This is a genomic window from Streptomyces sp. NPDC037126 (genome assembly GCF_055605965.1).
On record NZ_JBVJTD010000004.1, the window covers coordinates 1 to 225,148 of the forward strand.

Annotated in this window: 196 protein-coding genes, 9 pseudogenes and 1 riboswitch; of the genes and pseudogenes, 104 read left to right on the forward strand and 101 right to left on the reverse strand. The window is 72.8% G+C overall.

Going from position 1 to position 225,148, the window contains the following annotated elements:
* A partial coding sequence (locus ACZ7FF_RS11500) for a hypothetical protein (protein ID WP_470812258.1) occupies positions 1–188 on the reverse strand: 188 nt, incomplete at its 3' end.
* Positions 189–234: 46 nt separating this feature from the next.
* On the opposite strand from ACZ7FF_RS11500, the gene ACZ7FF_RS11505 reads away from it, so the two are divergent.
* Together ACZ7FF_RS11505 and ACZ7FF_RS11510 are read left to right on the forward strand one after the other, a co-directional pair.
* Positions 235–813, forward strand: a complete 579-nt coding sequence (locus tag ACZ7FF_RS11505; protein ID WP_470811480.1) for an RNA polymerase sigma factor — start codon at positions 235–237, stop codon at positions 811–813.
* A gap of 1 nt (position 814) precedes the next feature.
* Complete coding sequence (locus ACZ7FF_RS11510; RefSeq protein ID WP_470811481.1) at positions 815–1,840, forward strand: CU044_5270 family protein; 1,026 nt, start codon at positions 815–817, stop codon at positions 1,838–1,840.
* Here the strand turns inward: ACZ7FF_RS11510 and ACZ7FF_RS11515 are convergent, their stop codons facing one another.
* Together ACZ7FF_RS11515 and ACZ7FF_RS11520 are read right to left on the reverse strand one after the other, a co-directional pair.
* Positions 1,841–2,689, reverse strand: a complete 849-nt coding sequence (locus ACZ7FF_RS11515; RefSeq protein ID WP_470811483.1) for a bifunctional 5,10-methylenetetrahydrofolate dehydrogenase/5,10-methenyltetrahydrofolate cyclohydrolase — start codon at positions 2,687–2,689, stop codon at positions 1,841–1,843.
* Positions 2,690–2,715: 26 nt separating this feature from the next.
* A riboswitch (ZMP/ZTP riboswitch) is annotated at positions 2,716–2,796 on the reverse strand.
* A 323-nt stretch (positions 2,797–3,119) separates the two neighbouring features.
* A complete protein-coding gene (locus ACZ7FF_RS11520) occupies positions 3,120–3,485 on the reverse strand; it encodes a nuclear transport factor 2 family protein (RefSeq protein WP_470811485.1) in 366 nt (121 codons plus the stop codon).
* A 171-nt stretch (positions 3,486–3,656) separates the two neighbouring features.
* On the opposite strand from ACZ7FF_RS11520, the gene ACZ7FF_RS11525 reads away from it, so the two are divergent.
* Complete coding sequence (locus tag ACZ7FF_RS11525) at positions 3,657–3,962, forward strand: hypothetical protein (RefSeq protein WP_470811486.1); 306 nt, start codon at positions 3,657–3,659, stop codon at positions 3,960–3,962.
* Positions 3,963–4,016: 54 nt separating this feature from the next.
* Here the strand turns inward: ACZ7FF_RS11525 and ACZ7FF_RS11530 are convergent, their stop codons facing one another.
* Positions 4,017–4,802, reverse strand: a complete 786-nt coding sequence (locus ACZ7FF_RS11530) for an acyltransferase domain-containing protein (protein WP_470811487.1) — start codon at positions 4,800–4,802, stop codon at positions 4,017–4,019.
* Between the two features lie 253 nt (positions 4,803–5,055).
* Between ACZ7FF_RS11530 and ACZ7FF_RS11535 the strand changes: the two genes are divergently transcribed.
* From ACZ7FF_RS11535 to ACZ7FF_RS11545, 3 genes are read left to right on the forward strand one after another with little or no spacing between them, the layout of a single operon-like run.
* A complete protein-coding gene (locus tag ACZ7FF_RS11535) occupies positions 5,056–6,141 on the forward strand; it encodes an S-(hydroxymethyl)mycothiol dehydrogenase (RefSeq protein WP_470811489.1) in 1,086 nt (361 codons plus the stop codon).
* On the forward strand, positions 6,141–6,770 hold the full coding sequence (locus tag ACZ7FF_RS11540; RefSeq protein WP_470811490.1) for an MBL fold metallo-hydrolase: 630 nt from the start codon (positions 6,141–6,143) through the stop codon (positions 6,768–6,770). The genes ACZ7FF_RS11535 and ACZ7FF_RS11540 overlap by 1 nt, the downstream gene beginning before the upstream one ends.
* Positions 6,771–6,798: 28 nt before the next feature.
* Positions 6,799–7,167 carry a DUF4180 domain-containing protein gene (locus ACZ7FF_RS11545; RefSeq protein WP_470811492.1) on the forward strand — a complete coding sequence of 123 codons (369 nt, stop codon included), beginning with the start codon at positions 6,799–6,801 and terminating at the stop codon, positions 7,165–7,167.
* Positions 7,168–7,323: 156 nt separating this feature from the next.
* On the opposite strand, the gene ACZ7FF_RS11550 is transcribed toward ACZ7FF_RS11545, so the two are convergent.
* A complete protein-coding gene (locus ACZ7FF_RS11550; RefSeq protein WP_470811493.1) occupies positions 7,324–8,712 on the reverse strand; it encodes a pyridoxal phosphate-dependent decarboxylase family protein in 1,389 nt (462 codons plus the stop codon).
* Between the two features lie 243 nt (positions 8,713–8,955).
* Here ACZ7FF_RS11550 and ACZ7FF_RS11555 point away from each other — a divergent pair, with 243 nt between their 5' ends.
* A complete protein-coding gene (locus ACZ7FF_RS11555; RefSeq protein WP_470811495.1) occupies positions 8,956–9,651 on the forward strand; it encodes a L,D-transpeptidase family protein in 696 nt (231 codons plus the stop codon).
* A gap of 19 nt (positions 9,652–9,670) precedes the next feature.
* On the opposite strand, the gene ACZ7FF_RS11560 is transcribed toward ACZ7FF_RS11555, so the two are convergent.
* A complete protein-coding gene (locus ACZ7FF_RS11560) occupies positions 9,671–10,873 on the reverse strand; it encodes a Gfo/Idh/MocA family protein (protein ID WP_470811496.1) in 1,203 nt (400 codons plus the stop codon).
* 128 nt (positions 10,874–11,001) lie between these two features.
* Between ACZ7FF_RS11560 and ACZ7FF_RS11565 the strand changes: the two genes are divergently transcribed.
* Together ACZ7FF_RS11565 and ACZ7FF_RS11570 are read left to right on the forward strand one after the other, a co-directional pair.
* Positions 11,002–12,150, forward strand: a complete 1,149-nt coding sequence (locus tag ACZ7FF_RS11565; protein WP_470811497.1) for an ROK family transcriptional regulator — start codon at positions 11,002–11,004, stop codon at positions 12,148–12,150.
* A gap of 100 nt (positions 12,151–12,250) precedes the next feature.
* Positions 12,251–12,436 (forward strand): hypothetical protein, encoded by a 186-nt coding sequence (locus ACZ7FF_RS11570; protein WP_470811498.1) that lies wholly within the window; start codon positions 12,251–12,253, stop codon positions 12,434–12,436.
* Between the two features lie 96 nt (positions 12,437–12,532).
* On the opposite strand, the gene ACZ7FF_RS11575 is transcribed toward ACZ7FF_RS11570, so the two are convergent.
* Together ACZ7FF_RS11575 and ACZ7FF_RS11580 are read right to left on the reverse strand one after the other, a co-directional pair.
* Positions 12,533–13,912: a S1 family peptidase gene (locus ACZ7FF_RS11575; protein WP_470811499.1), complete on the reverse strand. Its 1,380-nt coding sequence runs from the start codon at positions 13,910–13,912 to the stop codon at positions 12,533–12,535.
* Positions 13,913–14,050: 138 nt separating this feature from the next.
* Positions 14,051–14,881: an SAM-dependent methyltransferase gene (locus tag ACZ7FF_RS11580; RefSeq protein WP_470811501.1), complete on the reverse strand. Its 831-nt coding sequence runs from the start codon at positions 14,879–14,881 to the stop codon at positions 14,051–14,053.
* Between the two features lie 196 nt (positions 14,882–15,077).
* On the opposite strand from ACZ7FF_RS11580, the gene tsaA reads away from it, so the two are divergent.
* Together tsaA and pyrE are read left to right on the forward strand one after the other, a co-directional pair.
* Positions 15,078–15,482 (forward strand): tRNA (N6-threonylcarbamoyladenosine(37)-N6)-methyltransferase TrmO, encoded by a 405-nt coding sequence (gene tsaA / locus ACZ7FF_RS11585; protein WP_470811503.1) that lies wholly within the window; start codon positions 15,078–15,080, stop codon positions 15,480–15,482.
* A 20-nt stretch (positions 15,483–15,502) separates the two neighbouring features.
* The gene (gene pyrE, locus ACZ7FF_RS11590; protein WP_470811504.1) at positions 15,503–16,027 is read left to right on the forward strand and encodes an orotate phosphoribosyltransferase; all 525 of its coding nucleotides are present in this window, start codon (positions 15,503–15,505) and stop codon (positions 16,025–16,027) included.
* 177 nt (positions 16,028–16,204) lie between these two features.
* On the opposite strand, the gene ACZ7FF_RS11595 is transcribed toward pyrE, so the two are convergent.
* Positions 16,205–16,666, reverse strand: a complete 462-nt coding sequence (locus ACZ7FF_RS11595; RefSeq protein ID WP_470811506.1) for a DUF5990 family protein — start codon at positions 16,664–16,666, stop codon at positions 16,205–16,207.
* A gap of 220 nt (positions 16,667–16,886) precedes the next feature.
* On the opposite strand from ACZ7FF_RS11595, the gene ACZ7FF_RS11600 reads away from it, so the two are divergent.
* The 4 genes from ACZ7FF_RS11600 to ACZ7FF_RS11615 all read left to right on the forward strand — a co-directional run bounded on the left by ACZ7FF_RS11600 (position 16,887) and on the right by ACZ7FF_RS11615 (position 19,954).
* Positions 16,887–17,891 carry a hypothetical protein gene (locus ACZ7FF_RS11600; protein WP_470811507.1) on the forward strand — a complete coding sequence of 335 codons (1,005 nt, stop codon included), beginning with the start codon at positions 16,887–16,889 and terminating at the stop codon, positions 17,889–17,891.
* A 14-nt stretch (positions 17,892–17,905) separates the two neighbouring features.
* Positions 17,906–18,076 carry a hypothetical protein gene (locus tag ACZ7FF_RS11605; RefSeq protein ID WP_470811508.1) on the forward strand — a complete coding sequence of 57 codons (171 nt, stop codon included), beginning with the start codon at positions 17,906–17,908 and terminating at the stop codon, positions 18,074–18,076.
* Positions 18,077–18,174: 98 nt separating this feature from the next.
* Positions 18,175–19,137, forward strand: coding sequence for a radical SAM protein (locus ACZ7FF_RS11610; protein ID WP_470811510.1), 963 nt, complete (start codon positions 18,175–18,177; stop codon positions 19,135–19,137).
* Positions 19,109–19,954, forward strand: a complete 846-nt coding sequence (locus ACZ7FF_RS11615; RefSeq protein ID WP_470811511.1) for a GNAT family N-acetyltransferase — start codon at positions 19,109–19,111, stop codon at positions 19,952–19,954. Before ACZ7FF_RS11610 ends, ACZ7FF_RS11615 begins: the two co-directional genes overlap by 29 nt.
* 148 nt (positions 19,955–20,102) lie before the next feature.
* Here the strand turns inward: ACZ7FF_RS11615 and ACZ7FF_RS11620 are convergent, their stop codons facing one another.
* On the reverse strand, positions 20,103–20,807 hold the full coding sequence (locus ACZ7FF_RS11620; protein ID WP_470811513.1) for a hypothetical protein: 705 nt from the start codon (positions 20,805–20,807) through the stop codon (positions 20,103–20,105).
* 169 nt (positions 20,808–20,976) lie between these two features.
* Here ACZ7FF_RS11620 and ACZ7FF_RS11625 point away from each other — a divergent pair, with 169 nt between their 5' ends.
* Both ACZ7FF_RS11625 and ACZ7FF_RS11630 read left to right on the forward strand, forming a co-directional pair.
* Positions 20,977–22,155 (forward strand): MalY/PatB family protein, encoded by a 1,179-nt coding sequence (locus tag ACZ7FF_RS11625; protein ID WP_470811515.1) that lies wholly within the window; start codon positions 20,977–20,979, stop codon positions 22,153–22,155.
* 108 nt (positions 22,156–22,263) lie between these two features.
* Positions 22,264–22,650, forward strand: coding sequence for a PPOX class F420-dependent oxidoreductase (locus ACZ7FF_RS11630; RefSeq protein ID WP_470811516.1), 387 nt, complete (start codon positions 22,264–22,266; stop codon positions 22,648–22,650).
* A 23-nt stretch (positions 22,651–22,673) separates the two neighbouring features.
* Here ACZ7FF_RS11630 and ACZ7FF_RS11635 read toward each other — a convergent pair whose 3' ends face one another.
* The 5 genes from ACZ7FF_RS11635 to ACZ7FF_RS11655 all read right to left on the reverse strand — a co-directional run bounded on the left by ACZ7FF_RS11635 (position 22,674) and on the right by ACZ7FF_RS11655 (position 29,779).
* The gene (locus ACZ7FF_RS11635) at positions 22,674–25,433 is read right to left on the reverse strand and encodes a hypothetical protein (RefSeq protein ID WP_470811518.1); all 2,760 of its coding nucleotides are present in this window, start codon (positions 25,431–25,433) and stop codon (positions 22,674–22,676) included.
* Positions 25,434–25,605: 172 nt separating this feature from the next.
* Positions 25,606–26,022, reverse strand: a complete 417-nt coding sequence (locus tag ACZ7FF_RS11640; protein ID WP_470812221.1) for a Zn-ribbon domain-containing OB-fold protein — start codon at positions 26,020–26,022, stop codon at positions 25,606–25,608.
* A gap of 170 nt (positions 26,023–26,192) precedes the next feature.
* Positions 26,193–26,957, reverse strand: coding sequence for a TetR family transcriptional regulator (locus tag ACZ7FF_RS11645; RefSeq protein WP_470811520.1), 765 nt, complete (start codon positions 26,955–26,957; stop codon positions 26,193–26,195).
* A 136-nt stretch (positions 26,958–27,093) separates the two neighbouring features.
* Complete coding sequence (locus ACZ7FF_RS11650) at positions 27,094–28,380, reverse strand: cytochrome P450 (RefSeq protein WP_470811521.1); 1,287 nt, start codon at positions 28,378–28,380, stop codon at positions 27,094–27,096.
* Positions 28,381–28,429: 49 nt separating this feature from the next.
* On the reverse strand, positions 28,430–29,779 hold the full coding sequence (locus tag ACZ7FF_RS11655; RefSeq protein WP_470811523.1) for a glutamine synthetase family protein: 1,350 nt from the start codon (positions 29,777–29,779) through the stop codon (positions 28,430–28,432).
* A 382-nt stretch (positions 29,780–30,161) separates the two neighbouring features.
* Here ACZ7FF_RS11655 and ACZ7FF_RS11660 point away from each other — a divergent pair, with 382 nt between their 5' ends.
* The 10 genes from ACZ7FF_RS11660 to ACZ7FF_RS11705 all read left to right on the forward strand — a co-directional run bounded on the left by ACZ7FF_RS11660 (position 30,162) and on the right by ACZ7FF_RS11705 (position 40,391).
* The gene (locus ACZ7FF_RS11660) at positions 30,162–30,350 is read left to right on the forward strand and encodes a ferredoxin (protein WP_470811525.1); all 189 of its coding nucleotides are present in this window, start codon (positions 30,162–30,164) and stop codon (positions 30,348–30,350) included.
* Between the two features lie 3 nt (positions 30,351–30,353).
* Positions 30,354–31,562 carry an NAD(P)/FAD-dependent oxidoreductase gene (locus tag ACZ7FF_RS11665; protein WP_470811526.1) on the forward strand — a complete coding sequence of 403 codons (1,209 nt, stop codon included), beginning with the start codon at positions 30,354–30,356 and terminating at the stop codon, positions 31,560–31,562.
* A gap of 12 nt (positions 31,563–31,574) precedes the next feature.
* Positions 31,575–32,387 carry an acetoacetate decarboxylase family protein gene (locus ACZ7FF_RS11670; RefSeq protein WP_470811528.1) on the forward strand — a complete coding sequence of 271 codons (813 nt, stop codon included), beginning with the start codon at positions 31,575–31,577 and terminating at the stop codon, positions 32,385–32,387.
* A 90-nt stretch (positions 32,388–32,477) separates the two neighbouring features.
* Complete coding sequence (locus tag ACZ7FF_RS11675) at positions 32,478–33,938, forward strand: aldehyde dehydrogenase (RefSeq protein ID WP_470811530.1); 1,461 nt, start codon at positions 32,478–32,480, stop codon at positions 33,936–33,938.
* Positions 33,931–34,866 (forward strand): 3,4-dihydroxyphenylacetate 2,3-dioxygenase, encoded by a 936-nt coding sequence (locus tag ACZ7FF_RS11680; RefSeq protein ID WP_470811531.1) that lies wholly within the window; start codon positions 33,931–33,933, stop codon positions 34,864–34,866. Before ACZ7FF_RS11675 ends, ACZ7FF_RS11680 begins: the two co-directional genes overlap by 8 nt.
* An 18-nt stretch (positions 34,867–34,884) precedes the next feature.
* A complete protein-coding gene (locus ACZ7FF_RS11685; RefSeq protein ID WP_470811532.1) occupies positions 34,885–35,730 on the forward strand; it encodes a fumarylacetoacetate hydrolase family protein in 846 nt (281 codons plus the stop codon).
* 44 nt (positions 35,731–35,774) lie between these two features.
* Positions 35,775–36,491, forward strand: a complete 717-nt coding sequence (locus ACZ7FF_RS11690) for a TetR/AcrR family transcriptional regulator (RefSeq protein WP_470811534.1) — start codon at positions 35,775–35,777, stop codon at positions 36,489–36,491.
* A gap of 186 nt (positions 36,492–36,677) precedes the next feature.
* On the forward strand, positions 36,678–38,138 hold the full coding sequence (locus ACZ7FF_RS11695; RefSeq protein ID WP_470811535.1) for an APC family permease: 1,461 nt from the start codon (positions 36,678–36,680) through the stop codon (positions 38,136–38,138).
* Between the two features lie 61 nt (positions 38,139–38,199).
* On the forward strand, positions 38,200–39,690 hold the full coding sequence (locus tag ACZ7FF_RS11700) for an aldehyde dehydrogenase (RefSeq protein WP_470811537.1): 1,491 nt from the start codon (positions 38,200–38,202) through the stop codon (positions 39,688–39,690).
* On the forward strand, positions 39,687–40,391 hold the full coding sequence (locus ACZ7FF_RS11705) for a gamma-glutamyl-gamma-aminobutyrate hydrolase family protein (RefSeq protein WP_470811538.1): 705 nt from the start codon (positions 39,687–39,689) through the stop codon (positions 40,389–40,391). Before ACZ7FF_RS11700 ends, ACZ7FF_RS11705 begins: the two co-directional genes overlap by 4 nt.
* A gap of 7 nt (positions 40,392–40,398) precedes the next feature.
* Here ACZ7FF_RS11705 and ACZ7FF_RS11710 read toward each other — a convergent pair whose 3' ends face one another.
* Positions 40,399–40,971: a MarR family winged helix-turn-helix transcriptional regulator gene (locus tag ACZ7FF_RS11710; protein ID WP_470811539.1), complete on the reverse strand. Its 573-nt coding sequence runs from the start codon at positions 40,969–40,971 to the stop codon at positions 40,399–40,401.
* Between the two features lie 170 nt (positions 40,972–41,141).
* On the opposite strand from ACZ7FF_RS11710, the gene ACZ7FF_RS11715 reads away from it, so the two are divergent.
* The gene (locus ACZ7FF_RS11715; protein WP_470811541.1) at positions 41,142–41,990 is read left to right on the forward strand and encodes an ATP-grasp domain-containing protein; all 849 of its coding nucleotides are present in this window, start codon (positions 41,142–41,144) and stop codon (positions 41,988–41,990) included.
* On the opposite strand, the gene ACZ7FF_RS11720 is transcribed toward ACZ7FF_RS11715, so the two are convergent.
* Positions 41,971–44,394, reverse strand: a complete 2,424-nt coding sequence (locus tag ACZ7FF_RS11720) for a polysaccharide lyase 8 family protein (RefSeq protein WP_470811543.1) — start codon at positions 44,392–44,394, stop codon at positions 41,971–41,973. The genes ACZ7FF_RS11715 and ACZ7FF_RS11720 overlap by 20 nt on opposite strands.
* A 170-nt stretch (positions 44,395–44,564) precedes the next feature.
* Here ACZ7FF_RS11720 and ACZ7FF_RS11725 point away from each other — a divergent pair, with 170 nt between their 5' ends.
* Both ACZ7FF_RS11725 and ACZ7FF_RS11730 read left to right on the forward strand, forming a co-directional pair.
* Positions 44,565–45,323, forward strand: coding sequence for a peptidoglycan-binding domain-containing protein (locus ACZ7FF_RS11725; RefSeq protein ID WP_470811545.1), 759 nt, complete (start codon positions 44,565–44,567; stop codon positions 45,321–45,323).
* A gap of 237 nt (positions 45,324–45,560) precedes the next feature.
* Positions 45,561–46,001, forward strand: coding sequence for a flavin reductase family protein (locus tag ACZ7FF_RS11730; protein ID WP_470812222.1), 441 nt, complete (start codon positions 45,561–45,563; stop codon positions 45,999–46,001).
* Positions 46,002–46,285: 284 nt separating this feature from the next.
* Here the strand turns inward: ACZ7FF_RS11730 and ACZ7FF_RS11735 are convergent, their stop codons facing one another.
* The 4 genes from ACZ7FF_RS11735 to ACZ7FF_RS11750 all read right to left on the reverse strand — a co-directional run bounded on the left by ACZ7FF_RS11735 (position 46,286) and on the right by ACZ7FF_RS11750 (position 52,783).
* Positions 46,286–48,718 (reverse strand): SpoIIE family protein phosphatase, encoded by a 2,433-nt coding sequence (locus tag ACZ7FF_RS11735; protein WP_470812224.1) that lies wholly within the window; start codon positions 48,716–48,718, stop codon positions 46,286–46,288.
* Between the two features lie 512 nt (positions 48,719–49,230).
* Positions 49,231–49,611, reverse strand: coding sequence for a hypothetical protein (locus ACZ7FF_RS11740; RefSeq protein ID WP_470811547.1), 381 nt, complete (start codon positions 49,609–49,611; stop codon positions 49,231–49,233).
* 455 nt (positions 49,612–50,066) lie between these two features.
* Positions 50,067–50,984 (reverse strand): MurR/RpiR family transcriptional regulator, encoded by a 918-nt coding sequence (locus ACZ7FF_RS11745; protein ID WP_470811548.1) that lies wholly within the window; start codon positions 50,982–50,984, stop codon positions 50,067–50,069.
* Between the two features lie 77 nt (positions 50,985–51,061).
* Positions 51,062–52,783 carry an ArnT family glycosyltransferase gene (locus tag ACZ7FF_RS11750; RefSeq protein WP_470811550.1) on the reverse strand — a complete coding sequence of 574 codons (1,722 nt, stop codon included), beginning with the start codon at positions 52,781–52,783 and terminating at the stop codon, positions 51,062–51,064.
* Between the two features lie 325 nt (positions 52,784–53,108).
* On the opposite strand from ACZ7FF_RS11750, the gene ACZ7FF_RS11755 reads away from it, so the two are divergent.
* Positions 53,109–53,837, forward strand: coding sequence for a DUF6348 family protein (locus ACZ7FF_RS11755; protein WP_470811551.1), 729 nt, complete (start codon positions 53,109–53,111; stop codon positions 53,835–53,837).
* Positions 53,838–53,880: 43 nt separating this feature from the next.
* Here the strand turns inward: ACZ7FF_RS11755 and ACZ7FF_RS11760 are convergent, their stop codons facing one another.
* Genes ACZ7FF_RS11760 through ACZ7FF_RS11770 form a run of 3 tightly spaced genes read right to left on the reverse strand, consistent with a single transcriptional unit; the run spans position 53,881 to position 57,172 of the window.
* Complete coding sequence (locus ACZ7FF_RS11760; RefSeq protein ID WP_470811553.1) at positions 53,881–54,732, reverse strand: SDR family NAD(P)-dependent oxidoreductase; 852 nt, start codon at positions 54,730–54,732, stop codon at positions 53,881–53,883.
* Entirely contained in the window at positions 54,729–55,667 is a 939-nt protein-coding gene (locus tag ACZ7FF_RS11765) for an alpha/beta fold hydrolase (RefSeq protein ID WP_470811555.1), read from the reverse strand. The genes ACZ7FF_RS11760 and ACZ7FF_RS11765 overlap by 4 nt, the downstream gene beginning before the upstream one ends.
* Positions 55,664–57,172: a flavin-containing monooxygenase gene (locus ACZ7FF_RS11770; protein WP_470811557.1), complete on the reverse strand. Its 1,509-nt coding sequence runs from the start codon at positions 57,170–57,172 to the stop codon at positions 55,664–55,666. The genes ACZ7FF_RS11765 and ACZ7FF_RS11770 overlap by 4 nt, the downstream gene beginning before the upstream one ends.
* Positions 57,173–57,294: 122 nt before the next feature.
* Between ACZ7FF_RS11770 and ACZ7FF_RS11775 the strand changes: the two genes are divergently transcribed.
* Entirely contained in the window at positions 57,295–58,512 is a 1,218-nt protein-coding gene (locus ACZ7FF_RS11775; RefSeq protein WP_470811559.1) for a PucR family transcriptional regulator, read from the forward strand.
* Between the two features lie 25 nt (positions 58,513–58,537).
* Here the strand turns inward: ACZ7FF_RS11775 and ACZ7FF_RS11780 are convergent, their stop codons facing one another.
* A complete protein-coding gene (locus ACZ7FF_RS11780) occupies positions 58,538–59,437 on the reverse strand; it encodes a bifunctional helix-turn-helix transcriptional regulator/GNAT family N-acetyltransferase (RefSeq protein ID WP_470811560.1) in 900 nt (299 codons plus the stop codon).
* A gap of 229 nt (positions 59,438–59,666) precedes the next feature.
* Positions 59,667–59,761 (reverse strand): annotated as a pseudogene (locus ACZ7FF_RS11785).
* A gap of 172 nt (positions 59,762–59,933) precedes the next feature.
* On the opposite strand from ACZ7FF_RS11785, the gene ACZ7FF_RS11790 reads away from it, so the two are divergent.
* The 3 genes from ACZ7FF_RS11790 to ACZ7FF_RS11800 are packed head-to-tail and all read left to right on the forward strand — an operon-like array spanning position 59,934 to position 62,146.
* Positions 59,934–60,905 carry a GlxA family transcriptional regulator gene (locus tag ACZ7FF_RS11790; protein ID WP_470811561.1) on the forward strand — a complete coding sequence of 324 codons (972 nt, stop codon included), beginning with the start codon at positions 59,934–59,936 and terminating at the stop codon, positions 60,903–60,905.
* A gap of 10 nt (positions 60,906–60,915) precedes the next feature.
* On the forward strand, positions 60,916–61,551 hold the full coding sequence (locus ACZ7FF_RS11795; protein ID WP_470811562.1) for a DJ-1/PfpI family protein: 636 nt from the start codon (positions 60,916–60,918) through the stop codon (positions 61,549–61,551).
* 46 nt (positions 61,552–61,597) lie between these two features.
* Positions 61,598–62,146, forward strand: a complete 549-nt coding sequence (locus ACZ7FF_RS11800) for a GNAT family N-acetyltransferase (RefSeq protein WP_470811563.1) — start codon at positions 61,598–61,600, stop codon at positions 62,144–62,146.
* A 45-nt stretch (positions 62,147–62,191) separates the two neighbouring features.
* On the opposite strand, the gene ACZ7FF_RS11805 is transcribed toward ACZ7FF_RS11800, so the two are convergent.
* Positions 62,192–63,460 (reverse strand): erythromycin esterase family protein, encoded by a 1,269-nt coding sequence (locus ACZ7FF_RS11805; protein WP_470811565.1) that lies wholly within the window; start codon positions 63,458–63,460, stop codon positions 62,192–62,194.
* A gap of 68 nt (positions 63,461–63,528) precedes the next feature.
* Between ACZ7FF_RS11805 and ACZ7FF_RS11810 the strand changes: the two genes are divergently transcribed.
* The gene (locus tag ACZ7FF_RS11810; protein ID WP_470811567.1) at positions 63,529–64,278 is read left to right on the forward strand and encodes a TioE family transcriptional regulator; all 750 of its coding nucleotides are present in this window, start codon (positions 63,529–63,531) and stop codon (positions 64,276–64,278) included.
* A 117-nt stretch (positions 64,279–64,395) separates the two neighbouring features.
* On the opposite strand, the gene ACZ7FF_RS11815 is transcribed toward ACZ7FF_RS11810, so the two are convergent.
* A complete protein-coding gene (locus tag ACZ7FF_RS11815) occupies positions 64,396–65,763 on the reverse strand; it encodes a methyltransferase domain-containing protein (RefSeq protein WP_470812225.1) in 1,368 nt (455 codons plus the stop codon).
* 740 nt (positions 65,764–66,503) lie between these two features.
* Between ACZ7FF_RS11815 and ACZ7FF_RS11820 the strand changes: the two genes are divergently transcribed.
* Positions 66,504–69,860, forward strand: a complete 3,357-nt coding sequence (locus tag ACZ7FF_RS11820) for a lectin (RefSeq protein WP_470811568.1) — start codon at positions 66,504–66,506, stop codon at positions 69,858–69,860.
* 82 nt (positions 69,861–69,942) lie between these two features.
* Here the strand turns inward: ACZ7FF_RS11820 and ACZ7FF_RS11825 are convergent, their stop codons facing one another.
* Positions 69,943–71,046, reverse strand: coding sequence for a YeiH family protein (locus ACZ7FF_RS11825; RefSeq protein WP_470811569.1), 1,104 nt, complete (start codon positions 71,044–71,046; stop codon positions 69,943–69,945).
* A gap of 71 nt (positions 71,047–71,117) precedes the next feature.
* Between ACZ7FF_RS11825 and ACZ7FF_RS11830 the strand changes: the two genes are divergently transcribed.
* The 4 genes and pseudogenes from ACZ7FF_RS11830 to ACZ7FF_RS11845 form a co-directional block, all read left to right on the forward strand.
* A complete protein-coding gene (locus ACZ7FF_RS11830) occupies positions 71,118–72,128 on the forward strand; it encodes a LysR family transcriptional regulator (protein ID WP_470811570.1) in 1,011 nt (336 codons plus the stop codon).
* A gap of 85 nt (positions 72,129–72,213) precedes the next feature.
* On the forward strand, positions 72,214–72,585 hold the full coding sequence (locus ACZ7FF_RS11835) for a hypothetical protein (protein ID WP_470811571.1): 372 nt from the start codon (positions 72,214–72,216) through the stop codon (positions 72,583–72,585).
* A pseudogene (locus ACZ7FF_RS11840) lies at positions 72,586–72,924 on the forward strand (amidohydrolase family protein); the annotation flags it as partial.
* 62 nt (positions 72,925–72,986) lie between these two features.
* A pseudogene (locus tag ACZ7FF_RS11845) lies at positions 72,987–73,172 on the forward strand (antibiotic biosynthesis monooxygenase); the annotation flags it as partial.
* 18 nt (positions 73,173–73,190) lie between these two features.
* Here ACZ7FF_RS11845 and ACZ7FF_RS11850 read toward each other — a convergent pair.
* The gene (locus tag ACZ7FF_RS11850; RefSeq protein ID WP_470811573.1) at positions 73,191–73,430 is read right to left on the reverse strand and encodes a hypothetical protein; all 240 of its coding nucleotides are present in this window, start codon (positions 73,428–73,430) and stop codon (positions 73,191–73,193) included.
* A 143-nt stretch (positions 73,431–73,573) separates the two neighbouring features.
* Positions 73,574–73,837, reverse strand: coding sequence for a hypothetical protein (locus tag ACZ7FF_RS11855; RefSeq protein ID WP_470811575.1), 264 nt, complete (start codon positions 73,835–73,837; stop codon positions 73,574–73,576).
* Between the two features lie 131 nt (positions 73,838–73,968).
* Between ACZ7FF_RS11855 and ku (ACZ7FF_RS11860) the strand changes: the two genes are divergently transcribed.
* Positions 73,969–74,886, forward strand: a complete 918-nt coding sequence (ku, locus tag ACZ7FF_RS11860; RefSeq protein ID WP_470811577.1) for a non-homologous end joining protein Ku — start codon at positions 73,969–73,971, stop codon at positions 74,884–74,886.
* A 277-nt stretch (positions 74,887–75,163) separates the two neighbouring features.
* On the opposite strand, the gene ACZ7FF_RS11865 is transcribed toward ku (ACZ7FF_RS11860), so the two are convergent.
* Positions 75,164–75,388 (reverse strand): hypothetical protein, encoded by a 225-nt coding sequence (locus tag ACZ7FF_RS11865; protein WP_470811579.1) that lies wholly within the window; start codon positions 75,386–75,388, stop codon positions 75,164–75,166.
* Between the two features lie 246 nt (positions 75,389–75,634).
* Here ACZ7FF_RS11865 and ACZ7FF_RS11870 point away from each other — a divergent pair, with 246 nt between their 5' ends.
* Positions 75,635–76,132 (forward strand): hypothetical protein, encoded by a 498-nt coding sequence (locus ACZ7FF_RS11870; RefSeq protein WP_470811581.1) that lies wholly within the window; start codon positions 75,635–75,637, stop codon positions 76,130–76,132.
* A gap of 129 nt (positions 76,133–76,261) precedes the next feature.
* Positions 76,262–77,212 (forward strand): NADP-dependent oxidoreductase, encoded by a 951-nt coding sequence (locus tag ACZ7FF_RS11875; RefSeq protein WP_470811582.1) that lies wholly within the window; start codon positions 76,262–76,264, stop codon positions 77,210–77,212.
* A 121-nt stretch (positions 77,213–77,333) separates the two neighbouring features.
* Here the strand turns inward: ACZ7FF_RS11875 and ACZ7FF_RS11880 are convergent, their stop codons facing one another.
* Both ACZ7FF_RS11880 and ACZ7FF_RS11885 read right to left on the reverse strand, forming a co-directional pair.
* Entirely contained in the window at positions 77,334–78,269 is a 936-nt protein-coding gene (locus ACZ7FF_RS11880) for an NADP-dependent oxidoreductase (RefSeq protein ID WP_470811583.1), read from the reverse strand.
* Between the two features lie 82 nt (positions 78,270–78,351).
* Entirely contained in the window at positions 78,352–79,089 is a 738-nt protein-coding gene (locus ACZ7FF_RS11885) for a DsbA family oxidoreductase (RefSeq protein ID WP_470811585.1), read from the reverse strand.
* Between the two features lie 47 nt (positions 79,090–79,136).
* Between ACZ7FF_RS11885 and ACZ7FF_RS11890 the strand changes: the two genes are divergently transcribed.
* Positions 79,137–79,826 carry a TetR/AcrR family transcriptional regulator gene (locus ACZ7FF_RS11890; protein WP_470811587.1) on the forward strand — a complete coding sequence of 230 codons (690 nt, stop codon included), beginning with the start codon at positions 79,137–79,139 and terminating at the stop codon, positions 79,824–79,826.
* Between the two features lie 60 nt (positions 79,827–79,886).
* A complete protein-coding gene (locus tag ACZ7FF_RS11895; protein ID WP_470811589.1) occupies positions 79,887–80,378 on the forward strand; it encodes a hypothetical protein in 492 nt (163 codons plus the stop codon).
* Between the two features lie 79 nt (positions 80,379–80,457).
* Here the strand turns inward: ACZ7FF_RS11895 and ACZ7FF_RS11900 are convergent, their stop codons facing one another.
* The 3 genes from ACZ7FF_RS11900 to ACZ7FF_RS11910 all read right to left on the reverse strand — a co-directional run bounded on the left by ACZ7FF_RS11900 (position 80,458) and on the right by ACZ7FF_RS11910 (position 82,407).
* The gene (locus ACZ7FF_RS11900; protein ID WP_470811590.1) at positions 80,458–81,018 is read right to left on the reverse strand and encodes a CGNR zinc finger domain-containing protein; all 561 of its coding nucleotides are present in this window, start codon (positions 81,016–81,018) and stop codon (positions 80,458–80,460) included.
* Positions 81,015–81,275 (reverse strand): hypothetical protein, encoded by a 261-nt coding sequence (locus ACZ7FF_RS11905; protein ID WP_470811592.1) that lies wholly within the window; start codon positions 81,273–81,275, stop codon positions 81,015–81,017. Before ACZ7FF_RS11905 ends, ACZ7FF_RS11900 begins: the two co-directional genes overlap by 4 nt.
* A gap of 79 nt (positions 81,276–81,354) precedes the next feature.
* Entirely contained in the window at positions 81,355–82,407 is a 1,053-nt protein-coding gene (locus tag ACZ7FF_RS11910; RefSeq protein WP_470811593.1) for an alpha/beta fold hydrolase, read from the reverse strand.
* Positions 82,408–82,769: 362 nt separating this feature from the next.
* Here ACZ7FF_RS11910 and ACZ7FF_RS11915 point away from each other — a divergent pair, with 362 nt between their 5' ends.
* A complete protein-coding gene (locus ACZ7FF_RS11915) occupies positions 82,770–83,267 on the forward strand; it encodes a hemerythrin domain-containing protein (RefSeq protein WP_470811595.1) in 498 nt (165 codons plus the stop codon).
* A gap of 80 nt (positions 83,268–83,347) precedes the next feature.
* Positions 83,348–83,740, forward strand: coding sequence for a DUF2267 domain-containing protein (locus tag ACZ7FF_RS11920; RefSeq protein ID WP_470811597.1), 393 nt, complete (start codon positions 83,348–83,350; stop codon positions 83,738–83,740).
* Between the two features lie 136 nt (positions 83,741–83,876).
* Here ACZ7FF_RS11920 and ACZ7FF_RS11925 read toward each other — a convergent pair whose 3' ends face one another.
* The 5 genes from ACZ7FF_RS11925 to ACZ7FF_RS11945 all read right to left on the reverse strand — a co-directional run bounded on the left by ACZ7FF_RS11925 (position 83,877) and on the right by ACZ7FF_RS11945 (position 86,729).
* On the reverse strand, positions 83,877–84,302 hold the full coding sequence (locus ACZ7FF_RS11925; RefSeq protein WP_470811599.1) for a DUF6003 family protein: 426 nt from the start codon (positions 84,300–84,302) through the stop codon (positions 83,877–83,879).
* A 217-nt stretch (positions 84,303–84,519) separates the two neighbouring features.
* Positions 84,520–84,732 (reverse strand): helix-turn-helix domain-containing protein, encoded by a 213-nt coding sequence (locus ACZ7FF_RS11930; RefSeq protein ID WP_470811600.1) that lies wholly within the window; start codon positions 84,730–84,732, stop codon positions 84,520–84,522.
* 92 nt (positions 84,733–84,824) lie between these two features.
* Positions 84,825–85,115: a hypothetical protein gene (locus tag ACZ7FF_RS11935; protein ID WP_470811602.1), complete on the reverse strand. Its 291-nt coding sequence runs from the start codon at positions 85,113–85,115 to the stop codon at positions 84,825–84,827.
* A 144-nt stretch (positions 85,116–85,259) separates the two neighbouring features.
* Positions 85,260–86,159 carry an NAD-dependent protein deacetylase gene (locus tag ACZ7FF_RS11940; RefSeq protein ID WP_470811604.1) on the reverse strand — a complete coding sequence of 300 codons (900 nt, stop codon included), beginning with the start codon at positions 86,157–86,159 and terminating at the stop codon, positions 85,260–85,262.
* A gap of 27 nt (positions 86,160–86,186) precedes the next feature.
* Positions 86,187–86,729 (reverse strand): ATP-binding protein, encoded by a 543-nt coding sequence (locus ACZ7FF_RS11945; RefSeq protein WP_470811606.1) that lies wholly within the window; start codon positions 86,727–86,729, stop codon positions 86,187–86,189.
* A gap of 155 nt (positions 86,730–86,884) precedes the next feature.
* Between ACZ7FF_RS11945 and ACZ7FF_RS11950 the strand changes: the two genes are divergently transcribed.
* The gene (locus tag ACZ7FF_RS11950; protein ID WP_470811607.1) at positions 86,885–87,484 is read left to right on the forward strand and encodes a TetR/AcrR family transcriptional regulator; all 600 of its coding nucleotides are present in this window, start codon (positions 86,885–86,887) and stop codon (positions 87,482–87,484) included.
* 142 nt (positions 87,485–87,626) lie between these two features.
* Positions 87,627–88,380: pseudogene (locus ACZ7FF_RS11955) on the forward strand (hypothetical protein); the annotation flags it as partial.
* Positions 88,381–88,542: 162 nt separating this feature from the next.
* Here ACZ7FF_RS11955 and ACZ7FF_RS11960 read toward each other — a convergent pair.
* Positions 88,543–89,223, reverse strand: a complete 681-nt coding sequence (locus ACZ7FF_RS11960; RefSeq protein WP_470811609.1) for a nucleoside/nucleotide kinase family protein — start codon at positions 89,221–89,223, stop codon at positions 88,543–88,545.
* Between the two features lie 85 nt (positions 89,224–89,308).
* Between ACZ7FF_RS11960 and ACZ7FF_RS11965 the strand changes: the two genes are divergently transcribed.
* Entirely contained in the window at positions 89,309–90,049 is a 741-nt protein-coding gene (locus ACZ7FF_RS11965) for a beta-phosphoglucomutase family hydrolase (RefSeq protein WP_470811611.1), read from the forward strand.
* On the forward strand, positions 90,046–92,400 hold the full coding sequence (locus ACZ7FF_RS11970; RefSeq protein ID WP_470812227.1) for a glycoside hydrolase family 65 protein: 2,355 nt from the start codon (positions 90,046–90,048) through the stop codon (positions 92,398–92,400). The genes ACZ7FF_RS11965 and ACZ7FF_RS11970 overlap by 4 nt, the downstream gene beginning before the upstream one ends.
* Before the next feature lie 12 nt (positions 92,401–92,412).
* Here the strand turns inward: ACZ7FF_RS11970 and ACZ7FF_RS11975 are convergent, their stop codons facing one another.
* Both ACZ7FF_RS11975 and ACZ7FF_RS11980 read right to left on the reverse strand, forming a co-directional pair.
* Positions 92,413–93,306, reverse strand: coding sequence for a M56 family metallopeptidase (locus tag ACZ7FF_RS11975; RefSeq protein WP_470811613.1), 894 nt, complete (start codon positions 93,304–93,306; stop codon positions 92,413–92,415).
* Positions 93,303–93,686 carry a BlaI/MecI/CopY family transcriptional regulator gene (locus tag ACZ7FF_RS11980; protein WP_470811615.1) on the reverse strand — a complete coding sequence of 128 codons (384 nt, stop codon included), beginning with the start codon at positions 93,684–93,686 and terminating at the stop codon, positions 93,303–93,305. The genes ACZ7FF_RS11975 and ACZ7FF_RS11980 overlap by 4 nt, the downstream gene beginning before the upstream one ends.
* A gap of 254 nt (positions 93,687–93,940) precedes the next feature.
* Here ACZ7FF_RS11980 and ACZ7FF_RS11985 point away from each other — a divergent pair, with 254 nt between their 5' ends.
* Together ACZ7FF_RS11985 and prcB are read left to right on the forward strand one after the other, a co-directional pair.
* A complete protein-coding gene (locus ACZ7FF_RS11985; protein ID WP_470811617.1) occupies positions 93,941–94,885 on the forward strand; it encodes a lysylphosphatidylglycerol synthase domain-containing protein in 945 nt (314 codons plus the stop codon).
* A 72-nt stretch (positions 94,886–94,957) separates the two neighbouring features.
* Positions 94,958–95,812 (forward strand): annotated as a pseudogene (gene prcB, locus ACZ7FF_RS11990) (proteasome subunit beta).
* Between the two features lie 214 nt (positions 95,813–96,026).
* Here prcB and ACZ7FF_RS11995 read toward each other — a convergent pair.
* Together ACZ7FF_RS11995 and ACZ7FF_RS12000 are read right to left on the reverse strand one after the other, a co-directional pair.
* A complete protein-coding gene (locus tag ACZ7FF_RS11995) occupies positions 96,027–96,773 on the reverse strand; it encodes a phosphatase PAP2 family protein (protein ID WP_470811619.1) in 747 nt (248 codons plus the stop codon).
* Positions 96,774–96,897: 124 nt separating this feature from the next.
* On the reverse strand, positions 96,898–97,557 hold the full coding sequence (locus tag ACZ7FF_RS12000; protein WP_470811621.1) for a DedA family protein: 660 nt from the start codon (positions 97,555–97,557) through the stop codon (positions 96,898–96,900).
* A gap of 212 nt (positions 97,558–97,769) precedes the next feature.
* Between ACZ7FF_RS12000 and efeU the strand changes: the two genes are divergently transcribed.
* From efeU to ACZ7FF_RS12025, 5 genes are all read left to right on the forward strand, one after another.
* Complete coding sequence (gene efeU, locus ACZ7FF_RS12005) at positions 97,770–99,788, forward strand: iron uptake transporter permease EfeU (RefSeq protein ID WP_470812228.1); 2,019 nt, start codon at positions 97,770–97,772, stop codon at positions 99,786–99,788.
* 38 nt (positions 99,789–99,826) lie between these two features.
* Positions 99,827–101,098 (forward strand): iron uptake transporter deferrochelatase/peroxidase subunit, encoded by a 1,272-nt coding sequence (efeB, locus tag ACZ7FF_RS12010; RefSeq protein ID WP_470811623.1) that lies wholly within the window; start codon positions 99,827–99,829, stop codon positions 101,096–101,098.
* A 179-nt stretch (positions 101,099–101,277) separates the two neighbouring features.
* Positions 101,278–102,429 (forward strand): Nickel transporter NicT, encoded by a 1,152-nt coding sequence (nicT, locus tag ACZ7FF_RS12015; RefSeq protein WP_470811624.1) that lies wholly within the window; start codon positions 101,278–101,280, stop codon positions 102,427–102,429.
* 86 nt (positions 102,430–102,515) lie between these two features.
* On the forward strand, positions 102,516–103,004 hold the full coding sequence (locus ACZ7FF_RS12020; protein WP_470811626.1) for a DUF5709 domain-containing protein: 489 nt from the start codon (positions 102,516–102,518) through the stop codon (positions 103,002–103,004).
* Between the two features lie 78 nt (positions 103,005–103,082).
* On the forward strand, positions 103,083–104,219 hold the full coding sequence (locus ACZ7FF_RS12025; RefSeq protein ID WP_470811628.1) for a sulfite oxidase: 1,137 nt from the start codon (positions 103,083–103,085) through the stop codon (positions 104,217–104,219).
* A 64-nt stretch (positions 104,220–104,283) separates the two neighbouring features.
* Here ACZ7FF_RS12025 and ACZ7FF_RS12030 read toward each other — a convergent pair whose 3' ends face one another.
* Complete coding sequence (locus ACZ7FF_RS12030) at positions 104,284–104,490, reverse strand: hypothetical protein (protein ID WP_470811630.1); 207 nt, start codon at positions 104,488–104,490, stop codon at positions 104,284–104,286.
* A 197-nt stretch (positions 104,491–104,687) separates the two neighbouring features.
* On the opposite strand from ACZ7FF_RS12030, the gene ACZ7FF_RS12035 reads away from it, so the two are divergent.
* The gene (locus tag ACZ7FF_RS12035; protein WP_470811631.1) at positions 104,688–106,526 is read left to right on the forward strand and encodes a glycoside hydrolase family 15 protein; all 1,839 of its coding nucleotides are present in this window, start codon (positions 104,688–104,690) and stop codon (positions 106,524–106,526) included.
* An 89-nt stretch (positions 106,527–106,615) separates the two neighbouring features.
* Positions 106,616–106,847, forward strand: a pseudogene (locus ACZ7FF_RS12040) (hypothetical protein).
* Between the two features lie 12 nt (positions 106,848–106,859).
* On the opposite strand, the gene ACZ7FF_RS12045 reads toward ACZ7FF_RS12040, so the two are convergent.
* From ACZ7FF_RS12045 to ACZ7FF_RS12055, 3 genes are all read right to left on the reverse strand, one after another.
* Positions 106,860–108,179, reverse strand: a complete 1,320-nt coding sequence (locus ACZ7FF_RS12045) for a hypothetical protein (RefSeq protein WP_470811633.1) — start codon at positions 108,177–108,179, stop codon at positions 106,860–106,862.
* Positions 108,180–108,221: 42 nt separating this feature from the next.
* A complete protein-coding gene (locus tag ACZ7FF_RS12050) occupies positions 108,222–110,855 on the reverse strand; it encodes a SpoIIE family protein phosphatase (protein ID WP_470812230.1) in 2,634 nt (877 codons plus the stop codon).
* 206 nt (positions 110,856–111,061) lie between these two features.
* The gene (locus ACZ7FF_RS12055; protein WP_470811634.1) at positions 111,062–113,575 is read right to left on the reverse strand and encodes a SpoIIE family protein phosphatase; all 2,514 of its coding nucleotides are present in this window, start codon (positions 113,573–113,575) and stop codon (positions 111,062–111,064) included.
* 446 nt (positions 113,576–114,021) lie between these two features.
* Between ACZ7FF_RS12055 and ACZ7FF_RS12060 the strand changes: the two genes are divergently transcribed.
* A complete protein-coding gene (locus ACZ7FF_RS12060) occupies positions 114,022–115,107 on the forward strand; it encodes a hypothetical protein (protein WP_470811636.1) in 1,086 nt (361 codons plus the stop codon).
* A 1-nt stretch (position 115,108) separates the two neighbouring features.
* Here ACZ7FF_RS12060 and ACZ7FF_RS12065 read toward each other — a convergent pair whose 3' ends face one another.
* From ACZ7FF_RS12065 to ACZ7FF_RS12080, 4 genes are all read right to left on the reverse strand, one after another.
* On the reverse strand, positions 115,109–115,834 hold the full coding sequence (locus ACZ7FF_RS12065) for a 2-phosphosulfolactate phosphatase (protein WP_470811638.1): 726 nt from the start codon (positions 115,832–115,834) through the stop codon (positions 115,109–115,111).
* A 29-nt stretch (positions 115,835–115,863) separates the two neighbouring features.
* Positions 115,864–116,151: a DUF1232 domain-containing protein gene (locus ACZ7FF_RS12070; RefSeq protein ID WP_470811640.1), complete on the reverse strand. Its 288-nt coding sequence runs from the start codon at positions 116,149–116,151 to the stop codon at positions 115,864–115,866.
* 34 nt (positions 116,152–116,185) lie between these two features.
* Entirely contained in the window at positions 116,186–117,337 is a 1,152-nt protein-coding gene (locus ACZ7FF_RS12075; protein WP_470811642.1) for a hypothetical protein, read from the reverse strand.
* A gap of 408 nt (positions 117,338–117,745) precedes the next feature.
* A complete protein-coding gene (locus ACZ7FF_RS12080; protein WP_470811644.1) occupies positions 117,746–118,711 on the reverse strand; it encodes a DUF1152 domain-containing protein in 966 nt (321 codons plus the stop codon).
* 124 nt (positions 118,712–118,835) lie between these two features.
* On the opposite strand from ACZ7FF_RS12080, the gene ACZ7FF_RS12085 reads away from it, so the two are divergent.
* Positions 118,836–123,437 (forward strand): hypothetical protein, encoded by a 4,602-nt coding sequence (locus ACZ7FF_RS12085; RefSeq protein WP_470811646.1) that lies wholly within the window; start codon positions 118,836–118,838, stop codon positions 123,435–123,437.
* 64 nt (positions 123,438–123,501) lie between these two features.
* On the opposite strand, the gene ACZ7FF_RS12090 is transcribed toward ACZ7FF_RS12085, so the two are convergent.
* The gene (locus ACZ7FF_RS12090; RefSeq protein ID WP_470811648.1) at positions 123,502–124,866 is read right to left on the reverse strand and encodes an FAD-dependent oxidoreductase; all 1,365 of its coding nucleotides are present in this window, start codon (positions 124,864–124,866) and stop codon (positions 123,502–123,504) included.
* Positions 124,867–125,079: 213 nt separating this feature from the next.
* Here ACZ7FF_RS12090 and ACZ7FF_RS12095 point away from each other — a divergent pair, with 213 nt between their 5' ends.
* Complete coding sequence (locus ACZ7FF_RS12095; RefSeq protein ID WP_470811650.1) at positions 125,080–126,153, forward strand: NAD-dependent epimerase/dehydratase family protein; 1,074 nt, start codon at positions 125,080–125,082, stop codon at positions 126,151–126,153.
* Here the strand turns inward: ACZ7FF_RS12095 and ACZ7FF_RS12100 are convergent.
* The gene (locus ACZ7FF_RS12100) at positions 126,140–127,318 is read right to left on the reverse strand and encodes a C40 family peptidase (protein WP_470811652.1); all 1,179 of its coding nucleotides are present in this window, start codon (positions 127,316–127,318) and stop codon (positions 126,140–126,142) included. The two genes, ACZ7FF_RS12095 and ACZ7FF_RS12100, sit on opposite strands and share 14 nt — an antisense overlap.
* Before the next feature lie 1,682 nt (positions 127,319–129,000).
* Here ACZ7FF_RS12100 and ACZ7FF_RS12105 point away from each other — a divergent pair.
* Positions 129,001–130,986, forward strand: coding sequence for a DUF1996 domain-containing protein (locus tag ACZ7FF_RS12105; protein WP_470812232.1), 1,986 nt, complete (start codon positions 129,001–129,003; stop codon positions 130,984–130,986).
* Between the two features lie 20 nt (positions 130,987–131,006).
* On the opposite strand, the gene ACZ7FF_RS12110 is transcribed toward ACZ7FF_RS12105, so the two are convergent.
* The 4 genes from ACZ7FF_RS12110 to ACZ7FF_RS12125 all read right to left on the reverse strand — a co-directional run bounded on the left by ACZ7FF_RS12110 (position 131,007) and on the right by ACZ7FF_RS12125 (position 133,887).
* A complete protein-coding gene (locus tag ACZ7FF_RS12110) occupies positions 131,007–131,678 on the reverse strand; it encodes a lipoprotein (RefSeq protein WP_470811654.1) in 672 nt (223 codons plus the stop codon).
* An 83-nt stretch (positions 131,679–131,761) separates the two neighbouring features.
* Positions 131,762–132,649, reverse strand: coding sequence for an alpha/beta fold hydrolase (locus ACZ7FF_RS12115; protein ID WP_470811655.1), 888 nt, complete (start codon positions 132,647–132,649; stop codon positions 131,762–131,764).
* Complete coding sequence (locus tag ACZ7FF_RS12120) at positions 132,649–133,380, reverse strand: TetR/AcrR family transcriptional regulator (RefSeq protein WP_470811657.1); 732 nt, start codon at positions 133,378–133,380, stop codon at positions 132,649–132,651. The genes ACZ7FF_RS12115 and ACZ7FF_RS12120 overlap by 1 nt, the downstream gene beginning before the upstream one ends.
* A gap of 171 nt (positions 133,381–133,551) precedes the next feature.
* Positions 133,552–133,887: a hypothetical protein gene (locus ACZ7FF_RS12125; protein ID WP_470811659.1), complete on the reverse strand. Its 336-nt coding sequence runs from the start codon at positions 133,885–133,887 to the stop codon at positions 133,552–133,554.
* 117 nt (positions 133,888–134,004) lie between these two features.
* Between ACZ7FF_RS12125 and ACZ7FF_RS12130 the strand changes: the two genes are divergently transcribed.
* Positions 134,005–134,538, forward strand: coding sequence for a GNAT family N-acetyltransferase (locus tag ACZ7FF_RS12130; protein WP_470811661.1), 534 nt, complete (start codon positions 134,005–134,007; stop codon positions 134,536–134,538).
* Between the two features lie 154 nt (positions 134,539–134,692).
* On the opposite strand, the gene ACZ7FF_RS12135 is transcribed toward ACZ7FF_RS12130, so the two are convergent.
* Positions 134,693–135,334 (reverse strand): class I SAM-dependent methyltransferase, encoded by a 642-nt coding sequence (locus tag ACZ7FF_RS12135; protein ID WP_470811662.1) that lies wholly within the window; start codon positions 135,332–135,334, stop codon positions 134,693–134,695.
* A 121-nt stretch (positions 135,335–135,455) separates the two neighbouring features.
* On the opposite strand from ACZ7FF_RS12135, the gene ACZ7FF_RS12140 reads away from it, so the two are divergent.
* The 7 genes from ACZ7FF_RS12140 (at position 135,456) to ACZ7FF_RS12170 (ending at position 142,535) form a co-directional block, all read left to right on the forward strand.
* Positions 135,456–135,908 carry a flavodoxin family protein gene (locus ACZ7FF_RS12140; protein WP_470811664.1) on the forward strand — a complete coding sequence of 151 codons (453 nt, stop codon included), beginning with the start codon at positions 135,456–135,458 and terminating at the stop codon, positions 135,906–135,908.
* A gap of 189 nt (positions 135,909–136,097) precedes the next feature.
* Positions 136,098–137,036 carry an ABC transporter ATP-binding protein gene (locus tag ACZ7FF_RS12145; protein ID WP_470811666.1) on the forward strand — a complete coding sequence of 313 codons (939 nt, stop codon included), beginning with the start codon at positions 136,098–136,100 and terminating at the stop codon, positions 137,034–137,036.
* Positions 137,033–137,872, forward strand: coding sequence for an ABC-2 transporter permease (locus ACZ7FF_RS12150; protein ID WP_470811668.1), 840 nt, complete (start codon positions 137,033–137,035; stop codon positions 137,870–137,872). Before ACZ7FF_RS12145 ends, ACZ7FF_RS12150 begins: the two co-directional genes overlap by 4 nt.
* A gap of 27 nt (positions 137,873–137,899) precedes the next feature.
* Positions 137,900–139,177, forward strand: coding sequence for a sensor histidine kinase (locus ACZ7FF_RS12155; protein ID WP_470811669.1), 1,278 nt, complete (start codon positions 137,900–137,902; stop codon positions 139,175–139,177).
* Positions 139,174–139,836 (forward strand): response regulator, encoded by a 663-nt coding sequence (locus tag ACZ7FF_RS12160; protein ID WP_470811671.1) that lies wholly within the window; start codon positions 139,174–139,176, stop codon positions 139,834–139,836. The genes ACZ7FF_RS12155 and ACZ7FF_RS12160 overlap by 4 nt, the downstream gene beginning before the upstream one ends.
* A 246-nt stretch (positions 139,837–140,082) precedes the next feature.
* Entirely contained in the window at positions 140,083–142,245 is a 2,163-nt protein-coding gene (locus ACZ7FF_RS12165) for an acetoacetate decarboxylase family protein (RefSeq protein ID WP_470811672.1), read from the forward strand.
* 32 nt (positions 142,246–142,277) lie between these two features.
* Positions 142,278–142,535 (forward strand): hypothetical protein, encoded by a 258-nt coding sequence (locus tag ACZ7FF_RS12170; protein WP_470811674.1) that lies wholly within the window; start codon positions 142,278–142,280, stop codon positions 142,533–142,535.
* Between the two features lie 26 nt (positions 142,536–142,561).
* Here ACZ7FF_RS12170 and ACZ7FF_RS12175 read toward each other — a convergent pair whose 3' ends face one another.
* A complete protein-coding gene (locus tag ACZ7FF_RS12175; protein WP_470811676.1) occupies positions 142,562–143,311 on the reverse strand; it encodes a restriction endonuclease in 750 nt (249 codons plus the stop codon).
* A gap of 1,412 nt (positions 143,312–144,723) precedes the next feature.
* Between ACZ7FF_RS12175 and ACZ7FF_RS12180 the strand changes: the two genes are divergently transcribed.
* The 4 genes and pseudogenes from ACZ7FF_RS12180 to ACZ7FF_RS12195 form a co-directional block, all read left to right on the forward strand.
* A complete protein-coding gene (locus tag ACZ7FF_RS12180; RefSeq protein WP_470811678.1) occupies positions 144,724–145,041 on the forward strand; it encodes an STAS domain-containing protein in 318 nt (105 codons plus the stop codon).
* A gap of 350 nt (positions 145,042–145,391) precedes the next feature.
* Entirely contained in the window at positions 145,392–145,955 is a 564-nt protein-coding gene (locus ACZ7FF_RS12185) for an ArsR/SmtB family transcription factor (RefSeq protein ID WP_470811680.1), read from the forward strand.
* A gap of 39 nt (positions 145,956–145,994) precedes the next feature.
* On the forward strand, positions 145,995–147,416 hold the full coding sequence (locus tag ACZ7FF_RS12190) for an alpha/beta hydrolase family protein (protein WP_470811681.1): 1,422 nt from the start codon (positions 145,995–145,997) through the stop codon (positions 147,414–147,416).
* Positions 147,417–147,539: 123 nt separating this feature from the next.
* A pseudogene (locus ACZ7FF_RS12195) lies at positions 147,540–147,897 on the forward strand (aminoglycoside phosphotransferase family protein); the annotation flags it as partial.
* A gap of 103 nt (positions 147,898–148,000) precedes the next feature.
* Here ACZ7FF_RS12195 and ACZ7FF_RS12200 read toward each other — a convergent pair.
* Both ACZ7FF_RS12200 and ACZ7FF_RS12205 read right to left on the reverse strand, forming a co-directional pair.
* Entirely contained in the window at positions 148,001–151,852 is a 3,852-nt protein-coding gene (locus tag ACZ7FF_RS12200) for a hypothetical protein (protein WP_470811683.1), read from the reverse strand.
* Between the two features lie 3 nt (positions 151,853–151,855).
* Positions 151,856–153,232, reverse strand: coding sequence for a helix-turn-helix domain-containing protein (locus tag ACZ7FF_RS12205; RefSeq protein ID WP_470811684.1), 1,377 nt, complete (start codon positions 153,230–153,232; stop codon positions 151,856–151,858).
* Positions 153,233–153,346: 114 nt separating this feature from the next.
* Here ACZ7FF_RS12205 and ACZ7FF_RS12210 point away from each other — a divergent pair, with 114 nt between their 5' ends.
* Positions 153,347–153,571, forward strand: a complete 225-nt coding sequence (locus ACZ7FF_RS12210; protein ID WP_470811686.1) for a hypothetical protein — start codon at positions 153,347–153,349, stop codon at positions 153,569–153,571.
* A 453-nt stretch (positions 153,572–154,024) separates the two neighbouring features.
* Here ACZ7FF_RS12210 and ACZ7FF_RS12215 read toward each other — a convergent pair whose 3' ends face one another.
* The 4 genes from ACZ7FF_RS12215 to ACZ7FF_RS12230 form a co-directional block, all read right to left on the reverse strand.
* On the reverse strand, positions 154,025–154,900 hold the full coding sequence (locus tag ACZ7FF_RS12215; protein ID WP_470811688.1) for a hypothetical protein: 876 nt from the start codon (positions 154,898–154,900) through the stop codon (positions 154,025–154,027).
* Positions 154,897–155,265 carry a hypothetical protein gene (locus tag ACZ7FF_RS12220; RefSeq protein ID WP_470811690.1) on the reverse strand — a complete coding sequence of 123 codons (369 nt, stop codon included), beginning with the start codon at positions 155,263–155,265 and terminating at the stop codon, positions 154,897–154,899. Before ACZ7FF_RS12220 ends, ACZ7FF_RS12215 begins: the two co-directional genes overlap by 4 nt.
* A gap of 355 nt (positions 155,266–155,620) precedes the next feature.
* Complete coding sequence (locus tag ACZ7FF_RS12225) at positions 155,621–156,907, reverse strand: MFS transporter (RefSeq protein ID WP_470811691.1); 1,287 nt, start codon at positions 156,905–156,907, stop codon at positions 155,621–155,623.
* Complete coding sequence (locus ACZ7FF_RS12230) at positions 156,904–158,883, reverse strand: heavy metal translocating P-type ATPase (RefSeq protein ID WP_470811692.1); 1,980 nt, start codon at positions 158,881–158,883, stop codon at positions 156,904–156,906. Before ACZ7FF_RS12230 ends, ACZ7FF_RS12225 begins: the two co-directional genes overlap by 4 nt.
* Positions 158,884–158,993: 110 nt before the next feature.
* On the opposite strand from ACZ7FF_RS12230, the gene ACZ7FF_RS12235 reads away from it, so the two are divergent.
* Complete coding sequence (locus tag ACZ7FF_RS12235; RefSeq protein ID WP_470811694.1) at positions 158,994–159,398, forward strand: ArsR/SmtB family transcription factor; 405 nt, start codon at positions 158,994–158,996, stop codon at positions 159,396–159,398.
* A 606-nt stretch (positions 159,399–160,004) separates the two neighbouring features.
* The gene (locus ACZ7FF_RS12240; RefSeq protein WP_470812234.1) at positions 160,005–160,328 is read left to right on the forward strand and encodes a NucA/NucB deoxyribonuclease domain-containing protein; all 324 of its coding nucleotides are present in this window, start codon (positions 160,005–160,007) and stop codon (positions 160,326–160,328) included.
* Positions 160,329–160,383: 55 nt separating this feature from the next.
* Here the strand turns inward: ACZ7FF_RS12240 and ACZ7FF_RS12245 are convergent.
* Both ACZ7FF_RS12245 and ACZ7FF_RS12250 read right to left on the reverse strand, forming a co-directional pair.
* A pseudogene (locus ACZ7FF_RS12245) lies at positions 160,384–160,791 on the reverse strand (ATP-binding protein); the annotation flags it as partial.
* A 149-nt stretch (positions 160,792–160,940) separates the two neighbouring features.
* The gene (locus tag ACZ7FF_RS12250; RefSeq protein WP_470811696.1) at positions 160,941–161,270 is read right to left on the reverse strand and encodes a helix-turn-helix transcriptional regulator; all 330 of its coding nucleotides are present in this window, start codon (positions 161,268–161,270) and stop codon (positions 160,941–160,943) included.
* Between the two features lie 107 nt (positions 161,271–161,377).
* Here ACZ7FF_RS12250 and ACZ7FF_RS12255 point away from each other — a divergent pair, with 107 nt between their 5' ends.
* Positions 161,378–161,851, forward strand: coding sequence for an STAS domain-containing protein (locus ACZ7FF_RS12255; RefSeq protein ID WP_470811697.1), 474 nt, complete (start codon positions 161,378–161,380; stop codon positions 161,849–161,851).
* 68 nt (positions 161,852–161,919) lie between these two features.
* Here the strand turns inward: ACZ7FF_RS12255 and ACZ7FF_RS12260 are convergent, their stop codons facing one another.
* From ACZ7FF_RS12260 to ACZ7FF_RS12275, 4 genes are all read right to left on the reverse strand, one after another.
* Positions 161,920–162,336: a hypothetical protein gene (locus ACZ7FF_RS12260; protein ID WP_470811699.1), complete on the reverse strand. Its 417-nt coding sequence runs from the start codon at positions 162,334–162,336 to the stop codon at positions 161,920–161,922.
* Between the two features lie 239 nt (positions 162,337–162,575).
* The gene (locus tag ACZ7FF_RS12265; RefSeq protein WP_470811700.1) at positions 162,576–163,373 is read right to left on the reverse strand and encodes an SAM-dependent methyltransferase; all 798 of its coding nucleotides are present in this window, start codon (positions 163,371–163,373) and stop codon (positions 162,576–162,578) included.
* 40 nt (positions 163,374–163,413) lie between these two features.
* Positions 163,414–164,076, reverse strand: coding sequence for a GNAT family N-acetyltransferase (locus tag ACZ7FF_RS12270; RefSeq protein WP_470811702.1), 663 nt, complete (start codon positions 164,074–164,076; stop codon positions 163,414–163,416).
* Positions 164,077–164,471: 395 nt separating this feature from the next.
* A complete protein-coding gene (locus ACZ7FF_RS12275) occupies positions 164,472–165,128 on the reverse strand; it encodes an ATP-binding protein (RefSeq protein WP_470811704.1) in 657 nt (218 codons plus the stop codon).
* A gap of 341 nt (positions 165,129–165,469) precedes the next feature.
* Between ACZ7FF_RS12275 and ACZ7FF_RS12280 the strand changes: the two genes are divergently transcribed.
* The 5 genes from ACZ7FF_RS12280 (at position 165,470) to ACZ7FF_RS12300 (ending at position 168,588) form a co-directional block, all read left to right on the forward strand.
* Positions 165,470–166,345, forward strand: a complete 876-nt coding sequence (locus ACZ7FF_RS12280) for a helix-turn-helix domain-containing protein (RefSeq protein WP_470811706.1) — start codon at positions 165,470–165,472, stop codon at positions 166,343–166,345.
* A gap of 1 nt (position 166,346) precedes the next feature.
* The gene (locus ACZ7FF_RS12285) at positions 166,347–166,472 is read left to right on the forward strand and encodes a hypothetical protein (protein WP_470811708.1); all 126 of its coding nucleotides are present in this window, start codon (positions 166,347–166,349) and stop codon (positions 166,470–166,472) included.
* 64 nt (positions 166,473–166,536) lie between these two features.
* Entirely contained in the window at positions 166,537–167,352 is an 816-nt protein-coding gene (locus ACZ7FF_RS12290) for an SAM-dependent methyltransferase (protein ID WP_470811710.1), read from the forward strand.
* A 97-nt stretch (positions 167,353–167,449) separates the two neighbouring features.
* Positions 167,450–167,914, forward strand: coding sequence for an SRPBCC domain-containing protein (locus ACZ7FF_RS12295; RefSeq protein WP_470811712.1), 465 nt, complete (start codon positions 167,450–167,452; stop codon positions 167,912–167,914).
* A gap of 173 nt (positions 167,915–168,087) precedes the next feature.
* Positions 168,088–168,588, forward strand: a complete 501-nt coding sequence (locus tag ACZ7FF_RS12300; RefSeq protein ID WP_470811713.1) for a hypothetical protein — start codon at positions 168,088–168,090, stop codon at positions 168,586–168,588.
* Between the two features lie 90 nt (positions 168,589–168,678).
* On the opposite strand, the gene ACZ7FF_RS12305 is transcribed toward ACZ7FF_RS12300, so the two are convergent.
* Positions 168,679–169,836, reverse strand: coding sequence for a PP2C family protein-serine/threonine phosphatase (locus ACZ7FF_RS12305; protein ID WP_470811715.1), 1,158 nt, complete (start codon positions 169,834–169,836; stop codon positions 168,679–168,681).
* A gap of 240 nt (positions 169,837–170,076) precedes the next feature.
* On the opposite strand from ACZ7FF_RS12305, the pseudogene ACZ7FF_RS12310 reads away from it, so the two are divergent.
* Positions 170,077–170,518 (forward strand): annotated as a pseudogene (locus tag ACZ7FF_RS12310) (metallophosphoesterase family protein); the annotation flags it as partial.
* On the opposite strand, the gene ACZ7FF_RS12315 reads toward ACZ7FF_RS12310, so the two are convergent.
* The 8 genes from ACZ7FF_RS12315 to ACZ7FF_RS12350 all read right to left on the reverse strand — a co-directional run bounded on the left by ACZ7FF_RS12315 (position 170,503) and on the right by ACZ7FF_RS12350 (position 180,370).
* Entirely contained in the window at positions 170,503–172,665 is a 2,163-nt protein-coding gene (locus tag ACZ7FF_RS12315) for a SpoIIE family protein phosphatase (protein ID WP_470811717.1), read from the reverse strand. The pseudogene ACZ7FF_RS12310 and the gene ACZ7FF_RS12315 overlap by 16 nt on opposite strands.
* A gap of 183 nt (positions 172,666–172,848) precedes the next feature.
* Complete coding sequence (locus ACZ7FF_RS12320; RefSeq protein ID WP_470811719.1) at positions 172,849–173,838, reverse strand: aldo/keto reductase; 990 nt, start codon at positions 173,836–173,838, stop codon at positions 172,849–172,851.
* A gap of 166 nt (positions 173,839–174,004) precedes the next feature.
* Positions 174,005–175,231 (reverse strand): cytochrome P450 family protein, encoded by a 1,227-nt coding sequence (locus tag ACZ7FF_RS12325; protein ID WP_470811720.1) that lies wholly within the window; start codon positions 175,229–175,231, stop codon positions 174,005–174,007.
* Between the two features lie 206 nt (positions 175,232–175,437).
* Positions 175,438–176,649: a cytochrome P450 gene (locus tag ACZ7FF_RS12330; RefSeq protein WP_470811722.1), complete on the reverse strand. Its 1,212-nt coding sequence runs from the start codon at positions 176,647–176,649 to the stop codon at positions 175,438–175,440.
* The gene (locus tag ACZ7FF_RS12335; RefSeq protein ID WP_470811724.1) at positions 176,646–177,272 is read right to left on the reverse strand and encodes a GTP-binding protein; all 627 of its coding nucleotides are present in this window, start codon (positions 177,270–177,272) and stop codon (positions 176,646–176,648) included. The genes ACZ7FF_RS12330 and ACZ7FF_RS12335 overlap by 4 nt, the downstream gene beginning before the upstream one ends.
* Complete coding sequence (locus ACZ7FF_RS12340) at positions 177,253–177,615, reverse strand: DUF742 domain-containing protein (protein ID WP_470811726.1); 363 nt, start codon at positions 177,613–177,615, stop codon at positions 177,253–177,255. Before ACZ7FF_RS12340 ends, ACZ7FF_RS12335 begins: the two co-directional genes overlap by 20 nt.
* Positions 177,612–178,019, reverse strand: coding sequence for a roadblock/LC7 domain-containing protein (locus tag ACZ7FF_RS12345; protein WP_470811728.1), 408 nt, complete (start codon positions 178,017–178,019; stop codon positions 177,612–177,614). The genes ACZ7FF_RS12340 and ACZ7FF_RS12345 overlap by 4 nt, the downstream gene beginning before the upstream one ends.
* Positions 178,016–180,370: a sensor histidine kinase gene (locus ACZ7FF_RS12350; protein WP_470811730.1), complete on the reverse strand. Its 2,355-nt coding sequence runs from the start codon at positions 180,368–180,370 to the stop codon at positions 178,016–178,018. The genes ACZ7FF_RS12345 and ACZ7FF_RS12350 overlap by 4 nt, the downstream gene beginning before the upstream one ends.
* A gap of 521 nt (positions 180,371–180,891) precedes the next feature.
* On the opposite strand from ACZ7FF_RS12350, the gene ACZ7FF_RS12355 reads away from it, so the two are divergent.
* Both ACZ7FF_RS12355 and ACZ7FF_RS12360 read left to right on the forward strand, forming a co-directional pair.
* Positions 180,892–181,842, forward strand: a complete 951-nt coding sequence (locus ACZ7FF_RS12355) for a hypothetical protein (protein ID WP_470811732.1) — start codon at positions 180,892–180,894, stop codon at positions 181,840–181,842.
* A gap of 156 nt (positions 181,843–181,998) precedes the next feature.
* Entirely contained in the window at positions 181,999–185,373 is a 3,375-nt protein-coding gene (locus ACZ7FF_RS12360; RefSeq protein ID WP_470811734.1) for a pyruvate carboxylase, read from the forward strand.
* 33 nt (positions 185,374–185,406) lie between these two features.
* On the opposite strand, the gene ACZ7FF_RS12365 is transcribed toward ACZ7FF_RS12360, so the two are convergent.
* From ACZ7FF_RS12365 to ACZ7FF_RS12385, 5 genes are all read right to left on the reverse strand, one after another.
* A complete protein-coding gene (locus tag ACZ7FF_RS12365; RefSeq protein WP_470811736.1) occupies positions 185,407–185,868 on the reverse strand; it encodes a hypothetical protein in 462 nt (153 codons plus the stop codon).
* Positions 185,869–185,959: 91 nt separating this feature from the next.
* Positions 185,960–186,736, reverse strand: coding sequence for a polysaccharide lyase family 7 protein (locus ACZ7FF_RS12370; protein WP_470811737.1), 777 nt, complete (start codon positions 186,734–186,736; stop codon positions 185,960–185,962).
* Positions 186,737–186,849: 113 nt separating this feature from the next.
* On the reverse strand, positions 186,850–188,064 hold the full coding sequence (locus ACZ7FF_RS12375) for a chitinase (protein ID WP_470811739.1): 1,215 nt from the start codon (positions 188,062–188,064) through the stop codon (positions 186,850–186,852).
* Between the two features lie 118 nt (positions 188,065–188,182).
* A complete protein-coding gene (locus tag ACZ7FF_RS12380) occupies positions 188,183–190,819 on the reverse strand; it encodes a glycoside hydrolase family 31 protein (RefSeq protein ID WP_470811740.1) in 2,637 nt (878 codons plus the stop codon).
* 200 nt (positions 190,820–191,019) lie between these two features.
* Positions 191,020–191,436, reverse strand: coding sequence for a PaaI family thioesterase (locus tag ACZ7FF_RS12385; protein WP_470811742.1), 417 nt, complete (start codon positions 191,434–191,436; stop codon positions 191,020–191,022).
* Positions 191,437–191,896: 460 nt separating this feature from the next.
* On the opposite strand from ACZ7FF_RS12385, the gene ACZ7FF_RS12390 reads away from it, so the two are divergent.
* Both ACZ7FF_RS12390 and ACZ7FF_RS12395 read left to right on the forward strand, forming a co-directional pair.
* Entirely contained in the window at positions 191,897–193,018 is a 1,122-nt protein-coding gene (locus ACZ7FF_RS12390) for a GNAT family N-acetyltransferase (protein WP_470811743.1), read from the forward strand.
* A gap of 123 nt (positions 193,019–193,141) precedes the next feature.
* Positions 193,142–195,781 (forward strand): glycosyl hydrolase, encoded by a 2,640-nt coding sequence (locus ACZ7FF_RS12395; RefSeq protein WP_470811745.1) that lies wholly within the window; start codon positions 193,142–193,144, stop codon positions 195,779–195,781.
* 36 nt (positions 195,782–195,817) lie between these two features.
* On the opposite strand, the gene ACZ7FF_RS12400 is transcribed toward ACZ7FF_RS12395, so the two are convergent.
* Together ACZ7FF_RS12400 and ACZ7FF_RS12405 are read right to left on the reverse strand one after the other, a co-directional pair.
* Entirely contained in the window at positions 195,818–196,126 is a 309-nt protein-coding gene (locus tag ACZ7FF_RS12400; RefSeq protein ID WP_470811747.1) for an acetyl-CoA synthetase, read from the reverse strand.
* A 566-nt stretch (positions 196,127–196,692) separates the two neighbouring features.
* Positions 196,693–197,700, reverse strand: coding sequence for a Ppx/GppA family phosphatase (locus tag ACZ7FF_RS12405; RefSeq protein ID WP_470811749.1), 1,008 nt, complete (start codon positions 197,698–197,700; stop codon positions 196,693–196,695).
* A 192-nt stretch (positions 197,701–197,892) separates the two neighbouring features.
* Between ACZ7FF_RS12405 and ACZ7FF_RS12410 the strand changes: the two genes are divergently transcribed.
* The 5 genes from ACZ7FF_RS12410 (at position 197,893) to ACZ7FF_RS12430 (ending at position 205,691) form a co-directional block, all read left to right on the forward strand.
* The gene (locus tag ACZ7FF_RS12410) at positions 197,893–198,822 is read left to right on the forward strand and encodes a LysM peptidoglycan-binding domain-containing protein (protein WP_470811751.1); all 930 of its coding nucleotides are present in this window, start codon (positions 197,893–197,895) and stop codon (positions 198,820–198,822) included.
* Positions 198,823–199,007: 185 nt separating this feature from the next.
* The gene (locus ACZ7FF_RS12415) at positions 199,008–200,180 is read left to right on the forward strand and encodes an FAD-dependent oxidoreductase (RefSeq protein ID WP_470811753.1); all 1,173 of its coding nucleotides are present in this window, start codon (positions 199,008–199,010) and stop codon (positions 200,178–200,180) included.
* Between the two features lie 121 nt (positions 200,181–200,301).
* On the forward strand, positions 200,302–202,095 hold the full coding sequence (locus ACZ7FF_RS12420; protein ID WP_470811755.1) for an RICIN domain-containing protein: 1,794 nt from the start codon (positions 200,302–200,304) through the stop codon (positions 202,093–202,095).
* Positions 202,096–202,189: 94 nt separating this feature from the next.
* The gene (locus tag ACZ7FF_RS12425) at positions 202,190–203,005 is read left to right on the forward strand and encodes an inositol monophosphatase family protein (protein ID WP_470811757.1); all 816 of its coding nucleotides are present in this window, start codon (positions 202,190–202,192) and stop codon (positions 203,003–203,005) included.
* A 145-nt stretch (positions 203,006–203,150) separates the two neighbouring features.
* Positions 203,151–205,691, forward strand: a complete 2,541-nt coding sequence (locus tag ACZ7FF_RS12430; RefSeq protein WP_470811758.1) for a discoidin domain-containing protein — start codon at positions 203,151–203,153, stop codon at positions 205,689–205,691.
* A gap of 81 nt (positions 205,692–205,772) precedes the next feature.
* On the opposite strand, the gene ACZ7FF_RS12435 is transcribed toward ACZ7FF_RS12430, so the two are convergent.
* Positions 205,773–205,898 (reverse strand): hypothetical protein, encoded by a 126-nt coding sequence (locus tag ACZ7FF_RS12435; RefSeq protein ID WP_470811760.1) that lies wholly within the window; start codon positions 205,896–205,898, stop codon positions 205,773–205,775.
* A 388-nt stretch (positions 205,899–206,286) separates the two neighbouring features.
* On the opposite strand from ACZ7FF_RS12435, the gene ACZ7FF_RS12440 reads away from it, so the two are divergent.
* The 4 genes from ACZ7FF_RS12440 (at position 206,287) to ACZ7FF_RS12455 (ending at position 210,061) form a co-directional block, all read left to right on the forward strand.
* Positions 206,287–207,132 carry an RNA polymerase sigma factor SigF gene (locus ACZ7FF_RS12440; protein WP_470811762.1) on the forward strand — a complete coding sequence of 282 codons (846 nt, stop codon included), beginning with the start codon at positions 206,287–206,289 and terminating at the stop codon, positions 207,130–207,132.
* A gap of 84 nt (positions 207,133–207,216) precedes the next feature.
* Positions 207,217–207,747, forward strand: coding sequence for an SDR family oxidoreductase (locus ACZ7FF_RS12445; protein WP_470811763.1), 531 nt, complete (start codon positions 207,217–207,219; stop codon positions 207,745–207,747).
* Positions 207,748–207,848: 101 nt separating this feature from the next.
* Positions 207,849–208,694 (forward strand): DUF1206 domain-containing protein, encoded by an 846-nt coding sequence (locus ACZ7FF_RS12450; RefSeq protein WP_470811764.1) that lies wholly within the window; start codon positions 207,849–207,851, stop codon positions 208,692–208,694.
* Positions 208,695–209,821: 1,127 nt separating this feature from the next.
* Entirely contained in the window at positions 209,822–210,061 is a 240-nt protein-coding gene (locus ACZ7FF_RS12455; protein WP_470811766.1) for a chaplin, read from the forward strand.
* 48 nt (positions 210,062–210,109) lie between these two features.
* Here the strand turns inward: ACZ7FF_RS12455 and ACZ7FF_RS12460 are convergent, their stop codons facing one another.
* Genes ACZ7FF_RS12460 through ACZ7FF_RS12480 form a run of 5 tightly spaced genes read right to left on the reverse strand, consistent with a single transcriptional unit; the run spans position 210,110 to position 214,536 of the window.
* A complete protein-coding gene (locus ACZ7FF_RS12460; protein WP_470811767.1) occupies positions 210,110–211,786 on the reverse strand; it encodes a PP2C family protein-serine/threonine phosphatase in 1,677 nt (558 codons plus the stop codon).
* Complete coding sequence (locus tag ACZ7FF_RS12465; RefSeq protein ID WP_470811769.1) at positions 211,783–212,829, reverse strand: SpoIIE family protein phosphatase; 1,047 nt, start codon at positions 212,827–212,829, stop codon at positions 211,783–211,785. The genes ACZ7FF_RS12460 and ACZ7FF_RS12465 overlap by 4 nt, the downstream gene beginning before the upstream one ends.
* Complete coding sequence (locus ACZ7FF_RS12470) at positions 212,826–213,272, reverse strand: anti-sigma regulatory factor (protein WP_470812235.1); 447 nt, start codon at positions 213,270–213,272, stop codon at positions 212,826–212,828. Before ACZ7FF_RS12470 ends, ACZ7FF_RS12465 begins: the two co-directional genes overlap by 4 nt.
* Entirely contained in the window at positions 213,272–213,652 is a 381-nt protein-coding gene (locus ACZ7FF_RS12475; protein WP_470811771.1) for an STAS domain-containing protein, read from the reverse strand. Before ACZ7FF_RS12475 ends, ACZ7FF_RS12470 begins: the two co-directional genes overlap by 1 nt.
* Positions 213,649–214,536: an STAS domain-containing protein gene (locus tag ACZ7FF_RS12480; protein WP_470811772.1), complete on the reverse strand. Its 888-nt coding sequence runs from the start codon at positions 214,534–214,536 to the stop codon at positions 213,649–213,651. Before ACZ7FF_RS12480 ends, ACZ7FF_RS12475 begins: the two co-directional genes overlap by 4 nt.
* A 261-nt stretch (positions 214,537–214,797) precedes the next feature.
* On the opposite strand from ACZ7FF_RS12480, the gene ACZ7FF_RS12485 reads away from it, so the two are divergent.
* On the forward strand, positions 214,798–215,343 hold the full coding sequence (locus ACZ7FF_RS12485; RefSeq protein ID WP_470811774.1) for a MarR family winged helix-turn-helix transcriptional regulator: 546 nt from the start codon (positions 214,798–214,800) through the stop codon (positions 215,341–215,343).
* Between the two features lie 915 nt (positions 215,344–216,258).
* Here ACZ7FF_RS12485 and ACZ7FF_RS12490 read toward each other — a convergent pair.
* The 4 genes from ACZ7FF_RS12490 to ACZ7FF_RS12505 form a co-directional block, all read right to left on the reverse strand.
* Complete coding sequence (locus tag ACZ7FF_RS12490; RefSeq protein ID WP_470811776.1) at positions 216,259–216,990, reverse strand: class I SAM-dependent methyltransferase; 732 nt, start codon at positions 216,988–216,990, stop codon at positions 216,259–216,261.
* Between the two features lie 223 nt (positions 216,991–217,213).
* On the reverse strand, positions 217,214–218,407 hold the full coding sequence (locus ACZ7FF_RS12495) for an acyltransferase family protein (RefSeq protein WP_470811778.1): 1,194 nt from the start codon (positions 218,405–218,407) through the stop codon (positions 217,214–217,216).
* Positions 218,408–218,977: 570 nt separating this feature from the next.
* Positions 218,978–219,946, reverse strand: coding sequence for a non-homologous end joining protein Ku (gene ku, locus ACZ7FF_RS12500; protein ID WP_470811779.1), 969 nt, complete (start codon positions 219,944–219,946; stop codon positions 218,978–218,980).
* Positions 219,947–220,041: 95 nt separating this feature from the next.
* Entirely contained in the window at positions 220,042–220,497 is a 456-nt protein-coding gene (locus ACZ7FF_RS12505; protein ID WP_470811780.1) for a hypothetical protein, read from the reverse strand.
* Positions 220,498–220,752: 255 nt separating this feature from the next.
* On the opposite strand from ACZ7FF_RS12505, the gene ACZ7FF_RS12510 reads away from it, so the two are divergent.
* The 3 genes from ACZ7FF_RS12510 (at position 220,753) to katG (ending at position 225,130) form a co-directional block, all read left to right on the forward strand.
* A complete protein-coding gene (locus tag ACZ7FF_RS12510) occupies positions 220,753–222,009 on the forward strand; it encodes an abortive phage infection protein (protein WP_470811782.1) in 1,257 nt (418 codons plus the stop codon).
* Positions 222,010–222,433: 424 nt separating this feature from the next.
* A complete protein-coding gene (locus ACZ7FF_RS12515; RefSeq protein ID WP_470811784.1) occupies positions 222,434–222,871 on the forward strand; it encodes a Fur family transcriptional regulator in 438 nt (145 codons plus the stop codon).
* A 33-nt stretch (positions 222,872–222,904) separates the two neighbouring features.
* Positions 222,905–225,130 (forward strand): catalase/peroxidase HPI, encoded by a 2,226-nt coding sequence (gene katG, locus ACZ7FF_RS12520; protein WP_470811786.1) that lies wholly within the window; start codon positions 222,905–222,907, stop codon positions 225,128–225,130.
* The last annotated feature ends 18 nt before the right edge of the window (positions 225,131–225,148 follow it).

Below are 225,148 nucleotides of genomic sequence, written 5' to 3' on the forward strand. Positions count from 1 at the left end.
ATGAGCAGCGCCATCACGCCGCCGATCAGGAAGAACGCGAACGACGTGACGAGATACATCGTCCCGATCGTCTTGTGGTCGGTGGTCGTCAGCCAACGGACGGCCCTGCTGTGTCTGATCCTCTTCACGTCCCGCCTGTGTCCGTCCGCCGCCCGTCGGTCACACTCGGACGGCGCGAGGAGGATCACGGAAGAAGGGTGTGACGATCCGGGTGGTGCCGGACACGAACCGAACATGAGCAACGACGAGATCTTCGCCGCTGCCTATCGCGAGCACTACTGGGCGGTCAGCCGCTATGTCGCGAGGCGACTGCAGGGGCGGGCCGACGAGGTGGAGGAAGTGGTGGCGGAAGTGTTCACCGTCGCCTGGCGGCGCCGGGGCGACCTGCCGGACGCGCCGCTGCCCTGGCTGTACGGGGTGGCCCGCAACTGCCTGGCGAACGCGGTACGCGGCTACGGGCGCCGGCGCCGGCTGCTGGACCGGCTCGGCAACGACGAGGCCGCGCACGGCCGGCACATCGTGGCCAGTCCCGACACCGACGCCCCCGGAGCCTGGGTGCACGAGGCCCTGAACCGGCTGTCCCCGGCGGACCAGGAACTGCTGCGCCTCGCCGCGTGGGAGGAGCTCGCGGTCGACGAGATCGCGGTCGCGGTGGGCTGCGGCAGCCGGGCCGCGGCGATGCGCCTGCACCGGGCGCGCGGCCGCCTCAGGGCCGAGATCGACCGGATGCGTCCCGCGCCGGCGCCCGGGCCCGCACCGCATCCCGCCCCGGCGCCCGACCGCGCCGAGGCGCGCCTCTGCAAGGACCACTGACATGGCCGACGAACTCGAACTCCTGCGGAGCGCCGACCCGGTGCCCGCCGACAGCCCCGGCTTCGGCGACGGACCGCTGGACCGGCGCGCCGAGGACAGGCTCCGGCAGCTGCTGCGCGACGACCGCCCACGGCGCGGGTTCCGGCTGCTCCCGGAGCTCCCGGGCCGTACCCCGCGCACCCGGCTGGCCTGGGGCCTCGCCGCCGGCGCCGCCGTCCTCGCGCTCACCCTCGACGCCGTGCTCGGCGGCACGGGCACCCCGCGGGCCGTCGCCGCGCCCCGGCCGCTGACCGTCCACGTGCACTCCACGCCCGTGCCCCTGACGACGATGGCCGCCCTCGCCGACGCGGCCGCGGCGGACGGCTCACCGGGCCTGCGCAAGGGCACCCACGTGCAGTCATGGAGCCTCGGCATGAGCGACGACAAGCCGCCGGTGACCCTCCCGGAGGAACGCGTGGTGCGCTGGCGGGCGGACGCCTCCCACACCGAACTCGTCGTCGCGACCGACCCCCGCACACCGGGCCGCCCGGTACTCACCGACGAGGGCGACGGACCACCGCACCAGGTGGCGGACGGCCATGTCATCAGCCGGACCACCTTCCCGCCGAGCTGGAGCGACGCCCCGCCCCAGGCGGCACCGCCGCGCACGGCCGAGGCTCTCGCCGCCTACCTCACCGAGGTCGTCCGCCCCGGGATCCACCCCGGCAAGTCCCCGCTCAGCACGGTCGAACTCCTCGACGGCGTCGGGGAGCTGCTGGACCACTGGACCCTCGGCGCCCGCGAGTCGGCGGCCGTCGTCCGGCTGTTCGCGAAGGCCCCGGGGCTGCGGCCGGCCGGGCAGGTGACCGACCGGCTCGGCCGCGCCGGCCAGGCGTACGTGTACGACGCCGGCGGCGTCCGGCGCATGCTGATCCTGGAACCGCGTACCGGCGCCGTCCTCGGCATGGAGGCCACCTTCACCCGGGACGACCCCGAGTACGGCGTGCGGGCCGGGGACGTGATGGGCTACAGCGCCTGGATGCGCTGATCACACCCCGAGCTGCCGGGCGGCGGCGTCGACGGTCTGCTCCAGCAGCGTGGCGATCGTCATCGGTCCGACACCGCCCGGCACCGGCGTGATCAGCGAGGCCCGCTCCACGGCCGAGTCGAAGTCGACGTCGCCCACGTTCCCCGCGTTGTAGCCGGCGTCGACGACGACCGCGCCGGGCTTGACGTCCTGCCCGCGGATCAGCCGCGGCCGGCCCACGGCGGCGACCACGATGTCGGCCTCGCGCACCGCCGCGGACAGGTCGCGGGTGCGCGAGTGGCAGTACGTCACCGTCGCGTCCCGGGCCAGGAGCAGCATGCCCACCGGCTTGCCGAGGATCGCGCTGCGGCCCACGACCACGGCACGCTTCCCGGCCGGGTCGACGCCGTACGCGTCCAGCAGCCGCAGGATGCCGCCCGGCGTGCAGGAGACGAAGCCCGGCAGCCCGAAGCTCATGGTCGCGAACGAGGCGAAGGTGACCCCGTCGACGTCCTTCTCCGGCGCGATCGCCTCGAACGCGGCCCGCTCGTCGACGTGGTCGCCCACCGGGTGCTGGAGCAGGATGCCGTGCACGGTCGGGTCCGCCGACAACTCCCGCAGGGTGCCGACGAGTTCGGCGGTCGTCGTGTCGGCCGGCAGTGCCACGTGCCGGGAGGCGATGCCGGCCTTGCGGCAGCGGTTCTGTTTCATGCGGACATAGGTCACGGACGCGAGGTCCTCGCCGACCAGCACGGTCGCCAGACACGGCGCGACGCCGGTACGCGCGGTCAGGCCCGCGGCCTTCTCGGCGGTCTCCTCGACGATGCGGCGGGCGAGGGCGGTTCCGTCCATGAGACGGGCCTGGGTCATGCTGCACACTCCTGAGCTGGATCGTTTCACCTCGCCCAGGCGCGCGGCAGCCACCACGGGCCGCTCCCCGGTGGTACTCCACCTCAGCGCCAGTCACGGCCCGCGTACAGGGTAACCGAGCCCCGCGTCCCCGGCGTCCGCCGGCTTCGCCACCGGTCAATTCCCCCGAGGCGCGGGCGACTTGAGCGCGACCGGTGACTACGGGCACCTCATCGCGGCCGCGCGTGCCGCGTCCGGTGCGCGTGCGGCAGCGGAGGACGCGTCCGGCGGGGCGCCGCCCTCAGCGCCGCCCGCACGAGAGCGGCGGACAGCTGCAGACCTGCCGCGGACACCGGCGACCGCCGCCGGGGCCGCGCCCGCCCCAGGGCCGCGCGGGCCGAGAGGGTCCAGGTCAGCCGGGAGCTGACCTGGACCCTGCCGAACCGTCTGCCTATTCGTCCCATGCCTGGATCATGATCTGCTCGGCGATCTTCCCGTCCCGCAACGTGATCATGGACTCGGCGAGGACACGGGTGCCGTCGCCGTACTGGCAGGTCTCGGTGAACGCGGCGTGGTCGCCCTGCACCACGCACCGGTCCAGCTTGTGCGTCATGTCGCGGCTGTAGACGTCGTCCAGCAACTCCGCTATCTCACCGCGGCCGTGCAGGATCTTGGGGTGGCTCGGCTGGGTGTTGCGGTCGATGATGCGAATCTCCGCGTCGTCGGCGTACAGGGACAGCAGTGTGTTCCCGGTGTTCCCCTCGATGCCACGGCGCAGTGTCTCGGTGTCGAAGGCGGAGCCTGTCGCGGTGCCCATGGTGACCTCCTTCAGCGACCGCGGCCCGGCGGGGAGCGGGCCGCCCGGGTCCCACCTTCGAGGCTCCTCCGGCCCGGCGGCCCCGGCAAGCGCAGGCGCTGCGCTCCGCCTCACGGGTGAGCGCGGTCCGCCACCCGTGTCCGGCCGGGGGCCGCCGCCGTTGCTGAGGGCATGATCTCAACACGACGTATCGGCGCCGCCCTCGGCCTCGCCGCCGGGGTCACGGGCCTGGCCGCGCCACTCGCGAACGCGGCCGACGCGAGCGCACCGCACACCGGGCAGATCAACCCCATGGCCGTGCTCGACTCGCTGGCCGCCAGTGACATTCCCGCGCAGGAGCGGTCCCAGCTGCCCAAGGTCTCCGACCAGATGCGCTCGCTGAACCAGCTCAGCGAGCTCAACCGGCTGAGCGAGCTGCACCAGATCACCGACCTCGCGGCCCCCGTGACCGGCCTGCTGCCGGCCGTCGAGGCCTGAGCGCCCACCGTTCGCCCGCGGATCCCGGGGCCGTCCTCCGCAAGGGGGGCGGCCTCACGCCTGTGCGGCCCCGATGCCGGTGCCGTCGCCGGCCCGCAGCGCCGGCCAGTCCCGGGCCAGGGCGTACACCGACGCGGGCGCCGGGCCGGCGGGGAGGCAGCCGGGGACCATGCGGCTCAGGACGTCTTCCGGGCCCAGCTCCAGCCAGGTGCGGACCCCGTCCCGGTGCAGCCGGCCGACCGCGTCCGCGCACCGGGCCGGCGTGCGCGGCAGCCAGAACTCCGGCTCGGCGGTCTCACCGCCCACCGGGCGGGCGGTCACGTCGGAGAACAGCGGGAGGCGCGGCGGGCCCGGATGGAGGGTCGCGAGCGTCCGGCCGTAGGCGGCGAGGATCTGGTCCGCGCGGGCCCGCCGAGCCGTGGTGCCGGGCAGCCCGCCCAGCAGCCGCGCCAGGGTGCCCACCGCATGGCAGGCGTCCGCGAGGGAGAAGACCCCGGCGGCGTACGCGGCGGCCATCCGCCCGGCCGCGTGCCCGAACAGCACGTCGGGCCGCACGCCCCAGCCGCGCAGGAGCCGGTACTGGGCCACCTGGAGCGCGAAGACCGCGGGACCGGCGAAGGAGTCCCGGCCGAGGAGCGCCGACGTCCGCGTCCCCTCGGCGGCGAACATCACCGTTTTCAGCGGCAGTTCGAGATACGGGTCGAGGCGTGCGCACAGCTCGTCCAGCGTCTCGGCGAAGGCGGGGAAAGCCGCCGCGAGTTCCCGGCCCATTCCCGGCCGCGGCGAGGCACCGGCCGAGAAAAGGAATGCGATACGGCCGTTGCGGCCATCAGCGAGCATGCCCCTATTGAGGCACGGCCGGACGGATGTACACACCAGGCAAACTCCTGCACCCTGCAAAAAGATTGCCATCATTGAATGTTGTTATTCGGTCAAATTCTTGACTGATTCATACGCACCTCTTAGTGGGGTGTCGTGCCCGCCGCAACCACCGGGGCCGGAAAGATCCACGATCACCGCCGTGGTCCGTCCCCCTACCGCGCGGTCGCGCGTAGGGTCGGCGGGGAAGGCAGTCGATGGAAGGGGTCAGACCATGGCGCAGGAAGTGCGCGGCGTGATCGCGCCGGGCAAGGGCGAGCCGGTGCGGATCGAGACGATCGTGGTGCCGGATCCGGGTCCCGGTGAGGCCGTCGTGCGGATCCAGGCCTGCGGGGTCTGCCATACCGATCTGCACTACCAGCAGGGTGGTATCAACGACGACTTCCCCTTCCTCCTCGGTCACGAGGCCGCCGGTGTCGTCGAGTCGGTCGGTGAGGGTGTCACCGACGTGGCGCCGGGTGACTTCGTGATCCTGAACTGGCGTGCGGTGTGCGGTCAGTGCCGGGCCTGTCTGCGTGGGCGCCCGTGGTACTGCTTCAACACCCACAACGCCGGGCAGAAGATGACCCTGACCGACGGCACGGAACTCTCTCCGGCGCTGGGTATCGGCGCGTTCGCCGAGAAGACCCTGGTCGCGGCCGGGCAGTGCACCAAGGTGGATCCGGCCGTCTCGCCGGCGGTGGCGGGTCTGCTGGGCTGCGGGGTGATGGCGGGCATCGGTGCCGCGATCAACACCGGGAACGTCGGGCGCGGTGACACGGTCGCGGTGATCGGCTGTGGTGGCGTGGGTGACGCGGCGATCGCGGGGTCGCGTCTGGCGGGTGCGGCGCGGATCATCGCCGTGGACATCGACGACCGCAAGCTGGAGACGGCCCGCGCTCTCGGCGCGACCCACACCGTCAACTCCAAGGAGGGCGACCCGGTCGAGGCGGTGCGGGAGCTGACCGGCGGGTTCGGCGCCGACGTCGTGATCGAGGCGGTCGGCCGTCCGGAGACGTACCGGCAGGCCTTCTACGCCCGTGACCTCGCCGGCACCGTCGTCCTGGTGGGCGTGCCCACGCCGGAGATGAAGCTGGAGCTGCCGCTGCTGGACGTCTTCGGCCGCGGTGGGGCGCTGAAGTCGTCCTGGTACGGCGACTGCCTGCCCTCGCGGGACTTCCCGATGCTGATCGACCTGCACCTGCAGGGCCGCCTGCCGCTGGACGCGTTCGTCACCGAGACCATCCGGCTGGACGAGGTCGAGAAGGCCTTCGAGCGGATGCACCACGGCGACGTGCTGCGCTCGGTGGTGGTCCTCTGATGACCGTACGCATCGAACGCCTGGTCACCTCGGGGCAGTTCAGCCTCGACGGCGGCACCTGGGACGTCGAGAACAACGTGTGGATCGTCGGTGACGAGCGCGAGGTGATCGTCATCGACGCCGCCCACGACGCCGAGGCCATCGCCGCCGCGGTCGACGACCGGCGGCTGATCGCGATCGTGTGCACCCACGCCCACAACGACCACATCGACGCGGCTCCGGCCCTGGCCGACCTCACCGGGGCGGTCATCTGGCTGCACCCGGACGACCTGCCCCTGTGGCGGATGACCCACCCCGACCGCGAACCCGACCGCCACCTCCTCGACGGCCAGGTCATCGAGGCCGCCGGCACCGACCTGACCGTCCTGCACACCCCCGGACACGCCCCGGGCGCGGTCTGCCTGTACGACCCGGGACTCGGCGCCGTCTTCACCGGCGACACCCTCTTCCAGGGCGGACCGGGCGCCACCGGACGCTCCTTCTCCCACTTCCCGACGATCATCGACTCCATCCGCGACCGGCTGCTCACCCTGCCGCCGGAGACCAAGGTCCTCACCGGCCACGGCGATTCCACCACCATCGGGGCCGAAGCACCCCACCTGGAGGAGTGGGTCAAACGCGGGCACTGAGCCCCGCTACCGCCGTAGGATCACGATCATGCCCACCGACACGCTCGTGACCCTGCACGGCATACGCGTCCTGCGCTGCGCCTCCGACGGACCGTCCCTCGACGGCGAGGGCGCGGCGCTGGACCTGATCGGCGACGCGCTCGGGCACGACGCCCAGCTGGTCGAGGTGCCCGTGGAGCGGATCGCGGACGACTTCTTCCGGCTGCGGTCGGGTGTCGCGGGCGCCGTCGTCCAGAAGTTCGTGAACTACCGGCTGCGGCTCGCCGTCGTCGGTGACATCTCCGCCCACGTCGAAGCCGGCGGCGCCCTGCGGGACTTCGTGTACGAGTCCAACCAGGGCGACCAGCTGTGGTTCCTCGCGGACGCGGGCACCCTCGCCGAACGACTCGCCCGCTAGGGCCTGTCTGACCATGCGCGTCTGCCGCGTGACGTCATGCACGCACTCTCGCCGCCTCGGTCCCGGACCCGAGTACGTCCGGTACGAGGGCCTGGGTCCGGCACGCCGAGAGCACGCACCTGACGCCGCGGCCGTACGGCGGCCCTGAACCGGATGTCAGGCCGACGCCCTCGCCAGCACCTCAAGGACCCGCTCGGTGTCGGCCGCGGTGGTACGCCAGTTGCTGAACGCGGCCCGCAGCCCGGGCACCCCGCCGTAGACCGTCGGCGTCACATACGCCTCCCCGGACTCGGCGACCGCCCGGGCCAGCTCGGCCACCCGCTCCCCGGTCGGCTCCCCGGCGAGGGTGAAGCAGACGACGTTGAGCCGGACCGGGGCCAGCAGCCGCAGCCCCGGCAGCGCGTCGACGCCCTCGCCGAGCCGGCGGGCCAGGGCCACGTTGCGCTCCACGATCTCCCGGTGCCCGGCACGCCCGTACGCCACCAGCGAGAACCACGCCGGCAGGGCCCGCAGCCGCCGGGAGTTCTCGGGAGTGAGATGAAGGAAGTCGGGCTCGCCCCCGGGCAGGCCCAGATACGGCGAGGCGTTGTGGAACACCTTCACCTGCAGATCGCGGCGGCGGGTGAACTGCACGGCCGCGTCATAGGGCACGTTGAGCCACTTGTGCAGGTCCACGCAGACGGAGTCCGCCGCGTCGAGACCGTCGACCAGCCCGGCGTACGCGGGCGAGAGCGCGGCGAAGCCGCCGAACGCGGCGTCGACGTGCAGCCAGAAGCCATGGCGCTCCTTCAGCGCGGCGATCGCCCGCAGATCGTCGAAGTCCACGGTGTTCACGGTGCCCGCGTTCGCGACGACGATCGCGGGCCGTCCGGCCAGGTCCGCCAGTGCCGACTCCAGCGCGGCCACGTCCACGGCCTCCCGGTTCCCGGGCAGGAGGGGCACCTGCCGCAGCCGGTCCCGGCCGATGCCCAGCACCGACATCGCCTTGGCCACACTGGAGTGCGGGCTGCCGGAGAGCACGTCGACCGGGCCCAGCGCGGCCGCGCCGGCGCGCGAGACGTCCACGCCGAGCCGCTCGCCCAGCCACTCCCGGCCGAGGGCCAGGCCGACCGTGTTGGACATGGTCGCGCCGGTCACGAAGGTCCCGCTGTGCGCCTCGCCCAGCCCGAACAGCTCACGCAGCCAGGCCACGGTCTCCCGCTCCAGCTCCTGCGCCCACGAGCCGCCGGCGCCGGACAGGTTCTGGTCGAACGCGGAGGTCAGCCAGTCCCCGGCGACCGAGGCGGGCGTCGCGCCCCCGGTGACGAACCCCAGGTAGCGGGGACCGGCGGAGCCGGAGAAGCCGGGCGCCCACCGCTCGGCGAACCGGGCGAGGGCGGCATCGCCACCCGCGCCCTCCTCCGGGAGCGGAGCGCGTCCGGGCACCCGCCCCGGCGCGGCGACCGGCCGTCCGTCCGTGTCCGCCGTCTCGCGGGCGGCGAAGTCACGAGCGGACTGCAGCAGTTCGGGGAGCCGGGCCAGGTCTCCGGCGAGTACGTGGTGCATGCGGCGCAGCGTAGACCGCGGGGCAGGCCCCGCACCCGGTCCACTTCGGGAGAACTGGACCGGTCCGCGCCCGAAGGACCGGCGGCCGGCTCACCGGCGACGAAGTTCACCGTTTCGTCACAGGGCGGCCGGAACCACAACCCTCGCACCCCCGTACAGGTCTAGCTTGCCGGGATCGCGGGAATCGCGCAGGGAGACACCGGGGGCAGGCCCCGGGCGAAGGGGAGAAGGGGGAGGGTCCTCATGGGGGACATACGCAGACGAGGTGTCGTCGCTCTGGGCGTCACGGGGCTGGTGGCGCCGCTCACGCTCGCCCTCACCGCGGCACCGGCCCAGGCCGCGAGCTGCACCACACAGGCGGGCCCGTACCAGAAGCAGGTGGAGAAGTTCCTCGGCCGGCCGGTGGACGGCCGGCAGTCCGCCGCCGACTGCAAGGCCGTCCAGGCCTTCCAGAACAAGCACGGCATCACGCCCGCCATCGGCTACGCCGGGCCCGTCACCTGGGGCGTGATGGACCTGATGAACAAGCAGAAGGCCGTCGGGAAGAACCCGAACAAGGACGGTACGTGCCCGGTGAACAAGGGCCGCGTCGCCTGCGTGAACCTCACGCTCCAGCTCTCCTGGATCCAGGACGGCGGGAAGCTCGTCTACGGCCCGGTGCCGGTGCGCACCGGCCGCAAGGGCTATGTCACCCGCACCGGCCTGAAGAAGATCTACTGGCGGGACATCGACCACGTCTCGAACCTCTACGACGTGCCGATGCCCTACAGCCAGTTCTTCGACGGCGGCCAGGCCTTCCACTCGGTCGGCCTGAGCATGTGGAACCCGCCCGGCTCGCACGGCTGCGTCAACATGACCACCACGGACGCCAAGAAGTACTGGTCGCTGCTGAGGACGGGCGACGACGTCTTCGTGTACGGCCGCAAGCCGGGCACCTGATCCGCCGCCGCCCGGGACCTCAGTCCCGCGGCGCGTCCCCGAAGTCGGGGATCGCCAGCCGGACCCCGCCCTGCCGCGCGGACTCGTGCGCGACGATGCCCGGCAGGGTGTAGCGGGCGGCGACCCAGGCGTTGACCGACGGCAGCGTGCGCGTGTTGACCGCGGTGACGAAGTCGTCCGCCAGGAAGTGGTGGCTGCCCTCGTGCCCGTTGTGCATCCCGTCGAACTCGCGCGGCAGCCGCGAGCGGTCGTGCACCGGCGCCGAACCGGAGGTGAAGGCGGCGCGCAGTTCGGGCGCGACGTGCCGGAGCGAGGGGTCGTCGGGGGAGAGGCCCGGCCCCGGCTCCAGCAGCTCGCTGATGTCCTTCACCCCGTTCTTGTCCTGCCACAGCGCCACCGTGGCCAGCTGCTCCATGCTGGCCTCCGTGCCGAAGAACCGGAACCGGGACTCGCGGATGTGCGAGGGGTAGCCCACCCGCCGGAACTCGTTCGTGCGGAACGAGCCGCCGCCCGCCACCTCGAACAGGGCGGTCGCGTTGGACACGTCGTTGTCGAACCGGCTGACCGAACGGTCGAAGACGCCGTCGTCGCGGTCGTCCCGCACCCCGATCGCCGACACGCTCACCGCGTGCGTCCGCCAGGCTCCCAGCACCCCGCCGACCGAGTGCGTCGGGTACAGCAGCGGGGGATAGCTGGCGGTCTCCTTCCAGCGCTCGCCGCCGCTGTACCGGTACGCGTCGTAGAAGCCGAGGTCCATGTCGTGGACGTAGTCGCCCTCGGCGTAGAAGAGCCGGCCGAAGGCCCCCTGGGCGATCTGGTTGCGGGCGTGCACGGTCGCCGGGTTGTACTGGCTGGTCTCGCCCATCATGTACGTCAGCCCGGTGGCCCGGACCGCGTCGATGATCGCGGCCGTCTCCTCCGTGGTGATCGCCATCGGGACGGCCGAGTACACGTGCTTGCCCGCGTTCAGGGCCTGGAGGACCAGCGGGCCGTGCGTCCAGCGCTGGGTGAAGATCGCGACCGCGTCGATCCCGGGCGACTCCAGCATCGCCTCGTACGACGGGAAGGTGCCGGCGAGCCCCTGCTCGGCCACGAGCCGTTCGGCCCGTTCGGGGAGCAGGTCGGTGACATGGACGTCACGGACGCCGGGATGGGCGTGGAAGAGGGCGGCGAACTGGCCGGAGAACTGCCCGGCGCCGACGATGCCGAGGGAGAAGGTCATGCCCGTTACTTTCTCCACGGAAGAATTGAGGCGTCAAGGGGCGGGACAGAGCCTGCCCTGTCCCCGTGCGGCCGCTGTAGTGTGCCGATGTTACTTCTGATCCGGAAGAAAAAGGGAGGTGGGCCGGGATGGGCAGCTGGGTGCCGCTGAGCCCCGCGGAGCGCTCCGTGGCGATCGAGGTCCTGGTCCACGGACCGCTGTCGCGGACCGAGCTGGCCCGGCGCCTGCGGCTCTCCCAGGGCAGTCTCACCCGGCTGACCAAGCCGCTCATCGAGTCCGGCCTGCTGGTCGAGGCGCCCGAGGCGGGCGGCACGGCCGGGAGCCGGCAGGGCCGCCCCTCCCAACCGCTCGACGTCGTCGCAGGGTCCCGCTCCTTCCTGGGCTTCAAGATCACCGGGGACCGGGTCCACGGCGTCGTCACCACCCTGCGCAGCGACATCACCGGCCGCCTCGACCGCCCGCTGACCAGCCACGATCCGGACGCCGTCGCCGGCCTGCTCGCGGAGATGACCACCGAACTGGCCGCGCGCCGCCCCGCCCCCACGGGTATCGGCATCGGCGCCGGCGGCCGGGTGCTGGAGCGGGCGGTGGTCGGGGAGTCGCCCTACCTCGGCTGGACGGATGTACCGCTCGCCGCTCTCGTAGAGGAGCGCACGGGGCTGCCGGTCGTCGTGGAGAACGACGTGGCCGCACTGGTCGAGGCCGAGACCTGGTTCGGCGCGGGCCGGGGGCTCGACCGGTTCGTGGTCCTCACCATCGGCGCCGGCATCGGCTACGGACTGGTGCTCGGCGGCCGGCGGGTGCCCCACGACGAGGAGGACCGGGGCTTCGGTCGGCACTGGATCATAGATCCGCACGGCCCGCTCACCCCGGACGGCGCCCGCGGCAGCGCCGTGTCCCTGCTCACCATCCCCAGCATCGAGTACCAGGTCCGCGCCGCCACCGGCCGGGACACCACCTACGCGGAGATCCTCCGGGCCGCATCCGAAGGCGAGCCCCTGGCCTCCCGGGTGGTCGGCGAGGCCGCCCGCGCCCTGGGCACGCTGGTCGCGCAGATCGCCAACTTCGCGATGCCGCAGAAGATCCTGCTCGCCGGGGAAGGCGTCGGCCTGATGGATGTGGCCGGAAACACGGTCCACGAGACCGTCCGCGCCCACCGGCATCCGCTGGCCGCCCCGGTCGGCCTGGAGACCAGGGTCTCCGACTTCCACGACTGGGCCCGCGGGGCCGCCGTACTGGCGATCCAGGTGCTCGTGCTGGGTGAGGGGCGGGTGTGAACTCCCCTGCGCCGCTTGACAGGTTGACGTGATGAGCGCCACGGTCCGAAATGTCGGTATCACGTGTACTTACTCACAGCGCCTTCACGCCGACCGGCATATGCTTCACAGCATGTCCACCACTGTTGAAGCCGCCTACGAGCGATCGGCCGCGGAGGTCAACGAGGAGATCCGGGCCCTGTGGCACCGGTCGGGCGGGACACTGACCACCGAGCAGCGTGCGGAGTACCAGCGCCTCGTGATGGAGTGGGCCGCCGCGGCCCCGCGGTCGCACCGAGCGGCCTGACCCACCCGGCGCGCGCGCCGGACCGGCCCGGGCACCCGTGAGCGCACGGGTGCCCTTCTCGCAGCACCTCCAGGGCGCCGGCCCACCGCCGGGCCCTCAGCCCCACGTCGCCGAGTAGTACCGCTGATATGCCTTGCGGTCCTGCTCGGCCCTGATGTACCTGGTCGCGACCAGCGCGATCAGACTGCCCGCGACGACCAGCAGCCCCGGACCGACGTTCTTGGTGTCGGTCAGCCGCGCCAGCAGCGTGGTCGCCTCCGACGTGCCCGTGACCGGCGCGGCCGAACCCGGCGAGGCCGCGTTCGGCGCCACCGATCCCTGCGCCGTCGAGGCGGACGGCGCCGCGGAGGGGGCGGCACTCCCGCCGGCGCCCGGCGGCGACACCAGCAGCCGTACCCCGAGCGCCGTCAGCGCCTTGGTCACCGGCTGGAAGAACGTCGTCCCGCCGGTCTTGCAGTCGCCACTGCCGCCCGAGGTCACACCCAGCGCGATGCCGTCGGAGAACATCGGGCCGCCGCTGTCGCCCGGCTCGGCGCACACCGTGGTCTGGATGAGTCCGGTGACCGTGCCCTCCGGGTAGTTGACCGTCGCGTTCAGCGCGGTGACCTGGCCGTCGTGCAGGCCGCTGGTGCTGCCGCTGCGGAACACCCGCTGGCCCACCGTCGGATCGGCGACCCCGGTGATGCGTACGCCCTTGCCGCCGCCGATCGCGACGATCCCGGCGCCGTCGCCGGCCTTCCCCGAGGCGTACTGGACCAGGGAGAAGTCGTTCCCGGGGAACGTGCTGCTGACCGTCTGCCCGAGCTGCTGGTTGCCCTGGTTGTCGGCGAACCACGTCGAGCCGGCGGGACCGCAGTGGCCGGCCGTGAGGATGAAGTCCCGCTGCCCGTTGGTGACGTTGTAGCCGGCCGAGCAGCGGCCGCCGGTCGACAGGATCGGCAGGGCGCCGTTCAGCCGTGTGGTGAAGGCGCCCTTCGTGCGCTCCATGTGCACGAACGTGCCGATCCCCGTGGCGACTCGGCTCATCCGGGACCAGTCGGCGCCGGACACCGTGCTGTCGGCCTGCACCACGACCCGGTTGGTCCGGTAGTCCACCGCCCACGCCGTCCCGGCCACCCGTGGCGCCGAACGCAGCGTGGCCGCCGCCGACTTGAGCTCGTTCATGCTGTGCTGGACCACCTTCGCCTCGGCGCCCGCCCGGCGCACCGCGCGCGCGGCCGCGTCGTCGGTCACCGCGACGACCGGCCGCCCGTCGGCGCCGATCCAGCTGCCGGCCGTCCGTGCCGTGCCGAGCCGCGTCACCAGCGCGCTCCCGGGGTCCCCGCCCGTACCGGCGGAACTGAACGGTCTGGCGGACGCGGGCGGAGTCTCGTCGGCCATGGCCGCCTGGGTGACCATCGCGCCGCCCAGGAGAATTCCGCCGACCGCCGCCAGCCGTGTCACCCGCCGGACGAGGCGTCGTCGTGCGTGCCGCATGCATGGCTCCCGAAGCCGAACCCGAACGCGCGACACCCCTACGGGCATCGCGGGGCCCCCGGGTCGTCGAGGGCCCGCTCCTCCATACGCGGCCAGGCACGACGGCGTTCACCGGCGACGCGGAACTCCTCGGCGGGGTCAGCGCTTCAGGGCCACCCCGCCGAACATCGCGACCTCCTCCGGCTCGCCCTCCTGGCCGTCGTCCGGACGCCAGCGCGAGCAGGAGACCACGCCCGGCTTCAGCAGCTGGAGACCGTCGAAGAACCGGGTGACGTCCTCGGGGGTGCGCTGGGTCAGCTTCGGGGTCCCGTGCTCGTTCCAGAACTTCACCGCCTCGTCCACGTCGGGCATCGAGGGACGGGTGACCGTGTGCGACAGCACCAGGTGGCTGCCCGACGGCAGCCGGTCCGTCAACTGCCGTACGAGACCGTACGGGTCCTCGTCGTCGCCGATGAAGATGACCACGCCGAGCAGGATCAGCGCCACCGGACGGCTGAAGTCCAGCGTCTTCGAGGCGTGTTCGAGGATCGCGTCCACGTTGCGCAGATCCTCGTCCAGGTAGTCGGTGCGGCCCTCGGGCGTGCTCGTCAGCAGGGCGCGCGCGTGCGCGAGGACGAGCGGATCGTTGTCGACGTACACGATCCGCGACTCCGGCGCGACGCGCTGGGCGACCTCGTGCGTGTTGTCGGCGGTGGGCAGCCCGGTGCCGATGTCCAGGAACTGGCGGATGCCCAGATCGCCGGCGAGATGCCGCACGGCCCGGCCCAGGAACAGCCGGTCGGCGCGCGCGTACTCGCCTATGCCCGGATGCAGCCGGCGTATCTGGTCACCGGCCGCCCGGTCCACTTCGTAGTTGTCCTTGCCGCCGAGCCAGTAGTTCCAGATCCGGGCGGTGTGCGGCTGGCTGGTGTTGATGCGGGCACGCAGCGACACGGCCACGTCGTTGGTGGCTGCCGGGTTCTCGGTCACGGGGTCAGCTCCTGGGTGACTGGGCGGACGGAAGATGCAACACGCAATCTAGACGCATGAGTTGATTTCCGCCGCTGCTCCGCGCGTATGCGCGGGCCGAACGCGCCGGGCCGCTCACGGGAACCGGGCGCCGGCTGTGGCAGGGTCGGCGGGGCGGGAAACCGCGCCCGCACGGGTCGGGAAGGACTGAGGACCGTTGACCGCATTCACACTGCGCCCCGTCGGGCGCGTCGAGTCGTCGCTGACCGAACGGGCGGGGGCGCCCCGGCAGCCGGACGAGGGAGCCCCCGAGGCCTGGCTCGTCTTCGACGACCACTACGCCCCGGCCCTGCAGGGCCTGCGGCCCGGCACCGACGTGCTGCTGCTCACCTGGCTCCACCGCGCCGACCGCGACACGCTCGCGGTGCACCCGCGCGGTGACACCACCCGGCCGCTCACCGGCGTCTTCGCCACCCGAGCCCCCGACCGCCCGAACCCGATCGGCCTGCACACCGTCCACATCCTCGCCGTCGAGGGGAACCGCGTGCACGTCCGCAATCTCGAAGCCGTCGACGCCACCCCGGTCCTGGACGTCAAACCCCTGCTCACGCCTGATCGTTGACCATGCGAGACTGGCTGCCTGTGACCCATACCGATCTCGCTCTCCGCATCCACGCCGCCTCCCACCTGACCGGACGTTTCACCCTGCGATCCGGACGGACCGCCACGGAGTACTTCGACAAGTACCGGTTCGAGGCCGAACCCGTCCTGCTGGACGAGATCGCCCGCCGGATGGCCCCGCTGGTGCCCTCCGGCACGGAGGTGCTGGCCGGCCTGGAGATGGGCGGCATCCCGGTGGTGACCGCGCTCGGCCGGCACACGGGGCTGCCCTGCGCGTTCGTCCGCAAGGAGGCCAAGGCGTACGGCACCTGCCGCCTCGCCGAGGGCGCCGAGGTCGCGGACCGGCGGGTGCTGGTGGTGGAGGACGTGGTCACCAGCGGCGGGCAGATCGTGCTGTCGACCGCGGACCTGCGCCGACTGGGCGCCCAGGTGCACGAGGCCCTGTGCGTGATCGATCGTGAGCAGGGCGGTGCCGAGGCGCTGGCGGCCGAGGGCATCCGTCTGGGGTCCTTGCTGACCGCGGGGGATCTGCGCGCCGCCGCCTGACGAAGGCGGGGGGCGAAGCCGGGGGAGGGCGGAAAAGACGAAGGCAAGGAGGTCGATCACTCCTGGCCACCCCCAACCTATAGCGACACGGCCGGCCTGCCGCCGAAGGGCCCGGCGTAGGAATCGGAGTGCGCGCGCCTGGCGTGCCGCGGCCACCCGGGCCGTTCGTCCCGAGGCTCACGCGTCCGACGGCTCGCCCACCGTCCATTCGATCGCCGGGGGCAGCACCCGGCCGCACAGCGGGTTGCCCTCGGCGTCGGTGAGGGCGAGCCGCCCCACCAGCGCGCCGCGCCGCCGCGCCTCGGCGAGCACCTCGGACGGCACACCGGACAGCATCAGCTTGGCGCGCCGGAACATCCGGGGTGCCTCCTCCCGCGGCTGCCGCCCCAACCACGAGAGGTACACGAAACGCGCGCCGAGGCGGTTCTGCACGTAGGGGCCGCGCAGTTCACCTTCGCCGGTGAACGTGCAGGGAAGCGTCCATGCCACCGCCGGGGCGTCTCCCGGCTGCGGATCGAGCAGCTCGGCGGGCCGGTCCTTGCGCTGGACCGCGACCTCGATCCCACCGACCCCGGGAAAGTCCGCCCCGGCCGCACAGTGGCGGCCCGGCAGGGTATGGCCTTCGATGCGCAGTTGCATGCGGCCAGTGTGAGCGAGCCGGGGGAGGGGGCGCCACACAGCGGATTCGTCCCGCCGAAGGTCCCGTGGCCGGGCGTGGCGCGATTCGCTCGCCTTGAGGCATCGGCGGTTGGCAGACTGCTCTCCGGGCATTACACAGGAGCATGCCGCTACCTTGCGTCCTGCGACCGGACATGAGACGGGGCAATGCCGCGAGTGTCACTACGGCTTGGGGGGAGCCATGGCAGACACGGGTAAGCTGCCGGACGACCTCACCCGGCCCGACGGTGCGCTCGGCCGGGTGCTGAAGGCCTTCGGGCTGCAGTGGACGAACGTGGCCGTTCTGTCCGGCGTGCTCTTCAGCACCTTCGGCCTGGAGAAGTACATGAACTCCGGGGTCTGGACGATGTCGTCCGTCGCCTCCTTCTGCGTCGCGTACTTCTTCAGGCGCCAGGTCGTCGGGGGCCTGCCGAAGGTCACCGTGGGCTGCGTGACGGCAGCGGTTCTGCTGATCGGGTCGCCTGTGGCGATCACCGCGTACCGCGGGAGCGACGTGGGCGCGCTGCTGGCGGATCACCGCAATCTCGGGACCGCGTACCTGGCCTTCGCTCTGGTCGTGCCGCTGGCCGTGACGATCATCGCCTACAGGCGGCAGGAGGAGAACCTGGGGCGTTTCCTGCCGTCGGTCATCACACAGACCATCAACAGCGCGGTGCTGACCTCGCCTTTCTACCGGGAGGGCCAGAAGTACGTCGTCACGGTGGTCTCGCTGACCGGTGAAAAGGTGCTGCTGCGCACGGAGCTGAGTTACGTCGTGCACAACCGCCGTGCCGAGGCGCAGCAGTGGCAGGGGACCTTCGTCTCACCCGCATCACTCACCCGGTATCTGAGAGCCGCGATAGACGGCCGGGAACTCGACGTGACGGACCCGGACTACCTGTCCCGTCGGGGACTGCAGGTCACGCGCTCGATCGGCCCCCGCGGTCGCATCCGAGTCGAGTTCGACGCCGAAGAGGAGTTCCGGCTGCGGGACGACGAACTCTTCACCGCGTACGCGCCGACCGACTCCCTGCGCCTGGCCGTCGTCAACCCGTACCGGGACAGGGTCCGCTTCCACGTCGAGACCCTGTACCCGGTGAAAGCCGAAGCCGAGACCAACGACGAGGGACTGACCTGCGCCATCGAAACGGGACTTCTGCCCTACCAGGGGTTTCGGTTGCACTGGTCGCCCCTCACACCGGATTGAGGAGGCAAGGAAGAGTGAACGACATCGACCCCGTGGTCAAAGCTGTGATCGCGATGTTCGAGCAAGGACAGGAAAGGGCGGCGGACGAGGAGCGCCGCGCCGCGCGGGAAGTGGTCGATCGTTGGCGGGAAGCGCACGCACCCCGTTCAGCGAGCCCTTGCCCAGTCGCCAACAAGTGCTGCTGACCGCAGCCTGAACCGGAGTGTCTCCGCCGGCGTGTCTTCGCGAACCGCGCCGGCGGAGTCCTGTCGAGGCATCCTGGCACATCGACACCGGAGGTGCCGTGAAACCATCTTTCAAATTATGGTTCGAACTGGAAAACCGCTGTAACCTGCGCTGTCCTTTCTGCTTCAACCACTGGAAGTCGGGGATGTCGGCGCCCCCGTCCCCCATTTCGCACGCCGCACTGGCCGCGAGAATGTCGACTCTCCTGGACGCCATCCGGTGCACTCAGGTCGCCCTCTCGGGAGGCGAGCCGCTGCTGGCCCCACGGCTGTCCGACTGGGTGCGCCTCTTCGCGCAGCGACAGGTCCCCGTGGTCCTGACCACCAACGGGTTCCTGCTCTCCCCGCGCCGGGCGGAAGAATTGTCCGCCCTCGGCCTCAGCGCCGTCCAGATACCACTGCTGGCCGGTTCCCGCGACACGCACGACAGGCTCTCCGGGCGTACGTGCTGGGAGCGCACGATCAGCGCGCTCGTCTCCTCGCGTACAGCCGGACTCCACACCACCGTCGTGTTCGTGGCCACCGCGGAGAACGTCGGCGAACTTCCGGGGGTACTGAGCGTGGCGCGGGCGCTCGGTATCGGACGGGTGATCGTCAGCCGGTTCATAGCCTCTGGGGCCGGTGTCCTCAACGCGGCGTCCCTGGCGTTGCCGGATCGGGCCCTGGCCGAGGTACTCCTGTCCCCTGAGGTGGACGCCTTCAGCGACGACGTACAGATCTCGCTGGGCGTACCGGTAACCCTTCCCAGAGTGCCGCGCATCCTGGTGTCCGCCCGGTCCTGCGAACACGTCCCTCAGATCACGGTCGACACTTCCGGCGCTGTGAAACGCTGTAATCAGGCCGTCTCATCCATCGGCCTCACCGGTGCGCGCCTCACCCCTGAGGCAATCACCGAAGCCCTCGCACGACCCCTGCCGAAGGGGGAATGCTATTGCGCGGACCGCTTGCGGACAGCGGCCTCATCAGGCGGACAAGCGCCGAAGGGAGTCCACAGTGGACAAACAGACGATGAACGCCGCTAACCGCGCCGCGTACGCCAATCTGCGTCGGATGATCTCGCTGATGGCGTCGACCCGCCGGGGCGAGACGGTGTGGGACGACACGATGTTCACCTCCAGCATTCCCGGCACCAAGGTGGGGGCACTGCAGAATGTCGCCCTTCGGGTGGCTCCACCGGTGGATGCCGACGTCTTCCTCTGGAAGGCCGCCCGCCACTTCCACGACCGGGATTCCGGTTTCTTCCTATGGACCGACGACCGGACCGACCAGGATCTGATGCGGGCCGCACGCCGTCACGGTCTTGCGGAAGAGGGAAGCGCGGCAACCGATCCGGTGATGGCGCTCGACCGGCCGCCACCGGAGCGAACGCTGCTGGGCCAGGGTGAGATCGTGCGGGTCGCCCCGGACGATCCGTTGTCCGCACGCCTGTTCACGTCGGTGCTGGATTCCGCCTTCGCCGACGCTTCGCAGACAGTCCTGCCCCTGCTCGCCATGCACGCAGTGGAGGCCGCCGGATACCTGCTTCTGCTGCCCGGAGGAGTTCCCGTCACGTGCACCGTGACCCTGGAATGGGAGAACACACAGGGGATCTACATGGTGGGCACCCCACCGGAGCGACGGGGCCGCGGATATGCGACGGCTCTGGTGTCGCACCTCGTCGACCGCTACCAGCGAGTGCACAAGGGCATGTCGGTTCTGGAGTCGACCGAGCAGGCCGCCTCGCTCTATGCCGGACTCGGGTTCGTCCGTGTGGGTGGCGGACCCTCCTTCACCGCCACCCGGGGCCAGGCGTCCAGAATTGCGCGCGGACACCCGGCACTGACACCCGCGCGCAGATAGCGCCTCCTCAGCGCGCGAACGGGCACGCCACAGAGGCGGCAAGGCCGATGACTGCCTTGGCTCCGCTCCGTCGACTGTTCTGTACAGAACCGCACCCCGGCGGACAGGGGCGTGCCCCGCCGGCACGGGGAGAACGCCGGGCTCGGCGTCACGGTGTCGGCGGCAGGGGCGTCCCCGTCGTCGCCATGGGGGTCGGCGCTGTGCGTCGCAGGCGGCGTGCCAGGGGGACGGTCGCGGCGCCGAGGGCGAAGCCGTAGCAAGTGACGAGGCCGTGGCCGTTCTCCTGGGTCAGCCACATCGCGAGTCCGGCCGCGGGCACGCTCAGCGCCAGGAGGCGCTCCTTCATGGCGCCGCCGGTCAGCAGCAGGGCTGCCGCGAGGGTCGCGGCGAGGAAGTAGGTCGCGCCGGAACTCCCGGCGAAGTTGCGTGGGTCGGTGCTGCGGTCGCTTCCGCCGAACAGCGCGTCGATGTGCTGGGGCAGCAGGATGCCGCACGCGAACAGGACCGGCATCAGCAGTCCGCCCCAGAACCACTGGGCCAGCGCGGCGATCACCGCGAGGGTCGCGATGTTCCAGGCGGCCCCGGCCACACCGCCGTTCTGCATGAACACCGAGGTGACCACGCGCCACCAGCCGGACCTGCGCGGGTCGCTGTCCAGGGCGTCCATCGCCCCCGGCCAGCTCAGCTGGAGCACCACCGCGCCGACGGCCACGGCCGTGAGCGCGACCGCGCCGTACGGCACCGGCCGCCCGCGGAGCGTGTCCTCGCCGAGCAGCACCACGGCGCTCCTGAACATCAGCACCATCAGCGCGGCGGTGGTCAGATTGAAAACTATTGCGGACACGCAGCTCATCCCCCGGTTGCAGGACCCTGGTCACAGGTCGGCGATCACCATAGCCGAGCTCCTCGGCGGGCGCCCCGGAAGGACGGCCCGGACCGGTTCGGGCGGTGGCCGCGGCAGCGCCTCGCCCGTCGTCCCCGTACCGTTCCGGTCCGCTGCCCGGCCCCCTATCTTGAGCCCCATGACCAGCAACCCGCACGACACCGCCGGTGAACCGGATCCGTTGCGCGTCCTCGGCCTGGAGCGGCTGCGCCGTCGTACGAGCATGAAGTGGCGCACCTACCCGGAGGACGTGCTGCCGCTGTGGGTGGCCGAGATGGACGTGCCGCTCGCGGGGCCCGTGGTCCGCGCCGTCGACGACGCACTCGCCCTCGGCGACACCGGGTACCCGTACGGCACCGCCTACGCGGAGGCGCTCGCCGGGTTCGCCGTGAAGCGCTGGCACTGGGACGGGATCGACACCGAGCGCACCTCGGTCGTTCCGGACGTGATGCTCGGCGTGGTCGAGATGCTCAGACTGGTCACCGGGGCCGGCGATCCGGTGATCGTGAACTCGCCGGTGTATCCGCCCTTCTACCAGTTCGTCACGCACATGGACCGCCGGGTGGTGGAGGCCCCGCTCGGCGCCGACGGGCGTATCGACATGTCGGTTCTTGAGCGGAGCTTCCGGGGCGCGACGCCGGGCGGCGGCCGCGCCGCCTTCCTGCTGTGCAGCCCGCACAACCCGACCGGCACCGTGCACACCGCCGGCGAACTCGCGGCCGTCGCCGAACTCGGCGAACGGTACGGCGTCCGGGTCGTCGCGGACGAGATCCACGCCCCGCTCGTCGCACCGGGCGTCACCTTCGTGCCGTACCTGAGCGTGCCCGGCGCGAGCCGCGGCCTGTCGCTGATGTCGGCGTCCAAGGGCTGGAACCTGGCCGGTCTCAAGGCCGCCGTCGCGATCGCCGGCCCCGGGGCGGCCGACGACCTCGCCCGCATGCCCGAGGAGGTCGGCCACGGCCCCAGCCACATCGGTGTCATCGCGCACACCGCCGCCCTGCGCGACGCCACGGGCTGGCTGGACGCCCTGCTCGACGGGCTGCGGGCCAACCGCCGCCTGCTCGCCGAACTGCTCGCGGAACACCTGCCCGCGATCCGCACGTGTCCCGCGGAGGCGACCTACCTCGCCTGGCTCGACTGCCGTGCCCTCGGGCTCGGCGACGATCCCGCCCAGGTCTTCCTCGACCGCGGCCGGGTCGCCCTGAACTCCGGCCTCCCGTTCGGCACCGGCGGCGCGGGGCACGTCCGGCTGAACCTGGCGACCTCGCCCGAGATCCTCACCGAGGGGGTGCGGCGCATGGCGGCCGCGCTGAGGTGACCCCGGCCCGGACGCCCGGCGGGCCCGAGGACCCGGCCGGGGCCGGGGCCGGGGCGAACACCGGCCGGCCCGGGAGCCGGGCGGCCGGTGCGGCATAGACTTCCGGACATGGACGCTTCGCGGCTGGACCGGCTCGGCGCCGGCAAGTACCTGCTGGTCACCAGCTACCGCAGGAACGGCACTTCGGTCGCCACCCCGGTGTGGGTGGTCCGGGACGGTGACACCCTGGGTGTCTGGACGACCGCCGACAGCTGGAAGGTCAAGCGGATCCGGCGCCGCGCCGACGTCCTCGCCGGACCCTGCGACGTACGCGGCAACCCCACCGGCGACCAGCTGCCCGCCACCGCCGAGATCGTCGACGCGGCCACCACCGCCCGCTACCGCCGGCTCATCGCCGGCAAGTACGGCGTCCTCGGGCGCCTCACCCTGCTGGGCAGCCGGCTGCGGCGCGGCCTGGACGGCACGGTCGGGATCCGGGTGACCCTCGCGGACTGAGGGCCACCCGGGCCGTCACCGTCCTACGGCGTGTTCAGCACCGACCCGGACAGCACGAGTCCGCCCGGCTGCGGCTTGCCGGTCCGCGAGTCGATCTGCCGGAAGCGCACCGACTCCGTGGGCTCCGCGACCTTGTCCCGCACCGTCGGCACGGCGATGTCGGCGCTCGTCCGCCCCGCCGGGACCTCCACCCACAGATAGAGGCCGTCGACCTTGGACAGCGGGCGCTCCGGGTCGGGCGACGCCCCCGCGGTGTCCCGCAGCCAGCGCGCGGGCACGTCCTTCGTGGACAACTCGGGCCCGCCGGCCGGCGCGATGCCGAAGAGCACGTCCATACCGACGTCGGCCGTCCCGGACAGCGACACCCGCCACTTCAGCGACTGCCCCTCCGCCACCCGGTCGGCGAGCGGCGTCACCGTCATCGTGGGCGCGGGGTCGTCGTCGTGCACGGTGATCCCGCCCCGGTAGGAGCCGACGACGGCACCGTGCACCGCCTTGACCAGGACGTCGTACGGCACGTCCGCGCCGTGCCGTGTGTTGCCCTTCACCTCGACCGGCACGTCGATGTCGTGGCCGCCCGGATGCACCGTCACCAGCCGGTCCTTCGTGCTGCCGTCGGCCGGGTCGACGACGTACACCCGCACCTGACCGCTGCCCCTGCCCGTCACCCGGACCGGGACCCGGTAGGTACGCACGCCCGAGTCGCCCTCGTCCACCGTCTTCCTGCCGATGTCCACCCGGGGCAGCGCGGCCGCCCGTGCCGCGGGCGTCCCCGGACGCCAGCCCCAGGCGTCCATGAGCCAGGCCTGCCCGGACGCCGAACGCGACGTCAGCTCCAGTGACTTGACCGAGCGCAGATCGAATCCGCCCCGCCCGGCCGCCGTCAGCGGCATCCGGATCTCGCGCGCCCAGTAGGAGGCGGTGCGGTCACTGCCGGGCAGTCCGTCGGCGCTCACCCGGCCGAGTGCCGCCCTCCGACCGGAGGAGTCGGTGAGGGACACGTCCAGCCGGGTGCCGTGGGAGTTGGGCGGCACGAACAGGCGCAGTGCCAGCTCCTTCGCGCCGGACAGCGACACCGGCCGCGGCACGGTCACCCGCGCGGCGGTGCCGGCGCGGGTCCAGTGCAGCGCGATCGCGTGCCGGCCGGACTCCCGGCCGGTCTCCCACTGCGCGAAGTGCGGCGAGAGCCCCTTGGCGCCCCCGCCCAGACAGGCCCTGGCCGGGCTCGGGTCCACGGCGTCGCACAGGGTGCCACCGGTCACCGACACCCCGCCGTCCGGCAGGAACCCGGCGCCCCGGCCGGCTCCCACCGCGTGGCTGAGGACGCGTGCCGGATCCGCCGAGGGCGCCCGCTTCCCGGAGCCGTCGAGCAGCGGCCGTACCCGGTCGTCCCCGGCCAGGAACAGCCGTGCGGCGGCCGCGATGTACGTCGAACCCGCGTGGTGCTGCTGGTCGGCGGTGAGCCGGGTGGCGGCGTGCTTCGAGCACACCGGGTCGGGGTGCGCCGGGTCGTCGGCGAAGTCGTCCTCGGAGGGTGCCGCGGAACTACCGGGCGTCCACTCGGAGTTGAAGAAGTTGTGGTCGGCGCCGATGACGTACAGGGCGCTGTGCAGCGCGGTGCCCTCGCTGACCGCGCGGGTGCCGTCGACGTACAACTCGCCCTGGAGGTCGGAGACGTCACCGTCGCAGCCCGGCAGGATCGTCACCGACGGCACGTCGGGCACGGGGTTCTGGCCGAAGACGGTGGGGCCGATGAGCACCGTGCCGCGGATGTTCCAGCGCACCGGGCCGCGGTAGCCGTCCTGGTCGGCGGGCGGCGGGTAGAGGCTGTCCAGCGCGGCCCGGCTGACGCCCTCGCCGCCCCGGGAGTGCCCGACGAGCAGCACGCGGGACAGGTCGGCGCGGGGTGCCTCGCGTACGACCGCCGGTGCGGTCGCGGGGTGTTCGGTCCAGTCGGCCCAGCGGGCCAGATGGAGCCGGACCAGGGAGGAGCGCGCCTGGGCGCCGCCGTCCTCGGCCGCGCCGTCCTGGCCGTTGATGCCGTTGGCCGCGATCGACACGGTCACATACCCCTGCGAGGCGAGGAGTTGCTGGTCGCGCAGGTAGCCCCGGTGGCTCGGCACCGGCTTGCCGCCGGCCTTGCAGGGCCAGTCGCCTGTGGTGTCACGGCCCTTGTAGCAGGTGTAGTGCCGGCCGTGCAGGAAGAGTGCGAGCGGCCGTCTGCCGGTGGCGCCGACCGGGGCGACGACCACGCCGCGCATCTCCACCGGAGCCGCGAATCCCGGCAGCCGAACGGACTTCAGGCTGTACTCGCCCGTCCTGGTGCGGTAGTCGCCGGGCCTGCCCGGGTCCACGGCGTTCGCCGGCAGCGGGGGCGGCGGTTTGACCGCAGAGGGCGCCGCACCGGTCGTCCGGCCGTCCAACCGGTGTCCGCCGGACCAGACCTGCAGGCCCTGGAGCCCGGCCGCCCGCTGCGCGTCGAGCGGCAGCCGGAAGCCGCGTCCGTCTCCGTCCGGTTCGGGTAGCCCCAACAGCCGTCCGCCCGACCGGAACTCGACGCGTGCGTCGCCCATCGGCACCGGCCGGTCCGACCGCCACTCCAGCTGCGGAGCCGACCGTCCGCCGGCGATCCGCCAGCCCGGCGGCAGCGTCCCGCCGTCCGGTGCCGCCGACTCCCGCCCCGGGGACGGTGGCCGGGGCCCCGCGACTGCCGCCCCTGGGGGAGCTCCCGCCACCGCGAGCAACGCGGCGGCGGTGACCCATATGTGCCGGGCACGGACCACTGTTCCTCCTCGAACCCCTGCCTCGGGCGTCCCGGCCGTCCCGGGAGCCCCTCGGCACCGGAGGACGGGAGTCCGAGTCTGTGGGTTGCCTGTGAAGGAGAAGTGGTCGATCGTCTGTCCGAAACGCGCACCGGTGGCCGACGGGGCCTTGCTCGGAGGTGGCGTACGCCCGTCAGGTCCAGGCGCGGTACGGCTCGTCCAGCAGCTGGAAGACCGGCTCGCCGCGCACCGGGTCCTGGGCGGTGGACAGCCGGACCCGGTCGCCGCTGTGGATGCCGACCGGCGGGCCCATGACCCGGCCGCGCACGACGAAGCCCTCGGCCATCTCTATCAGCGACACGTTGCGCGCCGCCGGGGTGTTGCGGTGCACCACGGTGGAGTGGCGGACCGTGCCGACGCCCTCACTGCGCTCGGTGCGCAGTTCGCTTCCCTGGCACACCGGACACAGCAGCCGGTGGTACATCGAGGTGCCGCACCAGGCGCACCGCTGGAAGAGCATGGCGTCCCTGGAGTCCGCGGTGACGGGGTCGAGAACACCCGCCGCGGAGCCGGCCGCCGGATGCGAGGCGCTTGCTGAGTGGTGGAACACGCTGGTCAACTCCCTGCGCTCGGCCGGAATCCCGCGTGCCCGGCGCGACCCGCGCACGCAGCGCGCGGTGGCCGTGCCACCGCGCACGCCGACAGAGTATGGCACTGAGTGTCACTCGTAAAGGCACTCCGTACCCCTAATTTTCCCGGGGGTCACCCACGCGTCTCCGCTCAGGTGCGGCCCAGCACCGACTCCAGCTCCTGCACCACCCGCCACAGCGGGGCGTCCCGCCGGGCGACGAGGACCACCACGTCGTCCGCACCCTCCCCGTCCGCGGCCGGGCCGGCCCACACGGACGCGGGCTCGGCGGGGGAGCGGGCCGGCGCGGCAGGGCCGTCCGCGGTGTGCCCGAAGACCCGCTGCACATGGGCGAGCGCGTGGTCCACCGCCGCGCCCGCGTCGCCCTTGCCGTCCGAACGCAGCCAGGAGCGCAGGGCGTTGTTGTGGGCGGCGACCACCGCGGCCGCGACCACGTCGGCCCGCAGCGTCCCGTCGGGCCGCCCCGCGAACCGGCCGCGCAGGTACTCGGCCAGTGCCCGCTCGTACCGCCAGACCACCGACAGCTCGTACGCGCGCAGGCCCGGCACCTCCTTGGTGAGGCGGTAACGCTGTACCGAGAAGGTCGGGTTCTCCGCGTACATGCGCAGCACCAGCCGGGCCGCGTCGCACACCCGCCGCACCGGTTCCTGCTCCTCGTCGCTCGCGGCGAGGAAGGCGGTCATGTCGGCGAGGCAGCGCTCGTGGTCGGGGAAGACCACGTCCTCCTTGGAGGGGAAGTAGCGGAAGAACGAACGCCGGCCGACCCCGGCCAGGGTCACGATGTCGTCCACGGTGGTCTGCTCGAAGCCGCGTTCCAGGAAGAGCCGGAAGGCCGCCGCGACCAGGGCGTCCCGCATCGGCGGCTTCGCGGCCGGTGCCGCGCTGCTGGAGCTCATGGACGGGAACGTAGCACCCGGCCGGAATTTGTGACACTCAGTGCAGCCATGAAGGCCTCGTGGGGGAACTGAGTGCTCTGTGAAGGTCGTGCGCGAAGGATTCGCGTCGGGCCCGCCCAGCACCCCGGCCGCGCCCTCAGGCCAGGGTGACCTCGACCGGCAGCCGCTTGATGCCGTTGACGAAGTTCGAGCGCACCCGCGGGACCTCACCGGTCAGGCGGATGTCCGCGAGGCGCGGGATCAGCTCCTCGAACATGATCCGGATCTCGGTGCGGGCCAGCAGGTTGCCGAGGCACAGGTGGGGGCTTCCCTTGCCGAAGGTGACGTGGTCGTTGTTCCGCCGGGCCACGTCGAAGTCGTACGGGTTGCCGAAGACCTCCTCGTCCCGGTTGCCCGACGCGTACCACATGACGACCTTGTCGCCCTCCCTGATCCGCCTGCCGCCCAGCTCCACGTCACGGGTCGCGGTGCGGCGGAAGTGGTAGACGGGGGAGGCCCAGCGCAGGAACTCCTCCACGGCCGTGGGGATCAGGGACGGGTCCTCGCGGAGCCTGGCGAGCTGCTCGGGGTGCTGGAGCAGGGCCAGCATGGAGTGGGTGATGGTGTGCCGGGTCGTCTCGTTGCCGGCGACGACCAGCAGCAGGAAGTAGTTGTCGAAGTCCTGCGCGGACAGCGGGACCCCGTCCCGCGGGGTGGTGTTGACCAGCTTCGAGACCAGGTCCGTGCCCGGCCCGCCGCGCCGCTGCCGGGCCAGCTCCCGCCCGTACTCGAAGACTTCGAGGGAGGCCGGGGAACGGAACGGCAGGTCGCGGTACTTCTCGCTCTCCGCGCTGTGCAGCAGCACGTCCGCGTAGTCGGGGTCGGTGTTGCCGATGATGCGGTTGCCCCAGTCGATGAGCTGCTGGTTGTCCTGCGGCGGCACGTCCAGCAGCCGGGCCAGGACGTTGATGGGGAAGTCGGCCGAGACCTCCTTGACGAAGTCGAACCGGCCCTTCGCCAGCGCCGCGTCCAGCGTGGTGGCGGTCAGTCCGCGCAGGAAGTCGGTGTAGCTGTTGATGACGCTCGCGCCGAACTGGCGCTGGATCACGCTGCGCAGCGCCCGGTGCCGTACGCCGTCCAGCTCCAGGATGGACGCCCGCTTCTTGATCTGGTCCTCGTCCACCTCCTCCAGGTTGACGAACCGGGTCGAGGTGAACGTCTGCGAGTCCCGGTCGACGCGGGCGACGTCGGCGTGCCGGGTGACCGACCAGAAGCCGGAGTTGGGCGCCTCCTCCGGCTGCCAGTGCACCGGGTCCTCGTGGCGCAGGGTGTGGAACATCCGCCAAGGGGTCACCCCGTCGGTGAAGTTGCCGAGGTCGGCGAGGTTCACGTCCCCGAGGGGCATCGGGTCGTTCGCGGCGGCGGTCGGGGTCTCGGTGGTCATGCGGGGGCTCCTCGGCGTCACAGGGAGGTCACTGGTCGGGCGGGCGGGGTCACAGGTGGTAGGCGTACTCGGTGAACTCCCAGTCGGTGACGAACCGTTGGAAGCGCTCGACCTCGTTGCGCTTGTAGGAGAGGAAGGACGTGGTGAAGTCCTTGCCGAGGATCTCGGCCAGGGCGGTGTCCGCCTCCAGCGCGTCGAGCGCGGCGGACAGGGTCGTGGGCAGCGGCGCCGACCTGGTGGTGTCGTAGCCGTACCCCTCCAGCGGGGGCGGGGGCTCCTCGCCGGCCAGCACGCCGAGCAGGGCGGCGGCGACCGTGCCGGCGATCGCCAGGTAGGGGTTGGCGCTCGCGTCACCGAGCCGCAGCTCCATGCGGGCGCCGCTGCCGCGCTCCGGCGGGATACGCACCATGGCGCTGCGGTTGTCCATCCCCCAGTCGATCAGCCAGGGCGCGAGGGTGTCGGGACCGAAGCGCTTGTACGAGTTGACCGTCGGGTTGAGCAGGGCGGCCAGGGCGGGGGCGTGCGCGAGGACGCCGGCCACGGCGTGGCGTGCGGTGGCGGCGAGACCGTGCGCCCCCGCCGGGTCGTCGAAGGTGTTGCGGCCCTCGGTGTCGTCGCAGGACAGGTGCAGATGGAAGCCGGAGCCGCCGGCGTCGTTGAACGGCTTGGCCATGAAGGTGGCCAGCCGGCCCTCGCGGCGGGCGAGTTCCTTGACCGCCGCCTTGAAGCGGAAGGCGCGGTCGGCGGCCGACAGGGCCCCCGAGTGGATCAGGTTGATCTCGAACTGGCCGGCGTCGAACTCGTGGTTCCCGCTGATCACGCCGATCTTCAGATCACGCACCTGGCGCAGGGTGCGCAGCAGGTGGTTGTCCGGGTCGGCGCGCAGGCCGGCGGTGTAGACGACCCCCGGATCGCGGGCGTACCGGCGCCAGCCGCCGCCGGGGGCCTGTTCGCACAGGTAGTACTCCAGCTCCGGTCCGACGACGGGCCGCAGCCCGTGCTCGTGGCAGCGTTCCAGGACCGTGCGCAGCAGGTCGCGGGGCGACTCGGGCGCCGGTGATCCGGTGGCCGGGTCCACGACCTCCGCGAGGCAGGCGGCGACGCCCGGCTCCCAGGGCAGAGCGGTGAGCGTGCTCAGGGCGGGGCGTACGGCGATGTCGGGCAGCCCCGCGTCCAGGCCGCCGCCGACCGGGACCACGTCGCCCTGGGGGCTGGTGTGGTAGACGGCCCGGCAGAAGGCCAGCCCGTGCTCCATGGCCCGGGGCAGCTCCTCGACGAGGACGTCGCGCGCCCGGTCGGTGCCGATCAGGTCGGGATAGGTCACCCGGACGACATCGATGCCGTCGGCGGTGAGCCGGTCCATGTGGCGGCGGACTTCCTGGATGTCATGAGCGCTCACCGTTGTCTCCTGGGGCGGATCGGGGCACCTCCGGGACGCGTTGTCGGGGAGGCGGGTGGCGTGGGGAGGGGGGCCGGGGCGGTGGGGGAGAGGCCCCGGGGCGGGCGGGTCCCGGACGGCCCCGGTGTGTTGTTTGAAGCCAAACGGTATGGAGCGCCGGGCCGGACCGCAAGGTGTCGACGGCAAGAATTTATCCATCCGGATAGGTATTGACCAGAGGGTGGCGGCTGCCTACCTTGTTTGAAGCCAAACGAGTTCGGGGGGCGGTCACCGCCTCCCGTTGGCCGGGGCCCTTCCTGAGCCGGACGGGCCCCACTTCTCCCCCTTCACCTCCACTCCGCGCGGAGTGGATGCGACGCCCTCACCCTCAGGAGGACCGGCCATGAAGGTCGTCGTCGACATGAACAAATGCCAGGACCACGGGCAGTGCGTCTTCGCGGCCCCGGACGTCTTCCAGCTCGACGCCGACGGTCACCTCGTCCACGTCGCCGAACCCGACGACGCCCTGCGCGACGAGATCGAGGAGGCCGCCGACGTCTGCCCGCTCCAGGCGATCCGGATCGAGGACTGACCGATGAGCGGTCGCATCGTCGTCGCCGGCGCCTCCATGGCCGGACTGCGCGCAGCCGAACAGCTCCGCGCGGCCGGCTGGAGCGGCACGATCACTCTGATCGGGGACGAACCCCACATGCCGTACAACCGGCCGCCGCTGTCCAAGGAGGTCCTGGCGGGCCGGGCGTCCTTCGAGTCGCTGGCCTTCCGCCCCCGGGCGAGCGTCTCCGACGTGGAGTGGCGCCTCGGCCGGGGGGTCGTCGCGGCCCGGCCGGCCGAGCGGGCCGTCGAGCTCGACGGCGGCGAGGTGCTCTCCTACGACGGTCTGGTCGTCGCCACCGGCATGCGGCCCCGCCGGCTGCGCTGCCCGGGCCCGCTCACCGGCCGCCACACCGTGCGCACCCTCGCGGACGCCCAGGGCCTGCGCGCGGCGCTGACCCGTCCGGGCGCCCGGGTGGTCGTGGTCGGCGCCGGCTTCATCGGCTGCGAGGTCGCGGCGACCGCCGTCGGACTCGGCGTCGCCGAGGTCACCGTCGTCGACCCGCTGCCGCTGCCCATGGCCGGTCCGCTCGGCGACCTGCTGGGCCGGGCGCTGCTGAAGCGGCACGAGGAGCGCGGCGTGCGCTTCCGCCTCGGCACCGGCGTCCGGGCCTTCGAAGGCGATCAGGAGGTCACCGGCGTGGTCCTGGACGACGGTTCGGTCCTGCCCGCGGACGTGGTGGTCGAGTCGGTCGGTTCGCTCGCCAACACCGAGTGGCTGGAAGGAAACGGGCTCGACCTGACCGACGGCGTGCTCACCGACGAGCTGCTGCGCGTCGGCGGCCGCCCCGAGATCGTCGCGGTGGGCGACGTCGCCCGCTTCCCCAACGCCCGCTACGACGGCGTGCCCCGGCGGGTCGAGCACTGGTCCATCCCCACGGACACCGCCAGGCACGCCGCGAGGACGCTCGTCTCCCATCTCCTCGAAGACGACGGCGATTCGGCGCCCTTCGCGCCCCTGCCCACCTTCTGGAGCGACCAGCACGACTTCCGGCTGCAGTCCTTCGGCGCGCCCGCGCTCGGCAAGGACGACGTGCGGATCCTCGACGGCGAGCCCGACGGGGACGTGCTCGTGGGCTACCACCGAGCCGGCCGCCTCGTCGGCGTCGTCGCCCTCGGCGGCCCGGCCGCCGCGTCCGCCGCCGCGCGCCACCGCGCGGAACTGCTGAAGCAGCCCGCCCCCACCGCTTAAGGAACCCCCGCCATGACCAGTGTCCGTGGTTACTTCCACCCCAAGACGGCGAGCGGTGCCTCGTCCCTGATCCCCTCGCCGCCGTGGCGCTACTCGGGCGACCTGCTCACCGTCGAGTACCGCACGGATCCCGCACGGGTGCGCGAACTGCTCCCCGGTCCTCTGGAGTTGGCGGACGAGGATCCCGGTGCGGTCGCCCTGATCTGGGCCGACTGGCAGTCGTGCTCGGCTTCGGGGCACGAACTGCTCGACCCCGTGCTCGCCCAGTACAAGGAGGCCTTCGCGGTCGTCCGCTGCAAGTACCGGGGCCGGACGTACACGCGGTGCGTGTACATCTGGGTGGACAAGGACTTCGCGATCGCCCGCGGACTGCACCAGGGGTACCCCAAGAAGCTCGGGTCCATCCACCAGACGCGGCCGCACCCCTACGGGCCCGCTCCCCGCATCGAGGCGGGGGCGCGCTTCGGCGCGACGCTCGCCGCCGCGGACCGCAGGCTCGCCCAGGCCGTGGTGACACTCCGGGAACCCTCCGGGACCAACGGCTTCGTCAACGGCCACCCCATGGCCCACCACCGCTGGCTGCCCTCGATCGAGAAGGGCAAGGGCCTCGCGCTGGACGAGCTGATCGAGTCGGGCGCGGCCTCCTTCGAGGGCGGCCGGCCCTGGGTCGGCGACGCCGAGCTGGAGCTGTTCGAGGCGCCCACGGAAGAGCTGGCCCGGCTGGAGATCCGCGAGCCGATCGCCGCGTACTACCGGCAGGTGGGCGTGGTGTGGGACGGCGGGCGGCTGCTGGAGTCCGGCACGTCCGCGACGGGTGCCGACTGATGCCGGTGACCGGCCGCGTCGTGGCCGTACGCGAAGTGCCCCGCACCCCCAGGGGACTGCACATCCCCGCGTTCTTCTGGAGCCCTACCGATGACTGACAGGATCCACGTCGCCGAAGTGCCCGTCGACACCCGGCACTGGATCGGCGGCGAGCGCGTCGCCTCCACCGGGACCTTCGCCGACCACTCGCCCATCGACGGCGCCCACCTCGGCGACATCGCCCGCGGCGGACCCGCCGAGGCCCGGGCCGCCGTGGCCGCAGCGAAGGCGGCCTTCCCCGGCTGGGCCGCCACCCCCCGCGCCGAACGCGCCCGCGTCCTGCACGCCATCGCCGACGGCGTGGAGAAGCGGCTGGAGGACCTGGCCGTCGTGGAGACCACCGACAACGGCGCCCTGCTCCGCTCACATCGCCGGGGCGTCATGCCCCGGGTCGCGCACAACTTCCGCTTCTTCGCCGACCGGCTGCTGACGCTGGACCACGAGGACTTCGAGACGCGCGGCCACCGCAACCACGTCAGCTGGGACCCGGCAGGCCCCTGTGTGCTGATCACCCCGTGGAACGCCCCGCTGATGCTGGCCACCTGGAAGGTCGCGCCCGCACTCGCGGCGGGCGACACCGTGGTGCTCAAGCCCGCCGAATGGTCCCCGCTGACCGCCTCGCTGCTCGCGGACATCGCGGCCGAGGCGGGACTGCCCGCCGGTGTCCTCAACGTGGTGCAGGGCCTCGGCGCCGAGATCGGCGACGCCCTCACCTCGCACCCCGACGTGCGCCGGATCAGCTTCACCGGGTCCGTGCCGACCGCCGGCCGTATCGCCGCCTCGGCCGCCGCCCACCTCACCCCGCTCAGCCTGGAACTCGGCGGCAAGTCGCCGCTGCTGGTCTTCGCCGACGCCGACCTGGACCTCGCCGTCGACCTCGCGGTGGAGCAGTACGACAACGCCGGCCAGGTCTGCCTCGCCGCCACGCGCCTGCTCGTGGAGGAGCCGGTCGCCGAGGAGTTCACCCGGCGCTTCGTGGCGAAGGCCGCACGGCTCAGGCAGGGCGACCCCCGTGACGAGGCCACCGACATCGGCCCCAACATCCACCCCCGGCAGCTGGACAAGATCGACGCCTTCGTGCGGCGGGCCGTGGCGGCCGGGGCGCGAGCCGTCATCGGCGGCCACCGGAAGGACGGCCAGTACTACGCGCCGACGCTCCTCACCGACGTCGCCCAGGACTCGGAGATCGTCCAGGAGGAGGTCTTCGGGCCGGTCCTGACCCTGCAGACCTTCACCACCGAGGAGGAGGCCGTCCACCTCGCCAACGACACCCGCTTCGGCCTCGCCGCCACCGTCGTCACCGGCGACCGGGAGCGCGCCGGACGCGTCACCGCACAACTGGTCGCCGGCACCGTCTGGGTCAACTGCTTCTTCGTCCGCGACCTGCGGGCACCCTTCGGCGGCTCCCGCCTCTCCGGCGTCGGACGCGAGGGCGGCACCTGGAGCTTCGACTTCTACTGCGACCTGAAGAACACCGTCACCGCCCCGAAGGGATGGAAGGACCATGGGTGAGATCGTCGGGGCGGGGCTGCTCGCCCACGTCCCCACCATCGTGCTGCCGGAGGCCGACCGCCTGGCGCTGAACGGGGGCAAGGAGATCACCCTCGTCACCGGCCTGCGGCAACTGCGCGCCGACGTGTTCGAACGCGACGACTACGACACCGTCGTCGTCCTGGACTCCCACTGGGCGACGACCGTGGAGTTCGTGGCGACCGCCCAGCGGCGCCGGGCCGGCCTGTTCACCTCCGAGGAACTGCCGCGCGGCATGTGCCGGATGCCGTACGACTTCCCCGGCGACCCCGAACTCGCGCACAACATCGCCTCGTTCGCCGGCAGGCACGGCACCTGGATCACCGCGATCGAGGACGACCACCTGCCGATCTACTACGCCACCATCAACCTCTGGAAGTTCCTCGGCGAGGGCCTGCCCGGCAAGCGGTGGGTGACCATCGGCGTCTGCCAGACCGGCGACATGGAGGACCACCTGCGGCTCGGCCGCGCACTCGCCGACGGCATCGCCGCGACGGAGGGCCGCCGGGTGCTGCTGATCGCCTCCGGGGCGCTCTCGCACACCTTCTGGCCGCTGCGCGAGCTGCGCGACCACGAGGCCAGCGACCCGGTGCACATCTTCACGCCCGAGGCCCGCGCGGCCGACGAGGAGCGCATCGCCTGGTTCAAGGAGGGCCGCCACGACAAGGTCCTCGACACCATGGACGAGTTCTGGAAGTTCCGGCCGGAGGCGAAGTTCTTCCACTACCTGATGATGGCCGGCGCCCTCGGCGAGCAGGCCTGCACCGCCCGGGCCCGCCAGTACGGCGAGTACGAGAACTCCGTCGGCACCGGCCAGGCCCACCTCTGGTTCGACCGCCCGGCCGACGGCTGGACCGGCACCGGACTGCCCGCCGCCCCCGCCCCGCGCACTCCCCACAGCCGCGTCTAGCCGTACCGAGGAGCCCTCATGCCCGAATTCCGCCGCATCCTGCTCGACGGAGCCGCCGTCCAGGTCACCGTCGACGGTGACGAACTGGTCGCCGGCGACGGCCGCCGCGTCAGGACAGAGGACGCCCGGCACCTGCCCCCGGTCGTCCCCTCCAAGATCATCGCGGTCCACCTCAACCACCGCAGCCGGGTGGAGGAGTTCCGGATCGACCTCCCGGACACCCCGACCTACTTCCACAAGCCGACCTCCTCCCTCAACTCCCACCGGGGCGCGATCGTCCGCCCCGAGGGCTGCAGGTGGCTCAACTACGAGGGCGAGGTCGCCATCGTGATCGGGCGGACCGCGCGGAACGTCTCCCCGGACGAGGCGGGGGAGTACATCGCGGGCTACACGGTCGCCAACGACTACGGACTGCACGACTTCCGCGACACCGACGCCGGTTCCATGCTCCGGGTCAAGGGCTCCGACACGCTCTGCCCGCTCGGCCCCGGCCTCGTCACCGACTGGGACTTCCACGGCAAGCGGCTGCGGACCCACGTCAACGGGGAGGTCGTACAGGACGGGTCCACCGACGAGATGAAGTGGGACATGCACTACCTCGTCGCCGACATCGCCCGCACGATCACCCTGCACCCCGGTGACGTGCTGCTGTCCGGCACCCCCGCCAACTCCCGTCCCGTCCGGCCCGGCGACGTCGTCGAGGTCGAGGTCGAGGGCCTCGGCAGGCTCGCCAACCACATCGTCACCGGACCGGCCCCGGTCCGCGGCGACGTGGGCGCCCAGCCCACCGAGTCCGAGGAGGTGCTGTCCACGGCGCTCGGCGGCGACTGGGAGTTCCGGGGGATCCGTCCCCCGCGGCGGTGAACCGGGGACCCCGCGCCGCCGGGCCTGCGGGTAGGGTCGCCGCCATGACCGAATCCGCCGAGCCCCGGCAGGACGCTCCCGGCGAGGGCGCACCGGACGCCACTCCGGCGCCCCCGCGGGACGCCGCCGGCGAGCCCGCGCGGGACGGCGTCGCCGGGGGCGCCGCGGAACGCGGGGCGCGCAAGCGGCTCGGTTACGGCGAGGGGCGCGAGGCGCTGCTGCGGGCCGCCGTGCGGGTCGTGGGCCGCCGTGGACTGCGGCACCTGACCTACCGGGCCGTCGCCGAGGAGGCGGGGGTCACCCACGGTCTCGTGGTGCACCACTTCGGTTCCCGCGACGCGCTGATCGAGGAGTCCCTGGCCCACGCGATCCGCACCAGCCTCAGCAGCAGCCTGCTGGAGCCCGGCACCGGCCGCCCCGAGGACTTCGTCACCGGTCTGACGGACATGGTGGAGGAGGACGCGGACGGTCAGGCGTACCAGTACGAGCTGCTGCTGGAGGCCCGCCGCCGCCCGGAGCTGCTGCCGCAGGTCAGGGAGCTGTACGAGGAGTACTTCGGCGCCTCGCGGCGCGAGCTGGACCGGATACTGCCGCAGGGCGTGAGCCCCGCCCTCAACCGGGTGGTCTTCGCCGCCCTGGACGGTCTCGTGCTGCACCAGCTGACCGGGATCTCCGACCGTGCCCAGACCGAGGCCGGACTCGCGGAGCTGCGCTCCCTGCTGCGCGCACTGGGCGAGCGGCCGCCCGGCGACACCCACTGAGCGTGTTCTGAACGGAACCCCCCGTCGCGGTCGCGCCGGGGGGTTCGTCGTGCGATCCCACAGTCCCTGTCCGGTCCGTGAATTCCCTGGGCCAACCCCTTGCCATGTGGATAGTTCGGGCCCACGATGGGGCAACTCGTTTGGCTCAAAACGAAATCTCCCTCCCCTCCTCAGCAGGTGATCAGAGTGGACAGTCAGACGGTCGACGCAAGCCCCCGGGCCGGAAAAGCCCCCCAACCCGCAGGAACCCTCAAGCGCGACGCCCTGGGGGTCCTGGGCATCCTCTTCTTCGTCCTCTCCGCCCAGGCGCCGCTGACCGGGATCGCGGGCGCCGTCCCGATCGCCGTCGCGGTCGGCAACGGAGCCGGGGCCCCCGCCGCCTACGCGGTGGCCGGAGCGGTGATCCTGCTGTTCTCGGTGGGCTTCGTGGCCATGGGCCGGCACGTGGTCGACGCGGGCGCCTTCTACACGTACATCGGCAAGGGCCTCGGCCGGACCACCGGAAGCGGCAGCGCCGCCGTCGCCCTGTTCGCCTACTGCACGGTCCAGGCCGCGATGTACGGCCTGTACGGCTTCACCGTCGCCGGGCTGGTCGGCCACTACACCGGCCTCCACCTGGCCTGGTGGGTCTGGTCGCTGGTGACCATGGTCGTGGTCCAGGCGCTGGGCGCCGCCGGTATCGAGCTCGGCGCCAAGGTGCTCGCCGTGTTCGTGCTCGCCGAGTTCAGCATCCTGCTCGCCTTCGCCCTGGTGACCCTGTTCAAGGGCGGCGGCCCCGAGGGCCTCGACGTCGCCGGCACCTTCTCGCCGAGCGCCGTCCTGCAGGGCGCCCCCGGCGTGGCCCTGATGTTCGCCGTCGCGTCGATGTTCGGCTTCGAGGCCACCGCGATCTACGGCGAGGAGGCCCGCGAGCCGCACCGCACCGTCCCCCGGGCCACCTACCTCTCGGTCGTCGTGGTCACCGGCTTCTTCGCCTTCACCTCGTGGATGCTCGTCTCCTCGTACGGCGCCTCCAAGGTCACCGGGGCCGCGGGGAAGGCCCTGGCCGGCGGCGACTCCACGGTGTTCGTCTTCGCGCCGATCGCGCACCTCTTCGGCGGCTGGGCGAACGACGTGCTGCCCGTCCTGCTGGGCACCTCGCTCTTCGCCGGGATCCTCGCCTTCCACAACTCCGCGAACCGCTATCTGTTCTCCCTCAGCCGCGAGGGCCTGCTGCCCCGCCGGCTGCGCTCCCTCAACCGGCGCCGGTCCCCCTGGGCGGCCGGTGTCGTCCAGACGGTGATCGCCGCGCTGCTGGTGATCCCGTTCGCCCTCGCGGGCAAGGACCCCGTCCTCACCCTGTTCTCCTGGTTCAGCGGCGTCGGCGTCCTCGCCTGCATGCTGCTGTACTTCCTCACCTCGGTCTCCGTGATCGCCTTCTTCCGCCGCGAGCGCCTCGACACCCGGCGCTGGAACACGCTGATCGCCCCCGCCCTCGGCGCCCTCGGGATCGCCGCCGTGATCTGGGTGATCCTCACGAACTTCACCACCCTCATCGGCGGCGACGCCACCACCGCCACCTGGCTCGTCGGCGCCGTGCCCGCCGTGCTGCTCCTGGGCGCCGGGACCGCACGCCTGGTCCGCGCCCGGACCATCGCCGACCGCTGACGTACCCCCGCCGGGCCCGGCCCCCTCACGGGGCCGGGCCCCGTACCTGGACAGGAACACCATGCTGGACGCCACCCATGACGAACTGCTGCGCCGGGCCAAGGCACTCGACCTGCCGGCCGAGCACCACATCGACGGAACCGGCGAACCCGGCGGGGGGCCCGTGTTCGCCGTCGTCTCGCCCCGCGACGGACAGACACTCGCCGAGATCGCCGACGCCGGGCAGGCCGAGGTCGACCACGCCGTCGCCGCCGCCCGCCGCGCCTTCGACTCCGGCCCCTGGCCGCGCCTCGCCCCCGCCGAACGGGGCCGCGTCCTGCTGCGCATGGCCGAACTCCTCGAGGAACAGCGGGAACGGCTCGCCCTCACCGTCACCCTGGAGATGGGCAAGCCGGTCACCGACGCCCACGACATCGAACTGCGCGCCGTGATCAACACGTTCCGCTGGTACGGCCAGCTCGCCGACAAGCTCACCGACGAGTCCCCGCGCACCGCCCCCGACGCCCTCGCCCTCGTCACCCGCGAACCGGCGGGCGTGGTCGGCGCGGTCGTCCCCTGGAACTTCCCCCTCACACTGGCGGGCTGGAAGATCGCACCGGCGCTCGCGGCGGGCTGCACCGTCGTGCTGAAACCCTCCGAGTCGTCCCCGCTGTCGGCACTGCTGCTGGGCCGCATCGGCACCGAGGCCGGGCTGCCGCCGGGCGTGCTCAACGTCGTCACCGGCGACGGCCCCACCGCGGGCCGCGCGATCGGCCTGCACCCGGACGTCGACGTCCTCGCCTTCACCGGCTCCACCGCCGTGGGCCGGCACTTCCTGCGCTACTCCGCCGACTCCAACCTCAAACGGGTCTGGCTCGAACTCGGCGGCAAGTCGCCCAACATCATCCTGCCCGACGCCCCCGACCTGGACCGGGCCGCGGCCACCGCGGCCTGGGGCATCTTCTTCAACCAGGGCGAGATGTGCACCGCGCCCTCCCGGCTCCTCGTGCACTCCTCCGTCGCCGAACGCGTCACCGAGGCCGTCGTGCGCCGCGCCCGGGAACTGCGCGTGGGCGACCCGCTCGACCCGGCCACCGAGATGGGCGCCCTCGTCGGCGAGGCCCATCTCGGCCGCGTCCTGGACCACGTCACCACCGCCGAGGCCGAGGGCGCCCGGCTGCGCACCGGCGGCACCCGCATCCTGACCGAGACCGGCGGCAGTTACCTCGGCCCCACCGTCTTCGACCAGGTGGACCCCGCCATGCGGCTGGCACGCGAGGAGGTCTTCGGACCGGTGCTCTCCGTTCTCACCTTCGACGACCTCGACGAGGCCGTGCGGCTCGCCAACGCCACCGAGTACGGCCTCGCCGCCGGCCTGTGGACTTCCGACCTGTCGACCGCCCACACGGTCTCCCGCGCGCTCAGGGCGGGCACGGTGTGGGTCAACTGCTACGAGGAGGGCGACCTGACCGTCCCCTTCGGCGGCATGAAGCAGTCCGGCAACGGCCGCGACAAGTCCGCGCACGCCCTGGAGAAGTACACCGAGCTCAAGACGACCTGGATCCAGCTGTGACCCACCGCCCGCTGATCGCCGTACCCGCCCGCTTCTCCGCCACCACCTCCGCCCTGCGGTACGCCGCCGAGGTCAACGCCCGGGCGCTCGTCGAGGCCGTGTGGCGGGCGGGCGGAGAACCGGCGGGCATCCACCCCGCCGACAGCGACGTCGCCGCCCGGCTCGCCCGCTTCGACGGCGTCCTGCTCCCCGGCGGCGGCGACCTCGCTCCGCACCGCTACGGCGCCGCCACCACCCACGACACCGTCTACGACGTCGACGACCTCCAGGACACCTTCGATCTCCGGGTCGCCCGGCACGCCGTCGGCTCCGGCATCCCGCTGCTGGCGATCTGCCGCGGCATGCAGGTCGTCAACGTGGCCCTCGGCGGCACCCTGCAGCAGGACATGGGCGGCCCGGAACGCGAACACCGCCACCTCCTGCACCCGGTGCGCATCCGCACCGGCACCTTGCTCGAACGGGCCACCGGCGCCGAGAAGGCGGACGCCTCCTGCTACCACCACCAGCGCGTGGAACGCCTGGGCCACGGCCTCGGCGTCACGGCCACCGCCGCCGACGGCACCGTGGAGGGCCTCGAACTCGGCGATGCCGCGGGCTGGTTCACGGCCGTGCAGTGGCACCCCGAGGACACGGCACACGAAGACCCCGCCCAGCAGGGCCTGTTCGACGCCCTGGTGCGTGCCGCGGGCGCCCGCACCTGACGGGCGGTCAGCCGCGGGCGCGGCGCCCGCTGCGCCGGGGCGCCGGCTCGGCGCCGCCGAGCAGCTCACGGCGGCGCTCCTCGCCGTGCTCCTCCACCTGGAGGACGACCTGCCGCAGCCCCTCCGCGACGCTCCGGCACTCGGCGTCGCTGAGGCGCCCGGTGACGAACGCCTCCTCCTCGTTGAACTCCGGGAACACCCGGAGCATCAGCTCCTCGCCCTTGTCGGTGAGGCTCAGCAGCACCAGGCGGCCGTCGTCCGGATGCCCGGCCCGGCGCAGCAGCCCCCGCGACTCCAGCGTGCGCGCCACACCGGTGAGCGTGCCCTTGGAGATCCCCGCCTCCTCCGCGACGTGCCGGGTCTCGGACTCGCCCCACACCCACACCACCCACAGCACGACGAACGCCGTCCAGGTCAGGTCGGAGTCGCGCAGCACCGAGTTCTCCAGGTGCTGCCGTACCGCGGAGGCGGCCCGGTAGATGTTGGCCACGGCAGCCATCTGCTCCCGGCGGATCGGGACGCCGCCGAGCTTCGCCGAGGCGAGCCGTTCGGCTTCGGTGATGGATCGGTGGCCGGGCACGGGGGCTCCTCGGGGTCGCTGAGCGGGACACTCCTGACCGGGTACGGCCACGAGTGATCGTTCGGGCTCAAATTGTACGGAGGGCCGGGCCGGGGGCGGGAGTGCGGGCGGGCCGACGTAACCTTTCTGCACCCCTGGCCGACACGGCCGCAGCGCCCGAGGAGCCCCGCATGTCCGCCGCCCGCCCCCGCGTCCTCTACGTCACCGACCTGGCGTACCAGGCCCGCGGGCGCCGCTACTGCGACGAGGACGTCTTCCTCACCTCCCGGCTGCGCGCCCACTTCGACGTCGCCCTGTGCCACCCGCTGGACGCGGCGGCCCTGATGGACGGGTACGACGCCGTGGTCGTCCGCAACAGCGGGCCCGTGCTCGGCTACCAGAAGGAGTACGACGCCTTCCGCGAGCAGGCCCTGCGCAGCGGCGCCCGGGTGTACAACCCGCTCACCGGCAGGGCGGACATGGCCGGCAAGCAGTACCTGCTGGACCTGAGCGCGGCGGGGTTCCCCGTGATCCCGACCGTCGGCGGCGCCGGCGACCTGCACCTGCTGCCGGCCGCCGACCGCTACGTGGTCAAGCCGCGGCTCGGCGCGGACTCCCTCGGCCTGCGGATCGTCCCGGCCTCCAAGGTCGCCGCGGCCGCCACCGGGGACGTCCTGATCCAGCCCCGCGTCGACTTCGCCTACGAGGTGTCCTTCTACTTCGTCGACGACGACTTCCGGTACGCCCTGTACGCCCCCGACCCGAGGCGCCGCTGGGAGCTGAAGCCCTACGCGGCGACCGCCGCCGACCTGGAGTTCGCCCGGCGCTTCGTCGACTGGAACGACCTCGGCCACGGCATCCAGCGCGTGGACGCCTGCCGCGCCCCCGACGGCGGGCTGCTGCTGGTCGAACTGGAGGACCTGAACCCCTATCTGTCGCTGGACGCCCTGCCCGAGGAGGACAGGGACGCCTTCGTGGGCGCGTTCACGGCGTCCCTGAGCCGGTTCGTGGGGGGAACGCTCACTCCAGCCGGACGGTGACCCGCTGGGTGGCCCCCGCCGTGGCCGTCAGATCCCCGAAGGCCAGCGTCAGCGAGGAGCCGGTGGCCGCCGAGACGAGCGTGGCCGGCGCGGACGTCACCGCCGACACCGCCCGCCGCCAGGTCAGGCTCAGGTCTGTGCGCACGCGCATCGGATCGCTCACCGCGATCACGGCGGTGCCGTCCTCCTTCTCGCTGATCAGCACGCAGCACGGATCGCTCGCCGTGAGCGGTCCGACCGTGCCGCCGAGCCAGAAGTTCACGCCGGTGAAGCCGAGCGGGTCGACCGCCACACCCTGCCCGCTGTGCGTGTTGGCCAGCACGGACAGCCACCGCCCGTCGGCCGCCCGCGCCCGGGTCCGGGCGGCGGACGCGCCGGGCAGCAGCAGGTAGGCGTACGAGGCGTTCACCGGATCGGTGCCGTGATCGACGTACATCGTCAGGTACCTGCGGTTCAGCACGGTCGTCGAGCCGCCCTTGTTGATCGTGCTCCAGCTGCCGTCCCGGGCGTCGCGCAGCGCCCGGAGCGTCGCCCCGGCGGGGAAGACGTACCCGCCGTGCCCTCCGATGTGCGCCCACCGGGCGCCGGTGAGCGTCCGCGCCCAGGGGTACACGACCGGCCGGAGCGTGCCGTCCACGGTGAACGGGGCGGCGCCGACCGGGCCGAGGTTGCGGTTCTCCACGGTCGTCTCCACGGCCGTGCCGTCGGTGCAGGTGATGCCGGCGCCGAGGCAGACCACCGTGTCGTCCAGGAAGAACCACGACTTCTTCGCGACCAGCGTCGACCGCAGCCCCTTGAGGTGCTGCCCGACCGCGGCGCGCTGTCCGTCGGTCGCGCCGCCCACCCAGTCCACGTCCGGCTTCGCGGCACCCCAGTCCCCGCCCGCGCCGTCCGCGAGCGCCGTGCGGGAGACCGTCGTCCCGGGCAGCCGGAACGGATCGACGGTGGGCCAGAAGGCGTCGCTGTACTGGCCGTTGGCGAAGGTGTCGCCCCACCAGTACAGCATTCCGGCACCGGTGTGCCAGCCACGCAGGTTCTCGCCGTTGCCCGACTCGTAGTACGTGATCCGCCTGTCCGCCATGCTCAGCGAGGCCGCCCAGCCGGGCCGGCGGTGGGTGGCCCGGGCCATGGCCGGGAACAGCCGGTGACCGGTGGGTTCGGCGACCGCCGTCACCGACGCGTCGTCCCGCACCCCCCGCAGCCGGGCCAGATGCGGCAGGCTCAGCACCGGATCGGCGAGCGGCGGGCTGTAGCGGTCACGCTGCATCCAGCCCTTCACCAGGGCGCGCCAGCGTGCGTTCTCCGCCGTGCTCGCGCCCTGCCCGAGCAGCACGATCGAGGCGAGGAGCGGATGGCCGCGCAGATGGTCGTCCTGCTGGACCGGCTTCGGGTCCCCGGCGGTCAGCCCCCGGCTGATCGCGCGGCCCGCCACCGCGTCCATCACCAGGCCGTTGTACAGGAACGGCGCCCAGGCGTGCTCGACCGCGTCGAACACGCGCTGCCGGCCCGCGTCGGTCACCTCCCAGCCCGACCCCGCCAGCAGGGCGAACAGCAGCCCCAGCCCGCCCAGCAGCACCGAGCCGTACGAGCCCGTGTACGGCACCGTCGTGTGCTGGACGAACGAGCCGTCGGCGTAGAGACCGTCGCCCGAGGTGACGTACGGGAAGACGGGGGAGAGGGCGTCGCGGGCGAGCGCCACCTTGGCCCCGTCCGACCCGACCACACCGCGCAGCGCCAGCACCCGGCACAGATCCACCCGGTTGGCGCCCGTACTGGTACCGCTGTAGGTCCCCACCGCGGAGTCGGGCACGAAGTGGTCCACGGCGGCGAGGTAGTCCGCGATCCGGTCGGCCGGCAGCGCGTCGTACATCAGCACGCACACGTCCAGCAGCGCCTGCGGGGCGCCGATCTGCCAGCTGTACCAGTTCCCGTACCGGGTCCGAGCCGCGTTGTAGACGTCGTCGTGCAGATGACCGAGACCGGTGAGGACCGCGTCCCGCAGGCCGGCGTCGCCGGTCAGCCCGGTGCCCGGCTGGGCGTAGGCCTGCGCGAGCGTGCTGAGGCGGGTGTAACTGGTGTTCATGTTGCCCGAGTAGCCGTACGACTCCTGGTCGGTGTCCGGGTCGGGGTCGGCGTAGCCGAGATCCGGCCACAGGGAGCCGGGGGCGGGGGCCATGTCGGAGAGGTACCGGCCCGCCGTCTCGCCCAGGTCCCTGAGCCGGGACGAGAAGGGCTCGGCGGCGAGGTCGAACCCCTCGCCGAGGATCAGGGTGCGCCACCTCGACCGGAGGACCGCGAACTCGTCCGGTGCCGCGAGGGCCCGCGGGGCGGTGCCGGTCCCCAGGGCGACGGCGGTGCCTGAACAGACGGTCAGAAAACCACGACGTGACCACGGAGTCGTCATGATGGCGGTTTCTAGCACGCGCTCGCGCAAACGCTCGGCATCGGCCACCGAGTCGAGCGAGTCGATCGTTCGGGTGAGGTGGAGGCACCTGAACGGAGCCCCGGCACGGGCCGTATCTCAGCACGGGGACCGCGGAAGTCCCGTCCGCGTGGGACGGAAGGAGAGCCCAGGTGCCGACACCGCCCGACCCTGAACGCCCGCACCCCGGACCGGTCCTGGAACCCATCCGGGTCCTGCGGCCGCGCCGCTTCGACGCCCTCGCCGAGCTGATGCGGGAGATGCGACCCGAACCGGAGACGTACGAGCCCACCGGCGGCACGCCGCCCGGGGCGCGCCCCGCCACCGGGCGACCGGCGTCCGCGACCCGGGCACCCCGCACGGGCCCCGCACCGGGCGTCCCGGAGACGGCCGAGGAGGAGACGAGGGAACTGCCGCCGGTACCCCCCGACCGGCCACGGAGCGCCCCCTCCGCGGCCGTCCCCGGCTTCGGCCCCGGACTCCGCGGGACCGCCATGGCCATGGCCGTGGCGACGGCCGCACTGATCGGCTTCGGGGCCGCCCTGCTCCTCCCGGGACGCCAGGAGGCCGCCGCCACCGCCCGGCCCGCTACGACCGCACCGTCCGCCGGCGCCTCGACGGCACCGCCCACCACCGCACGCCCGACGGCCCCCGGCACCGACCCAGACGGCCCGGGCACCCTCCGCCAGGGCGACACCGGCCCCGGGGTCGCCGAACTCCAGCAACGCCTCCTGCGCATCCCCGACGTCTACCGCGACGGCTCGACCAGCGGCGTCTACGACGCCACCCTCACCGCGGCCGTGGCGCGCTTCCAGCTCTGGTACGGGATCAGCGGCGACGAGACCGGCGTCTACGGCGACGACACGCGCCGCGCACTGGAGTCACGGACCGGCCTCGCCGACGGTTCGTGAGCGGTGTCCGGGGAACACCAGGGGGCACGGCGCGGCGGGCGCACCGGCGCCGGATGTGGTGAGCTGAGGCCGGGAGCCGGACCCCGGCGGGACGCGGGCGGCGGAGGGGAGCGGAGCGGGATGGTCGACACGGTGGTCCCTGCGGACCCGGACGGCGCCGGGGACCGCGGCCGCACGGCGCACGACGCCGACGGCACCTGGGACGGCGGCGGTTTCTTCGACCGCCTCGATCCCGACATGTGTGTGGTCACGGCCCTGGCCGACGGTGAGCGCGCGGGCTGCCTGGTCGGCTTCGCCTCGCAGTGCTCCATCCGGCCGCCCCGGTTCGCCGTGTGGCTGTCCAAGGCCAACCACACGTATCGCGTCGCGAGGGCCGCGCAGTTCCTCACCGTGCACCTGCTCACCCGTGACCAGCGCGGCCTCGCGGAGCTGTTCGGGGGCGAGACGGGGGACGAGATCGACAAGTTCGCCGGGCTGGAGTGGACCGGGGAGCAGGGCGGCGCGGTCGTCCTGAGCGACGCGGCGGCCTGGTTCGTCGGCGCGATCCTCCACCGGACCGACGGCGGTGACCACGTCGGCCATGTGCTCGCCCCCGTGCGGTGGGGGGCACGACGGGGCGGCCCCCTGTTGCGGCTGTCCGACGCGGCCTCCATCGAGGCCGGCCACCCCGTGGACTGACCCGAATCGAACGCCGGGCAACGTCTGCGGAAAACCCCTGGGCGCGGCGGAACCGGGCCCTCATCATGGGCAGCCCCGCGACCCCCGTCGCGTGCTCAGCCGCACCAACCGAAGGCCATGCCGATGACCGGCTCCCGCATCCCGGGCCTCCTCGTACCCGTCGTCCTCCTGCTGGCCCTGATCGCCGGCCTCTGCTGGTACTGGCGTCACCGGCACGACGACGACTGACCACCTGGCGCTGTGCCCGCGAGGGGTGCCGCCGGCGGCCGCTGGCACGCGGCCCGCTACCCGTCCGTACCGCCGGTCCTGTCCGCCTGGTCCGTGTCCGGCGGTTCGCAGGCGTCCAGCGTCCGCTCCTGGTCCAGGGGCATGCGGATGTCCAGTACGCACACGTCGTCGCGCCGGTCGGCGCCGAGCAAGGCGGCGAGCAGGGCGTCCAGAGAACCGGACTCGCCGGAGCCGTGGGCGCGGACCGCCTCGGCCAGCCGGGCGAAACCCGCGTCGAGTCCCTCGCCGGGGCGTTCGACCAGCCCGTCGGTGAACAGCAGCAGCCGGTCCCCGGGTTCGAGGCGCAGCTCCGCCGACTCGTACACGGAGGTCGCGCTCGCGCCGAGCAGCATGCCGCCGGGGCGGTCGAGGTAGCGCGCCTCGCCGCCGCGCACCAGCAGCGGCGGCGGGTGCCCGGCCTGTGTCCACGCCAGGACCTGCCGGTCGGGGTCGTAGCGCGCGAGGACCATCGTGGCGGTGATCTGGCCGTCCCGGGAGTGCAGCAGCAACTGGTTGAGCCGCGCCAGCGCACCGGTCAGCGAGGAACCGGTGCTGACCATTCCCTTCGCGGTGAACCGCAGCTGGGCCATCGTGGCCACCGCGTCGATGCCGTGCCCCGCCACGTCGCCGACCACGAACAGCGCGTCGCAGTCGGGCAGTTCGATGGCGCTGAACCAGTCGCCGCCGACGTGGATGCCGGACTGCGCGGGCAGATACGCGACCTCGATGCGCAGCCCGGCCAGCCGCCGCGGCTTGCCCGGCAGCGGCAGCAGCGCGTGCTGGAGCCTGGCCGCCAGCGCCCGTTCGGCCTCCAGGATCCCGCGCTGGAGCAGCATCGCCCGCTCGCTCTCCACGAGGGCCAGCTCGGCGCTGCGCTGCGCGGTGAGGTCCTGCACGAACCCGTGCACCTCGACCGGGACACCGTCCGGCTGGGTGACGGCCTCCGCGACCATCCGCAGATGCCGGACGCCCTCGGACGTCCCGATGCGGAAGGGCACGTCGAAGGGGAAGGCCCGGCGGACGAGTTCGGTGATCGAGTGGGCCAGCGGTCCCGCGTCCTCCGGCAGGACCAGGTCCGGCAGCTTCTCCAGCCCGAGCGGCCCCTGCGCGGTGCTCCGCCCGAGCAGGGAGTAGGCCTCGGCGGACCAGGAGATCTCCCCGCTGACCAGGTTCCAGGTCGCCCAGCCGAGCTTGCCGAGCCGCTGCACGTCGGCCAGCCGCTGCTCCTGCCGCTCCGCCGGGTTGTGCCGCAACCACGTCACCAGCAGGCCCTCGCCGAGCGGCGCCGCCCGCACCGAGTACGTGGCGCTCACCGCGGCCCCGTCCGCCACGTCCTGGTAGACGAACGGCTCGCCCTCGAAGGGCACCCCGCGCTCCAGCGCCTCCAGGTACCCCCGCCACAGCGGCTCGCCGGCCACGGACGGATAGCTCTCCAGGATGTGCCGGCCGACCATCTCCCGGCCGGTGCGCCCGAAGACGTCGACCGCCTCCGCGGTGGCGGCGTCGATCCGGTAGTCCTCGACCTCGCCGAGGGCCGTACGCAGGGGGGTGAGCAGGATCGCGGCACCCGGCAGCGCGTCGAACACGGCCTGGACCGTCTCCACCATCCTGCCCTCGGCGGGGTGTTCCCGCGGGGCGTCGAAGGCCCGCAGCCGGCCGGCGCACAGCCTGGACACGGCCCGCAGCAGCTCACGCTCGCGCGGCTCGAACGGCCCGTCGTGCCGGCGCAGCACGCCGAGGGCCACACCGGCGGTCTCCCGTCCGGGCACGGGCAGCCACACCCGGGTGGGCCAGCGCTCCGGCGGGTTCCCGATCAGCAGGTACCGCGCGCGGTCCGTGGGGAAGTCCTCCAGCCAGCGGGGCTCGCCCGTCGAAAGGGCCTCGTTGACGGACAGGCCGCTCAGCGGGGGCATGTGCCGCCACTGGGCGGCGAGGGTGGCGTCCACGCCGGCGTGGCCGATCAGCGCGAGCCCGCCCGCGGCCTGCCGCTCGTACAGCATCACGGCGTCCGCGCGCACCTCAGGCGCCAGGTGCTCCAGCAGACACCCGGCCAGTTCCTGCGGCGAGCGCACCCGGACCAGGTCCCGGCCGATGCAGCCCAGCACCTCCGCCATGTCCACGGTGCCGGCGGGCGCGGCCTCCCACGGGGCGACGGCGACGGGCAGTCCCACGGCCGCCGGCGCCGCGGGTGGCCCCGCGGCGGGGGGCGGCAGGGCGCCCAGCGTGAGCCAGCACTGTTCGAGAAGCGTCCGGTTGCCGCTCTTGGCGCGCTGGTGAAGCTCCTCGTGCGCGGCGTCCGGGGTGCACCCGGTGAACGCCATCAGGACGCCCTTGGCCCGCTCCAGCACGGCCGCTGTCGCGGCCAGGTCGCGCAGCCTCTCCAGCTCCGCGCGCTGACGTGCCACGACCTTCGCCAACGCCGCCGCCTCGGGGTCGGTACCGGGGTCCATCGAGGACACGGACTCGCTCGTCACGCGATGAGCATCGCACATCTGGCCCCCTTCGATCACTCGTCTGCCGCGACCGGATCACCAAGGGTTTCCCGCCCGCCGCACACGGCCCGGGAGCGGCACACACAACGGGTCGACCGAGCAGGTCCGACGCCCTTCGCGAACGAGCCGGGCCCCGCGGCCGACGCCCCGGCGGCGAGCCGGATCGCCGCATCGCGCCCGGGTCGGGGCGAGCGCCCGCTCCCGGCGATCGACGCTCCCGAGCGGGTCGGAACGGCGGCCGATGTTCCGGGCCTCTCGGCGGCCGGTCCTCTGGTGGCCGGCGGCTGATGTTCCGGGCCTGTCGGCGGTCGGTCCCCTGGTGGTCTGCGGCAGGTGCCCCGGGCGGCCGGCGACCGGTCTCCCGAAAAGTCAGCGGCGGGTCCCCTGGTGATCGGCGGCGGGCCTCCGGGGACGGTCGGCGGCCGGTGCCTCGTGCTGATCGGCGGACGGTACCCCCGCCGGTCGGCGGCTCAGCGGCCGGTGCCGCGGGTGGCGAGGGCCTCGGTGACCGCGCGGACGCTGCGCGCGATGTGCTGCAGCTGCATCAGCTCGGCCGCGTAGAGCTTGATCGTGTGCTCGATGACGGACTCGGGCAGCCCGAGCATGGGCAGTTCGGCCCGTGCCGTCTGCAGGGCCGTCCGGGCCACCCGGATCTCCTGCTGCACCTGTATCTGGGCGTGCCGGGCGAGCAGGACGGGGTGCCGGATCAGGGCCGGATAGCTGGCGTAGCGCGCGGGGATCAGATCGCGCAGCCACTTGGCCGCCGAGCGCTCCCAGTCGTACGAGCCCGGCGTCTTGACCTGACAGGGCCAGTCGGTGCTGATGCGGGTGCTGGTCAGGGGCATGATCATCGCTTCCGGTGTGCGGCGTCGTGAGGGTGGTCCGACGGGTGTGGGGCGGCCCCGGCCTAGGGGATGGCCGGGGCCGCCACGTGCGCGGCGCACAGGCACCGCGGCACCGGACACCCCGGGCGCCGACGTGGGTAGGTAACGGCGGCTGGAGGTGTCCGTACGGGGGCCCCGGACGCGGGGAACCGGCGCTGCGGGAGGGCTTGCGTGCGCATGGGCGGTCCGTCGGCTTTCTCGGGGCGGTGTGCGAGCGGTGAGTCCGTGGGTGCGGACCGTGCCCGGAGTGGGCCGGGCGCGATCCGTCAGCAGAGTATTTATATATACCGACCGCTTTGCAAGACGTATGAAAACATTCATGCGCGTTATGTGGTGAATGATCCACCTCCAGGCGAAAGCGGACCACAAGATCTTCACGGGCGCCCGGCCCACGCCGCAGGATCGGCGGGCCGGTCCCGGGCTCAGTCCCTGAGGAAGAACTGGTGCTGGTCGGAGAGCTGCTCGTACTTCTCCAGCCGCGCCTGCGTGCGCTCGGGGTCGGCGTCGGTCATCGCCTGCAGCAGGGCGGCGGCCAGCACACCGGCCGCGGCGTAGGAGTCGAAGACCAGCCTTGAGCCGGTGCCGGTGGCGAAGGTGATGTCGGCCTCGTCGGCCACCGGCCCCAGGGCCAGGTCGGTCACCAGCGCGACCTTCAACCCGGCACCGCGTGCCACCCGGACCGCCTGGAGCGTCTCCTGCGAGTGCCGGGGCATGGCGAACGCCAGCACCCAGCTGCCACCGGCCTCGCGGGCCTGCAGCAGCGCGTCGTACGCGACACTGCCGCCCCGCGTCACCAGCCGTACGTCGGGGTGGATACGACGCGCGGCGTACCCGAAGTACTCGGCAAGCGACTCCGAGATGCGCAGGCCCAGCACGGTCAACGGGGTGGAGCGGGACAGCGCGCGGCCGACCCGGATCACCCGGTCCGGGTCGGCGAAGTCGCGCCGCAGGTTCTCCAGGTTCGCGATCTCGGCGTCGACGGCGGCCTGGAGTTCGTTGGCGCGGTTCTCCTCGGTGGCCCCGCCGGCCAGGGTGCTCAGCGCGATCGACTGGAGCTTCTCGCGCAGCGCCGGGTAGCCGCTGAAGCCGACGGCGGCGGCGAAGCGGGTGACGGAGGGCTGGCTGACCCCGACCCGGTCCGCCAGCTCCGTGATCGAAAGGAACGCGGCCTCGGTGATGTGCTCGATCAGGTACTGCGCGATGCGGCGCTGACCGGGCGACAGCCGGGGGCCGTCGAAGAGTTCCCGCAGCCGGGAGGTCGGGGCGGCCTCGGCCTCCGGCACGGTCTTGCCCGAGGTGATCGCTGATGCCTGTGCGCGGGCCTGCTGCGGCGAGGGCACCGTTCCGTCTCCTTTGTCTCCCACGAGCACTCAACATAGCTCACCGACCGCCGTGACCAGCGGGTTGAGCGCCGGGCTCACCGGCGGTAGAGAGTGATCGAGTGGCCCACCTCGTCGATCGGACGACTGCTGTCGATCAACCGGGCGAGCGTGCCACGCGCCTTGGCCACCGCGGAGTCCGACACCACCAGCAGCCCGTGCACCCGGGAGGACGGCACGGAGCGCGGATCGACGGCGTGAATGCCGTAGTAGGACGGCACCCCGCTGCCCTTGTACACCAGCCACACCCGTTCGGCCGGATACCGCTGCCGCAGCCGGTCGGAGAGCCGGCCCAGGTCCTGTCCCCAGTCCACGTTGGAGTCGTGCAGCAGCCGGTGGGTGCGCGCCGGACCGCCGAACGCCTCGTTGGAGTACGGCAGGTAGTACGGGAACGTCTGCAGCGAACTCACCGCCACGAACAGCACCAGCGCGGCCGTCGCCCAGGGGGCCCCGCGCCGGCCGAGCCCCGGCAGCACGGACGCCGTCACCGCCAGGAACATCGGCACGAACAGCGCGTACCGCGTCCCGAAGTCCCGCGATCCCGTCATCGCCGCCGCGAGCAGCACCCCGGGCGGCACCAGCAGATACGGCGCAACCGGCCGCAGCCGCCGGCGCCCCACGACCGCCGCAACGCCCGCTGCACCCAGTGCCAGCAGCCCGAGCGGTGTCTTCACCAGCAGCGCGACCGGGAGGTAGTACCAGAGCGAGCCGCTGTACACGTGCCCGAACAGAAACCCCTGCCACGGCTGCTCCTCCAGCCCGAACTGCGCCAGCATCCCGGCCCGGTAGGCCGGAGGCAATGGCATCAGCCCCACCAGCCGCGCGCGCAGCCCGTGCACGGCGGGCACGTGCTCGGCGGGCGAGAACCGCAGACTCGGATCCACGACCAGATACGTCACCCAGACGACGGCGATGGCCACCACGGCCACGAGCATCGCGCCGGCGACCGCCGACAGCACGAGCCGACGACGGCCCGCGCCCAGACGCGCGGTCGCCCGTCGCCACCGACCGGGAACCCCGTCCGCCGTTCCCGAGGACGCCACGACCGACAACGCGGCGAGTGCCGTCACCACGGGGACGGCGGGCAGGGCGCTCATCTTGGTCGCCACGGCCGCGCCCAGTGCCGCACCGGCGAGGGGGAGGTACGGCAGCGGCCGCCGACGCGCCCGCCACACCAGCCAGACGGAGGTCAGCACGAACCCGGTGACGGGTACGTCCAGCGTGGCCAGCGAGCCGTGGGCGATGAGATCGGGGGAGAAGGCGTACAGCGCGAGGGCCACGAGCCCGCCCGCCGTCCCCGCCACCTCGCGGGCGAACGCGAAGGCGACCAGGCCGAACAGCAGCGTCAGCGCGATCACCGGCAGCCGGGCCCACAGCATCAGCCGCCAGGGGTCGTTGCCCGATTCGTAGAGCAGGTGGCGGCCCACGTCCCCCTGCGTCCCGGTGAACGAGGCGTCGTAGTGCGGGTCCGCCACCGCCACACCGGCCTCGATCAGCAGCTTGCCGAGCGGCGGGTGCTCGGGGTTGTAGCGGATCCGGTGCTCGTGCAGATAGTCGGTGGCGGTCGCCACGTACACCGGTTCGTCGATGGTGGGCGTCTGCCGGACCGCGGTCGTGACCATCGCCGCGGCCATCTGGGCCAGCAGCAGCACCACGAGGGCCGGAACCAGCCACCGCCGGTGCCGGCGCACCCGCCCGTACGGCCGTACGGGCTCCTCCTCTACGGGAACCTCAGGTGCCAGGACCGTGTCGCGCGCCATCGTCCGCCCCGCGGCGGCACCTGCCGGACGGCGGGAGCGGTCAGGGGCCGAACCACGGCCCGGCCGTCGCCCCGGGTGCGTCACCGCTCAACGAGTCGTACCGGCAGACCCTCTGCCGTGTAGACGGGTACGGCCCGCGAGCGGTCCAGGTTCACCACGATCCGATGGAATCACCCGCGCGGTCGGATCCGCAGCGGTACGCGGGCGGAGAGGGCGGGAGGCGAACCTGCGTGGCCCCCGTTCACGCCGACGAGCGTGACAGCCCTGACGCGAAGAACCCTGACCACCCGGCCCGTCGACGTCGCGGCTCAGTAAGATCCACCGCATGCCCTGGATACGTCGCCGCGCGCGTCACGCCGAGCCGCCCGAGGAACGCCTGCCCGACCTCGAGTTCCTCGCCCTGATCAGGGCGAGTCTGGAGGAGTACGCACCCGGCGTGACGAACGGCGCCGAACTCAGGGGCAATTCGCTGTCCAGCCCGCAGGGCTGGGCAGTGGGCGTGGCGCCACCGCACCACGGCGGTGGCCGGCACTACGACGTCGTCGCCCTGCCCGACGTGAGCGTGCAGCCGGAGGTGCCCTGCTTCATGGACTGTGTCGTGGCGATGGCCGGGAAGTCCCGCAACGCGGCCGACGCCTGGGTGCAGACGGCCGGCGCGTGCATGCTCGAACTCCTCGACCCACGCGGACGCTTCGCGGACCACGTCGGTGCCGACGACGAACGAGGCGTCCCCGGGCGGCACTCCATCACCTCGGGCGCGGTCGGCTTCGGGCTCGATTCCGCCGAGAACCGCCGCCTGCAGGCCGCTCTGCTCGACGCGAACGTGCTGCACCGCATCGCGGACACCTTCACCGCGGACCTGGAATCGCCGTTCTTCAACGGGGTGAAGGTCTTCTACGGCGGGCGGCCCGGGGCCATGGAGGCCGAGGTCCGGATCAACGGGGAACGCCATGAATCCGCGTCGGCCGCGATGGCGGCACTGAACCTCCCCGAGCCGAAGGTGTTCACCACCGCCCGTTACTACGCGCTGCTCCTCCCGGAGCGCCCGGCGTGAGCGCGGTGTTCCCGAGACGGCGTCGGCGCTGAGCCACGGGTGATCAGGAGGCCTTGAAGGTCCGGCGTTCGAACAGGGCGCTGATCCTGGGGTAGAGGCGAGGGGCCAGGCGGACGAGGAGGTCCGCGGTCCTGGCGTCGTTGCCCACCAGGATCCGGGGCCTGCCGGCCTCGACGCCCTCGACGATGATGTGGGCGGCCTGTCCGGCGGGCATCTTCAGCAGCTTCTTGTTGTAGGTCCGGACGCGGGCCAGTTGCTCGGGTGTCGGATCGACGCCCCTGCCGCGGGCCTCGTCGAGTGCCGCGGAGGCGATGTTGGTCTTCACCCCGCCGGGGTGGACGACGGTGACCCGGACGGGGTGGCCGGCGGCCAGCATCTCGGTGCGCAGGGTTTCGGTGAAGCCGCGGACCCCGAACTTGGCGGCACAGTAGGCGCTGAGCGTCGGCTGGGCCATGATCCCGTTGAGGCTGGAGACGTTGACGACGTGCCCGTCGCCCGAGGCGATCAGGTGCGGCAGGAACGCCTTCGTGCCGTGGATGACCCCGAAGAGGTTCACCGCGAGCGTCCGGTCGTAGACGTCCCACTCCGAGTCGAGCACGGTACCGCCGCCCCCGGAGATCCCGGCGTTGTTGTACACCTGGTGCACCACCCCGTAGTGCTCGGCGACGGCGCCGGCGTAGGCCTCGACCGCGCCGCGGTCGCCGACGTCGAGCCGCGCCGTGTGCGCCTCGGCGCCCAGGGCCTTGACGCGGTCGGCGGTCTCGCCGAGGCCCTGGTCGTCGATGTCGCTGAGAGCCAGCAGGGCACCCCGTCCGGCCAGTTCGAACGCCAGGTGCCGGCCGATGCCGGAGCCGGCGCCGGTGACGACGGCGACCTTGCCGCGCACGCTGCTCATTCGGTGTCTCCTGTCAGCGGGACCGGCGCGCCGTGGGCGCGGGCCAGGTCGGTGGTGAGTTCCACGAGGCGCTCGTGGACCGCGGGCGCGAGGTGGTGGCGCATGCCGGTGATCTCCACGTGCCGGGCGCCGCGGATCGCGGCGGTGGTGGCCCGGCCCCCGGTGGGATGCACCATGCGGTCGGTGTCTCCGTGGACGACGAGCGTGGGTGCGGTGATGCGGCGCAGTTCGGCGGTGCGGTCGCCGGACGCCTGGATCGCGCCGATCTGGCGGGCGACACCCTCGTGACGCCGCGCACCGCCACCGCGCTCCCAGACCGTGGCGGCCCACGCCCGCTCCTGCGCCTCGTCGGGCGGGAAGTCCACCGAGCCGATGTGCGCGAGCATCGCCAGGTGCCGGGTCACCGATTCTTCGACGGTCCGCGCCGGGCGCCTGGCCAGGCGCCCCATCGTGGAGGCCGCGGGCTGCCCGACCCTCCGGTTGCCGGTGGTGGAGAAGATCGAGGTCAGGGTGGCGACCCGGTCCGGGTGCCGGGCGGCCAGGGTCTGCGCGATCATGCCGCCCATCGACATGCCGGCCAGGTGCACCCGGTCCACGCCGAGGTGGTCGAGCAGGCCGAGGGTGTCGGCCGCCATGTCCGCGAGGTCGTAGGCGTCCGGCCGGGGCCTGGCCAGCAGTTGCCGCAGCGTGCCCGGCGGCGGGACGGGAATCCGGCTCGACCGGCCGGCGTCGCGGTTGTCGAAGCGGATGACCTTGAATCCGCGGCCGGTGAAGCCGTCGACCATCGGCTGCGGCCAGGACGTGAGATCCAGGCCCAGTCCCGCGATCAGCAGCAGGGGAACCCCTTCGGCGGGCCCCTCGACCCGGTAGCAGATCCGGGGGCCGGCCGGGAGGTCGACGAAACGGTCTCCGGCTTCGTCCGGTACGGCGCTCACCGGGCCACCTCCTCGGCCTCGCGGTCGGCGGCCCGGGTGAAGCGCAGTTCGGGATCGGTGACGCTGCCGGCACGCAGCAGCTCGACGTCGTCCTGGTAGTTCATCGAGGTCAGCCAGGGCATGCGGTCGCCCTGGCGGGGCAGCTGGTCGACGGCGCGCTGGATGTAGCCGGTCGCGAAGTCGAGGAACGGCCGGGTCGGCATCGCCGGATCGGCCGGGTCGGGGCGGCAGACGTCGTACCCGTGGGTGTCCATGTGGGCCAGCAGCCGGCAGAAGTGCTCGCACAGCAGGCCGATCTTCAGCGTCCAGGAGGAGTTGGTGTAGCCGATCGCGTAGGAGAAGTTCGGCACGCCCGACAGCATCATGCCCTTGTAGGCGACGGTGTCGGGCAGCCGCACCGGGGCGCCGTCGACCGTCATCGGGATGCCGCCGAACGCCTGCACGTTCAGCCCGGTGGCGGTGACGACGACGTCCGCCTCCAGCTCACGGCCCGAACGCAGCAGGATCCCCTGCTCCGTGAAGGTGTCGATCCGGTCGGTCACGACCGAGGCGCCGCCGTTCTTGATGGCCTTGAACAGGTCGGCGTCCGGGACCGCGCACAGGCGCTGGTCCCAGGGGTCGTAGGGCGGGTTGAAGTGCTCGTCGACCGGATAACCCTCCGGCAGCTGCCGGGTGTTGACCCAGCGGATGATCCGGCGGGCGGCCTTCGGGTGGCGCTTGCAGAAGGCCCAGATCGCGCGCTGCTGCGCGATGTTCTTGCGCCGGGTGAGCGCGTAACCGCGCTCCGCGCCGAGGAGCCTGCGCAGGGCGTTGGCCACGGCATCCTTCTTCGGCACCGGCAGGATGTAGCTCGGGGTGCGCTGCAGCATCGTCACGTGGCCCGCCGCGGGAGCCATCGCGGGGACCAGGGTGACCGCCGTGGCACCGCTGCCGATCACCAGCACCCGCTTGCCGGCGTAGTCGAGGTCCTCGGGCCACTGCTGCGGGTGCACGATCGTGCCCCGGAAACGGTCCCTGCCCTCGAAGTGGGGGGTGAAGCCCTCGTCGTAGCGGTAGTAGCCCATCGCGCAGAACAGCCAGCCGCACGTCAGCGTCGTGCGCTCGCCGGTGTCGGTGCGCTCGACCTCGACCGTCCACCGCGCCCGCTCGGTCGACCACGACGCGGCGAGCACCCTGTGGTGGTAACGGATGTGGGGGTCCAGCCGGTTCTCGGTCACGGTCTGGCGCAGGTACGCCAGGATGCGCGGCGCGGAGGCGATCGACTCCTCGTCCCGCCAGGGCTTGAACTCGTAGCCGAAGGTGTGCAGGTCCGAGTCCGACCGGATGCCCGGGTAGCGGAACAGGTCCCAGGTGCCGCCCGAGTCGGCACGCGCCTCCAGCACGGCGAAGCTCTTCGACGGCAGCTCGGTCTTCAGGTAGCGCCCGGCCCCGATGCCGGAGATCCCGGCGCCGACGATCAGGACATCGAGATGCTCGGCTGCGGGCGGGGCGGAGGCGGCGGACATGGGCGGCTCCCGGCGGTGGTGTTCGACACCTCCATGGTGGGAACCGTACCGGCCGCCGCCTAGGGGCAGCCTGCACCGAGATTCCGTACCGGTGGTGCACAGTGCACTGCTACGGTACGTCCATGTCCTGGAGCCCGCCCTCGCCCCGGATACGCACCCTGATCCGGCAGGGAGCCGAGATCGCCGTCAACCCCCCGCCGGAATGGCTCGCCGAACTCGACGCGGCCACCCTCTCCGGCGCGACGAGGGAGCCGATCGCCGCCGATCCCGTCCTCGCCTCCGGTATACGGCGGGCCAACCGGTCCAATCTGCTGCACTGGGCCGCCGCGAACATCAGCGCCCCCGGCGAACCGGTCCCGGCCAACGACGGCGACGCGCCCCGCCTCATCGCGCGGGACATCGTGCGACGCGGCCTGGACGAGCCCGCGCTCGACGCCTACCGCGTCGGCGAGAGCGTCGCCGTCCGCCTGTGGACGCAGGTCGCCTGCCGGCTCACCAGCGACCCCGGCGAGCTGCGCGAACTGCTCGACGTGTCCCTGCGCTCCATCTCCGCATACGTCGACGACACCGTCGCCGTCATCTCCGCACGCATGCGCGCCGAACGCGAGGAGCTGACCAGCGGGACCCAGGCGGAACGCCGTGAGATCGTCGCCCTGCTCCTGGACGGCGCGCCCATCACACCCCGGCGCGCCGAGACCCGCCTGGGCTACGCCCTGGACACCACCCACACCGCCGCCGTGATCTGGGCCGACGACCCCGACGCCGACCTGCGCCGGCTCGACCGGGCCGCCGACGCCTTGGCGGCCGCCGCCGGTCAGTCCCATCTGCTGAGCGTCGACGCCAGCGCCGCCTCCCGCTGGGTCTGGGTGAACGGACGGCCCGACCTCGACCGGGTGCGAGCCGACCTGGTCCGCCTGCCGGCCGTGCGCATCGCACTCGGCTCACCGGCGCCCGGCGTCAACGGGTTCCGCCGCAGCCACCTCGACGCCCTCACCACCCAGCAGATGCTCGCCCGGCTGGCCTCGACGCAGCGGCTCGCCTCCCACGACGAGGTCGAGCTCGTCGCGCTGCTCTCCCAGGACCTGGAACGAGCCGACCGCTTCGTCAAGCGCACCCTCGGAGACCTGGAGACCGCCCCCGCGGACGTCACCGACGCGGTCCGCGCCTATCTCGCCGAACAGTGCAACGCCTCCCGCGCCGCGGCCCGTCTGTTCACCCACCGCAACACCCTGCTCCGCCGCCTCAACCACGCCGACCGGCTGCTGCCGCGCCCGCTGGCCGACCAGGGCCTCGAAGTCGCGGCCGCCCTGGAGGTCCTGCGCTGGCGCGGCCGCGACTGACGCGGCCACGCCCCCGCTTTGGCGTCTACCGCTCCCTCGGGGCGAGCCGCTTCTCGAACCAGTGGTCGGCGTAGGGCTCGGCGTTGAAGGCGGCGACCTCGGTGTACCCGCCGTCGCGGTAGAGGCGAGTGGCCGCTTCCAGGGCCTTGTTGGTGTCGAGCCGTACCAGGTCGCTGCCGTGGCGGGCGGCGCGATCCTCCAGTTCGGCCAGGAGGCGCCGGGCCAGACCGAGCCCCCGGGCGCTCGGGCGGACCCACAGCCGTTTGATCTCGGCGGGCGCCCCGGCCGGCAGCTTGAGCCCGGCGCAGCCCACCGGCTCCCCGTGCACCCGGGCGACCAGGAACAGCCCCCGTGGGGCGCGCAGTTCGCCCGGGTCGGGCAGCAGGCTGTTCGCGGGGTCGAAGCCGCCCTCGAAGAGTTCCCGCAGCTCGGCGGCGTACGACCGCAGGCAGTACGCGGCGTCCGGGTGGTCGGGGTCGAGCATCTCCAAGGAGACCACCGAGGCGGTCAGCAGCCTTTCGACCTCGGCCATGGCGGAGGTCAGCCGGTCCCGCTGGCGGTCGGAGAGCGGGGCGAGGAGCGATGCGGCGAGAGCGTCGCTGCGGTCGTCGAGGAGGTCCCGCTCCCGCAGCCCCGCCTCGGTCAGCCGTACGGTGCGTACCCGCCGATCTCCGGGGTGGGGCGCGACAACGACGAGGCCGTCGCGTTCGAGCGCCCGCAGCAGCCGGCTCACGTACCCGGAGTCGAGGCCGAGCCGGTCCCGCACCCTGCGGACGTCGTGCGTCTCCCCGTCGCCGATCTGCCACAGCAGCCGAGCCTGCCCGTACGGCCGCGCGCCGCCGAGGTAGTGGTCGTGCAGCACCCCCACACGCTCGGCAACCGTCCGATTGAAACGCCGAACCTGCTCCACTTGCTCCGTGCTCATTCTCTGACCTTAGTCAGGTAATGACGGGCGGGCAAAGTGTGGCCACCGTGTGGTCACCGGGGGAAAGGGGCGGCCTCAGGTAGCGGGGGTGTACGCCGGGGTCGACGAAGAGCCCGGCCGGAGCCGAAGTGTCAGCGGTCACGGTCGGACGCCTCGGAGCGGCTGTCGACTGGGAAGATCACGTGCCGGACAGTAGACCGGCGGCACGCTCGCGTCACCGGATTTCGGGCGGAGAGGGCAGGATTCGAACCTGCGTGGACCCCTGGAGGTCCGACCTCGAGACGCGCTCGCTGGTCCCCGATCAACCACTCCGGGCACCTCTCCTCGCTCCCGGCCCCGTGGATTCCGCGGCGCCGTTCACATGCACAACAGTGCCGGCAGCCACTGACGTCACGCTGACGAGCGACCGTCACGGAGACCAAGGCCGCAGGTCATGGCAGGAAAGGTGGGGAATTCGTCATTGCGGCCACCCTGACCGCGGCGAAGGATGGATCCCATGACACAGCGATCCGTGCTGGTCGTCCTCTTCGACGACGTGCAGAGTCTCGATGTGACCGGCCCGATAGAGGTGTTCACGGGAGCGGGGCACCACGGCGGAGACCCCTACGAGATCCGCACCGCCTCGCTCGACGGCGCCCCCGTCCGTACGTCGAGCGGCCTCACCCTCGTCCCGGACCGCGCACTGCCCGAGGCCGGGACGCCGCACACCCTGCTCGTCCCGGGCGGCGCCGGCACCCGCCGGCCCGACGCCGGTCTGATCACGTGGCTGCGGGAACACGCCCGGCACGCCGAGCGCATCGTGTCCGTGTGCAGCGGCGCGCTGCTGCTGGCCGAGGCCGGACTGCTCGACGGCCGCCGGGCGACGACACACTGGTCGCTCTGCGACCACCTGGCCAGGACGTACCCGAACGTGGACGTCGACCCTGACCCGATCTTCGTACGCGACGCACACATCGCCACCTCCGCCGGGGTCACCGCGGGAATCGACCTCGCGCTCGCCCTGGTGGAGGAGGACCACGGCAGGGACACCGCCCTCGCCGTCGCCCGCCATCTCGTCGTGTTCCTCCGACGCCCGGGCAACCAGGCCCAGTTCAGCGCCCAGCTCGCCGCCCAGACCGCGCGACGTGAACCCCTGCGCGAACTCCAGCAGTGGGTCACCGAGCACCCGGACGCGGACCTGTCCGTCGACTGTCTCGCGGAGCGCGTCGGCCTCTCTCCCCGTCACTTCGCCCGTGCCTTCCAACTGGAGACCGGCATGACGCCGGGCAGATACGTCGAGCGTGTCCGCCTGGAACACGCCCGGAGACTCCTGGAGGACACCACCGACGGCATCGAGCGGATCTCCCGCTCCTGCGGCTACGGCACGCCCGAGGCGATGCGCCGTGCCTTCGTGAAAGCCCTGGGCGCCGCGCCGGCCGAGTACCGGCGCCGCTTCCACCCGTACTCGCCACCCCGACCCGCCCGCTGAAAGGCCGACCATGCAGATCGCGATCGCCCTCTACGACCGGTTCACCGCACTGGACGCGGTCGGTCCCTACGAAATGCTCAGCCCCCTTCCCGGCGCCGAAACGGTCTTCGTCGCCCAGCAACCCGGTCCCGTACGCAATGACCGCGGCGACCTCGCGCTCGTCGCGAGCAGGAGCTTCGACGAGGTGCCGGCTCCCGACATCCTCGTGGTGCCCGGCGGTCCTGGCCAGTCCGCCCAGATGGAGAACGAGACACTGCTCGGCTGGCTCCGCACCGCCGACGAGACCAGCACGTGGACGACTTCGGTGTGCACGGGATCGCTCCTGCTGGCGGCCGCCGGGCTGTTGAAGGGCCGCCGGGCCACCTCGCACTGGCTGGCGCTCGACACCCTCGCCACGTTCGGCGCCGATCCGACCGGCGAACGCGTCGTCACCGACGGCAAGTTCGTCACGGCGGCCGGAGTGTCCTCCGGAATCGACATGGGTCTCACCCTGGCCGGCAGGATCGCCGGCGACGAGCACGCGCAGACCGTCCAACTGGCGACCGAGTACGACCCCCAGCCGCCGTACGACGCGGGCTCACCCCAGAAGGCCCCCGCCCAGATCGTCGAAAGGCTCCGTGCCATGAGCCGGTTCCTGCTCCAGTAGTTCCGTCGGGCCCTGGCTCCCATGGGCGTGCGATAGGTTGCCCGGCATGACCGGACCCGGACCCGTCGCCTGGCCACCTGCCCCCATAAGGACCGAACGGCTCGTGCTCCGCGAGTCCGAGGCACGCGACCGAGCGGCGTGCGTCGAACTGTTCGCCTCGCCGGAGGTGGGCACGTATGTCGGTGGCGCTCGACCGCGTGACGAAGTCGAGCGCACGGTGCCCGCGGTTCCCGGGCGGCGCCCCGGCTTCTTCGTGGTCGAGCTCGACGGGGCGATGATCGGCATGATCACGTTCGATCGTCGCGACACCGTGCGTCCGAGCCATGTGCGCCCGGCTGCCGGGGACGCCGAACTCGGCTACATGTTCCTGCCGGAAGCGTGGGGGCGCGGGTACGCCGCCGAGGCCTGCGTGGCGGCGCTCGACTGGTTCGCCGGCGTCCTGCCCGGCGAACCGGTGGTGCTCACCACCCAGACCGCCAACGCCCGTTCGGTGCGCCTCGCGGCGAAGCTCGGCTTCACCGAGGTGGAGCGGTTCGAGGAGTACGGCGCCGAGCAGTGGTTCGGCATGTGGACCTCGGCCGGGCGGTCCGGTTGAGCCAGGCCGGTCGTTCCTCAGGGCCCATGTGACCGCAGCGGGTCGTCACGGACGGCCCGCGAGGCCCGCGCCGTGTCCGCCGGCACCGCTCGATGATCCCGAGGGCCTGCACCGGCCCTGGAGGACGTCCTTGACGAACACGATGCCGTCGCTGTCCGCCAAGTGGGCCGGGTCGAGCGGGGCGTAGCCGAACCAGGGAGACACCCGGGGTGCGGGCGGCCCGTCGCCGAGGGCGGTGGCCAGTCGGCGGGCGTCGATGACGCAGCGGTCGTCCGGGAGCGCGTAGAGGAGCCCTTCGAGGGTCTCCGGCGGCGGCGCGTCCACTCCCTGGTGCCGGATCGTGCCGAGGGCCGTGGCCAAGAAGGCGTACTCCTCGCCGATTCGGGCGCTCACCAGCGCGCCGGCGCTCCACCACTCCACCGGCCCCTGCCACATCCGCATCGTGCTCTTCTCCCGCTGGAGGTGGGAGTTGTGGGCGTGGACGAGCGCCGGACCCCGAGCGGCGACGGCAAGAAGGTTCTGGGCCATCATCGAATCCCGCAGCGCGCACAACCGCGTCATGCGGGCCGGTGAGGTGTCGGCCATCCAGTGGTGGTAGCGCAGGAGGCCGGTGGCGGTCCGCCGGTACAGGAGCGCCCGGTCCCAGTCGTCCCGCGAGGTCGTCGCGAGCAGGTGCGGCGTCTGCTCGTCGAGCAGAGCGCCCAGATCGTCGGCGAGCAGCCGCAGTTGACGGGCCTCCGCCGACCGGCCCACGGACTGCGCCGGGTCCGTCATCGCCGCGGGGTTGCTCCACCGGTCGTCGGCGCCGAGCAGGCGGTCGAGCGTCTCGGCGGTGCAGGGGAGCAGGTCCGCGTCCACCCGGGCCGCGAGGTAGCCGTGGAGCGCGGCGAGGGCCTGCAGGGGGCTCGCGGCGCCGGTGATCTCCAGCGGTCCGTCGAAGCCGGCGAAGCGGAGCCGTTCGGACGCGGGCCGGCCGTCGTTGTAGTCGCGCATCCAGCGCACGAGCTCGCGGTTGGCCGCGAAGGTGCCCCAGCCGTGGCTGATCCCGCGCTCCACGACCTCGTCGAGGGTGCCCGTGCCGGAGGCGACGAAGTCGTCCACGACCAGGCCCGTCATGCAGTCGCTCTCGATCGCGATCGTCCGGTGGCCCTCCTGCTCGACGAGCTGCCGGAAGAGCTCGTTGCGCAGTTCGAGCAGGGTGTTGTCGCCGTGGGTGGGTTCACCCAGGGCGAGCAGGCGCGGCCGCGACCGGAGCAGCCCCATGACGGCGGGAGCCTCGACGGCGTGGACGGAGTCCTTGATGTCGGTAGCCATGCCCTAAACGGTATCGTTGAACCTTCGATTGAAACTTGGCCGCGTGTCACAGCGCTATGGTCGACTTCATGGGGAGAAACCTTCAAAGAGGTGGGCGGCTCAGGCCGGTCGATCTGGCGCGGGAGCACGGTCTGTCGACGCAGGCGATCAGGAACTACGAGGAGGCCGGCGTCCTTCCGGTCGCCGACCGCACACCCACCGGCTATCGGGTCTACACGCCGTTGCACGCGGCGGCCCTGCGCGCGTTCCTCGCCCTGCTTCCGGGACACGGCCACCAGACGGCGACGTCGATCATGCGGGCCCTGAACGAGGGCGCCTTCGACGAGGGATTCCGCCTCGTCGACGAGAGCCACGCCCAGCTCCTGGAGGACCGGCGAACCCTTCAGGCCGTGGAGAGCGCCCTCCGCGATCTGGAACCCGCTGTGGCACCCGAGCCCCTGAAGGTGCCCGAGCCGGCCGCGGGGTCCGGGCCCGGTGGCGCGTTCATCGGGCCGCTGGCCGGGCAGCTCGGAATCCGCCCCGCGACGCTGCGCAAATGGGAGCGCGCCGGGCTGGTACGCCCGCGCCGCGACCCGCGGACCGGGTACCGCGTCTACGACGAGGCCGACGTACGGGACGCCCGGCTGACCCACCAGCTCAGGCGGGGCGGTTACCTGCTGGAGCAGATCGCCCCGCTGATCGCCCAGGTGCGGGCGGCCGGTGGGCTGGAGCCTCTGGAGACCGCACTGCGCGACTGGCGCGGTCGGCTGTCCGCCCGCGGGCGGGCGATGCTGAACGGTGCCGCGGAGCTGGAGGCGTACCTCCGCGAGCGCGCGTGAGAGCACCTGGTCGACGCCGGTGGCACGACCGATGGGACCGCGTCGGGCCGTCCCATGCGTCGACGACTCCCAGGTGGCCGGCGGAAGTCGGGGAAGCCGAGACGTCGGCGTCAGGCTTCACAGCCGCCGGACGCGCAGCACGCCGGTCAGCATCGGGAGGGTGAACTCGCCGCGGGCGGTCTCCGCCCTGCTCGCGAGATGGGCGCGGATCCGGCCCAGCGTGGCCTCTCGTTCCTGTTCCGGCATGACGAGGACTCCCGCTCGTGTGGCGAGGGCCGCGACGAGCGAGTCGGCGGTGCGGCGCTGCCCGTGTGGGAACCCGGCCTGCTCCGGCGAGCCGAACCGGGGAGCCGCGCCGGTCCTCGGAAGGTGTGCGTCCGCGGTCTCGGCGCGCCAGCCGGTGGGCGTGTCCCGGGGGCCGACGGCCGCGCTCCCGCCGACCCGTGCGAGGCCGGCGACCCACTCGACCCGGTCGTCCAGGACGTTCCACAGGCCGGCCAGGGTGCCGCCGGGTGCGAGGACCCTGGCGATCTCGGGGCCCGCGACGTCCATGTCGAACCAGTGCATGGCGTTGCCGGCCAGCACGGCATCGACGGACGCGTCCGGCAGCGGTATCGCCTCGGCGCTGCCCGGCAGGGCGCGGACACCGGGCAGCGAGCGGCGCAGCTCGGTCAGCATCGCCGGGTCGGGCTCGACCGCGACGACTTCGGCGCCCAGCGCCACCAGCGTCGCGGTGAGTTTGCCGGTGCCGGCACCGAGGTCGAGCACACGCGGACCGGGCGCGCTCCCGAGCGCCCAGTCCACCGCGGCCCGCGCGTAGTCCGGACGGTGCTCGGCATAGGCGACCGCCGCGGCGCCGAACGACGAGGAATGAACCAGCCGTTGGTCTTTGTCCATGCGGTCACCGTAGCCGTGCCGCCGGACGCGGCCACCGCCCCACCGCTCGGGGTCACACCCCCGGCACCGGAGCCTCTCGGGGTTGCGCATCGCCCAGAGGTACCGGACGCGGTCGCCCGCGATGCCGAAGGAGTACACCGTCACCACGGCACCGTCCTGGCGGCCGACCAGGCCGGGCTGCCCGTTGACGGTGCGCTCCAGGAGCGTCAGCCCGGACAGCCGCGTGGTGATGCGGACCAGGTGGCGTGCGATGTTCTCGGGGCCCCGGAGCGGTCGGCGCAGGGTGCTCACCAGGCTCCCGCCGTCGCCGACCACCGTGGCCCCCGGATCCAGGAGGCCGACCAGGGCGCCGCCGTCGCCTGCCGCCCAGGCCTGCTTGAGGTTCCTGACGACGACGGCGTCCCCGGCCCTCGGACCGGAGGGACCTGACGCCACCTGCGCGTCGCGGATCCGGCGGCGTGCCGAGGAGGCCAGCCGGCGGCACGCGGCCGGCGTACGGCCGACGATCGCGGCCACCTCGGCGAAGGGGTGCCGGAAGACGTCGTGGAGGATGAAGGCGACGCGCTGGGCCGGGGACGTCGAGTCCAGTACGACGTCCCGGTCGGTCCCGGCGCGTCCCCGGCCGGCGGTTCACGGCGGCGGGGGATCGCCGGGCCGTCGCTTTCGCGACGAAGCCCCTTTGCCGGCGGACCAGTTGGGCCCGGGCCGTCGCGGATTCGAACACGTCTGCGCGGTGCTGTGGAAGGCGCGCGGCGTCACCGGGTCCGACCGTTCACCGTGTCGCCGTGGGCCGTGGAGGGAAGGTGCCGAGCCTCCTCGGCGGCCTGGGCTCGCGCGTGCTCGTGACCCCTGCGTCTCGCCCCTGTTCCCGCTGGTCATGTGTGCCCGTGGCGGTGGCGCGCGCGGAGTGTCCGGCTGTGCGGGGTGCGTGACTCGGCCCGGCTTCGGCGGGGTGACGCCGCCTCACCCTCGACGGCCCGGGGCCCACATGACGGCCGCCCGGAGCCGGTCCCGCTTCGCCGGGGTTCCAGGACCACCGGCCGGCCGTGGCGGCATGGCCCCGGGGACACCGCTGCGAACTTCGCGCTCAGAAACTGCTGTTGGCCTCGTTGACATGCCGTGAGCCCACGCGTTTCACTCGACACTCGTGTATGGCAACGTTGTCAGGCCGTCCCGAGGCGGCCGGCACCGCTGCCCGTCACCGGCGTCCCGTCCCACGGCTCGTCAGTACCTGTGCGAAGCAAGAACCGCTGCGGAGGCAACCGATGGTCAGACCCCGACGTTCAGCTGCGCCACGTAACCGCAAAAGACTCCGCCAACGCCTGGCCGTGATCTCCGTCCTGGGCGTCGCGGCACTCCCGCTCCCCGCGATCGGTGCCGCCCAGGCCGCGAGCGCCGCGACACCGCCCCTGGTGAAGGACCCCGCGTCCCTCGTCAACCCCCTCATCGGCACCTCCGGAGAGGTCGACACCTTCCCGGGCCCCGACATGCCGGCCGGCATGGTGCAGTGGGGCCCGGACACGACTCCCAACCGCCCCTCCGGCGGCGGCTACGAGTACAACGACGACAAGCTGTCCGGCTTCAGCCTCACCCACGTCTCGGGTCCCGGCTGCGGTGTCGCCGGCGACCTGCCCGTCCTGCCGCTGACCGGCGCCCTGTCGGGCAACCTCGGCAGCACGTCCGTCGGCTTCAGCCACGACGACGAGCAGACCGGCATCGGGCGCTACAAGGTCACCGACGCGGGCGGGGTAACCACCCAGCTGACCGACACCACCCGAGCGGGCCTCGGCACCTTCACCTTCCCCGCGGGCAAGCAGGCCAACCTGCTGTTCAAGCTCAGCGGCGGCGCCACGCAGGTGGACGGCACCCGCGTCCAGGTGGTGAACAAGAAGGAGATCAGCGGCTCGATCGACAGCGGTCACTTCTGCGGCGCGAGCAACCGCTACACCCTGCACTTCGACATCAAGTTCGACCAGCCGTTCACCGGCAGCGGCACCTGGGTCGGCGGCACCATCAACCCCGACGCGACGTCGCTGAAGGCCGGCAAGGCCCGGCAGAACCTGCAGACGCGCCCGGCGAAGCCGCTGAAGGAGAAGCACTTCACCGTTCCCCCGGCCCCGTCCCCGACCGTGCACGGGAGCGCCGGCAAGTCGGCCGGCACCTCGTCCCCGTCCTCGAAGGCCGGCGCCGCGCCCCAGCCGTCGGCCACGGGCCGGAGCACGGCTGCGCAGCCGCCCACGACGGGCGCGAACGGCATGTACCTGACGTTCGACACCTCCGCCGACCCGACGGTGAAGGCGAAGGTCGGCATCTCGTACACCAGTGACGCCAACGCCGCGGACAACCTCGCCACCGAGATCGGGAACTGGAACTTCGACGCCGTCGCGCAGGCGAACCACGACGCCTGGAACACGGTGCTGAACAGGGTCCGGATCGGCGGCGGCTCCGCGGACCAGCAGACGCAGTTCTACACCGCGCTCTACCACGCGCTGCTGCACCCGAACGTCTTCTCGGACGACAACGGCCAGTACATGGGCATGGACAACCAGGTCCACAAGCTGGCCAGGGGCCAGCAGGCCCAGTACGCCAACTACTCGGGCTGGGACACCTACCGCTCCCAGACCCAGCTGATGGCGATGGTCGAGCCCAAGGTCACCAGCGACGTCGTCACCTCGATGCTCAACGGCTACGACCAGACGGGACTGCTGCCCAAGTGGGCCTCGAACAACGGCGAGAGCTACGTCATGGTCGGTGACCCGGCAGCCGGCATCATCGCCGACTCGTACGCCTTCGGGGCGCGCAGCTTCGACACGGACAAGGCGCTCGCCGCCCTGCAGCACGAGGCCACCGCCCCGAACAACGACCGCCCGGGCGAGTCCGTGCGGGACGCCAAGGGCTACCTCCCGCTGGACGAGAACGACTACGGCTGCTGCAACTTCTACGGCCCGGTCTCCACCCAGCTGGAGTACGACTCCGCCGACTACGCCCTCGCTGCCTTCGCGAAGTCGCTGGGCAAGACGTCCGTCTACGAGAAGTTCGCCACCCGTGCCCAGGACTGGATGAACGTCTTCAACCCGCAGACCGGCTACATGCAGGCGAAGGACAAGGACGGCCAGTTCGCGGGCGGCTTCACCCCGGGGACCTCCAACGGCTTCGTCGAGGGCACATCGGCCCAGTACACGCCGATGGTCCCGTTCAACCTGCGGCAGCTCATCCAGGCGCGTGGCGGTGACAAGGCGTACTCGTCCTACCTGGACAGCCTCCTCGACAACATCACCGACCCCGGCAACACCAACGCCAACCTGAGCAACGAGCCCAGCGTGGAGATCCCCTGGGAGTACGACTACACGGGCGAGCCCTGGAAGACCCAGGCGGCCGTCCGCGCGGCCCAGCAGAACCTGTACTTCAACGCTCCGGTCGGCTCGTTCGGCAACGACGACCTCGGCGCGATGAGCTCCTGGTACGTCTGGTCCGAGCTGGGCATGTACCCCGAGACCCCGGGCACGGACACCCTGGCACTGGGCAGCCCGGCGTTCCCGGTGGCCCAGGTGACCTTCGCGAACGGCAAGACGGTGCGGATCAACGCCCCGCAGGCGGCGGCCGACGCGCCGTACGTGCAGTCCCTCGACGTCAAGGGCAAGGAGTGGAACACCTCCTGGCTGACGTTCCAGCAGTTGAAGGGCTCGGGCACGCTCGACTTCACCCTCGGCACCCAGCCCGACAAGTCCTGGGCATCCGACCCGTCGGCGGTGCCGCCGTCGGACACCACGGGCGGCGACCACGTCCTGGCCGCGACCGGACCCTCCAGCGACGGCCTGGTGCTCCAGCCGGGCGCGTCCGGTGACGGCACGCTCGCCCTCACCAACCTCGGCGGCAAGGACGTCACCGTCGACTGGAAGGCGACGGCGCCCTCCGGCGTCACGCTCGACCCCGCGTCCGGCTCGGTGACGGTGCCCGCCTCCGGCAGCGCCGAGGCGAAGGTCCACGTGACGGCGGGAGCGAACGAAGGAACGTTTCCGGTCACCTTCGCGCTGACCGACCACAGCACCGGGACGGCCCTGAACGGGGCCGCGCTCCGCGTGGCCGTGGCCAAGGCCGGCGAGCTGTGGCCCTACGACACCAACGAAGGCATCTACCCCGACGGCGCCAAGTTCTCGGGCGGCTTCGACGGCGGCGGCTGGGCGTTCTCGCAGAACGCGCTGTCCTCGGCCGGCGTCACCAGCGGCTCCCCGGTCACGGTCGACGGCATCTCCTACACCTGGCCGTCGGTGACGGCCGGCCGGCTGGACAACCTGGAGATGGCCGGCCAGACCATCCCGATGCCGTCGGGCACCTCGGGCGCGTCGCTCGGCCTGCTGGGCACGGCGACCAACGCGCCGACCGACGGCAGCGGGGTCTCGGGCACGGTCACCGTCACCTACACCGACGGCACCACCTCGAAGGGGACCGTCGGCTTCTCGGACTGGACACTCAACGCCGGTTCGAGCAAGCCGGTGGCGGGTGACACCACGGCCGTCACCACGGGCTACCGGAACACCGGCAGCGGGGGCCGGGACGGCGTGACGACCTACGTCTTCGCCACCAAGGTCCCGCTCGACGCGTCCAAGCAGGTCGCTTCGATCACCCTGCCCGTGACGGGCTCGACCGGCACCGACCACCTGTTCGCCTACGGCTTCGGCCAGTGAGAACCGGCGGGCACTGACGACTGCGGGCCGGTTCCCGGGGCGAAGGCTCCCGGGAACCGGCCCGCGGCCGTGCGGGGCGTGCTCAGAGGTACCGGGCCAGGAACTGGACGGTCAGGCTGGTGGCGGACACCACCACCCACAGACAGCCGCCGAGCAGCAGGGGGGCGGGGCCGGTCCGGCGGAGCCTGGACGGTTCGGTGGACAGGCCGATCGCGGACAGCGCGACGGTGATCAGGAAGACGGCGAGCGTGCCGAGCGGGCCATGGGCGCCGGACGGGACGAGCCCGGCCGTGTTCACGGCCGCCAGGACGAGGAAGCCGACGAGGAACCACGGCACCAGCCGGCCCACGCGCACCGGGCCGGGTGCGCCGCGTCCGGGGCCCGTCTCCCCGGCGGCCGCTTCCGCCGTCCGCGCGCGGCGCCGGGCGAGGGCGGCGAGGCCCAGGCAGATGGGGATGATCAGCAGCGTGCGGGCCAGCTTGACCACCACCGCGTAGTTCGCCGCCGGGCCGCCGTAGGTGGCGGCGGCGGCGACCACCGAGGACATGTCGTTGACCGCGGTGCCGGCGAACAGGCCGAACGCGTGCTGGCCCATGCCCAGCAGATGCCCGAGGACCGGGAACGTCAGCACCGCGGCGATGTTGAAGACGAAGATCGTGGAGACGGCGTACGCCACCTCCGCCTCGGCCGCGCCGATGACCGGCGTGACCGCGGCGATCGCGGAGGCGCCGCAGATGCCGGTACCCACACCGATCAGGGTGCGCAGATCGCGTACGACGCCCAGGCGGCGCCCGATCCAGTAGGCCGCCGTCAGACAGACCGCGAGGGTCACGATCATCACCGGCAGCGAGCCGGCACCGACCCGCAGCACCTGGCCCAGGGACAGCTGCGCGCCCAGGACGACCACCGCGGCCTGGAGCACCCCGCGCCCGGCGAAGGCGATGCCGGGGCGCATCCGCTCTCCGGGCCGCACCGCGACCGCCACCAGCACTCCGAGCACGATTCCGCTCACCGGGCCGCCGACGACGGGCACAAGTCGGCCCAGCGCGGTCGCGACGAGGGCGACACCGACGGCGAGCGCCAGTCCGGGAAGCCGGACGGCGGATCCGGGGAAGCGGGCGGCGAGGGCCGTCGTACGGCGGAGCGGGCGGGCGGTCCCCGACCGGGAGATGCTGGCGTCCTTCATGATCACCACTCTGGTCGGCGCCGAGCCCGCGTTGTACCCCCTGTTCGAGCACGAGGTCATAGCGCAGGCGTATGACCAACTCATACGCTGTCGCTGTGACAGACCCCTCCGTGCCGGATCCCCCTGCCGGTCACCTCCCCCTGCGCACGCCCGACCTGGAGTCGCTGCGGCTGCTCGTCCTCGTGGCCGACCTGGGCAGTCTGGGCCGGGCGGCCGAGCGGCTGCGGATCTCCCAGCCGTCCGCCAGCCGCCGGCTGTCCACGCTGGAACGCGGTCTGGGGCTGGTGCTCGTCGACCGGACCCGCCGCGGCTCCAGGCTGACGCTGGCCGGACAGGTCGTCGCCGGACACGCCCGGCGGGTCCTGGACGAGCTGGACGCACTGCTCGACGGCGCGGGCCGGCTGCGCGACCGGCGGGAGGCCGAACTGCGCGTCGCGGCGAGCCTGACCATCGCCGAGTACCTGCTGCCGGCCTGGATCAGCGAACTGCGCCGCCGCAGGCCGGAGCTGTACATCGGGCTGCAGGTGACCAACAGCGAACACGTGCCCGAGCTGGTCGAGTCGGGCGAGGCGGACCTCGGCTTCATCGAGGGGCCGCGCCTGTCCCGGGTGATGTCCACGCGGCAGGTGGCCGAGGACCGGCTCGTCGTGGTCGTCGACCCCGGTCACCCCTGGGCGCGGCGACGGGAGCCGCTGTCGGCGCAGGAGCTGTCCCGCACGCCGCTGGTGCTGCGGGAGAGCGGTTCCGGCACGCGGCAGACCCTGGACCGCGCGCTGTACCTGGCCGGGTGCGAGCGGGTCCGGCCCCTGGTCGAGCTGGGTTCGACGGCCGCCGTGCGCGGCGCGGTGATCGCCGGCACCGGTCCGTCCGTGCTGAGCGAGCTGGCCGTCCGCGGGGACATCGCCGAGGGCCGGCTGATCGGCGTCGACGTCGCCGGCGTCGACCTCACCCGCGACCTGCGCGCGGTCTGGCCGACCGGGCGGCGCCTGGTGGGCCCGGCGGCGGAACTGGTCACGGTGGCCCGCCGGGCGGTCACCGGCGCGCGGCGCCCGCCGGGAACCGGTTCAGGAACGGCCGGGTGAAGGAGAAGCCCGGGGCTGAGGACCGGCTGCATGGGGGCCAGTGTCGCTTTCCGGAAACGAGGTGGTCACCGGGACGGAGGCCGACATGTACACGAAGGACGGCGAGAACTACTTCATCGTGGATGCGCACGTCGCACTGTGGGACGCGCGCCCCGAGAACCAGCTGAACATTCACGGCAAGCAGTTCATCGACTGCTTCTACGACTACCACCGCAATCTCAGCCCGGAATCCGAGGTCTGGCCGTACGAGGAGTTCCTCCACTACGGAGGACAGCGGCTGATGAAGGACCTTTTCGTCGACGGGCACGTCGACCACGCCATTTTCCAGCCCGCCCGTCTGGGGGCGTTCTACGGAAACGGCTTCGGGCAGACCGAGGAGGCCTTCGCGCTGACCCGGCAGCACCCCGGCAAGCTGACCTACAACCACTTCTGGGACCCCCGGTTCGAGCAGAAGTGATTGGACCAGCTCCGCCGGGACGCGGAACGCTTCCAGCTCAAGGGCGTCAAGCTCTACACGGCCGAGTGGCAGGGCGACTCGCGCGGTTACAAGCTCGGCGACCCGTGGACGTACCGCTACCTGGAGGCGTGCCAGGAACTCGGCATCAAGAACATCCACATCCACAAGGGCCCGACGATCCGCCCGCTGGACCGCGACGCGTTCGACGTCGCCGACGTCGACCAGGCGGCCTCGGACTTCACCGACCTGAACTTCGTCGTCGAGCACTGCGGACTGCCCCGGCTCGAGGACTTCTGCTGGATCGCCACGCAGGAGCCCAACGTCTACGCCGGTCTCGCCGTGGCGATTCCGTTCATCCACACCCGGCCCCGCTACTGGGCGCAGATCATCGGGGAGTTGCTGTGCGAACTCAGGCGTTCCGCGACGACGAGGCCGGCGCCGCGCACGTCAAGTCCCAGCACTTCGCGACGGCTTGCTCGACCCTGCCGTCGTACCTCGCCGAGACCCCGAGGATCGTCAACGTGACCGTCCCCCAGGACGACTGGTCCGAACTGGGCGAGATGACGGTGCCCGCGAACCGCTCGTAGCGGCAGACGGGAGCGGGCCTACTCCGCCGGATCCTCCCTGGAGTGCCGTACCGCCCGCTTCACCGCCTGCTCCAGTTCGAATCGATTCGCCCCGGTGGCCGCCGCGTGCGCGGTGATCGCGCCCTGGGCGGCCTCGGACGCCGCGCGCCAGCGGACCCACTGCGCGTCGTACTCCTCACCGCACAGGCCTGCCAGGCGGGCACGCTCCGTCTCGGCGGCGCGCTCCAGCGCGATCAGATCTGAGGGGATGTCCGTCACGTGCACGGATCGTAAGCGCCCCTCGCGGAACCCGCGGCTCCGGACCTACCGCCCGATCGGGTGGAGCTGTCGGAGGCCGGTGACGAGCCGTCGCGCACGCCCGCCTCCGGAGCCGGAGGCGGGCGCTGGCCGCGCCGCGCGGATCAGCCGGCCTGCCGTACGGCGTGCAGGGCGCCGCTGAGGGTGCCTTCCTGCTGCTCGTAGCGGGAGAGTGCCAGGCCGAGGCCCATGAACGTCGGCGCCCATTCGCCGACGAAGATGCCCCACCGGTCGGCGCGCTCCACTCCGGCCTGCTCGGCCTTCAGGCTGGTGAGCCAGGAGGCGAAGCTCAGGCCGATGGAGGCGACGCCGGCGAGGTAGGCGTGCTCGCTGCGGATGCCCATGTCGTGCATCTTCTTGATGATCATGGGTCGGTCTCCGTTCTGTGGGGTCGCTTGCCCGGTTACACCCCCTCTTCGCTCCAACGGCCGCTTATGTATGCGTTCACGGCGGTACATTCTTACGCTGGAGATGCTCGGGGCCACTGCGGAGGTGTCCCATGCCCCGAACCATCTGGTCCGGCGCGATCTCGTTCGGCCTGGTCACCGTGCCGATCAACGTGGTCGGCGCCACGGAGGACCACTCCATCCACTTCCGCCAGTACCACCTGGCGGACCAGGGCCGGATCCGGTACCGGAAGGTGTGCGAGCTGGAGGGGCGCGAGGTCTCCCAGGACGAGATCGGCAAGGGCTACGAGCTGACCAAGACGCAGGTCGTCCCGATCACGGACGAGGACCTGAGCAGCCTCCCGCTGCCGACGGCGAAGGCCATCGAGATCGACGCGTTCGTGCCGCTGGCGTCGATCGACCCGATCCGGATCGCCGAGGGCTACTACCTGCAGCCGGCCGGCCAGGTCGCGGCCAAGCCGTACAAGCTCCTGGTCGAGGCGCTCGGCCGCTCGGCCAAGGTCGCCGTCGCGAAGTACGCGTGGAGCGGCAGGGAGAGGCTGGGCCTGCTGCGCGTCCGCGACGGCGTACTCGTCCTGCACGCCATGCGCTGGCCGGACGAGATCCGCGACCCGGCCGAGCTGTTGCCGCCCCCGGTCGAGGTGACCGACCAGGAGATCGACGGCGCCCTCACGCTCATGGACACCATGACCGTCGACAGGCTGGAGGGTGAGGAGTTCCAGGACCGCTACACGGAGGCGATCGCACGGATCATCGAGGCGAAGCGCGAGGAGAAGCCGCTTCCCGAGGCGCCGGAGCCCGAGGAGCCGGCCCAGGTGCTGGACCTGATGGCCGCGCTGCAGGAGTCGGTGTCGAAGGCCAAGGCGTCCCGTGGCGAGGGCGAGGCCGACGTGCACGAGCTGCCGAAGCCGAAGAAGAAGGCGGCGGCGAAGAAGCAGCCGGCGAAGAAGGCCGCGGCGAAGAAGACCACCGCGAAGAAGACGGCGGGCCGCCGGCCCCGCAGTGCCTGAAGCCCTTTCGGCGGGGCGGGAGTGCGGGGCGGGCGGCGGCGGTTGGGGGAACCGCGAGGGTGAAGGGGACGGTGTCCCCGGGCCTCACCATCGCCTGCGTGAACGATCGACCGGTGTACGTGTTCTCCGGGCTCGGCGAGGGAGTCCCCGCCGCGCTCACCGTCGGAACGGCGGCCGGACTGACGGCACTTGCCACCCTGCGGCTGGCCGGGGGACGAGACCCTGGCGCGTCCTCCGAGGGACAGGAGCGCTCGCGACTGCGTGTGCCGGAGCCTGACTACACCTCGCCGGTGGCGAACAGTTCGAGGTGTCCGCACTTGGGGCAGCGGTACGCCTCTATCTGCCGCCGGGGCCGGCCCATGCGCTTCGCACCCCCGAAGATGCCCCGCTCCAACGCCCCTTCGATCCAGCGTGCGTACCCGCGCGAGTGCTCGCCGGCGTCCTCGATGAACCCCTCCATCAGGCCGACGGTGCCGCAATGGGTGCATGTGTAGTTGTTCATGCGCCGAGTGTAGGAAACGGCGAGGCCGGGACGGACCGCGTGGTCGTCGACTCCTACCCGATTCAGTACGCGCACCGACGCGCGGCACCTCGTACGGCGGCCCCCGCCGGTCCTCGGAACCGCTGCGCGGCGCGCCCCGGAACCCGGCCGCCCCTCTGGCAGACGCGCGTAGAACTCTGACATCATCTCGTGGCACCACCTGCACGGCCGCCCCATCGACGCACGGCACTTCGCAGGAGGCTCCCCATGAAGGTCCGCTCCGCACTGACCGCTCTCGCCCTCGTCGTCGCTCCCGGCGTCGCGGTCCTCGGCACCGCAACCGACGCCTTCGCCGTCACCAAGATCAGCCAGGCCACGGCGACCCAGATGTTCCGCCAGGTGGGCATCACCTGGTCCTCCTCCGGCAACTGCTCGGACCGCAACAACTCGACCTGCACGTCCTTCGACCAGCTCAACCTCGCCACCGCCCAGGGCGCCCAGACCCTCAAGCGCGCCAGCGGCTGCGCCCTGAACATCACCGGCGGCACCGAGACCGGGCACGCCAGCGGCACGTACTCGCACTGGAACGGCTACAAGCTCGACTACAGCAAGTACACCTGCATCGGGAACTACATCAAGAACAACTTCAGCTACTCCGGTCTGCGCGGCGACGGCTACCCGATGTGGACGGCGGCCTCCGGCAACGTCTACACCGACGAGGGGAGCCACTGGGACGTCCTGTACTACAACTGCGGCGGCTGCTGAACAGCCGGGCGGTCGCCCGCTCGATCGTCCCCCCGCCGTTTCTCCCGGACCGACGCGGTCGCCGATGTGATCCTGTTGCCTGCCGCACGGCGGGCTGCCGTCCTCCGCCGGCCGAACGAGGGAGAGATCATGACCACGATGAACGCCGTCCGGGCGCATCGGCGGGGCGGCCCAGAGCAGCTCGCCTACGAGAAGGCGCCGCGTCCCGAGCCCGGTCCGGGGGAGGTGCTGGTCGCGGTGCGGGCCGCGTCCGTCACCGCCGGGGAGCTGGGCTGGGACGCCACGTGGACCGACAGTCTCGACTCCTCGGGGCGGGACCGCACACCCGTCATTCCCTCGCACGAGTTCTCGGGCCTGGTGGCCGCTCGTGGCGCCGATGTGACCGACCGGCAGGTGGGCGACGCGGTGTACGGCCTCGTCCCCTTCACCCGCGACGGTGCCGCGGCCGAGTACGTCACGCTTCCCGCCGACGTGGTGGCGGCCAAGCCCGCGTCGCTGACGCACGACGCGGCGGCGGCCGTACCGCTGGCGGCGCTGACCGCCTGGCAGGCCCTGGTCGACCATGCTCGTCTGCGGACCGGGCAACGCGTCCTGGTCCACGGCGGTGCCGGAGGCGTGGGTTCCTTCGTCGTACAGATCGCCTCGGCGCTCGGCGGTGTCGTCACCGCCACCGCCGGAGCGGCGGACCAGGACTTCGTACGCTCACTCGGCGCCGACACCGTCCTCGACTACGCACACGACCGGTTCGAGGACCACGTGCACGACGTCGACGTCGTCGTCGACATGGTGGGCGGGCCGACGACGACCAGGTCCTGGGACGTGCTGCGGTCCGGCGGCACGCTGGTGGGCATCGCCGAGCCACCGGATCCGGAGGCGGCCGAGCGGCACAACCCCCGAGGCGTCTTCTTCGTCGTCGAGCCGGACCGCGCCGGACTCGACTCGATCACCAACCTGGTCGAGGACGGCCGCCTGGTCCCGTCCGTGGACCGGGTGCTGCCCCTGTCCGAGTGCCGTGCCGCGTACGAGGCCCTCGAAAGGGAGCACCGGCGCGGCAAGATCGTCCTCCACGTCTCGGACTGAACGGACGGTCGCCGGTCGCGGCCGACCACGGGGCAACTCGGCGCACCTGTAGCGGAATTCGTCCCCCGGCGAGGGCTGAGGAGCTGCCGGGGGACCGATCCTGCGGTGGGCCGGCGGTCGGTCAGGCGGAGACGCTGAGCACGGTCTTGCCCCGGGCGCCGCCGCGCTCGACGGCCGCCAGTGCGTCGGCCGTGGAGTCGAGCGGGAACACGCTCTGCAGCAGCGGGCGCAGCCGGCCGGTGCGCACCAGGTCGGCGAGCTCGGCCAGCTGTGCGCCGTCCGGGTGCATGAAGAAGCTGCGGACGTCGACCTTCCACTCGGCCGCGCGCTCCTCGGCGTCGGCGACGGGAAGGATGGAGACGAGGGTGCCGCCCTGCTTGAGCACGCGGAACGAGCGCTCCTGGGTCTGCCCGCCGACGGTGTCCAGCACCACGTCCACGTCCGAGACCAGCTCGTCGAACCGCTCGGTCCGGTAGTCGATCACCCGGTCCGCCCCCAGCTCCCGCACCAGCTCGACGCTGTCGGTGCTCGCGGTGGCGATGACCTCCGCCCCCAGGGCCTTGGCGATCTGGACCGCGACGGACCCGACTCCGCCGGCCCCGCCGTGGACCAGCACCCGGCTGCCCTCGCCGACGGCCGACTGCTCGGTGAACGCCTGCCAGGCGGTCAGGCCGACCAGCGGCAGGGAGGCGGCCTCCTCGAAGGAGAGCGAGTCCGGCTTGGCCGCGACCAGGCCCTGGTGCACGGCGACGAACTCGGCGAAGGCGCCGCCCACCCGCGGGTCGACCCGGGTGAAGACCTCGTCACCGACGGCGAACCGGGTGACCGCGGTGCCGGTCGCGATGACCACGCCGGCCGCCTCGCTGCCGAGGGTGAGCGGCCCGGCGAGCTCCCCCTGGCCCAGGAAGCCCTTGACGATCAGGTGGTCGATCGGGTTCACGCCCGCCGCCCGCACCTCGATCAGAACGTCCTCGGGGCCGAGCGACGGGGCGGGGACGTCGGTGACGGTGACCACGTCGCCGACCTGGCCGTACTGGTGGATGACTGCTGCCTTCATGGTGACTTTCCTTGGGGGACGGCGCCCCTGCACGGTGCCGGGGCGTGAAGTGAAAAGGGATGGATACGGATACGGCGGGGCGTCAGCCGCGCGCCGGGTGGGCAGGCGTCTCGGCGGCGACCCGGGTGAGGGTTTCCAGGAGCAGCTCGGGGCTCTGCGCGCCCTGCACCGCGAACCGGCCGTCGAAGACGTAGGTCGGTACGGCGCTGATCCCCAGCGCGGCGGCGTCCGCGAGTTCGGCCCGGACCTCGTCCTCGCCCTCCTCCGAGTCGAGAAAGGCGAGGACCGCCTCCCGGTCGAGCCCGGCGGAAGCCGCGACCTCGGCGAGCTGCCCGTGATCGCCCAGGTCGCCTCCGTGGGTGAAGTAGTGCGCGAGCAGGCCCTCCTTCACCTCGGCCTGCCGGTGCTCCCGTCCGGCCAGCCACAGCAGGCGGTGCGCGGTGAAGGTGCTGGTGGCGAGCGCGTCCTGCATGCGGAAGGTGATCCCCTCCGCGGCGGCGGCCCGTGTCAGCGGACCGAAGATCTCCTCGGCGGGGCGGCCGAACTTGCGCTCGTACACCTGGGCCGAGGGTTCGACGGCCCGTGTGGCCTGCGGGTTCAGCTGGAAGGGGCGGTAGGCCACTTCCACGTCGGCCGCCCCGGGGAACGCCTGCAGCGCCTTCTCGAACCGGCGCTTGCCGATGTAGCACCAGGGACATACGACGTCGGAGTAGATGTCTACCCTCACAGCGTGCTCCTCTGCTCCTCGGTGGCCCGCCCACCAGACCAGGTGGGGAGCCGTCCAAGGTTCTGGACCTTTCGTTCCAGAACTGTAGACCATTCTGGAACGTCCGGTCAACAACCCGGTGTCTTCGGTACTGTGGGGGCATGAGCAGACCCCGCACGTTCGACGAAGAAGCGATTCTGGACCGGGCCATGCTCCTGTTCTGGCGCAAGGGGTACGAGGCCACGGCCATGAGCGACCTGGTGGCGGAGCTGGGGCTGGGCCGCGGGTCGATCTACGCCGCCTTCGGCGACAAGCACGGCCTCTTCCTGCGTGCGCTCACCCGCTACCTGGACCACCAGGCCCGGCTGCTGACCACGGCGCTGAGCGACGACGGCCCCGCGCTGGCGCAACTGCGGCAGGTCCTCGAACAACTCCTGCGGGCCGACGCGTCCTGCAGCGGAGCGGGCTGCTTCAGCGTCAACAGCATGGCCGAACTGCTGCCACACGACCAGGACGTCGCGGCGCTGGCCCGACGAAGCCTTCGGGTGGCCGAGGACGCCTTCACCGGCCAGCTGGAACGCGCCGCCCGCGACGGCGAGTTGTCCGCCGCGATCAGCCCCCGGCAGGCGGCGGTGCTGCTCGTCACCCTCGTCCAGGGGATCCAGATCGTCCGCAAGGCGCAGCCGGACGGCGCGGACGCCACGTCCAGTCTGAACGCCGCCTTCACGCTGCTGACCGGCGCGGCCGCGACGTCCGAGCCGGAACGGGGTACGGGCGCCGCCCGGGCCGATTCGCCGGGAGTCCGACCCGGCCCGGAGGACACCGAGGCGCCCGTCATGGCGGCCCGCTGACGCTATAAGGTCACCCCGATCAGGGGCTTTTCCCCTTGCGCGTGCGGAACAGGAGCCGACGTGGCCGAGATGCCGATAACGACCACCTTCGTCACGACGCCGGCCGTGGTGCTGCGCTCGTATCGCGCGTGCGCCCGGCGGGGATACGTCCTGCGCTGGGTCGTCACGGTCGGGGCCGTGGTCCTGGGCGGTGGGATGTGCGCCGCCGGGGTCGCAGGGGGTTCCGGCAGCGGGTTGCCCGGTGCGGTACTGGCGCTCTGGGGAGCGGGATTCTTCCTGCTGCGTGAGCGTTCCGTCCGGCGCCAGTTGGCGCCCTATCTGGAAGGTGAGCGGAAGGTCACGGTCACCATGACGGAGACGGAGTACCGCACCGAGGGCCCGGACCGCTCCACGTCCCGTACCTGGACGACGTTCCGGAGCGTCTCGCGCGTCGGCGACTTCTGGGTGCTGCGCGTGTCACCGCAGATGGCCATGGGTCTGCCGGTCTCTGCCCTGGACGAACGGCAGACGGCCGCGTTCCTCGGACTGGTCCGGGAAAAAGGGCTGCGCTGAAGGGGCCGCCGGACGCCGGTGGGCGCGGAGCCGATCCTCGCGGTGACGCGCGGCGGTTCGGCGTCCCCGGACTCCCCGGTCAGTGGGCCGTCGTCGGCGTCGTCCTCTTCCTGGCCCGGTACGCGGCCGCCTTGATCCTGTTGCCGCAGGACTCCATCCCGCACCACTGCCGGCGCGTGCCCCGCGAGCGGTCGATGTAGGTGCGGGTGCACTCCGGGTTGCCGCACTCCTTGAGCAGCGGTACGTCCGGACCGCTCAGCAGCTCGACCGCGTGGCGCGCCACCATGGAGAGGGCCTCCTCCGGTGTCGCCTGCGTCCAGCGCCCCGACGGGGTGAGCTGCGGAACCGCGGGGGGCCTGCGTGCGGCGTTGTTCACCACGGTCAGGGCCGCCCCGTCGTACTCCTCCCCGAGCCGACGGGCGGTGACCAGTCGGTAGATGGCTTCCCGTACGGTCGTCGCCTGCTCGATGTCGGCCTCTCGACCGGGCGAGACCGCATCGACGATGCCCGACTCCACGTACCATGCGTTCAGCCTGTCCGGCGTAGCGAACATCTCGAAGCGCACCGATCGGCGCGCACGCAGCGTCGCGGCGAAGTCGAGCGCCGGGTTCCCGCACACAAAGACATGGTCGAGGTTCACATCACCATTCTGACAGGTGACGGCGACGACGGCCATGCTTCGCACCACGGCGGTGCGCGCGGCTCACAGGCCCAGGTCGGCGCGAGGCAGGAAAAGGACGTCCATGAGCCCTCGGGGTCATAGGCGTACCGTGCCGGGTCGTTCGGGGTGGACGGCTGCTCCTCGGTCATGTCCTCGTAGCGGATGCGCTCGGGCAGCTTGCCGAAGCGGGCGCGGCGTGCGGCCGCGGCGCTGTCCGTGGTGTTTCGGTCTTCCATGCTCGAACTCCGTTCGGTTCACGGCGGATCGGATCGGATCCACGGCTGTGGTGCCCGGGTCGGCCCGGGGCGCGGTCGGTCAGAAGTGGTCCACGTCGACGACGGCCTGGGCGAAGGCCGCGGGAGCCTCCTGGGGGACGTTGTGGCCGATGCCGGTCAGGGTCCGGTGCTCGTACGCGCCGGTGAACCTGTCCCGGTACGAGGTGCCGTCGCCGGGAGCGGTGAAGGGGTCCCGCTCGGCGTCGAGGGTGATGGCGGGCACCTCGATGACCGGCCGGGTGGCGAGCCGCTTCTCGAATTCGTCGTAGCGGGGCTCCCCTTCGGCGAGGCTCAGCCGCCAGCGGTAGTTGTGGATGACCACGGCCGCGTAGTCGGGGTTGTCGAATGCCGCCGCGGTGCGCTCGAACGTGGCGTCGTCGAACTCCCACGTGGGGGAGACGGTTTCCCAGACGAGCCTGGTCAGATCGTGGCGCAGGGTCTTGTCCGCCATGGCGAGCCGGCCCCGCTCGGTGGAGAAGTAGTACTGGTACCACCAGGCGTACTCGGCCCTCGGTGCCAGGGGTTCGAGGTTGGCCTCCAGGCTGGTGACGAGGTATCCGCTCACCGACACCAGGGCCTTGCAGCGGTCGGGCCAGAGCGCGGCGATGATGTCGGCGGTGCGCGAGCCCCAGTCGAAGCCGGCCAGGACGGCCTTCTCGATCTTCAGGGCGTCCATCAGGGCGATGATGTCGAGGGCGATGGCCGACTGCTGGGCGTTGCGGAACGTCCGGTCGGAGAGGAAGCGCGTCGTGCCGTGGCCGCGCAGGTACGGGACGATCACCCGGTAGCCCCGCCCGGCCAGCAGCGGGGCGACGTCGACGTAGCTGTGGATGTCGTACGGCCAGCCGTGCAGGCAGATGACCGCCGGGCCGTGGGCGGGTCCGAGCTCGGCGTAGCCGACGTCCAGCAGGCCGGCCCTGATCTGTTTCAGGTGCGGGAACGAGGTGTGCGCGCTGGGCGCGACCGTCGCGGCGCCAGGCGCTCCGGATCCGCCGCGGGAGGCGGCCGACGCCGCCTGCAGACAGGTCGGTGAGACGGCGGCCGCGCCCGTACCCAGTCCCACGGCCTTACCGAAGCTACGCCTGTTGATCACGAGTTCCTCCGCGCGTTCGTGTGTACCGGACCGTGTGATGGCGGAACGGACCTCCGAGGCGTCACCGTTTGAGGCGGTGATTTGCATTGCGATTCGCCTCTAGACCCGCGAGCATGCCCCTACTTTGACTGCCGGTTGGGTCTGGATCTGCCCAGCCCCTCGACTTCGTCACCATTCTGACCGGTGACGCATGCGGTTGCCAAGTCCCCGGGCGCCCGCGAGTGTGACGGCTCGTCATCTGCGGGTGCTGGCACCGGTGCCGTTGACCTGCGCGGACTCCGCAAAAGGGGTAAAGCGGGGAATTCCCGGCAGGGGTGCGGGTAGCGGGAGGTGAAAGCCACTCCAGGGAGGAGGCGCATCCCATGACACCGACCCAGGATGTCGTCGAGATGATCCTCGAGGATCACCGGAAGATGGAAGATCTGCTCCGCCTGATGCGCAGCACCGAGGCCGACCGCGGGACTGCGCTCCATGATTTCGCGCACCTGATGATCGCGCACGGTGAGGCCGAGAGGGCGTCGGTGCATCCTGTCCTCGCCGCGTTCGAGGACGCGGACACCGTCGAGCACGTCGAGGCCGCGCACCAGGAAGCCGTCAAGGTGCTCTTCGCGCTCCTGCGGGTGCGGGAGATCGGATCCGCCGAATGGGACTGGAGGCTCCAGCAGTTGGCCTCCGTGACCGCCCGCCACACGGACGAGGAGGAGCGCACGCTCGTCAACCGGGTGCGCGAGAGCCTCGGTCGGCGATGCCGGGAGGAACTCGGCGCCGGTTTCGCCAGGACGGAGGCGGACCTGCTGACGGCGCGGTGCGGCAGCGTCGCCAACGTGCATCGCATGGTCCACGCCGCGGCGCTCGTGTGATGCCCTCGACCGCACCGCGAGGCCCCGGCGTCCGGGCGATCCGGAGCACCGCGGAGAAGAGATCTACGACAGGAGCAGTCATGGACTGGAGCCTGAAGACCTTCCTCACCCAGGTCACCGAACGCGCGGGCTACGAAACGCCGCAACAGGGAGCCAGGGCGATCCAGAACGTGCTGGAGGTACTCGGCGCCCACCTGGTGGGCGACGACCTCACGGACCTGGCCGCGCTACTGCCCGACGGGTGCGGGCCGTTGCTGACCGCGAGCGAGCCGGCCAACGTGCCGTTGACACCGGCGTCGTTCGTCGAAGCCGTGGCCGTCCGCAGCAACGAGGGCCTCGCCGAGGCCCGGCGCGAGGTCGACGCCGTGCTCCCCACGCTCGCCGAGGTCGCGGACAGCGCACTGCTGCGCCGTGTCCTCACTCAACTGCCGCCAGGACACACCGGTCTGTTCGGATGCGCCGACCCTGTGTGACCGGTCCGGTCCGGGAAGCCGGCGCGTGGTCGCTTCGGGCACGGGGACGGGGCGGTCGCCGACGCCGACGGCCGACGCTGCCGGTGCGGGATCGGCTCGGCCGCGGGCGGCCGGATGCTGTCGGCGTCGGCAACGGTCAGTCGCCGACGGCCTGGACGATGTCCTTCGGATCGAGGCCGGTGAGCTGGGCGATGCGGGGCGCGGGGACACCGGCGGTGAGGGCGCGGTGGACCAGCGACTGCCAGTCCTGGGTGGTGTCCCGGAAGCTGAGCAGTTCGGACTCCATGTCCGTCACCGACCTGGGCGCACACGCGTGCTCGACCCGAAGCGTCTCCTCCTCGCTGAGGGGGACCGGCAGTCGCTCCGCCTCCTCGGGGATGAGCACCTCCGCTCCCGCCGGGACGATCCTGACGCGCTCGGAGGAACCGGGGATCCCGTGGGCGTGGAGCCAGCCCAGTACCGCGGGGCTCTCGGCGCACTCCAACTCGCCGACCGCGGACAGGGCCGCACCCAGGCGCGGGTGACGCTCGGGGAGGACGAACAGCAAGGCATCGTCGGCCATGGCCAGGACACCCCTCTCGGAGAAACTCGGCAGGGACCTCATCACTGTCCCCTCGGAGTGCGCTCTGCCCGCATCGGCGACGCCCACTCACTCGGAAGGAGGCCGAGGTCGATCGCGCGTACGCATCTCCGGGTGTGCGGGGTCGCGGCGGCGCGCGGCGCCGGATGCCGACGGCCGGGGCGGCATCCGGCACCGTGGTGCGCGGTGCGGCGGCTGCTCATCGCGGCGACCGGGCGGTGCCGGTGCGCGGATCGCCTCCCCGGGTCCTGAGGTGTACGCCCGATTCGGTCAGCACGCTGTGCACGAAGCCGTAGGACCGGCCATGGGCCTCGGCTATGGCGCGTATCGAGCGCCCTTCCTTGTACTCCCGGGCGAAGGCTTCGGCCAGCTTCTCGCGCGCGCCCCCTGTGATCCACTTCCCCTTGTGCACGGAGGTCTCCCCTCGAAGACATCGGACGTGATCACCGGTTGCCCACATTGCCGCGACCCATGTGGCCGAGTTGCCGCGTGCCGCGTGCCGAGTCATTCGTCGGGGTTGAGCTCCGCGTACACCAGATCCACCAACTCGTCGGCCTCGGGCGCACGGGAGTCGTGGGGAACCCTGTAGTACCCGCCCAGGGTGGCGATCGCGTCCGCCCGGGAGTCGTCGTACTCGTGGTGACGGCCCTCCCGCCCCTCGTCGTTCTCGGGGCCGGTGGTCTGCCACCACCACACCCTGTTCCGGATCTCGTCCTTCGACAGGGGACCATCCAGGAGGATGTCTCTGCCCTGGACCTTCCCCGTGATCCTGACGAAGTTCGCACCTGTGGTCATGCGCCATGTCTCCTTGCGGCGAAGGGGGCGCGCCGCGCCCCGTCCTGATCACGGCTGCGTCTACCCGCCGAAGCGCGTATCGCACGGTCCCAACCGGACATTCACCGAACCGGTTCGGCGCCCGCTCCGGCCGATGCGGGTGTCTCAGGCGGCTGCCTGGTCGTCGAGGGGGATGCCCAGGCGGTCGGCCACGGTGGTGAGGGCCGTTCCGAGGGGGAGTGCGACCCGGGTCAGGGCGTGCCGGTCGCCCCGGGTCGGGTCCCGGTTGACGATCAGCACCTGCTTCCCGTCCTGAGCCGCCTGGCGGACGAACCGGAGCCCCGACATCACCGTCAGGGACGATCCCAGCACCAGCAGTGTGGCCGCCTCCCGGACCAGGGTGCGGCAGTGCTCGACCCGCCGCGGCGGAACGGCCTCGCCGAAGAACACCACGTCCGGCTTGAGGATGCCGCCGCAGGCCGCGCAGGGCACGACGCGGAAGTCCCCGACCTGCGCGTCGGTGAGGTCGGCGTCACCGTCCGGGTTGATGCCGGCGGCCACCGGCTCGAAGCCCGGATTGGCCTCCTCCAGGCGCCGGGCGAGTTCGCGGCGCGGGCTCAGGACGCCGCAGGACAGGCAGACGACCCGGTCCAGGCTTCCGTGCAGTTCCACGACGCCCTCGCTGCCGGAGGCCTGGTGCAGGCCGTCCACGTTCTGGGTGATCACGCCCGAGAGCAGGCCCCGCCGTTCGAACGCCGCCACGGCCCGGTGCCCCGCGTTGGGGCGGGCACGGCCGAAGGTGCGCCAGCCGAGGTGGCTGCGCGCCCAGTACCGGCGCCGGGCCTGGGCGCCCCCGGTGAAGTCCTGGTAGGTCATCGGGGTGTGCCGGCTCAGGCTTCCGCCCTCGCCCCGGTAGTCGGGGATCCCGGACTCGGTGGAGATTCCCGCCCCGCTGAGCACCAGCACACCGCCGCTGCCCAGCGCATCGGCGACCGGCCCCAGGTCCGTGGTGCCCGGGGGCAGGTCCTCGGTAGGGGTCCAGCTCAGGGTGGGGCGCATGCGCATGCACCAAGGGTACGGAACGGGCCGCCGTCAGCCGCGCGCACCGATGCCGGCCCGCAACTCGAACCAGGTGGTCTTGCCGGTGGCCGTCAGCACGCTGCCCCAGGCGTCCGCGAGCAGGTCGAGCAGTTCGGTGCCACGGCCGCCCTCCGAGTCCGCGTCGACGACGTTGCGTACGGCAGTGGCGGGTTCGGTGTCCTCGACCTCGCACAGCAGTCGGGCGTCGCACAGCCGCAGGTTGAGCCTGAGCGGGCCGCGCGTATGGCGCAGCGCGTTCGTGACCAGCTCGCTGACCAGCAGCTCGGCGGTGTCGGCCAGGGCGTCCTGGGACCACCCGGACAGCTGCGCGGTCACCAGATGCCGGGCCCGGCGCGCCGACACCGGTTCCCTCAGGAGCGGCCAGGAGGCCTCCCAGGCGGTGGCGCGGGCGCGCGGCGTGTCCAGCGGGAGCAGCGGTGCCAGCCTGCGGGACCACAGCGCCCCCTGCCGGGCGATCCACGAGGCCGCGGTGCCGCGGGAGGACCGACCCGCCCGGCGCAGGGCGGTGGCGGGGACGATGGCCTGGGTGGCCATGGGAATCAGTCCTTTCTGAGCCGGCGAGGTCCATGCGTGTAGCACTTGCTACATCCAATATAGACGTAGCGGATGCTACGGTAAAGACCTGACCAAAGAGTAACTAAACAGGGCAAAACTTGATCTTTCGACTCTCGCCCCTCCTGGAGTCCTGCATGCCTCGCCAGCCCGATCCGGCCAAGCGACGCGCCCTCCTCTTCCGGATCCGCGAGTACGTGATGCACAACGGCCTCGCGGACCTGTCCCTGCGCCCGCTGGCCCGGGCCCTGGGCACCAGCGACCGCATGCTCCTCTACTACTTCGGCACCAAGGAACGGATGGTCGCCGAGGCCCTCGCCATCTACGAGCGCCGCCCCCTCCTGCGCGTGCGCGACCTGATGGAGACCATGGGCCCGCCCAGGGACCCGGCCGGCCTGCGTCGTCTCATGGAGGAGGTGTGGCGGGGATTCGGCGACCCCGGCGTACGCGCCTCACTCCCGCTCTATCTGGAGATCATGAGCGCCAGCGTGCTTCACCCGGATCGCTACGGGCCCGTCATGCTGGACATCCTCACCGAGTGGAAGGACCTCCTCACCTCGGTGTTCCGCGACCTCGGCATGCCCCGGGACCGAGCCCGGACGCAGGCGACCCTCCTGGCCGACGCGGTCTTCGGCCTCCTGGTCGCCCCGCTGGCGGACGGCCTCTGGGAACGGGCCGACGAGGCCTTCCACGCCCTCCTCGACAGTCTTGAACCCGGGTGGCACACGACGGTGTGAAGCGCACGGTCCCCCCGTACGCCGATACGCTGTGCTGCCGCTCCGTGTCACCGGCTCGCCGATCGCCGCCCGTGCCGATTCGCGGCACACGGCCGGCGCCCTCCCTCCGCCCGCGACCACCGGACCGAAGGGCTGGGCCCACGTGCACCTGCCCTACCAGCGCGGACCGCTGCACGACCTGCCGGACACGCCGGAGGCGTACGACGCCGTGCTCAGCCGACGTCACCGAGCAGGCCCTGGAGCGCATCACTCCCGAGGGCAACCTCGAACACCCCGACATCCACCACGACGTCGGCGACACCTCCCTCGGCGTCACCTCCCTGCTCGCCCTCGCCTGGCAGCGCGGCGGGGACCCCCGGCTCCCGGCGGCGGTGCGCCGCAGCCTCGCCTTCCACCTGCGCGAGCGCGTCCACACGGCGGACAACCCCGGCTACCCCAACCTGAGGGCCACCGGTACCGGCCTGCCGTACGGCCGGTACGTCCACGGGGCCGGCGCGCATCCGATCGGCGACTGGCCGAGCACGGTGTGGGCGCTGCTCCAGGCCGTCGACGTCCTGGACGCGGCCGACGGGCTCCTGGACGAGGAACAGCGGGCGCGGTTACGGGAGTCGGCGCACGGCTACTGGCGCCGGCCGACCGAGGCGACCTTCTTCAACCCCCAGGACGCGGGCAACCAGGCCATCGGCTGCGTGGTCGGAGGTCTGAGGCTGGCCCGCCGTCTCCCCTACGGGCAGGGCGAGTCGGTCCGCACCCGCGCGCTGGCCCTGTACACCGACGAGATCCGCGCCCACCGGGTCCGCGACCGCGACGCCCTGCTGCCACCCGAGCGCGGAGGGGCGTACGACAACAACTACGGCCCCATCTCCCTGTCCTTCCTGGCCCAGGCCCACCGGGTCGGTCGTCCTCGGACTGCGCTACTTCGGCGCACGCATCGGTGCCCTGCACGGCGACGAGCGGGGCCTGACCGTGCGCACCGAGTCGTTCACCGCCGTCGTCGGGGAGCCGGTGGGCGAACCGACGCTGGAGCCGAGCCGCTGAGGGCGGCCGGTGGACTCTTCCTACCGCGTCCCGTCCGGCGCACCGGCGGCACAGGACGGCGACGGCGGTACGGTGGCGGGGACCACCAGATCCGCCCGGTCCCGGGTGGCCGCGATCAGGTCGGCGTTGCGCTGGTCCGTGCCCAGCACCCAGGCGACGGCCGCGTCGTGGTCCTTGCCGAACTCCTCGTGGCGGGCGACCAGCCGGCGGATCCGCTCGTCCTCGGCGATCTCGCAGAACCACACCTCGTCCAGGCACGCCCGCACCCGCGCCCACGAACCCTGCCCCAGCAGCAGGTAGTTGCCCTCGGTCACCACCAGCCGCGCGGCCGGCGGCACCGGGATCGCGCCGGCGATCGGCTGTTCCAGCACCCGCTCGAACCCGGGCGCGTACACGGTCTCGTCGGTGTCCTCGTGCAGCCGCCGCAGCAGCGCCGCGTACCCGCCCGCGTCGAAGGTGTCCGGGGCGCCCTTGCGGTCCCGGCGGCCCAGCCGGTCCAGTTCGACGTCGGCGAGGTGGAAGCCGTCCATCGGGACGTGCGCCACCCAGGGCGGGCCGTCGGCGTTCAGGGCGCGCACCAGATGCTCGGCCAGCGTGGACTTGCCCGAGCCCGGGCTGCCCGCGATGCCGAGCAGGGCGCGCCGGCCCCCTTGGGTGAGTGCGCGGGCGCGGATCAGGAGGTCGTCGAAGGTCAGGGGCACACAGGAGAGTGTGTCACCGCGAGTTCGCGAAACGTGTGGCGCGCGCCACCCACTGGACCGCCTCTGAGGGGGAACAGTGCTGGGTATGACTCAGCTCGGACTGCCCGACGACATCCAGGCCTGTCTCTTCGATCTCGACGGGGTCGTCACCAGGACGGCCGTCGTGCACGCGGCCGCCTGGAAGGAAACGTTCGACGCGTTCCTGCGCGACTACGAGGGCGAGCGGGCGCGCCCGTTCGACGCGGTCGCCGACTACGACGAGTACGTCGACGGCCGCCCGCGCGCCGACGGCGTGCGCGCCTTCCTCGACTCGCGTGGCATCCACCTTCCGGAGGGCACCCCCGGCGATCCGCCGGACGCCCGTACCGTGCACGGCCTCGGCAACCGCAAGAACGACCTGCTGCTGGAGAAGATCCGCACCGGCGGAGTCGAGGCCTACGCCGGCACCCTGCGCTATCTGGAGGCGGTCCGGGCCGAGGGGCTGCGCACCGCCATCGTCTCCTCCAGCGCCAACTGCCGGGACGTGCTGCGGGCCGTCGGCGCCGAGCACTTCTTCGACGTGCGGATCGACGGCGTGGTCGCCGTCGAGCGGAAGCTGCCGGGCAAGCCGCACCCCGACACCTTCCTCACCGCCGCCCACGACCTCGGCGTCGAGCCCTCCCGCGCGGCCGTCTTCGAGGACGCGCTGGCTGGCATGGACGCGGGCCGCGCGGGCGGCTTCGGATACGTCGTCGGCGTGGACCGGGTGGGGCAGACCGACGCGCTGTACGCGCACGGCGCGAGCGTCGTCGTCAAGGACCTCGCCGAGCTGGAGGGCAAGCAGTGATCACCGACCGGTCGTACGCCGTCGAGCCGTGGGCGGTCCGGGAGACCGCCCTCGACCTCGACGTCCTCGCCCAGAGCGAGTCCGTGTTCGCGCTGTCCAACGGCCATGTCGGCTGGCGCGGCAACCTCGACGAGGGCGAACCGCACGGCCTGCCCGGCAGTTACCTCAACGGCGTCCACGAGGTGCACCCGCTGCCGTACGCGGAGGCCGGCTACGGCTATCCGGAGTCGGGCCAGACGGTCATCAACGTCACCAACGGCAAGCTCCTGCGGCTGCTGGTCGACGACGAGCCGTTCGACCTGCGCTACGGCCGGCTCGTCGCCCACGAGCGGGTCCTGGACCTGCGCCGCGGAGTGCTGGAGCGGACCTGCGAGTGGACCTCCCCGGCCGGCTCCACGGTCCGGGTGCGCTCGACCCGGCTGGTGTCGCTCACGCAGCGGGCGGTGGCCGCGATCGCCTACGAGGTGGAGGCCGTCGACTCCCGCAGCCGGGTGGTGATCCAGTCGGAGCTGGTCACGAACGAGAGCCTGCCGGAGTCACCCGGCGACCCGCGCGCCGCGATGGCGCTCCAGTCACCGCTGGAGCAGGAGGACCACTTCGCCGCCGGCAACCGGCTGCGGCTGGTCCACCGCACCCGGCGCAGCGGCCTGCGGGTGGCCGTGGCCGCCGACCACGTGGTGGACGGTCCGGAGCGCACCACGACCCGCAGCGAGAGCGGCACCGATCTGGCCCGGCTGACCGTCACCTCCGTCCTGGAGCCCGGGCAGAGCCTGCGGGTGGAGAAGCTGGTCGCCCACGGCTGGTCGGGCACCCGCTCGCTGCCCGCGATGGCCGACCAGGTCGACGCCGCGCTCGCGGCCGCCGCGCACGACGGCTGGCAGGGCCTGCTGGCGGACCAGCGGGCCGCCCTGGACGACTTCTGGGCGCGCGCCGACGTCGAGGTGGAGGGCGACGAGGAGATCCAGCAGGCCGTCCGGTTCGCCCTGTTCCACGTCCTGCAGGCCGGGGCCCGCGCCGAGCAGCGCGCGATACCGGCGAAGGGGCTGACCGGCTCCGGCTACGACGGGCACGCCTTCTGGGACACCGAGATGTTCGTCCTGCCCCTGCTCACCCACACCGCCCCCGAAGCGGTCGCCGAGGCACTGCGCTGGCGGTACAACACCCTGGACGAGGCCCGCGAGCGCGCCGCCCAACTGGGGCTCGCCGGGGCCGCGTTCCCCTGGCGGACCATCGCCGGCCCGGAGGGCTCTGCGTACTGGCCGGCCGGGACCGCGGCCTTCCACGTGAACGCCGACATCGCCGACGCCGTCGTCCGGTACGTCGAGGCCACCGGCGACACCGGCTTCGAACGCGAGGCCGGGGTCGAGCTGCTGGTGGAGACGGCCCGGCTGTGGCGGTCCCTCGGCCACCACGACGGGCACGGCGTCTTCCACCTCGACGGCGTCACCGGACCCGACGAGTACAGCGCGGTCGCCGACGACAACACGTACACCAACCTGATGGCCCGCCAGAACCTGCTGGCCGCCGCCGACACCGTCGAACGCCACCCCCGCGAGGCACGGCGGCTGGGCGTGGACGAGGAGGAGGCCGCGGCCTGGCGCGACGCGGCCGGGGCCATGCACGTCCCCTACAACGACGAGCTCGGCGTCCACGAGCAGCACGCGGGGTTCACCCGCTACCAGCGCTGGGACTTCGACGGCACCCGGCCCGACCAGTACCCGCTGCTGCTGCACTTCCCGTACTTCGACCTCTACCGCAAGCAGGTCGTCAAGCAGGCCGACCTGGTGCTGGCCATGTACACGTGCGGCGCCTACTTCGCGGAGCGGTTCGACGAGGACCAGGTGGCCCGCAACTTCGCCTACTACGAGCCGCTCACCGTGCGCGACTCCTCCCTGTCCGCCTGCTGCCAGGCCGTCGTCGCCGCCCAGGCCGGCCACCTGGGCCTCGCCTACGACTACACCGCCGAGGCGGCCCTGATGGACCTGCGGGACCTGGAGCACAACACCCGCGACGGACTGCACATCGCCTCGCTGGCCGGCACCTGGATGGCGCTGGTGGCGGGCTTCGGCGGCATGCGGCGTTCCGGTGAGCGCCTGTGGTTCACGCCCCGGCTGCCCGAGCGGCTCGGCCGGCTCGCCTTCACCGTGCAGTTCCGCGGACGCCGGCTGCGCGTGGAGATCGGCGCGGACAAGACCACGTACGAGCTGCTGGCCGGGCCGCCGCTGACCCTCCACCACCACGGTGAGCCGATGACGGTGAGTACCGGCGAGCCGGCCGTCCGGGCCGTGCCCCCGGCCGTCCGCCGTCCGGCGCCCGAGCAGCCGCCGCACCGCGCCCCCAACGGGGGCTGAGGTCCGGGCGGTTCAGTGCAGCACGCCGGACAGCAGGCCCAGCAGGTCGCCGGTGGCGTCGGCCGCGAGCAGGGGCGGCAGGGCGCCCAGGGCGAGGACGGCCAGGGCGGCGGGCCACAACCGCGGGGGCGGGCTCGTGTGCAGGGCCGCGATCCGGCGGGTGACGGCACGGTCGGTGAAGTGCAGCGCGCAGGCCGTGCGGGCCCGGCCCGCGGTGAGCGCGGCCCGGGCGAGGGCGCGGGCGGTGGCGCGCCGGTCGCCGACCGCGTCCGCCGCCTGCTCGTCGGCCCAGCGCTCCACGAGGAAGGTGACGGCCGAACGCACCGGTCGCAGCAGGGGGTTGGCCGCCGCCGCGAGCGTGGCGGCCGTCACCAGCGGCCCGTGCCGGTGGGTGAGATGGGCGCGCTCGTGCGCGAGGAGCACCCGGCGCTCGGCGGGCGCGAGCGCGCTCAGCATCGCCGAGGTGACCAGGATCCGGCCCGGCCGGCCCGGAATCGCGAACGCCTGCGGCACCTCCGAGGCGGCGACGATCAGTTCGGTGTCCTTCGGGTGTCCCGCGCACAGCCGCCGGAGCGCCCGCCGGGTGGCCCGCTCGGCACGCACGGCCCGGTACACCCGCACCGCGACGACCACCAGCGCCACACAGGCGGCGAGCCCGATCACCTCGGGCACGGGGTCCGTGACGGTGCGCCCGTCCTCACGGGCCTCCCGGATCACCGGCGGCGCGTCCCCGAGCAGCGCGGTGGCCAGCAGGACGAGCGACCAGGTCGTGGCCGCGGCGGTCAGCACGGCGGCCGACGTCAGCACCCGCGCGGCCAGGGCCGGCGCGACCCGCCGGCCGATCCGCGGGCCGACCACGGCGAGCAGCAGCGACAGCGCCAACGGGGTGTAGACGTCGTACCTCATGCGCCGCCCCCGGCGAAGAGCTCGCGCAGCGCCTGCTCCTCCTCCGGGCTCAGTCCGGTCACGAACTGCTGCAGCGCGGCGATCGGGTCGGGGCCCCGGTCCAGTGCCTCGTGCATGGCCTCGGCGGTCAGCTCGGCCGCGTTCTTCGCGGGCCGGTACGCTCCGCGCCGGCCGTCGGCGTCGCGCAGCACCAGTCCCTTGTCGTACAGGCGCTTGAGGATGGTGTGCACCGTGTTGTACGCGAGCCCGCCGTCGATCTCCGCCTGGATCTCCGCCGGGGTCAGCGGCCTCTCGGTGGCCCAGAGCGCGGCCAGCACCTCGCTCTCCAGCTCCCCGGCGCTGCGTCGCTCCGCCCTGCCGCGGGACTCTGTGCCAGCCATGCCCCAACCTTACAGTGCGTAGTGATGTCGGCCGGATGGCCGTACCCGCCCGGCCGTTGACCGTGAAACGGCCTGTTTTGGCGGGGATTTTGACGCCTTTGTGCTTTCGTGGCTTCTCCGGTTCCCTTCTGGTTCCCGTCCTGGGCCCTACGGAATGTAGTGTGTCGCTCGGTCCTACAACCTGTAGGGGAAGAGGGGGCTGTTCTGGTGAAGAGGGCGGACCGGCTGTGCGACGTCGTGCGGAGGCCCGGCTCATGACCTCTCCGCTGGAGCTCGGCGCCGCCGTCGGACGGCGCGCCTACTGGCACGCGGGCGCCGGACTCGCCGTCCTGCTCGGCGTCCTCTACCTGGCCCACCGGCACTGGACCGCCGTCGAGCGCGGGGCCGGGCGGCTGGCGGTCGCCGACCAGGGCTGGCTGCTGCTCGGCGCGACGGCGGCCGTGGGCACCTGGGCGGCCTCGGCGCTCGCCCAGCAGGGCGCCGTCGTACGGCGGTTGCCCGGCTCCCGGCTGGTCGCCGCGCAGTTCGCCGCCTCCGCCGCCAACCACCTGCTGCCCGCCGGGCTCGGCGCGGGCGCGGTGAACCTGCGGTTCCTGATGCGCTGCGGGCTGCCCCCGGCGCGTTCGGCCAGCGCCCTCGCCGTCAAGGCCACCGCCGGGGCCACCGTCCGCCTCGCCCTGATCGCGCTGCTCGCCCCGGCCTGCCCGGGGCTGCTGCGTCTGCCGAGCGTCTCCCCGGCGGTCCTCGGCGTCGGCGTGGGCATCGCCGCGCTGGTGGCGTCCCTGCCGCTCACTCCCTGGTGGGCGCGTTGCAGGCAGGGGCTCGGGGCCGTGCTCGCCGACATCCGCGCCCTGCACGCGTGCCCCGCCCGCGCGGTGGCCCTGTGGGGCGGCTCGCTGGCCTTCGCCGCACTGCACTCCACGGTGCTCATCGCCGTCACCCGGGCCGTCGGGCTGCCGCTGCCGCCGCTCCAGGTGGCCCTGCTCTACCTCGCGGCCAGCAGCGCCGCCGCCCTGCTGCCCACCCCGGGCGGCCTCGGCTCCCTGGACGCCGCGCTCGCCCTGGCCCTCACCGTGGCCGGCGCCCCGGCCTCGGCCGCCGCCTCGGCCGTTCTCGGCTACCGGCTGCTGACCGTCTGGCTGCCCCTCGTGCCGGGCCTGCTGGTGCTCGGGGTGCTGGTGCGGCGCAAGGCGCTGTGAGCGAGGCGTTTCCCGGCTGCCCGCCGCAGGTAGGACGCCGGTGACGCCGTGTGCCGCAGGAGGGGGAAGCAGATGACGGGGAACGACACCGCGGGCCTGCCGCACGAGGCCTTCTTCACGCCCGGGACCTCGTCCTTCACCGAGTTCCTCGCTGCCCACCGGCCCCGTCTGCTGCCCACGGCGTCCCCGCTGCCCGACGGCGTCCGGGTCGCGCCGGGCCGGTTCCCGCACGGCACCACGGTGCTCGCCCTGACCTACCGCGACGGCGTGCTGATCGTCGGCGACCGCCGGGCGACCATGGGCAACCTCATCGCCCAACGCGATCTGGAGAAGGTGCACCCCGCGGACGAGTACACGGCGGTCGCCTTCGCCGGCACCGTCGGACTCGCCGTCGACATGGTGCGCCTCTACCAGGTGGAGCTGGCGCACTTCGAGAAGGTCGAGGGCACCCAGATGACCCTGGCCGGCAAGGCGACCCGTCTCGCGGCCATGATCCGGCAGAACCTCGCCCAGGCCATGTAGGGCCTCGCCGTCGTCCCCCTGCTCGCCGGCTACGACCTCGCCGCCCCCGCGGGCGAGGGCGGCCGCATCTTCGCCTTCGACGCGGCCGGGGGCCTCTACGAGAAGCGGGGCTTTCACGCCGAGGGCTCCGGCTCCCCCTACGCCCGGGGCGCGCTGAAGAAGCTCCACCGGCCCGGCCTGACCCGCCGCGAGGCCGCTCTGGTGGCCGTGCAGGCGCTCTACGACGCCGCCGACGAGGACTCGGCCACCGGCGGGCCCGATCTGCACCGCCGTATCTTCCCCGTCGTCTCGGTCATCACCGAGGACGGCTTCGCCCGGCTCCCCGAGTCGGAGACGGAGGAACTGAGCCGCGAGACCGTCCGGCAGCGCGCCACCCGGCCGGACGGCCCGCGCGCCGCGCTCTGAGCCACCACCGGCGGCCGCGTGGCCGGGCGGGGAGATCGGCGTCGTACGGGCGGGGAGGTTCACGGCAGGCGCGGCGGCGGGCACGTTTGCGGTCGCCGGTCGCCGGTCGCCGGTCGCCGGTCGCCGGTCGCCGGTCGCCGGTCGTGGGGCGGTGGCGCCGTCACGCGCGGTGACCGTGCCGAAGTCTGCTTCCCGCGGACCGCGCCGGAGCGCGTCACGCGGGGCGCGATCGTCCTCGACGGCGCGGGTCGTCGGCCGCACGTCTCTCCATCGGCCCGTCGGCCGGACCGGCCGTGCCCGCGTCGAGAGCGGCGGGCAGGAACCGCGCGGGCAGGCAGTACGCGGACACCGCGACGAAGGCGCAGAGCCAGCCGGTGGCCAGCAGCCAGCCGCCCACCACGTCGGTGACCCAGTGCACGCCCAGGAAGATCCGGGTCAGCCCGACCGTGGCCCCCCAGCAGGCGATCACCAGACAGGGCGCGGTCCGGCCGCGCGGGGAGCGTGTCCACAGCGCCACGATCAGCAGACCGGCGGTCATGGCCGCCGTGGTGGTGTGACCGGAGGGGAACGACCAGCCAGAGGCGTGCGTCTGCCAGTCGTAGTGCGGCGGGCGGGCCCGGTGGACCAGATCCATCACCTCGAACCGCAGCGCCTGGCCCACGCCGAGGCAGACCACGCCGAGCAGCGCGGCGTTCAACCGCTCCCGCCTCGTACGGCCCGCGATCAGTCCGGCCAGGACCACCAGGGCGTACGGCACGACCCCCGTGCCCGTGGCCGTCAGCCCGCGCGCCAGGGCCACCGCCACCGGCGGCCGGTGCCCGACCGACCAGGACAGCAGGGCGTGGTCCGGGGACAGCGGCGCGCCGTGGCCGGAGACCACCAGCGCGGTCAGCGCGGCGAACGCCAGCCAGGCGGCCAGGCCCGCGACGCCCGCTCGGACCGCGACCTTCGCGCGGTTCATGACCCGGGCAGCGGCCGGGCCGGAGGCCGTCCCACGAGGGTCGTCGGACGCGCCGCGGCCCTGCCGTCCGCCACCGCGGTGTACGGCGACCCGGCGGCCGTCGCTCCGGGCAGAGCGGGGATCATCAGGGAGCCTCCTTGGCTGCCTTGCGGGAGCGCAGCACCTCGGCGGCGAGCGGAAGCAGGGACACGACCACGATCAGCGCGATCACCGGCAGCAGGTACTTGTCGATGTTCGGGATCGAGGACCCGAGCGCGTATCCGGCGAGCGTGAGACCGAGGCTCCAGACCAGGCCGCCGACCACCTGCCAGAGGGTGAACGTCCGCGTCGGCACCTCCAGCGCGCCCGCCATGGGGTTCAGCACCGTTCGCACCACCGGCACGAAGCGGGCCAGCACGATCGCCTTCGCGTAGCCGTAGCGCTCCAGGAGTTCCTCCGCGCGCCGGGCGCCCTCGCGCAGCTTCGCCGAGCGGCTGCGGGCCAGCAGCGCACCGCCCGCCTTGCGGCCGAGCAGGAACCCGCACTGGGAGCCCGCCAGCGCGCCGACGGCCGCGGCGACGAGCAGCGGACCGAGCGAGAGGTGCACCCCGCGGTCGGACGAGCCGGTGCACAGCAGGCCCGCGGTGAACAGCAGCGAGTCCCCGGGCAGGAAGAACCCGATCAGCAGGCCCGTCTCCGCGAAGAGCACCACGCCGACGCCGAGCACGCCGAAGGCGGCCAGCAGCGAGTGGGCGTCGAGCACGTTGACCGCGAGCTGCGACGCCAGGTGTGGGGGAGTGGCCATCGCCGCACGCCCTTTCCTTCGACTTGCTTCGAGATTGTTCGACTACACATTTGTAGACGCTCGGCCGGAACGCAAACGCGTGCAGTGGCCGGAACGTTCCCGGACTTTGCCTGGCCATTGCCGGTTCGTGACCGGTTGACTACATCGGCGTGGTCATGATGGTGGCGAAGGTAAGGCATGCCTTCACTAAGTACGTGGGAGGGCCGCAGGGCATGTGGGACGACGCGTTTCCGAGTTTCCTGATCGGACTGAGGGAGGGACTCGAAGCCGGACTCATCGTCTCCATCCTCGTCGCCACCCTGGTCCGGGCCGACGCGCGCTCCCGGCTCCCGCAGGTCTGGACGGGTGTCCTCGCCGCGATCGCCGTGGCGATGAGCTTCGGCGCGGTCCTCACCTTCACCGCCGCGTCCATGCCGCAGACCGCCCAGGAGGCCTTCGGCGGCACCCTCAGCGTGATCGCCGTCGCGTTCGTCACCGCCATGGTGTTCTGGATGCGCCGCTCCGCGCGCAACCTCTCCGGTGAGCTGAAGCAGAAGGTCACCGGCGCGCTGGCCATGGGCTCCGGTGTGCTGATCCTCACCTCCTTCCTCGCCGTCGGGCGCGAGGGCCTGGAGACGGCCCTGTTCCTGTGGACCACCGCCCAGGCGGCCGGCGAGTCGGCGGGCCCGCTCACCGGTGCCGCCGTCGGCCTGGTCATCGCGGCCGGACTGTGCTGGGGCCTGTACCGCAGGGTCCTGAAGATCAACCTGACGAAGTTCTTCACCGCCACCGGTGTCGTCCTCATCGTCATCGCCGCCGGTGTCCTCGGCTACGGCCTGCGCGACCTCCAGGAGGGCGGTGTGCTGCCGGGCAAGGCGGCCTACGCCGTCGACCTCGGGAGCAGCGTCGACGCCGGCTCCTGGTACAGCACGCTGGTCCAGGGCGTCCTCAACCTGACCCCGACCATGACCTGGCTCCAGGTGATCGCCTACGTCGGCTACCTGGCCGTCGTCATGACCCTCTTCGTCCGCGGGGTGCGGGGCACCGCCCCGAAGCCCGCCGCCGAGCGGCCCGCGGATCGGCCCCGGGACCGCCGTCGGCCGGTCTGGGTGGTCCCGACCGCCGTGGTCGCCGTACCCGTGGTCGTCGCCGGAGTGGTCGTCGCCCTCGCCCGGCCCAAGCCCGCCGGGGACCAGACCGTCGCCGTCTCCGAGACCGAGTGCGGCAAGGGCTTCACGGCGCCCGAGCCGGGCCGGCAGACCTTCCAGATGCGCAACACCGGCGGCAAGACGTCCGAGGTGTACCTCATCGACCCGTCGACGAGTGCCGTCTACGGCGAGATCGAGGGCCTCGCCCCCGGCACCACCCGCGACCTCGTCGCCACCGTCGCCGGCGGCACCTATGCCTGGCGCTGCGTCCCCACCGGCGGTCAGGCCGTCACCTCCAGGCCGGTCACCGTCAGCGGCGGCGGCTCGGCCACGGCGGTCGTCCCCGTCTCCGAGCAGGACCTCGCGACCCCGCTGAAGGCGTACAAGGCGTACGTCGAGCAGGGCCTCGCCACCCTCGTCACCCAGACCCGGGCCCTCGACGGCGACATCGAGGGCAACCACCTGGACAAGGCCCGCACCGACTGGCTCACCGCCCACCGCACCTACGCCTCCCTGGGCGCCGCCTACGGCACTTTCGAGGACTTCGACAAGAAGATCGACGGCCGGGCGGACGGCCTGCCCGGCGGCGAGCACGACAAGGACTTCACCGGCTTCCTCCGCCTCGAGTACGGCCTGTGGCACGGCGAGTCGGCGAAGGACCTCGGCGCCCCCGCCCGGCAGCTCGCCGACGCCGCCGCCGGTCTGCAGAAGGCGTTCCCGACCCAGGACTTCGACCCGGGCGACCTGCCGCTGCGCGCCCACGAGATCCTCGAGAACACCCTCCAGTTCGAGCTGACCGGCGACACCGACGAGGGCAGCGGCACCAACCTGGCGACCGCGGACGCCAACCTCGCCGGCACCCGCGAGCTGCTCACCGTCCTCAAGCCGCTGCTCACCAGCCGGGCCCCCAAGGTGCTGCCCCCCGTCGACGCGGACGTGGACCGGCTCCAGAAGCTCCTGGACGCGGCCCACGACGGCACCCACTGGACCTCCGTCGACCGGCTCGCCGCCGCCGACAGGCAGCGCCTCGACGGCGCCACCGGCCAGCTGCTGGAAGATCTCGCCCCGATCCCGGACCTGCTCGAGATCCGGAAGTCCGCCTGATGACCACCGCGCACCCGCACCCCGAAGGGAACCCACCGATGTCGACCGCCGACACGCCGACCTGCCCCGTCGGCCCCGCCCGCCGCTCCTTCGTGCGGACCGCGCTGGGCGCCGGTGCCGCTGGGGCGGTCCTGGCCGGCGGCGGCTTCGCGCTCGGCGAGAGCGGCGGCACGGCCCGGGCGGAGACCACCGGTCCGGACGGCAGGGCGAAGGTCCCCTTCCACGGAGCCCACCAGGCCGGGATCGTCACCCCGGCACCGGCCGCGGCCACCTTCCTCTCCCTGGACGTCATCGCCGACGACCGCAAGGGCCTCACCGACCTGCTGCGGACGATCACCGAGCGGGCCCGCTTCCTCACCTCCGGCGGCGCCCCCACCGACCTCGGCGTCGGCGCCCCGCCCTCCGACAACGGCATCCTCGGCCCCGAGGTCCCCTCCGACGGCCTGACCGTCACCGTCGGCGTCGGCGCATCCCTCTTCGACGACCGCTACGGCCTCGCCAAGGCCAGGCCGGCCCGCCTCACCCCGATGCGGACCTTCCCGAACGACAACCTGAACGCGGCCGAGTGCCACGGCGACCTGTCCCTGCAGATCTGCGCCCAGAGCCAGGACACCGTGCTGCACGCCCTGCGCGACATAGCCCGCCACACCCGGGGCGCCATGCAGATCAAGTGGCGCATCGACGGCTTCCAGAACGCCCCCCGGCCCACCGGCGCCCAGCGCAACCTGCTCGGTTTCAAGGACGGCATAGCCAATCCGGACGTCAACTCCGCGCGCGAGACGGACAAGCTGATCTGGGTCGGGGACGGCCAGGGCGAGCCCGGCTGGACCAGCGGCGGCAGCTACCAGGTCATCCGGATCATCCGCATGCTCGTCGAGTTCTGGGACCGGGTCTCGCTCACCGAGCAGGAGAAGATGTTCGGCCGCCGCAAGGACACCGGCGCCCCCCTCGACGGCGCCAAGGAGACGGACGTCCCCCACTACGCCAAGGACCCGCAGGGCACCGCGATCCCGCTGGACGCCCACATCCGGCTCGCCAACCCGCGCAAGGCCGAGACCGACGGCCAGCGCATCCTGCGCCGGGGCTTCAACTACGACCGGGGCGTGGACAACGTCGGCAACCTCGACATGGGTCTGGTCTTCTGCTGCTACCAGCAGGACGTCAAACGCCAGTTCGAGGCCGTGCAGACCCGGCTGATCGACGAGCCCCTGGTCGACTACATCTCCCCGACGGGCGGCGGCTACTTCTTCGCCCTGCCCGGCGTGCGGGACGCGAAGGACTGGCTGGGCCGGGGCATGCTCTCCGCCTGACCGTCTCCCCAGCCCAAGGGCGGGCCCTGCCCGCCTTTGGGCAGGGCTTTCCCTTTCCTTTTCCCTTTCCATGGGCAAGGCCTGCCGCGCCCTTTACTGCACATGAGTTGCAAGTAGGAGAAGATGGCACGAGGCTGCGTGGCGCAGCCGACCGCACGACCGAAGGACAGACCCTCCCGATGACGGCCGCCCCTGGTTCCGCTCCGTCCCTTCCCGCCCAGGCCGACGCGAAGCCGTCGGCCTGGCAACGCGTCCGTGGCTCCATGACGCGGCAGGAGTGGATCAGGGTCGGCGGGATGGCCGGCTTCGTCCTCGCGCTGCACGTCATCGGCTGGGGCACCCTGGTCGGCGTCATCGCGCCGCAGCACTTCAGCATGGGCAAGGAGTCCTTCGGCATCGGCATCGGCGTGACCGCGTACACGCTGGGCATGCGGCACGCCTTCGACGCCGACCACATCGCCGCGATCGACAACACCACCCGCAAGCTGATGGGCGAGGGCAGCCGGCCGCTGTCGGTCGGCTTCTGGTTCTCCCTCGGCCACTCCAGCATCGTCTTCGGCCTCTCCCTGCTGCTCTCGTTCGGCATGAAGGCCCTGGCCGGACCGGTCCGCGACGACAACTCGCACCTCCACGAGGTCACCGGCCTCATCGGTACGACGGTCTCCGGCACCTTCCTCTACCTGATCGCCGGCATCAACCTCGTCATCCTGGCCGGCATCTGGAAGGTGTTCCGCCGGATGCGCACCGGCCACTACGACGAGGCCGCGCTGGAGACCCAGCTCAACAACCGCGGGTTCATGAACCGCCTGCTGGGCCGGGTCACCGGGGCGATCAGCAAGCCGTGGCAGATGTACCCGCTGGGCCTGCTCTTCGGGCTCGGCTTCGACACCGCCACCGAGATCGCGCTGCTGGTCCTCGCCGGTTCCGGCGCCGCCTCCGGTCTGCCCTGGTACGCCATCCTCTGCCTGCCCGTGCTGTTCGCGGCCGGCATGTCCCTGCTGGACACCATCGACGGTTCGTTCATGAACTTCGCCTACGAGTGGGCGTTCTCCAAGCCGGTCCGCAAGGTCTACTACAACCTCACCATCACCGGCCTGTCCGTGGCCGTCGCGCTCATCATCGGCACCGTCGAACTCCTCGGCCTGCTTGCCCAGAAGATGGAGCTGCACGGCGTCTTCTGGGACTGGATCTCCGGCCTCGACCTCAACACGGTCGGCTTCGTCATCGTCGGCCTGTTCTTCGCCACCTGGGCCGTCGCCCTGCTGGTGTGGAAGGCCGGCCGCATCGAGGAGAAGTGGACGGCGGGCCTGGCCGAGCAGCCGGCCGACTGACGCGGGGGCGCCACCCTCGACCGGGATTAATGATCCCGCTGCGGGAAACGCGGACCGGGACCCCGCGACCCGAGCAGGAGGCGACCATGAGCGACCAGCAGTCCGAGCAGAGCCCGATGGCCGACGACGCCTACCAGCCCACCGGGACCAACGAGGAACAGGAGGACGCCGGCCCCCTGGACCTGCAGGACGCGGTCGGCGAGCGCTCCTACGACGACATGCTCGACGAGGGCTACTCCCCGCCCGAACGGCCCCTCGGCGTCACCAGGCACGGCACCACGGCAGCCGAGCAGCACGAGGGCGAGAGCCTGGACGAGCGGCTCGGCCAGGAGGTCCCGGACGCGCCCGGACCGGCCGGAGACGAGATCGGCGACCTGCCCGGCGGTGCGGGCGAGCCTATGGACCCCGAGGTGGGCGACGCCCGGGCGGGCCGCCTGGTCGCACCCGACGAGGGCGCCCACACCGACACCACCAAGGAGGAGATCGCCGAGGACGTCGGCATCGACGGCGGAGCCGCGGGCGCCGAGGAGGCCGCCGTGCACGTGGTGCCGGACGAGACCGACCGGCCGGAGTGAGCCCGGCCGACCGGCCCCGGCCCCTCCCGCACGTACGCTCTCCTCGCCCCCGCCGCACCCCGGGGGCAGAATGAGGGCATGGGCCGGCGCCCCGACGTGAGCGCGTCCGCCCGGCTGGCCGGTGCCGGAGAGGGCATCGGCACCGACGAACTCGCGCTCGCCACCCGCAACCACGGCCTCCCGCTGGAGGCCCTGCGCCATGACGTCACGCCGCCCGGCCTGCACTACGTCCTCACGCACTACGACATCCCGTACGTGCCGGCGGCCGGCGCCTGGCGGCTGACCGTGGACGGCCGGGTGCGCCACCCGCTCGACCTCACCCTCGCCGACCTGATGTCGTTCCCCCACGTCACCACGCGCGTGACCCTGGAGTGCGCGGGCAACGGCAGGGCCCTGCTCACGCCCCGCCCGGTCAGCCAGCCCTGGCTGGTGGAGGCCGTGGGCACCGCCGACTGGACCGGCGTACCGCTCAGGACGCTGCTCGCGGAGGCGGGCGCCGACCCGGGCGCCGTCGACGTCGTCCTCACCGGCGCCGACCACGGGCTGGAGCGCGGGGTCGAACAGGACTACCAGCGCGCCCTGCCGCTCGCCGCGGCCACCGGCGACGACCCGGAGGTGCTGGTCGCGACCGCGATGAACGGCGCCCCGCTGCCCCCGCAGCACGGCCGGCCGCTGCGGCTGATCGTGCCCGGCTGGTACGGCATGGCCCACGTGAAGTGGCTGCGCTCGGTCACGGTGACCGACGAGCCGTTCGATGGTTTCCAGCAGGCGGTCGCCTACCGGCTGCGGCGCACCGCCGACGAGGAGGGCGAGCCCGTCACCCGCATCGCGCCGCGCGCCCTGATGGTGCCGCCCGGCTTCCCGGACTTCATGTCCCGCACCCGCGTGCTGCGGCCGGGACCGGTGACCCTGCGCGGCCGCGCCTGGTCCGGGCAGGCGCCGCCGACCTCGGTCGAGGTCAGCACCGACGGCGGCGAGAGCTGGCGGGGGGCCGATCTGGAACCGGCCGCGGACGGGCACCGCTGGGCGTGGCGGGCCTGGCGGCACGAGTGGGCGGCGACCCCCGGCGACCACACGCTCGGGGCCCGGGCGACCGACGCGGGCGGCCACACCCAGCCCCTGGACCAGTGCTGGAACCGGGGCGGATTCGCCAACAACGCGGTGTCCTGGGTGCCGGTGGTGTGCCTGGACGAGGCGTCCGATGTCCACCGATGACGCCGGCCGGGCGTGTTGCCGCCCGGCCGGTCTCCCCGTTGTTCCGTGCCTTCCCGGACCCCCTCTAGGGCAGCAGCTTCTCGATGGCCGCAGGCCCTTCCGCCTCCAGCTTGCGGCGCGCCCAGTCGAGCGTCTTCGGGGTGACGTCCCTGCCCGCCGCCATCACCAGGTCTTCCGGGGTGACGTCCTGCTGGGGTGCCGAGTGGAGCAGGGAGTCCGGGGTGCAGTGGTCGTCGGACGACCGGGACTCTCCGGGTGTGGATGTCGACATGTTGCCTCCTCCTCGGTCCGGATGACCGCATCCGTGCCGGTGCCTTTCGAACGGGCACACTCTCACCATTGCCCGCAACGGCGCACCCTGCATCCGGAGGCGCCGGGGGAGCGGGTGAGGAGCGCCTGCCCAGGCCGTCGCAAAGCACTCGCTCCTAAGCTGGAAAACATCCCGCACCCGCACGGGGAGGCCTGCCGATGGCCGAGACGCCGTTTTCCGAGTACGCACCCACCGGCTCCCGCTACCTGCCGATCGCCGATCACGGTCTGATCGGTGACCTGCGCAGCGTGGCGCTGGTCGGCACCAACGGCACGATCGACTGGTACTGCTGCCCGTCCTTCGACTGCCCCAGTGTCTTCGCGGCCATCCTGGACGCCGAGCGCGGCGGCCGCTTCGAGCTCGCCGCGTCCGTCCCCGCCCGCACCAAGCAGTTCTACTTCCCCGACACCAACGTGCTGATCACCCGCTTCTTCACCGAGGAGGGCGTCGGCGAGGTGCAGGACTTCATGCCCATCACCGGGGATGCGACCGGCGAGGGGGGCCGGCACCGGCTGATCCGGCGCGTGGTGTGCGTCCGCGGCACGGTCCCGTTCCGGGCCCTGGTCGCGCCCCGCTTCGACTACGGCTCCGCCCCGCACACCCTGCGCGACGTGGACGGGACGCTCTTCTTCGAGTCGCCGCAGCGGTCGCTGTCCCTCACCACCACCGTGGCCGTGGAGTGCGACGACCGGGACGTGCGCGCGGACTTCAAGCTCGGCGAGGGCGAGACCGCGGTGTTCGCGCTGGACCAGGTCGGCGAGGCGGTCGCCCCGCGCGGCTGCGCCCACGCCGAGGCCGAGCGCGAGTTCAACGCGACCGTCACCTACTGGCGGCACTGGCTGCACCAGTCACGCTACCGGGGCCGCTGGCGCGAGATGGTGCACCGCTCCGCCCTCACTCTGAAGCTGCTCACCTACGCCCCCACCGGCGCCATCGTCGCCGCCCCCACCACCAGCCTGCCCGAGCAGCTCGGCGGCGAGCGCAACTGGGACTACCGGTACGTGTGGGTGCGCGACGCGGCCTTCGCCGTCTACGCGCTGCTGCGGCTCGGCTTCAGCGGCGAGGCAGAGGCGTTCATGCGCTTCCTGACCACGCACATCAGCCCCGGCGACGGCGCGGGCTCCGGCCCGCTGCAGATCATGTACGGCATCGACGGCCGCACCGACCTGCCCGAGCGCGAGCTGCCGCACCTGGAGGGCCACGAGGGCTCCACCCCCGTCCGCGTCGGCAACGCCGCCGCCGACCAGCTCCAGCTCGACATCTACGGCGCCCTGATCGACTCCGTCTACCTCTTCGACAAGTGGGCCCAGCCGATCCCGAGCGGCCAGTGGGACGACGTGTGCCATCTCGTCGACTGGGTGTGCGAGCACTGGGACCAGCCCGACGAGGGCGTGTGGGAGACCCGCGGCGGCCGCAGGAAGTTCCTGTACTCGCGCCTGATGTGCTGGGTCGCCGTCGAACGCGCCATCCGGCTCGCCAACCGACGCGGCCTGCCCGCCGACCTGCCCCGGTGGCGGCAGACCCGGGACACCATCTACCGGCGGATCATGGACCGCGGCTGGTCGGAGCGCCGCAACGCCTTCGTGCAGCACGAGGACAGCGAGGTCCTGGACGCGTCCGTGCTGATGATGCCGCTCGCCAAGTTCATCGCCCCCACCGACCCCAAGTGGCTGTCCACCCTGGACGCCCTCACCGAGGACCTGGTCTCCGACTCGCTCGTCTACCGCTACGACCCGCAGGCCAGCCCCGACGGACTGCGCGGCGACGAGGGCACGTTCTCCATCTGCTCCTTCTGGTACGTCGAGGCGCTGGTCCGGGCCGGCCGGCTGGACGAGGCGCGGCTCGCCTTCGAGAAGATGCTCACCTACGCCAACCACCTCGGCCTCTACGCCGAGGAGATCGGCCGCACCGGGGAGCAACAGGGCAACTTCCCGCAGGCGTTCACCCACCTGTCCCTGATCAGTGCCGCGTTCAACCTCGACCGCGCCCTCGGCTGACCCGCCCGGCCGTGTGTCCGCAGGTCGGGGGGGTACCCGGGGGTGTCGTAAGGGGGAACGACAGGGTCCACAGAAGGAGGAGACCCCGTATGACCAGCACCAGCGAGACCGGTGGAGTCACCGGCACCCGTGACAAGAACTACGACCTCATCTGGTACGTCGAGGCGTGCCTCGACAACGCCCTGCGCCTGGAGACGTACATCCACGACGCGGAGCGCGACCATGGAGGTCGGGGACCTGTTCCGCAAGGCCCAGGCCGACAGCCGCAAGGGCGCCGAACTGGGCAAGGAGCTGCTCCGCTCGCGGCTGAGCGACAGCTGACCGGTCCCGCGCTCAGGCGAACCGGGAGCTCGCGACGGGCCCGGCGGACCGGACCCGCGCCCGGTCGCCGCGCAGCCAGGTGCCCCTGACGGCCCCGGCGAACGCGGCGAACCCGGCGTCGTCGTCCGCCGGGCCCTCGCCGTCCCCGGGATCGGCGGCCGGGTCGGCCGCCGTCACCTCGGCGGCGATCTCCGTCTCCGGGCGGCCGTCCGCCGCGGTCCGCCGCACCTCGCCGTCCGGGCCCTGGCCCAGCCGCTCGCCCCAGGGGGCCACCACCGTCTGGTGCAGCAGGCCGATGCTGTCCGCGGCGATCGCGGGCGGGTCCGTCCAGCAGCTGGCGTGCTCGTGCAGCACCTGTCCGGGGGCACGCTCGAACAGGGCACCGATGATCTCCGGGCCGTCGTCGTGCGCCGCCAGCCCGTCGAGGTCGTAGGCCACGACCACCGTGTCCGTCCGGTCCGCGGTGAACGGCTCGGCCGGCAGGCCCAGCACCTGAGCCGCCGCGAGGCCCAGGATCCTGGAGTCCCGGTCGGGCAGCAGCGACACCGACCGCGGCCGCACCTCGGTGGCCGCCAGCAGGTCCCGCAGCCGCAGCAGACCGCGCAGACACAGGGCCGGGCTGTCCTGCAGGAACGCGTAGCGGCCGGTCATGCCCGCGGTGAAGCCGTAGGGGGAGAGGGTGCCGAGCACCGAGCCGCCGACCACGTACTGCCAGCCGCGCAGATCGTCCGGGCCGAGACCGCCCGCCCGTTCCGCGTCGTCCGCGCGCCGGAGCATCCGGCTCTGCCGGTCCCGCGCGGGCTGCCACTGCGCGTCCTGCGGATCGGGCAGCAGCGCGTGCTGGCGCCGCGCCAGGCCCAGATCGCCCGCCATGACGGCGTTGAAGACCAGCAGATAGCGGTCGGGCCAGTCCTGCAACGTGCTCTCGCCGCGGGCGAGTTCCGTCACCGCCTCGCGGTGCCGGCCCTCGTCCTCGTACGCGGACACCAGCTCGTGCAGCACGGCCGGTGACCCCCCGCTCAGGCGCAGGGCCTCACGGAGCGGGGGGATCGCCAGGTAGGACACGCCGCGTTCGACGCACTCGTACCCGAAGGCGTAGAGGGCGCGCGGCTCTTCGGGGGCGGCGACCAGCGCCGCGGCGGCCTCGGCGAGGTCACCGAAGCCGGCCGACAGGGCGGCCCGCTCCACCACCAGGGCCACCTCACCGAGCGGCTGGTCCTCGCCGGCCACCCTCAACTGCCGGAGCGCACCGGGCACGTCCCCGGCTTCGACGGCCTCCCAGGCCTTGCGGAGATCGGGGGACTGCGGACGGCGATTCCTGCGCGAGAACATGCACGAGATCATCACCCGGTGCCCGACCGGTGCTCAACCCGTTTACGCGTACGCCGCGGGCAGCGTCTGCTCCGCCCAGATGATCTTGCCGTGCGGGGTGTAGCGGGTGCCCCAGCGCTCGGAGACCTGCGCGACGAGGAACAGTCCCCGGCCGCCCTCGTCGGTGCTCGCCGCGTACCGCAGGTGCGGCGAGGTCGTGCTGCGGTCGGACACCTCGCAGATCAGCGTCCGGTCGCGCAGCAGCCGTACCCCGATCGGGCCGCGCCCGTAGCGGATGGCGTTGGTGACCAGCTCACTCAGGATCAGCTCCGTCGTGAACGCCAGGTCGTCCAGGTCCCACTCGGTCAGCTGCCGGGCCACCGAGGCCCGCACGTCCGACACGGCCGCCGGGTCGGACGGCACCTGCCACTCGGCCACCCGGTCCGGGCCCAGCACCCGGGTACGGGCGACGATCAGCGCCACGTCGTCGCTCGGCCGGGCCGGGAGCCGGTCCAGCACCGTACGGCAGGTCTCCTCCGGCGAGTCGCTCGGAGTGCGGCGCAGGGCGTCCCGCAGCAGCTCCAGGCCGACGTCGATGTCCCGGTCCCGGTCCTCCACGAGACCGTCCGTGTACAGCACCAGCCGGCTGCCCTCGGCCAGCTCCAGATCCGCCGTCTCGAACGGCAGCCCGCCCAGGCCCAGCGGCGGTCCGGCCGGCACGTCCGGGTACTCCACGCTGCCGTCGGGGTGCACCAGCGCGGGCGGCGGATGGCCGGCCCGGGCGATGGTGCAGCGCCGCGACACCGGGTCGTACACCGCGTACAGACAGGTCGCACCGGTGACCGCGGCGCCCTCCTCCGGCGTCTCGTCCTGGTCGATCCGGCCCACCAGCTCGTCCAGCAGCCCGAGGAGCTCGTCCGGCGGCAGGTCCAGCGAGGAGAAGTTGTGCACCGCCGTGCGCAGCCGGCCCATGGTCGCCGCCGCGTGCAGCCCGTGCCCCACGACGTCGCCGACCACCAGCGCCACCCGGGCCCCGGACAGCGGCAGCACGTCGAACCAGTCGCCGCCCACCCCGGCCTGCGCCGGCAGGTACCGGTAGGCGATCTCCAGGGCGCCCTGCTCGGGCAGCGACCGCGGCAGCAGGCTGCGCTGCAGCGTGACCGCCATGCTGTGCTCACGCGTGTACCGGCGGGCGTTGTCGATGGACACCGCCGCCCGCGCCACCAGCTCCTCCGCCAGGGCCAGCTCCTCGGCGTCGAACGGCTGCGGCTTCTCCGAGCGCCAGAAGTTCGCCACGCCCAGCACCAGGGTGCCCGCCCTCAGGGGCACGGTGATCAGCGAGTGGATGCCGAACGCCATGACCTGGTCGGTGCGCTCCATGTCCTGCGCCTGCCAGCCGGGCGCCTCGCGCAGCCGCGGCTCCACCACCGACTGCCCGGTCGTCAGACTGCGTGCCTGCGGCGAGGTGGGCACCCACCGGATCCGGTGACCCACCGGGTACAGCGGCGAGTCGTCGCGGATGCCCGCGCAGGCCGCCCGGCGCAGGGCGGTCCCCGGCCGCGGTTCCTCCCCCTTCAGCACCGTGTCGAACAGGTCCACGGTCGCGAAGTCCGCGAACCTGGGCACCGCCAGCCCGGCCAGCTCCTCGGCGGTGCGGGTCACGTCCAGGCTGGTGCCGATGCCCACCCCGGCGTCGTACAGCATGTTCAGCCGCTCGCGCGCCACCTCCGCGCGGCCGGAGACGGCACGCAGCTCCGTGGAGTCGCGCAGGGTGGTGACGCTGCCGGCCGGTCCGCCGCGCAGATCCGTGGGCCGCTGGTTGATCGCCAGCAGCCGGTCCTTGACCAGGTGCACCTCGTCCGTGGCCACCCGCCCGGAGGCCAGCAGCCCCGCCGTGTCGTCGTCCAGGCCCAGCTCCAGCACATGCCGCCGCTCGGCGTCATCGGGCAGGTCCAGCAGGCGCTGTGCCTCGTCGTTGGCGAGCAGCAGCCGGCCGTCGCCGCCGACGATCAGCACGCCCTCCCGGACCGAGTGCAGCACCGCGTCGTGGTGCTCGTACATCCGGGTCATCTCGTACGGTCCCAAACCATGTGTCTGGCGCAGCAGCCGTCTGCTGACCAGGGCCGTGCCGGCGGTGGCCAGCGCGAGCGCCGCCGCGGCCGCCGCCAGCAGCAGGGGCAGCTGCTGGGCCGCCGCCCCGCCCACGTGCGCGGTGGTGATGCCCGCCGAGACCAGCCCCACCACCTTGCCGCCGGTGTCCTTCACCGGCACCACGACCTGCACCAGCGGGCCGATCGTGCCGTTGACCTGCTCGACGACCGTGCCGCCCGCCACGGCCGGGGCGATGGTGCCGACGAACTTCTTCCCGATGCGGTCGGGTTTGGGGTGCGTGTAGCGGATGCCCTGCGTGCTCATCGCGACGATGAAGTCCACGCCGGTCGCCTTGCGGGCGGCCTCGGCCTTCGGCTGGAGGATCGCCGTCGGGTCCGGGGACTGCATCGCGGCCGCCGTGCCCGGTGCGTTGGCGAACGTCTGGGCCACGGCGAGGGAGCGGTTGCGGGCCTCGGTGTCGCTGTCGTGCCGCACCTGGAGCACCTGCGCCACCACGGCCGAGACGACCAGCAGCAGCACGATGACCACCTGCAGCAGGAACACCTGACCGGCGACACTGCGTCCGGTCACGGCCGCCCGCAGCATCCCAGGGCGGTCGCCGTCGTCGCCGTCGCCGCCGAGTCCCGTCGGCTGCCGGCCCAGCGGTGCGCGCGGGTGCCCGAAAGGCTGGGGCGGCCGGGTCGCGGGCCGGCCGGGCAGTCGCACCATGTGCCCATGTCTACACTGCCCGGCGCCGTCAGGCGAGACCGTCACCCCAGGTGACCGCCATGCCACGAGGCGGCGGAGCCCGTTCACGGGGACCGCTCGGGTGCCGGACGGCGGGCGGCGAGCAGCAGCGCCACGTCGTCGGGTCGGGCGTCGGCGTGCCGGGCACCGGCGGTGAGCCGGTCGGCGACCCCGGCCAGCGGGCGCCTGCCCCGCCGCCCGGCGGACGCTCCCGCCCTGGACAGCGCCAGCCGCAGGGCGGCGATGCCGTCGTCGATGTCGGCGCCCGGCTTCTCCACGAGGCCGTCCGTGTACAGCGCGAGGATCGCGTCCGGCCGCAGCAGCAGCTCGGTCACCGGGTACTGCGCGCGCGGATCCACCCCGAGGACGACACCGCCCGGGATGTCCACCAGGGCGGTGCGCCCGTCGGGTGAGCGCAGCAGCGGCGGCGGATGCCCCGCCCGGGCGACCCGCGCGTGACCGGTGGCCGGGTCCAGGCGTACGTAGCAGCAGCTGGCGAACTGGCCGGGGTCGAGGTCGATCAGCAGATGGTTCGTCCCGCTGAGCACCTCGTCCGGCGGCCGGTCGCCCAGCGCGAACGCCCGGACCGCGCTGCGCAGCTGCCCCATGGTGGCCGCCGCCTGCACCCCGTGGCCCTGCACGTCCCCGATGACCAGCGCGAGCCCGTCCCCGGCCTCCACCACGTCGTACCAGTCGCCGCCCACGTCCATGCCCTGGGTGCCCGGCAGATAGCGGCCCGCGGTCTCCACCCGCGGATGCGTCGACAGCCGGCGCGGCAGCAGCGCCTGCTGCAGGCCCCGGGCGAGGGCCGCCTCGCTGTCGTAGCGCTGCGCCCGCTCCATGGCGTGCGCGATCAGCCCGGCGAGCGCGGTCAGGACCGTGCGCTCCTCCGTGCTGAAGCCGCGCGAGCCCTCGAAGCCGAGGATGCAGGAGCCGACCGGCCGGCCGGATGCGATCAGCGGCAGGAAGGCGCGGGCGCCCTCGTCGGCGTCCAGCGGTATCCCGGGGTAGTTGGCCGCGATCTGCTGCATGGACTCGAAGAACAGCGGGCGGCCGGTCGTCAGGGTCTCCACGCCCGGCAGGTGCGCGTCGAGGCCGACGCCCTCGAACGGGGCGAGGAAGCCCTGCGGGAAGCCGGTCTCCCAGGCCAGGTACAGGTGCCGTTCCTGGAGCAGGTAGATGGCCAGGCGGCGGCCCCCGAACGCGGGCAGCAGCTCCCGCATCACCACCGCGGACACCTGCCGGGCCGTCACCGCGTCCGTCAGCGCGATGGCCAGGGCGATCGGCCGGTACACCGGTGCCATCGACTCGCCGGCGGCCACCGCGTCCTCCGGCACATGCGGCACGAGCACCTCGGGCTCCGGTTCGGCCGGTGTCTCCATGCGGCTCGCCCGGACGATGGTGCAGGTCAGCAGGTCGGGACCCGGGTACACGGACACGGCCAGCCAGTCGTACTCGCCGGGCGCCCCGTCCGCGCCGGCCGGCCGCCGCACGTGGAAGTGCACCGGATCCTGGGTCAGCAGCGCGCCGCGCAGATGGTCGTCGTACGGCGGCCCGATCAGCCACGGCATCGCCTCCCACAGCGAACACCCGGGCAGCGAGGCCCGCTGCCGGCCCGTGAGGCGTGCCGCGGCCGGGTTGGCGTACACGACCGTCCCCAGCCGGTCGAGGCAGAGCACCCCCTGCGGCAGCAGGTCGGCCGCGCCGTCCGCGGCGGCGGCGCCGGGCTCGAAGACCATCCCGCCGACCAACGCCGCACCACTGCCCTCCTCGGGCGGCCACAGGTCCAGCAGGCGCGGTGCGCCGTCGCGCGCCCGCAGGCCCAGCGGCGCGCCCGGCGGCTTCCCGGCGGCCGTGTCGCGCAGCGCGGCGAGGATCCGGTGCGCCTCGTCCGGGGCCACGGCGTCCGCGAGCGCCGCCTCGGTCCCCTCGAATCCGCCGGCCACCAGGCCGAGGAGGGCGTGCAGCCGGTCGTCCGCGCGTACCGCGCAGGTCACCGGGTCCCAGGTGAAACGCCCCAGGGCGACCTGTGCGGGCTGGTTCGCGGGCGGCCGGACGCACTGCGGCTCGGCGTCCCAGACGACCGTGCTCGCGTCCCCCTCGGCCAGGGCGAGCAGTTCGGCGCCCAGCCCCTCGGCCAGCCGGGCGAGCAGTTCCCGGTCGAGCGGTTCGTCCGGGGAGTCGGCCATCGCCGGGCGCAGCACCGACAGCACCCCCACCGGCTCGCTCGCGCCCAGCACCGGCATGTGTACCGAGCCGAACGGGAAGGGCAGGCCCGCGGCGAACTGCGGATAGCGGCGCATCGTCTCCGTCGCGTTCGGCAGCACCACCTGTACGCCGAGCCGGTAGGCGTCGGCGACCGGGAAGGGGCGGGCCACGTGCATCCGCCACCAGCCCCGGAACAGCTGTCCGGGCAGCCCCGCGAGGACCGCGAGGCGCAGCAGGCCTGGAGTGCTGGAGCGCAGGTAGACGCCCGCGACGCGGCCGTCGGCCGCGCGGAGCGCAGCGGTCGACGCGTCGGCCAGCAGTACCGCCAGCCGGGTCCGCGTGCGGACCGTCTGCTCCCCGCTCCCAGCCATGGGCCCTACCTCGTCCCGTGTGCCCCCGGGTGGCTGACACAGCAAGAATGCGCCCGGAGGAGTGCCGAACGCACCTGGGCGGGTGAACGGGGGAGCGCGTGGTGTGGGCCGCGGGGCGAGGGGCGGGGAGTGGGGCGGCCGTGCTTCGGGGGTGCGGGGCGGGGAGTGGGGGCGGGAGCGCTTCGGGGGTGCGAGGCATGGTCGCGGCCGCGGGGTCGACGGCGCCTGGTCCTCTCACACCACTGCCTCACCCCGGTGGCGGTGCCGGGGGGCCACTCCTAGTAATGGACTGGAGTGATGCCGAGCGCCGCACGCGGGGGCGCCGGTTGCGGCCGTACCCCTCTTCTGGAGCCGATATGACCGTCAGATCTTCCTCTCCCTGTCCCGACGACTCCGTCATATCTCCGGCACCGGCCCCCGCCGGACTCCCCACGACGCCCGCCCTCGTGCTGACGCGGCCCGCACCGCCGCCCAAGTCGGTCACCGAGGCCCCTCCCAAGGTGACCGATCCCAAGGTGACCGAGGCCCCGGCCAAGGAGGAGAGCCGGTACGGAGATCCGCTGCACGGCCTCGTCAGCACGGCCGTCGCCGACCGCCCGCTCGAAGACGTCGTACGGCTCATCACCCTGCTGGAAGGCGCGCCCGAGCACGCCCGCGCCGCGGCCGACGCGCTGCGGGCGGCCGCGGTCGGCCGGTCGGTGGAGGACGTCACCCGGCTGGTGACGCTGCTCACCAAGCCGCCCCGGGGAACGGACAGCGCCGACGAGGCGATCCGCGCCGCCGCCGAGAGCCGCCCCCTGGAGGACGTCAGCCGGCTGATGCAGCTGCTGCACCGCACCCCCGTGGAGCCCCACTGCGGGCAGGCCGTGGTGCGGGCGGCGGCCGTCAGCCGGCCGGTCGAGGAAGTCGCCGAGCTGATCGGCCGCCTCGCCACCGACCGCCCTGAACCCGAGATCCAGCTGCCCGAGCTGGTGTTCCCGGAGCTGCCGGCTCCCGAACCGAGGGCACCCGAAGCGACGGCCCCGGAGCCGGCGGCGTCGGCTTCGGTGGCCCCGCGGCCCGCAGGCCCGACGGACGCGCCCGCCACGCCTTCCGCATCCAAGGAGGAACCGGCGGCGCAGGCCCGGTCCGGCGGCGGTTCCGGCACCCAGGTGCGGGGCGCCGCGCTGCTGGTGTTCCTGTGCGGTGCCGCCCATGCCCCTCGCTACTGGCTCGGACTGTCGCACGGCGCCCTGGGGGCCACGCTCATCGCTTCCGCGCTGTGCATGCTGCTGGCCCTCGCCCTGCCCACGCGGGCGGTGGCGGCCCGGCTCGTCGCGGCCTGCGCCGCCGCCACGGTCACGGCGGCCCTGGCCGCCGGGCAGGTGTTCGGCGGCCGCTTCGGCCTGCCGGACTCGGCCCGGCTGTGGACGGCGACCCTGGCCCCGCCCTGGCTCGCCGGAACGGCGGCCGCGGCGGCCGCGCTCGCCGCACTGGTGGTGGTGCTGGCCGTGCTGATCGGCGGCAGCCCCCGCGGCGACGGCACACCCTGAGTCAGGACTCCCGAGGTGCGGCGCGCCCGGCCGGATCCGGCCCGCCGGTGCCCACCGGGCGCAGCACCAGGTGACCGTCGAGACGGGAGGCCGCCATGGCGAACGGGAAGCCGTCCGTCACGAGACACATCCCCACGTCCTCCGGATGGACCCCCGTCCAGCCGCGCCGCACGCCGTCGGCGAGCCGCGCGGCGGCGTCGGAGCGGCGGGCACGCTCCAGATAGGGGCCCGGGTCGGTGTCGGCCGTGCGGACCCGTTCCGCGATGTACTCGGCGCAGGCCAGATCCTCCTCCGCCCGCCCGCCGTCCCCGGTGACGACGAACGTCACCGACTCCGGACGGGCGCGCCGCAGCATCTCGGCGGTCGCCCCGGCCACCACGAAGCTCGCGCACAGCAGCAGCCCGGCGTCCGCCACCGCCAGCGCCCCGGCCGTACCGGCGGTGGTCTTCTGCACGACGGTCCGGCCCCGCACGTCGAGGGAACGCAGCCGGGCGGGCGAGTTGGCCAGGTCGAAGCCCGGCACCGGAGGCCCGTCCTGGAAGGCGAGCCAGCCCGGGTGACGGGCTTTCAGCGCCAGCGCCGCCTCCTGGGTCTCAGCGAATACGATCCGTTCGGCGCCGCGCCGGAACGCCCAGCCGGCCACGGTGAACGCGCGCATCACGTCGACCACCACGGCGACGTCCGGCGCTGTCGGGGCACCGGGGATACCGGTGTACACAGGTCGCATCGCACCATGGTGCGGCACCCGGCGGCCGCTCAGGAGCCGATCGTGTCCGGTGGCGGCTGCCGGGCGGCACGCAGACTGCGCAGCGCGAGGAGCAGCACGCCGATGTCGTCGAGGTAGATGGGGTCGGGCAGCAGGTCGGTGGGGAGCAGCAGATAGGCGATCGCGCCCCAGAACACCCAGCGCGGGCCCGTCGGCAGCCCGGCCCGCCGCAGCGTGCGCCGGGTCCGCACCAGCCGGACGAGCAGGCCGACGGCCACGGCGAGCAGCACCGCCGCGAGGACGGCGCCGATCAGCAGCAGGGTCGTGGTGGAATCCATCCGGCCTCCTTCTGCGACTTCCGCGGCGCGGGACCTACGACGGCCGGTCCCCGCCGTCGACGGTGTCCTCGGAAGGCGTCTTCCCCTTACCGGGGAACCTCAGCCGTTCGAAAGTCCGCGTCAACTGCTGGAGCGCGGCGGGCGTCCGGGCGGCCGGCCGCTGCTGCGGAAGGGCCGTCCCGGGTACGTCGCGGTAGGCGGCCAGCGCCTCGAGGGCCTGTTCGGCGGCCTGCTTGTACAGGTCCCGGGACTTCGTCATGGCGTCCAGCGCCTCGGCGTACCGGGCGACCTGCTCCCGTTCGCGCTCCAGCTCCTCCTGGAGCGTCATCAGGGTCCAGTTGTCCCGCAGGTCCGTCAGCGCCTCCTCCGCGTCCCGTGGCAGGGGCCGGGGCAGGGCGGCGAAGTGCCGCAGTGCGGCGAAGAGTTCGGACGGTTCGGAGCCGTCCAGGAAGACGCTGCGCACACAGTACTCCCCGCGGTCGTAGTCCTCCGGCGCCGGGTCGGGCGGGAGGAGCACCGCGCCGCCGCGTGGCACCTCGACGCCCAGATCCTTCAGCGCCCAGTTGACGGCCCGCAGCTGGTGCGGGGCGGCCCGGTGCTCCACGACGCGGTGCCTGAGGCCGGGCGGCAGCAGCCGGGCCAGCGGCAGCTTCCCCTGCTCGTCCGGGGTCATCGCCTCGTGCACGACGAGGTTGACGCACCAGGCCTCGCGGGCCGCGTCGCGCAGCCTGCGCCGCATCTCCTTGTCGTCCGCGGGCAGCGGGTTGACCTGGCGGAAGCGCAGACCCGCGACCGTGGCGTGATGGTCCCAGGAGCCGTCGCCGCCCGCGCCGGACGCGTCCTCGGGCCAGAACAGCGTCGCGGGGGAGGGCCAGCTCTCGTCCCACGCGCGCTCCGCCTCCGCGACGAGCCGCCACTCGTGTCCCTGCGGCTTGTGCTCACGCGGTACCAGGACGAGCCGGGACCGCACGGTCACCTTGCCCTCGACCCGCCAGCGCGCCTCGAAGATCCGCCGGGGCGGGCCCTCGGGGACGGGCGGTTCGGTGAAGTCGTCGATGTCCCCGCTCTCCTTGTGACGGCGCAGGGTACGGCGGACGACGTCCTCGGGTGCGGGACCGGTGTGGCGGCCGCGGGCCGCCCAGAGGGTCTGGGGGATCAGGGCGCGGTCGGTGGCGGTGTTCGACATGAGCCAATCTGCTGATGGGGACGGGGGTGACTCCCAGTATCACCGCTCGGTCCCGTGAGTCGTCGGTGGGGGTCCGGCGTGGCGCGCCGCCGCGCTTCCGCGCGCCCCGCGCACCGGCGCGCGCGGTACACACGGGGTGCGCGGGGCGTGCCTCAGGCGCCCGCGGTTCACCCGTGCCCGCCGCCGGGCACGTCCACCAGAATGGTCCGGCGAGCAGGGCCCACCCACCCATCCGCTTAGGGGCGGGCCCTGCTTTCGCGTCCGCGTAGGGGCGAGCCTCGTGAGGGCGGGCCCCGCTCCGGCACCCCCTTGGGGGCGGGCACCGCTCGCGCATGGGGCTCGGGACCGCTTTCTCACGGTCCCCCGTCTGCACGCGTCCTACCGGCCGGTCGCCCGCCGAATCGGACTTCAGTGCGGGTACGCCCGCGGCGGCCGCTGCCGGGGCAACTCCTCGCGGAAGGCGGCGATGGCCGTGCTGATCTGGCGCATCAGCACGGTGCCCGCCAGCCGGTCGAGGTAGAGGTTGGCGCGGGCCAGAGCGGGCAGGTCCACGCAGAAGTAGAGGGCCATCAGCGGATTGACGAACAGCTCGCTGTTCCGGGTGCGTTCGGTGAACCGCACGTCGCCGAAGTCACCGCGCACCGCGGCGGCGACCGAGCCGTTGACGATGCTCGGATGACCGGCGTGGCAGCGCTGCGCGTGGGCGACCGCGTCCAGGTAGGCGTCGCCCTCCGGGCTCTGCCGGGGAAGCGAGAACGCACCCAGGTAGCCGCCCTCGCGGTCCAGTGCGGCCAGGTTCTCCAGCACCAGCGCGTGGTTGACGCCGTGATACGCGTCCACCCCGAACCCCAGGCAGGCCACCAGCCGCTGCGGGACCTCGTCCAGGTCCGCCACGGCGGCCAGGCTCGCCATGTCCTCCTCCGGAGTGCCGAGCCCGTGCTCGTCGCCCCGCATCAGGATGTCCGTCCCGCCGTCGACGAGCACGATCGCGTCCACCCCGCCGAGGTGCTCCACGAGCGCCCGGTAGGCGGCCCGCAGCGGCTCGACACCCGTACGGGGAAAGGCGTACACGGTGTCCGGCAGCCCCCGCGCCGCCAGCCACTGGGCGAGCGACCGCTCCGGGAAGTAGTCGCCGTGCAGCGGGGTGTCCGGGCGGACGGCGGCGACGTCCTCTGCCGCCCAGTGGTCCAGGCCGAGGCCGTACAGGTCGGAGAAGGACAGGTTGGCCAGGTGGACCTCGGTGCCGGCCGAGCGCAGCGCGAGGGCCAGGGGAAGGCCGGCGTAGACGTCGAAACCGCCGCCGGCGCCGGCGACGAGCACGCGTCGGCACTCGCGCAGTCGGCTGAAGAAGAGGGGCTCTGCCAAGGAGGACACCGCAGGAACCTAACAGGGCGCTCCCCGCGTCTCATCAGGGTTTTTCCCGGGTCGTGATCGGGGACGCCCCTGGTTCTCCACAGGTCCTGACGGGGTGTCGGACCCCCGTGCCAAGATCGGTCGCATGCTCACACACGCCCTGCTGCCCTCGGAACCGCACCGGTCCCCGACGTACGCCCGTTGGGTCGAGACTCATGACCCCGGCGCGGAGAACGCCGCGCTCGCGCTGCTCGACGAGGTGTCCGCGGCCGTGGCGTCGGCGTATCCGAGGATGGAGCGCTGCCTGGAGCGGCTGAAGCGGCGGGCCGCCGCACTGCCGGCGGCACATCTACCATGGTTCTGGGACACGGTGGGGCACCGACTGCTCGGCTACCGCGGGCGGGCCGCCGCCAAGGCGTACGCCCTGGCCCGCAGGGCCGAGCAGGAGCACGGCCTGGCCGTGGACGGGGACTGGCGGCGGGTGAACCTGCTGCTGTTCGCCGCCCAGGGCGCGCTGCCCGTCAAGGAGTTGAGCGACCACCAGCGGTGGCTGGCCGATGCGCTGCCGCCCGCCCGGGCCCATGAGGAGTACGTGCGGGTGCTGACCGCCTGGGCGTCCTCTCCCGGCGAACTCCCCGCCGACCTGGCCCGCCGGGTCCGGGCGTCCGCGGTCGCCGCCGGGCTCGGCGCCGACGAGGAGGCCCGCGTCCTCGGGCGGGTCCTCGCCGCCGCCCACGGCAAGACGGTTCCCGACGCGCTGCTGGAGGCCGCCACCGCACCCCTGGCCGACCACCTCCAGGACAGGGACGTGCAGGCCGCGTTGCTCGATCTGTTCCCGGTCTCGCGCAACGACGCCTCGGCATGGCTGCGGCTGCTGCTGCGCGCCGGCATCGTCGACGCCGCGGCGGCGGGACGGCTCAGCGCGCAGGGCGGGCTGCCGGGCTGGCTCGGCCGGTACACGCGCACGTACGCGCACCGCAAGGAGCCCTACGGCGGGGTGGCACGCCAGCCGATGCCCGCCGAACTCTTCGCCGTCGTCGCCCGGTTCGCCCCCCGGCTGCGGGCTGTGGGCACCCCGGTGCGGATCCATGAGGACCAGTACGGCCGGCCGGGACTGGACGCCGACCTGCTGGACGCCTGCCTCGCCGAGGGCATCCTGGTGGCGGACCCCGGCGACGCCGTCCGGCTGACGTTCTGGGACGACCGCTCCCGGCGCGATCTGAAGGCCCTGGCCGCCGACGCGGTCTTCGGCCGGCGGCTCGAGGGCACCGTGCACGCCGGCCTGCGCGGAGCGGGCACCGCGATCACGCGGCTCCCGGAGAACGCCGGGATCGCCGCCGGGGTGCACGTCCGCGTCGAGAGTCTGCTCGGCGCCCTGCGCGGCGGCGGCCTCGCCGCGGCCGACGAGGCGGTGACCGAACTGGCCGCGCTCCTCGACCGGCCGACCGCCACCGCTCTGGACGGCATCGAGGAGGCACTGGCGGACCTGGACCTCACCGGCCCGCTCGCCCGCGCGCTGCGCGCCGGACTGCCCGAAGAGCTGGTCTGGCCCGCCCTGGAGGCCGCCATGACGGACCTCGGCCCCGCCGACGGCCTCCGCGTCACCTGCACCTGGCCCGTACTGACCGTCTTCGGCGCGGACCGCGCGGTCGCCGTCGACCCCGCGGGGGCGCGCGGGTCCTGCACCTTCCGGTTGCCGGACGGGGCGACCTCGCACGCCGTCCACTACGCGGGCGGGCGGTTCCTGGTCAGCTGGCGGACCGGCGACCGCGGCGCCCCCGTGCAGGCCTGCTGGGACGACCGGCCGCACGAGGTCTTCACCCCGGAGCAGACCTTCGGCCTCCGCGCGTACGGCGGGCTGATCAGGGGCGCCTTCGGCTTCCAGTTCGAAACCCCGGACCGGGGCGGCCGGTTCGACGGTGAGCGGGTGCTGCGGCCCGGTGGTCGGGAGGGCATCGGCGGCCGCGAACTCCAGCTGAGCGACGGCCACCGCTACTGGAGCGCCCAGGTCTTCCACGCGCAGGGCAACTGGACGCCTTACGACTCCTCCACCGGCACCCCGTGCGCCGACCGCACCCTGCCGGACTTCCACCGCGACCGTCAACTCGCGCCCGGAACAGAGGAGTTCGACGGCGGTCAGTACCTCGCGGAGCTCCCCGCGGACGCCCCCGCCTCCCTCCTCGGACAGGACGGCCGGCTCGTGGGCTGCCGCGTCCTGAACCGCACGCCCCATCAGGGGCCCTCGCCCACCGACTTCCTGCTGGAGTCGGTCGACGGCCGCACCGCCCACTACCGCAGCCGCCGCTACGGCCGCCACCCCTGGGGCATCATCGGCCTCCCCGAGGGCGGCGAGGACGCCGTGACGGTCGGCGAGCAGACCGTGCGCTGCCATGCCGCCGGGGACAACTCGCTGCTGTGGCAGGTCCACGGCTTCGTACCGCCCGCGAAGCGCGACCGCGACCGGTCTCCCACCCTGGGCGAGGGCGCCGGGCCCATGCCACCGCCCGCGTTCTGGCACTTCCTCGTCCCGCGCGACGAGCACTCCTCCAAAGCCCTGCGCACGGTGGACGACGACACGGTCCACGCCCTCCTCGCCGCCGCCCGGAGCGCGCGGAGCGCCGAGGACCTGTGCGCCCACGTCACCCGGCTCCTCCCCGAGGCCGCCGACACCCGGGTCCGGGACGGCGTGGTGCGTGCCGCCGCACTGGCGGCCGACGTGCTGCACCGCCGCGAGGAACTGTCCCGGCGCGTCGGCATCATGCGCTCCGGACCGGTGGTGGACCTGCCCGCCGAGGTCCCCGACACGGACCTCGCCCCTGCCTTGACGGGCCTGCTCCCCGACCTGCGCGCGTACGAGGCCTACCGGCCCGAACGGCACCCGGGCACCCTCACCGCCGTCGCCGCCGACGGCCGCCATCTCCGCGGAGAGATCGACGACGAGACCCGCGCCCTCGCCCCGCCGTCGCGGCCCGCGGAATGGCAGGAGCTGCTGGGCGGGATCGACGCGGTCGCCTGGCGGGCGGCGGTCGAGACCACCCCCGGCGACGAGCGCGCCGCGCTGGCGGCGCTGCTGCGGACCTGGAGCGGGCAGCCGTTCGCCGCCCCCGGAACCAGCTGGCGGACCGGCCGGGCCCGGCCGGAGGAACTGACCGCGGTCCGTGCCGCGGGCGGCCGCCCCGCCGCGGGCCCGGCACGGCAGGACCTCGCCCGGTTCGTGCAGCCGGCCACCGACCCGGCCCCGGCGGGCACCGAGGAGGAGCGGACCGTCACCGTCGACGCCGACGACGGCGCACGCCTCACCCGCCTGCTGGAGCTGACCGACCGCAACGGGCCGGTACCGCTGACCTCCGAGGCCCTGGCCGTCTTCGCCTGGCGCACCGGAGTACGACGCTCCGTCGCGGCCCTCGTGCTGGGCGGTCTCCCGCGCCGGGAACGGCACGACGCCCATCAGCGCATGCTGCGCTCGGCACCGTACAAGGCGAACAAGACGGCGGCCGCGGAGTACGACAGCCTCTGCCACCGGCTCGGCCCGGCCGGGCGGCGCGCCGTTCTCGCCGCCGGTATCCCCGGGGACCCCGCCGAACTGTGGTCGGCGGACGGCCTGAACCGGGCGGCGCAGCGGATGGCGGCCGTCTGGGCCGGGCTGCTCGGTACGCGTCCGTACGTCGACGAGGCACTGGCCGACGCCCTGGAGGCCGACCTCGGACTGACCACCGGCTGGGCGCGGGCGCTGTCCGCCGGGCGCCTGCCCGCCGAGGAGTCCGGACAGGTGCTGGCCGGCAGCCGCACCGGCAGGCTCCTGCTCCACCACGCGCTCCCGGACGGCACGGCGGGGGAGTGGATACGCGCCGACCGGGCCCCGCACACCGAGGCCATGACGGTGATCGCCTGGGCCCTGACCGAGCGGCCCGTCGGTGATCCCGCGGCGGAGGGCGCGTTGAGGCTGCACGCCCGACTGCGGGCGTGGATCGAGGCGCCGGGGACGCTCGTCGAGCTCTTCGGCCCGCCCGCCGCGGCCCGGGCCGCCGCCGCGGACCCGGCGTTCCGGCCCTATGAGGGGCCGGTGATCCCGTGCCCGGAGCCGCTCCGCGAGGGCTCCGCCGCGCTGACCGGCTTGATGGAGGACGGCAGCTTCGTGGTGGGTGTCCCGTCCGGTGACGTGTTCCTGCGGACGGCCGCGCTCGTCGACCCGGAGCGGCTGGCGCGGGCCCTGGACCTGTGCGACCGGCTGGGCCTGCCCGGGCTCCGTGAGGGCGTGCTCAGGACGCGGACGGTCTTCGACGGCCTGTCCCGGATGGCGGCCCGCGCCGCCGCGACCCCCGTACCGGTCGGCGGCTACGAGGCGAACCCCCTGTTCAGCACCCCCGAGCTGGTCAGCCGCACCGCGCGTGAGCGGGGGATCGGCACGGACGCCGCCGCGCTCCTCCTCCAGCTGCGGGCGCTCGCCCGGCCGACGGATCGCAGCATCCGCCGCTGGAACGGCTGGACGGTCGCCCGCCACAAGGCCGCGCAGGCGGAACTGGTGGCAGCGGGCGCCGTCGAGACGGGCCGGCGGGCGCGCGCAGGGCGCACCGTGTTCGCACCGGACACCTGGGTCACCCTGGACGCGCCCCATCTGCCCCTGGAGAGCGGTAAGTTGACCGCTCACCTGGCCACCACGGCCGCCAGGAACGTGTACGGGCCCTTCCTGCGGCTGCTGTCCCCCGTGCCGCTGCACGAGCTGTTCGAGCGGGCGGCCGAGGCCTGAGCGGGAAAGGGGAGGGGGCCGGCGCGGTCGCGCCGGCCCCCTCAGAGCCCATGACGGCAGGGACTCACGCGCCGCTCTCGCGCAGCATGTCCTCACGCTCGACGATCTTCACGCGCTCACGTCCCTGGGGTTCGCCCAGCGCACGCTCGGCGGCGTCCAGCTTGTACCAGCCCTCCCAGGTGGTGAAGCGGACTCCACGCTCGGCGAGGAAGGCGTCCACGGCCTCCGGGGCGGGCGAGGCCGGCGTGTGGAGTCGGCCGCCCGCGTAGTCGGCCAGCAGGTTGGCGACCGTCTCGTTGGCGTCGCCCTTGGTGTGGCCGATCAGGCCGACGGGGCCGCGCCGGATCCAGCCGGTGACGTAGGTCGACTGCAGAGGGGAGCCACCCTCCTCGATCACCCGGCCGCCCTCGTCCGGGACGGTGCCCGACTCCAGGTCCCAGGGCAGCTTGGGCAGCTTCTCGGAGAGGTAGCCGACCGCGCGGTAGACGGCGGAGACGTCCCAGTCCTTGAACTCGCCGGTGCCCTTGACGTTGCCGGTGCCGTCGAGGGCGGTGCGCTCGGTGCGCAGGCCGACCACCCGGCCGTCCTCGCCGAGGATCTCCGTGGGGGACTCGAAGAAGTGCAGGAAGAGCTTGTGCGGACGGTCGCCGGCGTCCCGGATCGCCCAGTTCTCCAGCGTCTTGGCGACCATGTCGGCCTGCTTGTTGCCGCGCCGGGTCTCGATCGAGCCCGCGTCGTAGTCGATGTCCTCGGGGTCGACGATGACCTCGATGTTCGGGGAGTGGTCCAGCTCGCGCAGCTCCATGGGGCTGAACTTCGCCTGGGCCGGGCCCCGGCGCCCGAAGACGTGGATCTCCAGGGCCTTGTTCGCCTTCAGACCGTCGTAGACGTTCTGCGGGATCTCGGTGGGCAGCAGCTCGTCGGCCGTCTTGGCGAGGACGCGGGCCACGTCGAGGGCCACGTTGCCGACGCCGAGCACGGCGACCTTCTCGGCCTCCAGCGGCCAGGTGCGGGGGACGTCCGGGTGGCCGTCGTACCAGGAGACGAAGTCGGCGGCGCCGTAGGAGCCGGCCAGGTCGATGCCGGGTATGGACAGCTCGCGGTCGGCCGTCGCGCCGGTGGAGAAGATCACCGCGTCGTAGAAGGCCCGCAGGTCGTCCAGGCTGATGTCCGTCGGGTAGTCGATGTTGCCGAAGAGGCGGATCTGCGGCTTGTCGAGCACCTGGTGCAGGGCGGTGACGATGCCCTTGATGCGGGGGTGGTCGGGAGCGACTCCGTACCGGATCAGGCCGAACGGGGCGGGCATGCGCTCGAAGAGGTCGATGGCGACGCCGGGGTCGGCGGCCACCTCGGACTTGAGCAGGGCGTCGGCGGCGTAGATCCCGGCGGGGCCGGCTCCGACGATGGCTACCCGCAGGGGGCGCGGCATGATCAGGTTCCCTTCGAGCGTGGACAGGCGACTCGATCAAGAAGCCTAAGCTAAGGCAGCCCTAAGTTGGTACGCGGGTCCGGTCTATGACGTCATAAGCGGATCTTATGACTTTCCCATGGGTTACTTATGGCCCTGGTGCTTCCCCCGGCCCCCGCCTGTGCCCGACCCTGTCACCGTGCCGGAGGGGCCGGCCGCCAGGGGAGGGACGGCGTGGGCGGACACGCGGGGACGACCGTGGCGGTCACGGGCGGCAGCGGCTTCGTCGGCAGCCATCTGGTACGGCGGCTCCTGCGGCGGGGCTACCGGGTGCGGGCCACCGTGCGGAACAGGGCCGACGCGGCAAAGGTCCGGCCGCTCTGGGCGCTGCAGGAGACCTTCCCCGGACAGCTGGAACTGTTCGAGGCCGATCTGCTGGAGCAGGGCGGTTTCGACGACGCGTTCCACGGCTGCTCGGTCGTCTTCCACGTGGCCTCGCCGTTCCTCATGCCGGAGCGGATCAAGGACGGCCGGCGGGACGTCGTGGACCCGGCCCTGCTCGGCACCCGCACCGTACTCGCGGCCCTGGAACGTACCCCCGATGTGCGAACCCTGGTGTTCACCTCCACCGTGGGCGCGATCTTCGGCGACTACGCCGACGTCTCGCGGATGGAAGGGGGCGTGCTCTCGGAGCGGTACGTCAACACCACCAGCACGGTGGAGAACAACCCCTACCACTACGCCAAGACGCTGGCGGAACAGGCCGCCTGGGAGGCCGAGGCGGGGCAGCACCGCTGGCGGATGGTGTCCGTCAACCCCGGCCTGATACTCGGACCCTCCTTCACCCCCGCCTCCGAGTCCGGCAGCCTCTTCCTGCTCGACGAGCTGTTCCAGGGCTACTTCTGCTACGGCGCACCGGACTTCAGCTTCACCACGGCGGACGTGCGGGACGTGGCCGACGCGCACATCGCGGCCGCCGAGAACCCGGAGGCCAGGGGGCGTTACATCGTCGCCGCCGAGACCATGACCTCGTTCCACGAGATGTCCCGGATCATCCGCGCCCGCCACCCCCATGACCTCCGGCTGCCACGCAACAGGCTTCCGCACTGGCCGGTGCGGGTCCTGGGCCCCGCCTTCGGGCTCACCCAGGACTACATCCGCAAGCACCTCGGCATCCGCTTCCGCGTCGACAACAGCCGCAGCCTCCGCGAACTCGGTCTGACCTACCGGCCCGTGGCGCAGACCCTGCTCGACCACTACGAGAGCAGACGGGCCGGCCGCACCCCACGGCGGCTCATGCGGGCCTGATGATCCGGTGGATCGCCGCTTCCCCGGCGCCGTAGATCGACTCCTCGCGGATCGTCGCACCCGGACCCGGAGCGTGGACCATCATGCCGCCGCCGACGTGAAGGCCGACGTGCCGGTCGTCGTCGAAGAACAGGACGAGATCACCGGGTTCGAGCCCGGCGGGCATGACCGGGGCACCGGCCAGCGCCTGCTCGTGCGCGGCGCGCGGCAACGCGACCCCGGCGGACCTCCACGCCGCCTGCGTGAGACTCGAGCAGTCGTACGAGCCCGGCCCCATCGCACCCCAGACGCACGGCTTCCCGATCTGCGCCCGGGCGAAGGCGATGGCCTTGGCGGCCCGCACGGCACGGGGGGTCTCGGGGGTGTCCGCGACGGCCGGGTGGGCGAGCGAGCCGGTGTCCGTGACCGGTGCCGGGTACGCGAGGGAGGTGGCGGCTGCCGCCTGCGCGGGGTGCGCGAGGACGCCGGTGACCGTGACCGGGGTGGCAGGTGTTCCCGATGCCGGGTATGCGAGAGGTCCCGCGTCCGCGGGGGCTGTTGCGGGTGCCGGGTACGTGAGGGAGCCCGTGTCGGCCGGCTCTAGAGGTTGTTGCCACTGCATGGCCTGCTGCGGAGCGGCGAGTTGGCCCGGTGCCCCGGCGCTCAGTTGGGCTGCGCGGCCCGCACCGAGCAGCGGAGCCTGCGCCGCCGCGGGCGCGGGCTGCGTGGTGCGCGAGGCGAGAAGGTCGCGGGCGGCGCCGAGCTTGGCGCGGACGCCGGCCTTGGCGGCACCGGGGGAGGGGCGGCCCAGCACGGCGGTGCCCGGCAGCTGCCGCGGCTCCTGGACCGGGTTCCCGAGCACGGAGGGGGCCGCGGCGACAGGCAGAACGGCCGTCTCGACGGGACCGCCACCGACGAGCGCGGCCGCCCCGAGACCGGGTGTCGCCGGGCCTGCCAGGCCGACCGGTCCTGCGTGACCGAGGCCGGGCATCGCCGGGCCCGCGAGGCCGACCGGATCCGACGTGCCGAGGCCAGGCATCGCCGGGCCCGCGAGGCCGACAGGTTCTGCCGCACCGAGGGCGGACATCGCCGGGCCCGCGAGGTTGACCGGTTCCGCAGCATCGAGGCCGGGCACCGGCGGGCCGCCGAGGCCGACCGGTTCCGGTGCGGCGAGGCCGAGGGCCATCGGGCCGCCAACTCCCGCCGTTTCCACCGCACGTGCACCGGGCTCCGCCGCCCAATCGAATCCGGCCGCTCCCACCACACCGACGCTGGACCCAAGTCCCGGCGCTTCCGGCGCACTTGTGCCCGGCGCGGTTGCCCAATCGAGTCCGGCCGTCCCCACCGCCCAGCCGCTTCCAGCGGTTTGCACGGCGCCCGCACCGTGTTCCGGTGTCCACCCACCTCCGGTGATCCCCGCCGAGCTTGCGCCAAGTTCCGGTGCCCAGCTGCTTCCAGTGGTTTGCACGGCACCCGTTCCGAGTTCCGGCGTCCAGCCGCCCCCGGCGGTCCCCGCCGCGCCCGCGCCAAGTTCCGGCGTCCAGGCGCTTCCAGTGGTTTGCACGGCACCGTTGCCGAGTTCCGGTGTCCAGCCGCCCCCGGCGGTTCCCGCCGCGCCCGCGCCAAGTTCCGGCGTCCAGTCGCCTCCGGTGGTTTGCACGGCACCGGTACCAAGTTCTGGCGTCCACCCACCCCCGGCGGTCCCCGTAGCCCCCGTGTCAAGTTCCGGCGTCCACCCGCCCCCTGCCATCTGCACCGCGCCTGCGGCCCGCTCCGCGCTCCACGTGGGGCCTGTCGCGGGGGCGGTGCCGGTGTCGGGCATCGGTGACCGTCCGAGGCCGGTCGCCGATGCCTGCGTGCCGTTACCGAACCGGGCTGCCGCGCCGGGGTCTGCCGGTTCCGGTGTCATGCGGCGGGAGGTGTCCGGGAGGCTCGTCAGCTCCGGCGTGCCGCCGAACGGCTGCGTCGGGCGGTCGGACACATCGCGGTTGCCCGGGGGACTGGGCAACGCGGGGAGTGCGGCGGGGAGTTCGAGGCGGCGGGGAGCCGGCAGGGCCGCCCGTGCACCGTCCGGAGCCGGGAGGGAGAGACCGGTGGCGGACGACGAGGGGCCGGGCGGGAGTTCGGCCACCGCTCGGCCGGTGGGCCGTTCCAGGGCCGGCAGGCCGAGCGCCGCGGCGTCCCACTCGCGCTCCGAACCCCGGCCCTCGGGACGCGGCTGCCGGTCGGCCGGCAGGACCGCGGGGACCGAAGGGCCGAGCTTGGCGCGTGCCGACTCGAACCACTGCTGGGTCATCGCGTCGAGAGCGGGATCCGGGCGCCGGCCCGACCGCTTGGCCAACGGGACCCCTCGTGAACGCGTCTTGGCCGCCATGGCCCGCGTCGCGTTGAAGTTCCCCGTCGCGTTCTCGGCCTGGTCGTACAGGGAGTGGATCCTCTGCTGGACCTCGTCGCGGCTCTCCGGCGCCATGGAAGACGTGCTCCTTCCTCGCCCCGCAGGGCAGTTGGGCCGCTCCGTCCGGACTCCGTCGTGCGCGGTGCCGGACCACGGCGGCTCGCCGGGGGTCAGCCGGCGGCTCGCGTCAACCTAGCCAACGTGTGTACCTCGTGTGAAGGTTGAGGTCTTATATGTCCGATACGTATTTGTGATGTTCGTGGTGTCGTTCGAAGGGGAACGGGTGGGGTCCGCGTTTTCCTGTGAGGTCCCGGTGAATTCCCGATCCGGTTGAACACGGCGGCGCCGCCGTGCGTATGGGGCAGGGGGAATTCCATGCCCGACCGGTGAACACACAGGGGACGACCTTGGTACGCAACAGGCGCAGACGCCCGACCGGCGCAAGACGCGCGACCCTCGCAGCAGTGGCCCTGATGCTGGGCGGCGGCGGACTCGTCGCGGTGAACGTCTACGCCTCCGCCAGCGAAGGCTGGGGCGACGGGGACGCCACGACCGGCGGACACGTCCTGTCCGCCGGCATGTCCACGATCTACTGCCCCGACGTCGGCAGCCGCCTGACCGACGTACCGGACGCGGCCCGGCCGGACGTCGACCGCGAACTCGCCCTGCTCGACCAGCAGACGGCGGCGGCGTACCGGCAGTTCCAGCAGTCCGGGCAGGCCACCGGCTCGGCCGACGGCTCGATCATGGACCCGCTGAAGGAGAAGCGGACGGCTGCCCTCGGTCGCATCGCCGACGCCATCGACCGGGTCGGGGACCGTCCGCAGGGTCTGGAGGACCTGGCCGCGTGCACCCTGCACCCCGCGGGCGACGGGACCGGTGACGGCGGTCAGGCCTCAGCCCCGCCGAGCGGGGGAGCCCAGCAGAGCGGCGGCGGCCAGGAGCAGGGCGGCGGCGGTGCGGGGCAGAACGGCGCGGGCCAGGGCGGCAACGGGCCCGTCGTCTCCGACTACGCGGACATCACCGCCGTACAGCCCGACGTGCCGACCCCGGCCGAGCAGGCCGGCGCCTCGCGCGGCAGCTTCACCTCCGACTGCGGGGTCAACGCGAACGGCCTGTTCAACTCGGACAACGTCATCGTGGCTCCCGGAGTCACCAACGGCGCCCATCACTTCCACGACTACGTGGGCAACCAGGGCAACAACGCCTTCGCCGGCGACCAGGACCTGGCCGACGCCGGTACGAGCTGTGTGGACAAGGGCGACAAGTCCTCGTACTACTGGCCGGTGCTGCGTCTGCAGAACGGCACCCAGGAGCGGGACGCCGGCTCCCCGGGCGGCGGCACTGAGGGCAACGCGGGCCAGATCGTCACGCCCAAGCAGGTCACGCTGACCTTCCTGGGCAACCCGCGGGCCAAGGTCACCGCGATGCCGCGCCTGTTGCGCATCATCACCGGCGACGCCAAGGCCTTCGTCAGCGGGCCCGCCAACGCCAACGCGTCCTGGAGCTGCACCGGTTACGAGAACCGGCAGCTGAAGGACAAGTACCCGCTGTGCCCGCCGGGCAGCGACGTCGTGCGCAGCTTCCGGTTCCAGAGCTGCTGGGACGGCCGCAACATCGACAGTGCCAACCACCGCACCCACGTGGCCTTCGCCGCCGAGGACGGCTCCTGCCCCACGGGCTTCGAGCCCATCCCGCAGCTGGTGGAGCGCATCGTCTACGACGTCCCCGCGCCGAGCGTGCAGGACGGTGGCCGTACGGTCCCGCTGTTCGCGGTGGACTCCTTCCCCGAGCAGCTGCACAAGCCCGTCACCGACCACGGCGACTTCATCAACGTATTCGACGAGGGCCTGATGCGGACGATGGTCGACTGCATCAACTCCGGCCGCACCTGCGGCCCGACGGGCGGCGACCCGGGTACGACTCCCGCGCCGACGGCGAGCTCCGGCACCGGTACGCCTCCGGCTCCGGGCGGCGCCGACACGGCGGCCCCCGGCGCGAGCGCGACGGCCGCGCCGACCGCGACGGCCGCGCCGACCGCGACGGTCACCGACCCCGGTGGCCTGCCGAGGACCGACGCGTCGGTGTCCCCGAGCCACACCACCGGGCACCGCGCGCCGGCACGGTCGGCGAAGCCCACCGCGGCCCCGCCGTCCCCCTCCGGGGGGTCCGGCACCGGAAAGGCCGGCCGGGCGACCCGGACCGCGCCCGTGGAGTCCCCGTCCGCCGGTGCGACGGCGGCCGGGTCGGGTCAGGCGCGGCCGGCGCCGGCCGCGCCCACCGCGTCCCAGTCCTCGGCCGCCGGGTACGTCCCGCCCGCGGTGGCGCAGGGCGAGCCCCAGGGGACGCGCGGCGGACTGGCGGAGACCGGGGCCCATCTGTGGCCGGCCGCCATCGGCGTCCTGCTCGCGCTGTCGGGTGCGTTCATGCTGCTCCGGGCCAGGCGCCTGCGTTACTGAAGTGCCCGGACGGACGGCCCTCAGGAGAGCGTCATGCTCCGCTTGGCCAGTTCGTACGCGGGCAGCATCGCGTCGTGCTCCTCGGTGTCCATACCGCCGAGGTGCACGACGACAGGGCCGTCCGGCGTGCCGACGGCGAAGGCGCTCTCCTTCTTCGTCTCGTCCAGGAGCTTGCTCGTGTAGAGGTACTCCACCTCCACGGCGTCGAGGCCGCCGCCGGTGCGGAAGGAGTGGTAGCGCTCCTTGCTGACGTTGTCCTCCGCGGCGACGAACGCCCGCAGGACACTGCGCGTGTCGGCGTCGCCCGGCTTGCCCGTCCACACGCGCAGGAAGCCGATGTCACCGGCCGGCTTTGCGTCGATCTCGCAGGCTGCCGTGACCGGCCCCTGGCGCAGGAGGGCGTCGGCGAGCGCCCCGCTCGGATCGCCGTCGGAACCCTTGGACTCCTTGCCGGAGTCGATCGCCTTGGGCTTCCACTGCTTGGCGACGGCGAAACGGACGGGCAGTTCGCAGGCCGAACCGGCGGCGCCGATCGTGTCGTCCTTCGCCGCCGGGGACTTGGCCCCCGCCGCGTCCGCGGCCGGCGACGCGCTCGCGGGCTTCTTCCCGTCTCCGCCGTCCGACCCCGAGCAGCCGGCCAGCAGCGCCGCCAGCGCCACCGCCACGGCCGCCCGGCCCCCCACTGTCCCCACCCTGACCTGCACTGTTGCGTCTCCCCTCCGATGCGGAGCCGCCACTGTAACGGAGGGTACCGACAACCCCCCGCCCATTTTCGTCACGTGGGACCGAGGAAGGTCCCCAGGGCGGCCGCGACCTCCTCGGGGGCCTCGACCTGCGGATAGTGGCCGACGGCGGGCGGGCCGGCGAGTTCCGTGACGCTCGCCGACGGCATGCGTTCCCTGATGCGGGCGAGTACGTGGGCACCGCTGATCGGGTCGGCCGGCCCCCAGACGAAGGAGACCGGGCCGCGGTAGCCCTCCAGCGCGGCGATCCAGCGGGCCTGGTGTTCGCGCCGCTCGTCGATGTAGCGCAGCAGCCGCGGCGCCAGCAGGTGGCCGTGGTCCCGGGAGACGCTCTCCCACATGGCGTGCAGATCCTCGTCCGGGACCTCGCGGCCCAGCACCCGGCGCATCGAGGTGCGGAAGCCGCGCTCGGACACGGCGTGGGCGAGCAGCGGTCCGAACCGCCCGTGGAGCATCCGCTGTACGGCGATGGGGCGGTGCAGATCGGGGTACAGGCCCCCGTTGAGCCAGGCCATCCTCGTGATGCGGCCGGAGTTCCGCGCGAGCAGTTCCTGGGCCACGCTCACCCCGTAGTCGTGGGCGACCAGTGCTGTGTCGCCGATACCGAGGGTCCGCCAGACGTCCTCCACCAGATCGGCCTGTTCCAGCACGGAGTAGGGGTGATGGCGCGGCTTGTCGCTGTGTCCGAAGCCGAGCAGGTCGAACGTCGTGACGCGAAGGCCCCTCTCCGCGAGCCGGGGCACGATCGGCGACCAGTCGTGCGACGAAGTGGGGAAGCCGTGCACGAGCGTCACCGGCGCACCGTCGGCGGGGCCGTCCTGGCGGACGAACAGCGTGTGGGCGCCCGTGCGCCCCCGCACGCCGAACCGGTCGCCCCCCGCGGCCCACCGGGCGTTCGACGGCATGGTGGTCCGGGACATCAGCGGCCCTCCCAGGTTCCGGCGATGCCGTCGAGGAGGCATCGCAGACCGAACTCGAACTCGTGCTCGCCGTCCGGGACCCCCAGCAGGCCGGAGTGGGCGGTGACGAGCGGATACCGTCCCGCGGGCAGCGAGGCGAACAGATCGCTCATGGCCGCCCGTTGCTCCCGTGTGCGGGCCGCGCCACCGGTGTCCAGGACCACGGCCCCGACCACGTAGTGGGTGACCGTGAGATAGATGCGCACCGCGCTTTCGGCCGGCCAGCCCGCCTCGGTCAGCAGGCGCAGACCCTGCTCACGGGCCCGGAGCGCGTTGGGCCCGAGCAACTGCCCGCGGGTGAGCAGCGGGACCAGGGCCCGGTGCGCCAGCAGGACCCGCCGGTACTCCCGGGCCCCGGCCTCGGTGCCCGCCCGCCAGTCCGCGCCCGGGTGGGGGAGTGAGACCTCCCCCAGCATGTGGTCGACCAGTTCCACGAGCAGTGCCTCGCGGCTCGGTACGTGGCGGTACAGCGAGGTGTGCCGCACGCTCATCCGCTCGGCGACCGCCCGCATCGTCAGCGCGTCCAGTCCCTCCTCGTCGGCGATCCGCAGCGACGCGGCCAGGACGGCGTCGAGGGTGAGCCCCTCGGTCCGGGTCCGCCGGCGGCCGCGAGCCGCGTAGCGTCCGCTCCACCAGGCGGCCGAGCCGACCTCGGGCACCGGCTCGTCGTGCGTGCCGCTCTGTGGGGTCATGTCCAGGCGTGCCGTTCGACCAGGCCGGGGTGCCACGGCGGGGAGCCGGAACCCAGCCACCGCCCGGGCGCCCGGCGAAACCATGCGTCCAGTGGACGCACCTTATGCGTCCACTGGACGCATGGGCAAGGGAGCCCCATGCGCCAGGGCTCCACCGGCGGCGTGCCCGGATCACTCCGGGTGGGCCACTGCGTCCTTCTGCAGCTGTACCGCGGCGAGCAGGCTCAGCATCGGCTCCGCCTGGCGTAGCGCCTTCAGTGCCGCGACCGAGGCGAGGTCGCCGGTGAAGCCGGCGGCTGCCAGCCGCGAGCGGACCCAGGCGCCGCGCAGCCGGGCATCGTCGGCGGCGGCGGTCGACTCGGCCACGGTGAGGGCCCGTTCCAGTCCGGGGCGCTCCTCGGGCGAGGCCCCGGCCAGCGCCTCGCGCAGCCGGGCCGCCACCACGTCCGCGTCCCGGAGGAGCAGTACGAAGTTGTGTTTCCTGTTCAGTCCCGTGATTCCCGCCATGTGGATCACCCTGGCCGCCGGGCGCCCTGCGGCCAAGCCGATTTGAGGAACTCCAGAGGTCGCGGGGGGCGGAAATCGGCAGGCGGACCCGCCAGTGCCCGGCGTACCGTCCCGCCCATGCCTGAGCTGCAGTTGCTGCGTCCGGACCACGCCCCCGCACTGCTCGCGTTCGAGCGGGAGAACAGGGCCTACTTCGCGGCGTCCATCCCCGATCGGGGCGACGAGTACTTCGCCCGGTTCGACGAGCGGCACCGCGCCCTGCTGGCCGAGCAGGCGTCCGGGATCTGCCGTTTCCACGTGCTGGTGGGCGACGAGGGCGAGGTGCTCGGGAGGATCAACCTGATGGACCTGGTGGACGGCGGTGCCGAGCTCGGCTACCGGATCGGGCGCCGGGCCGCGGGCCGGGGGCTGGCGACCTCGGCCGTGCTGGAGGTGTGCGGACTCGCCGCGGGCCGTTACGGGCTGACCGCGCTGCGGGCCCGGACCACCCTCGACAACGCGGCGTCCCGGGCCGTGCTGGCCCGTACGGGGTTCACCGTGACCGGCGAGACGGTGCTCTCCGGCCGCCCCGGGCTGACGTACGTCCGGGCCCTGGGGGACTTCTCCGTACCGCGGCCACAGACGGGTCGGCGCCCGGGCTCCGGGCACTGACGGGCGCAACCGAGGGAGCGGCGGCCGAACCAGTCCCGCGGTCCTTCCCCGGCCGGCGCATAGGCACCGGGGTCGCTGCCCACCGACCAGGGCGCCGCTGTCGACCGGCTCACCGACCGGCCCGCGGCCGACGGCTGTCGGGCGCCGCCCGGGATCACTCCCCGGCGCGCCGGCAGTGCAGGAACAGGTGCGGCTCGGACCCGGCCCCGGGGTGGTCCGGGGCGAACAGGGCACGCTCCTCGGCCAGCACCGTCAGACCCGCCCCGGTCACCAGCTCCGTGAAGTCCTCGGGGGCGAAGCTCGTCACCCGCACCGGCTGACCCATGAAGACCGCCTCGACGCCCTCCACGTCGAGGGGCACGGTCGCAAGCGCCACCAGGCCGCCCGGCCGTACCGCCCGCGCCAGCCGGCGTACGACGGCGGACTGCTCGGCCCGGGACATCTGGAGCAGCGAGAAGTAGGCGCAGACCGCGTCGTACGCCCCCTCCTCCAGGGGGAGTTCACGGATGTCCGCCAGCCGGAACCCGGCGCCGGGCACCTGCCTGGCGGCCAGCCGGACCATGACGGGGGAGACGTCGACGCCGAGCACGCGGTGACCCGCCTCGGCGAGGGTCTCGGCGGTGGGCCGTCCGGTCCCGCTGCCCACGTCCAGCACCCGGCTGCCCGGCTCCAGCCGGTCCAGCAGCCAGCGCAGGGACGCCCGGTGCGCCTCGGAAGAGGCGAACGCCTTCTCGTAGTCCAGACCCAGCGCGTCGAACACCACGGCCGCCGGCACCCGGCGCTCGTCCTCGGCCACCACGGCTCCTCCCGTCGTCCCGCACCGCCGCCGGGCATCGTCGCATCCCGGGCCGCCGCCCACAACGGCGCCGCCGCGGACCCGTTTGCGCACCCCGGCCCGCGCACGGCAGGGTTCGGGTGTGCCCACCCTGCTGATCGTCCACCACACCCCGTCGCCCAACTGCCAGGCCCTGTTCGAGGCCGTCGTCTCCGGGGCCACGACACCCGAGATCGAGGGCGTCCGGGTCGTCCGTCGGGCCGCCTTGTCGGCCGGCGCGGCCGACGTCCTCGAAGCCGACGGCTACCTCCTCGGCACGCCCGCCAACCTCGGCTACGTCTCCGGCGCCCTCAAGCACTTCTTCGACCAGATCTACTACCCCTGCCTCGACGAGACCCGCGGCCGCCCCTTCGGCTACTACGTCCACGGCGGCAACGACGTGACCGGCGCCGTCCGTGCCATCGAGTCCATCACGACCGGGCTCGGCTGGCGCCGTGCGGCCGACCCGGTCACGGTCACCGGCGAACCGGGCAGGACGGACACGGAGGCGTGCTGGGAGCTCGGAGCGACCGTCGCCGCCGGACTGTCGGCCTGACGCGGCCCGCCGCGCCCCCGGCCTCCGGGTACGCCCGCCCGCCGGCGCCCGGGCCTGCGTAGTACCGCGGTACCACCAGACCTGCCCCGTTCAGCCCCCGGTACCACGGGTCGGGGCGGCCGCGGACCCTAGCGTTGAGGATGAGGCGTCGAGCGCGACGGACGCCGGAGTCCGAGAGAGGGAACGCGAATGATCGACGCACAGCGACTGACCAAGAGGTACGGCGAGAAGACCGCGGTCGACGGCCTGGAGTTCGTCGTGAAGCCGGGCACCGTCACCGGCTTCCTGGGCCCGAACGGCGCCGGCAAGTCCACCACCATGCGCATGATCGTCGGCCTCGACGCCCCCACCAGCGGCTCCGTCACGGTCAACGGCCGGCGCTACGCCCGCCACCGCGCCCCGCTCCAGGAGGTCGGCGCCCTGCTGGAGGCGAAGTCCGTCCACCCGGGCCGCTCCGCCTACAACCACCTCAGGGCGCTCGCGCTGACCCACGGCATCCCGCGCCGCCGGGTCGACGAGGTCATCGAACTGTCCGGTCTCGGCAGCGTGGCCGGGAAACGGGCCGGGGCCTTCTCGCTCGGCATGGGGCAGCGGCTCGGCATCGCGGCGGCCCTGCTCGGCGACCCGCAGACGGTGATGCTGGACGAGCCCGTCAACGGGCTCGACCCCGAGGGCGTGCTCTGGATCCGCAACCTGCTGACCACGCTCGCGGCCGAGGGGCGCACCGTGTTCGTCTCCTCGCACCTGATGAGCGAGGTCGCGCTGGTGGCGGACCACCTGATCGTCGTGGGCCGGGGACGGCTGCTCGCCGACACGACCGTACGGGACCTGGTGCGCGAGGCCGGCGGCGACACCGTGAAGGTCGCGACCCAGGACCCCGCTCGGCTGCGGGAGGTGCTGGCCGGGCCGGGCGTGGAGATCACCGGGCGCATCGGCTCCGAGGAGCTGCAGGTGACCGGGGTGACCGCCCGCGAGATCGGGCTGAAGGCGGCCGAGCACGGGATCCCCCTGTTCGAACTGACCTCGAAGGCGGTCTCGCTGGAGTCGGCCTTCATGGAACTGACCAGGGACGCCGTGGAGTACCACGGCTCCACGACGGGCACCGAGATCCCCGGGAGCGCCGCATGAGCACCCTCACCACCACCGCCGAGGCGCCCACGAGCGCTCCCGCCCGCCCGGACTACCGGGTCACCGGACGGCGCGTGCTGTCCTCGGAGTGGGCCAAACTCTGGACCCTGCGCTCCACCTGGATCACCCTCGGCCTCGGGCTGCTGTTCCTCGTCGCCTTCGGCGTCATCGCCGCGAGCCGCTACAAGTCCATGATCGGCTCCCCCCGCATGGACCGGGACTTCGCCCACGCCACGGCCGTGAGCCTGTCCCTCTTCGGCACCAACTTCGCCCAGCTGGCCCTCGGGGTCCTCGGCGTGCTGGTCACGGCGGGGGAGTACTCCACCGGCATGATCCGCTCCACCATGGCGGCCGTACCGCGCCGGCTGCCCGTGCTGTGGTCCAAGGCGACGGTGTACGGGCTGGTCGCGCTGGTCGTCGGCACCGTCGGCGCGTGCGTCGCCTTCCTCATCGGCAGCCGGATCGTCTCCGGCACCTCCGCCGCCCTGAGCCTGGGCGACGCGGGAGTCGTCCGCAGCCTGCTCGGCGCCGGGCTCTACCTCGGTCTGGTCGGCGTGATCGGCACCGCCCTGGGCGCGCTGCTGCGCTCCGTCGCCGGCGGCATCTCGGTCCTCGTCGCCGCCCTCATGCTCGTCCCCGGGCTGGTCTCCCTCCTGCCCAGCTCCTGGCAGAACGACGTCAGCCCGTACCTGCCGGGCAACGCGGGCCAGTCCGTTTTCGCCCTGACGCACGACTCCACCACCCTCTCGCCCGGCGCCGGACTGCTCGTCTTCCTCGGCTGGACCGCGCTCGCGCTGGCCGGGGCGGCGTACCGTCTGCTGCGCAGCGACGTCTGACCAAGCGCACCGCGCGGCGGAGACCGAATGACCACCGAAGAACTCAGCGGCATGGGGCCGCTGGTCGCCCGGCTCGGCCGGGCCGGCCAGCGGCTCCGGCAGGCCGACCGCGCCCACCCGTGGGTGCTGGACACCGCGGTGGTGGTCGTGGTCTTCCTGATGTTCTGCCTGCCGGACCTGCTGCACGGGGGCGCCGGCGACGGCGACGGACACCGCAGGTTCCGGCTCGCGCTCACCCGTCTGCCACTCGCGGGCATGCTCGCCCTGCAGGCGGGCCTGGTGCTGCCGCTGCTGTGGCGACGGCGGCGGCCGGCGGCGGCCTTCGCGGCGGTCGCCGCCGTGTTCGTCGTCCAGTGGTCCCTGGGTGCCGCGCTGCGCGCGGACATCGCCCTCTTCATCGCCCTGTACAGCATGGCCCTGCACGGCCGACTGCGGCAGCTGCCGTGGGCCTGCGCCGCCATGACCGGCGCACTGGCCCTGGTCGCCGTGCGGGTGTCGGCCGCCGTGTCCGTGGGGGACGCCCTGTTCTTCCTGGTGAGCACGGCGACCGCGGCCCTCGCGCTCGGCCTGATGATCCGGATCCGCCGCGCGCAGCTGGCCGGGCTGCGCGAGCGGGCGGCGCGGCTGGAGATCGAACGCGACCAGCGCAGCCGGCTGGCGGCCGCGACCGAGCGCACCCGGGTCGCCCGGGAGATGCACGACATCGTCGGCCACAACCTGTCCGTCATCATCACCCTCGCCGACGCCGGCGCGTACGCGGGTGGCGCCGCCCCGGAACGCGGGATCGAGGCGCTCCGGCTCATCGGCGACACCGGCCGCCAGGCGCTCGGGGAACTGCGGCGCGTGCTCGGCGTGCTGCGCGAACCGGACGGCCCCGCCGCCGAGCCCGAGCTCAGCCCGCAACCCGGCCTCGCCGACATCGACGCGCTGTGCGAGGGTGTGCGGGCCGCCGGTCTCGACGTCGTCTACCGGACCGCCGGGGACGTCGACGGGCTGGACGGCGGGGTACAGCTGACGGTCTACCGGATCGTGCAGGAAGCCATGACGAACACGCTGAAACACGCCGGCGCCGGCACCCGGGTGAACCTGGCGATCGACGTCGAGGACACCCGGATCGGCATCGACGTCCGGGACACCGGCCCGGCGGCCCGGCCGGGACCGCCGAACGAGGAGGGACACGGCCTGGTGGGCATGCGCGAGAGAGCGGCGCTCTACGGCGGGAACGTCAGCGCGGGCCCCGCCCCGGGCGGCGGCTGGGCGGTCGCCGCCACCCTTGACCTCACCCCCGGGGACGGTGCCCGGTGACCACCGTGCTCGTCGTCGACGACCAGCCGCTGCAGCGGTACGGGTTCCGGATGCTGCTCGACTCCGTGCCCGAGACGGAGGTGGTCGGCGAGGCGGCGCACGGTGCCGAGGCCGTGCGCAGGACCGCCGAACTGCGCCCCGACGTCGTCCTCATGGACATCCGCATGCCCGGGATGGACGGCATCGAGGCCACCCGCCGCATCGTCGCCGCCGGCGACCGCTCGCGCGTCCTCATGCTCACCACCTTCGACCTCGACGAGTACGTCCACGCCGCCCTGCGCGCCGGAGCCAGCGGCTTCCTGCTGAAGGACGCCCGCCCCGAGGAACTCCTCGCCGGCATCCGCGCCGTCGCCGGCGGCGACGCGGTCATCGCGCCCGCCCTCACCCGCCGCCTCCTGGACGAGTACGCCCGCTACGGGCCCGCCCGCGACGACGCCGACGACCCCCGGCTCGCGGCGCTGACCGAGCGCGAGCGGGAGATCCTCGTCGCCATCGGCAGGGGCTGGACCAACGGCGAGATCGCCGCCCACTTCGTGCTGTCCGAGTCCACGGTCAAGACCCACGTCGGCCGTGTCCTCGCCAAGATAGGCGCCCGCGACCGCATCCAGGCGGTGATCTTCGCCTACGACCTGGGACTCGCCCGGCCCAACGCCCTCTGAGGGCGGGCCCGCCCCGGCCGCGCGTTGCGCCGAACGGGGGACCGCCCGGGGACCGTCCGCGACGACGGCGCGGACGCCATGTGGCGCCGGAAGTCCCGTACTCCGGGCCGCGCCGCTCCCGCGCGCGTCCGCGGCGGGGCCGGACGGAGGTGCGGGGCCGGTGGCCCTGCCCGACGATGGACCCGGGTCGTGCTCCGCCGGCGCGACCGCAGCCGGTCGTACGTCGTCGAGCCGAGGGAGCGTCGGATGCGAACGGACGACACCGCACCCGTACGGCCCACGCCGGACGGACAGGACGCCAGGGAACTGCTGCGCCGTTGCGCGCGGGAGGTGGTGGACGTCGCCGAGGGCATCCGCGCGGTCTCCGCGCGCACCGGCACCGCCCTGTTCGCGCCGTCCCCGACCGGCTCCGCGCGCCGGCGGCCCCGCACCGGACTCGCCGCCCGATGGGCGCTGCTGCGGGCCCTGACCGACGGGCAGGGCCTCGGCGGCGCGGCGATCGCGGCCCCCAAGGGCATGGCCCGTGTGCTCGGCGCCGCCGCGGGGGCGCTCGGCCGGGAGAGCCTGGCCGCCCTGGTGGCCGTCACCTCCCTGCGCCTGCGGATCGCCGCGGTGCTCGTCGACCACCCCGAGGTCGGCCAGGATCCGGGCATGCGCCGGCTGATCCGCGCGCTCGCCACCGACCGCGACCAGGAGGCCGTACGGGCCCTGCGTGCCCTGTTCCGGGACCCGGCGGCCCGGCGCACCCTGTCCGGACTCGCGCCGCTGATGACCGAACTCCTCGCGATCCGGGCCTTGTTGGGATCCGGCACCGGGAGTGACCACGGCGGTCGGGTGCCCGCCGCCGGTCCCGCGCCGTTCGCCGCCCCGCCGCTCGGCGCCTCCGGCCGCGCGGGCCCGGACCGTGGCGAGGGCGCCGCCGAACCTGTGCACCTCACCGATCAGGAGAAGCAGGTCATGGCCACCGAGGGCTCCTTCCTCGGCTTCCTGCGCAACATCGAGATGCTGTCCGCCGGAGGCCGGATCCTGGTGCAGAACGTGCGCGGCCCCGACGGCGTCGTCCGCTACGTGGTCCAGGCGCCCGGCCTGGCACCCGGCCGCCCCCGCCCCGACTCCCCGGGAGACCTGGCCGCCGCCTGGCACAACCTCCTTCGGGCCGACTCGCCGTACACCCGCTCGATCGTGCTCGCCCTGGCGGACTACGGCATCCCGCGAGGCGCCGAACTCGCGCTGATCGGGCACGGTGAGGGCGGGACGGCGGTGCTGAACCTCGCCCAGGACGAGGAGTTCTGCCGCGCCCACCGAGTCACCCACGTCGTCGCCGTCGGCTCCCCGGCGGGCGACAGGAAGCCCGCCGACCCGCGTACCTGGATCGCCACCGTCACCAACCGGCACGACATCGTGCCCGTCCTCGACGGTGGCGAGGCGGGCCCCGCGTCGCCACCGCACCCCCACCTGTACGAGGTCGACTACCCCGGGCCCACCCACGAGTTCCCGCTGTGCCACCAGCCGCACGCGTACATGGAGCACCTCAGGACCGTCGTCCCCGAGGCCCGCGCGGACATCGACGAGGCCCTCACGCCCTACCACGGCCCCATCGTGCGCACCCGGGCCTACCGGCTCGGGGACCGCGCGCACCCGCCCGAGGGTCACCCCTTCCTCACCCTGCCCACCACCTCCGTCCCCAGCGCGGCGGGTCCGGTCGAGGTGCCGGTGCGCTACTACGACTCCTCCGCCGCCCACCTCTGCTTCCCGGTCGACGCCGCCGCGGCCCGGGGCCTGCTGCCCGGGGCCCCGCCGCTGACACCGAGCCGGCCGGGCGGGCGGGCCATGGCCGTGCTCTCGCTCCACGAGCACCGCTGCACCACGATCGGCCCGTACACCGAGATCGCCCTGTCCCTGCTGGTCGACGACCTGTGGCGGCCCCGCCCGTACGACGCCGTCGCCGATCTGCTGCGCCGTGCCGACCTGCGCCGCACCGGCCGGTACGTCCTCTCCCTCGCCGTCACCAGCGAGGAGGCCCGGGTGGCCGCGCAGGAGATATGGGGCCAGCCCGCCACCCGGATGAGAGCCGAGGCCGATCTGACCGACCGGGACGTCGCCGTACGGTCGCGGGACCTCGGGTTCGCCGTCCAGGGCCGGCTCGCACCGGGCGTCCGCTGCCCCCAGCCGGACTGGGTCCTCTACGGCCGCCGGGGCGAGAGCGCGGTGCGCACCCTGGTCCGGGCCCACGGCCGGCCCCGGCTGCACCCGGGCACCGGGCTCCGGGTGCGGCTCGACACCGCCGCGGCCGAACCCCTCGCCGGACAGCTGCGCCGGCTCGGCATCGACGCGGCCCGGCCGCTGTTCGTGCTGACCTGCCCCCAGTACACGGCGCATCGCAGCGCCGGTGCCGTGGTGCCGCGCTGACACCCGTACCACCGAACCGAGTTGGGAGCCGCATGGTGACCGAGCCCACCGGAGCGATCACGGCTCCCGCCGTCGAACTCCTCAAGCGAGCAGCCCAGTTGCGGGCCGACGCGGATCTCATGGACGGCTACGCCCGGCGGCTGCTCGCCACCGCGGCCACCCTGACCACCTGCCCGGCGGCACCCGACGGGAGCCGCCCCACGCTGGAGCGGCAGGCCGCCGCGTGCACCACGGCCGCCGAGCGACTGCGTACGGCGGCCGAGGCGTTGACCGCCCACGCGGGCCGATAGGGCGCGCGGGTCACCCGACCGCACGCTCAGCGGTCGTTGCCGCCCAGGTGCCACGGGGCCGGGCCCGTCCCGTCGCGCCACGCCGCGAGGTCGACGCCGTCCATGCAGACGATCCCGCACTGCCGTGCGTACTCGAGAGCGGGTTCCGTGAACTCGCTCGTGGTGACGAGCGCCGCGATGTCGGCCTCGTGGATGGTGAAACAGGTGCCCCCGAAGCGCTGCATGTCCTGTGAGCCGACCTTGTTGGTCTCGCCGTACTGCTTGCACTGGACGACCACGCGCCGCCCGTCCGGCGTGAAGGCGACGACGTCCGCCCCCAGATCCCCGGCGCCCCCCACGACCTCCACCTCCAGGCAGCCGTCCCTGGTGCACAGCTCGGCCACGGCCTGCTCGAAGCCGTCGGGGTCCAGCTCGGCGCAGTCGGCCAGGGGGTCGAGGGGCACGGGCGGAGCGGCTTCCTGCACCACCGTGGCGCGGTCCAGGCTGTCCGACGCCCGCTCGGCCGCTTCGTGCAGTGCCCGCGCGGCTCTGCGGGCGGCTCTCCCGGCGGACAGCCTGCGCCGTCCCGGCCGGGACAGCAGGGCGGCCGCGAGAGCGAGCATCGCCAGGGCCGTCGCGAACAGCGGGCGGCGCTCGACGATGCCCGCTGCGGTGCGCACCAGGAACGCGAGGAGGCAGAAGAGGATCGCGAGCAGTACGAAGAACAGGGTGGTGGTGCGCAGATCGAAGCGCCGGTCCCGGCGGACGCTTCGAACAGGGCGCGCGGGTATGGTCATCCTGGCTCTCTTCCGGACGGCGAACGAAGATCAGTGATCTACGAATGCCCAAGATCGCTCCGCACTCGCCTGCCGAGATGCCCGGAGGTTCTCGGCAAAGGCGCCGACCACGCGCGTCAGGAAGGGCACGGCACGATGACGAACGGCGACGCGTCCGTACTCGACGATCCGGTGGGCGAGTCGCTCCGCGGCCACCATGCGCACCTCGCCCGCCGGAAGGCCATCGCCCCCGGGTGACGGGGCTCCACCGGAATCGCCACGGCTGCTTTCCCAGGCCGACGGCGAAGGAGATCCGAACCGGGTCGTCGCGGTCGACTCCACGACCGTGCGTGCTCACCAGCCCGCCCTCGGGGCCCGTCAAGAGAGCCCCGGCCGGCGAGCCGCACGATCATGCCCTCCCTTGGCGAGGTGCGCGCGCCCGATGAACGGATCGATGCGCACAGCGACTTCCTGAAGGGGTGAGTCCAGGGCAGGGCGAGGCCGTCGCCGGCGGTTCGGGGCACGAGGCGGCTGTGCAGGTGGAACACGGTCTCGGCGCGCATCTGCACAGTGGCGGAGACGGCGGGTCGGTCGTGAAGCCGCCGACGTTGCCGCGGGCAGGACCAGGAGGTGGCCGTCGCCACGGCAGCCGCCGCGGTGCTCGATCGCCAGGGCGTCGGTCCACTCGTGGACGTTCGTGGCCGGGGCGCCGTCCTGGATGATCCGGCAGGACGGGCGGTCGGGGCGCGGGTGCTCGCGGAGGACCGGCGGCCGGTTGATGTGGTGGCGGGTGATCTGCACTTGGGCCCCGGCCTCCCGCATCCTGTTCCCGATGGAGTCGGCTGCGGGCGCGCAGCCGGCAGTGCACACCCAGGAGCGCTGGTACTTCTGGCACAGCCGCGGGCCGCGGTCGGAGACCGGGAGGAAGCCGAGGCGCTGTGTCGGCAGGCTGCCGACGCCGGCTGTGCTGAGCAGATCGGCCCAGCCGGCACCTGGTGGCCCTGCGGACCGGATTCGGACGGCAAGCCACCCCGTCTTGGGCCTGGTTGTGCCTGGCCCTCGCTGTATGGAGGGCCGCCTTCCGCTCACGCGGCCCGGACCATGCGGTCCAGGGCCTGTCGTTCGGATCAGGTCGGCTTGGCCCACGGTGCGTTGTCAGCCGACCGCGCCGCGCGGCGTGATCCAAACGACAGGACCTAGTGCTGGGTGCGATGCTGTGCCAGGCTGGACGGACAACCAGCCTGGTCTGGTAGGAGACCCTGCGCTGCCGGGTGGTCACCGACGTGGTGGCCGTGGGTGGGTGCGGGTGGTCTTGCTTGGCTGTGAGCGGCGTCAGTGCCGCGCGCTTGACGGCCTTCTTCCGGCAGTGGGAGTCCGACCGTAATGGGCTTTCGACCCGAACGGCGGTTCACCCCGTGCACCAATTTTTGGATGTGCAGATCAGCCATGCCCCCGGCCGGATCGTGATGACCATGGCCGGGGAACTGGACTTCACCACCTGCTCGCAGATCACCCCGGGCGTCGCCTCGCTCGCGATCTCCGGCGAGGGCCTCACCCTCGACATGACCCGGGTGACGTTCATGGACGCCAGCGGTCTGGGCTTGCTGCTGTGCTTGCGCCGGCGAGTCGTCGCGGGCGGCGGCGCGGTGGAAGTGCGCGGCGTGCAGCCCCAGGTGTGGCGCGTACTGGAGCTGACCGATACCTACGCCCAGTTCCGAGAGACCGTGCTGCACGCGCGGCCCGGGGCGTGATCTGCTGCGGCCCGCTCCATGCCGCCCGATAGCGGACTGTCAGCCCAGGCTGCCTGACTGGGTGCAGGGGGCCACGGAGCACGGGCCTGTGCCGTGGACCATGCCGTTGACGACCTGCCGGTCTGCAACGCGTGGCCGCCCCTCAGCGGCTCGTGGTATCAGCGGAGCGAGTAACTCCCGCTGCTGATATGCGAGTTCAGGTGACCTATCACCCGGCCGTGATCCACCGTCCGGTGAACTTCGAAGACGGACCCTGGTTCGAGGGCGTGATCCGACGGTGCAGGGCCGGCGGTCGAGGTGAGTTGCAAGGATGCCTTGCAAGGGTCATTTGCAACTTGTAGCCTTCCGGCATGGCCGAACAACCGCCCGCCCAAGAGATCAGCGATGTCGAGGCGTTGCGCGCCTTCGCGCACCCGATGCGGCAGAAGATCGAGCGAAGCCTGCGCCGGGGGCCCGCCAACTCCACCGCGCTGGCACGCGAATTGGGCGAGAGCACGGGGCTGGTGAGCTACCACCTGCGACAGCTGGCCAAGTACGGCTTCGTAGAAGAGGTCCCGGAGCTGGCGAAAGGGCGGGAGCGGTGGTGGCGGGCCGTGCCGGGAGACCGGCGGTTCCCGCCGTACAGCCGACAGACGCCGCAGATGCGCGAGGCACTGACCGAGATGCATCGACTCAACCTCGCCGAACTGATCGACTCCGCACGGCGGTTCGAGGAGGCGCGCGACACGCTTGGGCCCTGGGCCGACGCGGCGCTCTTCTCGCGCGCCACGCTCCGGGTCGACCCCGACCAGCTCCGCGCGTTCTTCGAGGAGTACATCGCGCTCCTCTACCGGTACTCGGCCCCGGAACGAGGGGAGGCGTCCGGGGCGCGGACCGTGCTCGTCCGGCTGCTCGGGATTCCCGAGACCGACTGACCGCGCGGCCCAACCGACAAAGAAGGGGAGATGCAAGCCATGCCGCTCCCGGCTAACTCCGCCCCGATGCGCGCCGTACTGGCCGTTTGTTCCGGCATATTAGCCAGCACCCTCCTCCTGCTGTCCGCGCCCATGGCATACGCGGGCGGGGGCGGGCTGGTCCGCCAGGAGGTGACGTTCCGGGGCGGCGGCGGACTCGTCCTGAACGGCACCCTCCTGAGCGAGAACGGAGCAGCCGGCACGGGACCGGGCATCGTACTCGTCGGCGGCTCGGGCGCCGGGCCCCGGCAGGAGTACCGTCAGGAGGCCGAGGCGTTCGCCCGGGCCGGGATCACCACGCTCCTCTATGACAAGCGGACCGTCGGCTACTCCAGGCTCCATGTGGACTTCGGCCTGCTGGCCGACGACGCGCTCGCCGGAGTGCGGTTGTTGCAGTCCAGGAGCGGGGTGAACCCACGCCAGGTCGGGCTGTGGGGGTTCAGCGAGGGGGGCTGGGTGGCGCCGCTGGCCGCGTCACGCTCGACCGACGTCGCGTTCGTCGTCACCATCGGCGGGCCCGGCTACGACCCGCTGCGTACCCAGGCCTGGAACCTCACCACGCATCTGCAGCATCAAGGGGTGGGCGGACCGTTCCGTCGCACCGTAGCCGGCCCCGCCGCCCGATTCCTGGCCTCGACGGGCCTGTTCCCTGCGGCCGGCTACGACCCCTTGCCCGCGCTGGAGCGGCTCCACCGAACCCCGGTGCTGGCTCTGTGGGGCGATCACGACACGCAGGTGCCGCCCCAGGAGAGCGCACGGAGCTTCCAGAAGGCCCTGGCCCGTGCCGGGAACCGGCACGCCGTCATCGGCTTCGTCGCCGGCGGTGCGCACAACGGGCACCGCACGTCCGACGGGTTCGACCGGATCGGCGGCCCGCTCTTCCACGGCAAGAAGCTGGGGGAGCTGGCCCCGCACTATGCGCAGACCATGACCACATGGGTGCGGGCCGTCGCCGCCGGCCACCCCCCGGCCTCGAGCACCGCCCCCGCACCCAGGCAAGCACTCGCCACCACCCCTGTACCGGACCACGCCTGGTACTCCTGGCTCGCCCCTGCGTTGCTGCTCCTCGGCTTCGCCGCCTACCCGATGGGTGCGCTCGCACGCCGCGGCCCGGTCCTGCGCCCGGTGCGATGGCTGGCCGGACTCGGCCTGCTGGCGGTGGTGGCGACGGTGACCTGCCCGCTCGCCGTCTACGTGGCGGGCGACGGTGCGGCGGCGCCCGTCGTGTGGGGCCGTCCGGCCATGTGGCTCGGGGTGCAGGCGCTCGACGTCGCCGTACTGGTGTGCGCCTGTGTCTCGGCAGCCACGCTCTGGCGCCGACGGCTGACGCCGAGCAGGGTGACCTGGCTGGGGCTGATCTCGGTCGGGCTGGCTGCGGTCGGGTTCGTCCCGTGGGCGGTGTGGTGGGGTGTTGCCGCGTGAGGCCGTCGCGTCCCTCTCCCGTCCCTGCAGCCTCCCGCACGCGCCGGAGGGCGCAGCGGCGCAGTCGTCAGAACCGTCACCCGCAGGAGGCCTTGGTTGCGCGGGAACGAGGTTTCGAGAGTGCGCCGGCTGCGGCTCACCGGTGACGCGATCGCGCCCGAGGACGCGGCCTGGCTGCGCGAGCGCCGGGACGGCTTCGCGCGAAAGCGGCGGTACTGACGCCCCGTCCGGCAGCGGGCCCCGTCCATGGTGGTGCGCTCCGCCGCCATGTACACATCGGCCCCGGCGGCCCGGTCCTGGTCGACCTGGAGACCTCCTCCGCCGACCTCGGCGAGCACGATCCGGTCGTCATGGCCCTCTCCCACGCCCGCTACGGGCTCCCCGACGAGGCGCCTCCGACCCCGGGACACTCGCCGAGTTCGAGCGGCGAGTGGCCACCGTGCGCTCCGGGGACGAGACGGTGTGCCCGTACCCGTTCTGAACGGTCCGGTCGAGCCCTGTGCGCGGCCGGACCCGCATGACCGGCCGGTCCCCTGGCTCTGCCCCCGACCTTTCCGTCTCCCCGTCGTTCCGGACGGCGGATCTCACGGCTGGGCGAGCCAGCCGGGGTCGCACAGCAACAGTCCGTCGTCCGGCACGAAGGGGAAGGACTCACCGGTCACCGCCGTCCTGGCGAGACGGTCGGCCGCGTCGGCGCACGAGAGGTCGAAGAGGGAACCCGTTGCCGCGGCCGGATCAGCCGGAGCGGTGGGTGCCCGGCGCAGGGCGTCGACCGACAGCAAGCCGGCTGCCTCGCGGATCCCCTCGTCGCTCAGGACACCGAAGATCCGCACCGCCTCGCCCAGGTTCTGCCAGCCCACGAGGTCCAGCAGTCCCGGCCGGACCTGGAGCGCGGGGATCCCGGAGGCCCGGAAACGCAGCGCCACCAGCCGCCAGGGCCCGTACGGGAGAGCGACCAGGGCTCTCGTCCGCGCGCAGACCGCGTCGAGCAACTCCATGACGGCATCGGCACGGTCCCTGATCAGCAGGCGTGCCTGTGCGGGATCCCTGGCCGTTCCAGCGGCCGTCAGAGCGTGCACCAGTGACGGCTCGACGAGTCCCAGCGCCAGGTCACGGCTGAGCAGGACGGTGTCCAGAGCGTGCGGGCCGTACTCGTCGTCGTTCTCCTCGTCGGTCGCCACGTCCGGGTCCGGCAGCCGGCCGACGACCAGTCGCGCGCCGGCGCTGAAGTCCACGGACCTGCTCAGGAGGTCCTCGCGCAGGGTGCCGGTGGAGGGACGGCGCGTCGGAAGCCACTCCGCGACGCCGACCAGCCGTCTGTGCTCGTGGTCCCGCGCCGGGTCCTCCTGGCGGCCGTTGTCCAGCAGCCTGCCGACACCGCGCTGAAGCAGGCGGCGCGCGAACATCCTTACGTTCAGCGGCCGCCCGGACTCCAGGCGGACCGCCGCGGCTCTTGAGAGCACCGCCCGGTAGAGGTCGTTCAGATCGGTGCCGTACGCCCGGCCGTCCTCGAACCGGACGTCGGGCCGCAGGTCCGGGGGCAGCACCGGCAGCCGCTGCACGGCGACGGTGTCCAAGGGCAGGCCGCCCGTGGCGTGGTCACCGGCCTGGTGGAGGAGCATCTTCACCGCCTGCCCGCCCGTGACGGCGACAGCCGCGCTGTAGCCGGGAGTTCGTTGCCATTCCTCCCCGCTCACCAGGTGCCAGGCCCGCAGCGAGGTCGGCCCGGGATCGGTGACCAGGAACAGTTCGCAGTCGGCGAGTCCCCGAAGCTCGGGCTCGGTCAGCCGCAGCACGCGGGCGAGGTGCGCGCCCGCCGCGCCGCTCAGGTACCAGGGGTGGACGACGGACACGGGCAGTTCGATGTGGCCGAGCCGTCGGCCGCGTTCCCCGGGCGTGGTCAGTGTGCGCCCGCAGGCACCGCAGGGTCGGCCGACGTCCCGCGGACCATGGCGTTCCCCGCAGGCGCACTCGCCCTCGCGGTCCGGACCGAAGACGTACGGGCAGAACAGGCCGCCGGGCACCGGGCGCCGGGTCCACGGGTCGAAGAACGCTTCATTCACCACTTGGCCGGACGAGCCGTACACGACTTCGGCGTCGGTCATCAGGCGCAGGGCGAGGCGGCCGGCGTCCAGCCGGGGCGCGATGCGGGCGGCCCGCAGGGTCAGGTCGAGGCGGCGGACGGCATGGGACGCGCAGTCGTGCAACGCGACCGGGCGCGCGGCGGGCGGGGCGAGCCGGCCGTCGCCCGCCTGGAGGGAGTCGGCCAGGTCCGTACGCCACCGCGCGCAGTCGCCGCGCGGTCCGTAGATCTCCATCGCCAGGTGACGTGCTCCGTGGGCGATGAGCCATCGGAACTCCGCGGGCTCCATCAGCTGGGCGCCCTCGCCGTACGTCGCACCCAGCAGCGGCTGCTGGATCACCATCGAATAGAGGCCCGCGGCCCGAACGCCGGTGTCCGGGCCTGCCAGGCTCTGCGCGGCGAGGTGGACGTGGACCGTGCGGGCGGCCCGGCCTGGCGGCGGGGCCCAGGGGTGGCCGGGTGCCACGACCAGGTCCGGCTCTTCGCAGTGGTCGGCGAGCCGTTTGAGCAGCGCTCCGCCGGCGAGGCCGCACACGACCACGGTGGTCCCGGACCCGTCGTCCAGCAGGTCTCCCTGCTGCAGCGGATGGTCGACGGCGAGGGTGACGGTGACGCGCGTCCGGCCCATGCCACCCCGCAGGTGCCGGCCTGGAGCGTTCGGGATCGCGTCGATCGCCGCGCCACCGCTGATCCGCTGGGCCAGGACGTGTCCGGGCAGCCGGCCGGGCATCGCGAGGGACCTGTTGCGCAGCAGGAGCGCCTCGCTGCCGAAGACGGCCTCCAGCAGGCGTTCCTCCGGCGTGCGCGGGGCCTCCTTGACCAGGGGGGCGCCGGCGCCCACGAGGAGCTGCCCAGGGTGCACCTCGCGTCCCGGCGCTGCCAGGCCGCAGGCGTCGAGACTCACCGTCCGCCGGTCGGCCACGTACGGCGGGGTGGGGGAGAAGACCGCGTCGGCGGGAAACTCCGTCGTGAGCTGGAGCAGCGCCGGGACCGACAGCGCGTCGGGATCGGCCAGGCGCTCGTTGACCAGGGCAGCCGACCCCTGCAGTCGCGGGGAGGCGGCGACGGTGCAGCGGACGGACACCGCTCCGTGACTGACCAGGTCGGCGGGGCCGAGGTTCTTCTCGCTCAGGTCGCGCAGCCGGAGCCAGAATCCGCGCGTGTACCGTAGCCACTTGGGGTGGTGGCCGACCCGGCGGCCGGCGGCGGCCGGTTCGTCGTCCGTGAGGTCCCGCAGCAGCTCGCGCCGGAAGCGGGCGTAGGAGCCACCGCGGCCGAGCAGGGTGCGTCGCAGGAGGGCTTCGAGGATCGGGCCCAGCTCGGTCCGGCCGTCGTAGCGCGGCGCCCCCCGCAGCACGAGGAACCGGTCGTCCTCCCGCGACTCGTCGAAATGCCGCACGGAGTCGTCCTCCCAGAAGACGGCGGGCGGATCGAAGACGATCTCTCCTTCCGACTCCCGTACGCCGATGGGCAGGGGAAGGTACATCAGCAGCCGGCGCACCCGCCGGGTCGTGCCGTGACGGCCCTCGAGGGCGAGGTCCAGGGTGAGGGGCAGCCGGAAGTCGGACGGCCCGGCGCCGCCATTCCTGATGCGCCAGAGGCCGGCGAGGGTCACCCTCGTCCCGCAGTCGGGGCAGACCGCGTAGTCGACGGCTCCGCCGCACTCGGGCTCGGGGCAGCGGGGCGCGGGCTCGGCGATCCTGCCGTGGCCGTTGACGGCGGAGCAGGGGCAGGTGTGGTCGTAGCGGCGGGCATGCCCGGTCAGCCGGCCGCAGGAACAGTTCCAATCGCCCAGTTCGAAGGCGATCGCACGGACGCGGCCCCCCGCGTCACCGGCGTCGATGGCGTCCGGCGCATCGCCGGAGGCGACGGTGCCCCCGGCGTCAGGGGGATCGAAGGGGTCGGGGACGAAGCGCCGCAGGACGCCGTGCAGTCCGGTGGCGCGCCGCTCGTGCGGAAGCTGGTCGAGCTGGAGGAAGCCGGCGTACGCGTCGCAGTGCGACCGCTGGACGTCGGCACCTGCGAGGGTGTGGAACGGATGCTGCTCCAGCAGGAGCACCCGCAGGTAGCGGACCAGGTCGGGATCACGCGTGCGGAAGTAGGTGCGGGCGATGTGCAGGTCGCTCCGCAGGGCGTTGACGTCGGACACGCCTCGGCGCAGTTCGCGGAACTCCTCGTCAAGGACGGTGTCGTGGAGGTCGCCGCCGCGGCCCTCCTCGGCGGCCAGCCGGACGGCGTTCTCGATCGTGTAAGGCGTACGGCGCCGGCGCCAGTCGCGCACGTGGGCCGCGAGTCGGGCGCGCGCGAAGCCGCCGGCCACGAGCGCGCTGACGTCGTCGCGCAGGGACGCCATCGCTCAGCCGATTCCGGCCCTGCCCCGGAAGTACTGCCGGAACCGGTCGTGGCAGAAGCTGTACTCCTCGTCCCCTCGCCGCGGTACGAGCCCCGGCGCTGCCCGGCGGTGGACCAGCAGGAAGCGGTGGATCCCGCGCAGGATGCTGTCGAAGTTCAGCCAGTTCAGTCCGTCGACGAGGTCGTGCAGGTCCTTTCCGGAGAGTGTGCCGGCCTCCAGGAGGAAGCCGAGGATCTCGACGTGTTCGGCGCGGTGGGCGCTGCGTGCGAGCTGCTCCAACTGCTGGTCCAGGTAGCCCTCCAGACCGGTGGGCGTGCGCTCGACATTGTCGCGCGTCAGCGTGCCGGTGGCCGTGTCCTCGACCAGGAAGCGCACGTAGAACGGGTCGCCCGCGGAGACGCGCGCCATCTCGCCGACGAAGTCGGCGTCCTCGGCAAGGGGGGCCGCCGCGCCGCCCGCGCTGCGCAGCAGTTCGGCCAGCGCGGCCTCGTCCAGGCCGGGGAGGCACAGGTGCAGGCCGAGGTCCGCCGGGCGGAGAGCGATGTCGTCGAGGCAGGACCGGTCGCCCTGGCTGCGGCCCGAGAGCACGAGCACGAGCCCGTCCGGAAGTCGTCTCGGCAGGAGGGTGCGGAGCTGGTCCGGCGGTTCCAGCTCGTCCACGGCGTCCAGCACCACGACCGTCGGCTTCTTCGGTGCCCGGGTCATGAGGCCGCGGAAGCGGCGCTCCAGGCTCCTCAGGTCCGCGCCGCGCACATGGTGCGGGTCCAACTGCTCGCACAGGCAGTCCAGTACATCCCCGGGACTGGTCGGGTCGAACCCTCCGCCCGATCTCCGGTACGCCTGGCTGATGAAGTGGTAACGGAACTCCGGGCGCCGGCTGACCAGATCCGCGAGGAGGGAGGTCTTGCCGTATCCCGAGAGCGCCTCCACGAAGACATAGCCCGAGGCTCGGTCCCGGACGAAGTCCATGATCCTCTCGCTCTCCGCGCGGCGCCCGGCGAACAGCCGCGTGTGCTGCTCGATGAGGTCGTGGAAGAAGTCCCGCGCCCCCAACCCTCCTGCCCCGTCCGCCTCCGCGGGCGCGCCCGTCCTGCTCGATGCAGCCGGCTCGCGCGGCGGTTCCGCGCGGGCGGCCTCCACGGCCTCGTCCCACAGCCGCAGCAGCGGATCCGGATCGGTGTTCAGGGCCCGTGCCAGGGCCAGCAGCGTGGCTCTGGTGGGCAGGTCCGTTCCGTTGAGGGCCTTGCTCACCGTGGTGTGGCCCAGCCCCGCCAGCCGCTCCAGGGCGAGCATCTTCAGACCGCGCGCGTCCCGCCGGTCCCGCAGGTGCTGTTTGAGCTCGGCCAGGGCCGTGCTCCGGTCTCGTCGGCGTTCGGCCATGTCGTGAGTGACCCCGTACAGGTTCGTTCGCCCGTACGCCGCCGTACGGTGACTGCGCCATTTTCGTTCCCGGACGACTCCCGCAACAGCCTTTCGCCGAACGGAGAATGCCCCATGTCGGTCCCGCCCCCCGCATCGCCCGCGCACTTCCTCACTGTACTCGTGGCGGTCCTCGTCGCGGTCGTACTCGCGCTACTGGCCGCCGTCGCCGCCGGGTTGCTGGCGCGCTGGGACGGGGCGTCGCTGCCCGGCTCCGTGCTCCGCGCGGGCACGGCCTTCGGCGCCACCCTCACCGTGCTCTGCGGACTGATCGCGCTGGGCGTGACCGTACTGTCCTGACAGCGCCGAGCCGCCCGCCGCCACGCGGGCGCGAGATCAGCGCGGCCGGGCAGCTGCCTGTCGAGTTCGCCGACATCCCCAGCAGATCAGCCTCGATCAGGCACGTGAGTCCCGGCCGGTGGCCGAAGGGGCGATGGACCCCATCCGTGCCAAGTTCGGCCCCGGCTCGGTCGGCCTCGCCGCCACCGCACATTTTCGCCGCGCTTCACAGCTTGTCCTGGCCTGCCTCCTGTACTCACAAGCCGTGCAAAGGCGTCGGCTGCCCGGCGGAGGTGCCACCCGGCATCGCCATTCGGTGTGAGCCGGATTCGCCCTCCAAAAGCTCAACTGCTCGGGCGAGTTGACTGGCTTCTTCCCGCTGGTCGGGGCCCGGGGCGATGAGCCGATCGCCGGGGAGACGGATCTGCGCTGCAGGTTCCAGCGAGTCTCGCGGACGTCAGGCTCGTGATCGTGTCACGAGCGCGACGGGAGAAGCTGCCGGTACGTCGTCCGCAGCAGTCGGCTCGAGGAGTCGAGTGTGTACGCGGGAACCTTGGGAGCCGCACCGGACAGGAAGCCCGATCCGCCATTGTCCAGGATCGTCTTGCCGGATTTTCCCGCGGCGACCCAGTCGATCTCGACGGCGAAGGCACAGAAGCAGGTGGTGTTCTCCACGGTGAGCTGGAACACCTCGGGATCGTTCGACGAGATCTTGTAGGGGAAGGACACCGGTGGGTGCGCAGCCGCCTTCGCGATGACGGGTGGATCGGTCTTGTCCAGATCGGTCTGGAACGGCCTGACGCCCACTGCTGTTCCGCACCCCCCGTCATCAACGGCGATTCCGGTGGTCGGATGCGGCTTCCGCTGTACGTCCAGCACCCGCATGCCGACCAGCAGCACTGCCTCTTCGGAAGACGTCTGGCTGGTGATGTCGACGGCTACCGGCCCCAGACGCCTCTGCCCCCTGTGCTGTCCCCGCTGGTAGTCGTCCGCCGTCTCCGCGTAGTAGTTGACGCTGGAGGAACACTGCTCCTCCGCCTGTATGTGCACGAACGACGGAAGCCTCGCATTACCGGGATCCAGCAGCCGCGGCACCGGCCTCTCATCCGGTTCGGCGGTCGATCCCAGCGCGTACACCGTGTACGCGCCTCCCGCACCCAGGACCAAGGCCAGTGCCGCGAACACCCCTGTCGCCCGACGCCGCCACCACTTGCGGGCCGGAGGCGTCGCCCGGGGCGCGCCGTAGTAGTGGACGTGCTGGACGCCCTCGGTCTGGAAGGGGCCTTGGAAGGTGTTGTCGCGCAACTCGAATTCGTCCTGCGCGCCGTGCTGTCTGTTGCCGTCGGTCATGATGCGGCGCCGCGGTGGATGTGCTGGACACCCTTGGCCTGGACCGGACCGGAGAAGGTGTTGTGATGGAACTCGAGATGGTCCCCTCCAGGCCGACTGCCGGATGCCGGGGCCAGGGATTGCAGGTGGGCCACCGCCCGCTCGAGATCGGCGGCGAAGCCGGCATCGGTCTCGTCGGCCTCCTCCAGCGCGAGCACAACCCGCTGCCGGATTCGGTCGCTGGGCGACTCGTGCCCGCTTGCCGCCTCCTCCGTCAGCCGGTGCAGCACAGGGTCGTTGCCGAGCTTGCGGCTCACCAAGTCATGCAGGCGATCCATTCCGGCGTCCAGCGCCCGGTCGACTTCCCCGTCCGCCCGCCCGGCCACGCGCTGAGCTTTGCGAACAGCCCACGCGAACGATGCCCGTCACGACACCCCCCCACTGCCTGTGCTGACCCCACATCAGACGGTACCGCCCATCGGGCGTCGAAACAGCCCGATCGGCCTGGGGAAAGCACGCCTTACAGCGGGGGACGGTCTGGCCTGTGGGCCGGGCCCATGTGGTTTCAACGCCTGGCTCGTCGCCGGCCGTAGCCACCTCGGCTGAGGATGGCGGCGCGAAGTGGCAGGCTGTGCGCGAGGGGAGTGCCCACAGGTCGTTCAGAAGGCGACGCGCGAGGGTGATGACGGTCTGCCTATGGGCTTCTTCGCTTGCGGTGAATGTGTCGCGAGTACAACCGCCTCATCGAGATTGCGGTGGCCGATCCGCTTTTGCCGTACGGACCGAGCCGCTGGATGCCGCGCCCCGCCGGGTGACGTGGGTGACGGCCAGCAGCAGGACGGCGAGGACTTGGATGGCGACGACGACCGTGATCAGCAGCGGGATCGAGTAGCCGTACAGGCCGCCCGTCAGGGCGCCACCGGCAAGGCTCGCAGCGCCGACCACGCCTGCGAAGAGGCCGTACGCAGTGGCTCGTCGTCCGCTGGGCACGAGGTCGGCGACGGTGGCGCGCAGGGTGGACTCCTGGATGCCCATGGCCGCGCCCCACACCAGCGATCCGGCCACGGCGATCGCGACCGTGTTGGTGAAGGCCAGCGCGACCACGCCCGCCGTGAGCACCGGCAGGGCGATCAGCACGCGCGGGCCGACCCGGTCGTAGACCCAGCCCGTGGCCAGTGCCGCTACGGCGTCGACGGCCATCGCCGCCGCGTACAGCACCGGCACCCAGGCAGCCGTCAGCAGATGCCGCTGAACCAAGTGGTAGGAGAGCACACCGAAGGTGGCGAACCCGGTCGTGGTTGCCGCGGTGAACCCCGCGTAGGACCAAAACGCCCTCGGCAGCCGTCCGTCCGGCGCATCCGGTGGCATGCGCGTGGGTGCTTCGGCTTCCACCTCACGTTCGTAGGCATGCGGTTCCGGCACCCGGGCCCGCAGCCAGAACAGCAGCACCAGCACGGCAATGCCGGGAACAGCGAGCACACCCAGCGCGGGACCGTAGTCGTTGCCGGTCAGAGCGAGCACGCCGGCCACCAGGAGCGGGCCGACCAGGGCGCCGATCTGGTCCATCGCCTCGTGCACGGCGAAGCCGCGGCCCCGCCCGGTAGCGGCGGTGGCGTGCGACAGCATGGTGTCCTTGGCCGGAGAGCGCACCGCCTTGCCGACCCGCTCGGCGACCACCAGCACGCAGGCCGCCCACAGCGTCCCCGCCACGCCCAGCAGCGGAACCGAGACGACCGTAAGGGCGTAGCCGGCGATCGCCAGCCCCCAGAAGCGCTGTGTCCGGTCCGCCAGCGGGCCCGACACCAGACGCAACCCGAGCGCCGCCGACTCACCGGCCCCGGTGACCACACCGACCACCAGTGCGGACGCACCCAGCGAGGCCAGCAGGGGACCGGTGATCGAGCGGGCGCCCTCGTACACGAAGTCGGCGAGCAGGCTGACGGTCCCGAACCAGACCACGAACCGCCACGGCCCCATCCGCTCTGGCCGGTCCGCCTCCTGGCCGGTCCTGCGGCCGCGGCGGCTCACCGCTGCGTCCCGCTGCGGGCGCGGCGCCAGGCGCCGTCGGCGAGGAGACGCAGGCCGTTGAGGCCGACGATGACGGTGGATCCCTCGTGGCCCGCGACACCCAGCGGGAGCGGCAGGGTCCCGGCCAGGTCCCAGATCACCAGGCCGGTGATGAACACCGCGGCGATGGCCAGGTTCTGCACGACCAGGCGGCGCGCCTGGCGGGAGAGGCGGACGACAGCGGGGATGGTCGCCAGTTCGTCGTCGCGGACCACGACCGCGTCGGCGGTCTCCAGGGCGAGGTCGGAACCGGCGCGGCCCATGGCGATGCCGGTGTGGGCGGCGGCCAACGCGGGGGCGTCGTTGACGCCGTCGCCGACGACCAGCACTTTCCGCCCCGCCTGTCCCATCTCCTGCACCGCCGTCACTTTGTCCTGTGGCAGCAAACCTGCGCGGACGTCCGTGACGCCGACCTCGCCGGCGAGCCGGGCCGCCGCGCGCGGGTTGTCGCCGGTGACCAGTACCGGTGTGGCGCCTGCCAGTTCGCCCAGGAGCGCGACGGTGGCGGTGGCTTCCTCACGCAACCGGTCGGCGATGCCCAGGACCCCCACGGGCTTGCCGTCGAGGGTGACCAGCACGGCGGTGCGCCCCTCTTCCTCCAGGCGTGCGGCCACGTCCAGGGCGGGATGGCCTGTGTGGCTGTCCGGCAGGCGGGCCGGGCTGCCGACCGCGACGGACTCGCCCTCGACGGTTGCCCTCACGCCGGTGCCGGGTGCGGAGCTGAAGTCCTCCACGAGCGGAATGTCCAGACCGCTGGTGCGGGCGGCGTCCACGATCGCGCGTGCCAGTGGGTGCTCACTGGGGTGTTCGGCGGCCGCGGCCAGCCGCAGCACCTCGGCCTCCGTCAGGCCGGGGGTGGCCGTCGGACGGATGTCCGTCACTCGGGGCGTGCCCTCGGTCAGGGTGCCCGTCTTGTCCAGTGCCACGGCATCGACCTGCCCGAGGCGTTCCATGACCACGGCCGACTTGACGAGCACACCGTGGCGACCGGCGTTGGCGATCGCCGACAGCAGCGGCGGCATGGTGGCCAGCACGACCGCGCACGGGGAGGCGACGATCATGAAGGTCATGGCCCGCAGCAGCGTCGGCTGGAGAGCGGAGCCGAAGGCGAGCGGCAGCACGAAGAGCGCGAGGGTGGCGGCCACCATGCCGATGGAATAGCGCTGCTCGATCTTCTCGATGAACAGCTGTGTCGGTGCCTTGGTCTCGGAGGCTTCCTCGACCATGGCCACGATCCGGGCGATCACCGAGTCGGACGGGTCCCGCTCGACCTTCACCCGCAGGGCGCCGGTGCCGTTCAGGGTGCCGGCGAACACCTCGTCCCCAGGCTCCTTGGCCACCGGCAGCGGCTCGCCCGTGATGGTGGCCTGGTCGACGTCGCCGGCGCCGTCCAGCACCCGCCCGTCGGCGCCGATCCGTTCACCGGGGCGCACCAGGATCAGGTCGCCGACCTGCAGCTCCTGGGTGGGCACGCTCTCCTCGCTGCCGTCGTCCCGCAGGCGGGTGGCAGCCGTGGGAGCCAGGTCGAGCAGACCGCGCACCGAGTCCGCGGTGCGGGCGGTGGCGATCGCCTCCAGCGCACCTGAGGTGGCGAAGATGACGATCAGCAGCGCACCGTCCAGGACCTGCCCGATCGCCGCCGCACCGAACGCGGCGACGACCATGAGCAGATCCACATCCAGGGTCTTGTCCCGCAGCGCCTGCAGACCGGCCCGGCCCGGCTCCCAGCCGCCGGTGACGTAGACAGCCGCGAGCACCGGTCCCCACGACCACGCCGACGCGCCGGTCAGATACAGCGGCAGCGCGACCAGGAACAGCACCAGCGCAGCCGCCGCCCACCGGGCCTCGGGCAACGCGAAGATCAGCGTGCGCCGCCGGGGCGCCACCGTCTCGCGGGCGGCGCCGGTCTCGGCCGGGCGGGTGAGGGTGGAAGACATGGGAGCGGGGTCCTTCGCAGGTTCGGACGCGACGGGTCGACTTCACCACCGTAACAGGAACAGATGAAGAGGCATTCATGTGTTCATGTGTGGTGCCGTAGCATGGGCGCATGGGTCATGGAGCCGCACCGCCGACCGGAAGCGTCCCGCGCAAGCGCCTGGACGCCGCCAGTGCCGCCAAGGTCGCCACCACACTCCAGGCGCTGGCCACTCCCTCGCGGCTGCTCATCCTCGCGCGGCTGCGCGAAGGCCCGCTTCCGGCGACCGAACTGGCGGCGGAAGTCGAGATGGAGCAGTCCGCCTGCTCCCACCAACTGCGGCTGCTGCGCAACCTCGGCCTCGTCGTCGGCACCCGCAAGGGCCGGTCGGTGGTGTACTCCCTCTACGACAACCACGTCGCCGAACTCCTCGACCAGGCCCTGTACCACGTCGAACACCTCCGCCTCGGCCTGAGCGACACCCCGGTCGCCGTCGAAGCCCCCGCGACGAAGTCGATGGTCGCTCCGCCAGGCTGAGACCAGGAGACGTCCGGACTGCAGTCGGCCCCATCGCCCGGGAGGAGAACCAGCCCCTGCGCCCTCCCTGCCCTGCGGCTGAGCACACGGGATCGACGGGATCGGCCCGCCCTGGCAACTGAGATGATCTCGGGGTGGCTGTGATCACGGCGTCCCGTTCACCGGGCTCAGCCCTCGGCAGTTTGCGGATCACATCACCGACCGGTGGCTTTCGGCATTGGCAGCCTCGCCACGATGCAGGAGGGCGGCCGGAAGTACGTTGCCGAGCCAGGCAACGCGGCTGCGAACAAGCGGATCCTCGGCGCCGCGGCCCTCACCAAAGAACAGTGCCGAGCGATGCCGGACGCCCATACAATCGCCGCGGCAAGGTGATCAACCACGTAAGTCTCTGCAGCTCGGACTACGACACGGCCTTCAAGCTCGACGGTCAGGGCGAGGTCGAAGGCATGGTCCGGTTCCGGGAGACCGAAATCGGCACAGGTTCCGACGACATGCGGGACGCGACCGTGGAGGACCACACCGACCAGCTCACGTCGTCCGGTGTGTTCAACGACTTGGTTCTGATGAGCTTTCAGGTGGCACAGGCCGGCTTGCCGGCCTCGGGGCCTGAGCCGCCCCAACGACAGCTACGAGTGCGACGAGTTCCCCATCGCCTCGGACATGGAGGGCGCCGGCCGGGGCGACGGACGCTGCTCCGTCCACTACGTGCCGGGCACCGAGAACAGCAAGGCGGGCTCAGAGCTTTCCACCTGGTACGGCAGCGATCGGATCCCGCACAACAACGCTGACCGGCCAGGAGGGTCAGCGCATGTTCAGCGGGGGCTTTCCGTTCGTACGGCCCACGCGCTCCCGGCGGCTGCCGGCTTCAACGAACGGCTCGGTTTCACGACCCGCAAGCGGGTGGCCTTCCGCGGATACCGCACTCCCTGACGGCGCGGTCCGCCACCGCGGACTCAGCCGGCGTCGCCGCCTGCGCCGGGCCGTGCGGACGCGGGGGCTGGAAGCAGGCGGTGACGTCCTTGCCGCGCGGGCAGCGGTGGGCCTGCCAGCCGTCGGTGAGGGCGTCGACCAGGAACAGCCCGCGTCCCCCGAGGGCCCCCTCACCGGCGTCGCGTTGCTCGGGCAGCCGCGTGGAGGAGTCGTGCACGGTCACGTGCAGGCACTCCTCGTCCCACATGAGGATGAGCTGCGCCGCGGTGTGGGCGTGCACGTGGGCGTTGGTGACCAGCTCGGACACCGTCAGCACGACCGAGTCCACCAGATCGGGCGCCGTCCGTTCCCAGCCGAGCGTGGCCAGGTGCGCCCGCGTCCACTCCCGGGCCGTCCGCACTCCGCTGCTGATCGGCAGCGAACGCGCCCACCCGACGGCCTTCAGTGATGAGTCCCTCGCCACTGTCTCTCCTTCAGCCGACCACGGTCCCTGTCTCGTCTGCCCGGCGGGCGGCGGCCCCAACCGAGCCGAGGCGAATTCCGTGGGCCGGGGCACCGGAACCTCCGGCCGGGCGGATGCCGCGCACCGTCCGGGTCGCCACGGACCGGCGGTCACTGGGCCTGCGGCTTCCGCGCCCGGTCGGTCTCGTCCTGGACGAGCAGCGAGAGCAGGGAGGCCACGGAGAGGCCGGCCTCGGCCGGGTGGCGCAGCACCTTGCCCGGCTGGATGCGGTAGGTGTTCGTGCGTCCCTCGCGGGTGTGGGAGAGGTAACCGTCCTGCTCGAGATCGGCGATGATCCGCTGGACCGCGCGCTCCGTGAGGCGGCAGCGCACGGCGATGTCGCGGATCCGGACGCTCGGGTTGTCGGCGATGGTCGCCAGCACGCGCGCGTGATTGGTGATGAACGTCCATCCGTTGTGGGACTCGGGGAGTTCGACCATGCACCGCATTTTAGTGGGGGTGCTTGCCGGAAGCTCGTTACATGACATAAGTTTCGTGTAACAGATGACGTGGTTCGACGGGGGAAGACTCACAGGAGGACCCGAGCGTGTCGTGGGACGAGGCCGTCATACGAGGGTGCGGGGACAACGCCGCTGAGCACGGTGGGCGATCGTCCGGCCGGTGCGGAGGGCAGCGCCCGCCGGAGGCACTGGTCGTCCAGTACGAGCGGGACGGCGCGTGGGTCGTCGTCGCGCACGGCTCCTACGACCTGCACTCGATCACACCCCTGGCCGAGGCGTTGGACGCCGGAGCCAGGCAGTACCCGAAGGTGGTCCTGGACGCCTCCAGGGTCTCCTTCGCGGACTCGACGTTCCTTAACCTGCTGATCCGCACCCACCGTGCGACGGACCTGAGCGTGGTCGCGCCGACCCCGCGGCTTCGGCGCATCCTCGAACTCACCGGAGCCGACGCCGTCCTGGAGCTACGGGCGACGGTGGAGGAGGCCGTGGGCGCGCCCGGTCCGTGCTCACCGGCGGGAGCCGCGGGAGCCGCGCGAGACCGCGGGGACGACGTCGCCTAGCCGCGGCCGGACAGCCCGGCGCGCCGGCCGCGGACACCGGCCCGCCGGGCCGCTCGTGGTCACGGGGATCAGCGGACCGTCACGGTGACCTGCCAGGTCAGGATCGCCTGGGAGCAGACGCTGCCGGGCACGGGCACGCACCGCATTCGGGAGTCGAGCGTGGTCCGCCCGGCGTCGCGGACGCGGAACACCGCCGTGGCGTCGCCGTTCGGACTGCGTCCGCCGGCCGTGCGCTGCAGCACCTCGTCGTCGGCGGCGGTGGGCGAACTCCAGGCCCACGTCGCCGTCGGGGTCCGCCTGCCGGTGAGGCGGACGGTGATCACATCACCCGTGTGAGCGGTGATGGATCGTCCGTTCGCGCTGTTCGCGAGCGTCAGGTCATGCCTGTGCACCGTGGTGGCGGGGCTCGCCGTGGCGGCGCCCGCGGCCAGGACGACCGCGGCCGCCGCCGACACGGCGGCCCGGCCCAGAGAAACTGTGATCATGAAAGGCCCAACGACCGCGGACGCGTCCAGGATGCGCCGAGGGCCAGGGAGACCCACCCGTGGGCTAGGGCCTGTCTGACCATTCGCGTCTGCCGCGCGACGCCTTGCACGCACGCTCGCCGCGCCGGTCCCGGACCCGAGTACGTCCGGTACGAGGGCCTGGGGCCGGCACGCCGAGAGCACGGGCCTGACGCCGCGCGGCCGCCCTTCGGGCGACGACGCGCATGGTCAGACAGGCCCTAAGGCTTGCGGGCCACCCCCACGTACACCGGCTGTTGCACGCGCACCCGCATCCCCGCCGCGGGCTGCCAGCTCGTGACCGGCACGACACCCGGTTCGCACAGCTCCAGGCCGTCGAAGAACCGGGTGACCTCCGCGTGTGTCCGTGCCCGGACGGCGGTGCCCCCGGAGCGGTACACGGACTCGATCCGGTCCCACACGTCCGGGTCGAACTCGGCGCTGACATGGGAGAGCAGCAGATGGCTCCCGGACGGCAGCGGATCGAGCAGGGTGCGGACGATGCCGTACGGATCCAGGTCGTCGGTGACGAACGGCATCAGCGCGATCAGCGACAGGCCCACGGGCCGCGTGAGGTCGAGGTGTTCACGGGCGTGCGCCACGATCCGCTCCGGGTCGCGGACGTCCGCGTGCACGTAGGCGGTACGGCCCTCGGGCGTGCCCTGGAGCAGGGCCTCGGCGTGCCGCAGGACGATCGGGTCGTTGTCGGCGTACACCACACGGGCGTCCGGGACGACGGCCTGGACTATCTGGTGCAGGTTCGGCTCGGTGGGGATGCCGGTGCCCACGTCCAGGAACTGGCCGACGCCGCGGTGGGCGACGAAGCGGGCGGCCCGGTGCATGAACTCGCGGTTCGACCACGCCGTGTCCTTGACGCCGGGGAACAACTCCAGCACCTGCTGCGCGGCTTCGGCGTCCACGGTGTAGTGGTCCTTGCCGTCCAGGAACCAGTCGTACATCCGGGCGGAGTGCGGTTTGCCGGTGTCGATGCGCTCCGGGCTGAATCCGGTGTCTGTCACGTCGGCTCTCCTTGCGGTGTGGGGGGTGGCGGGGTGCCGGTCAGTCGGTCTTGCAGCGGGCGGCGGCCGTGGTGTCGTGCCGGTGCCAGACGGCGTCGACCACCCGGCCGTCGGGCAGCGTGTGCCGGGCGGGGCCCCGGGCCGGCACGAAGCCCGCGCGGACCAGGGCCCGCCGGCTCGCGGTGTTGCCGGGCTCGGCACCCGCGCGGACGGTGACCAGCCCGGCGTGCGCGTGCGCGAGCGCCGCACCGGCGCGGAAGAGCTCCGCCCCCAGGCCCTGTCCGCGGCAGGCAGGGGCCAGCCAGCCGCCCATCTCGCCCGACCTGTGCTCCAGTTCGACGGCCCCGGCATAGCGGAGGTCGGACCGGCGCACGCACACCAGGAGCAGCGGCTCATCGGGTCCGGGTACGAACGGCTCGGCCAGCCTCCGGGGGACGCGGCGGCCGTCGTCCCCGGTGGGCCGCCACTCCAGCAGGGTCCGGCGGGTGCGGGAGTCGGGCAGCACACGGTCGGCCCGGGTGCCCAGCCACCGCTGCGCCTCGGCGTCGGCGCACGCGGCGAGCGCGGCCACCACGTCGAGCCGGGTCCGGGGTGTGAACAGCAGCAGCCGCTCGGTGGCCAGGACATGCCGTCCGGGCGCGCAGCGGCCGGGCGCCGGCAGCCCGGGCACGGTGCGGCCCCGGCGGATCAGCGACCAGACCATGCGACCCCCGAAGCCCCGACGCGACGGCCCGACCGGCGGCCGGCGTCCCCGCGGGGCACGGGCCGCCGAACGGATGCGGACGATCCGCACCGGCGGTGAATCTAGCGGGGATCCTCGCCGCACGTCGTCCACGGCGGGCCGTTCCGGACACCGTTTTCCCCCGGCATCCGTACCGAGGGCGGACCACCGCGGCCCGTCCGGCGATCCTCGGCCTCGCGTGACCCGTCTGGCCGCGGTCCCGCGGCGGCGCTCAGTCGGCGTGTTCCTGGGAGTCGGGCTTCGGGTGGGTGCGGGTCCAGGAGGGGTCGACGGCGGGGGAGGGGAGGGGGGAGGTGTGGTTCATGGCGATCCTTCGGACTGGTGGGGGATGGTCCGTGGTGCTGGTTCGGCCGGTGTCAGACGGGGGCGGCCGCTAGCTCCGCCCAGACGACGCGGGCGGGCCGGTCGGGCAGGACTATGACGCCCCAGTCGCGGCTCAGCGACTCGACCAGGAAGAGCCCGCGACCGTGCTGGTCGTCGGGTCCGGGCAGGCCCGCCATCGGCAGTGCGGGGCCCGCCTCCTCGTCCTCGACCTCGATCCGCACCCGGTTCGCGGTGCCGCGCAGGCGGCAGGCGATCCGCTCGCCGGCCGCGTGCACGAGCGCGTTGGTGACCAGCTCGGAGGTCACGAGGACCACGTCGTCGCGGACCCCGTCCGGCACGGCCCAGGCCGTCAGCAGGTCCCGTACGACACGGCGGGCGGTGCCGACCGCCGTGGGCACGGCCGGCAGGTCGAAGGCGGCACAGCCGGTGGGCGTGACCCCGGAGGCGAGCCGGTCGAGGCCGTCGGGCCCAGGGAGTCGACCGAGGCGCTCGCCTCCGGGTGGTCTGAGAGCGCCGGCCGGGTCCACCGGGCGGCGTGGCGGTTCGAGGCCCGGACGTTCGGCGTCCGCCGCCCGCTGCGCCCCGGGCACCGCCGGCAGCCTCAACAGGGCCTGCTCACCGGGCGATCCGTCCGGGCCGAGATCCTCGGGCGGACGGTGGAGCGGTCGGGGGAGGGAGGGCGGAGCCATCGCCGTGCGCCTTTCGTCCGGCCTCGCGTGTGGGTTCGTCCGGCTCGGCGTGGGGGTTGTGTCGGTGCGGGTCGGCCGGCCGCTCGCGCAGTGGACGACACACCGCCTCACACGAGGCCGTGGTGCGGCCCGGTCTCCCCCGACCCTGGCCACGCCGCCCGCTCCTTCGGTCGGCCGGAGCAGTGAGTCCACTGTGGCACCTGCCAACAACGCCCCGCAACCTGCAAGTTGAAAATTGCAAGAGGCCAGGTGCATGCTGCTTGCGCCAGAACGTGATCGGGTGGCATGGCGAAAGCGATCGTGTGCAAAGGTGACCCTGATACCTGCTGAGGGGGTGGGGTGTGACCGCGGAGACCGACTGGGGCGGCGCCCCGTCCGTACTGCGCATGATCCTCGGCCGGCAGCTGGAGGAACTGCGGACCCGGGCCGGTATCGGCTTCGCCGAGGCGGGCGCCGCCATCGGGGTCAGCCACTCCACGATCCGCCGTATGGAGGCCGCCAAGGTGGCCCGGCTGCGGCTGGCGGACGCGGAGAAGCTCCTCCAGGTCTACGGCGTGACCGACCAGCAGGAGATCGAAACCTTCCTGCAGTCCGTGCGCGAGGCCAACAAGCGGGGCTGGTGGCACACCTACCGCGACGTCATGCCCGACTGGTTCGCCGCCTACCTCAGCCTGGAGCAGGCGGCGTTGCAGATCCGCGCCTACGAGAACCAGTTCGTGCACGGCCTGCTCCAGACCGAGGAGTACGCCCGCGCCCTGCTCGGCGCGGGCAATCCGCACGCGTCCGCCGAGGCCACCGAACGCCGGGTCGCGCTGCGCATGCGCCGTCAGGAACTGCTCGCCCGGCAGGCGCCGCCCAGGGTGTGGGTGGTGATGGACGAGACCGTGCTGCGCTGGCCGGTCGGCGGCCCCGAGGTGATGCGCGCGCAGATCGACCACCTCATCGAGCTCCACCGGATGCCCCATGTGACCCTGCAGCTCATGCCGTTCGCCAACGGGCCGCACCCCGCGATGCGGGCGGGCGCCTACCACCTCTTCCGCTTCCGGGCCCGCGAACTGCCCGACATCGTCTACCTCAGCGGCCTGGTCGGCGCCGTCTACCTCGACAAGGCCGACGACGTCGTGGTGTACCGCGAGGCACTGGACCGGCTGGGCGCCCAGGCCGCGCCCGCCAGGAAGACCGAGACCCTGCTCGGCCTGATCCGCAAGGAGCTGTGACGTGCCCCGACCCGTACGCAACGGCATGCCGGCCGCGCGACCGGGCACGGGCGGCGTCTTCCCGCCGCACGAGACGTCGCGTTTCCCGACCTGTGTGAAGGCGGGCGCCGCCGACTTCCCGCCGTGAACCGCCCCGACCCAGCACCGCGTTGCCCCACCCCCCGTCCCGAACCCGAATGGGAGACACGGCGTTGCCAGACAACGGATGGCCGGCCGACCGGATCGACACCGAGAACGCCCACTCCGCCCGCATCTACGACTACATCCTGGGCGGCAAGGACTACTACCCCGCCGACCAGGAGGCGGGCGACGCCATGTCCCGGGAGTGGCCCGCGCTCCCGGTCCACATGCGCGCCAACCGCGACTTCATGAACCGCGCGGTGCGCTGGCTCGCCCAGGACGCGGGGATGCGCCAGTTCCTCGACATCGGCACCGGCATCCCGACCTCGCCCAACCTCCACGAGATCGCCCAGGCCGTGGCCCCCGGATCCCGCGTGGTCTACGTCGACAACGACCCCATCGTGCTCACCCTCTCCCAAGGCCTGCTGGCCAGCGCGCCCGAGGGCCGCACCGCGTACCTGGAGGCCGACTTCCGCGACCCGGCGGCCATCCTCGACGCCCCCGAACTGCGCGAGACCCTGGACCTGGACCAGCCGGTCGCGCTCACGGTCATCGCCATCGTCCACTTCATGCTCGACGAGGACGACGCGGTCGGTGTCGTACGCCGGCTGCTTGAGCCGCTGCCGTCCGGGAGCCATCTCGCGATGTCCATCGGCACCGCCGAGTTCGCGCCGCAGGAGGTGGGCCGCGTCGCGCGCGAGTACGCGGCGCGCAACATGCCGATGCGGCTGCGCACGATCGACGAGGCCCACGAGTTCTTCACGGGCCTGGAACTGGCCGACCCCGGCATCGTCCAGGTGCACAAGTGGCACCCCGACGGCAGCGGCGAACAGGGCGTGCGCGACGAGGACATCGCGATGTACGGCGCGGTCGCCCGCAAGCCGTGACCGACCCGGGGCCGGGGTCCGACCCACCTCCCGGACCCCGGCCCCGTCCCCACCGGAAGCGGAGCCGGGCCGCCCCGCCGGCCGGTACCGTGACACCGTGTACGCCACCCGAGTCACCCGGCACGTGCAGGCACCCCCGGACGCCGTCTACCGGGCCCTGACCGACCCCGATGCGGTCGCGGCCTGGCGGGTCCCGGACAACATGACCGCCCACGTGCACACGTTCGACGCGCGCGAGGGCGGCGCCTTCCGGGTCTCCCTCACCTACGACGCCCCGGACGGCACCGGCAAGTCCGGCGGCCGCACCGACACCTACCGCGGCCACTTCGCCCGGCTCGTCCCCGACGCACTGGTCGTCGAGGTGCTCGCGTTCGAGACCGACGACGACGCCGTGCGCGGCACCATGACCATGACGACCACCCTCACCCCGGCCGGCGACGGCACCGACGTGGAGATCCTCCACGAGGGCATCCCGGACGGCGTCCCCCGCGACGACAACGAGGAGGGCACCCGCACGGCCCTTCGCCGGCTCGCCCGGCTGGTGACGGAACGGACCGTGTGAATGGCCGAATCGGCACGCGCCCGGACCGGAATACGACGCAACCATTTCGACGGCCGCCACGCGCCGTGAATTCCCCCGAAAGGCGCGGAACCGCCCTCGCGCAAATGAGGTCTTAAAGGCCGTCGACGGCCGGGGCCAGCCCGGCCGTAAGGAAAACCGGGGGAATCAGAGACATGTCCGAGCGCAGCCGGAAGACCCTGCTCACCGCCGTCGCCCTCGCCGCCGGCCTCAGCCTCGCCGCCGTGACGCCCGCCCTCGCCGGCGCCTCCGCGAGCCACACCAACCGCGCCGCCGCCGTGTCCTCCGCCCAGGGCGACCCGCGCAACGTCACCCAGCACGTGGCCGACTTCTACGGCGCCTACATCGACGCCGTCTGGGCCACCGGGGACAAGTCCGCCGGGGCCTCCGCCAAGGCGCTGCGGGCCTTCTACCTCTCCGCGGCCGCCCAGAAGAAGGTCGCCGCCTTCGAGAAGAAGGAACACGCCGACGGCATCCTCTTCGCGCAGAACGTGCCGGTGAAGTGGAAGGTCGCCTACACCGGCTCGGGCGCGGGCCACGCCACCAGCCGGGTCACGCTGACCTGGAGCGACGGACCGCACGCCGAGGTCACCCGGATCGACGTCCTGTCCGACCTGAAGACCCTGAAGATCACCGACCTGAAGCCGGTCCGCTGACCGACAGGGACAGGCGTGCGGTCCCGCCCCGCCCCACTCGGGGCGGGGCCCATGCCCAAGGAGTGATCAGCCCTATCTGACCCGCCCCCTCTAGCGCCGTTCGGCGGCGGCCGAGGCGTGCCGGACGGCCTCGTGGCCGTGGTGGCGGCGCCGTTCGACGGGGGTGCGGTGCAGGGCGATGAGCGCGGCGTCGTCCCCCAGTCTGCCGCCGGCATGGGCGAGGAGATCGCGCCGCACGTGGTGGATCAGGGCCTCCGGGCTGTCGTCGGTCCACCGGGCGACCCGCTCGGCCAGCGGATAGAACCGGCCGCGCGCGTCCCGGGCCTCCACGACCCCGTCCGTGTAGAGCAGCAGCGTGTCACCGGGCTCGAAGGAGAACACGTCCAGCGTGTGCTCGGCACCCGCGTGCACCCCCAGCGGCGGCGAAGGATGCAGGCTCGGCACCGTGACGACGTGGCCGGGGCTCAGCAGGAGCGGCGGCGGATGGCCGGAACTGGTCATCCGGGTGATCGGATCACCGTCCGGGATCTCCATCACCAGGGCCGTGGCGAACCGCTCGCCCGCCTCCTCCTCGGGCTCCAGATCGGCCGCGTACCGCAGGACGCTCTGCTCCAGCGTGCCGGCCAGCTCCCCCAGCGGCATGTGCCGGTGGGCGCTCTCCCGGAACGCGCTGAGCAGCAGCGCGGCCTCGCCGATCGCGGGCAGCCCCTTGCCGCGGACATCGCCGATCAGGACGCGTACGCCACCGTCGTACAGGGTCGCCGCGTACAGGTCGCCGCCGATCTGCGCCTCGTCCTCGGCGGCCAGGTAGAGCGACGCGATCCGCAGCGTGCCGATGCGCTCGGGCAGCGGCCACATCAGCACGTGCTGCGCGGCCTCCGCGACCGAACGCACCTGGGCCAGCTGGGCCCGGCGCCGGTCGCGCAGCGCGCTGTAGACCACCGTGATCACCGAGAGCACCCCGAGCGTGATGATCTGCACGACGTGGTTCGAGGTCGTGATCCCGCCGTGGGTGAAACCGATGAGGATCTGCGCGGCCACCGCGAGCCCCCCGATGGCCGCCGTGGTCCGGGGCCCCGCGAAGGACGGGGTGATGGCGGGCGCGATCACCAGGGCCGGTCCGAGGTGGATGTTGGTGGGGGCCTGCATGTCGATCACCGTGATCACCACGATGAGCAGGATCGGGAGCAGCAGCAGCGCATGGGACGACTGCCACGGCCGCCGCACCAGCCCGGACCATGACCTCATGCCTACCAGCGTGCTCCCGGGCGGGGCGGGGGGCCACTCACGGGGGCGTTCCCGGGGGGAGTGGTGGGCGCCGGAGCCCGCCCGGTCCGACCGCTCCCCGGTGCGCCGTGCCGCCCCGGGCGCCCCGGGTACCCGTGCGGCTCCCGCGGCCGGTCACGGCCGCCGGGACAGGGCGGCGCGAAGGGAGGGGACCATGACCCACGACGGGGAGGAGCAGGCGTCCGTCCGGCAGGCGGAGGTCAGGTCACGGCGATCCTCCGGGACGCCGGCGCACACGTCCTGGAGGGCCAGGCCGCCGTCGTCACCGCCGGTGACGCGCGCATCGGGGTGGCCGGCACGAAGGGCTTCGCTGATGAAGGAGTTCGTCCGCTGCACCCGTCGCAGCGCCGACAGCCTCTACGGCGCCCTGAAGGACCTGGAGCAGTGGAACTGCGACGAGCGGATCGCGCTCACCCACTTCTCACCCGTGCCGGACACCCTGGCCGGGGAGCCGCTTGAGATCCCCCCGTTCCTCGGCAGCTATCTCCTCGCGGAGGCCATCGACACCGGCGGCGCCGACCTCGCCGTCCACGGCCACGCCCACGCCGGCACCGAACACGGGATGACCAGCGGCGGGGTACGCGTACGCAACGTGGCCCAGCCGGTGATCGGCCAGGCGCTCCACGTCTACCGCCTGGCCGGCGGAGAGGAGTGGCGTCCCGCTGTCCCGGCCTCGTCCGCCACGCGCAGTACGAGCAGCGCGATGTCGTCGGTACGCCGGGCGGCCGTGCCGGCGTGCCGCAGCAGCGTGTCGATCACGAGCTCCAGGTTCTCCTCGCGGGCGGCGGCGAGCCGGCGGGCGAGGTCGGCCGTGGAGTCGTCGAGGTCGACGCCGGGCCGTTCCACCAGGCCGTCGGTGTAGAAGGCGAGCAGCGCACCGGGGGCGAGCGGGATCACGGTCGGGGGGAACACGGCGGCGGGGTCGACCCCGAGGGGCGGTCCGGCCGGGACCACGACGGGCCGGGTGTCGCCGACCGGGAGGCGCAGCAGGGGCGGCGGGTGGCCGGCGCTGGCCAGGGTCGCGCGCCGCCCGGCGAGGTCGAGGTGGGCGCAGAGGCAACTGGTGAACAGGTCCGAGCCGAGATCGGCGAGGAGCCGGTTGGTGCCCGAGAGGATGCGGTCCGGGGCCGCCCCGATCGCCGCGTGGGCGCGGACGCCGGTGCGGACCTGCCCCATCAGCGCCGCGGCGGCTACGTTGTGCCCCTGGACGTCGCCGATGACGGCCACCGCGGCGCCGTCGCCGAGCCGGATCAGGTCGTAGAAGTCCCCGCCGATCTCCATGCCCCGGGTCGCGGGCAGATAGCGGGCCGCGACCCGCAGACCGGGGACCGTCGGCAGGGTGCGTGGCAGGAGCGCCTGCTGGAGCGCGTGGGCCAGCTCGTGCTTGGTGTCGTAGAGCCGGGCCCGGTCCAGGGCCTGGGCGAGGAGACCGGCGAGCGACGCCAGGACCGCGCGTTCCTCGGCCGGGAACGGGTGGGCGCCGTCGTAGGACAGCACACAGCAGCCGACCGGCCGGCCGGAGATGATCAGCGGCAGGAAGGCCCAGGCCCCCTTGCCACTGACCGGCACCGCCTCGGGGTAGTCGCGCCGCATCTGCTCGGCGTCCGGGAAGAACGCCGGGATCCCGGTGGTCAGGACCCTCCCGGCCGGTGTGAACGTGGTGTCGAGCGGCAGCCCGTCGAGACGCTCGATCGTGTCCGGCGCGTAGCCGCGGTGCCCGGTGATCCGCAGCCGCCCCGCGTCCGCCGCGGACAGCACCAGGCCCTGCGCGCCGAACGCGGGCATGACCTGGTCGGCGATCAGATCGATGACGTCCTGGACGCCGACGACCTCGGTCAGCCCTGCGGCCAGGTGCATCAGCTGGTAGAGCTGCCCCGCGCGCGTGGGCGTGGTGTCCCCCGCGGCCCGGTGGGGCGCCGGGGTCGCCACGTGCCGGTCCCCGCTGGGAACGACGCGGACACTGATGCCGCTGGCGTCCGGGAAGAGATGGAAGTCCAGCCACTGGTCCGGCGGGCGGCACGCGCTGAAGGAGACCGGCTCCCGGCTGATCACCGCGGCCCGGTAGCGGTCCTCGTACACGGGGTCGTCGAGCCAGCGCAGGGACTGCCACGGCCGCGTGCCCAGCAGCCGGCCCGCGGTGGCGCCCAGCAGGTCGCAGGCCCCGGAGCTGACGTAGGTGACCCGCCCCTCCAGGTCCAGGGCGCAGCTGCCGCCGGGCAGCCGCTCGGCGAAGTCGGCGGCGGCCATCGCCGGGCCCTCGCGCCGGCCCCCGGACCCGGGGGACAGCACGCGGGGCGCGTCGGCGCCGGAGGGCGGGTGAGGCCCGCGCCCGTCGGTCTCCTCCAGGAGCCGGGCCAGGTGGCGGCACCGCGACGCGATGTGGCCCTGCTCCCGCCGGGTCATCCGGTGCGGCCGGGTGGCCGGCCACATCAGCAGCAGCGCCCCCCACCGCCGCAGGCCCGAGACGGGCGCGGCGACCATCGCCAGGGGGTACGGCAGCGCCATCGCCGTGCGCGGATAGCGCCGAGCCATTTGATCCTGGCTGCCCAGCCAGACCACGCGATCCTCCCGGACCGCGTCGGCCACCGGCGCGGGAGCGGCCATCGAGACCGTCGCCCACGGCGCGGCGAACTCGGCAGACACGCCGTAGAGGACGTCCAGCCGCAGCAGCCGCTCGTCCGCCGTGAGCAGGTAGAGCGCACCGATGGACGCGCCGGTGCGGCGCACCGTCTCCGCGAACGCGGCGTCCAGTTCGTCGTTTCGGACGGCCGGATCACCCGTGCCGGTCACCTGGCACCTCCAGCAACGCGGGGCGAAAGGCCGGCGGGGCGCTCGCCTGCGTCCCGGGGGCGGGGAGTGCCCAGCCCGGTGTGCCGGATTTTTCTCGCCTACCGGGACGCTACGCCCACCCCGGGCGGTCGGCATGCCGCCCCCCGCCGGGCGGGCGACCCGCCCGGCCACGGCGACGCTCGCCTAGCGGTTCACCGACCGCATCCCCGCCTCGTCGTAGCGCTCGCCCGCGACCTCGGGCAGCTCGGCGTCGATGCGGGCCAGGTCCTGCGCGGTCAGCTCGATACCGACCGCGGCGGCGTTCTGCTCCAGGTAGGTGCGGCGCTTCGTGCCGGGGATCGGCACCAGGTCCTCGCCCTGCGCCAGCACCCAGGCGATCGCCAGCTGGGCCGGGGTCACGTCCTTCTCGGCCGCGATCTCCTTCACCTTCGCCGCCAGCCGCAGGTTCGCCTCCAGGTTGGCGTCGGTGAAGCGCGGGTTGTTGCGGCGGAAGTCGTTCTCGTCCAGCTCGGCCGGGGAGGAGAAGCGCCCGGCGAGGAAGCCGCGGCCGAGCGGGGAGTACGGCACGAAGCCGATGCCCAGCTCGCGGCAGGCGGGCAGCACCTCGGCCTCCACGTCCCGCGTCCACAGCGAGTACTCGCTCTGGACCGCGGTGATCGGGTGCACGGCGTGGGCGCGGCGGATGGTCTCCGCGCTCGCCTCGCTCAGCCCGATGTGCCGCACCTTGCCCTCGGCGACCAGCTCCCCGAGCGCGCCGACCGTCTCCTCGATCGGCACGGCCGGGTCGACCCGGTGCTGGTAGTACAGGTCGATGTGGTCCGTGCCCAGCCGCTCCAGCGAGCCGTGGACCGAGCTGCGCACATGCTCGGCCGAGCCGTCCTGCCGGCCCACGGTGCTCATGTCGCCCGGTACCGCGTCGTCCATGCGGTAGTTGAACTTGGTCGCGATCACGTACTCGTCGCGGTGCCCCCTGATCGCCTCGCCGACCAGTGACTCGTTGGTGAGCGGGCCGTAGAGCTGCGCGGTGTCCAGGAAGTCGATGCCCAGTTCGAGGGCGCGCCGGATGGTCGCGATGCCCTCGTCCTGGTCGGTGGTGCCGTAGAAGGCGGACATCCCCATGCACCCGAGGCCGATGGCCGATACCTGGAGGTCCCGCAGACTGCGCTTGCGCATGGGTGGTCCTTTCCCGTGTCCTCGCTCGTCGTCTCCCCGGCGCGTGGGCCTTCCTCCATCTAGCGACGGATTCCGGCACCCGGCATCCCGTGTGTGAGGCCGGGGGCGCGGCCGCCGCGCACCGGGTGTCCGCGACGCTATGACCTGGAGCGCGCTCCAAGTCAACTCAGCCGTTCAGCCGCACCGGCAGCTCGAACAGGTCGTTCTGCGTGACCACCGGCTTGTGACGCAGCTCGGTCACGGGGACCGCCAGTTCCAGGCGGGGGAAGCGGGCGTACAGCGCGGGGAGCGCCACACCGGCCTCCAGACGGGAGAGCGCGCCCCCTGGGCACACGTGCGGGCCGTGGCCGAAGGAGATGTGACGGTTCCTCGTCTCCCGGGTGATGTCGAAGTCCCCGGCGGTCGGGCCGTGCGCGTTCCCGTCGCGGCCGATCGCGCCGTACGACACGATCAGCGCGTCCCCGGCCGGGATCACCCCGCCCCCGACCGGCACGTCCTCGGTCGCGAACCGGATCAGCACGTGCGAGGTGGGCGTCGAGTGGCGCAGGGTCTCCTCGACGACCGCGGGCCAGCCGGCCTCGCCCGAGAGCACCGTCGCGCGCTGCCCGGGGTGGGTGGACAGGTTGACGACGGCGTTGACGATCAGGGAGATCGTCGTCTCGTGACCCGCCGCCACCATCAGCTGGAGCGTGGAGACGATCTCCTGGTCGGTGAGGCGGTCGCCGTCCTCCGAGGCGAGGATCAGCGCGCTGGTCAGGTCGTCGCCCGGCTCGGCCCGCCTGGCGGCCACCGTCCCCGTCATGATTCCCGCCAGCTCGGTGAGCGTGGCGACGACCTCCCCGGGCGGGGTCTGCGTCGAGAAGAACTTCTCGAAGAGCACCGTCAGCCGGGGCAGCTGCGACTCCTCCACGCCCATGAGGTCGGCGATGACGAACATCGGCAGCGGGTGGGCCAAGGCCGCCTTCAGGTCCACCACCTCCTCGCCGGCCGGCAGCGCGTCCAGCAGGTCCCCGGTGAGCTTCTCGATGCGTTCGCGCATCCGCTCCACCCGGCGCGGGGTCAGCGCCTGGGCGACCAGCGAGCGCAGCCTGCGGTGGTCGGCGCCGTCCACGGTCAGCATGGAACGGCCCGGGTTGACGAGCCCGATCAGCGGCCAGTCGGCGGGTATCTCGCCACGCTGCCAGGCGCCCCACACATTGATGTCCTTCACCAGGCGCGGGTCGGTGAGCAGAGCCTTCGCCTCGGCGTGGTGGGTGACGGCCCACACCGGGACGCCGCCGGGCAGTTCCACGGCGGCGAGCGGGCCGGCCGCGAGCAGCGCCGCGCTCTCGCCGTCCAGGTCGGTGACGAAGGGGTCCAGGGCGATCCGGGTTGTGCCGGTGCCGGTCGTCATCGTGGCGTGCCTCCCAGGGCAGGGGTCGGTGTACTGCGTCATGCGTACTGCGCCGGTCCGGGCCGGGGTCTGCGGCCGGACCCCGGCCCACCAGCTGGTGCGACCGGGGGCGCGCGGTAGGAGTGCGGGGCGGAACGGCGGGTGCGGTCGGTGTGCCGTGCTCGGGGGGCGGGGCGCATCGGCGGGTGCGGTCGGGGCGGCGCGGGTCAGAGGGCGGGTACGGGGGTGAACCGGACGGGCAGTCGGGTCAGTCCCCTGAGCCAGGGCGAGGGCCTGCGGGTGAGGGACTCGGCGGGCACCGCCAGGTCGATGTCCGGCAGCCGGTCCAGCACCACCTCGACCCCGGTCCGCGCGATCACCTCGGCGATCTCCTGCGCCGGGAACGGGCAGCGGTGCTCGCCGTGCCCGAAGGCGAAGTGCGCGCTGTTGCCGCCGGTCAGCGCGGAGGCGTCGGTGCGCACCTGGGGATCGGAGTTGGCGCCCTGCAGCCCGAGCAGCAGCAGATCGCCGGCCCGGACGCGACGCCCGCCGAGGTGGGTGTCGCGGGCGGCCCAGCGGCCCGCCACGTTCTGGGTGGGCGTGTCCTCCCACAGCACCTCGTTCATCGCCTCGGCGACGCTGTGCCGGCCGCCGAACAGGGAGGCGGTGAACCGGTCGTCGGTGAGCATCAGCCGCAGCGAGTTGCCGATCCAGTCGGCGGTCGGCTGGTGCCCGGCCGCCAGCATCACCATCAGGTCCTGCGCGATCTCCTCGTCGGTGAACCCGCTCCCGTCGGCGAGCATCCGGGAGACCACGTCGGCGGCGGGACGCCGCTTCCGTTCGGCGAGCAACTGGCCCATGGATGCGGCCAGATGGGCCTGTCCGGCGAGGGCGCGATCCCGGCCGTCGATCATGTCGTTCAGCGCGGTGACCAGCCCCGGGCCGTCCTCGTCCGGGAAGCCGTAGAGCCGGGCGAGGACCCGCACCGGCAGCAGCGTCGCGTACTGCGCGATCAGCTCCGCCTCGCCGGAGGGGCAGATCACGTCGATCAGCTCGTCCGCGAACCGCTCGGCGTGGCCCCGCAGTTCGAACGCATCCACCGACTCCAGCGCGTCGCTGACCATCGCCGCGCGCTGCCGGTGCCGCTCGCCGACGGTGTAGAGGATGGAGGGCTGTCCGCGGCCGATCATCGGCAGCAGCGGCCAGTCGGCGGGGATGTTCGGCCACTGGTTCCACAGCCCGGAGTCCCGGCTGAACAGCACCGGATCCCCCGTGACCTGGTGCAGCTCGCGATAGCCGAGGACCAGCCAGGCCGGGACGCCGCCGTCGAGCAGCACCGGCACCACGGAGCCGTGGTCGCGCCTCATCTCCCGGTACAGCCGGGCGGGTTCGGTCTGGAACCGGGGGCCGCCGAGCGGTACGGCGTCGGACGTGGTCACACGAACTCCCGTGGGGACAGGCACGCTTGTGCGGGCAGGTCGGCGTACCGGTTCTTCGCGTGCTGCACCAGCGTGATCAGCAGCTGCTTGGCGGAGGCGCGCGAGCGGGCGTCGCAGTCGACCAGCGGCACCTCCGGGTCCAGGTCGAGGGCCGCGCGGACGTCCTCACCCGCACGGACCGGGCCGCCGAAGTCGTTGCAGGCCACGACGAACGGCGTGCCGTGCTCCTCCAACCGGTCGACGGCGTACCAGGAGTCGTCGATCCGGCGGGTGTCGACCAGGACGACCGCGCCGAGCGTGCCGGAGAACAGCCGGTCCCACAGGAACCAGAACCGTTCCTGGCCGGGCGCGCCGAACAGGTACAGCACGTTGCGCGCGTCCAGCGTGATGCGGCCGAAGTCGAAGGCGACGGTCGTGGCGTGCTTCCCGCGTACCTGCCGGAGGTCGTCGAGCGCCGCGCCGACCTGGGTCATCGTCTCCTCGGTGCTGAGGGGACGGATCTCGCTGACGGAGCGGACCAGGGTGGTCTTGCCGACGCCGATTCCGCCCACGACCACGACCTTGAGACCGTTGTCGGCGGAGGCACCCAGCGGGGTGCGCGCGTCAGAGGCTGCGGAGTCCAACGAGCACCTGCTCCAGGATGTCGGGGTCGGTGACGGCGGGTCCGTGCGGATGCCGGGCGCTGACCCGGCCGGCCGCCAGCAGGTCGCTCAGCAGCACCTTGGTGATGCTCACGGGCAGCCCCAGCTCGGCGGCGATCTCCACCACCGAGGTGGGGAACTCGCTCATCCGGAGGATCGCCACGTGCTCCGACTGCATACCGGTCGCCGGCTCCGACTCGGCGACGACGAGGGTGACCAGGTCGAAGGGGCTGTCCGGATCGGTGCGGCTGCGGCCCTGGGTGATGGTGTACAGCCGGTCGGGCGCGTCGTCCCGCCCCGGGCGGCCCGGGCCCGTACGGCTCATGACGTACGGGGGACTGCGGTCAGGTGGGCGCCGAGCTGCTCCACCAGTTCGCTCATCGTGTGCCCGACGATGCCGGTGTCGGCGTCCTCGTCCGTCACGACGGCGAGATGGGCTCCCGCGCCCGCCTCGACGATGAACAGCACGCCGCCGTGGAACTCGGTCATCGCCGAGCGGACGCCTCCGCTGCCGTCGCCGAACTCGATGGACGCCCCGTGCGACAGCGACTGGATGCCGGCGGCGATCGCGGCGAGCTGGTCGGCCCGGTCGACGCCCATCTCCGGGGTACGGCACAGCTTCAGCCCGTCCCGGGACAGAACGAGCGCGTGCCGGGCCCCGGGCGTCCTCTCCAACAGGCCCTCCAGGAGCCAGGTGAGCTTGTCGTCGGCGGTGCTCGGGCCGGTCATGAAGTGATGTCGCCTTCCGGGTGCGTGGGGGAGGAATGCTGGGGTTCGTCGGACACGGGGTCCCGCGGAGCACCCGCCGCCCGGTGGCCGGGGTCGGTGTGCCGGCGCGTGGCGTCCGTGCGGTGCTCGGGGCCGGTGTCGTGCGGGTGGTTTTCCGTCCAGGGGTTGGGGGCGACGTGCTGGGGGGTGGCGTCCGTGCGGTGCTCAGAGCCGGTGTCCTGCGAGCGGTTCCCCGGCCAGTGGTCGGGAGCGACGTGCCGAGGAGAGCCGCCCGCCCGCCGGCCGGACACCGCGTCCCGCGTGGAGCCCGCCGCCCGTCCGTCCGCACCCGCCTCGCGCACGGCGTCCGCTGCCCACTCGTCCGCACTTGCCTCGTGTGAGGTGCTCGCGGTCCAGCCGTCCGCAGCTGCCTGGCGCGGGGGGGCCGCCGCGCATCGGCCCGTACTCGCCTCGCGCACGGGGTCCGCCGCCCAACCATCCGCACTCGCCTCGCATGAGGTGCTCGCCGTCCACCCGTTCGCGAACTCCTCGCGCGAGGCGTCCGCCGGCCACCCGCCCGGGGCCTCGCGCGGGACGTTCGCCGTCCGTGCGCCCTGGGGCGCCTCGCGGAGGTCGGTCGGTTCCGGCGGTGTCTGCCGGTGGTCCGGGGCGGCCTCGTCGGCGGGGCTTCCCGTCCATCGGGCCGAGGGCGTCTTGTGCGGGGATTCTGCCGTCCATTGGGCCGAAGGCGTCTCGTGCGGGGAGTTTCCCGCCCACTGAGCCGAAGGCGTCTCGTGCCGGGAGTTCCCCGTCCCGTGGTCCGTAGACGTCTCGTGCGGGGCGGTCGGTTCCGGTGGGGGCTGTCGGTGGGTGGGGGCCGGGGCGGGCGGCTCGGGCGTGGCCGGGGTGTCCTGCCCGGTCGCCGGGCCGGGAGTGCCCAGGTGGGTGTCCGACGTGGTGGGGCGGACCGCTCGGCGGAAGCTGCCGAAACGCGCCGCCCGGACCTTGGCGTCGCCGGCACCGGGCCGGTCGTCGGCCGTGCGCCGCACCGACCGGTGTCGCTCCGCCTCCGCGAGCGTACGGCCCCGGCGACGCCTGGGAAGTCCGGCCGGCCCCTGCGCAGGGACCGGCCCGGTGGGCTCGGGGGACTCTGGGGCCGGCGCCGGGGCCTTGGGGGGGTGCGGCCGTGCGGACACCTCCTGACCCGGCGCGACCGGTGCCACGGCCGGGGCCTGCGCCGGACTCGTCAGGATCTCCTGCGGGATCAGCATCAGCACGCCCGTACCGCCGCGAGCCGACGGCCGGAACGACACCGTGAGCCCGTGCTTCAGGGCCAGCCGCCCCACCACGGCGAGCCCGAGCCGGGTGCCGGTCAGACCGCCCAGCTCCGACACGTCACCGGACACCGCCCGCTCGGCGCGCCGCAGTTGCACGTCGCCCATGACAAGCCCGCTGTCCTCGACGGACACGATGACCCCGGCCGGCACCTCCTCCACATAGACGTGGACCTCGGCGTTCGGCGGCGAGAAGTTCGCGGCGTTGTCGAGGAGTTCGGCGAGCGCGTGCATCACACCCTCGGCCGCGTGCCCGGCGACGGCCGTCCCGCTGACCGAGTGCACCCGCACCCGCCGGTACCCGGCGATCCGGCCCAGCGCACCGCGCAGGACCGACTCCATGCCGATGGGCCGCGCCCACCGCCGCCCCGAACGGGCCCCGGTCAGCACGGCGACGGAGTCGGCGAGCCGCCCCGCCTGGGCGGTGCGGTGGTCGAGGTGCAGGAGGTCGGCGAGGACGTCCTCGTCGCCGTGCCGCTCCTCCATCGCCCGCAGGTCGGCGAGCGTGGCCGTGGCCAGGGCCTGCATCCGCGCTGCGGCGTTGGAGGTCGCGGAGACCGCCGTGGCCCGCTCCCGGCGGGCCCGCTCCAGCTCGCCCGTCAGCCGGGCGTTCTCCGCCCGCAGCCGCTCCGTCTCGTGTGCGCCCCGCTGCTCCAGCCGGGCGCGCTCTGCGGCGAACGACTCCGTCAGCTCCGTGCGCTGCCGGGCGAGTTCGTCGATGAGCCGCTGCTGCTCCCCGCGCGCCTCCTCGGCCGTGCGGGCCTGCTGCTGGAGCAGCCGTCCGAGGTCCCGCGTGACGCCGTCCAGCTGGCGCCTGTCGCCGCGCGCGGCCCGCAGGGCGTGCGCGGCCGTGGCCACCGCCGCGCCGAGGACGACCACCGCGGCGCCCGCGCCCCAGGCGAGCGGGGTGCGCACCGAGTCGGGTGCCGTCGCCAGGGCCGCGCAGACCACGAGCGCCGACAGCGCCAGGGTCACGGCGAGGGCGGGGAGGAGCGTACGGAGGGACGGTCGGTCGCCGGGCTGCGTGGGGGCTGTCATCGGTCCGGTCTGGTCCTCGCGGCGGGTGCGGACAGGTGGCGGCGGGCGGAGTCGTTCGAATGAGGGGACATGACGCCGAGTGGTGAACTGCCGGTCACTATAAGAGAGTTCGTGATCGGAACAGACGGGTTCCACACTCGTTCCGGTAGCCGGACGGTCGTGTCGAGCGCCGATAGGGCCTGATCTGGAGGACGGCCGAGAAGAGATGAAGGTTGCCTTCCGGCCCTGGTTTTCCGTTCCGTCCGGCTGTGGGTCTTCCCACCCGTTAAGGATCTTGACGGTCGCCCTCCCGCTCGCTGAACTGTCCCCCGGGTCTCGCCACCGCGAAGACCCGTCCGAGGGGGAGGGCCGGGGCACCGCGGGGAGGGCGGACCCGACCCACAAGATCCGTACATCAATACGATGACGCCTGAAACGGGCGGATAACGGGAAAACGCCTCGCACGGCCGACCGCCGGGACGCGAGGTGAAGGGGGCGATGTACATGACGAGTGAGTCGAAGGCGACGGGCTGCCGTGCCTCATGACCGCTGAAGGGCGCCTGGAGCAGTACCGTCTGCTGTGCGCACGCCTCGTCCGGTTCACCGGACGGACGCTGCGGGGCGAGTGGTACGCCATCGTCGTCGACCCGGTGCAGAGGCTCGCGCGGCGCGGACTGTCCGGGCTGCTGCTGGGCTTCGTGGCGGCGTTCGGCGTCGTCTTCTTCCACGACATCGCCCAGCATCCCCTCGGAGCGACGTGGGTACGGCGCCTCGGCGGCGTCACCGCCGACCTGCCGCTGTGGCTGTCCCTGCTGCGCACCCCGGTGTCGCTGTACGTACCGGCTCTCGACCTGCCGGTCTGGGCGGGCATCACCCAGCTGTTCCTGGCCTTCGCCCTCGCCGAGCTGGCCCTCGGCCGGACCCGCACCCTGGCGATCGCCTACGCCACCACGGTGGCCGGCACCCTCACCGCCCGTGTGATGATCGCGGCGGGGCCCGGCTGGTGGGGCTTCGGCCTGCCGCCCGAATGCGGTCGGGTGCTCGACACCGGGCCCTCCGCGGCCGTCGTCGGCCTGTTCACCTATCTCGCCGTCGTCCGGCGCGCTCCCGTGGTGTTCACGCTGACCGGCGGGTCGATGGTGTGGGAGTCGATCGCCGTCCCCAACCTGGCGGGACGCGAGCACCTGATCGCGGTCGGCGCGGCGATCGTCCTCGGGCTGCTGCACGGCCGCCGGGCGCGGCTGCGGGCCTTCGTACGAGCCCTGCTGCCCACCCGGGACACCGGCCTGTCCCCGACCGCTCCCGCCCCGGCCCCCGCACCGGCCCCCGTGCCGACCGGAACCGCCCCCGTTCCGGCCGGAACCACCGCCGTGCCGACCGGGACCGCCGTCGTGCCGCTCCCCGCGCCGGGGCCCTTACGTCCCGGACTGCTGGCCCCCGTGGAGAGCGCCGACCACGCCGGAAACGCGGCGATGACATCCCTCGAACGCTGACCGGACCGCGCGTCCCTGTGGCGCTGAACACGTTGTCGGTGTGATGGTTTTCGCACGTCGACACGGACGGGCAACCCCTATGGTTGCCGCGAGTACGGCAGGGCGTGGCTGACACCATGGTGTTCGTCGCCGGCAGGCAGCTGAAGGGAATCCAGGATGTTCCGCAAGGTGCTGGTCGCCAACCGTGGAGAGATCGCGATCCGCGCGTTCCGGGCGGGCTACGAACTCGGGGCGCGCACCGTCGCCGTGTTCCCGCACGAGGACCGCAACTCGTTGCACCGGCTCAAGGCCGACGAGGCGTACGAGATCGGGGAACCGGGGCATCCGGTGCGGGCCTACCTCTCCGTCGAGGAGATCGTGGCCGCCGCCCTCCGGGCGGGCGCCGACGCCGTCTACCCGGGCTACGGCTTCCTGTCCGAGAACCCGGAGCTGGCCCGCGCCTGCGAGGAGGCGGGCATCACCTTCGTCGGCCCCGGCACCCAGACGCTGGAGCTGACCGGCAACAAGGCCCGCGCGGTCGCCGCGGCCCGCGCCGCGGGCGTGCCCGTGCTCGGCTCCTCCGCGCCCTCCAACGACGTGGACGAACTGGTGCGCGCGGCCGAGGAGATCGGCTTCCCCGTCTTCGTCAAGGCGGTCGCGGGCGGCGGCGGGCGCGGCATGCGCCGCGTCGAGGACCCCGCCCAGCTGCGGGAGTCCATCGAGGCCGCCTCCCGTGAGGCCGCGTCCGCGTTCGGCGACCCGACCGTCTTCCTGGAGAAGGCCGTCGTCGACCCGCGCCACATCGAGGTGCAGATCCTCGCCGACGGCGAGGGCAATGTCATCCACCTCTTCGAGCGGGACTGCTCGCTGCAGCGCCGCCACCAGAAGGTCATCGAGCTGGCGCCCGCCCCCAACCTCGACCCCGAACTGCGCGACCGGATCTGCGCCGACGCCGTCCGCTTCGCCCGCGAGATCGGCTACCGCAACGCGGGCACCGTCGAGTTCCTGCTCGACCGGGACGGCAACCACGTCTTCATCGAGATGAACCCGCGCATCCAGGTCGAGCACACCGTGACCGAGGAGGTCACGGACGTCGACCTCGTCCAGGCCCAGCTGCGGATCGCCTCCGGCCAGACCCTGGAGGACCTCGGCCTCTCCCAGGACTCCATCACCCTGCGCGGTGCGGCCCTGCAGTGCCGCATCACCACCGAGGACCCCGCCAACGGCTTCCGCCCGGACACGGGCCGGATCAGCGCCTACCGCTCACCGGGCGGCTCCGGCATCCGCCTCGACGGCGGAACCACCCACGCGGGTACGGAGATCAGCGCCCACTTCGACTCGATGCTGGTCAAACTCACCTGCCGCGGGCGGGACTTCAAGGCCGCCGTCGGCCGGGCCCGGCGCGCCGTCGCCGAGTTCCGCATCCGCGGTGTCGCCACCAACATCCCGTTCCTGCAGGCCGTTCTGGACGACCCCGACTTCCAGGCGGGCCGGGTCACCACCTCCTTCATCGAGCAGCGCCCCCACCTGCTCACCGCCCGCTCCTCCGCGGACCGCGGCACCAAGCTGCTCACCTTCCTCGCCGACGTCACCGTCAACAAGCCGCACGGCGAACGCCCGGACCTGCTCGACCCGGTCACCAAGCTCCCCGCGCTGCCGGCCGGCGAGCCGCCCGCGGGCTCCCGCCAGCGCCTCGTGGAGCTCGGCCCCGAGGGCTTCGCCCGCCATCTGCGCGAGTCCCCGACCATCGGCGTCACCGACACCACCTTCCGCGACGCCCACCAGTCCCTGCTCGCCACCCGGGTGCGCACCAAGGACCTCCTCGCCGTCGCCCCCGTGGTCGCCCGCACCCTGCCGCAGCTGCTGTCCCTGGAGTGCTGGGGCGGCGCCACCTACGACGTGGCCCTGCGCTTCCTCGCCGAGGACCCCTGGGAGCGGCTGGCCGCGCTGCGCGAGGCCGTGCCGAACATCTGCCTCCAGATGCTGCTGCGCGGCCGCAACACCGTCGGCTACACGCCGTACCCGACGGAGGTGACCGACGCCTTCGTGCAGGAGGCCGCCGCCACCGGCATCGACATCTTCCGCATCTTCGACGCGCTGAACGACGTCGGCCAGATGCGGCCCGCCATCGAGGCCGTACGTGAGACCGGCACCGCGATCGCCGAGGTCGCGCTCTGCTACACCGCCGACCTCAACGACCCGGCCGAGCGGCTCTACACGCTCGACTACTACCTGCGCCTGGCCGAGCAGATCGTCGAGGCCGGCGCCCATGTCCTCGCGATCAAGGACATGGCCGGACTGCTGCGCGCCCCGGCCGCCGCCAAGCTCGTCTCGGCGCTGCGCCGCGAGTTCGATCTGCCCGTGCACCTGCACACGCACGACACCGCGGGCGGCCAGCTCGCCACCTACCTCGCCGCGATCCAGGCCGGTGCCGACGCGGTCGACGGCGCGGTCGCGTCCATGGCCGGTACGACCTCGCAGCCGTCGCTGTCGGCGCTCGTCGCCGCCACCGACCACTCCGACCGGCCCACCGGCCTCGACCTGCAGGCCGTGGGCGACCTGGAGCCGTACTGGGAGGGCGTCCGCAAGATCTACGCCCCGTTCGAGGCGGGCCTCGCGTCCCCGACCGGCCGGGTCTACCACCACGAGATCCCGGGCGGCCAGCTGTCCAACCTGCGCACCCAGGCCGTGGCCCTGGGCCTCGGGGACCGCTTCGAGGACATCGAGGCGATGTACGCCGCCGCCGACCGCATCCTCGGCCGCCTGGTCAAGGTCACCCCGTCCTCGAAGGTGGTCGGCGACCTGGCCCTGCACCTGGTGGGCGCCGGGGTCTCCCCGGACGCCTTCGAGCAGACTCCCGACCGGTTCGACATCCCCGACTCGGTCATCGGCTTCCTGCGCGGCGAGCTGGGCACCCCGCCCGGCGGCTGGCCGGAGCCGTTCCGCACCAAGGCCCTCCAGGGACGCGCCGCGGCCAAGCCGGTGCCCGAGCTGTCCACCGAGGACCGCGAGGGGCTGGCGAAGGACCGACGGGCGACCCTCAACCGGCTGCTGTTCCCCGGCCCGACCCGCGAGTTCGACACGCACCGCCAGGCCTTCGGGGACACCAGCGTCCTGGACAGCAAGGCGTTCTTCTACGGCCTGCGCCAGGCCAAGGAGTACGCCGTCGACCTGGAGCCCGGCGTCCGGCTGCTGATCGAGCTGCAGGCGGTCGGCGAGGCCGACGAGCGCGGTATGCGCACGGTGATGTCGTCGCTCAACGGCCAGCTGCGGCCCATCCAGGTCCGCGACCGGGCGGCGGCCTCCGACGTGCCGGTCACGGAGAAGGCCGACCGGTCCGACCCGGGCCATGTGGCGGCCCCGTTCGCCGGTGTGGTCACGCTCGCCGTGGCCGAGGGCGACGAGGTGGCGGCCGGAGCCACCGTCGCCACCATCGAGGCGATGAAGATGGAGGCCACGATCACGGCCTCCAAGGCGGGCCGGGTGTCCCGGCTGGCCATCAACCGGATCCAGCAGGTCGAGGGCGGCGACCTGCTGGTGGAGATCGGCTGAGGCGCCGCGCGCGGCGGCCGGAGGGCTCCCGGGTCAGTCCCAGAGCGGGTACGTCATGACCTGCTTGAAGCCCTCCGGCCGGGCGCCGGTGTAGGTCAGGCTCATCTGCGTGAAGCGCTTGAAGGACGGGTGCTTCTTCCAGGTCTGCTCGCCGGAGAGCCGGATGACCACCGGGTACGAGTGGAAGGTGCCGGCCGCGCAGTACGGCTTGCAGTCGTTGACCCAGTTCACGCCCATGCCACGTGCCCCGTTCCGGCCCCACTTGCTCCAGCTCAGACCGGTGAGCCGGCTGTTGCCGTCACCGCAGGCGAGGATGAAGTCGGCCGGGCGGACGTTGCGATGGAAGAAGCAGTCGACCAGCACGGGCTTGGAGTGATCGCCCTGCACGGCGGTCACGGCCGGAGTCGGCGGACTGGCCGAGGCCGTCGTCATCGACGCTGTCAGCAGGGCTCCTGCCGCCAGGGTGACCGCCGTTCCCACCAGTGATCCGCGCATGGCCGCTCCCACGTTGTGCTGTGTCGACCGCGTTCACTCGACGCTACGACCGTGTGGCCGATTGCACCAGTCGCGCAGGTCGGACCGCGTGTCAGCCGTGTCTGACCGTCAGGCCGTAGAACGCGACGCGGGCACCGTTCGTGGTGCTGCCGGAGGAGGACTGGTTGTACGAGCCGGCCTTGAAGTACTGCTTGTACGGCTTGAAGGACGCGGGAATGCCGTAGTGCGTGGTGGTGCCGTTCACGGTCAGGTCGATGGTGTCCCCGCCGGAGACGGCGATGGTGTAGCTCCATGTCTTGCCGACGGACACATGGCCGACGGTGTGCGGGGTCTGGCCGCCGGAGGGCGAGTTCTCGGTGCCGAGGACGATGTCCCCGTTCGCGTGGTAGTACAGCTCGAGCAGCGGCTTGGTGGAGGAGCCGCCGCTGCCGAGGTGGATCTGGCCCACGCACACGTTCTTCGTCACGGAGACCACCCGCAGCGTCGCGCTCATCCGGTGTGAGCCGCCGAGCGCCCAGTCGGCGGGGCCGCCGTCGCGGTTCATCTCCCGCAGTTCGGAGCGGGCGTAGTTCGAGTTCGGGGTGGTGACGCCCTTCTCGGGGGCCCAGAAGGTCATCGCCCCGTCGCGGGTGTCGGTGTAGAAGTAGGCGTCCTGGTAGCCGCCCGCTCCCTGGAGCCGGGACGAGGGGATGGTGGTGGGCTGCCCGGGGGAGCCCACGGGCTCCTGGAGTTCCCAGACCGACAGGTCGAAGTTGCCGCCGGGCGCGACGTGCGGATCGGCGGCGCCCGCGCTGCCGCCGCCGAGCACGGTGAGGGTGAGGGCGAGGCCCGCGGTGGTCGTCACCGCGAGCAGCCGGGATCGGGTCATGTGGGGGGTCCCTTCGTCGGACCGGGATGCGTTCAGCATCATGAACGCTGAACGCATCCTTGGTCACTGATGACCCGTGAAACTAAAGGTCTGAACCAGACACGTCAAGAGGTTCAGCAGGCACCCTCGTCCTGCCAGGGGCCCCACTCCGCGGCGCCGGGCACCTCGTTCTGGGTCCACCACTTGGCCTTCCAGTTGTGCTTGCCGTACGACACCTCGTCCCCGGCCGTGTACACCGCCGACGAACTCCAGGCGTTCTTGCAGGAGGTGGGGGTGGGTGTCGGCGTGGGCGTGGGGGTGGGGGTCGTGGTGGGCGGGGTGGCGCCCGCGAACCTCACCGAGTACTTGGCGAAGTCCCAGGCGTTCTGGGCGACGCTCGAACAGGTCCCGGACGTCCGGCCGCCGTTGTCGGGCGGGCTGCACTGCCGGTCGCGGTTCAGGGACCAGAACGTGAACCGGTCCATGTTGTGGCCCGTCGCGTAGTCCAGCACGGTCTGGAAGTCGGACTGGCTGAAGATCTCGCCCGAGTCGCTGCGGCCGTTCATGCCTGAGAAGCCCTCGTGCGCGTACGCGGTCGCCTGGTCCCAGCCGAAGGTCGACTGCAGGATCGAGTTGAAGTTGGTCAGGGCGTTCGTCTGGCTCGCCGCCCCGTTGAAGCCGCCGTCGAACGGCATGATGGAGAAGTTGTTCGGGGTGAACCCCTGTGACTTGGCCTCCAGCAGCATCTGCTTGCCGAACCAGCCGGTGCCGTCCGCCGTGCCTGCCGTCGTCACGGACACGTACAGCCCCGGGTTGTTCTGCTGGAGGATCTTCGCGGCGCCGATCTCGTTCTTGATGGCCGCGGTGTTCTCGTACTCCGGCTCCTCCAGGTCGAAGTCGATGGCGTGCAGGCCGTACTTGGTGATGACCTGCTGGTAGGCCGCCGCCGTGGACGCCGCGTCCGAGCAGGCCTGGCCGAGCTTCGTGCCGCCGTAGCCGCCGATGGAGACGGAGACGTCACCGCCCTTGCCCCGGATCGTGTTGATCATCGACTGGACGGCCGTGTCCGAGGAGACCGGTGCGGTGCCACCCCAGGTGGGCGAGCAGCCGCCGCCGTTGGGGGCGAGGACGAAGGCCAACTGGAACGCCTTCAGGCCGGTGGCGTCCATGATGGCGGCCGGGTCCGGCGGGTCGTTGTCCAGCGGCATCAGGTACGGGGCGGCGGCGTACCAGCGGTTGCTCAGCGCGGTGGTCGCGCCCGAGGCGTTGCCGGCGACGAACGCGGTGGTGCCGGCGGCCGCGAGTGTCACGGCGGCCGCCGCACCCAGACATGCCCGTAGGGGTCTCATTGCGTGCCTCCCAGAGGGGGTGGGGTGGGGAGTCGCCCCAGGCTCTGGGAGGTGTTGGGGTCACGTCAATAAGTTGGACTAGACCAACTCGCTCTTTGGACTAGACCATACGTTACCTTTACCTCCCGTCGACCAGTCGCAGACCGAAGCCCCGGTCGAGCGGCAGGCTCGGCGTGCTGACCGTGGTGGTGTGCGTGCCGGCGTCGTACGACCAGGCGGGGCCGGGGAGTTGACGTCCGTTCAGCAGGATCCGTGCGGGTGCGCCGGTGCCGTGCACGGTGAACCGGTACGTCCGCGCGTCCACCTTGCCCGTGTACTCGCCCCGGCTCGCCCCGACGGACACGGTGGTCTCCCTGCCGTCCGCGTGGACCGACACCCGCTGGGTGGCGGCGGAGCCACGGGCGAAGTCACGGGTCACGCCGTCGTCCTCGTACAGGGTGTAGTGCCCGGTGCCGTGGGCGGACGGGTACAGGTCCCAGTCCAGTTCGTGCCGGTCGCGGGTCTGCCAACTCGTCGTTCCCTTGGGCCACATGGGCACGATCGCGCCCTCGCGCACGAACAACGGAAGGGTGTCCAGCGGGGCGTGGTAGCCGTTCACCGTGGTCGGGCCCTGGTAGGTGCGGCCGGTCCAGTAGTCGGTCCAGGTGCCCTTCGGCAGATAGATGCCGTCCCGGGTGTCGGAGTCCTGGTAGACCGGGGCCACCAGGAAGTCGGGGCCCGACAGGAACTCGTACCGGGCCGGGCTGCCGAGGGTGTTCGGGTCGCCCGGGTACTCCAGCCACAGCGGACGCACCGCGCCCACGCCCGTCCTCGCCGCCTGCGCCGACAACGTGTACATGTACGGCAGCAGCCGCTCCTTCAGCTGCAGGTACTTCCTGTTGACGGAGGTGTTCGGCTCGCCGTCGAGCCAGGGCTGCTGGTCCGCGGGCTTCTTGGTGGTGAGGTCGGTGGCCCAGCCGTCCATGGTCATGATGGCCGGCAGGAAAGCCTTCCACTGCAGGTCACGGGTGTACATCTTGGCGTCGTGGCGGTAGATGCTGCCCACGTCGCCGGTGTCGTACGCGATGCCGGACATCGTCGCCCCGGCATAGGTCGGGATCTGCCAGCGGATGTAGTCCCAGGACAGCTGCTGGTCGCCGCTCCACAGCACCCCGCAGCGTTGGGCGCCCGCCCACGACACGGGCAGCCACACGAAGCCGCGCGCGTCGCTGTTGTCCTCGATCCCCTTCTTCGCCGCGTCGCAGGCGTCCAGCGCGAATTTGTAGCCGTTGCCCACCCAGGCCACGTCCAGCTTGGCTACCCGCTGGCCCGCCTTGACCTGTTCGGCGAGCTTGTCGATGCCGTCCTGGGTCCACAGGCCGAGCTGCGCGTGGTGGTCCTGCAGACCCTGGGCGGTCTGCGGCAGGTTCTCGTACCCGCAGCCGTACCCGTCGTTGACCAGCATCCAGCCGAGCGGCATCTGGTGCTCGGTGTAGCCGTCGGCGATCTTCAGCGCGTCCAGGGTGTGCCGCTCGCCGCGGTTGGCGTTGTGCAGGTAGCAGTCGGAGTCGCCGGGCTCCAGGCCGTACACCGGCGGCATGAAGGGCCTGCCCACCAGTGCCGTGTACGCGCCGATGACCCGCTTGGCGTCACCCAGGAAGTAGTAGGCGTCCAGGCGCCGTTCCTGCTGTCCGGTGGTGACCGGCGAGCCGAAGGTGTAGACACCCGGCGCGAAGGTGTTGCGGAAGACGCCGTAGCCGGCGCTGGAGAGGTAGAACGGCTGGGAGTTGTTGTAGCCGCCCTCGTTCCAGTCGAAACTGTTGGACACGTACATCGTCTGCCCGCGGTGCGAGAGGCTGCCGTTTTGCTCGCCGCCGCCGAAGAACTGCTCGTCCGCGCCCCGGGCCAGGCTCTGCCGCATCCCGCCGGTGGACCAGCGTAGCGGCTTGTCCTCCTGCCAGATCCGGGTCCGGTTGTCCGGCTTGTACAACCCGAACCGCAGCGGCTTCTTGTACACGCGCAGCACGGCCCCGGGGGAGCGGATGCCGTAGTAGTCGCCCGCGTCGAAGGAGGAGGTGTGCCGCTCCGGGGCGGGCTGTTCGCGCACGATGGCGGTACCGGCCGGGTCGCTCAGTGAGCCCGACGGATCAGCCTGGAGCCGGAGCCGGGCGCCGGTCAGGAAGTCGGCCCGGGCCTTGAGCTGCCCGGCCCCGATCGTGTAGCTGCCGTCGCCGCCGGAGAAGGAGGTGAGGTCCCCGGCGTCCGTGGTCGCGGGCAGATAGGCCGCGCCCGTGAAGGAGTTGCCGTGCACGTCGTACGGCACGACCACCACGTGGTACGTCCCCGACGCCCGGGGGACCACCGTGGCCTCCGGGTCGGCGGTGCCCGCGCTGGAGGCCACCTGCTTGCCGTGGTCGTCGTAGACGTAGAGGTCGAAGTCGTCGGTGGGGTGCTGCCAGGTGATGGACAGCGGGACGCCGCCCTCGGGGTTGTCGTCCCAGTAGCCGTCCGGCACCGAGACGGTCAGGTCGAAGCGGTCGCAGACGGTGTTCTGGGGGTCGGCGGAGGCGTCGGGACAGCTCTCGGGGCCGCCGCCGGTGCCTTTGGCGTAGACCGGGCTCTGCCAGCCGACGCTGCTGTGGGCGGGGTCCAGCACGGCGCCGGTGGCGGCGGCCGCGGCGGGTGCCGGCACGGCCAGCACGGTGCCCGCCAGGGCGGTGGCGAGCCCCAGCGGCAACCAGGCCCGCCACGGCACACGGTGTCGGAGTCTTCGCACGGCGGAACAGCTCCTCTCGCGTCACTGCGGACTGACTGTTCTTGCTGGTTCTGCTCGGAAGCGCTCGAAACTAAGGAAATTCGAGCAACTTCACGCACGAAGCCTGTGAGTTGGTGAGGTTCATGTCAATACCGCGGGCGCACACGACGAGGGCCGGCCCCCGCCGACGGGCGGGGGCCGGCCCTCGTCGTGTGCCTGGGTCAGCGGGCGTTCGTCCGCAGCACGATCTGGGTCTGCGTGGTCTGCCCGACCAGCCGGTCCCGGTCGTCGCGCAGGTCCGTCTGCACCACCATGAGCGTCCCGCCGACGTGCAGCGGCCGGGCGGTGGCGTGGACGTGCCCCGTGGTGACCGCCCGCAGGAAGTTGGTCTTGGACTCCACCGTCGACGTGCCGGACGCACCCTCCGGCAGGTTGAGGTAGGCGCACACGGCACCCACGCTGTCCGCCAGTGCCATCAGCGCACCGCCGTGCAGCGCCCCGCCGACGGTGCACGCCCCCGGGGACCAGGCCAGCGTGCCGACCGTGCGCTCGGCCGCGGCCTCCTTCAGTTCGATGCCCAGCCCGGCCGCGAACGGCATGGCGGCCAGCAGCTCGGCGGGCTCGGAGAGGGACGACATGGCGTACCGCCTTTCATGGGTGCCCGGACGATCAGGCAGTGTGCCAGCAGGTCCCCCTGCGGCAGCCGGAACGCGGACGCGTTCCGGACACGTCGTCGAAATCGCCCGGCCTCCGGGCCGGATGAGGCCGCCACCGGCCCGGACCGCGCGGCCACGGCCCGGACCCTGCCGCCGTCGCCGCCCGCCCGGCGGTCCGGTTCGGCACCGATGTCCGCAGACCCATGGCGAACCCTCCGTCGCCTGAGGCACCCTTGACAGGGTGCGTCTGTTTCGCGACGTTTGAGCATCGACGCACGGCGGAGATGCGCACATATCGGTACGAATGGCAGGACGCGCCCCGGCGCGTCATGGGGGGAGCGGTCGCCCATGCGATCCATGAGCCATGATCCACACGCCTCACCGGCCCGTGCCGGCTGCGGCTCACCGCTCAGAACGCGGGCGGAAGGGCGGGCGAGCTGAGGTGGAGATCACCATCCACAGACCCGGCGAGCTGACATCCGAACTGCGCGCGGCCTGGCACCGCGCGATGGACGAGTCGCCCGAGTACGCCAACCCCTTCCTGGCGCCCGAGTTCGCCATCGGGGTCGGCCGGCACCGGAGCGGCGTCCGGGTGGCGGTGCTGCGGGAGGGCGGGGAGCCGGTCGGCTTCTTCCCGTACGAGCGGGGGCCGTTCGGCACCGGCCGGGCCGTCGCGCTCGGACTGTCCGACTGCCAGGCCCTCGTGCACCGGCCCGGGGTCACCTGGGACCCGGTGGAACTGCTGCGGGCCTGCCGGCTCAGCATCTTCGAGTTCGACCATCTCGTGCAGGAGCAGCGGCCGTTCGAGCCGCACGTCACCGGCACCTTCGCCTCGCCGGTGATCGACGTGAAACCGGGTGACGGCACCTACGCCGAGTGGCTGCGCGGGGCCTATCCGGGCCTGGCCAAGACCACGCTCAAGAAGGAGCGCCGGCTGGGACGGGACATCGGCGAGCTGCGGTTCGTGTTCGACGAGCGGGACCCGAAGGCGCTGCGCACCCTCATGCGGTGGAAGTCCGCGCAGTACCGCAGGACGGGCCGCATGGACCGGTTCGCCAGGCCCTGGATCGTCGGCCTGGTCGACCATCTCTTCCACGTCCGGGAGGAGCACTTCACCGGGGTGCTGTCGGTGGTGTACGCGGGGGACCGGCCGGTCGCGGCCCACTTCGGACCCCGTTCGAGCACCGTGCTGGCGGCCTGGTTCACCGCCTACGACCCCGAACTGCACTACTACTCGCCGGGGTTGATGATGCATCTGCGGACCGCGGAGGCCGCCGCCCGGCACGGGGTGACCCTGGTGGACCTCGGGAGGGGCGACAAGGAGTACAAGGACTGGCTGAAAACACGCGAGTTGAGGGTCGCGGAGGGCTTCGCCGCCCGCCCGCACCCGGTGGCCGCCGCCCACCGTCTTTGGCGTAGACCTGTGCGCGGTCTGCGGAACACGGTGCTCGCCCACCCACGACTGCGGGACCCCGCTGACCAGTTGCTGAAGACGGTGGGCAGCCTGCGCACGCGGAGCCAGGACGCCGCCGCGACCCGCGACCGCCGCCCCCGCTCGGGGTGAGGGTGCCGCGTCCGTAGTTACTGACACGTACACGTCAAGATTTCGCCAAGTGGTGGAGTAATCACCGTCGGTGTGATCAGGTCTCCTGCGTCGGCAACGTCGATGCCCGTCTCGGGAGGCCTTGTGTCCGTACCAACCCGCAGAAGACGGTGGTTCACGATCTGTGCGATCACCGCTTCAGCAGCCCTCGTCGCCATACCCCCGTCCGCCGCCGCCGGTCGCTCGGCGAGCCCCTTCGGCGTCCGCGCCCTCGGCCAGCTCGCCAAGGAGCGGGCGCAGTCGACGGGCGCCATGAAGCCGCACGTGGCGGCGGACGACGACGACGGCAACGAGGCGGATGAGATCGCCGAGGGGGCGGACCAGTACTCCGAGGCCCGCACCTCGCCCGGCGTGGTCGCGCCGGGCGCCTACGGCGCCGCATGGCGTGGTCTCGCCAACCTCGGCAGCACCGGCGGCAACTGGCGCAACATCACCGATCTGCCCTACAACTCCGACGACCCGCGCTACCGCGACTTCGACTCCAACTCCAGCGGCGGCTCCGGCAACGTCACCGGCCGCATGGCCGCCGTGGCCGCGGACGACGACGGTTACGTCTACGCGGGCAGCGCCGGCGGCGGAGTGTGGCGCTCGCGCACCGGAGGCGGCCACTGGCAGCCCATCAGCGACCGGCTGCCCGCCCAGTCCACCGGCGCCCTCGCCGTCGACGGAGCCGGCCGGCTGTGGCTGGGCACCGGCGAGGCCACCACCAACTCCGACGCCTACCTCGGCAGCGGCGTCTACGTCCTGACCCACCCCCACCACGGCAGCTTCTCCCGGCGCAGCCGGGTCGGCGGCGCCGAGCTGGAGAGCACCACCATCCACGAGCTGCGCTTCGGCGGCGGCAAGGTGTGGGCGGCCACCAGTGAGGGCGTGTGGAGCCACTCCACGAAGAAGCTCGGCGGCCCCTGGAAGCTGGAGTTCGCGCCCAACCCCGACTTCATGCCCAAGGGTGCGAAGGCGGACGACCCGGACGCGCCGTACAAGAACATCGCCAACGACATCGCGATCGACCCCAAGGACCCGTCCAAGGTCGTCCTCGCCGTCGGCTGGCGCGGCGGCGACGACTACAACGGCTTCTACACGAAGGTGAACGGCACCTGGACCCGCATCACCAGCGGCCTCGGTGACCTGCCCGGCGACGCCGACAACGTCGGCAACGTCACCTTCGCCCGGTCCGCCGACGGCTCCCGCTACTACGCCATCGACCAGTCCCCGGAGCAGCTCAACACCAACCCGGACAGCGGTCTGGAGGGCATCTACGTCTCCAAGTCCGGTTCGCCGGCCGGGCCCTGGACGAAGATCGCCGACTACAAGGGCCTCGCCGCCGACAACTCGGCGCTGACCACTGCCGGTTACATGCCCGGCGTCCAGGCCTGGTACAACCAGTTCCTCGCCGTCGACCCGAGCGACGCGCAGCACGTGTACGCCGGTCTCGAAGAGGTCTACGAGACCAAGGACGGCGGCAGCAACTGGTCCACCGTGGGCCCGTACTGGAACTTCACCTTCTCCTGCTGGAGCATCGACCCCAGCAAGCAGACCGGTGACTGCCACCAGACCACCCACTCCGACCAGCACGGGGTCGCGATCGGCCGCTACCACGGCAAGTCCTACGTGTACGTCGGCAACGACGGCGGCATGTACAAGCGCCCGGTCAACGGCGCCCAGGACGCCTCCGGCCACGCCACCGACTGGACGTCCCTGAACGACGGCACCATCGACACCCTCCAGTACTACTCCGTCGGCATCGGCAAGGACCTCGATCACGGGGGCCTGTCCGTCACCGGCGGTCTGCAGGACAACGGCCAGTCCATCCTGCGCAGCAACGACAGGGTGATGGGCTCCAACTTCGGCGGCGACGGCGGCGACACCCTCACCGACCCCGCCAACGGCTGCAACATCGCCCAGGAGTACGTCTACCTCGCCGTCCAGGTCACCAACAACTGCGCCGTGAACAACGGCGGCTGGGTCAGCGACCCGAGCAAGGTGACGTCGTACAGCGTCGCCCCGGCCGACAACGCCACCAGTGAGGCACGCTTCATCGCCCCGCTCGCGACCGACATGAAGAACGGCGACACCTGGGTCGCCGGCGGCCGCCACATCTGGGTGCAGACCCACGGCTACGCCATCCGCAGCGGCTCCGAGTGGACCAGCGTCCACGACCTCGGCGCCGGCCGCACCGCGACCGCCGTCGCCGCCTCCGGCGGGAAGATCTACGCCGCCTGGTGCGGCCCCTGCAACAACCAGGGCTTCGCCCGGGGCATCGCCGTCGGCAACGCGGACGGCACCGGCTGGCACGACGTCAGCCTGCCCGTGGACGGGACCGTGCCCAACCGCTACCTGAGCGGCTTCGCCGTCGACCCGAAGAACGCCGACCACGTCTTCCTCGCGGTCAACGGCTTCTCCCGGCACTGGACCGAGGGCCCCGGCGCGGGCGTCGGACACGTCTTCGAGTCCACCGACGGCGGCACCACCTGGAAGGACATCTCGGGCAACATGCCCGACGTGCCCACCAACTCCGCGCTGGTGACGGCGGACGGCGGCCTCGCCGTCGCCACCGACCTCGGTGTCGTCTACCGGGCGCCGGGGCACAGCAAGTGGCAGCGCGTCGGCAGCCTGCCGGCCGTCGCCGTGCTCCAGCTGAAGACGAGCCCCGACGGCGGCACGCTCTACGCCGCCACGCACGGCCGGGGCATCTACACCGTCAAGGTGCGCAACCTGCACTGAGCGGACACGTCCGGCACGAGGGGTGGCCCCACGGGGTCACCCCTCCCGTGCGTACGGCACCACGCTCACGTCCAGCGTGAACACGGTCTGCGGAGCCCCGGCCAGGTCGGGCGCCTTGGCCTTCACGGTGACCACGGCGCTGCCGCCGCGGGCGCCCGCGGCGCGCAGGGCGGCGTGCGCGGTCCCGTCGGGATCCACCCGCCAGCCCGAGGCCGCCACCAGGGCCGGGGCCGAACTCAGCACTCCGGTCCACCGCTTGTCGTCCACCCTCGGCCGCAGCACGAGCGCCACCGCGGTCCCGGGCCGCACGCACAGCCGCCGCCGGACCGCGTCACCGGGAGCCACGGAGACCTCCACGTGTCCCGCCTGACAACCGCCCGCCGAGGCCCCGGGCGTCGCGCTCGCAGGTCCCGTGGTCCGCGCCGAAGGGTCCCCCGAGGGCGCCCGCTCCGACGGCGACGGCCGCGCCGAGCGGTCGCCCGAGGATCCCGCGGCCGGACCCGCGCCCCGCCCCGCCGACGCCCCGCACCCGGCCAGCACGACGACCGCGGCGACCACACACCCACCGGCCCACCACCGCATGAGAGCACCTCCCGGTCTCAGGTCACCCCACCAGGATGCCCCAGCCGCCATGAATCGCCTTGCCCCGCGCGGTGCAAGGGGCTCCGGGGGAGAGGGCGGCGATGCGGTGCGCCGGCGGCCGACCGGTGCTTCCCCCGCACGGCCCGGAGGGCTGGCGACGCGGTGCCCGGGCGGCAATTCGGTGCTCCGCCGGATTACCGCCGGACCGCGCGGCTATGCGGTGCGGGCGCAGTCCGCCGGTGCTTTCCGGAGTGTGTCCGACCGTGCGGTGGCGTTCCACCGGTGCCTTTCCGGGCCGCTCGGCGATGCGGTGCACCCGTGTTTCCCGGCTACGCCGACGGGCTGGCGATGCGCAGGGGTGGTGTGGGGGGTGGCGCCGCCGTGTCGGGGGAGGCGGTGACGTCCGTCCACCAGTCGGCGCCGTCCTCGACGTAGCGGAGCAGGACGCCCTCGCGGATCGCCCACGGGCAGACGACGGCCCGCCGCAGCCCCATCAGCTTCAGCGCCGTGTGCCCGACCACGGCACCGGCCAGGCTCTGCGCGGCGCGTGGCGCGGAGATGCCGGGGAGCTGGGCGCGCTCGGCGGCGGGCAGGGCCGCGAGCGTGTGCACGGCCGTGCGCAGGTCCCGGCGGCGCAGCTCACGCGGCTCGAACGGACCGAAGCGCCCGGGCGCCGCCCCGCACAACCGGGCCAGCTGCTGGAACGTACGGGAGCTGACGGCCGCGGTCCGCGGGCTCTCCCAGCGGATCCGCGAGGCCACGTCCCGCAGCTCGTGGCGGATCCGGCGGCGCAGCACCCTCAGTTCGCCCGGATCCGGCGGGTCCTGCACGCCCAGGTACTCACGGGTGAGCCGGTTCGCGCCGAGCGGCAGGGAGGCGGCGAAGTCGGGCAGCCGCCCCCGGCCGAAGGCCACCTCCAGCGAACCGCCGCCGATGTCGAGCAGCGCGAGCGGACCCGCGTTCCAGCCGAGCCAGCGGCGGGCCGCCAGGAAGGTCAGCTCGGCCTCGATCTCGCCCGGCAGGGTGCACATGCGGATCCCGGTCCCGGACGCCACCCGCTGCAGCACCTCCTGGCGGTTCGGCGCGCCGCGGACCACCGCGGTGGCGAAGGCCAGGGGGCCCGTCGCGTGCCACCTCCGGGCCGTGGCGCCCGCCGCGCCCACCGCCTTGACCAGCCGCTCCACCGCCTCCTCCGCGATGGTGCCGTCCGCGCCGACCTGTTCGGACAGGCGGAGCTTCCACTTGACGGTGTGGACCGGCAGCGGAACGCCGCCCTCCACATCCGCGATCACCAGCCGAACCGTGTTCGACCCCGCATCCACCACACTCACCCGCATGGCCGGGGACTACCCATTTAACGGGCAACCACCCCTTGGCGCACGAGTATTGATGTACACAGAACGCTCCTTGCGGACCGGTGCCCGAGCCGGCGGATCCACCCGACCGGGCTACTCCGGAAGGCCGTCACCCGGGAGGTCTACGTAGAGTCACAGACAGTGACCCTATGTGCTCCTATCCGGGAGACCTCCATGAGATCAATGCCGCTGCGAATACGCCCGCCCCGGGGCCCCGCGCGTGCCATCGCCACCGGTCTGACGGCCGGAGCCATGCTCCTCGCCGCGAGCCCCTCGTCCCTGGCGCGCACCCCGAGCCCCAGCCCACCGCCGACGGCCGCGTCGCAGGAACCCACCACGACCCCTCCACCGCTGTCCGCCCTCACGCCGGCCGACCAGCTCGTGGCCCCGCTTCGGCCCCTCCTCGCGACCTACCAGGTCACGCGGGGAGACACGCTCTGGTCGATCGCCCGCAAGTCCCTCGGCAGCGGGACGCTCTGGACGGCGGTCTACCAGGCCAACGCGACGGCCGTCGAGCGGGCCGCACAGAGCCACGGACACCCGTCGAGCAACCGTGGCGACCTCATCTTCCCGGGCACTCGCCTCCAGATCGGTCCGGGCAAGGGGCTGATCCAGAACCTCACCGCGCAGCAGCGGCAGTTCGCGGCCTGCATCGGCGGCGTCGTCGAAGCCTACGGCGAACTGCTGGCCAAGAACGCCGGCCAGGCGCTGCGCAAGGCCGGGCTCGCGGATCTGCCCGGGCTCCTGAAGGATCCTGCGGTCGTCGACGCGCTGACCCAGCCCATCTCGGCCCTGAAGGCGTGCCGGCCGCTCGTGCAGAAGGCCCAGGGGCTCGAGTCCCTGGCGCGTGAGGCGCTGAGCAAGAGCCCCGAACTCCAGCGCGTCCTGGGCGGTTTCATCGGCAAGGTGAAGGGCCTCGCCTGCCTGAAGTCCATCGCGGGCGGCGCGGCACTGCGGCAGCCGGGCATCGACATGCCGACGGGCGGCGCCGTCAGGGACGTCCTCCAGAAGTGCCCGGAGCTGCTCCAGAACTCAAGTGCTCTCCACAGCGCCCTGGAGCAACTCGGCATACCCGCCACCACCGGCTTGCCCTCCACGGGTTGACGGCGGTCGCCGCGGGCGAAGCCCGTCCGGGTCCCGGTTCATCACCCTCGATGGACCGGGACCCGGCATGAAGCGGCCCGCCCGCCGTCGCGCGGGACGCTGTCCGGATCCGGGCCCTACCGGGCCCGGCCCGCCCGGACCTGTACTTGTATGGTCGCGACCACTGTCGGTGTGGGGAGCGGCGCGTGAACGGTACGGATGCGACGAGGGTTCTGGTGATCGGCGGCGGCATCGCGGGGACCGCGGCCGCGCTGGGCCTGCACAAGGCGGGCCACGACGTGCGCGTCTTCGAGGCGCATCCCGACACGGCGGAGGACCTGGGCGCCTTCCTGACGCTGGCGAGCAACGGCATGCGCGCCCTGGCCCAGCTCGACGCCACCGACGCGGTCACGGCCGTCGGTTTTCCGCTGACTTCGCTGCGCCTGCTCGACGGCCAGGGCACCGAGCTGACCCACGCGCCCCTCGGCGAGGTCGCCGAACCCGGCCTGCGCTACCGCTGCCTGCGCCGGGGCGAGCTGAACGCGGCCCTGCAGGCCGAGGCCGAACGGCGCGGCATCCGGCTGCGCCACGCCGTCCGGCTGGAGGCCCTGACGCAGGGCCCGAACGGCGTCACCGCCCGCTTCTTTGACGGCACCACCGCCACCGCCGACGTGCTGATCGGGGCCGACGGGCTGAACTCGACCGTCCGCCGCATCCTCACCCCCGGCGTGCACCCCGGGTACGCCGGCCAGCGCGTCTTCTACGGTTACACCCCAGCGGCCCCCGGCATCGTGGGCGGCGGCGTCATCACCATGGTGCGGGGCAGCGAGAGCGCCTTCGGGTACGCGGTCTCGCCGGCGGGGGAGACGTACTGGTTCGCCCGCGTCGGCGGCGACCCCCTGCCCGCCGGCGCGCCCCACAGCGCGCCCGCCGTGCTGCGCGGGCAGTTGCTGCCCCTGCTGTCCAAGGACTCCACGCCCGCCGCCGGACTCGTGGAGGCCGCCGCCGACGCGATCATGGTCACCAACGCCACGGAGATGCCGCTCGGCAGCACCTGGCACAGGGGCCGGGTCCTCCTCATCGGCGACGCGGCCCACGCGGCCTCCCCGGCGACCGGCCAGGGCGCCTCGACGGCCCTGGAGGACGCCGTCGTCCTGGCCAAGGCGCTGCGCGACCTGCGTGATCCGGCGCGCGCCTTCGCCGTGTACGAGCGCCACCGCCGCCCGTGCGTGGAGCACAACATCATCGTCAGCGGCGCCATCTCCCGCGGCACCCACACCTCGTCCGGCCCCGCCGACCGGGCGCAGCGCTCCGCGCACCCCGACGAGGAACTGCTGCGCCAACTGGACTGGAACACACCCCTGTCGGCACAGGACTGACCCGGCCGCCCGCGCGAAAGTGCAAGAGGCGGAGCACTGGAGTCCATTGCCGGGGAAACCGCCGTGGCCGGATCGTTCCGTGCGACCGGCCCTTCGGAACCTTCGGCAACAAGGAGCATCCGTGCGACTCTTGAACAGAGCGGGCGGCGCCGTGGCCGCGGCCGTCGCCCTGGTCCTGGGCGGCGCCACCGCGTCCCCGGCGTCCGCCTCCCCCGTCGACGCCGGCTACCGCGTGACCGTGGGCACCCCGGTACCGTTCGCCAACCCCACGGACACCCCCGCCACCCCGTACCTCGACGCGGACGGCACCTTCCACTACCAGCAGTCCGCCGCGCTGTACGGTGCCGGGGACCCGCGCACCTGGGACTTCTACACCGGCAGGGACTTCGACACCGCCACCTTCGACAAGACGCTCAGCAAGGCGGCCGACCCCGCCGACCCCGCCGACCGCAACGACGACACCACCTGGCGGTGCAACAACAGCCCCACCGGCCGCGAGGCGTCGTACGCGCCGGCCGGCTCGGGCTACGCCCAGAAGAACTACTGCGACCTGTCAGGGGTCTGGGTCGACCCGGACACCGGCGACTGGTACGGCCTGGTGCACAACGAGTTCACCCCGCAGCCCTTCGGCGACGGCCTGCACTACGACGCCGTCGACTACGCGGTCTCCACCGACCACGGCCGGACCTGGACCATCAAGGACCACGTCATCACGTCCCCGTACAGCACCCGGCGAGGGGACACGGCCGCCTTCCCCCACCAGACGTACTCCTACGGCGACGGCGACCAGCGCCTGTTCGTGGACACCGCCTCCGGCTACTTCTACGTCTACTACGGCTCCCGCGTCGTCGACAAAAGCGGCGGCTGGAAGGCCTTCTACGAGCACGTGGCCCGCGCCCCCATCGCCGCGAAGATGGCCCCCGGTTCCTGGCGGAAGTGGTACGACGGCGCATGGTCCCAGCCCGGCGCCGGCGGCAAGGAGAGCGACATCGTCCCCGTGGACGCCGGTCACCCGGGCGGCTACACCCCGACCGACGCCGAGTACGACCCGGCCAACACCGGCACCGCCGCCCAGCAGATCGCGGCCGGCAAGATGCCCCCGACCTCACCGCTGTTCGTGATGAACATCGCCTACGACGCCTACCTCGGCCTCTACATCGGCGAACCGCAGGCCGTCGACCAGAGCGGCAACTCACCGCAGTACCTCTACGACACCGACGACCTGGCCACCCAGAAGTGGCACCTCATCGGTGACACGGGCGCCTACACGAACGCCTCCTGGTACCGCTGGTTCCTCGACAGCACCAACCGCACCAGTTCCACGATCGTCGGCAAGACCTTCCGCTCCTACTGCGCCTTCGGCTGCTCCCGCGACGCCTACGGCGAGTACGTCGACCTGACCATCGGCTCCGCCACGCCCGCGGACCCGCCCGTGGACGCCGGCCGCGGCTACCGCATCGCCGCGGGCACGGGCCGGGTCCTCGCCCGGGCGGCCCACGGAGCCACCACCACCTCGGTGGCGCGGCCCACCGGATCCGCCCGCGAGACCTGGCGCTTCACCCCGACCGGAGACGGCGCGTTCACCGTCGCCAGTGCCACCGACGGGCGGCTGCTGGGCGTCGACGCCAAGACCGACGCGGGCCGTGCGTGGGGGGCCAGGCCCACCGTCACCCCGGCCCCGGCCGGCGGACCGACCGCCGGACAGCAGTGGTTCGTGGTCCCTGACGCGTCCGGCGACGGCACCTGCCGCCTCGTCAACCGCTACAGCGGGCTCGTGCTCGGCCTCTCCGCGACCTCGAACCGGCACGCGGAGACCACGCCGCTGCGCACCTGGACCGACACCGGCGCCGACCCGGTCGGCGGCCGCCGCACCGCCGCACAGCAGACCCTGTCGCTCACCCCGGCCGGGTCCTGACCCACCGCCCGGGCCCGTCGCGACACCGGCGTCCGCGGGCCCGGGCACGCACAACTCCCGTGGGAGTCGGCCGAGTCAGCACTATGCTGCGGCCATGTCGATCACCAACGGGGAGCCTGACGCACACCTCGCCGTCACGGCGGCCCTGGCGGGCGCCGCCGTGGTCCGCGACCTGTACGGCGGCCGGCTCGCGCGCTACGCCAAGTCCGCCGGGGACTTCGCGACGGAGGCCGACGTCGCCGCCGAGCGGGCCATCCTGGAGGTGCTGCGCACCGCACGCCCGGACGACGCCGTGACGGGTGAGGAGACCGGCCGTACCGGCGCCGCCGGCGCCCGGCGCCGCTGGCTGGTCGACCCGCTGTGCGGCACCCTCAACTACGCCGTGCGGACCATGCTCGCCGGAGTGAACGTGGCGCTGCGCGTGGGCCCGGACGTCACCGCCGCGGCGACGGCGGACCCGTTCGGCGACGAGGTCTTCTGGACGGACGGCACGCGGGCCCTGCTGCGCACCGACGACGGCGACGAGGATCTGACCCCCTCGGCGGAGTCCGCGCTGGTGGACGTGAACCTCGACCCGCCGTTCCCCAACGCCCCCGGTTTCCGGGCGGCCGCCCTCCTCGCCGACCCCGGCTTCGCGCGGCGGTTCCGGCCCCGGGTGATCTCCAGCACCCTCGCGGTCGCCTGGGTGGCCGCCGGACGCCGGGCCGCCTACGTCACCGACGGCGATCTCGCCGACAGCGTGCACTTCGCGGCGGGCATCGCCCTGTGCCGGGCCGCGGGCTGCACGGTGACCGGACTGTACGGCGAGCCGGTGCACACCGGTGCGGGCGGCCTGATCGCGGCGGCCGACCCGGAGACCCACGCCGCGCTCCTGGCCATGGTCAAGCGTCAGGCCGCCGCCCGTAGTTGACGCGCGACGGGTAGGCGCGCGGAAGGTTTCGGCTTCCGAAGTCTTGTGGCCCAGATGACTCATCACTTAAATCAAAGCATGAACTAAGTCGTGGGACTGGCGACTTGGTTCATGCCCCGATTCCACAGCCGCAGGGAGCCGCCGCATGAGACCGAGATCCCTGGGTGTCGCGCTAGCCGCCATGGCAGCGTTGATCGCCCTGCCCCTCACCCCGACCCGCGCCACCGCGGCCGAAACCCCCCTGTCCCAGGGGAAGACGGCCACCGCGTCCTCCGAGGAGAACTACGGCACCACCGCGGCCGACGCCGTCGACGGCGACACGGGGACCCGATGGTCCTCCGCGGCCACCGACGACCAGTGGCTCCAGGTCGACCTCGGGGCCAGCGCCTCCGTCACCCGGGTCGTCCTCGACTGGGAGACCGCCTACGGCAAGGACTACAAGGTCCAGATATCGCAGGACGGCACCACCTGGACCGACCTGAAGTCCGTCACCGGCGGGGACGGCGGCACGGACACCCTCGACGTGTCCGGACAGGGCCGCTACGTCCGCATGCTCGGCGTCCACCGGGCAACCCAATGGGGTTACTCCCTCTGGGAGTTCCAGGTGTTCGGCAGCGCCGGCACCACCCAGCCCACCTGCGGCACGGCCGACGCCGCCCAGGGCAGGCCCGCCTCGGCGTCCTCCACCGAGAACGCCGGCACCCCCGCCTCCGCCGCCTTCGACGGCGACACCGCGACCCGCTGGTCCAGCCAGGCCTCCGACCCCCAGTGGCTCCAGGTCGACCTCGGCTCCGTCCAGGACCTGTGCGGGGTCGACCTGAAGTGGGAGACCGCGTACGGCAAGGACTTCCAGATCCAGGCCTCCTCCGACGGCCGGAGCTGGGGCACGCTGAAGAGCGTCACCGGCGCGACCGGCGGCACGGCGGCCTACGACGTCAGCGGCTCCGGCCGCTACGTGCGGATCTACGGCACCGCCCGGGGCACCGGTTACGGGTACTCGCTGTGGGAGGTCGCCGTCCACACCGGCACCACCGGGACCCCGCCGATCCAGGGCGGCGGCGATCTCGGCCCGAACGTCATCGTCGTCGACCCCTCCACCCCGAACCTCCAGCAGAAGTTCGACGACGTGTTCGCCCAGCAGGAGTCGGCCCAGTTCGGCACCGGCCGCTACCAGTTCCTGCTCAAGCCCGGCACGTACAACGGCATCAACGCGCAGATCGGCTTCTACACCTCGATCTCCGGGCTCGGGCTCAACCCCGACGACACCCAGATCAACGGCGACGTCACCGTGGACGCGGGCTGGTTCAACGGCAACGCCACCCAGAACTTCTGGCGTTCGGCGGAGAACCTCGCCATCAAGCCGTCGAACGGCACCGACCGCTGGGCCGTCGCCCAGGCCGCGCCCTTCCGCCGCATCCATGTCGAGGGCGGTCTCAACCTCGCCCCGAACGGCTACGGCTGGGCCTCCGGCGGCTACATCGCGGACTCCAGGATCGACGGCACGGTCGGCCCGTACTCCCAGCAGCAGTGGTACACCCGCGACAGCTCGGTCGGCGGCTGGACCAACGGGGTCTGGAACATGACCTTCTCCGGCGTCCAGGGCGCCCCGGCGACCAACTTCGACAGCGGCCCGTACACCACGCTCGACACCACCCCCGTCTCCCGGGAGAAGCCCTTCCTCTACCTGGACGGCTCCACCTACAAGGTGTTCGTGCCGGCCAAGCGCACGAACGCCCGCGGTGTCTCCTGGCCGGCGAACGCGGGCACGTCCCTGCCGCTCGACCGGTTCTACGTCGTCAAGCCGGGAGCGACCGCCGCCACCATCAACGCGGCCCTCGCCCAGGGCCTCAACCTCCTGTTCACACCGGGCATCTACCACCTCGACCGGACGATCGACGTCACCCGCGCCGACACCGTGGTCCTGGGGCTCGGCCTCGCCACCCTGGTCCCGGACAACGGCGTCGACGCCATGCACGTGGCCGACGTCGACGGCGTGCGGCTCGCCGGGTTCCTCGTCGACGCGGGCCCGGTCAACTCCGACACCCTGCTGCGGATCGGCGACCCCGGCTCCACCGCCGACCACTCCGCCGACCCCACCACCATGCAGGACGTGTTCGTGCGCGTCGGCGGCGCCGGACCCGGCCTCGCCACCAACTCCGTGGTCGTCAACAGCAACGACGCCATCGTCGACCACACCTGGATCTGGCGCGCCGACCACGGCAGCGGGGTCGGCTGGGACACCAACCGGGCCGACTACGGGCTGCGGGTGAACGGCTCCGACGTCCTCGCCACCGGCCTGTTCGTCGAGCACTTCAACAAGTACGACGTCTACTGGAACGGCGAGCGCGGCCGGACGATCTTCTTCCAGAACGAGAAGGCGTACGACGCCCCGAACGCCGCCGCCGTCACCCACGACGGCGTCGTCGGCTACGCGGCCTACAAGGTCGCCGACTCGGTCAGCACGCACGAGGCATGGGGCCTGGGCAGCTACTGCAACTACACGGCCGATCCGTCGATCGTGCAGTCCAACGGCTTCCAGGTGCCGACCGGTTCGGGCATCAGGATGCACGACCTGCTGGTCATCTCCCTCGGCGGCAACGGGCAGTACGCCCACGTCGTCGACACCACGGGCGCACCCACCTCAGGGACCGGCACCGTCCCGTCCAAGGTGACGTCGTTCCCGTAGCGCGCGCCACGTCCCGGGACCGGGCTCCGCTCCGGTCCCGGGACGCCGCGTCCGAGGGCCGGCGCGCGTGACGCGCGGGGCTCACCCCCCGCGTTCGGCGCTGAGGAACGCGGTGGTGAGGTTCGCCGGGGCGGGCCTGCCGTAGCCCGCGGCGACGGTCGCCAGTTCGCTGACCTGGACCGACCAGCCGTTCCCGGCGAGCCACACATCGGTCTGCGGGCCGAGGCCGCCCTTCCACAGGTCGGTGATGTGGGCGAGGCCGGCCCGCGGACGGCCGCCGCACCCTGCTCACCCTGACCGACCGCGCCCGCCGAACCCGTCCACGCACGCGCCGTCAAACCCGCGGAAACCGTCATCACCGCGGCCCTCCCCGACCCCCGGCGGGCCCCCCGGGTCCTGGCCCTCCTCGACGAACCCGCGGAACTCCTCGAGGTCTGACCCCGCCCTCGCCGGGCCACGGGGCGCAAGCGTCCCCCGATCGGCGCAGTGTGCGCGTGCACGGGTGCATAGGTGCAGGATGGAGGGGTATGCGGGGCGACGGCGGGCCGTCGGGGCGGCCCGCACCCGTTGGTCTCTATCTTGGGAGGGGAACACCATGGCGCTCACGACGGCGGCGGCAACAACTACGCGGACCGGCGAGCTGCCCGAAGTCGCGGATCCCTCCCATGTGGCGCCGAAGGACGCCCGCGCTCTCTCCAGGCTGTTCTTCGAGCAGCTGGCGGTGCTGGAGGAGGGCACGCCCGAGTACCAGTACGCGCGCAACACGCTGATCGAGATGAACATGTCCCTGGTCCGCTTCGCGGCCGGCCGGTTCCGCAGCCGGGGGCCGGAGGAGATGGAGGACATCGTCCAGGTCGGCATGATCGGCCTGATCAAGGCGATCGACCGCTTCGAGCTGTCCCGAGAGGCGGAGTTCACCTCCTTCGCCATCCCCTACATCGTCGGCGAGATCAAGCGGTTCTTCCGCGACACCACCTGGGCCGTGCACGTGCCGCGCCGCCTGCAGGAGGCCCGCGTCCAGCTCGCGAAGGCGACGGAGGAACTCCGCAGCCGCCTGGGCCGCATCCCGACGGTCAAGGAGCTGTCGGAGCTGATGAGCCTGCCCGAGGAAGAGGTGCGCGAGGCGCGCCTGGCCGCCAACGGCTACAACTCCTCCTCCCTGGACGCCGCGATCGGCGGCAGCGAGGACGGCGAGGCCGCGCTGCAGGACTTCATCGGCACCGAGGACACCGCCCTGGAGCTCGTGGAGGACTTCCACGCCCTGGCCCCCCTGATCGCCGAACTCGACGAGCGCGACCGGCGGATCATCCACATGCGGTTCGTGGAGGAACTCACCCAGGCCCAGATCGGCGAACGCCTGGGCGTCTCCCAGATGCACGTCTCCCGGCTGCTGTCGCGCACCCTCGCCCGGCTGCGCGAGGGCCTGCTCACCACCCACTGAGGTTTTTTCCGGCGCGGCGACGGACTCTGCTCCCGGGGCTGGTCCTGATGTGGACCGAACCCGACCACTCCCCGGGAGCATCCCATGTCCGACTTCTTCGAGACCGCCGTCGTCACCGGTGCCGGCCGCGGCTTCGGGCGTGCGATCGCCGCCGCGCTCGTGACCTCAGGCACCCGCGTCGTCGGCATCGCCCGCGGCGAGCGCGATCTGCGTGCCGTACGCGACGAACTCGGCGAGGGCTTCACACCCGTCGCCGGCGACGCCACCGACGAAGCGCTCGCGCGGGCCGTGATCCGCGAGCACCGTCCCGGCCTGCTCGTCCTCAACGCCGGGGTCGCGCCGCACATGGCGCCCCTGCACGCGCTCACCCGGGCCGACCCCGACGCGCTGGTCGGCCTGCTGCGGGCCGACGTCGAGATGGAGATGCCGCCCATCCCGACCTGGTTCACCGGCCGGACGGCCGTCGTCGTCTTCAAGCGCCCGGACGGCGGCCGTCACGAGGCGTACGGCATCCAGGTGCTGACCCTGGTCGGCGCCCGCGTCGCCCGCATCACGGCGTTCAACGACCACGGCCTGGTGCCCGCGTTCGGCCTCGCACCCGCGCTCGCCACCTGAACACCCGGCACGTTGGCCGCAGTTCTCTCCTGAGCCGCACCGGCGCATCCCGGCGTGGCGGCACCAGGTGTCGGGCCGGGCCTTGGGGGCACCGGCGTTGTATGGATGCAGAGTCATGGGCACTGCGGGGGCGCGGCCGGGCCCGCCGCGCGGCGAGCGGCACGGCGGTGGCCGTGGCGGCCCGGGCGGGCCTCGCCGCCCTCGGGCTGATCTACGTTCTCGTGGGCGTGATCGCCCTCCAGATCGCCTTCGGTCACGACGGGGGCAGGCAGCAGGCCGATCGAGGCGGGGCGCTCAAGGAGCTCTCCGGTAAACCGTTCGGCGCGGCCCTGCTGTGGATCGTGGGCGTGGCGCTCGTGGGCATGGCGCTGTGGCGCCTGTCGGAGGCGGTCTTCGGCGGTGTGGGGCCGAACGGCCGCAAGCCGTCCGCGCGTCTGGCGGCGGCCGGCCGGTGCGTCTTCTACCTCTTCGCGTCCTATTCGGTGCTGTCCTACGCGGCCGGGGAGCGCGGGAGCGGCAGCGGGTCCTCCGACCAGCGCACGGAGGACGTCACCGCGACGGCTCTGCGGTGGCCGGGCGGCCAGTGGCTCGTGGGCGTGGCCGGTGTCGCCGTGGTGGCCTGCGGGCTGTGGATGTCGGTCCGGGCGCTGCGCAAGGACTTCCACAAGGACCTGCGGACGGGTGCCATGTCGCCGCGGGCCAGGCGGTTCACCGACGTGTTCGGCGTGACCGGCGGCGCGGCACGCGGGCTCGTCTTCGCAGTGGCCGGGGTGTTCGCCGTCGTCGCGGCCGTCCGGCACCAGCCGGGCGAGGCCAAGGGCACGGACGACACGCTGCGCGCGTTCCGCGATCTGCCGGCCGGCCCGTGGCTGCTCGCCGTGATCGCCCTCGGCCTGGCCGCGTTCGGCGTGTTCGCGTGGTGCAGCGCGCGCTGGCGCAGGCTCTGAAACACGGGTGGCGCCTGGCGGATCGCCCCCCGGACGCCTTCGGCTCGAAGGTCAGGGCGATCTCGTCGACGCTCACCGGGGAGATCCCGGTGCGGCGGATCCGTGCACGGCTCGGCCCGGTTCCGCCGTTGCCGATGTGCATCCTGGCGTAGGCACGGCACGTGTCGCAGCACACCGACGTCAAGCTGCGGGACGTGGCGCGCTGTCTGGTGGAGTGGCCCGCCCGCGGCCGGCTGCCCACGGTGATCCGGCGGGCGCGCTCCCCGCCGCCATGGAGTACGCGCGCGCAACCGTCACCGAGACCGCCGCCGACGGCCGCGAGGAAGAGCCGGCACAGCGGTGCGGCCAGACGGGATGAACGGACGTACGGCCGGCTGGCTCGGGTGGCAGCACCGAATACGACCGGCGGGACCGTCAAGATTCGGCGTGCCGGAGGTCCGCCAGGGCGCCACGATGCGGCTCCGGCACCACCCGGGAGGGCTCCCGGCTTCCTGATCCCGGGCCCGGCGGGTCCCTCGCCGGGGACGCCGAGGGTGGTGGCACACGGGTGAGCGGCCAGGGCCGAACTGCGGGGACCCCGGGCAGCGCCTAGGCTGTCCTGTGCGGGCGGCCCGGTGTTCCGCCCGATTTCCCGGGTCAAGAAGGCGGCCCCTGACGAAGGCACCCTCGGCAGGGGGCACTTGGCCCTGTCCGACCGGTTCCCGGGCCCGGACCAGCGCGTCCGGCGGGCCAGCTGTCCCGGCAACTCTATGGGAGACGGCCCGACTTCACCCCGGCCGGGAAATCCCCGATTCCCGGCTTCGGACGCCCCGGCCCGGGGGCCTCGGCACCGGAGTCCGAACAACCGCTCTTGTCCGGCTCTGATCCGGTCCGACGAACACCGCCGTTCGCGGCACCGACGCGCGGCACGTTCGGCTCCGGCCGGCCACCCCCGGGCCCCCGGGCCCGGCCCACCGCGTCCGGGAACGCTTCCCCTCCGCCGCCTGAGTGAGGCGTCCGGCGGCCGCATGCGGGCCTGTGGTGGTTCCCTCCGATGGGGGCCACCCCGTCGGCGTACCCGGGGAGGCGAACCGCGCAGGGGGCGGATGTGATGGACGAGACCACACGTCAACCAGTGAGGCAGATCCATGCGCATTCGCAGCATCGCCACAACGGCCCTTCTCGCAGGCGGTATCGCGCTGGGAGGCACCGCGACCGCCCAGGCCGACCCCGGCCCGACGACCGGCACCGCCAGCAACAGCCCGGGTGTGATCTCGGGCAACGTGATCCAGGTGCCCATCGGAATCCCGATCAACGCCTGCGGCGACACCATCGACCTCATCGGTCTGCTGAACCCCGCCGGCGGCACCGTCTGCTCCTCGCAGTGATGCCGCCCGTGTGCCGGCCCTCCGCCCCGGGGGCCGGCGCACGGCTGTTCAGGACGCCGTGGTGCGGCAGAGCAACAGACAGATGTCGTCGTCGTGTTCGGAGTCGTGCAGCATCGGCTTGAGCAGCGAGTCGGCCGCCGCGTCCAGGTCCTCCAGATCCGCCGTGTCGAGCGCGCCCATGGCCCGCGTCAGCCGGTCGATGCCCGCGTCGATCCCGGCGGACCGCCGCTCCACCAGACCGTCGGTGTAGAGCGCGAGCGTGGAGCCGGCCGGCAACTCCACGGTGTGCTCCTCGTACTCGTACGGCACCGGAACCCCGAGCATGATCCCCGGCTTCGCCTCCAGGACCCGCACCTCGCCCCCGGGCCCGCGCGCGATCGCGGGCGGATGCCCGGCGGCCGCCCACACCGCACCCGGGGCTCCCGGCGTGAACCGGGCTATCGCACAGGTCGCGTACAGCTCCGGCGCCTGGTGGCGCAGCATCCGGTGCAGAAGGGTGAGGATCCGGGCGGGCCCGTTGCCCTCGACGGCGTACGCGCGCAGTGCGGTGCGCAGCTGGCCCATGACCACCGCGGCGTGCAGCCCGTGCCCCGTGACGTCCCCTATCACCGCGAGCACGCTCCCGTCGGGCTGCGGGAACGCGTCGTACCAGTCACCGCCGATGTTCAGACCGTGCGTGGCCGGCAGATAGCGGGCCGCCAGTGCCAGGCCCGGCGTGCCGGGCAGTTCGGTGAGCTGGGCGCGCTGCAACTCCTCGGCCACGTCCCGGTGCTGCTCGTACCGGCGGGCGTTGTCCAGGGCGATGCCCGCCCGCCGGGCCAGCTCCAGCAGCATCACCGTGGTGTCCGGGTCGAACCGGTCGCCGGGCGCCGTCAGCGTCAGCACACCCTGCGCCGTCCGCGCGCCGAGCGGCAGGCACAGCAGCGGCCGGTCCGGGGACAGCGCCGAGGCCGGCAGGTCGTCCACGCCCGGAAGACCGGCGGGGTGCGGACCGGCGTGCTGCGGCCGCCCGGTGCGGGCCGCCGTCACCGTGGCCGCCGCCCGCCCGGTGGGCGGCGCCTGCTCCTCGTCCACCAGCCATACGTCGACGTGCCCGGCGTACGCCGGAACGAGCAGCCGCGGCAGCCGGCGCAGGATGTCCTCGTGGTCGAGGGAGGCGTTCAGGGCGGCGCTGGCGTTGGCGAGGAAGGTCAGCAGCCGGCGGGCGTTCTCCGCCTGGGCGCGCGCGGCCCGCTCGGCGTCCAGCAGTTCGCGCTGCGCCAGCGCCGCGGCCTCCAGTTCGCCGTGCAGCGCCAGCACGCCCTGATTGGTCTGGTGCAGTTCCTCCCGGTGGAACCGGATCAGCTCCTCGGTCTCGTCCAGGCGCTCGAGTACGCCGGCGGTGTCCTCGTCGGCCCGCAGCAGCGCCTCGGCGAGCCCGGCGCCGTCCAGGTCGGCGGGCCGGGGGAGGGGATCGGGGAGGGGGGAGGGGCAGACCAACGTGTGGTGCCACGGGTCCGGCTCGCGCAGGCCGACACGCAGAGCCCCGTCGCCGTCGACGGTCAGGGTCAGTTCCAGCCGGTCCCCGTCCAGGACGCGGCTCAGGCGGGCGCCGAGCGCGGTGAGGAAGCGGGCCCGGTCGAGCGCGGGCACACCGGCGTCGGCCGCGAGCCGCGCCAGCAGGGCACGGGCGCGGGCCGCGTCCGCGGCGCCGGCGAGGATCCAGGTGTCAGAGGTGACTGTCATGGGCGCTGGTCCGGCGGTCGGGGGGCCAGTACGGCCACGCTGGTGTCGTCGCGTAGGGGGCGGGCGGGGCTGCCCGCGTCCCGGAGGATGGCAGCGGCCAGCACCGAGGGATCGTGGGCGAGCAGGTGCGGGTCCTCCGGAGGGGTCCAGCGGCTGGGCAGCCCGTCGCTGTGCACGACGAGCAGGCTGTCCCCGTGCCACGGCACCCGGCGCAGGGGGACCTGCGCCGGGAAGTACGCCCCGACGATCCCCGGGTGCGAGACCAGGGACGTCCAGCCGCCCGCGGTCTTCAGCCGGGCGCCGACGTTGCCGACCCCGGCGAAGGCGAGTTCGGCCCGTTCCGTGTCCACCTGGGCCACGGCGACCGCCGCGCCCCGGGTGCGGCGCAGGGCGGTGTGCAGCCGCCGCAGGATGTCCACGGGCGGCAGGTGCGCGGTGCGGCGCAGCTCGGCCACCGCCGCGGCGGACGCGTGCGCGGCCTTCGCGCCGTGCCCGAGACCGTCGGCGAGCAGCAGCGTCAGCAGCCCGCCGGAGCGCACCCACGTCCAGGTGTCACCGCACTCGTCGGACTGCGCCAGTGCCACCGCGATCCCGCCCGCGGGCACGTCCGCGGCCGGACGACCGCGGACGACGGGCTCCGGGTCCATCCGAGCGGTGGCCACCGTCCCGCGGCCCGGCGTGCCGTGCAGCCGGAAGGAGTTCGCGATCCGCAGGCAACTGCCCAGCCCGGCCCCCAGGGAGGCCCCGGCGGTGGTGTAGCCGTCGCGCAGCGCCGCGGTGACATCGGCGATGCCGGGCCCGTGGTCGAGCGAGAAGAGCTGCACCGAGGTACCGGAGCCCGACGGCGGAGCCACGAGGTTCACCACCATGCTGCCCCCGCCCGCGTGCTTGAGCAGGTTGGTGGCCAGCTCGGTGGCGACCAGCTCTCCGGCGGCGGTGCGCTCCGCGCTGAGCCCCGCCCGCCCCGACGCCTCCCGGACCGCCGCCCGGGCGTCCCGCACCCGGGTGGAGTCGTGCACCGGGATCTCCCACACCCGGGTCATGCCACCCCCGGACGTGACGAGGGAACCTGGGTCACCCAGGCGACGGCCGTGACGGTCGTGCCTCGGCCGGGCTCGGTGTCCACGCTGAACTCGTGGACGAGCCGCTTGGCGCCGCTCATCCCGAGCCCCAGGCCGCCCCCGGTGGTGTAGCCGTCGGTCATGGCCATCTCCAGGTCGCGGATGCCCGGGCCGCTGTCGACGAAGCACATCTTCAGGCCCCGGGCACGGCCGTTGTGCAGTGGAGTGATCTCCGCCCGCCCGCCGCCGCCGTGCACCAGGGTGTTGCGGGCCAGCTCGCTCGCGGCGGTGACCAGCTTCGTCTGCTGCACCAGCCCGAAGCCGAGCTGTGCCGTGCACTGCCGCACCTCCTGCCTCACCCACGCCAGATCCGCGTCCGAGCCGATGGGCAGGCTGGTCGCCGACGCATGGCCGGACGACTGCATCATGTCCCCCCCTGGGACAGGAGTTCCATGGCCCGGTCGACGTCCAGCGCGGTGACCAGACCGGGCAGGGCGAGGCCCAGCTCGACCAGGGTGATCGCCACCGCGGGCCGCATGCCGGCCAGGACCGTACGGGCCGCCAGCAGCCGGGCCGTGGAGGCGATCTCCGCGAGCACCCGGCCGAGAAACGAGTCGACGATGTCCACTCCGGAGATGTCGATCACCACGCCGGTCACCCTGCTCGTGGCGATACGGTCGGTGATGTCGTGCTGCAGCTGTTCGGCCATGCCGTCGTGCAGCTCGCCCTGCAGCGAGACCAGCAGTACGTCGCCCAGGGCGAGCACGGGGACCTGGGTGGGCCGAGCGGGCACGGGCTGGTTCACCGGACGCTCGCACCCGTGTCCGCGCGCGAGACCTCGATGCCCTGCTGGCCCAGCGCGTAGGCCAGCGCGTCGGCGAGCGACGCCCGGGTGAGCACCGAGCCCAGGTCGATGCCGAGTTGCACGATGGTCTGCGCGATGGCCGGGCGGATGCCGGAGACGATGCACTCGGCCCCCATCAGCCGCGCGGCCGCCACCGTCTTCATCAGGTGCTGGGCGACCAGCGAGTCGACGGTCGGCACGCCGGTGATGTCCAGGATCGCGTACCGGGCGCGCTGGTCGACGATGGCCTCCAGCAGCGACTCCATGACGATCTGGCTGCGCGCGCTGTCCAGGGTCCCGATGAGCGGTACGGCGACCGTTCCCTCCCACAACTTGATGACGGGGGTGGCCACTTCGAGCAGCTGCTGCCGCTGTCGTTCGATCAGTTCCGTACCCGCGTCCAGGGCGGTCTCCATCACCACGAGGCGCAGGGTGCACAGCAGCAGGGTGAGCGCCGTCAGGCCCTCCTGGGACTGCGGTGCCGCCGGGTCGGTGAACTCCTCGCGCAGCAGCTCCACCGCGGGCTCGCGCAGCACGGCGACCTCGTCGGCGATCTGGGACGGCGTGGACCCGGCCCTGGCCCGGGTCTGTGTCATGCGCCCCAACTGCTCGCGCACCGGCAGGAACCCGGGCGCGGCGATGTCCTCCAGCCGTCCGCTCAGTGCCACGTCGGACAGCGCGTCCACCACGGCCTTGCACGCCTCGACCGCCTCGTCACGGGAGACGGTGAACACCGAGCGGAACAGGGGAGCGTCCGCCCAGCGCTGGGCGATCTGCTCCCGACGCCGCTCCAGGAAGGAACTCACCAGTTGCGGCGCCGATGCGGCCGCGTCCTGTTCCGGCACTCTCGATCCTCTCCTCTTGCAGCAGTCGGGTGCCGTGGGGGGCGGCACCAAGCGAATAGTTGTCGTACGGCAACAGTAGTCCGCGTTCTCCGGCCCGCCAAACCCCGGCCCACGGCCCCCGTCGCCGGCCCCGGACGCCAACTGGGGCCGCGCCGCCGGACGGTGGCGGGAGCCGGGAGTGACACCCGGCGCCTCGTCATGTGTCGGTGTTCTGCCGCCTAGTACGCTGGCGGATGTCCCAGTGCCTTCGAGAGGGGGACCGTGGCCGCCTTCCGCACCCGTCCACCGTCCGACGAGGCCGCAAAGGTGACCGCCACGGCCGCGGAGCTGCTGGAGGTGCTGTGGGGCCGCGCGCCCACCGCGCCCGCCTCCGCCTCACAGGTGCGGGTGCTGCTGGTCCTCGAACAGCACGACGGCATCAACCTGCGCACGCTCGCCGGCAGCCTGGGCACCGCGCCCCCGTCCGCGAGCCGGCTCTGCGACCGGCTGGAGAGCAGCGGGCTCCTCGAACGCGCGCCCGGCTCAGCCGACCGGCGCGAGGTGCGGCTGCGGCTGAGCGGCAGGGGCCGGTCGTACCTCGCCGTCCTGCGCAACCGCAGGGCGGGGCAACTGCTGGCCGTGCTCACCGCCATGCCGCCGGCCAAACGGGACGCCCTCCTGGAGGGCCTGCACGCGTTCTGCACGGCCGCGGCCCCCCGAATCCTCGATATCACCGTGCGTGCCGAGGGATCCACACCGGACCGGAAGCGGGCCGCGACCGAGCCCATCGGGCATGAGGACACCAGGTCGGAGAACCCGCGGGGGTAGGCACCCCTGGCCGAGCACCGGCACTGGGACGACGGCGGGTCGGAGAGCCTCTGACGGAAGGTGCGCGTGCCGGAGGGACCGGGGCGGGTGGCATCCGTGGCCGGGAACCCAGGGCCGGAAGACGGCAGGTCGGAGAGCCTCTGACGGGTGGCGTCTGTGCCGGAGGGCCCGGAGAGTCCGCGGCGGGAGGCATCCGTGGCCGGCAGCCCACGGCCGGAAGGCGGCAGGTCGGAGTGCCCCTGGCGGAAGGTGCCCGTGGCGGAGGGGCCGGGGCGGGTGGCCGACCCGGTGAGTCCGCGGCGGGAGGTATCCGTGGCTGGGAGCCCGCGGTGGGGAGACGGCGTGGTGGAGGGTCGCTGACGGGTGGTGGCCGGTGCGGAGGGCCCTCGTGGGGAGTCGGCCGGGAGGGGCGGCTCGCCGTGCGGGAGGGGCGGGGCGGACTGCTCACTACGAGAGGCGTCCGCGGCTGAGGATCCCGGCCCGGACGCGGTGATGGTCGACGGCACGGGCGGCGTCCCGGGCCGGGCGGCCGGGACGGCCCCGGAGCCCCGTGCCTCGTGCTGCCGGCCGGTCTGAGTCAAGGGGCACGGTCCTGCCGGACCGCGCCACCACCGGTGCGGAGGGGTGGCGGAGGGGCCCACCCCGGTCTCTTTCCCGCGCACGTCGACCCGGCTCCTTCGTTGCGTCAAGCGGTTTCGGCCCGGCGGGGCACCCCGCCGGGCCGGTGTCGGGGGCCGTCTACCCCGGATCGCGCCGTACTCTCCCAGGTGTTGCGCACGTCACCCGGGAGGGCGAACATCCGGCCCGTGCCAGGCCCCTTCGCAGGCCGCGCGCCAGGCCCCGGACGTCCGGGTTTCGCCTGGTGGAACACGCGCGACTCGACAGTCGCCGCCCGGGGGAGATCCCGGCACCCGTTCAGGCAGGACGGCGGAACAGGGCCGTCCACAGGAACGCCTCCCCGAACAGCGCGGAGTCCGCCGGTTCCTGCCGCATGGCACGCGACTCCACCACCTCCAGACCGGAGAAGATCCGGCGTAGCGCCCCGGGCGTGTAGGCGAGGCCGCCGTGCAGCCCGGGCTCGCGGTAGAAGGCCGCGTCGGGGAGCTGCGAGCCCATGCGCCCCGCGGCGAAGCAGGTGAGCGCGAAATACCCGCCCGACGCCAGCGCCCGCTCCAGGAGAGCGAGATGGCTGACCCGGCGGTGGGGTGGCAGATGGTGGAAGAACCCGGAGTCGTGGATCAGCCCGTACGGGCCGCGGAGGACGTCCGTGGTGAGGGCGAAGGCGTCTCCGCAGAGGAAGCGGACGGTGGAGCCCGCCGCGCGGGCGCGCTCCCCGGCCCAGGCGATCGCGGCGGGGGAGAGGTCGACGGCGTCCACCTCGAAGCCGCGCGCGGCGAGATGGAGCGCGTTCCGGCCCGGGCCGCACCCGAGGTCCAGCGCCCGGCCGGGGGCGAGAAGGCCACGGTCCAGATACGACACCAGGCTCTCGTCCGGCTTCTCGGTGAAGAACCGCACCGGCCGGTCCCGGTCCGCGTAGAAGCCGTCCCACCAGTCGGCGGCGCCGCCCGTCCAGCGGTCCGCCTCCGGTGCGAACAGTCCGTCCAGTAGCCGCAGTACGTCCTCCACCGTGCGGATGCTCCGGTCCATCCCGCCCCCTCTCGCGATGCGGAGAACCTAGGGGCGGGCGCGCTGGAGCACCAGGTCACACGGCTCGGCCCGAGGGCGTCGACGGGCGTCCGGCGGCACGGCGGGTAGCGGGCGGACGCCAGGCCCAGGCTCCGCCCCGTCGCGCCGCACGCCCCCGAAGGGCCCCCGCAGGGGCCCTTTCCGGGCGGACCCGGGGGCACTTCTTCGACGGTTCGCGGCCGACTCAGTCGGACGCGGCGGCCGGAGCCTCGCGCGTCGCCGCGGCCGGATCCGGCTGCTGCTGCGGCTCCTGCTGAGGGGCCGGCCGGCGCCGTCGTCGCAGCAGCAGGCGTCTGGCCGGGCACTCGACCGCCTCGTACAGCAGCCAGGACAGCCCGAGCGACACCGCGAACGCGGTCGCGGTGACGGCCACCCCCGCCAGGGCGCCGAAGTGCGGCTTCGTACCCAGCAGATTGGTGGCGGCGCGCAGCACCAGCAGATGGATCATGTAGAAGGCGAACGACAGTTCCCCGAGCCGCACTATCCGCCGGTGCCGCCACAGGGACGGCAGCCCCTGCAGGTCCGCGACGGCCGCCGCCGGGATGAGCAGGGCGAAACCGGCGATGGTGCACACCGTGGCGGAGTAGCCGGGCGCGACCTGCGGGACGAAGAAGTAGCCGATGATCGCCAGGGCGAGCGAGGCCTCGAGACCGGGCCCGCGCCATCGGCCGAGCAGCACGAGCCGCGCGGTGACCGCGCCCAGCACGAACTCGGGCAGCCGTGCGGCGGGGAACGAGTACAGCGCGTACCTCCACCAGTGGTGGGCGTCCGCCCGGGCCAGCACCAGGATCGCCGCCACGGACAGGAGGCCCAGCGCGGCCGACCCGCGCACCCCGAGACGGCGCAGCAGCAGGATCAGCAGCGGGAAGGAGGCGTAGAAGAACGCCTCGCAGGCGAGGGACCAGCTGACCGGGTTCAGGGTCTGCCACCAGGGGCGCCACCAGGAGTGCAACAGCAGCACATTGGCGAGTGCCTGGTTGGGCGCGGGTTTCGTCTGGTGCGCGAGGGTGTACGTCATGACCACGGCCACGGCGCAGGTGACCAGGTGCACGGGGTAGATGCGGGCGATGCGCCGGCGCCAGAAGCCGAGCGCTCTGTCGTGTGGCCGTGCCGACCAGGTCAGCACGAATCCGGACAGTACGAAGAAGAACGACACTCCCGTGGCACCGGCACCGAATCCCCAGGAAACGAGGCGGCCGCCGGTGCCTCCGAAGTAGCCGAAGTTGTTCACGTGCAGTCCGAACACCAGCATGGCCGCCATCCACCGCAGTCCCGTCAGGGACGGCAGGGAGGGAATGGCGGCTGGTGGGAACCGGGCGTTCGTCGCGCCGGTTCGGTTGGGCGGCGTCCGGAGCGCCCGGGGCGTCGCCGTGGTCATCGAATCACCTGCCGCAGAGGGTTGGCGTGGGGCATGAAGGGGAACGTTGCCCGTTCATCGGCCTTCCATCACTTCACATGGCAAACATCACACTGCTGGCGAACGAGGCTACCCCCCGTATGCCACGGACGGCGGCACCGGGTACAGCCGTACGAGTGACGGACGACACCGCCGTTGACCACGCTGCTTCCGCCCCCGCGAAGAACCCCCGGACCCGGCCCGGACCGCCACCGGACACGTACGGCGACCGGACAGGTACCGCGACCGGAAACGGACCGCCACCGGAAACGGGCCGTCCTGGAACGGGCCGGCGGACGGTGCACCGCCGCGCCGGAGATACAGGTGGGCTAGGCGGCCGGCTCCTTGCTGATGCGCTCCGGCATGAATGCGGAGGACTCCCTGGCCCGCTCCTCCCACGCGAACACGCGGTCCGCTGCGCCCTCCAGCGCCTGGAGAACCCGGAACCGGAGCCCAGGGGAGTCGAGTTGGAACCGAAGCTGGTGGTACGGGGGACCACGGGACCCCCGCCGGAGTGAGCGACCGGGACGCGGGACCCTGAGCAGGACGGCCTCAGGCCGCGGCGCCCAGCGCCTCGATGAGCTGCGCGCGCGTCATCCTCGAACGGCCCGGCACGTCCGCCGCGGTCGCCCGCTCGTACAGCTCCGCCTTGGAGAGGGCGGAGAGGTCCTCGGCCGGCTCGCGCTCGCCGCCGCGGTGCTTCCCGGCGCCCTTGCCGGACCTGCGGGCCCTGCCCCGGGAACGGCTCTGCTCGACGCTGCGGTTGAGCACCTCCATGAGGTCGATGACGTTGGTCGCCTCCGGCGGCTCCGGCTCGCCGACGACCTCCTCGCCCTTCTGCTTCGCGGCGACGAGCCGCTTGACGCGTTCCTCGTAGGTGTCGCGGTAGTCGTCCGGCTTCCATTTGATGGTGAGGGCGTCGATCAGCTGCTCGGCCGTCCGCAGCTCTCTGCTGCTGCTCCTGGTGCGCCGGTCGGGCAGCAGGTCCACGACGTCGGCCGGGTCGCGCACCTCGTCGGCCCAGTGCAGGGTGTGCAGCACCAGGACGTCCGGCTGCGCGCGCAACGCGGTCAGATACTCCTTGCCGCGCATGGTGAGCGTCGCGATGCCCGCCTTGTCGGACCGCTCCAGGGCCGCCCGCATCAGCTCGTACACCTTCGTGTACTCCTTGCCGCGCGGGCCGACGTAGTACGTGCGGCCGAAGTAGACCGGCTCGACCTGGTGAAGATCGACGAACCCGGCCATGTCGATCACTTTGGACCGTCCCGGGGCGATCTCGTCCAGCTCTTCGGGCTCCACGATCACGTACTCGCCGTCACCGAGTTCGAAGCCCTTGACGATCCGGTCGGTGTCGACCTCCTTGCCGGTGCGCTCGTTGACCCGCTTGTTGCGGATCCGGTCCGAGGTGCCGCGCTGGAGCTGGTGGAAGTGCACCGTGTGGTCCTCGGTGGCGGTGTACAGCCCCACGGGCAGTGTGACCAGCCCGAAGGTCAGGACCCCGCTCCAGATCGGTCTCGCCATGTCCGCCCTCGCCTCCCGTCCCACCGAACGCCACCGCTCACGGCCAGTGTCTTATCGCCGACACCTTTCGGCCACCGACTGCTTTCCGGCGGGCGTCAGCCGTAAAGGCCGATCATGGAGGCGAGGAACATGGTGGCCGCAGCGGTGAGGCCCAGGGTTCGGTGGCGGGGCCATGCGGCGAGGGCGAAGGAGTATGACCAGGCCGCGCCGGTGAGGGCGACGCCCCACCAGGCGGCCGTCGTCTGGGCGGCCATGAGCGGGATCGGTGCCAGCACGAGCGTCGGTGGGACGACGGCGAGGCGTGGCCTGATGCCCAGCCGCTTGTAGACGACCATCAGGACGAACAGGGCGGCCGTGAGGACAAGCGGGATGGCCGTCATGTTCCACCTGGTGAAGCAGAGGCCGTCGGCCGTGCCGCAGATCCGGTCGCTGCGACCGTAGGCCCACGAAAGATAGAGCCGGGCGCCGGTGGCCAGAACCGCTCCTGTGACGGCCGCGCCGAACACGCGCGGCAGGACGGCCTGGGGTTCTGCGGGTGGGATGGTGGTCATGGCCGCAGCCTCGCGCAATCGGCGGTCAGGGGCGTGAGTACGGATACTCAGCCCTAGGCGTCAAAGCTGAACGAGCTGACTGGCCAGGCGACTTGGTCAGGACTCGGATGCGCGCCTAGTGGCCGACTCGCCCCGGCGCACAGCGGAGCTTCGGCGCGCGCACCGACTTTCGATGTCGTGGCCCCCTCTTTCGGCTGAGCTTCGTAGACCCTCGGCGGACGGCGCTCGCGGAGCCGGAGTCGGCAGGGTGGCGGCATGGAGAGGACCAAGGGGATCAAGCGCGCGCGGTTCCTGGCCGGACTGGCGTCCGCCGGGCTCGGGGCGGCACTGCTGCCGACGGGTTCGGCCCGGGCGGCGGAGGAGCGCCAAGGGCATACGGGCCGGGCGGCCGGGGAGCGGCAGGAGTATGCGGCCGGGGAGCGCCAGGGGTGTGCGGTCCGGGCGGAGGAGGTGCGCCAGGGGTGTGCGGCCGCGGCTGCAGGGCAGCGGCGCGGACCGCGTGGGCTGCGGCACCGGGGCGTCGTCTACACCGTCGGGGCGGGGGAGACGCCGGGCACGGGCTTCAGCGCGGACCGGATGCGGCAGGACATCCGGGCGATCCGCGACGACCTGCACGCCGACACCGTGGACGTCACGGGCGACGGCGTGGAACGGCTCACGGCCACCGCCGCCGAGGCCGCCGAGCGTGGTCTGCGGGTGTGGCTCCAGCCGACGCTGGGGGACGTGCCCGCACGGGACGTCCTGGAGCACCTCGCCGAGACCGGCCGGTTCGCGGAGCGGCTGCGTCGGCAGGGGGCCGCGGTGGACCTCAGCGTGGGCTGCGAGTTCTGGCTGTTCGTGCCGGGCATCGTCCCGGGCGACACGGCCCTGGAACGCGTCCGGAACCTGCTCGACGGCCGGGTGGACCCCGTGGCGATGCAGCGCCGCCTGGACCGCTTCACGGCCAGGGCGGCCGCGGTCGGCCGTTCCGTCTTCCGCGGCCGGCTGAGCTACGCGGCGGCGCAGGACGACCGGGTGGACTGGCGTCTCTTCGACGTCGTCGGCATCGACTACTACTCGTACTTCCCGGACCGGGCCGACCACGTCCGGGAGCTGACGCGGTACCTGCGCTGGGGCAAGCCGCTGGCCGTCACCGAGTTCGGCACCTGCGCGTACGTCGGCGCACCCGAGGCCGGCGGGATGGCCTGGGACGTCGTGGACCACGACAAGAAGCCTGAGGAGATCAAGGGCGGACTGGTCCGCAGCGAGCGCGCGCAGGCCGAGTACGTCACGCAACTCCTCGACGCCTTCTCGTCGTTGGACCTGTACGCCGCGATGGCCTTCGAGTTCGTGACTCCCGACGCCCCGCACCGCCCCGGCGATCCCCGCCATGACCTCGACATGGCGAGCTACGCCGTCACCCGGACGGTGTGGGACCACCCGGGCGACCCCGCCCCTGGCTGGCACTGGGAGCCCAAGGAGGCCTTCCACGCCCTGGCCCGCCGCTACCGGTCCGCACGAGCACCCCGCTGAGCGGCCCGGGTCCATGCGCCGAGCCGTGTCTGGTCGGCCGGCCCGGATCCGTGCGCCGAGCCCCGTGTCCGGTCGTCCGGCCGCGCTCGTGCGCCGGGGGACGTGTCCGGTCGACCGGCCCGTGCGCCAAGACGATGCCCGATCCGTGCGCCGAGACCGTGCTCGACTGCTCGGCCCGTGCCCCGGGGTCGTCCCCCGCGGCACCGGCGGCTCACCCGTTCGGAGGATGCCCCGGCTTGCCGCGGCGTCGTCGGCGGGCCGGGGCCACATGATGCCTGCATGGCCCCGACCGCCCGCCGGACCGCCCGCTCCCGCCGTGGCGGGCAAAGCCACGCGAAGGCAAACACCTGCCCATCGAACGCGGCCAAAATTGTATTGCTCGTTTTCTTGAACCCTTCGTGTTTCTGAGGGTAGGTTCGGCCTCATGACCGCCTCCCCGACCCCGACCACCGCCGAGGAGCTCCGCGGTGCCGGCCTGCGCGTGACGGCAGCCCGCGTCGCGCTGCTGGAGACCGTCCGGGACGGCGACCACCTCGGCGTCGAGGCGATCGCCTCCGGGGTCCGCGACCGCGTAGGCCACATCTCCCTGCAAGCCGTCTACGAGGCCCTGCACGCGCTCACCGCGGCGGGCCTCGTGCGCCGTATCGAGCCGGCCGGTCACCCGGCCCGGTTCGAGGGGCGCGTCGGCGACAACCACCACCACATCGTGTGCCGTTCGTGCGGTGCCGTCGTCGACGTCGACTGCGCAGTCGGCGACGCGCCGTGTCTGACCGCATCCGACGACCGCGGCTTCTCCATCGAAGAGGCCGAGGTCGTCTACTGGGGCGTCTGCCCCGACTGTTCCACCGGCCGCAGTTCCTGAGCACCGAGTTCCGCACAGTTCGGAAGGATTGCCATGACTGAGAACCACGACGCGATCGTCACAGACGCGAAGTCGGAGGGGGGCAGCGGCGGCTGCCCCGTCGCGCATGACCGAGCCCTGCACCCGACCCAGGGTGGCGGCAACCGCCAGTGGTGGCCGGAGCGGCTCAACCTGAAGATCCTTGCCAAGAACCAGCCGGCGACGAACCCGCTCGGTGAGGAGTTCGACTACGCCGAGGCGTTCCAGGGCCTCGACTTCCCGGCCGTGAAGCGGGACATCGCCGAGGTGCTCACCACCTCGCAGGACTGGTGGCCGGCCGACTTCGGTCACTACGGCCCCCTGATCATCCGTATGGCGTGGCACAGCGCGGGCACGTACCGCATCAGCGACGGCCGTGGCGGCGCCGGCGCCGGGCAGCAGCGCTTCGCCCCGCTGAACAGCTGGCCCGACAACGTCAACCTGGACAAGGCCCGCCGCCTGCTGTGGCCGGTGAAGAAGAAGTACGGCCAGAAGATCTCCTGGGCCGACCTGATGATCCTCGCCGGAAACGTGGCGCTGGAGTCCATGGGCTTCGACACCTTCGGCTTCGGCGGCGGCCGTGCGGACGTCTGGGAGTCGGAGGAGGACGTCTACTGGGGTCCCGAGACCGACTGGCTGGACGACAAGCGCTACACCGGCGACCGTGAGCTGGAGAACCCGCTCGGCGCGGTCCAGATGGGCCTGATCTACGTCAACCCCGAGGGCCCGAACGGCAACCCGGACCCGCTGGCCGCGGCCCGCGACATCCGCGAGACGTTCCGCCGCATGGCGATGAACGACGAGGAGACCGTCGCGCTGATCGCCGGCGGCCACACCTTCGGCAAGACCCACGGCGCCGGCCCCGCCGACTCGGTCGGCGTCGACCCCGAGGCCGCAGGCCTGGAGGAGCAGGGCCTCGGCTGGCGGAGCACCTACGGCACCGGCAAGGGCCGGGACGCCATCGGCTCCGGCCTCGAGGTGACCTGGACCGCCACCCCGACCCAGTGGGGCAACGGCTTCTTCGACATCCTCTTCGGTTACGAGTGGGAGCTGACCGACTCTCCGGCCGGCGCCAAGCAGTGGGTGGCCAAGGACGCCGAGGCCATCATCCCCGACCCGCAGGACCCGTCCCAGAAGCGTCTGCCCACGATGCTGACGACCGACCTGTCCCTGCGCTTCGACCCGATCTACGAGCCGATCTCCCGCCGTTTCCACGAGAACCCGCAGGAGTTCGCCGACGCCTTCGCCCGCGCCTGGTACAAGCTCACCCACCGCGACCTGGGCCCGAAGTCGCTGTACCTCGGCCCGGAGGTCCCGCAGGAGACGCTGATCTGGCAGGACCCGCTGCCGGAGCGCGAGGGCGGCCTGATCGACGACGCCGACGTGGCGGCCCTGAAGACCAAGCTGCTCGACTCCGGACTCTCGGTGTCCCAGCTGGTCACCACCGCCTGGGCGTCCGCCTCCACCTTCCGGGCCAGCGACAAGCGCGGCGGCGCCAACGGCGCCCGGATCCGTCTGCAGCCGCAGCGCGGCTGGGAGGTCAACCAGCCCGACGAGCTGGCCCAGGTGCTGCGCGTCCTCGAGGGCGTCCAGCAGGACTTCAACGCCTCCTCCGGCACCAAGAAGGTCTCCCTGGCCGACCTCATCGTCCTCGGCGGTGTCGCGGCCGTCGAGAAGGCCGCCAAGGAGGCCGGCTTCGAGGTCCGGGTGCCCTTCACCGCGGGCCGCGTGGACGCGAGCGACGCGCAGACCGACTCCGAGTCCTTCGAGGCGCTGGAGCCGACCGCGGACGGCTTCCGCAACTACCTCGGCAAGGGCAACCGCCTGCGGGCCGAGTTCCTGCTGGTCGACAAGGCGAACCTGCTGGACCTGACCGCCCCCGAGATGACGGTGCTCGTCGGTGGTCTGCGCGTCCTCGGCGCCAACCACGCCCAGACGCAGCTCGGCGTCCTCACCAAGACGCCCGGCGTCCTCACCAACGACTTCTTCGTCAACCTGCTCGACATGGGCACGACCTGGAAGTCGACCTCCGAGGACCAGACCACGTTCGAGGGCCGCGACGCCGTCACGGGCGAGCTGAAGTGGGCCGGCAGCCGCGCCGACCTGGTCTTCGGCTCCAACTCCGAGCTGCGTGCGGTCGCCGAGGTCTACGCGAGCGACGACGCGAAGGAGAAGTTCGTGAAGGACTTCGTCGCCGCTTGGGACAAGGTCATGAACCTGGACCGGTTCGACCTGAGCTGATCCACGCTCCGAAGGCGC

Excerpts from the sequence above, each read along its gene's own strand:
- ACZ7FF_RS12175 (WP_470811676.1), bottom strand. The coding sequence starts at position 143,311 with ATGACCATACCCGCGCGCCCTGTTCGAAGCGTCCGCCGGGACCGGCGC.
- ACZ7FF_RS11890 (WP_470811587.1), top strand. The coding sequence starts at position 79,137 with ATGAGCAGACCCCGCACGTTCGACGAAGAAGCGATTCTGGACCGGGCC.
- ACZ7FF_RS12025 (WP_470811628.1), top strand. The coding sequence starts at position 103,083 with ATGGGCCGGCGCCCCGACGTGAGCGCGTCCGCCCGGCTGGCCGGTGCC.
- ACZ7FF_RS11720 (WP_470811543.1), bottom strand. The coding sequence starts at position 44,394 with ATGACGACTCCGTGGTCACGTCGTGGTTTTCTGACCGTCTGTTCAGGC.
- ACZ7FF_RS12350 (WP_470811730.1), bottom strand. The coding sequence starts at position 180,370 with ATGACAGCCCCCACGCAGCCCGGCGACCGACCGTCCCTCCGTACGCTC.
- ACZ7FF_RS11830 (WP_470811570.1), top strand. The coding sequence starts at position 71,118 with ATGACCAACTCATACGCTGTCGCTGTGACAGACCCCTCCGTGCCGGAT.
- ACZ7FF_RS12320 (WP_470811719.1), bottom strand. The coding sequence starts at position 173,838 with ATGCGCAAGCGCAGTCTGCGGGACCTCCAGGTATCGGCCATCGGCCTC.
- ACZ7FF_RS12115 (WP_470811655.1), bottom strand. The coding sequence starts at position 132,649 with ATGTCCCGGACCACCATGCCGTCGAACGCCCGGTGGGCCGCGGGGGGC.
- nicT (WP_470811624.1), top strand. The coding sequence starts at position 101,278 with ATGACGGCCGCCCCTGGTTCCGCTCCGTCCCTTCCCGCCCAGGCCGAC.
- ACZ7FF_RS11945 (WP_470811606.1), bottom strand. The coding sequence starts at position 86,729 with ATGGCCACCCAGGCCATCGTCCCCGCCACCGCCCTGCGCCGGGCGGGT.
- ACZ7FF_RS11680 (WP_470811531.1), top strand. The coding sequence starts at position 33,931 with ATGGGTGAGATCGTCGGGGCGGGGCTGCTCGCCCACGTCCCCACCATC.
- ACZ7FF_RS11520 (WP_470811485.1), bottom strand. The coding sequence starts at position 3,485 with ATGGGCACCGCGACAGGCTCCGCCTTCGACACCGAGACACTGCGCCGT.
- ACZ7FF_RS12250 (WP_470811696.1), bottom strand. The coding sequence starts at position 161,270 with ATGGTCGAACTCCCCGAGTCCCACAACGGATGGACGTTCATCACCAAT.
- ACZ7FF_RS12170 (WP_470811674.1), top strand. The coding sequence starts at position 142,278 with ATGGTGACCGAGCCCACCGGAGCGATCACGGCTCCCGCCGTCGAACTC.
- ACZ7FF_RS12165 (WP_470811672.1), top strand. The coding sequence starts at position 140,083 with ATGCGAACGGACGACACCGCACCCGTACGGCCCACGCCGGACGGACAG.
- ACZ7FF_RS12205 (WP_470811684.1), bottom strand. The coding sequence starts at position 153,232 with ATGGCCGAACGCCGACGAGACCGGAGCACGGCCCTGGCCGAGCTCAAA.
- ACZ7FF_RS12270 (WP_470811702.1), bottom strand. The coding sequence starts at position 164,076 with ATGGTCTGGTCGCTGATCCGCCGGGGCCGCACCGTGCCCGGGCTGCCG.
- ACZ7FF_RS11715 (WP_470811541.1), top strand. The coding sequence starts at position 41,142 with ATGTCCGCCGCCCGCCCCCGCGTCCTCTACGTCACCGACCTGGCGTAC.
- ACZ7FF_RS11780 (WP_470811560.1), bottom strand. The coding sequence starts at position 59,437 with ATGAGCACGGAGCAAGTGGAGCAGGTTCGGCGTTTCAATCGGACGGTT.
- ACZ7FF_RS11950 (WP_470811607.1), top strand. The coding sequence starts at position 86,885 with ATGCCTCGCCAGCCCGATCCGGCCAAGCGACGCGCCCTCCTCTTCCGG.
- ACZ7FF_RS11525 (WP_470811486.1), top strand. The coding sequence starts at position 3,657 with ATGATCTCAACACGACGTATCGGCGCCGCCCTCGGCCTCGCCGCCGGG.
- ACZ7FF_RS11600 (WP_470811507.1), top strand. The coding sequence starts at position 16,887 with ATGGCAGACACGGGTAAGCTGCCGGACGACCTCACCCGGCCCGACGGT.
- ACZ7FF_RS11685 (WP_470811532.1), top strand. The coding sequence starts at position 34,885 with ATGCCCGAATTCCGCCGCATCCTGCTCGACGGAGCCGCCGTCCAGGTC.
- ACZ7FF_RS11920 (WP_470811597.1), top strand. The coding sequence starts at position 83,348 with ATGGACTGGAGCCTGAAGACCTTCCTCACCCAGGTCACCGAACGCGCG.
- ACZ7FF_RS11530 (WP_470811487.1), bottom strand. The coding sequence starts at position 4,802 with ATGCTCGCTGATGGCCGCAACGGCCGTATCGCATTCCTTTTCTCGGCC.
- ACZ7FF_RS11760 (WP_470811553.1), bottom strand. The coding sequence starts at position 54,732 with ATGAGCAGCGTGCGCGGCAAGGTCGCCGTCGTCACCGGCGCCGGCTCC.
- ACZ7FF_RS11975 (WP_470811613.1), bottom strand. The coding sequence starts at position 93,306 with ATGAGGTACGACGTCTACACCCCGTTGGCGCTGTCGCTGCTGCTCGCC.
- ACZ7FF_RS12445 (WP_470811763.1), top strand. The coding sequence starts at position 207,217 with ATGTCCGACTTCTTCGAGACCGCCGTCGTCACCGGTGCCGGCCGCGGC.
- ACZ7FF_RS12200 (WP_470811683.1), bottom strand. The coding sequence starts at position 151,852 with ATGGCGTCCCTGCGCGACGACGTCAGCGCGCTCGTGGCCGGCGGCTTC.
- ACZ7FF_RS11750 (WP_470811550.1), bottom strand. The coding sequence starts at position 52,783 with ATGGCGCGCGACACGGTCCTGGCACCTGAGGTTCCCGTAGAGGAGGAG.
- ACZ7FF_RS12430 (WP_470811758.1), top strand. The coding sequence starts at position 203,151 with ATGAGACCGAGATCCCTGGGTGTCGCGCTAGCCGCCATGGCAGCGTTG.
- ACZ7FF_RS11885 (WP_470811585.1), bottom strand. The coding sequence starts at position 79,089 with ATGGTCTACAGTTCTGGAACGAAAGGTCCAGAACCTTGGACGGCTCCC.
- ACZ7FF_RS12230 (WP_470811692.1), bottom strand. The coding sequence starts at position 158,883 with ATGTCTTCCACCCTCACCCGCCCGGCCGAGACCGGCGCCGCCCGCGAG.
- ACZ7FF_RS12155 (WP_470811669.1), top strand. The coding sequence starts at position 137,900 with ATGACCACCGAAGAACTCAGCGGCATGGGGCCGCTGGTCGCCCGGCTC.
- ACZ7FF_RS11790 (WP_470811561.1), top strand. The coding sequence starts at position 59,934 with ATGACACAGCGATCCGTGCTGGTCGTCCTCTTCGACGACGTGCAGAGT.
- ACZ7FF_RS11665 (WP_470811526.1), top strand. The coding sequence starts at position 30,354 with ATGAGCGGTCGCATCGTCGTCGCCGGCGCCTCCATGGCCGGACTGCGC.
- ACZ7FF_RS12030 (WP_470811630.1), bottom strand. The coding sequence starts at position 104,490 with ATGTCGACATCCACACCCGGAGAGTCCCGGTCGTCCGACGACCACTGC.
- ACZ7FF_RS11875 (WP_470811582.1), top strand. The coding sequence starts at position 76,262 with ATGACCACGATGAACGCCGTCCGGGCGCATCGGCGGGGCGGCCCAGAG.
- ku (WP_470811779.1), bottom strand. The coding sequence starts at position 219,946 with ATGGCGAGACCGATCTGGAGCGGGGTCCTGACCTTCGGGCTGGTCACA.
- ACZ7FF_RS12340 (WP_470811726.1), bottom strand. The coding sequence starts at position 177,615 with ATGAGCCGTACGGGCCCGGGCCGCCCGGGGCGGGACGACGCGCCCGAC.
- ACZ7FF_RS11510 (WP_470811481.1), top strand. The coding sequence starts at position 815 with ATGGCCGACGAACTCGAACTCCTGCGGAGCGCCGACCCGGTGCCCGCC.
- ACZ7FF_RS11505 (WP_470811480.1), top strand. The coding sequence starts at position 235 with ATGAGCAACGACGAGATCTTCGCCGCTGCCTATCGCGAGCACTACTGG.
- ACZ7FF_RS12210 (WP_470811686.1), top strand. The coding sequence starts at position 153,347 with ATGTCGGTCCCGCCCCCCGCATCGCCCGCGCACTTCCTCACTGTACTC.
- ACZ7FF_RS11515 (WP_470811483.1), bottom strand. The coding sequence starts at position 2,689 with ATGACCCAGGCCCGTCTCATGGACGGAACCGCCCTCGCCCGCCGCATC.
- ACZ7FF_RS12105 (WP_470812232.1), top strand. The coding sequence starts at position 129,001 with ATGCTGGGCGGCGGCGGACTCGTCGCGGTGAACGTCTACGCCTCCGCC.
- ACZ7FF_RS11880 (WP_470811583.1), bottom strand. The coding sequence starts at position 78,269 with ATGAAGGCAGCAGTCATCCACCAGTACGGCCAGGTCGGCGACGTGGTC.
- ACZ7FF_RS11565 (WP_470811497.1), top strand. The coding sequence starts at position 11,002 with ATGGGCAGCTGGGTGCCGCTGAGCCCCGCGGAGCGCTCCGTGGCGATC.
- ACZ7FF_RS12050 (WP_470812230.1), bottom strand. The coding sequence starts at position 110,855 with ATGCTGCGGGCGGCCGTGACCGGACGCAGTGTCGCCGGTCAGGTGTTC.
- ACZ7FF_RS11575 (WP_470811499.1), bottom strand. The coding sequence starts at position 13,912 with ATGCGGCACGCACGACGACGCCTCGTCCGGCGGGTGACACGGCTGGCG.
- ACZ7FF_RS12000 (WP_470811621.1), bottom strand. The coding sequence starts at position 97,557 with ATGGCCACTCCCCCACACCTGGCGTCGCAGCTCGCGGTCAACGTGCTC.
- ACZ7FF_RS12150 (WP_470811668.1), top strand. The coding sequence starts at position 137,033 with ATGAGCACCCTCACCACCACCGCCGAGGCGCCCACGAGCGCTCCCGCC.
- ACZ7FF_RS12405 (WP_470811749.1), bottom strand. The coding sequence starts at position 197,700 with ATGCGGGTGAGTGTGGTGGATGCGGGGTCGAACACGGTTCGGCTGGTG.
- ACZ7FF_RS12465 (WP_470811769.1), bottom strand. The coding sequence starts at position 212,829 with ATGACCCGGGTGTGGGAGATCCCGGTGCACGACTCCACCCGGGTGCGG.
- ACZ7FF_RS11865 (WP_470811579.1), bottom strand. The coding sequence starts at position 75,388 with ATGAACAACTACACATGCACCCATTGCGGCACCGTCGGCCTGATGGAG.
- ACZ7FF_RS11855 (WP_470811575.1), bottom strand. The coding sequence starts at position 73,837 with ATGATCATCAAGAAGATGCACGACATGGGCATCCGCAGCGAGCACGCC.
- ACZ7FF_RS11810 (WP_470811567.1), top strand. The coding sequence starts at position 63,529 with ATGGGGAGAAACCTTCAAAGAGGTGGGCGGCTCAGGCCGGTCGATCTG.
- ACZ7FF_RS12130 (WP_470811661.1), top strand. The coding sequence starts at position 134,005 with ATGCCTGAGCTGCAGTTGCTGCGTCCGGACCACGCCCCCGCACTGCTC.
- ACZ7FF_RS12495 (WP_470811778.1), bottom strand. The coding sequence starts at position 218,407 with ATGACCACGGCGACGCCCCGGGCGCTCCGGACGCCGCCCAACCGAACC.
- ACZ7FF_RS12515 (WP_470811784.1), top strand. The coding sequence starts at position 222,434 with ATGACCGCCTCCCCGACCCCGACCACCGCCGAGGAGCTCCGCGGTGCC.
- ACZ7FF_RS12345 (WP_470811728.1), bottom strand. The coding sequence starts at position 178,019 with ATGACCGGCCCGAGCACCGCCGACGACAAGCTCACCTGGCTCCTGGAG.
- ACZ7FF_RS12355 (WP_470811732.1), top strand. The coding sequence starts at position 180,892 with ATGACCGCTGAAGGGCGCCTGGAGCAGTACCGTCTGCTGTGCGCACGC.
- ACZ7FF_RS12185 (WP_470811680.1), top strand. The coding sequence starts at position 145,392 with ATGGCCGAACAACCGCCCGCCCAAGAGATCAGCGATGTCGAGGCGTTG.
- ACZ7FF_RS11550 (WP_470811493.1), bottom strand. The coding sequence starts at position 8,712 with ATGCACCACGTACTCGCCGGAGACCTGGCCCGGCTCCCCGAACTGCTG.
- ACZ7FF_RS12450 (WP_470811764.1), top strand. The coding sequence starts at position 207,849 with ATGGATGCAGAGTCATGGGCACTGCGGGGGCGCGGCCGGGCCCGCCGC.
- ACZ7FF_RS11650 (WP_470811521.1), bottom strand. The coding sequence starts at position 28,380 with ATGACCACCGAGACCCCGACCGCCGCCGCGAACGACCCGATGCCCCTC.
- ACZ7FF_RS11690 (WP_470811534.1), top strand. The coding sequence starts at position 35,775 with ATGACCGAATCCGCCGAGCCCCGGCAGGACGCTCCCGGCGAGGGCGCA.
- ACZ7FF_RS12045 (WP_470811633.1), bottom strand. The coding sequence starts at position 108,179 with ATGTTCTCGCGCAGGAATCGCCGTCCGCAGTCCCCCGATCTCCGCAAG.
- ACZ7FF_RS11775 (WP_470811559.1), top strand. The coding sequence starts at position 57,295 with ATGTCCTGGAGCCCGCCCTCGCCCCGGATACGCACCCTGATCCGGCAG.
- ACZ7FF_RS11730 (WP_470812222.1), top strand. The coding sequence starts at position 45,561 with ATGTGTGTGGTCACGGCCCTGGCCGACGGTGAGCGCGCGGGCTGCCTG.
- ACZ7FF_RS11965 (WP_470811611.1), top strand. The coding sequence starts at position 89,309 with ATGACTCAGCTCGGACTGCCCGACGACATCCAGGCCTGTCTCTTCGAT.
- ACZ7FF_RS12260 (WP_470811699.1), bottom strand. The coding sequence starts at position 162,336 with ATGATCACAGTTTCTCTGGGCCGGGCCGCCGTGTCGGCGGCGGCCGCG.
- ACZ7FF_RS12385 (WP_470811742.1), bottom strand. The coding sequence starts at position 191,436 with ATGTCGTCCCTCTCCGAGCCCGCCGAGCTGCTGGCCGCCATGCCGTTC.
- ACZ7FF_RS12325 (WP_470811720.1), bottom strand. The coding sequence starts at position 175,231 with ATGACGACCGGCACCGGCACAACCCGGATCGCCCTGGACCCCTTCGTC.
- ACZ7FF_RS12305 (WP_470811715.1), bottom strand. The coding sequence starts at position 169,836 with ATGAGGTCATGGTCCGGGCTGGTGCGGCGGCCGTGGCAGTCGTCCCAT.
- ACZ7FF_RS12370 (WP_470811737.1), bottom strand. The coding sequence starts at position 186,736 with ATGACCCGATCCCGGCTGCTCGCGGTGACGACCACCGCGGGCCTCGCC.
- ACZ7FF_RS11570 (WP_470811498.1), top strand. The coding sequence starts at position 12,251 with ATGCTTCACAGCATGTCCACCACTGTTGAAGCCGCCTACGAGCGATCG.
- ACZ7FF_RS12100 (WP_470811652.1), bottom strand. The coding sequence starts at position 127,318 with ATGGCCCTCGGCCTCGCCGCACCGGAACCGGTCGGCCTCGGCGGCCCG.
- ACZ7FF_RS12065 (WP_470811638.1), bottom strand. The coding sequence starts at position 115,834 with ATGCGACCTGTGTACACCGGTATCCCCGGTGCCCCGACAGCGCCGGAC.
- ACZ7FF_RS11540 (WP_470811490.1), top strand. The coding sequence starts at position 6,141 with ATGACCGTACGCATCGAACGCCTGGTCACCTCGGGGCAGTTCAGCCTC.
- ACZ7FF_RS11985 (WP_470811617.1), top strand. The coding sequence starts at position 93,941 with ATGACCTCTCCGCTGGAGCTCGGCGCCGCCGTCGGACGGCGCGCCTAC.
- ACZ7FF_RS12085 (WP_470811646.1), top strand. The coding sequence starts at position 118,836 with ATGCTCACACACGCCCTGCTGCCCTCGGAACCGCACCGGTCCCCGACG.
- ku (WP_470811577.1), top strand. The coding sequence starts at position 73,969 with ATGCCCCGAACCATCTGGTCCGGCGCGATCTCGTTCGGCCTGGTCACC.
- ACZ7FF_RS11555 (WP_470811495.1), top strand. The coding sequence starts at position 8,956 with ATGGGGGACATACGCAGACGAGGTGTCGTCGCTCTGGGCGTCACGGGG.
- ACZ7FF_RS12365 (WP_470811736.1), bottom strand. The coding sequence starts at position 185,868 with ATGCGCGGATCACTGGTGGGAACGGCGGTCACCCTGGCGGCAGGAGCC.
- ACZ7FF_RS12070 (WP_470811640.1), bottom strand. The coding sequence starts at position 116,151 with ATGGATTCCACCACGACCCTGCTGCTGATCGGCGCCGTCCTCGCGGCG.
- efeU (WP_470812228.1), top strand. The coding sequence starts at position 97,770 with ATGTGGGACGACGCGTTTCCGAGTTTCCTGATCGGACTGAGGGAGGGA.
- ACZ7FF_RS11630 (WP_470811516.1), top strand. The coding sequence starts at position 22,264 with ATGGACGCTTCGCGGCTGGACCGGCTCGGCGCCGGCAAGTACCTGCTG.
- ACZ7FF_RS11795 (WP_470811562.1), top strand. The coding sequence starts at position 60,916 with ATGCAGATCGCGATCGCCCTCTACGACCGGTTCACCGCACTGGACGCG.
- ACZ7FF_RS11740 (WP_470811547.1), bottom strand. The coding sequence starts at position 49,611 with ATGATCATGCCCCTGACCAGCACCCGCATCAGCACCGACTGGCCCTGT.
- ACZ7FF_RS12460 (WP_470811767.1), bottom strand. The coding sequence starts at position 211,786 with ATGACAGTCACCTCTGACACCTGGATCCTCGCCGGCGCCGCGGACGCG.
- ACZ7FF_RS11645 (WP_470811520.1), bottom strand. The coding sequence starts at position 26,957 with ATGAGCTCCAGCAGCGCGGCACCGGCCGCGAAGCCGCCGATGCGGGAC.
- ACZ7FF_RS11925 (WP_470811599.1), bottom strand. The coding sequence starts at position 84,302 with ATGGCCGACGATGCCTTGCTGTTCGTCCTCCCCGAGCGTCACCCGCGC.
- ACZ7FF_RS11915 (WP_470811595.1), top strand. The coding sequence starts at position 82,770 with ATGACACCGACCCAGGATGTCGTCGAGATGATCCTCGAGGATCACCGG.
- ACZ7FF_RS12035 (WP_470811631.1), top strand. The coding sequence starts at position 104,688 with ATGGCCGAGACGCCGTTTTCCGAGTACGCACCCACCGGCTCCCGCTAC.
- ACZ7FF_RS12455 (WP_470811766.1), top strand. The coding sequence starts at position 209,822 with ATGCGCATTCGCAGCATCGCCACAACGGCCCTTCTCGCAGGCGGTATC.
- ACZ7FF_RS12375 (WP_470811739.1), bottom strand. The coding sequence starts at position 188,064 with ATGAGACCCCTACGGGCATGTCTGGGTGCGGCGGCCGCCGTGACACTC.
- katG (WP_470811786.1), top strand. The coding sequence starts at position 222,905 with ATGACTGAGAACCACGACGCGATCGTCACAGACGCGAAGTCGGAGGGG.
- ACZ7FF_RS11825 (WP_470811569.1), bottom strand. The coding sequence starts at position 71,046 with ATGAAGGACGCCAGCATCTCCCGGTCGGGGACCGCCCGCCCGCTCCGC.
- ACZ7FF_RS11625 (WP_470811515.1), top strand. The coding sequence starts at position 20,977 with ATGACCAGCAACCCGCACGACACCGCCGGTGAACCGGATCCGTTGCGC.
- ACZ7FF_RS12440 (WP_470811762.1), top strand. The coding sequence starts at position 206,287 with ATGGCGCTCACGACGGCGGCGGCAACAACTACGCGGACCGGCGAGCTG.
- ACZ7FF_RS11770 (WP_470811557.1), bottom strand. The coding sequence starts at position 57,172 with ATGTCCGCCGCCTCCGCCCCGCCCGCAGCCGAGCATCTCGATGTCCTG.
- ACZ7FF_RS12360 (WP_470811734.1), top strand. The coding sequence starts at position 181,999 with ATGTTCCGCAAGGTGCTGGTCGCCAACCGTGGAGAGATCGCGATCCGC.
- ACZ7FF_RS11620 (WP_470811513.1), bottom strand. The coding sequence starts at position 20,807 with ATGAGCTGCGTGTCCGCAATAGTTTTCAATCTGACCACCGCCGCGCTG.
- ACZ7FF_RS11755 (WP_470811551.1), top strand. The coding sequence starts at position 53,109 with ATGCCCTGGATACGTCGCCGCGCGCGTCACGCCGAGCCGCCCGAGGAA.
- ACZ7FF_RS11670 (WP_470811528.1), top strand. The coding sequence starts at position 31,575 with ATGACCAGTGTCCGTGGTTACTTCCACCCCAAGACGGCGAGCGGTGCC.
- ACZ7FF_RS12020 (WP_470811626.1), top strand. The coding sequence starts at position 102,516 with ATGAGCGACCAGCAGTCCGAGCAGAGCCCGATGGCCGACGACGCCTAC.
- ACZ7FF_RS11735 (WP_470812224.1), bottom strand. The coding sequence starts at position 48,718 with ATGGACCCCGGTACCGACCCCGAGGCGGCGGCGTTGGCGAAGGTCGTG.
- ACZ7FF_RS11700 (WP_470811537.1), top strand. The coding sequence starts at position 38,200 with ATGCTGGACGCCACCCATGACGAACTGCTGCGCCGGGCCAAGGCACTC.
- ACZ7FF_RS12145 (WP_470811666.1), top strand. The coding sequence starts at position 136,098 with ATGATCGACGCACAGCGACTGACCAAGAGGTACGGCGAGAAGACCGCG.
- ACZ7FF_RS12125 (WP_470811659.1), bottom strand. The coding sequence starts at position 133,887 with ATGGCGGGAATCACGGGACTGAACAGGAAACACAACTTCGTACTGCTC.
- ACZ7FF_RS12275 (WP_470811704.1), bottom strand. The coding sequence starts at position 165,128 with ATGGCTCCGCCCTCCCTCCCCCGACCGCTCCACCGTCCGCCCGAGGAT.
- ACZ7FF_RS11805 (WP_470811565.1), bottom strand. The coding sequence starts at position 63,460 with ATGGCTACCGACATCAAGGACTCCGTCCACGCCGTCGAGGCTCCCGCC.
- ACZ7FF_RS11980 (WP_470811615.1), bottom strand. The coding sequence starts at position 93,686 with ATGGCTGGCACAGAGTCCCGCGGCAGGGCGGAGCGACGCAGCGCCGGG.
- ACZ7FF_RS11800 (WP_470811563.1), top strand. The coding sequence starts at position 61,598 with ATGACCGGACCCGGACCCGTCGCCTGGCCACCTGCCCCCATAAGGACC.
- ACZ7FF_RS12090 (WP_470811648.1), bottom strand. The coding sequence starts at position 124,866 with ATGCCGCGCCCCCTGCGGGTAGCCATCGTCGGAGCCGGCCCCGCCGGG.
- ACZ7FF_RS12510 (WP_470811782.1), top strand. The coding sequence starts at position 220,753 with ATGGAGAGGACCAAGGGGATCAAGCGCGCGCGGTTCCTGGCCGGACTG.
- ACZ7FF_RS11940 (WP_470811604.1), bottom strand. The coding sequence starts at position 86,159 with ATGCGCATGCGCCCCACCCTGAGCTGGACCCCTACCGAGGACCTGCCC.
- ACZ7FF_RS11595 (WP_470811506.1), bottom strand. The coding sequence starts at position 16,666 with ATGCAACTGCGCATCGAAGGCCATACCCTGCCGGGCCGCCACTGTGCG.
- ACZ7FF_RS12505 (WP_470811780.1), bottom strand. The coding sequence starts at position 220,497 with ATGACCACCATCCCACCCGCAGAACCCCAGGCCGTCCTGCCGCGCGTG.
- ACZ7FF_RS12120 (WP_470811657.1), bottom strand. The coding sequence starts at position 133,380 with ATGACCCCACAGAGCGGCACGCACGACGAGCCGGTGCCCGAGGTCGGC.
- ACZ7FF_RS11535 (WP_470811489.1), top strand. The coding sequence starts at position 5,056 with ATGGCGCAGGAAGTGCGCGGCGTGATCGCGCCGGGCAAGGGCGAGCCG.
- ACZ7FF_RS12410 (WP_470811751.1), top strand. The coding sequence starts at position 197,893 with ATGAGATCAATGCCGCTGCGAATACGCCCGCCCCGGGGCCCCGCGCGT.
- ACZ7FF_RS11660 (WP_470811525.1), top strand. The coding sequence starts at position 30,162 with ATGAAGGTCGTCGTCGACATGAACAAATGCCAGGACCACGGGCAGTGC.
- ACZ7FF_RS12425 (WP_470811757.1), top strand. The coding sequence starts at position 202,190 with ATGTCGATCACCAACGGGGAGCCTGACGCACACCTCGCCGTCACGGCG.
- ACZ7FF_RS12215 (WP_470811688.1), bottom strand. The coding sequence starts at position 154,900 with ATGACCGACGGCAACAGACAGCACGGCGCGCAGGACGAATTCGAGTTG.
- ACZ7FF_RS12190 (WP_470811681.1), top strand. The coding sequence starts at position 145,995 with ATGCCGCTCCCGGCTAACTCCGCCCCGATGCGCGCCGTACTGGCCGTT.
- ACZ7FF_RS11675 (WP_470811530.1), top strand. The coding sequence starts at position 32,478 with ATGACTGACAGGATCCACGTCGCCGAAGTGCCCGTCGACACCCGGCAC.
- ACZ7FF_RS11545 (WP_470811492.1), top strand. The coding sequence starts at position 6,799 with ATGCCCACCGACACGCTCGTGACCCTGCACGGCATACGCGTCCTGCGC.
- ACZ7FF_RS11995 (WP_470811619.1), bottom strand. The coding sequence starts at position 96,773 with ATGAACCGCGCGAAGGTCGCGGTCCGAGCGGGCGTCGCGGGCCTGGCC.
- ACZ7FF_RS12490 (WP_470811776.1), bottom strand. The coding sequence starts at position 216,990 with ATGGACCGGAGCATCCGCACGGTGGAGGACGTACTGCGGCTACTGGAC.
- efeB (WP_470811623.1), top strand. The coding sequence starts at position 99,827 with ATGTCGACCGCCGACACGCCGACCTGCCCCGTCGGCCCCGCCCGCCGC.
- ACZ7FF_RS11870 (WP_470811581.1), top strand. The coding sequence starts at position 75,635 with ATGAAGGTCCGCTCCGCACTGACCGCTCTCGCCCTCGTCGTCGCTCCC.
- ACZ7FF_RS11560 (WP_470811496.1), bottom strand. The coding sequence starts at position 10,873 with ATGACCTTCTCCCTCGGCATCGTCGGCGCCGGGCAGTTCTCCGGCCAG.
- ACZ7FF_RS12075 (WP_470811642.1), bottom strand. The coding sequence starts at position 117,337 with ATGTCGAACACCGCCACCGACCGCGCCCTGATCCCCCAGACCCTCTGG.
- ACZ7FF_RS12470 (WP_470812235.1), bottom strand. The coding sequence starts at position 213,272 with ATGCAGTCGTCCGGCCATGCGTCGGCGACCAGCCTGCCCATCGGCTCG.
- ACZ7FF_RS11905 (WP_470811592.1), bottom strand. The coding sequence starts at position 81,275 with ATGGAAGACCGAAACACCACGGACAGCGCCGCGGCCGCACGCCGCGCC.
- ACZ7FF_RS12055 (WP_470811634.1), bottom strand. The coding sequence starts at position 113,575 with ATGGCTGGGAGCGGGGAGCAGACGGTCCGCACGCGGACCCGGCTGGCG.
- ACZ7FF_RS12300 (WP_470811713.1), top strand. The coding sequence starts at position 168,088 with ATGTCCGAGCGCAGCCGGAAGACCCTGCTCACCGCCGTCGCCCTCGCC.
- ACZ7FF_RS11835 (WP_470811571.1), top strand. The coding sequence starts at position 72,214 with ATGTACACGAAGGACGGCGAGAACTACTTCATCGTGGATGCGCACGTC.
- ACZ7FF_RS11935 (WP_470811602.1), bottom strand. The coding sequence starts at position 85,115 with ATGACCACAGGTGCGAACTTCGTCAGGATCACGGGGAAGGTCCAGGGC.
- ACZ7FF_RS12235 (WP_470811694.1), top strand. The coding sequence starts at position 158,994 with ATGGGTCATGGAGCCGCACCGCCGACCGGAAGCGTCCCGCGCAAGCGC.